This window comes from Lysinibacillus sp. NPDC086135 (genome assembly GCF_044746345.1).
Lineage (GTDB): Bacteria > Bacillota > Bacilli > Bacillales_A > Planococcaceae > Lysinibacillus.
On the sequence record NZ_JBIVCA010000011.1, the window covers coordinates 1 to 184010 of the forward strand.

Consider the following 184010-nt stretch of genomic DNA (forward strand, 5'->3'; position numbering starts at 1 on the left):
TTTGATGTCCAAAATTTTGTTTCGTTCACTAACTCAAGGTTAGCTAGTAAAAACTTTATTGATTACGTTTTGCTTGTTCAGTTTTCAAGGTTCATTAATCTTTGTTTTAAGCATCACCTCTTGGCGACTCACTAATAATATCAAGAATCTAAAACCATGTCAACACTTTCTCAAAAATAATTAATAGTTTTTTAAAATCTATTATTATTCTTCTACACCACTTTGTTCAGAGGATTAGTTAGCCTTGAATCAACATTTCATTTCACCTCCTATAGAGATAAGAGACTTCTGTAGCTGACGCTTTGCTTTCGCTACAAAAGACATTGTAACTGCTGTTTCACTTACGTTACATAAAACATTTCTGAAAGAAGTTAAATTATTTCAAAGAGATCATTTTTTCTAGTTCACTTCGTTTATTTAAAATATCAATTTTCTCGTACTTAGCTAGAGGTTAAAGTCTTTGTTGATACTTTAGTTTTATCACCTAAATAATTTATCGGTCGAATAAAAATAAAAAAGGCGAACGCCAATGTTAATGGGTTGCCCTTCTAACTATTATAAATCCGTTATAATACGTGAAATATAGAAAGTACGATTTTTACCTAAATCAAATATCTCTCCTGAATGACATAATTTGATAAGTGGTCGGGTTGGTGCAAATTTATTTACAAACATTACTTCGCCTTGTTCCAGATTAGATAATTCAACTATTGTTCCTATAGGAAGGTCGGCAACAATATCTATTAGTGCACGAACTACTTTAATATCAAACTTTCCAAATTCAGATTCATTAATCATCTCTATGACTCTAAAGGAAGATTGCTTCGTTCTATACACTCGCTCACATGTCATTGCATGGAATACATCTGCAACAGCGATGATTTGAGCGAAAGTAGAAATATTTGCGATTTTTTCCCCTTTCGGATAGCCACTACCATTTAAACGCTCATGGTGCTGGAAAATAGCCTCTTTCATTGTATCCTTTAAGATCGTTAAATCTTTGACCATATTATAGCTATAAATCGGATGCTTATAAATTTCATTAAACTCTTCCTCTGTTAAGGTTGTTTTTTTATCGCGGATACGTGGATGAACTTTTGCCATTCCACAATCAGCTAGCAACCCTCCAATTGCAACTTGTATTGTAATTCCTTTATCATAGCCTAATTTTTGTGTAATTACGGAAGAAATCAATGCTGTTGCTACACAATGATGGTACAAATAGTCTTTGGGATTTGAATACTCATTTAAATCAAAAATTATTGTACGATCTTCTAAAACCATTTCTAATAATGGCAAAATAATTTTACGTGCTTTCGTAATATCTACCTTTGCACCAGCTTCCCAATTTTTAAATTCCCTTTTGAATTGTTCAATAGAATTGTCATAAATCTTTTTAAAAGATGGAATAGCCTCTATTGGAACAACTAATTCTGTTTCTTTTATCTCTGATTGAGCCTCTATACCATCTTTATAAACTGGGACTCTCGATATATTAAAAGCAAAAAAAACTGGTAAATGTTCATGGGAAATTATCGTGTTTTTAAAAATTATTGGATATTGTGTATTAGCAAAAATATCTTCAGAAATTACTTTTCCAACACGTAACTCTGAAATAGGGATATGTATAGTTTCCACGTAATTAACTCCTCTTCACTATTTCACTTATAAGGTTAATTTTATTTTATCATGGAATTCAAAATAATTACTTATTTTTCATGATTTATGCTAAAAAACCGATGAACGGCAACACTAGCTGTCGTCATCGGTCTTTTATCATTCTTCTACTTGATCATTTTCTTCATTAGATTCTTCGTTAGATTCTTCTTCTTTTTCAACCTTCGCTACAGTTGCTACAAGCTCGTCATCACCTAAACGGATTAAACGAACTCCCTGTGTACTACGACCAATTAAAGAGATATCATTCACATCCATACGGATTAGCATGCCATTAATTGTAATAAGCATTAAATCTTCTGAACCATCAACAGTTTTTACAGCTACCATTGGACCGTTTTTATCAGTGATTTGAATTGTTTTTAATCCTACACCACCACGGCTCTGTAAACGATATTCTTCTTCAGAAGTACGTTTACCGTAACCTTTTGCTGTAACAACTAAAATTTCCTCTCCTGGTTCAACGATTTCCATACCAACTACTTCGTCACCATCACGTAGTTTAATACCTCGTACACCACCTGCAGTACGGCCCATTGAACGAATATCCTCTTCTTGGAAACGTACAAGCATTCCATCACGAGTACCGATAATCACTTGTTTATCTCCATCTGTTAAACGAACAGAAATAAGATCATCGTCTTCTCGTAAACTTATAGCTATTAAGCCGTTTGTTCGGATGTTAGCAAATTGAGATACTGGTGTACGCTTTGTAATGCCTGTTTTAGTAGTGAAGATAAAGTATGCATCTTCATCAAATGAACCAACACGGATCATTGCTGTTACTTTCTCACCTTTTTCAATATTGAGTAAGTTAACAATCGGTAATCCTTTCGCTGTACGGCCAAATTCCGGAATCTCATAACCTTTTGCTCTAAATACTTTTCCTTTTGTAGTGAAGAACAAAATTGTATCGTGTGTAGATGTATTCATAAGATGCTCTACAAAATCATCTTCATTTGTGCCCATACCTTGTACACCACGACCACCACGTTTTTGACTACGATATGTATTCGCAGCTAAACGTTTGATATAGCCATTGTGCGTTAAAGTTATAACCGAATTTTCGACTGGGATTAAATCCTCGTCCTCAATCATTTCTAAACCACCAGATGTTATTTCAGTGCGGCGTATATCGTTAAAACGATCTTTTAGTTCGACTATTTCAGTACGAATAATATCAACAATTTTAGCCTCATCCGCTAAAATCGCTTTTAATTCAGCAATTAATATTTGAAGCTCTTGATATTCTGCTTCAATTTTTTCACGCTCTAATCCACTTAAACGAACTAAACGCATATCTAAAATCGCTTGCGCCTGACGTTCAGATAAATTAAATCGTTCCATTAATTGTGGTTTTGCTTCATCACCGCTTCGCGAACCACGGATAATAGCAATAATTTCGTCGATATGATCAAGGGCAATACGTAAGCCCTCTAAAATATGCGCACGATCTTCTGCTTTTCTTAAGTCAAATTCCGTACGACGGCGAATAATAACCTTTTGGTGCTCTAAATAATGATGCAGCATTTCTTTTAAGCCCATTACTTTAGGCTGACCATTTACTAATGACAGCATATTAATACCGAAGCTCGACTGCATTGCCGTTTGTTTATATAAATTATTTAAAACTACATTGGCATTTGCATCTTTGCGAACTTCGATGACTACTCGCATACCACGTCGGTCAGACTCATCGCGTAGGTTTGTAATACCATCAATTTTTTTATCGCGTACAAGCTCTGCTATTTTTTCAATAAGCTTAGCTTTATTGACCTGGTATGGTAATTCATGAATAAGAATCGTCTCTTTACCATTTGATTTCTGTTCAATCTCTACCTTTGCACGAATAATGATCGAGCCACGACCTGTTTCGTAGGCACGGCGAATACCGCTACGGCCCAAAATTAATCCACCAGTTGGGAAATCAGGTCCTGGGATAATCTCCATCAATTCTTCCGTTGTAATAGCTGGATTTTCAGAAAGTGCAATCACGGCATCTATCGTTTCACCAAGTTGATGTGGCGGAATATTTGTCGCCATACCAACCGCAATTCCTGCCGCTCCATTTACTAATAAGTTTGGATAGCGACTAGGAAGGACAATAGGTTCCTTTTCTGAACCATCATAGTTATCTGTATAGTCAATTGTGTCTTTATTTATATCGCGAAGCATTTCCATCGCTATACGAGACATACGCGATTCCGTATAACGCATCGCTGCCGCTCCGTCGCCATCAACAGATCCAAAGTTACCATGACCATCGACTAGCATGTAACGATAGCTGAAATCTTGCGCCATACGTACCATTGCATCATAGATGGATGAGTCACCATGTGGGTGGTATTTACCCATTACGTCCCCAACGATACGTGCTGATTTTTTGTACGCTTTATCTGCTGTATTCCCTAGCTCTTGCATGCCATATAAAATACGGCGATGTACAGGCTTCAATCCATCTCGTACGTCTGGTAATGCACGAGAAACGATTACACTCATCGCATAATCGAGGAAGGATGTTTCAATTTCTTTTGTTATATTAACTCCTTTAACACCGGAGCGTTCTTGTTCTGACAAAGTGTAGACCTCCTCTCAAGAAAAATTAAATATCTAAATTAGCGTATACAGCATTTTCTTCGATAAATTGACGACGCGGTTCAACTTCATCGCCCATTAAACGCTCAAATGCTTGGTTTGCTTTAATTGCATCATCTAATTCCACTTGTAACAATGTGCGGTGCTCAGGATCCATGGTAGTTTCCCAAAGCTGCTCTGCATTCATTTCCCCAAGACCTTTGTAGCGCTGTATATTTGGTTTTGGCATTTTTGGTAGTCGTTCTAAAATTTCTTTTAATGTTTCTTCATCATAGCAATATTCGACATGCTTACCTTGCTTAACTTGATAAAGAGGTGGCTGTGCAATATAAATATAACCTGCCTCTACAAGAGGTCGAAGGAAACGGAAGAAGAATGTTAGTAGTAATGTGCGAATGTGGGCACCATCGACGTCGGCATCTGTCATAATAACAATCTTATGATAACGAGCCTTTTCTAAAGTAAACTCTTCTCCAATACCTGTGCCGAATGCTGTAATCATCGCACGAATTTCTGCATTCGATAAAATTTTATCTAAACGTGCTTTTTCGACGTTAAGGATTTTACCACGTAACGGTAAAATTGCTTGGAAGTGTCGATCACGTCCAGATTTCGCAGATCCTCCGGCAGAGTCACCCTCAACGATATAAATTTCGCATTCGGCTGGATTTGTTGAAGAACAGTCAGCTAATTTACCTGGCAAGCTTGATACTTCAAGTGCACTTTTACGACGTGTAAATTCACGTGCTTTTTTAGCAGCTACACGTGCACGAGCAGCCATTAAACCTTTTTCAACAACTTTACGAGCGACAGTTGGATTTTCTAACATAAATCGTTCAAAACCATCTGAGAACAAGGAGTTAGTAATTTGGCTAACTTCAGAGTTACCAAGTTTTGTTTTTGTTTGTCCTTCAAATTGTGGATCAGGATGCTTAACTGAAACAATAGCTGTTAACCCTTCACGAACATCCTCACCAGTAAGGTTTGCATCTGATTCTTTTAATAACCCATTTTTTCGCGCGTAATCATTAATAACACGTGTTAGAGCCGTTTTAAAACCAGATTCATGTGTACCGCCTTCATACGTATTAATGTTATTAGCAAATGAAAAGATATTAGAAGAGAATCCAGCATTATATTGCATAGCAATTTCAACTGAAATACCATCCTTTTCTCCAAGAACATCTATTGGATCATGGATTGGCTCTTTAGTTTGATTCAAATGCTCAACATAAGAACGAATACCACCTTCATAATGATACGTAGTAGAACGTTCCTCACCTTCGCGTTCATCAGCAATTGTAATCCTAATACCGCGATTCAAATAAGCTAATTCACGAATACGGTGTGCTAAAATATCATATTCATAAACAGTCGTTTCTTTAAATATTTCAGGGTCTGCTTTAAAACGTGTAGTTGTTCCATTATGATCTGAATCACCGATAACCGTTAGCTCTTGCACAGTTTTCCCACGTTCAAATTTAATTTCATGAATATGACCCTCACGATGAACTTGAACGATCGTCTCAATTGATAAAGCATTTACAACAGATGCCCCTACACCATGAAGACCACCAGAAACTTTGTATCCTCCACCGCCGAACTTACCGCCAGCATGGAGCACTGTCATAATAACTTCAACAGCAGGCTTACCCATTTTCTCTTGAATACTTACTGGAATACCACGACCATTGTCTTCTACACGAATCCAATTGTCTTTTTCTATCGTTACTTTTATATCTGTACAAAATCCTGCAAGAGCTTCATCAATACTATTATCAACAATTTCCCATACTAAATGGTGAAGCCCTTTAGAGCTTGTTGAACCGATATACATCCCTGGTCTTTTACGTACCGCTTCTAAACCTTCTAATACCTGTATCTGATCGGCTTCATAAGCTTGATTTTGTAAACCTTCGTTCTCTATAGCCACGGCTTTCATCTACTCCTTCATAACATCATTGTGTGTAAATGAATGAACAGTCAACCGAGCTGACTATTACCATTCTTTTGTAATCTAAAAAACTCCCGGGCTAACTTTCTTCAATCGCGCCTTGTTTCACGTGAAACAGCTGTGCATGCTCCATCGTTTCATGGTGAATTCCATCAACACTTGTAGTCGTAACAAAGGTTTGAACTTCACCTTGAATGGTATTTAATAAATGCGATTGGCGATAATCGTCGAGTTCTGACAATACATCATCTAAAAGTAGTATGGGTGTTTCATTTGTTTCTTGTTTAATTAACTCGATCTCAGCAAGTTTTAATGAAAGAGCGGTTGTACGTTGCTGTCCTTGTGAACCATATGTCTGAACATCATAGCTATTTACCAAAAACTGCAAATCATCTCGGTGTGGACCAACTAGTGTTACACCCCGATCAAATTCACGCGGCTTAGCTTCTATTAGCTTTTTATGCAAGAAGTCTTCAATTTCACTGGAAGTATGTTCTTTTTCAATACCAGCAACTGTGCGGTATTTAATAACTAATGTTTCCTTCCCTTGTGAAATACCTGCGTGAATTGGCTCTGCCCACTCCTGCAATAAATCCATAAATTGAAATCTTTTTCGAATAATTTGGGTAGCTGCGTGAATATATTGTTCATTATAAACCTCGTACATCACGTCATCTGGCATTGCTTTCCCTTGATTCATCTTTAAAAAGTGGTTACGTTGCTTTAAAACTTTTTGGAAAGTTAATAAATCATGTAAATAAACAGGCGAAATTTGCCCAATCTCCATATCAATAAAACGTCGTCGTATTTGCGGACTTCCCTTTACGACATTTAAATCTTCGGGTGCAAACATCACGACATTCATTTGACCAATATAATGACTTAGGCGACTTTGTTCTATGTGATTTATCTTACCTTTTTTGCCTTTTTTCGTAATCGTAAGTTCAATCGGTAAAATACCATGCCTTTTTTGAACGGCCCCTTCTATTTTACCATAGTCTGAATCCCAACGTATTAATTCTTTATCGTTCGTCGTGCGGTGGGATTTAGCCATCGCCAATACGTAAATAGATTCCATAACATTTGTTTTTCCTTGAGCATTTTCACCAATGAAAACATTAATTTTTGGAGAGAAGTTTAAAGCTAAGGCATCATAGTTACGGTAATTTGTAAGTTTTAATTGCTCTATATGCATAATCTACTGCCCAGCGGTACCAACGATACGAAATCGACCACATCCAGGAATATTTACAATGTCACCGTCACGTAATTTACGACCGCGGCGATCATCTATTTCTCCATTTACATATACATCATTTTCGTGTAAAAACCACTTGGCCATACCACCAGAGCTAATGGCATCAGTCATTTTTAAAAGTTGCCCTAATGTGACAAACTCTACATCAATTTCAATGTCCTTCATAGCTGAGTTCCCCTCCAAATACAGATCGTCTATCTCTCTATCATACCTAAAAATTCACCATAAGTAAAAAAAGATAGCCGCAATTAGCGACTATCAGTACATTTTTCAAGGTCCTTTGAGTTTGAAATGATGGAGTTTATTCTCTCCAACAAAAATTATTTACTTCTTTCACTGATTCCGGACACAATTTGGCCTCGATTTAATTGATTTTTTAATACGTACGCACAGGTAAAATCAATTGTAAAATAGCATCGTCATGAACAGAACGTAAAATAAATGGTCTCATTGCCCCTGTGAATTGAATGACTACTTCTTGACCATCAATTGCTTTTAGTGCTTCCATCATGTATTTCGCACTGAAAGAAATTTTTAAGTTCTCCCCTTCTAATGACTCAACAGGAATTTCCTCTTGTACTTTACCGATTTCTGGAGAGTTAGAAGAAACTTCGACAGCTTGATTATCTAAAATCTCAAAACGTACAACATTGTTACGATCGCCACGAGCAACAAGAGATGCACGATCGATTGCTTGTAATAATGATTTACCATTAATCGTTAGATTTGTTTGGTACTCTTCTGGAATTAAACGTGATGTATCTGGGTAGTTACCTTCAAGTAAACGAGAGAAGAATAATACTTCTCCTGTTTTAAATAATACTTGCTGACTTGTTATAACAATTTGTACAAGATTTGTAGAATCCTCTAAAACTTTATTTAACTCATTTAAGCTTTTACCAGGAATTACAACACTATGTTCAACCTCAGGTAAATTTTCCAGTTGAACTTTACGTCTTGCCAAACGGTGGCTATCTGTTGCAACACAGATTAATGTTTCATTTTTTATCTGCCAGTTTACACCTGTCAACACCGGTCTACTTTCTGAAGTGGCAACAGCGAATACTGTTTCACGGATAATTGATTTTAATAGATCTGCAGGAATAGTAAATTTTTGATCTTCTGTTAATTCGGGTAATAAAGGATATTCAGTAGCATCAGAGCCAATTAAGTGGAATTCAGATTTACCTGAACGGATATGAGTTTGGAAGCCAGTTGTTACTTGAATTTCAACCTCATTTGTTGGTAACTTACGTACAATTTCATTGAACATACGAGCTTGTACAACAATTGATCCTGTTTCTATTATATGAATTATTTGTTGGCCATCTTCTTCAACTGGAATAAATGTTTGAATTGTAATATCAGCATCACTACCTGTTAAGCGAATACCCTCATCTGTTACATCAATTTTTATCCCCGTTAAAATCGGTATAGTCGTTTTTGAACTTACGGCTTTCATGACATCATTTAAACCCTCTAATAAACGGTCACGTAAAATATCAAATTTCATTCGTTTTCCCTCACATATTTATATTATTTATTTATATAAAATAAAAAAGATATAGTAATAGGTCCTGTGGATTTGTGGATAAGTGCTTCCAAGTGAATAAAATCAGTCTATCCACATGTAGATAGACTGTGTATAAGTTTGTGTTTAAATGTTTGTGTTGTCCACAACATTATTTCCCTAACATGCTTCGAATTTGTTTAATATCTTGCTGTAGCTGAACGTCATTTTTCAACATAGAAGATATTTTTTCGTGAGCATGGATAACAGTAGTATGGTCACGTCCACCAAATTCTTCGCCAATTTTCGGCAGCGAAAAATCTGTTAATTCGCGAGATAAAAACATGGCGACTTGACGCGGGAAGGCAATTAACTTCGTACGTTTTTTCGCGACAAAATCCTCTAAACGAATGTTAAAGTGCTCTCCTACTGCATTTTGAATGTCTAATATCGTGACAGTTCGCGGCTTTGAATTAGGGATAATATCCTTTAATGCTTCAGCAGCCAAAGTTGCATTAATATCCTTGTTAACTAGTGATGAATAGGCAACGACGCGAATAAGCGCACCTTCAAGCTCCCGGATATTGGAGTCAATCTGGTTCGCAATATAGAGCATGACTTCATTTGGCACTTCTAGGCCATCAGCCTTTGCTTTTTTTCGAAGAATGGCGATACGAGTTTCCAAATCAGGGGGCGCAATATCTGTAATTAGTCCCCATTCGAATCGAGAACGTAAACGATCTTCCAAGGTTGGTATTTCCTTAGGAGGACGGTCACTAGAAATAACAATTTGTTTCGATTCTTCATGCAATGTATTAAAAGTATGGAAAAATTCTTCTTGAGTTGATTCTTTTCCAGCTAGAAATTGAATATCATCAATTAGCAGTACATCTACATTGCGATATTTATTGCGGAAATCAAGTGCCTTATTATCTCGAATTGAGTTAATAAATTCATTTGTAAATTTTTCAGATGATAAATATACCACCTTTGCATTTGGATTATGTTCAAGTACATAATGACCAATCGCATGCATTAAGTGTGTTTTGCCAAGCCCTACTCCCCCATAGATAAAAAATGGGTTATAAGCCTTCGCAGGCGCTTCTGCGACAGCTAGCGAGGCAGCATGTGCAAAGCGGTTACCAGAGCCAATAACAAATGTATCAAAAGTATATTTCGGGTTTAACATACCTGGTGAAATATCATGATGATCGTCATTTTTTGCTTGGATAATCGGCGCTGGTAAATCAAAATCGTCCGAATCCTGGTTTTTTTGAACAACAAACTTAATAAGCAAGTCTTCGCCTGTAAGCTCCGTTAATATACCTGTAATCAAATGAATATAATGATTTTCAAGCCAGTCTCGAGCAAACGAATTTGGCGCAGCAATTGTCACAGTAGAACCACTACCATTGTAGGAAAGTAGTTTAGTAGACTTTAGCCACGTTTCGAAGCTTGGTTTAGAAATTTTTTGTTCAACTTGAGCCAGGACATTATTCCATAGTTCTTCTAAATGTTCCAAGCTGCTAATCTCCTTTTCAGTTCAATACAATTAAAAGCGCATTTATAGAAACGGTAAATACGTTCATTTTACAACTAGTCCACAAACTCACAAGTTGTGGATAAAAGTTAACCAAAGGCTGTGATAAAAATTATCCACAGCATATCAACAGTTGTGGATAAAATTAAAGTTCATTTCAGTTTTCAACAAAGTGAAGCACAGATATCGTATCAGAAAAACAAAGCTATTTCAATAGTTTGTGAAACTTATCCACATACCTTTCATTTATGCACTTCCAAGTTGTCCACAAGGTCTGCGTATGTGAAAAAGGTGTAGATAAGTGTTGTGGATAAAAAAATATGCAAAAAATACTATACACAACTCTGTGTAAAAAAAACAAGTACTCTGTGGATAATTTATTTTTATTTAGCAGAAGATGATCGAAATAAAAAATAGACATAGATTTGCGTAAATATAGAAATTTATAAAATTCATTGACAAAATAACTAGTTACTTTATATAATATTCAAGTCTGTATGTTGAAAAATTCAACTCATCCAGGAGGTGTCTATATAAATGAAACGTACTTACCAACCAAAAAAACGTAAGCACAGCAAAGTTCACGGTTTCCGCGCACGTATGAGCACGAAAAACGGTCGCAAAGTTCTTGCTGCTCGCCGTCGTAAAGGAAGAAAAGTATTATCAGCATAAAATAAGTCCACTGAGACACATCAGTGGTCTTTTTTTTCTTTATTTTTGGTAAACCTAAAAATGAGGATTAAAGGATAATTATCGAGTAGCAGGTGAAAGTAATGAAAAAACGCCAACGAGTGAAAAAAAACGATGATTTTCAAAAGGTGTTTAAAAAGGGTAAATCTTTCGCTAATCGTCAGTTTGTCGTATATTTTTTAGAAAAAGAGGGACAAGCGGAATTTCGTATAGGATTATCGGTTAGTAAAAAGCTTGGGAATGCAGTAACACGCAACCAAATCAAACGCTATATTCGACAAAGTATTCATGAATTAAAGGATGAACTAAAGCCGAATATGGACTATGTTATTATCGCCAGACAACCGGCGGCCACGATGGATTTTCATGAAGTAAAACAAAGTTTGCAGCATGTGCTACGAATCGCAAAAGTATTGAAGAAAGCCTAATATGGATGGCAACCAAAGTGGTGAGATAGAATAGTTTAGTTTCTGCGCGAAAGTGAAGCCAATGTAAATACGTATAAGGGTATTTTAAAATCGGATTTTCACTGCAATATATGAATTATTAGTAACATTACTTAGCAAATATGTGCCCGTTGTTAGAATATTTAGTAGAGTGAAACGATATATGCATGATAAAATAACTGATAACTTTATTCAGTTGCAGGAAACTGTAATTGTCTAAAGAAGAGAATGCATATAGTTTTAGAAAAAGTGAATAGTATTTGTAGGGGGAAAAAGGTTGAAGAAACAACTTTGGGTAATTTTGTCGCTAGCATCAGTAGCATTACTACTATCTGGTTGTACAGAATTTAAAGAACCAATCTCCAAAGAAAGCACAGGCTTCTGGAATGAATTCATTGTTTGGCCTTTAGTGTCAGCGATTAAATACTTTGCTGAGTTGCTCGGTTCATATGCATGGGGGATCATTGTTGTAACGATTATCATTCGTTTAGCAATTCTTCCATTGATGATTAAACAAACAAAGAGCTCTAAGAAAATGCAAGAAATTCAGCCAAAATTGAAGGAATTGCAAAAGAAGTATGCTTCTAAGGATGCACAGACACAGCAACAGTATCAAAAAGAGATGATGCAACTTATGAGTGAGTCTGGTGTCAATCCACTTGCTGGATGTTTACCTGTATTCATTCAAATGCCAATTTTAATTGGTTTCTACCATGCGATTAGTCGTATGAATGCTACACCTGCTTTTGATTTAGGGAATTTCTTTATTTTCCCGTTAGCAGAAACTGCACCGACACTAGCAATTACGGCTGGTTTAATGCAATTTATCGTTTTACGTACGGGCCCAGCGATGGATAACCCACAAATGAAAATAATGATGTACATTATGCCATTTATGATTATTGCTTTCGGTATGGCATTACCAGCAGCATTATCACTATACTGGGTAATCGGTAACATTATTTCGATTGCTCAAAACCTGTTTATTTACAAACCTTGGGAAAAAAATAAAACACAACCTGCTCAAAATGGAGGGGCTAAAAAGTGAAACAACATACGCAAATAGGCGCAACAACACAAGAAGCGATCTCATTGGCGTTACAGAAACTTGGCAAAACCCGTGAACAAGTAGATGTTGAAGTTTTACAAGAAGGTAAAAAAGGATTTTTAGGTTTTGGTGCACGATCTGCAGAAGTTCGTGTAACAGTAAAGGAAGTACAGGTTCGATCAACAATTGAAGTAGAAGAAGCTGAACAGCAAAATACGACTCAATTTGTCGAACCAACAGTAATAGATGATGTTGAAACAATAAGTTCACAAGTTTCTGAACAACCAAGTGATATCGAAACTGTTCAACAAATCGTAGAGGAACAAAAAGAGGAAGAAGAAACCTCGATAAACCCAATTGAAGATGCAAAGACTTATTTAGTAAATATTGCTGAACAATTGGGTATTCATGATCTTGAGATTGAAACGACACGTGAAGGGAAATATGTATTATTTCAACTGAAAAGCGAGAAAGCTGCACTGCTTATAGGGAAACGTGGTCAAACATTAAATTCCCTACAGCAATTAACACATCTTGTGTTAAATAAAAGTGCCAAGCAGTTCTTAATGGTGAAATTAGACGTAGAAAACTATCGTGAACGTCGCCAAGAAGCTTTAGAATTACTAGCAGATCGTATGGCGGATAAAGCACTTCGCTTAAATCAGCGTGTGACATTTGAGCCAATGCAGTCGTACGAGAGAAAAATTATTCATAATCAATTGGCAAATCGACTTGATATTGAAACATATTCAGAAGGAACGGAGCCTAATCGTTATTTAGTTATTGAACCTGTAAAGAACGGCTAAACTTCGTAAAAAACATACAGACAAAAATAAAAAGTCATTTTATCGTCATGATAAAATGACTTTTTTTATGTTGTTGAAAAACTAGATGGTTAAGGGATTTTTATGAATGTTGTGGTGCCTCAGATGAGGGTAATTTCCGTTCCAGGTTACTTGCTTGTCGCTGACGCTTCGCTTTCGCAAAGATAAACAATGCTGAAGTTTTCGTTTTATTACTATAAATTTTGAGTGACCTGCCAGAAGATATCTGCCAGGAGAAGTAGTTGATTGGAGTGGAGACTAAGCGACTCCTCGGGGATCAGAGTCACAGATGAGAACCTGGAGCGAGCAACGCGAGTGAAGCGGCTCATCGGACGCCCCCAGGAAAGCGCTCAGTCGGAACGGAAATCAACCCCTCATTTTGCCGAAAAGCATACTTTATTCATTGGCACGATATTTTTAAAATCAAGTGTGAACGCTTTAGCATTTGTAGCCTTTGTCGAAATACGTGCTATAATGTAGAGCTTTCTGATTATCCACAATTGGAAATTATCCTTACTTTAGATTTTGCAGAAAATATGTTAGTCTAAGGTGTTAGTAAGTATTGGTCGGTTTTATTTATCCACATGTGGATAACGTTAAGGAGGTCATTAAATGGAGTTCGATACAATTGCTGCGATATCCACACCTATGGGTGAAGGAGCTATTGCTATTGTTCGTTTAAGTGGGGACGAAGCAGTCGCGATTGCAGATAAAATATTCAGATCGCCTGGTGGTAAAAGTTTAACAACGAAGGCTTCACATACAATTCATTATGGACATTTGGTTGATCCAAAAACAGATGAGATTGTAGAGGAAGTAATGCTGTCATTAATGCGTGGGCCTAAAACATTCACTCGTGAGGATGTAATAGAAATTAACTGTCACGGGGGACTAGTTTCGGTGAACCGTGTATTAAAGCTAGCATTAACAAATGGAGCAAGACTCGCAGAGCCAGGTGAATTTACAAAACGCGCATTCTTAAATGGACGTATCGATTTATCACAGGCTGAGGCAGTGATGGATTTAATAAGAGCAAAAACTGATAGAGCGATGAATGTTGCGTTGGGACAAATGGATGGCAAATTATCGCGTTTAATTGGTGACTTACGCCAAGCATTACTAGAGACATTAGCACAAGTAGAGGTTAATATAGATTATCCGGAGTATGATGATGTAGAAGAGATGACGGTACCAGTATTAGTAGAAAAATGTACATGGGTACGAAATGAAATTATTAAACTTTTGCAAACATCTTCTCAGGGAAAAATATTACGAGAGGGTCTATCAACTGTTATTTTAGGCCGCCCAAACGTTGGGAAATCTTCTCTTTTAAATAGCTTAGTACAGGAGAACAAGGCTATTGTGACAGATATAGCTGGTACAACTCGTGATATTATAGAAGAGTACGTGAATGTACGTGGTGTTCCGCTTCGTTTAGTCGATACAGCTGGTATTCGAGAGACAGAGGATATCGTCGAACGAATTGGTGTTGAACGTTCACGTGAGGCGTTGCGTGGCGCAGATTTAATTTTATTTGTTTTAAACTACGCAGAGGAATTGACTGCCGAGGATGAACGTCTATTCGAAACAATTCAAGCGATGGATTACATCGTTATTGTCAATAAAACAGATCTACCGCAAAAAATAGATATAGCTCGTGTCAAAGAGCTAGCAGGCAATCATCGCATTGTGACAACTTCTCTTTTACAGGAAGAGGGCATCGCAGAGCTAGAGGAAGCAATTGCCGCGCTATTCTTTGAAGGGCAAATTGAAGCGGGCGATTTAACATATGTTTCAAATGCAAGACATATAGCATTACTTCATCAAGCACAAGCAACGGTCGAGGATGCATTAGCTGGAGCACAAGCTGGTGTACCTGTTGATATGGTGCAAATAGATGTTACTAGAACTTGGGAAATACTTGGGGAAATTATCGGCGACACAGTACAAGAAAGCCTAATCAATCAGTTATTTTCACAGTTCTGCTTAGGAAAATAATTTTACTAAAGAAAGGAAGATACGAGCTATGCCAACAAATTATGAGGCAGGCACGTTTGATGTTATCGTAATTGGCGCAGGTCACGCAGGTTCTGAAGCTGCACATGCTGCTGCCAAAATGGGTGCTAACACACTGATGTTAACAATCAATGTAGATATGATTGCATTTATGCCATGCAATCCTTCCATTGGTGGTCCTGCCAAAGGAATCGTAGTACGAGAAATTGACGCATTAGGTGGCGTCATGGGGAAAGTTATTGATAAAACGCATATTCAAATGCGGATGTTAAATACAGGGAAAGGCCCTGCTGTGCGTGCATTACGTGCACAAGCGGACAAAGTTTTATACCAACAAGAAATGAAACGTGTGTTGGAGGAAACTGAAAATTTAACAATTCACCAAGGAATGGTGGAAGAGCTAATCATTGAAAACGGGGAAGTAAAAGGTGTTATTACACAAATTGGTGCTATTTATCGCGCTAAAACAGTTGTTATCACAACAGGTACATTCCTTCGTGGTGAAATCATTATTGGTGACGTAAAATATTCAAGTGGTCCTAATAACCAACAACCGTCAATTCGTTTAGCTGATAACTTAAAAGAGCTTGGTTTTGACCTTGTGCGTTTTAAAACAGGTACACCACCACGAGTGAATAACCGAACAATTGATTATGATAAAACAGAGATTCAACCAGGAGATGATGTTCCACGTGCATTCAGCTTTGAAACAACTGAATTCATCATGGATCAGCTACCTTGCTGGTTAACTTATACAAGCCTAGAAACACATGAAATTATCGAGGAGAACTTACATCTTTCACCGATGTATTCAGGGATGATTAAAGGTACGGGTCCACGTTATTGCCCTTCTATTGAAGACAAGGTTGTGCGATTTAACGATAAACCGCGCCACCAAATTTTCTTAGAGCCAGAAGGTCGCAATACACGTGAAGTATATGTACAAGGTTTATCAACTAGCTTACCAGAGCATGTGCAAACGCGTTTACTAAAATCAATTCCAGGCTTAGAAAAAGCAGAAATGATGCGTGCTGGTTATGCTATTGAGTATGATGCAATTGTGCCAACACAATTGTGGCCAACTTTAGAAACAAAACGTATTAAAGGTTTATATACAGCTGGTCAAATTAATGGAACATCAGGTTACGAGGAAGCGGCTGCTCAAGGCTTAATGGCTGGGATAAATGCTGCTGCTAATGTGCTTGGTAAACAGGAATTAACTTTAAGCCGCTCGGATGCTTATATTGGCGTATTAATTGATGATTTAGTAACTAAAGGAACAAATGAACCGTATCGCTTATTAACATCTCGTGCGGAATATCGTTTACTACTTCGTCATGATAACGCTGATTTACGTTTGGTAGAGCTAGGTTATAATATAGGAATGATTACTGAAGGAAGATATGCAGCATTCAATGAGAAAAAAGAGCTGATTGAAAACGAAATTGCACGTCTCCGTGAAGTGATTATTAAACCAAATGAAGCAACACAAGCTACTATTCGCTCTGTAGGTGGTAGTGAGCTAAAAGATGGTATCCGTGGAGCAGATTTATTAAAACGTACAGAAATGCATTATGCGTTAATTTCTTCGTTAATTCCAGCAGACATAGAGTTTTCGGATGAAGTGAAGGAACAAATTGAAATTCAGCTTAAGTATGAAGGTTATATTGAAAAAGCATTGCAACAAGTTGAGAAGCTTCATAAAATGGAAAATAAAAAAATCCCTGAAAATATTGATTATGACGCTATTTCAGGTCTAGCAACAGAAGCTAGACAAAAATTAAAACAAGTTACACCACTTTCCATTGCCCAAGCATCGCGAATCTCTGGTGTAAACCCAGCAGATATTTCAATATTACTTGTTTATATTGAGCAAGGTAAAATTGCACGTGTCAGCGGCGAATAATTAACAACAGTAAAGTGAATAAGAGGCGGGCATACCTTTGTGCCCGCTTCCTATTTTTAAGGCTAGTCTTATTTTTATATAGTTGATTTGTAAATGTGAACGAGTACATGCTTACAAATCAAAAATAGGGATAGTAAAGCCAGTTAGAAAAAGGAGACTTTACATGAACGAACAACAATTTATCGAGGCTCTGAAGGAAAAGGGCATTGAAATTTCTGAAAAGCAGATGGCTCAATTCAAAAAATACTTTGAGTTACTTGTTGAGTGGAATGAAAAGATGAACTTAACTGCTATTACGGATTTAGAAGGAGTTTATTTAAAGCACTTTTATGATTCGATTAGTGCCTCTTTTTATTTTGATTTTTCAAAAGTGACGACAGTTTGTGATGTTGGAGCAGGTGCTGGTTTCCCAAGTATTCCAATTAAAATCTGCTTCCCACATTTACATGTAACAATTGTCGATTCTTTAAATAAAAGAATTACATTTTTAAATCATTTAAGTGATGAGTTACAATTAGATAATATGAATTTCGTACATGCCCGTGCAGAGGAATTTGCACAAAATGCGAAATATCGTGAACAGTTTGATGTTGTAACAGCTCGTGCGGTAGCCCGATTATCAGTCTTATCGGAGTTATGTGTACCACTAGCGAAGCAAGGTGGCTATTTTGTTGCTTTAAAAGCGGCAGCTGGTGCGGAAGAATTAAAAGATGCAAAAAAAGCATTGGCCACATTAGGGGTTGCGCTAAAAGAAGAATTTTCTTTCCTACTACCTGTTGAAGAAAGTGACCGCATGTTATATATCTTTGATAAAATAAAAGGAACACCGAAAAAATACCCGCGAAAACCAGGTGTACCAAATAAAACACCAATACAATAATTAGTGTTTCATGTGAAACTTCTCAAAGTAGAAAATATTTTTTCTATTTTGAGCATACATACTAGTTATGGATGGTTCACGCAAATGACATCTACGAACTATATACATTTTAAGAAATATAATAAATAATAATAGAATGAAACAGAGCAAGATAGTTACTTAAAGGTGGTGCCACTTGGATGAAAAGTCCTTTTTCACGTTTTTTTGGAGGCGGAAATAAAACTGAGCCTATTGTGAAAAATGAAGTAGAACAAGCAGAGACGGTTCATGCAGCAGAAGAAGTTATAAAGCTGCCTATTGATCAAATTGTACCTAACCGTTTTCAGCCACGTACTATTTTTGATGATGAAAAAATTGAAGAATTATCAAGAACCATTCATACACATGGTGTAATTCAGCCAATTGTTGTACGTAAAACAGCAGAAAATCAATATGAAATCATTGCTGGTGAGCGTCGCTATCGAGCAATGAAGAAGCTACAATGGACAGAAGTCCCGGCAATTATAAGAAATTTAACTGATAAGGAAACAGCCTCTATCGCGTTAATCGAGAACCTACAACGTGAGGAATTAACAGCAATTGAAGAAGCTGTTGCCTATCAAAAATTATTAGAGCTTCATGAGCTGACACAAGAAGCTCTGGCCCAACGACTTGGAAAAGGACAATCCACGGTAGCCAATAAATTACGTTTACTAAAGCTTCCTGAAGAAGTGCAGCAAGCTATTTTGAAGCGTGAAATCTCTGAACGACATGCACGTGCATTAATTGCAATTAAAGATCGGCCATTACAGTTAGAAGTTTTACAACAAACGATTGAAAATGATTGGAATGTTCGCCAGTTAGAAGAACAGATTTATGTTTTATTACATCCGGAGGTAGTAGCTCAAGAAGAAGCGGAGCCAAAGAAAGTAAAGCCGAAACGTAAGGCCATTAGTAAAGACGTACGCATTGCTTTAAATACGATTAAACAATCTTTATCTATGGTAACAAAGAGCGGTATAACAGTTAAGACCGAAGAAGAAGACACAGAGGAATATTATCAAATTACAGTGAAAATACCTAAAAAGAAAAAGTCTTAAGTAGTGATTGAAGTTATATTAGAAAAATAAAGAATTGGCTTTTATAGCATCATCAAAGGATGATATTTCTATAAGTTGATTGGAGTGGAGGATAAACGCCCCCAGGGAAGTATCCAGTCGGAACGAAAATCAACCTCGCGATATGATGATGAACTACTTATATATCTCTGTACGGAGGAGGCATCTCAGTAATAATTCTGGGAGATGTCTCCTTTTTTGCATATATTCTTAATATTTTATACAACTATTTTCTGTTTTTTTGATAGAATGAAAGTTAGATAGAGATATTTAACTTCTTTGGAGCAAGTGTTTTTTGTCACGAAAGTGAAACGGCAGTTACAGAAGTCTCTCACCTCTATAAGTGGTAAGATGAATGCGGGTCTAAGTTATTTTTCGCGGGTGGGGTGTCCAACCATCCGCTGAAATAGAGGAACTCAGTCTAAGAACGCCACGTCCTGTGGCAACGACTGAGAGACCAACATCTTGCTGCTGACGCTGCGTTAGCACTACGCTTTCGCGCAAAAACATCTGTTGTCCCAAAACCTCCGGCGGATGTCACGGATTCGGAAAGGAGTTAATAAAGGATGTTAGCCTAAAATCATCGCATCTATGCGAAAACGGCTAACTGACAAAGCCGAATCCGAACACAATTATGCCGAGGCATAATTGATCAGTGATTTTACAAATGATTTGTCAAAGTGAACCTTTGATAGATGAAAGCAGGTGCTTTTAAATGGGTAGAATTATAGCAATCGCCAATCAAAAGGGTGGCGTAGGAAAAACAACGACATCGGTCAATTTGAGCGCTTGTCTAGCATACTTAGGGAAGAAAGTGCTCTTAATCGATACTGATCCACAAGGAAATACAACAAGTGGACTTGGTGTAAACAAAGGAGAACTTCAAGGCTGCATTTATGATGTATTAATTGATGATGAAAACGTTGAAAATGTCATTCAACAAACAAATGTTGAAAACTTAGCAATCGTTCCAGCAACCATTTCACTAGCAGGAGCTGAAATTGAATTAGTTTCGACAATTTCCAGAGAAGTACGTTTAAAGCACGCACTTCAAGATGTAAAAGAAGACTATGATTATATTATTATTGATTGCCCGCCTTCGTTAGGGCTACTAACAATTAATGCTTTAACTGCTTCGGATGCGCTTATTATTCCTGTACAATGCGAATATTACGCATTAGAGGGGTTAAGTCAGTTGTTATCAACTGTCCGTTTAGTGCAAAAACATTTAAATCAGCAATTATACATTGATGGCGTATTGTTGACGATGCTTGATGCACGAACAAACCTAGGCTTACAAGTTATTGATGAAGTGAAAAAGTATTTCCAAGATAAAGTATACAAAACAATTATTCCTCGTAATGTGCGATTAAGTGAGGCTCCAAGTCATGGGCAGCCAATTATCATTTATGATGCAAAATCAAGAGGTGCAGAAGTGTATTTAGAGATGGCGAGGGAAGTGATTAAAAATGGCTAAAGGTCTAGGAAGAGGCATAGGTGCATTATTTCCTGGAGAGTCTATAGAACAAAGTGGGCAAGTGGAAGAAATACAATTAGAGCTTATCATCGCAAACCCATTTCAGCCTCGTAAAATTTTTGATGAAGAAACTTTACAAGAATTAGCTGACTCTATACAGGAACATGGTATTTTACAGCCAATTGCTGTACGTAAAAAAGGGCGTAAATATGAAATTGTTGCCGGAGAACGCCGCTATAGAGCGACTCAATTAGCAGGTTTAGAGGTTATTCCAGCTATTATAAAAGAGCTATCAGATGCGCAAATGATGGAACTAGCTATTTTAGAAAATCTACAGCGTGAAGATTTGACAGTTATTGAAGAGGCTGAGGCATATCAAAGCTTAATGGAAAGCTTACATTTAACGCAGGAGGAGCTATCCAAAAGATTAGGGAAAAGTAGACCGCATATTGCCAATCATGTTCGTTTACTTGCATTACCAGAGGATGTTCGTGAGTTTATGAATGATGGAACACTATCGATGGGGCAAGGACGAGCGTTACTTGGGTTGAAAAATAAAAGAAGAATATCAGAAGTGGCAAATAAGGTCATCAAACAAGGTTTAAACGTACGGCAAGTTGAAATGTTAGTACACAATTTGAATGAAGAAGTTTCACGTGAAACAACTCAACTAAAGAAAAAAGATATATTCGTGGCAGCTAAGGAAACACAGTTACGTGATTACTTTGGAACAAATGTACAAATTAGAAAATCTAATAATAAAGGGAAAATTGAAATTGAATTTTACTCTGAAGATGATTTAGAACGTATTTTAGAAATATTAAATTTACAGGAAGAGGAAGAATAAGAGAAATATCAATAACGTGATCAGAGCGCCGAACTACAAGGCGCTCTCTATTTTTCTAGAGAGAAGGAAGGTTGGGACGTGGTATTACTAGGGGCATTAATTAACGCTTTGCTTATTATGACGGGTGCATTAGTAGGACGCATCTTTAAAAATATTCCTGAATCGATGAAATCTACTGTATTATCGATTATTGGTTTAGCAGTTGCACTTTTAGGGATTAAAATGGGCTTTGAAAGCGATAATTTTATTATTTTAATGATTAGTTTAGTGGTAGGTACAGTAATTGGTGAGTGGTTAGATTTAGATAAGCAAATGAATAGACTTGGGAAATGGGTAGAATCTTTATTTAGTAAAAATCGAACTGATAATAATCAAATTGGCATAGCAGAAGGTTTTGTAACGGCATCTTTAATATTTGTAGTTGGCTCTATGGGCGTCATTGGTGCACTCGATAGTGGTCTGCGTAACGATCATAATATACTTATTACGAAAGGACTAATCGATGGATTTATATCGATAATCTTAACATCTACATTAGGTATTGGCGTGCTATTATCTGCAGTACCTGTATTCGTCTATCAAGGATTAATTGCACTTTTTGCAGGTGTTATTAGCTCTTTTATACCAGATGCTGCACTACAAATGTTTATTCAAGAAATGACTGCAGTAGGTGGTGTTATGATTTTTGCCATTGGTTTAAATATAGCAGGCTTAACTAAGATCAAGGCTGCTAACTTGTTGCCAGGTCTCATCATTGTCGGTATTGTGGTTGCTATCTTCTATATTTTTTAGTGAGTAACGATGTGTAGCGAGCAATAGAGCCCTTGAAAGTTTTTCCGCCATTGCATAAGAAATATGAAGTCTTGTATTTTGTAAAACAAGCATTTCCATAAAGCCTCCAACATTGACGATTCCCTTAATGGAAATGTCACCGATTGGGGGTAATTGTTTTTTTACAGCTTTTCCTGGAAAGATAGGTCCACTCTGTACAGAAATATGTCCAACATTTTGTTCACTTCCAAGACATGCATCAATCGCAATAATGAAAGGTTTTATAGTATGATTGTGTAGCTGTTGCATAGTAGTGTCTAAATTAAGGGCATGCAAAGGATTGTCTAAAGAGCCTACAATTTCATAGGGGAAACTAACTGACTTTTTTAGGAAGCTACCTGTTAACGGCCCAAGCGTATCACCTGTACAACGGTCACTTCCAATACAACAGAAAATAAGGCGTTCATGATGAAAGGGTATATGCTCTAAAAATAATGTACTTAATTGCCAAACGGTATTTTTACTTTCATGATGAAGAGAATAAGGGAGTAACAATTTAGGTATAGTATTCATAAAAAAACTCGCTTTCCTTTTTATTTGTAAGAAGTGCTCGATTTTTATGCAGTATACGCAAATTTTTAGCAAGTTATTCAAGAGGTGGTAATAATGGATTGGTTTAGTGAAAGGGTATTAAAAAACGGTTGGGATAAGCTGATGTCAGAGGAACTCTGGATAAATATAACAAAAGTTTCGGTTAAGATTACTATTATCTTGATTGCATCGTGGCTAGCTGTACGATTAGGAAAGAAGTTTATTAAAAAAGTGTTTTTAATGCGTATGCGTTCACCTTTAGATCATTCAGAACGTCGACAAACAACAATTTCAAGATTATTACAAAGTGTCATTTCCTATGTTGTTTATTTTTCAGCAATCGTTGCTATTCTCTCTATCTTAGAGATTAAGATAGCAGGGTTATTGGCCGGAGCAGGGATTGTTGGTTTAGCCATTGGTTTTGGTGCGCAAAGTTTAGTGAAGGATGTCATTACTGGATTCTTTATTATTTTTGAAGATCAATTTGGTGTTGGCGATTATATAAAAATAAATTCAGCCGAAGGAACTGTTGTAGAAATCGGTTTACGTACGACAAAGATTAATGGTTCTACAGGAGAGCAGTTTATTATTCCGAATGGTTCGATCGGCGATGTTGTCAATTACTCTGTCAACAACTCTAAAATTTATATAGATTTACAAATGACGACCGATGCCGATTTTGACAGAGCCGAATCTATTATTCAAAAGTATTTAAATACTTTACCTGAAATTCATAAGGAGCTTGTAGCAGTACCTGTCTTTTTAGGTGTACAAAGTGTTAAGGGGACAGAGGTAACGATTCGTATAGCCGCAGAAACATTACCACAGCAACAACATGGAGTGGCTCGTACGATTCGTCGTGATGTTACAAAACTCTTTGAAGAAAATAATATACCAATGGCTCAACCGAAAATGATGTTCTATGGTGTTAATGAAGAGGGGAGAAGTGAGTAATATGGAAGCAAAGAAATTTGGTTTAAACGATATTGTTGAAATGAAAAAGCAGCACCCATGCGGTACAAATGAATGGAAAATTATTCGGATGGGGGCGGATGTACGCATTAAATGTGAAGGCTGTCAGCATAGTGTCATGATTCCACGCCGCGAATTTGAGAAAAAAATGAAAAAGGTTTTAATTTCGGCTAGTGAGGACTAGTTTTTATCTTCAATCAGTAGGTGTTCTGACACCCACTGAATAAAGATAAAGCCTCCGGCGGATGTCATGGATTTTGAAAGGAATGAATTGTGCGGGCACAATTCAAAATCCGGACGCAATTATGCCAAGACGAAATTGATGTGTATTAGACTTTTTAGAAGTGAATCAATATAATAGATAGGGTTATACAGTGATGAATCAGTGAGGATTTCTGTAACCTCACAGTATCCGTTATTAAGAGCAAATTTGAACAGATCATAGAAAGGTTGTGTCCATACATGGCATTAACAGCTGGAATCGTTGGTTTACCTAACGTTGGAAAATCAACATTATTTAACGCAATTACAAAAGCGGGCGCATTGGCTGCAAACTATCCATTCGCAACAATCGATCCGAACGTCGGTATTGTTGAAGTACCAGATGCACGTTTAGATAAATTAACAGAATTAGTAACACCTAAAAAAACAGTACCAACAGCATTTGAGTTTACAGATATTGCTGGGATCGTAAAAGGCGCTTCAAAGGGTGAAGGGTTAGGGAACAAATTCCTTGCTCATATTCGTGAAGTAGATGCAATTTGCCAAGTTGTACGTTGTTTTGTTGATGAAAATATTACGCACGTATCAGGTGGAGTTGATCCGATTGACGATATTGAGGTCATTAATTTAGAGCTTGCACTTGCTGATTTAGAATCTGTTGATAAGCGATTACAACGTGTTAGCAAAATGGCTAAGCAAAAAGACAAAGAAGCCATGATCGAAGAACCAATTCTTGTGAAAATTAAAGAACAATTAGAAAACGGTCGACCAGCACGCGCTGCAGAGCTTTCAGAAGACGAGCTAAAGGTTATTAAAGGACTTCATCTTTTAACAATTAAACCTATGCTTTATGTGGCAAACGTTTCAGAAGATGAAGTAGCTGATGCAGATAATAACGAATATGTGCAAAAGGTACGTGAGTATGCAGCTGCTGAAGGAGCTCAAGTTATCACAATTTGTGCAAAAATTGAGGAAGAAATTTCTGAGCTTGATGATGAAGAAAAATCAATGTTCTTAGAAGAACTAGGTATTAAAGAATCTGGTTTAGACCAGTTAATCCGTACTTCATATGATTTACTAGGGCTAGCAACTTATTTCACTGCCGGGGTACAAGAGGTACGTGCATGGACATTCCGTAAAGGTATGAAGGCACCACAATGTGCAGGAATCATTCATACAGACTTTGAACGTGGATTTATTCGTGCAGAAACAGTTGCTTTCGAAGATTTAGTAGAAGCCGGTTCTCAACCTGCTGCTAAAGAAGCTGGGAAAGTCCGTCTTGAAGGTAAAGAGTATGTTGTACAAGACGGCGATATTATGTTATTCCGTTTCAATGTGTAAAAAACGCCAGGGGCAATCTTTCAAAAGATTGCCTTTTTTTGTATATAATTTTATCTGAATTTTCAATTAGGAGGATTAGTATGAACATATTACAAATAAAAGATCGTGGTTTAGAAATGGAGGAGTTAGGTAAATTACCAGAAGACATATTAGATCTTATTTATGAGCATCAATTGTTTAAGCTATTCACCGCAAAGGAATTAGGCGGTAAAGATTTAGATCTACTAGAGGGTATTAAAGTATTTCAGCAGATGTCTGCACTTGATGGTAACTTTGGCTGGCTTGTCACAATAGGAACAGGGGGTAACGTGTTTATTCCAACATTCAACAAAGAGGTTGTTGGAAAAATGTTTTCACCAAGAATTGCAGTCATAGCAGGCAGTGGCTATCCTACTGGCGTAGCAGTAAAAATAGATGGGGGCTATCGTGTCACTGGTCAATGGAAGTATTGTAGTGGATCGGATTATGCTACAACTTTTACGATGAATTGCTTTGTCGAGGATGAAGGTAATAGAACAGATGAAATAATTAGTTGCTCAGTAAATCGTGATCAAGTAGAGATTCTTAATGATTGGCGAGCAATGGGCTTAAAAGCGACAGCTAGTCATACGATCCGTGTGCAAAATGTTTGGGTACCACAAGAGGAAACATTCCAATGGGGTATAATTAAAAACAAGTATGGAAGTGCGGTACATAGTTTTCCGTTTGGAGCATTTGCAGAAGCCTCATTTCTAAGTGTTTGTCTTGGGATAACAGAAAATTTCTTAGAAGAGGCGTCTATTTTAGTAAAGCAAAGAAAGCATGATCCAAGCCGTACCGAACGTATGGGTGCAATACAATTTTTATTGATGCAGCAACAGAAGAACTTTAGACAGCTTGAAGAGCGATATTATTTACTGTTGAACGAATACTGGCAAAAACATAAAGAAGGTCATGAGTTGACTGAAGAACAACTCCAACAATTTTCACGAATAAGTAAAGATAGTGCAGCGGCTTGTGTAGACATTGCCAATAGCTTAATACGTAGACTTGGCATGGATGCAATTACGGAGACATCTTCCATTAATCGTATTTGGAGAAATTTATATACAGCTGCACAGCATAGTTTTTAACGCCATAAATTTGTGTTAAAAAATAGAACCTGCTTGGGGACAAGCAGATTCTATTTGTCACGTGACACTCAGCAAAGTTATTTCTTTTCCTCGGGCAAATATACATAAAGCTTAGGTAAATGAGGATCATCTTGTATTAACGCATTTTTTGGGTATTTACGTAATTCTGTATACATGGAAAAATCACCGACTGCTCCAGCGATTAAAAAAGCACCTACTAATACTAAAACAGTACTGTTAAAGTAGAAACCAGCAATTGTCGGGAGAACGCCAGTTGTCCAAAATGGAAGTAATAAAGCTTTTTTCATTGCATGATTCGGTAACGGTTGTTCAGTTGTTGCGTACGCTATGCCAAGCTCTAAATTTAGACCATATTTTAACGATTTAAAGGGTACGCCTCCAAAGACCATAAAGCCAATTAAATGAAAGGCTTCATGTAAGACAATGAAAATAATATACAGAATAACAAAAAGGATAGATCCAATAATCATATTCCAAAATGAAAAATCAAAATCTTTAAAGCAAATAGATTGAATAGCTACAAATAATATGACGAGACCACTTGTACCAACAATATTATCCATCATTAGTTTTTTTATATCCAATTCGATTACGATAGGTTCTTTATCTGGTAGCATGAAGATCCTCCTCTCATTCATGAATTAAGTTCATTATATAGAAAGAATTGTTTGGTTGCGACTTGAAAGACACGTATCTATATGTTACAATTCATTGATGTGAGTAATAATTATTACTTGCTCCTTGCTCCCTGTATACAGGAGAGCCTAAGTCCATAAGGAGGTGTAAACAGATGAGAAAATACGAATTAATGTACATCGTACGTCCGAACATTGAAGACGAAGCGAAGAAAGCTTTAGTTGAACGTTTCAACGAAATTTTAACTTCTAACGGTGCAGAAGTCATCGAATCAAAAGAGTGGGGCAAACGCCGCTTAGCTTATGAAATTCAAGACTTCCGCGAAGGTTTCTACCAAATCGTGAAAATAAACGCTACTTCAGAAGCAATTAACGAATACACACGTCTTGCTAACATTAGCGAAGATATCATTCGTCACATTGCGGTTCGTCAAGAAGCATAATCATTTAACAAAATGCTGAAAAGGAGGTTGCATTTCTGATGATAAACCGTGTCGTATTAGTTGGAAGACTAACAAAAGATCCTGAGCTACGCTATACGCCTAATGGTGTTGCGTCTACAAGATTTACAGTTGCTGTGAATCGAACATTCTCAAACCAACAAGGTGATCGCGAAGCTGATTTCATTAGCTGTGTTGCATGGCGCAAACAGGCTGAAAACTTAGCAAACTTCATGCGAAAAGGAAGTTTGATTGGAGTGGAAGGTCGCATTCAAACAGGCAGCTATGAAGGACAAGATGGTAAACGAGTATACACAACAGATGTAGTGGCAGATAGCGTACAGTTTTTAGAGCCTCGTAATACTAGCGGTGCTCCTGCTCCTCAATATGGTGGGCAGAATACTTACGGTAATAATCAACCGTCATATGGCGGTGGACAACCACAGCAACAGTTTGGTGGTGCTATGCCAGGGCAGGGTTCATTTGGCGGCGATGCTTATCAGCAAAATCAACCACCTATGAATCAGCCGAATTATACACGTGTAGATGAGGATCCATTTGCTAATAGCAAAGGACCGATAGAAGTATCTGAGGATGACTTACCATTCTAATACTTCTAAAATAAAAAATGATAAGGAGGAGACATACTATGGCACCACGTCGCGGAGGCCGCAAACGCCGTAAAGTTTGCTACTTCACTGCTAATAACATTACGAATATCGACTATAAAGATGTGGATTTACTTAAAAAATTCATCTCTGAGCGCGGTAAAATCTTACCACGTCGCGTAACTGGCACTAGCGCTAAGTACCAACGTAAATTAACTTCAGCTATCAAAGTTTCTCGTATCATGGGATTACTTCCATTCGTAGCAGAAGACAAATAAGATAATAAAGGCACAACGAGGTTTAATTAACTTTAGTTGTGCCTTTTTATTTATAAAACTGGAGTTGCTGATCTTGTCATCTCTAATACTATAGAGATGACCTTATTTTACCTCAGTAATTACTCCATATATTACCATTTGCCATTAGTATAAGAATTTATTACACTTTTAAGAGACATGAATAACGAAAAAATGAATGTTAGAGATTGAGAAACAAATTGCTAAAACGTATGAATGAGAAGAACAATCGACTAAGTAACATTTTTAAAAACAAACGGCTTATAATCATTTCGATTAAAAGCCTTTTTTCATGCAGTAGTAACGGTCGTATGCATCATTGAAAAATTTCAACAATATATATAAGAACATAAATAATGAATTTGTTATGCCTTTTCGGTAAAAAATCTCCTATATAGCTATGTATTTCACGCTTTAGTCATTGGTTCTACAAAATTAATGGCAAAGCATTCAGTTGTTCTTAGCGTTTTTTGTTCAATAACCTAAAAAAATGGTACAATAAAGGTCAGTAAGTTTGACTGAAAAAAGGAAGGTTTTCAATGCCGAATAATCAAACAAAGGCGCTTTTACATGGCTCAATGATGGTCGCAATCTTTACGCTTCTTATGCTTATTTCTGCATATGTACCATTCATTCGTATAGTAAGTCTAATATTTGCCCCATTACCAATTGCTTGGTATAGCGCAAATTATAAGCGTTCATCATCAGTATTTGTAGCAGTAGTAGGCTGTGTTTTAACCACTCTAACAACTGGCATAATTATGTTACCATTTGCCTTTGTATTGGCATTACTTGGTGTCGTAATAGGAAATGCAATTAATCAAAAGAAGAGCAAACTTTACCTATTCATGTCATCAGGGGTTGCTGTTCTTCTGTCAATGACAATTGTCTATGTAGCCTATGTTCAATTTACTGGTATCAATATGATTAACATAAGCATGGAGTTGTTCCGCGCAAGTTATGAGCAATCAAATGAACTGACAAAAACTATGACAGGTCAAGAAGCGTTTCAGCCAGAGCTAATTGAGGCTCTGTTAAAAACAGTTGAACTGACAATACCTGCAATAGTAACACTCTCTGCATTTATGACAGCATTTATTGTCATGACGTTCAATTTACCTGTATTAAAACGTCTTGGTTTCGACGTACCGAAATTTGCACCGTTCCAACATATGCGTCTACCACGATCTATTTTATGGTATTACATGATTGTTTTATGCATTAACTTATTTATGCGTCCAGAAGCTGGATCTACATTAGATGTTATTGTTTTAAATGTTTCTTATGTTTTATGGATGTTATTAATCCTGCAGGGGATTTCCTTTATACATTACCTTATTTCTAAAAAGGGAATGCCGAATGCTGTAAAATGGATAGCTACTTTGTTAGCCTTACCACTATCATCCTTTATGATATTGCTAGGCATCGTAGATTTAGGTTTCGACGTACGTTCACTTGTGAAGGGAAAAACTAAAGAATAAGGGGCTGATGTAATGGGGACTTTTAGAAAACGACCAATCCGCTATCCGCTTTTTGTTCTTTCCATTTTTGGCATTGTGACGTTCGTGCTTCTATGTATTTGGAATATCGGGATAGGTGTCGGTTATGGAGTAGGTTTTGTACTATTAATGGTCTATACGTGGAAGGTAGAAAAGATTACCTTTGATGAAACAGAAAGGCATATTGAATCCATTTCTTTCCGCATGAAAAAAGTAGGGGAAGAGGCATTGCTTGAAATGCCAATTGGGATTTTACTTGTCAATGATCAATATGAAATAGAATGGTCGAATCCATATATGCAAGGCGTTTTAAATATGGAGAGTTTAGTAGGTGAAGGAATCGTTAATATATCTGACGACATTTACGTGCTAATGAAGAGTGAAGAGACAAACGAAGATACGATTACACTCCGTGATCGTAAATTTCGAGTTTATTATAAAAAAGAAGAGAATTTACTCTATTTCTTTGATATCACAGAGCAGATAGCTATTGAAAAACAATACTATGCAGATCGTACAGTTATTGCGATATTATTTGTTGATAATTATGACGAAATTACGCAAGCAATGGATGACCAGCCACGTAGTTTAACGAATACGATGGTGACATCAATTGTTAATGATTGGGCAGCTGAGCAAGGGATATTTGTCAAACGAATATCATCCGATCGTTTTTTAGCTGTATTAAACGAATCTATTTTAATGGAGCTTGAGAAGAAAAAATTTGCCATTTTAGATACAATCCGAGAAAAAACAGCGCAAAAAAATATGTCACTAACATTAAGTATTGGTGTTGGCGCAGGATCATCTTCATTAGTAGAGCTTGGTGAACTTGCACAATCAAGTTTAGATCTTGTTTTAGGGCGTGGTGGTGATCAGGTTGCCATCAAGCAACCTACAGGGAAACTGAAATTCTATGGTGGGAAAACGAACCCTGTTGAGAAACGTACACGCGTTAGAGCACGTGTTATTTCCCATGCACTACGTGATTTAATTCAGGATAGTGACCAAGTATTTGTTATGGGACATAAAAACCCTGATATGGACTCTATTGGTGCCTCTGTTGGTGTACGTAAAATGGCACAGATGAATGATGTGAAGGGCTATGTGATCGTGAATTTCGAAGAATTAAACGGAAGTGTAACACGTCTAATGAATGAAATAGAGAGTAAATCGGATTTCTATGAAAATTTCCTAACGCCAGAGGAAGCTGCAGCAAGAATGACAGAAAAATCTTTACTCGTTATAGTCGATACGCATAAACCGGATTTAGTCATCGAATCACAGCTATTGAAGCTGGCAGAAAAAGTTGTGGTGATTGATCACCATCGTCGCAGTGAGGATTTTATAGAAAATCCAACGCTTGTTTATATGGAGCCCTATGCATCGTCCACAGCTGAGCTTATAACAGAGTTACTCGAGTACCAACCAAAACGTGCGAAGATTAATATGCTAGAGGCTACGGCATTGCTGGCGGGAATTATAGTCGATACAAAGAGTTTTACACTGCGCACAGGAGCCCGTACGTTTGAAGCGGCTTCTTATTTACGGACAAATGGTGCCGATACAGTGCTAGTACAGCGATTATTAAAAGAAGATGTCGATACGTATATTGAGCGTTCTAAAATAGTGCAAACTGTTAAGTTCGTGAAGCCGGGTATTGCTATTGCTGTAGGTGAGGAAGCGAAAGTGTATGATTCTGTACTAATTGCGCAAACAGCAGATATTTTACTAACAATGAAGGATGTTGGTGCTTCCTTTGTCATTGCACATCGTTCAGATGGCAAAATCGGCATAAGTGCAAGATCACTTGGCGAAGTAAACGTGCAGCTTGTTATGGAAAAGCTAGGCGGCGGTGGACATTTAACGAATGCAGCTTGCCAAGTCGAAGCAAGTTCCATTGCTGGAGTAAAAAAATATTTAGAAGAGGCCATAAATGAGGTACTCGAAGGGAGTTCTGAATCATGAAAGTAGTATTTTTAAAAGATGTTAAAGGAAAAGGGAAAAAAGGGGAAATAAAAAATGTAGCTGACGGCTATGCACAAAACTTCTTGATTAAAAATGGCTATGCTGCTGAGGCAAATGCACAAGCATTAAGTCAATTAGATGGTCAAAAGAAATTAGAAGCTAAAAACGCCGCTGCAGAATTAGCTGAAGCGAAAGCGTTAAAAGAAAAATTAGAAGCTTTAACAGTAGAATTAAAAGCAAAATCAGGTGAAGGTGGTCGCCTATTTGGTTCAGTATCTACAAAGCAAATTGCTGATGGGCTTCAAAAAACGCATGGCATAAAAATTGATAAACGTAAAATGACTTTAAGTGATGGAATTCGTGCGCTAGGCTTTACAAATGTACCTGTAAAACTACATCATGAAGTATCTGCAACATTAAAAGTTCATGTAACGGAAGAGTAAGGGGCGACGAACCATGAACGAACCGATGATGGACCGCGTCCCACCGCATAACCGGGAAGCGGAGCAATCGGTTATCGGTGCAATTTTCCTCGATCCTCAATCGTTAATCACGGCATCTGAAATTTTACTAGCAGATGATTTTTATCATAATGCACATAAAACAATTTTCGAAACGATGCTACGTTTAAGTGATCAAGGAAAAGCGATAGATGTTGTCACAGTTACTGAAGAATTATCAGCTAAAAAAGAAATTGAGGATGTTGGCGGGCTATCTTATTTACTAGAGCTCGCCAATGCTGTCCCTACAGCTGCTAACGTCGCACACTATGCGAAAATTGTCGAAGAAAAGGCATTATTACGTCGTTTAATTCGTGTTGCTACTAAAATAGTAGAAGATGGCTATACTCGTGAAGATGAGGTAGAGGCATTACTTGGTGAAGCAGAGAAGAAAATGATGGAGGTAGCCAGTCGTAAAAATGCGGGTGACTTTAAGCATGTTAAAGACGTATTAGTGGAAACCTTTGATAACATTGAGAAGCTTCAATCACAAAAAGGTGATGTTACAGGTATTCCGACAGGCTTCCGTGACTTAGACCATATAACAGCTGGCTTCCAGCGTAACGATTTAATTATTGTTGCGGCACGTCCATCTGTAGGGAAAACAGCCTTTGCATTGAATGTCGCACAAAGTGTTGCCGTTCAAGCGCGGGAAAATGTTGCGATCTTCTCCTTAGAGATGGGTGCTGAGCAGCTAGTTATGCGTATGCTTTGTGCAGAGGGAAATATAGATGCACAAGTTTTACGTACTGGTGCTTTAACAACAGAAGATTGGGGTAAACTAACTATGGCAATGGGGAGTTTATCAAATTCAGGAATTTTTATTGACGATACACCGGGTGTACGTATCAATGAAATTCGCGCAAAATGTCGACGTTTAGCACAAGAGCATGGCCTCGGTATGATTTTGATTGACTATTTACAACTTATTCAAGGTAGTGGTAAAGCAGGGGAGAACCGTCAGCAAGAGGTATCTGAGATTTCACGTTCTTTAAAACATTTAGCGCGTGAATTAAAGGTTCCAGTCATTGCATTATCACAGCTATCTCGTGGCGTTGAGCAACGTCAAGATAAGCGACCAATGATGAGTGACTTACGTGAATCGGGAAGTATTGAGCAAGATGCTGATATTGTTGCCTTCTTATATCGTGATGATTATTACGATAAGGAGTCCGAGAGTAAAAATATGATTGAGATTATTATTGCTAAACAGCGTAACGGTCCAACGGGTACAGTTACACTTGCTTTTAAAAAAGAATTCAATAAATTCATTAATGTGGATTGGTCGCAAATGCCGCCACCACCTCCACGTGAGTAAATATTTATCTTCATTCATAAGAAAAAGTTCCTTCTTTTAGAGGAACTCAACGTTGGAGATTACACCAAGACGGAATTAATCTGAATGTTAGATAATATTCATACCATTCTGTCATTAAACACGAACGTTGAATCGTATTTTTTGATTTTATGTTCGTGTTTTTAAGTATTTTTGTTGACTAGGCGTTTCTATCATTGATACAATAATTAACGGCTTAAAAATTGAGATACAAATGGTATCTAACGGAGGTGCTGACTATGACATCAGTTGTAGTTGTAGGAACACAGTGGGGAGACGAAGGAAAAGGTAAAATTACGGATTTCCTTTCACAAAAAGCTGATGCAATCGCTCGTTTTGCAGGCGGTGATAATGCAGGACATACAATTAAATTTGATGGTGAAACTTATAAGTTACATTTAATCCCATCAGGTATTTTCTATAAAGAAAAAGCTTCAGTAATCGGAAATGGTCTGGTTGTTAATCCAAAGTCATTAGTGACGGAGCTTAAAGGTTTACAAGAGCGTGGCATTGATACAGATAATTTACGAATTTCTAACCGTGCGCATGTTATTTTGCCATATCATATAAAGCAAGATATCGCTGATGAGGAAAGCCGTGGCGATAATAAAATTGGTACGACTTGTAAAGGGATTGGACCATGTTATCAGGATAAAGTAGCACGTATCGGTATCCGTATGGCTGATTTACTAGACAAGGATGTATTTGAAGAAAAACTACGTCAAAATTTAGCAATTAAGAATAAGTTATTTGAGAAATTTTACGAAGTTGAAGGCGTAACATTCGAAGAGATTTTCGAGGAATATTACAACTATGGACAAGAAATCGCAAAATATGTAACAGACACGTCTAAAATCTTAAATGATGTACTAGATGAAGGCGGCAAAGTGTTATTTGAAGGAGCACAAGGTATTTTACTTGATGTCGATCAAGGTACGTATCCATTTGTAACATCTTCAAATCCTGTTGCCGGCGGAGTAGCGATTGGTGCTGGTGTTGGCCCATCACGAGTTTCAAATGTTATTGGTGTATCTAAAGCCTATACTTCTCGTGTTGGCGATGGACCGTTCCCTACTGAATTATTTGATGAAGTTGGTCAACAAATTCGTGAAGTTGGTCGTGAATACGGTACAACAACTGGCCGTCCACGTCGTGTAGGTTGGTTTGATACGGTAGTTGTGCGCCACTCACGCCGAGTAAGTGGTATTACGCATCTTGCGCTTAACTCAATCGATGTTTTATCTGGTTTAGAAACAGTTAAAATTTGTACAGCGTATAAATATAAAGATGAAACGATTACTGAGTATCCAGCAAATCTTCATATTATTGAACAATGTGAACCAATTTATGAAGAGCTTCCAGGCTGGTCAGAAGATGTTACAGGCTGCAAAACATTAGAAGAGCTACCTGAGAATGCACGTCGCTATGTAGAACGCGTAAGTGAATTAACTGGTATTGAAATTGCTACTTTCTCTGTTGGTCCTGCACGTGAACAAACGAACGTTTTAGTGGATGTTTGGGAAGCGAAATAAATATAAATCATAAAAGGGCGTACCATATGCGGTACGTCCTTTTTTATACCTCTTTCCTTACTTTGAATTTTGGGGCGAGACGCAATTATTGTCCATTATATTTTATGTATTCAAAATTAGTAAGACTCTTCGGCAAAACGAGGGGTTGATTTCCGTTCCGACTGAGCGCTTTCCTGGGGGCGTCCGATGAGCCGCTTCACTCGCGCTGCTCGCTCCAGGGTCTCATCTGTGACGCTGATCCCCAAGGAGTCGCTCAGTCTCCACTCCAATCAACCACTTCACTTAGCGTATATTTTCTGGCATATTACTCTAAATTTATAGTGATAATATGTGAAAATATAGTGGTAGTAATAGATGTCTTTTGTGTGAAAGCGAAGCAGCAATAGATTCTTTTTACAAAGTGTAGCTACACAAAATGTAAAATAGCGTCACTGTAATAAGCCTATTCAATTTGATTATGGTAAGTAGCCATAATATTCACTTTCATAGATGTATTTCAACAACATTAAAAGGACGTGCCATATACGGTACGCCCCTTTTGTCATTAGTGGATATCTCTCTTCTTGAAGCGGCCACCTCTAACCTCTGCAATATTACCAATTGCTAGGAACGCATGATCATCAATTTCAGCGACGATTGATTTAAGCTTGGATTCCTCTAATCGGGTAATGACGGTAAAAATAACTTTTTTATCGTTACCTGTATAAGCCCCCTCACCATGAAGGAAGGTTACACCTCGACCTAGTCGGTCCATAATCGTTTGCCCAATTTCATCAATTTCATCACTAATGATATAAACGGATTTTGATTCCTCCATCCCTTGAATGACGATATCAATCATTTTATAGGCAATATAGTATGCCAGGATAGAGTACATGGCTTGTTCCCATGTGAACACAAACCCCGCTACTGCAAAGATGAGTAAATTGCAGAACATAATAATTTCACCAACGGAAAACGGTGTTTTACTATTAAATAAAATAGCTAAAATTTCTGTCCCATCTAATGAGCCGCCATAACGAATGACAATGCCGACACCAATACCTAAAATCATGCCACCAAAAACTGTGGCCAATAGCGTATCTTGAGTAAACGGGTTTAGATTATGTAAGAAAAGAGTTGTTAATGAGAGTACTGTAATTCCGAGCCCTGTGGAAAGTGCAAAGGTTTTACCGATTTGTTTATAGCCTAAAAAGATGAAAGGTAAGTTTAAAATGAAGATGAAAATACCAAGAGGTAAATTTAATAAATGAGAAGTAATAATGGAAACACCTACGATTCCACCATCCATAATGTGGTTTGGTACTAAAAATAGCTCTAGCCCCAGTGCCATAATGACTGCACCTAATGCTACCATAATGGTCCTAATGATAAGTTTTCGAACGGGATTTTTACATTGAGGCTTTCTTACTTTAGGGGTTATTTCAGATGTTTGTAAAACATTCAAATTAATCGCTCCATTCAACTAATGTATCTAATCTTTATTTTATCAGAATATTTAATAAGCAAAAAGTGATAAGTTTAAAATTATAGTAAAAATAAATGGAATACTAGCGGCTTTATTCAAAGAACTCAACTAATCGCTTGGAGTAGAGGTTGAGAGGCTTAGGGTCTAAATACCTCATGAAAAGTACAAGACAGGAACAAAATCTACGTCTGAAACTATACTTTTTAATAGCTATAAAAAAAGGAATGATGTAACAATTAGTAGAGAATTAATACATTTACATTACAAAAAGATGAAAACAGTTAAACTGTATTTTCTTTATGGTACAGTATATTGGTGCAAAAAAAAATTGTGGGTAATTAATACTACTATAGAAAAGGTGGAAGGTGCTTTACGGTCACCTATCATCAATTAAAGCGCAAAGTTAGGACAAGTAAGTAGTAGGGGAAATCTGTTAGGGGAATTATAGGCACTACTAGAAATCCATCAGGTACACATCTACACTTTGAAGTTAAGAATAAGGGTTCGTTAGAAAACCTATTATCATATGCAGGGCGTTAATCAATTCGAATAGAAGGCAGTCCAAAATAGGGCTGTCTTTTTATATACTTCGTATGTAAATCTATGTTATTTCCCGAGAAATATTTGTCGAAATATAATTTAACTTTTTTTAGCAACTATTTTCTGTAGCGAAAGCAAAGCGACAGGTACAGAAGTCATCCGCCTCTATAGGTGATGAGTTGAATGCGGTTTTAAGTCAATTTTCAGAGAGTATCCAAATATCCGTTGAAATAGAGGAACTCAGTCTAAGAACGCTGCGTCCTATGGCAACGGCTGAGTGACCAACTTTGTACTGTTGCCGCTGTCGCACAGACAAAACACCGTGCTGAAGCTGTGTTAGCACTACGCTTTCGCGCAAAAAACATCTGTTGGCCTAAAGCCTCCGGCGGATGTCACGGGTTCGGAAAGGAGCTCTTATATAGGAAGTTAGCCTAAAACCATCGCATCCATGCGATAACGGCTAACTGACCTGCATCACGCAGGCCTAAGCACAAAGGCCAATTCCGGAAGCAATTTGTTGAGGCATAATTGATTATAACAATATCGTAAAATGTCTTAGGATTTAGAATAATGCATAGAAGTTAAAAGCATGGTAGAGTTAGAGTAGTGACTTTAAAAATACAATCGTTTAAAAATAGATAAAAAGCGAAAGGGAGAAAAAATATGGACAAGACCATTTTAGTTGTTGACGATGAAAAACCAATCGCAGATATTTTACAGTTTAATTTAATAAAAGAAGGCTACAAAGTTATTTGTGCTTATGATGGAGATGAGGCACTAGAGAAGGTTGAGGAAGAACAACCAGATTTAATGCTTTTAGATATAATGTTACCTAAGCGTGATGGGATGGAAGTTTGTCGAGAAGTACGAAAAAAATATGATTTCCCTATCATTATGCTAACTGCAAAAGGGTCTGAGATTGATAAAGTATTAGGACTAGAAATGGGCGCAGATGATTATGTGACAAAGCCATTTAGTACACGTGAGCTTATTGCACGTGTAAAGGCAAATATGCGTCGCTTACAGGTAGTAGCCCCTACTGCCGAAGAGGTTGAAGAAGAGTCCAATGAAATTGTAGTAGGCTCGCTTGTTATTCAGCCAGATGCTTACTTAGTATTGAAACGTGATGAAGCAATTGAACTAACACACAGAGAGTTTGAACTATTACATTACTTAGGGAAGCATATCGGTCAAGTAATGACGCGTGAACATTTACTACAAACTGTGTGGGGCTATGACTATTTCGGTGATGTACGAACAGTAGATGTAACAATTCGCCGTTTACGAGAAAAAATAGAGGACAATCCTAGTCATCCGGCTTGGATTGTAACACGCCGTGGTGTAGGTTATTATTTACGAAATCCTGAACAGGAGTAAAAAGGAATGCAGAAAGTTAGCTTCTTTAAATCAATTCATGTCAAGCTAGTACTAATTTACATTTTGCTAATCCTACTTGCTTTGCAAATAATAGGAATTTATTTTGCGCGTGAATTAGAGCAAAATTTAAAAGACAACTTCCGACAATCCATTTTTCAACGTGTCGATTTAATGCAATATAGCATTCGTGAAGAAATGTTAAAAGAGCGCGATGAAAGTATGCCAACTCTTGAAGAGAGCTTGAAAACGATTGTCATGGAATTTTCCACAGGATTGAAGGAACTTTCTAAAGGGGATATTTTAGAAATCCGTGTCATCGATAATAGGCAGCGTATTCGCGCCACATCTGAGATAGACAATCAAAGTTTGATTGGACAGCGCTCGAATAATGACCTCGTACGCCGTGCTATCTCTGCAGAAACATTATTTGAAAACATTAAACTTGATAATAAAACAAGAAATCGAGTGTGGGTGTTAGCTTCGCCAATTCGAGATGGTGCAGGACCTGATGATGAAATCATAGGGGTACTCTATATTGAGGCAAATATTGAATCTGTTTTTGAACAAGTGAATGACATTAACCGTATTTTCCTTGGTGGTACAGCAGTGTCCTTAGTAATTACTATCTTTTTAGGAATCTTAGTGGCACGAACAATTACACAGCCAATTTCAGATATGCGTAAGCAGGCTCAGGCGATGGCAAAGGGTAACTATTCTCGAAAAGTGCGGGTTTATGGTACAGATGAGATAGGGCAGCTTGCTATAACCTTTAATCATTTAACAAATCGCTTGCAGGAGGCGCAATCTACTACTGAGGCGGAACGACGAAAGCTCGATTCGGTCCTTAGTAATATGACGGATGGCGTTATTGCAACAGATCGAAAAGGGCGTATCATTCTTATTAATGACCCCGCACTAGAGCTGCTGCATATTTCAAGAGATATTACATTAGGCCGACCGATTGCATCTGTTTTAGGAATTGACCAAGAGTATAGTTTTGAGGATTTAATTCACATGAATGATGCGGTGAATTTAAATTTTAGTACAGCAGACGCACCATATATTTTACGTGCGAATTTCTCTGTTATTCAAAAAGAAACGGGCTTTATTAATGGTCTAATTACCGTACTGCACGATATTACGGAACAGGAAAAAATAGAGATGGATCGCAGGGAATTTGTATCAAATGTGTCACATGAATTAAGGACACCGTTAACGACGATGCGCAGTTATTTAGAGGCGTTAGCAGATGGTGCATGGAAAGATGAAAATATTGCTCCAACATTTTTGAATGTCACACAAACAGAGACAGAGCGTATGATCCGCTTAGTGAATGACTTATTGCAGTTATCAAGAATGGATAGTTCAGATTATGAACTGAATCAAGACATTGTTCTATTTAATTCATTCTTTAACCGTATTATCGATCGTTTTGAAATGTCTAAGTCAGATAAAGTGATGTTTGAACGTTTATTCCCAGAGGCATCTTATTATGTAGAAATCGATACGGATAAGGTGACACAAGTTATCGATAATATTATTTCTAATGCTATTAAGTATTCACCCGATGGCGGTAATATTCGCTTTGGCTTTACAGCGCAAGGAGATATGCTAAAGGTTATGATTTCCGATGATGGTATGGGAATTCCTAAGGAAAATGTAGGACGTATTTTTGAGCGTTTCTATCGAGTAGATCGAGCTCGAGCTCGTTCTATGGGAGGCACAGGTCTAGGTCTAGCTATTGCCAGGGAAATGATTGAAGCTCATGGCGGTAAAATATGGGCTGAAAGTGAAGAAGGGCATGGAACAACGGTTTTCTTCACATTACCACTTAATTTAGATGATTTTGACGAGGCAGGTGAGTGGGAATGAAATATATAGAACCAGTTAAATCAGTTGTTTTATTCCTACTTGTTGTGCTAAGTGTTGTTTTAACCTTTATAATTTGGACATACACGCCAGATTATAAATTTATTGAAAAGACTGAAGGAAAAGAAATTCTAATCGGACCACAAAAAAAACCGGAGGATGTAATTCGTCCTTATAAAGCTATTTACCGTTTTGATAAAGAATTTACCGGAACAGTATCTAATGGTGCAATGGTAGATATTATGGACGCATTTCATGGGTGGAATATCCTGGATTTAATGCCCGTTGACAATAATCTTAAGGCGGACTCTGTAAACGATATGATTCGTTCTAACAATTATATGACTGTCTTTTTCCCTGGTGAGATTCCTTACTCTGCCTTTAACACGATTTTTCAGTTCGCCGATAAGGAGCTACCTGAAACAACCTTCAATCGTATGATTATAGATTGGAGCAATTATAATAGCAAAGTATTACAGGTATTTTTCATTAGTGGCAATAATGAATTATTAATGGGTTCACGTGTAAGTCTAGAAAATGCTAATCAATTTGTAAGAGATATTATTGAGCCAGCGAAAACATACAGCACTTTTAAAGAAGTGGAGCGAGATGGCTTTACCTCACTATATATTGCAAATGATAAAATTGAATCTGCAAAATATACGTATTTTATCGAAGAGAAACCTGAATTATTTAAAAATGTGGTATTTACAAATCTAAACAATGTCGTGCGCACTGATGAAAGTGCAACTACTGAAAAATATCACGATGGAATGTCACGGATGGTGATTGATTCGAAGGTGAAATCATTAACCTATGTATATCCAGCTGCAGAAAGTAGTGTAAGAATAGAGCCTTCCAAGCTCTTTACGGATAGCTTTGAATTTATCAATGAACACGGAGGTTTTACAGATGATTATCGCTTAGCCTCAACAAGTACAAGCAATAATCAATTGGATTATCAGCTATATTTACATGGATTACCGATTTATAGTGATCAGGCTATAAACCGAATTACAACCGTTTGGGGAGAAAATCGTATTTTCCGCTACAAACGTCCATACTTTTCTTTTGAGAAAGATATTCCATCCGAAAAAGAGATGAAGGAACTTCCGTCAGGATCGGAAATCGTTGAAAAGATTAAAAAGCTAAATAACATTGCTTTATCAGATATAGATGATATTGTTGTAGGTTTCTATTTAACCTATGATCAAAGCACAATAGTGACATTAGAGCCATGCTGGTTTGTTATTCGTAATGGTATATCGACAAAACTGACGCCTGACATATTAGGGGGTGTCAAAAATGGATTGGAATAGAACAAAGTCTATTTTTATATTCGTTTTTTTAATCTTAAATATCTTCTTGTATTGGTTATATTTAAATCGCTATAATGAAGCGCAGAGCGTAGAAATACTAGGTGAAAAAACAATAGAAGCCCGTTTGAAAGATGATAATATTACGTATGGACCACTGCCGAATAGTAATGAATCAGCTTCTTACATTACAGGAAAAGTGCATAATTTTAAAAATATTGTTAACGATGACAATCAGCGAGTAAGTTTCACTGATGAGACACATGCACATATACGTGTTAATTTTATTAACCCTGTGAAATTACGAAATATTAGTGATGATGCAAGCTTTACTGATTTTGTCCATTTAAACGTTAAAGATGGAGATTCTTATGCATTATGGAAGGTAGATCGTGAGGAACGAGTCGCAATCTTCTTCCAAAAGAAAAATAATCGAATGTTCTATTACAATGATAGTGCCTTATTAAAAGTACAGTGGAATTTAGATAACGAAGTGACAATGTATGAGCAGACAATGATTGATAATATCGAAGAGATGGAGCAACAGGAAACGGTCATACCACCACTTCAAATTTTCCAGACACTTTATAATAAAGGGCTATTAAAATCAGAATCGCGTATTAAGCATGTGAAGTTAGGTTACTCAACATTTAGTAATTTAACGCAAACACAAGTGTTGATACCAACATGGGAAGTACAAGTGGAATTACCGGACGGAGAAATAGAAGAGTACTTCGTGGATGCTATTGATGGAAAAATTATTGAAATCCAAGGAGACAAGCAAAAGGCTGAAGAGGAAGACTGGGGAGTTGAATAATGCGATTTAGTGTTTTAGCAAGTGGCAGTACAGGAAATTCGATTTATGTAGAGAATGATGAGCATGCATTTATTGTCGATGCGGGTCTTAGTGGCAAAAAGATGGAGCAACTATTTACAAAAGTCGACCGCAATATGAAACAGCTAAGTGGCATTTTCGTTACACATGAGCATAGTGATCATATTAAAGGAATAGGTGTATTGGCACGAAAATATAATGTACCTGTTTATGCTAACGCCAAAACGTGGCAGGCGATGGACGGGCTAGTTGGCGATATACCTTTAGAGCAACGTTTTGAATTTGAAATGGATACTGTAAAGCATTTTGGTTCATTGGCTGTCGAATCTTTTGCGGTATCACATGATGCAGCAGATCCAATGTTTTATAGCTTTCATGAAAATGGGCGTAAGCTTGTTGTTATTACGGATACAGGCTATGTCAGTGATCGTATGAAAGGGATTATTCGTGGTGCTGATTCCTTTGTATTTGAAAGTAACCACGATGTGAATATGCTGCAAATGGGACGTTACCCATGGTCTATAAAACGTCGTATTTTAAGTGATGTAGGGCACGTTTCAAATGAGGATGCAGCTATCGCAATGAGTGAAGTAGTATTTGAAAAGCCAACAAATATATATTTATCACATTTAAGTAAAGATAATAATATGAAAGAGCTTGCACGCATGAGTGTTACACAAACTTTGCAATCTTGCGGCATTATTGTCGGTGAGTATTTAAATTTATTTGATACAGATGCAGAAGAGCCGACGAAGTTAGTAACCGTTTAATGATAAAATATCGAAGCTTTAATGAGGCTGTTCAATGGCATTTATAGAAAATGCATTGAACAGCCATTTTTATGTCCATTTTATTTATTTTTCATCTGATTTTAATGTTTGAATTGTAATATTAGGGTAACAACTAGCAAATACTTAATAAAGGAAAGGATGAGGTAAATGGGCTATTTTCAAGATGATGATAAAAATAATGATTTATTAAAAAATGATGAAATACAGAAGTCACCTCTTCAGGAGCGACTCGAACAAGAGGAGCGAGAAACGCAAGAGAAGCGTCATAAAAAGAAAGGCGGTGGCGGAGGTAAAGGTGGTTATTTATTTACCGGTTTTATCGGCGTTATCATAGGCGCTTTACTCGTTTGGCTCATGATGCCTGGACTTGTCAATCAAATGCCAGGTACAACAACAAGTAGCGCAGGTAATAAAAGTGAAACAACCATTAATCAAGTGGCAACAGAAGTGACAACTGACGTTACAAAAGCAGTAGATAAGGCTTCAGGGGCTGTTGTAGGGATTACAAATATTCAAGAAGTGTCAAGTGGCGGATTCTGGAGTCCACGATCCTCATCAGAACAGCCTGCGGGAAGCGGTTCAGGTGTTATTTACAAAGTTGAAGGTGATAAAGCCTTTATCGTGACAAATAATCATGTTATTGAAGGTGCAAAGCAGTTAGAAGTAACAATGCCTGATGGAACGAAAGAAGTAGCACAATTAGTTGGTCACGATGTTTGGACAGACTTAGCGGTCATTTCAATCAGCTCTAAAGATGTTAAGACAGTAGCGACATTTGGTAACTCAGACGTATTAAAACAAGGTGAAACAGTAATTGCGATTGGTAATCCACTTGGCTTAGAATTCTATGGCTCAGTTACTACAGGTGTTGTTTCTGGTAAGGATCGTTCTGTACCAGTTGACATAAACGGTGATGGTACTATAGATTGGCAGCAAGAAGTATTACAAACAGACGCAGCTATCAATCCTGGTAATAGTGGTGGTGCACTTGTAAACCTTGCTGGTGAATTAGTCGGCATTAACTCCATGAAAATTGCACAATCCTCTGTGGAGGGTTTAGGCTTCTCAATTCCGATTAACTCAGCAATTCCAATTATCGAGGAATTAGAGAAAAATGGTGAAATGAAGCGTCCAACAATGGGTATTTCATTAGTAGACTTAACGGATGTTCCGTCATTCTACCAACAAGAAACGTTAAAATTACCAAAAGACGTAACAACAGGTGTTGTTATTACAGATGTTGTGTCGAACTCTCCAGCTTCAAAAGCAGGCGTTAAACAATACGATGTTATTGTTGAAATGGATGGCCAAAAAATCGAAACAGCAATCGATTTACGCAAACATTTATATAACCACAAAAAAATTGGTGATAAATTAACGATGAAAGTATATCGCCAAGGTAAATTAGTGGATCTATCACTAACATTAACAAATAGCGATTCGTTGTAAATTGAAAATCAGTGGGGATGATATGATCTCCACTGATTTTTTTTGTTGTTGAGTCAATGATAGTAAGGTGTCATATTACAGTATAGCTCTTCAGCAAAACAAGAGGTTGATTATGTGTGAAAGCGACAACAGCAATATAAGTACAATTGCATCACTGTTATGAGTCTATTTTGCTCAAGTTTGGTGAGTAGTGAGAACGAGTAACCTCTGAGTTGAAAGTCACCTCGCCGCAACGTTCACTAAATTATTTAGAAAATATTGTGGATAACTAGAAAATTGTGAATAATAATATATACAGTGCGAGTGGCGGTAGAAAGCCTATTCTTCCATACTCGCCTGACCTTTGTTACAATAGATTGTGGATAACATAGACTGAATTGTGAATAAGTTTGTGGAAATTTCGGAAAATAAGAAGAGGTGCAAAAATGGAAAAATACAGCTGTGAAAACCATATAGAACACGCTTTAGACATGTTTGTGGCTGAGCAAAAAGAGTTCCCAATTATGGATAAAATCGAAGAGGATGAAAAGTTATCCACAAAATGTAGCTACTGTGAACGACCTGCAGAATATCTTGTATCAAGTAAATAACTTTACACAAGATATAGGAATCGCTTGTGGATATGTTGATAACTTTTGTGGATAATTTGTTTGTAAATGAAATGTAAAGGTGGATAACGTGTGAATATAACGATTGTATCAGTCGGAAAACTAAAAGAAAAGTACTTAAAAATGGGAATAGATGAATACGTAAAACGCCTCGGTGGCTACGCAAAAATGGATTTAATCGAAGTACCAGATGAAAAAGCACCCGAGCAGCTAAGCGAAGCAGAGATGGAAATTGTAAAGAAAAAAGAGGGTGAACGTATTCTATCTAAAATCAGCCCAGATACATACGTTATCGCCTTAGCCATTAATGGCAAAATGAAAACCTCTGAACAAATGGCGGCAGATCTTGAATCCCTCATGACCTACGGCAAAAGTAAAATCGCATTCGTCATCGGTGGCTCCCTTGGTTTACACGATGATGTGTTGAAACGTGCTGATGAGAAACAATCCTTTGGAAAAATGACATTACCGCATCAGCTAATGAAGCTTGTTTTGGTGGAGCAGATTTATAGAAGTTTTAGGATTATGAAGGGTGAACCATATCATAAATAAGTGCGGTTTTAGAAGGGATTCTCCTAAGTCATTTAGTGACTGAGAGATGGTCTCCTTTATTCATGTATTGATTTCCGTTTCAGACGGACGCGTTTAGCGGGCATAACTTCAGTCTCCTCGTCGCACCGCTCCTGCGGGGCATTCAGCTCATGCTATTCCAGCTGGAGTCGCCCCCTTCCACTACAATCCATCACCAACTAAAATAGTGATTTACTAAAAAGTATACAAAAAACAGGTATAGAAAAAGTTCTCTTTTTCTATACCTGTTTCCATTTAAGAATTTGTTGGATAGTCCTTTTTCTCCAAACTGAGTATAAGCATAAAATGGGAATTTAGTAGATTTATGAATCAAACGTTACTTTCATTTTTAAATGTGTTTTGGTGCGAGTGTTAAATATTACTGCTGAAAGGAAACAAATGACAATAAAAATCGTTCGGAGAATGTAGCTCATGCAAACAGAATCAACAATCAGTTCTTATTCATTGGTATCATATGAATGGTCTGTTAAGTGGATAGAGCCATTGAAGGTGACTGGCAATGGAAGGATATCAGGAACTCACAAAAGCGAATTGAAGTTATTAGAAGTCCTTATGGTCGTTCCTATCATCGGGTCGAAACAGTCTAGCTCTATCACGGTAAACCGTATCATAAGTAATAGAGGTTTTCCATGTATAATAGGATACAGATATAAAATTAAAAATAGTAAACTGATCTAGAACTAGACTGCTAGCTAGAAATTATACTTTTACTTTTAATTTTAGTAGGCTTTGATTGGAGAAATTGTGAATGTTAAGTGAACAGACGAGATATTCTAGGCTCGCGAGTATAACCAAAGTAATTAATACAAAGTTAGAACTACGTGAAGTTTTACAGCGTGTAACGCAGGCAATATCCGAGGAAATTGTGCAATGTAACTCGGTTGGTATTTATTTACCCGAAAAAGATGGCACATTTAGAGGATTTGTAGGAAAACCAGAAGATATGAATGGCATAACGCTCGATACACAGGTAATTGATATTGAAACAGACTTACTGGCCAAAGAGGTTATTGAAACTAAAAAAACCATCTATATCTCTGATACCTCAAAGGATAATCGGCCGGACCCGAGATCGGTAGAAGCCTTCAAAATTAAATCCTTATTAGCACTGCCTATCTCATATGAGCAAGAGATATTTGGTTTAGTTTTTTTATTTGATTATGGAACGCCGATGAATTTAACAGAATCAGAAATTCAGAGTGTTGAAGCATATGTGAATATGGCTGCAGTTGCAATTCAAAACGCAAATAATTTAAAGCAAAAGGAAAACCTTATTGCAGAAAAGCAGTTGTTACTCAATGTTACACGTGATTTGTCGATGTGTTCCTCCGTGCAGAAAAGTCTTGATAAATGTTTTTACTACTTAGGAAAGGTTTTAGGTAGCAAAAAAAGTGCAGCCCACATCCTGGATCCGTTGGGAAAAAACACAATCACATTCATGAAGTTTAATAAAGACTGTGATTGGACAGAAGCCAATTGGATGGAGAATCTTAAAAGCATAAGAATGAACCAAAGCTACGAAGCTATGATTCAACAGATTATTGAAACAAAAAGTATAATTCTCACTCCAAATATAGATAGTATGAGTCTACTTATGATGCCACTGGTTTCAATGGGGGAAGTATTAGGGGTTATAACAGTTGTCAATTTAGGAGGGGAAACATGTAATTTCCATGAATCTCAAATTCAATTAGCAAAATCGATAGTCGATGCCACAGCCCCTACAATTTCAAACTTGTTATATATGGGCCAACTTGAAAATATGGTAGAAGAGCGAACGAGGGAACTGGCTGCTGCTAATGAAAAGGTTACAAGTGTTATTGAAAGTATAACGGATGGATTCTTTGCATTGAACAAAGAGTGGGAATTTCTTTACATGAATAAACATCAATATTTGCCGCAAAGGAAAACGGCAAAAGATGTATTAGGCCAGAATATATGGGGGATTTTCCCGAAATGTGTAGATACGGTCATGTATAAGGAATTTCATCGTGCGATGTCAGAGCGAATAGCAGTACATTTCGAAATGACCTCAGCATATGGTGATTATTGGTACGAAGCAGTTGCTTACCCATATGATGAGGGAATCTGCTGCCTTTTAAAAAACATAACCGAAAAAAAGAAATATGAGAAGGAATTGAAAAGATTATCAAACCTAGACTTAATAGGTCAGATGGCAGCAGGTATTAGCCATGAGATTAGAAATCCTATGACAACAGTACGAGGATTTTTGCAGCTATTAAAAAAAGAGAGCGAATTCGAAAAACATAATGATTACTTTAATGTAATGATCGAAGAGCTTGACCGTGCCAATTCTATTATTACTGAATTCCTTTCTATAGGTAATACAAAGACATCCGATTTACAGATGTTAGATTTAAATTCTATAATTCGAGATATTACTCCTTTAATAAAGATAGATACATTTAATCAAAATAAAATTATTCAATTTAATCTGAAAGACATTCCAGATTTACTTTTAAATCGTAACGAAATACGACAATTGATAATAAATCTATATCGTAATGGCTTAGAATCAATGAGCACAGGTAAGGTTCTATCCATCAGTACCTACAAAGGAGATGAAAATTGTGTAATTCTTGCAGTACAGGATCAAGGAGAAGGTATCAGTCCTGCGATAGTAGAGAAATTGGGTACTCCATTTTACACGACCAAAGATAATGGCACTGGCTTAGGACTAGGCATATGCTATGCAATTGCTGCCCGTCATAACGCAAAAATTGAATTTCAGACAGGATCTGAAGGAACTACTTTTTTTATAAAATTTACTTATATATGAAAAAGTGAAACTCTGCTTTAGTGTTGTTACAAAGAACCGTAGTGTGAATAGATTAGCAAGATATGCAAATTTCTTTACTTGCATATCTTTTTTGTTAAGAAGGTACTTACATATAATGCTCTGAATAAATAAATTTATAAGTTCAAATTTCAAAAAACTATTTCGATAATTATTAATAGCGATGATGAAATCTGCGCTATATTGATATGCTATTTCGAAAGAGGTGTAGAATGAAGCAACTTTATATAAAGCAAAAGGTATTCAGTCTAAGTGGCAAATTCACAATAAAGGATCAGCAGGAAAAGGATGTTTATTATGTAGAGGGTAGTTTTATGCAAATTCCAAAGACTTTCTCCATTATGAATAAAACAAGAGATGAAGTAGCACTTATTACGAAAAAGGTGTTCAGCTTTTTACCGAAGTTTTTTGTTGAGGTAAATGGTCGAGAGGTGCTAACGATTAAGAAAGAGTTTTCTTTCTTTAAAGCACGCTATACGATTGATGGAGCAGACATTGAGATACATGGTAACTGGTGGGATATGGATTTTCAGGTCTTACAGCATGGTGTAGTCATCGGTAAAGTGAACAAGGAGTGGTTCACTTGGGGAGATAGCTATAAGGTTCAAATATTGGATGAGGAGATGGAGGCCATCATTATTGCGTTCGTTGTTGCAATTGATTGTGTGAAGGCTGACCATGCAGCTGCTTCCTCAGCAGCGACAATTTAATGTAGGGATGTGCAATATAAAATGCTGACAGGTCTTCTTAAAAAATTCAAAATAATAGATAATAAAATTACTTTCTAGGATAGATGACAGGTGATATTGATGTACCCGAACAAGATTGTTGGCATGAAAGAGTTACAAGCAGTGTAGGGCTTGAACTTGGTATGCCACTTTGGCAAAAAAGCCATAAAGATGTAGTAGAGGAGTTTATACATTTAGGATTTGTAACAAAAGTAGTGACAGTTAATTTGCAAAAAGGAATGAAAGAAGAAGATCTTGGACGTGTACTTACTTTAGACTATATGAAAGAGTTAGAAGAAAGGGTATCGACCCTTGTGGTGAAGCAGGAGAGTTCCATACTACAGTTATAAGTGGGCCACTTTTTAAACAAGATTTAAAGGTTAGAAATGGAGAGGTTACGTCAAAAGGTGACTATATGTACCTAACATTAGAATTAGAAAATTAACATTTTGAAAATAACCTCCATTAAAGGTGCAACGGTGAACCGTATCATAAATAAGTGCGGTTATAAAAAAAAAGCTATCTAGAACGTTGACATATCAACGTTCTAGATAGTTTTTTATTTTATAGATGATTTTCTTTTTTCCAATCACGATATTTCCACCATTCTAAAATTAATCCAACAAAAACCACTGCTAATGTGGGAACTATATAGTGTTTTGGAGGACCTATTATTTCGGAAAAACGGACTGATTTTTACTTACTCTTAAATTAGGTAAATATAATTTAATTGATCATAAATCTCTAGGATATGCAGCAGCTACGCTGGTTGTACCAACAGCTCTCGCTTTTACTTATGACCAAACTGAAGGAGTAGTATACAAATAATTTAAAAAGTGACTATCAATGACGATAAGATGGGTATTGAGGACATTGTAAGGAAATATCATAATTTAGATTCAAAAGAAGTAATTAATAATCAAAGTTAAATAGAAGGTGTAATGAAAATGGGTTTTCCCTTGATTGGAAGAAAAAAAATATTAAATACCAGGAGGACAACTAAGCGCTCTAAAAAAGCGAATTCTAGAAGTTTAGTATTTACGAGCTCGTTATTTCTCTCCGCTCTCATAATTATCGTTATCGGATTAATGATTTCCCTGTCCATCCGCGAACAACGTGGGGCGTACTTTCGCCAATTTGATGAATATGGAAAAGTATTTAAATCCATAACTCAACAAAATGAACCTCTTGTTGCCGAAGCAACGAAGACAATTCTTGAGCATCAACCATTGGAGGGAAAACCATTCGAGGAACTCCCCAATATTTTGAATTCTATGAAATCCAATCATATGGTAGTGGATGTCTATTTATTAACACCGGACATTATCAAGAAGGATGGCAAAGAATACTTATATAACTCAGAATATGGTCGGGATCCAGTTGAATATGCTGAAGAGTTAGGTACGTTATATGAATTAGATTCGGAATTTCTTAAAAGTTACGAAGATACAATGAGAAACGGTAGCACCTTAACTGATGTTTACACTGATGAAGGTGGAACTTTCATCTCGTATTTAGCACCGATTAATGACGGAAGCGGGAAACCAGTTGCGTTGCTCGGTGTCGATTTCGATTATGGGATTGTTAAAAAGGAACTCCAACGAATTCTATGGACGAATATCACGGTTGGTATTTTTTTTGTACTTATGTTAATCGCGTTGGTTGTATTCATTCTTCGTAAAATGTTGCGTCCGCTTGCACGTTTAGCTGAAGTGTCTGAACATGCTTCGAAAGGCGATTTAACCGTTGAAATTCCTGTACTGAACCATAATGAGATTGGTAAGGCTGCAAGTTCATTTAATCAGATGATTAGCGGACTTAGGATATTGACCCATAACATACAAAATTCTTCGAATGAAGTTGCAGTATCTTCTTCTCAATTACAAGAAAGCGCTGCCCAGACCGAAGCAGCTACGCAAGAAATCACAGGTGCCATTCAAAACATTGCTGTTGGTCTCGATGAACAACTTCGTCATACTAATGAGTGTCAACAATCAATGAAGGAAATGGGAGTGGGTATTCATAGAATCGTAGATGCATCCTCTGTCGTCTCAGAATTGGCTTCGGTTACAGCAGATAGCGCAAATGCAGGAATGAAGGATATAGAAACAACAGTTGCTCAAATGAGCACAATTGAACAAAACTTGAAAACATCGGTCGAAGCAATCCATGGACTGAAGAAATTAAGCGATCAAGTTAGTGAAATGGTTACATTAATAGGTAGCATTGCTAATCAGACCAATTTGCTTGCACTTAACGCATCGATTGAGGCATCGCGAGCAGGTGAGCATGGTAAAGGTTTTGCCGTTGTGGCTCAAGAAATTCGTATACTCGCTGAACGGTCTAAAACCTCTTCGGAGAAAATAACTGACATACTCCAAGGTATCAGCGATCACACGAGTAAAACAGTGGTTTCTTTGGATAAATCAATGACAGAAGCCCAGGCAGGTACACACATTGCGAATAAGGCAGGGCAAACATTTAGTTCGATCGTGGAGTCGATTCAGAAAGTGTCTGATCAGATTGATGAAGTATCTGCAGCTTCGGAACAACTGTCATCAGGAAGCGAGTTAGTTGCGGCTTCACTAACAGTGCTGGAGGGTATCGCAAATTCATCTTCAGCCGACTCCGCTCACGTCGCCGCCTCATCAGAAGAACAACTTGCAGCCATGCAAGAGGTAGCCAGTTTTGCAGCTATGCTTTATGGGCTGGCGGATGAATTGAAACAGAGTGTTGACCGTTTCCGTGTAAAGTAGGTTACTGGTTAAAACCGCACTTACATTAGTTACGGAGAACCGTATCATAAGTAAGTGCAGTTTATGAAAAGAACCACCTAGAACGTTTTGAGTGTCAGCGTTTTAGGTGGTTTTCATTTATCCAAATTCAATAATGTCAGTTTTAATAAATGAGGGTAGTAACTTTTGTACATTTTCTAATGTTGAAAAGCGATTTTCGTTTGAAAAAATATCTGTACCTTTGAAGTCATGACTAAAAGAAAAAGCGGTTGTTTGTTCGTTAAAATGAATGCAAATGGTCTCCTCTATCGAAGCATCTATCCCATCCGTACGTTTCGCGTCCCAAATTTTGCTCTCTATCATAAACGTGTCTTTTCGATTTGACCAAATAGAGCACATATTATAATTATGCTGCCAAATCATGATAGGAATTAGGCGCATTAGTTCTTGATGATTTATGACAGTAATCATCAAATAAGTGTTCTTTTTTGATTGATAAAATACTTCAAATGGTAGCTGTGCATCATGTAATTCTTGTTTAATCTCTTCAATAATTTTTCTATTATTCTGCTCGAATAAATAATAAAGTGGAAATGGGGCTAAGCTTTCTGTAAATAAAGCAAGTTGTTCGTCTGTATAGTCTGGATAATACATCTCGCCAATATTAATGGAATATTGAATGCCTTCATTTATAAAAAAGTAATAGCCCCCAGTTGAAGGTGCATTTTCATAATACTTTTTGGGTAAAAAGCCAATCCCTAAATTCATTACAATCACATCCTTAGATTATAGTATATGAGGAAGAATACCGTTTATATCATTGAATCATCAAAAAATAAGCATGACAGTTAAAAAATCATACAGAATGCGAAGAGAACTTGCTGCATTCCTTATCTTTTTTCTCAAAAAATTGCCCTGCGTTAGATAGATCTTAAGAGATTATCAGTATAGTTAATACGCTAAGAAATGAGGGAAAAAACATTTGGAATCTGGTATACCAGATTCCAATGGGACATTGGCCGTATCTTTTCTTTTTTTTAGCTAGGCTTTACAATGACATTGAAATAATACATGTAACATCGTTCAACAGAAGATGTTTCAAAGAGAGGAATTTGTCTATGGAAAAATACGCCGTGGGGCGAGTTTTGCAAGAAAGGTTAGAAAAGCATAAAATGGTGGCAGCGGTAAAGGATCCAAAGTATATTGAACGAGCTATTAAGTATAAAGAAAATTTAAGCGCTGTATTATTAATGACGGGAACGATTTTAACAGTAAAGAGATATGTGGATTTCATACAGTCTGAGGGGCTTCCAGTTATTTTACATGTTGAAAAAATAGGTGGATTAGAAATGGATCGTGCTGGAATTGAATTTATAAAAAGAAATGTTCAGCCGTCCGCAATCGTCACAACGAGGACTGGAATTATAAAAAAGGCAAAATCAAGCGGACTTTTTGTGATTCAGCGAATCTTTTTAATTGATACGGATGTTTATAATAACTTAGTGGAGGATGCTAGTCAGATTCGCTCAGATATCATTGAGATTATGCCCAGTCGAGCACCAGAATATATAAAAAAGTTAACAAATGTGTTGTCAGTCCCTATTATCACGGGTGGATTATTAAACCAACCTGAACATGCTAAGGAAGCACTCGAGAATGGTGCCGTTGCGATTTCGACGTCAAACTCAGAAATGTGGAAAATGAACTTAAATGAATTATAAACAAAATTTACATATCATTAATACTTACTTAATACACACCGTCTATATTATAACTATAAAGTGAATAGACAAATGGTGCGGGCAGAGAGACCTCAAATACATGTATATGAATATATACATATATTTGAGGTCTCTCTTTTTTGTTACGCTTTGCATTTTCTATAATCATGAACAAAGGAGTTTACCATGTGGAAAAATAACATCAAGGTATTGATTTTTGATATGGATGGAACGCTCTATCAAGAAGATTCCTTTTTAGAAAGATACATAACTTATATGTTAGATGATCGATATAGCGACAAGGAAATCGAGCGGGTCATTAACGAAGTTTATGACATCTTAAACGGCAAGCATAGCGTCTCTTTAGGTCATTACTACGATTTTGCAACAAATAGTATTTTTACGCATTCGGAATTAGTCCCAAATTGTGCTTTCGATTGGGATGGTCAGAAACTGAATCATCATTTTTCTAGAGAAAGCCAATTGTTTTATATCGGAGATCCGTGGTGTATAGCCTATTTGTTTGGAGAGAAGTTAGGAATCAGTGAAGAAACTAGAACCAATGCTTATAGCCGAGTGAGGGCTGAGATGTTAACGGCTGACTATGAGATTCCAAAAAGTGAGTCTTTGGTCGAAGTGTTAAAGAATATCGATGTGGAGATGAAAGTGCTTCTTACGAATGCTCCCTTTGAGTCAGGAGAGGTATTTTTAGAATATTTAGAGGTGCTCCCTTATTTTGATCAAGCCATTTATGATGGAAAAAAACCGAATGGTATGGAGCAAGTTCTAAAAATGTTAATGGAAAAAGGATATAAACCAGAAGAAATTCTTTCTATTGGCGATAATCCCATTAATGATTTATACCCGGCTCGTAAATTAGGAGCTAGGACAATTTTTATTTCGGATTATCGACAAGTAGATCAGACTCCTTGGGATCATAAGGTTCATACTATTGATGAATTGGTCTCATTTTTACAACAATTTAAGAAAAGAGAGTTATAAACAAATAGTAAAAGGAAAGAAGGAGATTATTAAATGGCGCACGCTGAACTGGTTAATGTTTCAAAATCATATGATGAAAAGTCCCATGTATTAAGTGAAATAAACCTTTCAATTAATAAGGGGGAGTTCTTTGTTTTAGTCGGACCTTCTGGTTGTGGGAAAAGTACTTTATTAAGAATGATTGCGGGATTAGAAGAAATAACTGGGGGTGTACTGAAGATCAATGATAAAGTAGCCAATCATCTGTCTCCTAAACATAGAAATCTATCGATGGTTTTCCAAAATTATGCACTCTATCCTCACTTAACAGTCGAACAAAATATTCTTTTTGGTTTAGATATTAAAAAAGTTGATAAAAAAGAACAACAAAGAAAACTCCAAGAAACGGCAGAAATGATTGGATTAAGTGAATTATTGAAAAGAAAACCGAGGGAACTATCAGGTGGTCAAAGACAAAGGGTGGCCCTAGCTAGAGCAGTTGTAAGTGAAGCGCCACTTTGCTTAATGGATGAACCGCTTTCTAATTTAGATGCTAAATTGCGTGCACATATGCGTGTTGAGATTCGCAAATTACAAAGAGAATTGGGACTTACGATGATTTATGTGACCCATGACCAAGTTGAAGCCATGACGATGGGCGACAGAATTATGGTGTTAAATGACGGGGAAATTCAGCAAGTTGGGAAACCGATTACGTTATATAACGAACCGGCCAATACATTTGTCGCCTCTTTTATCGGTTCTCCAAAGATGAATATGGGAAATGCTGAACTATCCGTTGAAAAACAACAAATTATGGTTGAAGGTAAGCTTACGTTTAAATTAAGTCCATCAGACTTAAGAAATATACCATCGGCCAAAAAGACAACGATTGGAATTAGAGCAGAACATATTTTTCCGGCAGCTGAACACGAAGCAACGCATAAGTTGAATGTTGTAGGTGTAGAGCAACTAGGAAATGAAACGATGATCGTCTTTGAAGAATTAGGCGGCCAATTATGGAATGCTAAATGGCCAGGGCAATGGATGATTTATCCGGGTGATAAAGTTCCAGTTAAACTATCCGTTCAACATTTTTGTTTCTTTGATTTCGAAACCGGTCAATTATTACAAGCTGCATATAAAGAGCAGAAACAAGAGGTCGTTGCACAATGAATCACGAAGCGGCATTGATGGTTAAACATAATCAAGTTCATTATGAGAGGGTAAAGAAACAACAACGTAGGAAAAACTTTGTAAAGGGACTTCTATTCTTATTACCATCCATCTTTTTATTTAGTGTTTTTATCTTTTATCCAATGATTCGTACAATCTATTTAAGTTTCTTTTTAACCAATCAAGCGGGTGCCACAACGGTTTTTGTCGGCATACAAAATTATCTAGATCTCTTTACATCTCCGATTTTTATGAAAAGTTTGGGATCAACCTTTTTATTTGTTCTATACACCTTGCCAGGTACGATTATCATAAGCTTATTTTTGGCCGTTATGGCCAATGAAAAGTTAAAAGGTATTGGCATTTTTCGAATGATTTTCTCATCTACAATGGGAGTTTCTGTAGCCGCTGCGTCTGTATTTTGGTTGTTCTTATTTCATCCTAGTATTGGATTCTTTAATAAATTATTAGTGACATTTGGTTTTGACAAAATTGCTTGGTTAACAGATTCGTCGTGGGCACTCCTTTCTGTTTCATTACCTACGGTTTGGATGAATATCGGCTTTACCTTTTTAATTTTACTTGGCGGTTTGCAATCTATCGATTCTCACCTTTATGAAAGTGCCGATATTGATGGCGCCAGTTATTTTTACAAATTGCGTCGGATTACGATTCCTATGCTTTCTCCGACCCTATTCTTTGTGACGACTGTGTCCATCATCAATGCCTTTCAAACCTTTGGTCAAATCGATATGTTGACTAAAGGGGGACCAAGTAATGAAACGAACCTAATCGTTTACTCGATTTATCGTGAAGCCTTTGTGAATTATCAGTACGGGTCAGCCAGTGCACAAGCGGTAATCCTATTTATTATTATTTTAATTATGACCGTGATTCAGTTTAAGCTCGGAGAAAGGAAGGTCCACTATCAATGAGGATGTCTCTTTCCAAAAAAATTATCTTATACATATTGCTCACAATTTCAGCGCTGATCATCTTTCTACCTATCATTTTGGCTTTTTTAATGAGCTTTATGAACAATCAAGATGTCATGTTAGGTAAAATCATACCTTCTACTTGGACAATAGAGAATTATGTGAAGGCATTTGAACGCTTACCATTGCTGAAATTTTTATTGAACAGTTTTATTAGTTCCCTGTTGATCATGATTGGTCAGTTAGTTTTATCTAGTTTAGCAGCTTACGCTTTTGTGTTTCTAAAATTTAAAGGTAGAGATGTGATATTCTACTTGTTTATTGCAACGATGATGATTCCATTTGAAGCATCCATCATCCCGAACTTTCAAACGATTAAAGGGATGAATTTAATTGATACGTATCCAGGACTAGCCTTACCCTTTTTGGCTACAGCATTTGGTACATTTTTATTAAGACAAACCTTTAAACAAATTCCAAAAGAACTGAAAGAAGCGAGTGAAGTTGCAGGTATGGGTGATTTTAAATTTTATTTAACTGTCGTTTTACCTGTCGCAAAAACAAGCTTAGTTACCTTAGGGATTTATGGCTTCTTATCGGCTTGGAATATGTACTTATGGCCGCTTCTATCCACAACAAATGATACAGTACGAACCGTTCAAATTGGCTTAAAGCAATTACAATCACAGGAAACAGTCAATCAATGGGGAGTTGTTATGGCAGGTGCCATGATTGTAGCTATCCCTACGTTGCTTTTATTATTCTTTGGTCAGAAGAAACTGCAAAAAGGATTAGCTGAAGGTGCGCTTAAATAATTGGTTTTGTTAATGAATGAATGAACACTCCTATTTAGCAATGTCCAATAATTATCGGTTTTAAGAATATCAATAGATAAATAATCTAAAGGAGAGATGATCATGAAGAAAAAGCTTTTATCCTTATCTATGGCAAGTTTATTATTGATCGCAGCAGGATGTAGTTCAAGTAATGAGGCTGCAACAAAGACGAAGGAACAAACAGTCGTAACATTTTGGCATTCGATGAATGGTGTACCTCAAGAAACATTAAATAGTATTGTTGAAGAATATAATAACGTTCAAGATAAAGTTCAAGTGAATGCAGAGTTCCAAGGAAACTATGAAGAGTCATTACCGAAGTTTCATAGTGTTGCTGGAACAAAAGATGCACCTACAATGATTCAAGTGCAAGAAATCGGGACAATGTCAATGATTAATAGTGGTAAAGTCGAACCGATTCAAAAATTTATCGACGCTGAAAACTATGATATGAGTGGACTTGAAAAAAACATCATAAATTATTATAAAGTGGATGGTCAATTCTACTCCATGCCATTTAACTCATCAACACCTGTCATGTACTACAATAAAGATGCTTTTAAAAAGGCAGGGTTAGATCCTGAAAAAGCTCCACAAACGTTTGAAGAAGTGGAAGCAGCAAGTAAGAAAATCGTTGCCAGTAATGATCATATGAAAGGGTTCGCCTTACAAGCATATGGCTGGTTATTTGAAGAATTATTAGCCAATCAAGGTGGATTGCTTATGAATAACGACAATGGCCGCTCCAAAACACCTACAGCAGTAGCATTTGATAATGAAAAAGGGAAATCAATCTTTGAATGGGCGAAAAGAATGAATGACGATGGAACTTTCGCCAATTATGGAACAAACTCTGATAATATGGTTTCAGGTTTCTTAGCAGGCGATGTTGCTATGTTCTTACAATCTTCAGCTTCTTCAAGAGATGTTATAGATAACGCACCATTTAAAGTAGGTGTAGCATTCCTCCCTCACCCTGAAAGTCAAGAACGCCAAGGTGTAGCAATTGGAGGAGCAAGTTTATGGATGTCAGGTGGTAAAGATGAGGAAGAACAAAAGGCAGCATGGGCATTTATGAAATATTTGCAAACTCCAGAAGTACAAGCTAAATGGCATGTAGGTACAGGTTATTTCGCCATCAACCCAGCTGCTTATGATCAGCAAGTCGTTAAAGATGCTTATAAAAAAATGCCGCAATTACAAGTTTCTGTACAACAACTTCAAGCAACAAAACCATCTTATGCGACACAAGGAGCATTAATGGATATGATTCCTCAAGAACGTAAAATCATGGAAACGGCACTTGAAACAATTTATAACGGTGGAGGCGTAGACGAAACCTTTGATAATGCGGTTAAACAAGTGAATGCAGCCATCGAACAATCAAACGCAGCAAGAGGTAAATAAATTTCCATAATAAAAGATTAAGGTAATAGACGTAGAGAATGAAGTGATAATATATGCTTTGTTCTCTATCTCCTTTTCCAAGAAAGGATGCTATAGCTTATGAATCATACGAAAATTTTTGGTCACCGCGGGAGTATGGGGACTATGCCAGAAAACACATTATTAGGATTCCGTCATGCATTGGATTTAGGTGTGGACGGTATTGAGCTTGATGTGCATTTAACAAAAGATGGAAAATTAGTCGTGATTCACGATGAACAAATTGATCGAACGACAGATGGTTCAGGCTATGTCAAAGACTATACTTTAGCCCAATTAAAACAGTTTAGTACAGGTATTAAATTTTCCCACTTAGCATTGTTTGATAAAAATGTTTGGAGTAAAGAGAGGATACCGACACTAGAAGAAGTTTTAGAATTAATTGTCCCCTATCAGATTGAGTTAAACATAGAATTGAAAACGAATATTTTTCCGTACGATGGTATTCAAGAAAAAGTGATAGCTATAGTTAATCAATTTGACTATGCTGATAAAGTAGTTTACTCATCATTTCATTTACCTTCTATTCTAAAATTGAAACAAATGGAACCAAGTGCAAAAATCGCCTGGTTATTAGAATATGAGCTGAGCCGCCCTTCTGAATACGTTAAAAGTTTATATTTAGAAGGACTACATCTTCATAAGGATTTATTATTAAATGGAGTATATGATAAAAAAAGTGGCGCTGATTTTAATATCCGAGTGTGGACTGTTAATAATGGAAAAGAAATGGAACAACTATTAAAAATGAATAACGTAGAAACCATTGTAACAGATTTTCCGAGGGAAGCTATTTCTTTAAGAACTGATCAATAAGTACATATCGATAATAAGTGATGACAAACAGGCAATGACTTTTCTTGTAGCTTATTTGGCTCCTGAAAGTAGATACGTTTTTTTATTAAGTCCTCTATATGTCGTTACTTGTAATCTATTTAAAATTTTTGATCGATTTAAAGAAAAACGAAAAAATATAAAACTATTGGTTAGCCTGATTTGAAAAGCGCTACTTTACACCAATTGCTAAGCAGTTATCGCCAATTTGTTTAAAAATAATTTTTATCAATTTCTCACAATGGACATCTATAGAGATGAAGATCTTGGGAAGTATAATATAAACGAAAAAATAAGCTGTATAGAAAGTTAAATTTTAATAACTTCTGTACAGCTTATTTTTTAATTAATATGCCTTAAAGCATACGTCTCACTCTATCAACACTCTTAAAAAATTGATCATGTATGCCTTAAATTTGCATGGGGCATAAACATAATCAAGAGGCATAGTAAGAACTATTCGTTAACTTTTTATAGCTAGGCCACTAAAAGAAATCGGTCCAACAATGTTTGCTTGTGTGTTGGGTGTAATATTCTCAGCAAAAACCTGATAGAAGTTAGCGCCAGCTATCAAATTGGAATCAATAGCTTGGAAGGTAAAGATGTAATTTTGTTCTGAATCAGCTGACTCTACTCCATCTTGCGTATTATAGATTTCTTTCCCGTTGCGGAAGACTCTAAATACAATTTGGGAAATATCAGTAACTCCTGCCACGCCGATGCTTGCAAGTAGCTCAACACTATTGTTTCTTGAAGCGGTGCCTGGGATGTTTATTTGAATCGAAGCTAAAAGAATTTTAAATGGTGCCTGCGGAATTGGAAAAGCAGTTGCTGGGTTAAACGTACTTAGAGGTTCAGTTGCTTGGTAATCAAGAATTTGTACCATTTTATCACCTCCTTTTGCTAGGATACTATAAGATATGTTCTATATTAGAGTTGAATTGTGTAGTAAACTAAGCCGTGTTATTTTTTAAACTTCGTCTAGTGAACTGTTCTAGTTTTTATGGAATTATGAGCTTTCAAATTAAAATCATTTAGACTTACGATCATAAGTTTGAAGTAATAAAATAGGTGAAAAGGTATGTGAACATAGTTGTTTTCCATACCTTTTAAGATGAGATGGATTAAAGAATGGTATTTAAATTGGAGGCAGCTTTTCTTTTGGCATTGAAATGAGCCAAATAAAATCATCTTCAATAATAATTTGAATGTCTTGGCCGAGGCTAATTAATTTCTCCGCTTTTAATTGTTTCGTACTTATACCGCGACGTTTGTCCCCGAGAATAACGAAATCTGTATCTTGTGTCACAGTCCCTTGCATAATTCCTCCACAAGATCGTACTCTTTTCGCAGCTTCTGAACGTGTCATCGTGGAAAGGGCCCCTGTAAAAACGATTTGTTTATTATAAAACGGATGCATCAAGCACTCGGGTGGATCAGAAAGTAAGATGATTTCTGTGTTGTCCTTATTGTTGTTCATGTTGGTTCTCCTTGATGATTTCAACCTAAATGATAGGTGAGCTTGATTATAATTTGAATAATGACCGGTAACAAAGGAATAGTACTCTACATCAAAACTAGTCATGGAGAATCGTATCATAAGTAAAGGAGGTTGGTAGATGTAATTGATACACGCTAGAGGAAATGTACTTGAAGTACCGTATCGAAAATAGTGCAATTTACTCTAGAAAGTGAAGTATTAAAAGGCTTATTAAAGGAGACGCGCATATTAGACGGTTTCCTTTCTTCTTAAACTTGCGCTTCACTCATGAATGCATGAGTATTATCTTCTGTATCTTTAAAAAATACCATCCATGTTTCTTGTTTGTCCCATTTTTGCTAATACATGTGGTTCGTCGATAAACGTAACATTTTTATTTACTAAATCCTCATAAGTCATGCTCATATTTTCAACTTGAAAATTCGTCTTTTTCTGGCAGTATTAACAAAATACGTAATCCATTACAATCAAAGAATGCCATGCTGTCAGTATTAAATAAAAGTGAAAGCCCTAATGTATAGCTCGATCTAACTCTTTAACTGGAATTCCGATTTGTTTTGAATCCTATTCATTTCCAATGACATTATCCCCTTTCAAATATGAATTTATCTTAAGCTTAGATTACATAGATATTCATTAAATTTTCCGTACATATTTTCTGCACATTTTCCAATACTATATCTAGATTACTTATATCAAATTGGCACGAAGGGAAGAGGCAAAATTGGCTAAGCACTCAGATATGAGCTGGAAACAGGATCATCCAAGCACTTTGTTTGGGAACTCTGTCCAAAAGGCAGAGCGTTTGTTGAAGCATGCAAAGTCACATCCGGAGGAGATAGCGATTGAGCATGCTTTCAATCAAATCGAACATGCAGAAAATGCATTCATGAATGCAAAGCAATTTGGTGAGCATTTGGATACAGTCCAGCAAAATAAAGAATACTTAGAGCAAATCAAGCAGCAATTACACGAAATGCAAGGCAAACAGTAGACAGAGGATATAAAAATAATACAATTAAGCGGCTTAAGCCTAAAAGGACTTGAGCCGCTTAATTGTATTCCTTTTGCTTGTAGTAACTTTACATTTTAGTCGATTATTAGTGCTATATTGCGCAGAAGAGGAAACATAACGTTTTCTTTTCCGATGGATCCTGGGCTGTAATCCAACGAATTGGAATACACTCTCTCCAAAACTGAGCATCTTTCCTGGGAAATATTTTCAGTCTTTTTTTACATTTAATTTAGTTTTTGTATCATTACTAAAAGTTAGGAATGATGTTTATTAAAAACGTATGCCATATAAGTTGATTGGAGTGGAGGCTGGCGACTCCTTGGGGATTAGCGTCACAGATGAGACCCTGGAGCGAGCCTCGCGAGTGAAGCGGCTCATCGGACGCCCCCAGGAAGCTTTGCTCTGTGCGAAAGCGAAGCGGCAGCAACAAAGCGTCCAGTCGGAACGGAAATCAACCCCACGTTATGGTGACGAACCTATTCTTAACACCAAACGATTATTTTATACGGAGTAGTTTGTGCAGGAATACTCCTTGTAGTAGGACCATAAATAACAATTAAGTTTCGATTTGCCGGGCTTTTTGAAAAAGGTTGCCCATTTTTAAGCAAGATAAGTGTATAAGCAGAAAGATTTAGTTGTAATTGACCATCACTACTCACTAATTGGTTATTAAAAAAGTCAACTTTTACATTTTGAAAGCTATTTTCCTTTACGACGACGAGGGCTCGATATTGAGGTGGATATATCAAAGGAACAGGTGCATTCCCATCATAATATCCAGTAATCAGATCACCGATTGTTACAATTTCTTGGTTTACAAAATAAGTAGAAGGTGAGACGACAAAATTGATAATGCCCTGAGTACTATCTTCTACCGTCATAAGTTTATAACAGTCTTCCTTTTCCCCATTTTGCCCGATCGGAAAATCATCAATCTGAGTAACGACCCCACGAAATGATTTAAAGTTTACCATTGCTATTCCTTTCTTTATTAAAATCAAAAATTGGTGAAACAAGCTAAAAGAAAACCGACTTTATAATAAGCAGCGTCATTTTAATTTATGTAACATCTCCAATTTGGGTGACAGAATGATTTTATGATCAAAAGGTTAGGTTTCTATATTACATGAATCAATATATACTTAATTTGCAAACTATAAATGTTATATTTCAGAGGAGGGGAGATTATTGAAGTGGATTTCTAAAAATAAGAAGCCCCTTTTACTATTCACCATTATTATTATTTTCATTGCTGGTATACTCGATATCAAATATGAAGGATTATTTTTTCAACTATTACCAGGATCTATTCAAAACTATTTAGCTGATATTTTTAAATAAGTAGGATTAGGAGAAAGAGACTGATCTATTCATAGTTGAAATTGGGTTTATGACTTAATTAGTAACAGCAGTATATTTCTTGTACTAACGATAGATAGTAGTTCTAAAAGAATGATTACTGCTCTTCTGATTTTAATCTGTTGACATGGAGTTAACTCCATCTTTTAAAGTGAAAGTATTAAAAGGATGGGGTGATGTAAATGGATATTATTGTTTATGTATTGATAGGGGTATACGCATTATTAACAGGGATTGCAGGCTTGCATCAATGGAAAGAGAATGGATTTCAAGTACGAACATTCTTATTTGTGGTCATATCTATCAGTATTCTTGTAACAATATTTTTACCAAACAAAGCTCTAGTACTGATGTTACTAATTCTAGAATTTGTTCTGTTACATGTATTAACAGTTGCGGAAGGGCTATTAACAAATAAACAGCTAAGATATAGTCACCATATCGTTCGTTTCATATTCCATTGTATATTACTATTATTGGTTTATAAATTTATAATGTAGTAGGTGATGATCATAAAAATTGGCGAATTTGCTACATGTACGGATCTTAGTAAAGATACGATTCGTTATTACGAAAAAATGGGTTTATTACATCCGGAAATAAAAAACACATATCGTGAGTATAACGAGGAACATATTGAAATCATTAGTGCAATTCGTAAACTAAAACAATGTGGTTTTTCACTTCAAGAAATTAAAATGCTTTTTGAATGGTCGCAAAATACGGATGAAAATGATGAATTGACAGAAGCGGAAATCCAAAACGTTCAACAGCTGAAAATATTATTTCAAAATAAGTATAAACAGATGATTCAAAGAGAAAATGAGATTAAACAAATAAAGCAAGTCTTGCTACGTGCTGATCATAAAATGGAGCAGCTGCTAGAAAAAAATAAAGGTTAGATGGGTGTTCTAATTAGAATAACGACATCATTTTAGAGACAATTAAGATATTCATCTAATTGAACAAAAGAGATCCTGAAAACAAAGGGAACATCATAAAAAAGATAATATTTCATAATTTAACACAGCTAATGGGCTGTGTTTTTTTTATAAAAAGTAAAAGGTTTTCTTGAATAAATCTTGAATATATTGTTGTATTCCAAAGTCCGATTTTTAAGAAGGGTGATGATAGTTTTATGGAAGAATGGAAAATGGCACTGGAAGAGTTTTTAAAAGATTGGAAGAATCGAAATGATGTTGTAGGGGCACTCGTATGTGGGAGCTATATAACAGGAGATCCTTCAAAGCGTTCTGATATAGATGTACATATTATTTTATCTGAAGATGTTGATTGGCGAGAGCGAGGGAATAGGATTATGAATGGTTTTCTTATAGAATATTTCGCTAATCCACCAAAACAAATTCGCAAATACTTTCAACAAGATTTTCAAAACCAAAGAACAATGTCCATGGTTCAATTTATTACAGGAAAGATTTTATTTGATAACACGGGGACGCTTAATGAATTAAAAATCGAAGCGGAATATTGGCTAAACAATGATTATGATGAACTAAATAAAACAGTTTTAGAAATTAAAAAATATTCACTATGGGATTCACTAGATAATTTAAAGGATTGTTTTGAACAACAAAGAGTGGATTTCCCCTTTGTATATTTTAATTCATTAGCTAATTTATTTTCTGAGTACTGTCAGTTTCTAAGGTTAGAAAGCATTCCATACTATCAAGTACATTCTTATCTTATAGATCCAACATATATTAAAAAATATTTAAAAAATGTTTTTCCCGATTCAATATTTAAAGAATTGTTTTTAAAAGCATTATTAGAAGTGAACAAACAAAAGATGATGGAGGCATATGAACAGTTAGTAAACCATGTATTTAATCAGATGGGTGGTTTCAAAATAGATGGTTGGAAAATAAAAAGCCCTGTCGAAAAATAAATAGGATGAGAATTAATTTTTTGGTTAGAATAAAAAAGAAATAATTTTAAGATAACACTAGAAACGATTAAGAATATTCGTTATATTTTTATATGTGGTGGAGCTGGTGCAAAAACAAGACTGGTTCCATATTTTTATGTTATTATATAAATATAATATTAAAAAATCTGCATTATCATATGAAAACGCTAGCCAATTTTAGGTCAATTATTCCATAAAACTTAAATAAAGGTTAGGTTTCTTTGTGGTGGAATAGGAGGTTTTTCTCTTGATTTATTAAGGGGAAGGCTCGAAAAATGCACATAACTCTCATATAGATAGTTGATATTTTAATCTTTATGTAATTATGATACACTGCAATAAGGTAATAATTGATACAGAAAAGGTGTATTCCTAGGCTACTCCTAGGCTTACTGAGACATCTAAGCAGGAGCGCTTTACATCCTTTCTGCAAATCTTAATATATAAGGAAGGTAAAAATGAGTAACAGACAAATTAAATCAGATGTTATCTTAATTGGTGCCGGAATCATGAGTGCGACTTTGGGGACAATGCTCAAAGAATTAGCGCCAGATTGGAAAATTACAGTGTTTGAGCAGCTCGATAAAGCTGGTGAAGAAAGTTCTCACGAATTAAATAATGCGGGAACTGGGCATGCGGCACTTTGTGAGCTTAACTACACTTCAGAGAAAAAAGACGGATCAATCGATATCAGCAAAGCGATTAAAGTTAATGAACAGTTCCAACTTTCAAAACAATTTTGGTCTTATCTTGTGAACAACCAACTGATCAGTAATCCGCAAGACTTCATTATGCCTTTACCTCATATGAGTTTAGTACAAGGTGCAGACAATGTAGAGTTTCTAAAAAAACGTCATGAAACGATGACAAAAAATCCTTTATTCCAAGGTATGGAATTTTCTGACAACCCAGAAACACTAAAGGAATGGATTCCTCTTATTATGGAGGATCGTCCAGCAGATGAAGCGATCGCTGCGACAAAAATTGACACTGGTACAGACGTTAACTTTGGTGCATTAACACGTATGTTATTCGACCACTTAAAAAATAAAGACGTTGACATCAACTACAATCATAGTGTTGAAAGCATGAAACGTACTAGCGATGGTTCATGGGAAGTACGAGTGCATGACAAAAATGGCTGTAAAATGGAATACCATACAGCAAAATTTGTCTTCCTTGGCGCTGGTGGAGGAAGCCTAGAGTTACTACAAAAATCAGGTATTCCTGAAGGGAAACATATTGGTGGATTCCCAATCAGTGGATTATTCTTAGTATGTAAAAACCAAGAAGTTGCTGAACAACATCATGCGAAAGTATACGGAAAAGCTAAAGTTGGTGCTCCACCAATGTCTGTTCCGCATCTTGATACACGTTATATTGATAACAAAAAATCTTTACTATTTGGACCGTTCGCAGGCTTCTCACCTAAGTTCTTAAAAACAGGTTCAAATATGGACTTATTTGCTTCTATAAAACCGCATAATCTTACAACGTTATTAGCGGCAGGCGTTAAAGAAATGGGATTAACAAAATATTTAATCCAACAACTAATGCTATCTAAAGAACAACGTATGGAAGAGCTACGTGATTTCATCCCAAATGCTAAGAGCGATGATTGGGATATTATTGTAGCTGGTCAACGTGTTCAAGTTATTAAAGATACAGAAGCTGGCGGTAAAGGGACACTTCAATTTGGTACGGAAGTTGTAAGTGCTTCTGATGGCTCAATCGCAGCATTACTTGGAGCTTCTCCAGGTGCATCTACTGCTGTACACGTTATGCTTGAGGTAATTAATAAATGTTTCCCTCAACATGTTAACGAGTGGGAGTCAAAAATTAAAGAAATGATCCCATCATACGGCAAGGCATTAGTAGATAATCCAGAGCTTCTTAAAGAAGTTAACGAAACAACAGACGAAGCGCTTCGTTTAAAATAAAATCTGATGTAGAAACAAAGGATGTAGACGATTTGTTTCTACAAAATAAAATAGAGCCTTCATTCTAATTTTGGATGAAAGGTTCTATTTTTTTATTTCTCAAATCCTTGAGGAAGAGTATTTTGCAAAAAAAATAAGCTATTATCAGAACGTAAATCACCTTATATTTCACAGCATATGCTTTATCGATTCTCATATACACTTTTGGTAATAAGTTATATCGAGAAATTTTTATCCATATTATCTAATATATTTAAAAAGGCGTTAATTAATGACAAAAGCGCAAAAAATTTATTGACTATGTAAAAGTAAAATAAATAATTAGAAGCACACCTTTTATTTTCAAACTAAAGGTGTGCTTCTAATTTTAAAATTTAAGCTTGGAAAAACAAAATTGGATAGAGCGTTTGATATACATTGAACAAAAGAACAGTAACAAAGAAAATAAGAGCGCTAGGGGAATGCTGAAAGCGATCGGAAGCTCAACACCATTCCAAATGCTCATTTGTATTTGTTCCAAGCCGATTGTTCGCAAAATACCGGCTACCATTGACAGTAATGCACTTAGGATCAGCCCTGCATAGAGGACAGATAATACGAGAAGGGCTAACGAGTAAAAAAAGCCTTGAATGATTTTTATGAATGTCATTCCTTTTCCCTCCGTATAATTTGCTGCACCTTAGCGTTTTTAGCAATCGAATAGCTTTTTGTATAATAAAGTGTTTGTATATGACAACTATCGCCTATTGCTACAATTTCTCCGTCAACAATTTCCGCATCTGTGAAGGAAAGGTGTATTTGTTCTCCTTTAATACATGTACATTTCAGCTTTTTCTTTAGAAAAGATATAGATAACGTATCTTTTTCTACATGTATCACATCTGCAATAAGCTTTCCAATCTCATTTCCACCAGACATTTTTAATTGAAAATGTTTGGCCACTATTTCATTCGCTTTAACAAAACCGACTGCATGAAACTGTTCTGTTTGTAAGTTTTGTTCAATGGTCAACTTTCCAGAACTATTCAACTTTGTTATTCGTCCATTACGCATATTTAAGTTCCCGGCATTTTTAACCTCATTAATTTCACAAAAATCTTTTATAGAGCATGACCCTGTACTATTTAAAATTTGTGCTTCAACGCGGGAATGAAAAGAACTATGGCCTTGAGTAGAGATTTTTTTTACGCGTATTTCTTGATGTAAAGTAACAAATCCACGGATATTTAATTGCTCACAGTCTGCTGCTAAGTCTTTAATAGTGCCATTAGTAAGGGTTACTGTACGTAGTTTTTGAATCACGGATAATCACCTCATGTTAATTTAATTAATATATATTTCAATAATTAAAACATATATTAATTAAAGTATATGTCGCTTTGTTTTGTCAAGAACAAAAATCTCGCCATGAACTTTTTATGTACTTTCTGGGCAATAAAAAAAGGATTTCAATTTCATGAAATCCTAAAAAATTTTATTCATTAACTGATTAACCTCACGCAATATTTTTGCCATGTCTATCAGTTTTTCCTGTGGAAACTTTAAAAATAAGTCTTGAACCTTTAATTCACCGCTATTAGTTAATACCATTTTTACAACACGACGATCTTCTTGCTCTCTTATCCGCTCTATTAATTCTAACTTTTCCAGTTTATCACACATCGATGTAACGGCTCCTGGTGTCACACTAAAGAACTCAGCAATTTCTGTTGCCTTCATACCACTATTAGTTTTTAGTTGAAGTAGGAGGACCAGTTGGTTTTGAGATAATGATTCTCCCTCAGATAAGAGATTTACAAACATTTTTGATTTATGCTGTATTTCAAGCATCTCTTTCATAATCATTTCTACATTGTGCAATTGCTCATTTTTTGACATAGTATCACTGCCCATTAAAATATTTAGTAACTAAATTATATAGCAAATGAATTATGTGGGCTACTTACAATCGTTGCTATTGACTATATCGATAACTTCGATGGCTCAACTTATATCCAGGGCATATGAAAAAGAATTGATTAAAGTACGCTCTTATTAAACAAATAGGGCAGATTAACTTCATAAATAACCCTTATTGAATGAATGCCCCCGTTAATAATTTGAATGGATCCAAGATTATGAAATTAACACAATTACATTTATTTTATAAACGTATCGCACATCCACTTATAAAATTTTTCCTTCTCTTCAAATTGTGGATAATGAGCTGATTGTTCGAAGGCAATAAATTCCTTTTTATCGGCTTCAATCATATCAAAGTATTTTTTTGCTGCATTAGATGAAGTTTGATAATCATATTTACCCATAACAAAATAGCATGGTAATTCAAGTTTTTTTACTTTAGTAGATACAGAATTTTCCATTGCTTCCTCTAATAGAGTTTTTTGAGAATAGGATAGCCCATAGTTGTAACGAATCACATCTAATAAGTTATACTCACGACTGAATAACATATTTATGATATTCCCATCAGGGATATCAATAAGTCTTGAAGCTCCACCATATTTTGCAATATACTTCCGTGGAGTATACATCTCGCCATTTTCAACTTGTTTAGTTAACCCTTGTAAATATAGAACATCCTCTGTATTACCATCGGATTCAGCTTGCTGAATAACGTAATTCAAACCGTCAATCTCGCTTCCTACTGTATCACTCATCTGTCCAATTCCAACATATGCTGTAAATTTTTCAGGAACTTTAGAGGCAGCTTGCGTTGCAATATACGTACCATAAGAATGGCCAATTAATATTACTTTTTCTTTGCCAAGACGATCTGATATATAATCCGTCAAGGCCAATAAGTCATCTACGAGTAAGTCTGATGAAAGATTAGAATAATCCTCAAAAAAATGATATGATTTTCCGCTTGCTCTTTGGTCGTAATTCACGACCGTAAAATTGTTTTCCAATAAGTTTTGATACTTACTGGCATACGGTATTTCTGAACATCCAGGCCCTCCATGGACAAAAATAATAACAGGATTATCCTTATCTTTGCCACGTATCATAACTTCATGATTACTTCCATTTATCTTTACTTGCTCTAATGCACTTACACTGTTATTACCTTTAATATGGGAAGTCCATGTAGGGAATAAAAGCGCTGTTATGATTAATACGATGGTAATTATTCCAGTATATTTTATAAACTTCATTATCTTTTTCATCTATTTCCCCCTGCGAACATGAAGTATAATCGGAATTTTTAGACTCTTTTAGGGAGAGTTATTGAATTGTATATTTTTCTTTTATAAACATAAAAGTACATGCTAAGGGGCCACCATAGGACTATAAAAATTGGGTAAATCGCCCATATTACGCCTGGTGAAGAGACAATATTTACTGTAATAAAAAAGATACTGATAAGAATTGTAGCGGTAACAGAGAAGGCTACAAACGTTTTTCTTTGTGCGTGGTATAAAGCTAAAGGCCACCAAATTACTAAAAATGATGGATAGATCGCCCAAGGGTATGGATGAGATAAAATAATATTTAATAAGGAGTAATAAATAATGGTACTTGCACAGCCTATTAGTGCAATTTTTAATGTTTTTGCTTTTTCCTCTAAATACATAAGAATAGGCCACCAGATAATTGGATAAATCGCATAAATGAACCATATATAATCGGGTGAGTATAAATAATTTTCAATGATTAGAAAAGCAATAATCATGGCACTACAAACAAGAGAATATTGTTTATACATTCTTTTAGACATGAAAAATAAAGTTATAGGCCATAGCAAAACTAAAAAGCACGGGTACATAAACCAAATCGTCTGAGGTGAAGTCGTATAATTGACGATTCCTAAAAAAATCATTGTCATCAAACTACCAACAATCGAAAAGCTAATAAGGTTCTTCATGTTTTATTCCCTCCATTTCTTACGTGACCAAACGAAGTACATAGATAATGGCCACCATAATATTGCGAAGATTGGATAGATTGCCCAAATTGTATTTGGTGTATAGTAAAGATTAATAAAAATAAAAAATGCAATAATTAAGCCACTACCCCATATAGAGAATTCTAAATTTAATTTAGACATGTTTTTCTTTTCGGGCTCCTTAACACCTAATTCCTTTTTTAAATCCTCGATATCCCCAAACTCCACGATGGCTTTGTTGATGGCATCCTCTTGTTCTTTCCCTTGATCCATTAAATAAAATACTTTTTCTTCAAGGTTTTGAATGATTTCTTGTTTCACCATCTCTGTTTCTTTATTACGAGGAATGTCTTTAAAAAGCTCATCAATATGATTTTTTATCTTTTTCATTCTAAGCCCTCCATAAATAAGTCGATAATTTCTTTTACTTCCGACCACTCTTTTACTAGCTCATTTAAATAAGCTTTACCTAACGGGGTAATACGGTAATACTTTCTTTTGCCTCCGTGTGAAACATCACCATAATAGGCTTCAATAATTTCCTTTTTCTCAAGACGTTGAAAAACTGCGTATAAAGTTGCTTCTTTAATTTGAAATCGATTATTTGTGCGGATACTTATTTCCTGAGAAATTTCATAACCATAACGGTCTTTCTCTAAAATTAACCTTAAAATAATGGAATCCAAGTGTCCGCGGATGATGTCACTTCGAACCATAAGTCACCTACTTAATTTTTATTGCTCTATCTGTTAGAGTAATATTAGCAAACATTACTCTGCCTGTCAAAGTAATTTTTCCAAATACGTCCATATTTTCACCAAGGTGTAATTATTAGAGGTCAAAAAATCCCCTTTTACATCAGAAGTAAAAGGGGATTGGGGATATTTATTTAGCATTGAACGGCTCTTTTTATTACATATACAATGCTGCAAGGAATATACCTAATGTTTCTTCATAGATGTCGTCGAATTGGCTAAGCGGAAGTGGATTTGTACCACTACCTAACTCAACTGTAAAGCCAGGTCTACGCCAATCCTGAATAAACCAATCTTTATAGCCCGCATAACTGCCTGCTGAATTAATAGGCTCGTAGCCACTGACCCGGCTAAACTCATTAACAAGGATTTCTGACTCTGGTGGTTCGAGATTTTCAAAACCCCAATAAATCACCCTGCCTTGTGTATGAAACGCAAGAACTCTGGCAAAATCGCGTTTCTTTGTTAAGTCAGCCATAGCAATGGCCTCAGGCTCGGACAAAGGTCGTTGTCCGCCAAAATCTCTTGGCCCAGGTATTTTTGGATTTCGTGCACGTTCGAGTTCCCATTCTGCAGGAAACTGATCGTTCAAATCGACACCATTTATATTAGCCTTCCAACCTGAGAAATCGGTGCTATCGTGATTCATAGTAAGAAGCTGATTTCTTAATACTTCGTCATTAGGTGGCCCTTGTAATACTAAATCGACACCATCGGGATTGACCATCGGAACTATAGATAGGATTGTTTGCTGGTAAAGTGGTAATGGAGATAAACCGCGAATTGTACTTTGATTGGTGAGAGAGAGTAGATAGTCGTTTATAAAAGTTAAAATAATCGAAGTCGTAATCCATTCATTCGCATGAAAGGAGCCGTTATAATGGACACGCTTAGTTCCGTTCCCGATGAGAAGCTCTGGGATTTCATGTTGTAAAACAGAATGTCCAATAGTAGAGCTTTGTAGAAATGGATAAGCATCGAGAAGCTTTTTGATATCATTCATCATAATCGTGTAAGTATAATTTTGTTTACCATTGACGAGCCTCCATGTGATTCGTTGGGGAATGCGGATTGTCTGTCCAATGTGTAATTGATTTGGATTAAGCCCGGGGTTGACAAGCAAGATGGCTCCTAATGGGAGATTTCTGCTTTGGGCTATTTGCCAAAAACTATCTCCTTGTTTTACTTGATAATTGACCGTAACAAATCCCGGAATTCGAATGCGCTGTCCGACCCTTAAAAATTGAGAATTAATATTTCGGTTCGAATCTTTAATTAGTTGAAGAGGTATTTTAAACACTTCACTGAAACGCCAAAGAGAATCCCCTGGTCTTACGTAAATGTCCACAATTATTCTCTCCTTAATTTAAAGTAGTCCAATATAAAATGTATATGAAAAAAATAGGGGACTTATTAACTTTAAATGAGTAGATTTTGTTAAGTATTTGTCGGAAAGATATTAATCGGCTTTGTCATATAATCTACTCCTCCGATATCGAGTGCTTCCGCGAGCTTAACTGTAAATAATCAAAAACTCATAGGCAGATGAGAAACACAGTTATCCTAACCTGCATATTTTAATACTTTTTCTAGATTGACCTGATTGTCACCTACAAGAAGAATGGTCATAATTATTCCCCTTATTCTGTTTGAATTAGTGCAGGAATGTATGAACGTTATTATTATACAAAAAATTGGGGAATAACGGTATTTTAAGGAGAATGTAGGTGGAAAATAGATGAATAAGTAAAGAGCTAACAAGAAAGAGTCAGCTCTCAAAACTTATAGTTCTTTTCAAATCCTAGCCTTTTTAAAGCCATTATAAATATCAAATGCATTTGCAATGATGGCAATAGCAATGCTTACGAATAATATTCGGTCTATAGCAAACAAAATCTTAGCAGAGGTCGTTCCCGTAATTGCAGCAATATAAGGTACGGCTGGACTGTGTATAAGATCAGGGTGAATAGCCATAAGGATAAAAACAATGACTCCTGTACATTGAAGAAGTGCATTAGTTACGGCGACTAACATTGTCCATTGACCAGTTTTCAATTTCCATAATGTTAAAGCTACACTTAAAATGATACAACATAAAACGATTGGATCGAAGGACAGTAAGACATCCCGATTGAATATAGGCATAACAAATTTCAACCCGCCTTTATTGTAAGAAGTATAAATTCCTAACAGGTGATTAGCATTGAAATAGGCAAAGGAGAAAATAGCAATACCTAAGAAGCTTAAAATATTATCATTAAGTGAAATCGTTTTTTCTTTAGGGATTATTTTAACTTTTGCTAAATTATCCGGTGTCCATTCTGGATGATTTTTTATAAGGGGCATTCGAACGTTTTTTCCTTCAGAACGTTCGATGACAATGAAAGCAACTGTAATCCAGAACAGTACGTAGATGATTACTGAAATAATATGAGAGATAGTGATAGAAATAGTTTTAATAATAGCAGTCAGGAGTGCACCTTCTCCGTTATAGAGCACAATACTTTCTATCATCTGTACAATAATTGTAAGTAAAATTGCCCAAGGAATAACTAATTTTATTGTCCTAATATAAGTGTCAAACACTTCTGGACCAATTATAAATCGTGGCGTTTTTTGATAGCTTGCTGCAACTTCTACAGGATTACCGAGTTTTTTTAGAACTTCCTTTATATTTGATTCTGAGTAATCTTCAGATAACATATCTTCAATAGTAGATTTTAGTTCTAGACGGGTTTTATCACGCTTATCCTTGCTTATCCTTTTAGTTACTTCATGAATATATGCATCAATCAGATTCACTCTTTCCGTCTCCCTTCAATAATTCAGTCCATTCCTTTTTAGTTAAGTCATATGTGTGCGCAACACATCGTATTTCCGGGCTTTACCTTTAGTTGTATCCCACTTTGTAATCACTTCTTGATGCCCTAATCAACGAGCCAACGAGAGTAATGTATTTTAGTTACTACCAACTTGCTTGAGAAGTTGAATAAGGGTGTAGCTATAAAACATTGTATGCAAAAACAACAAGCACTAAATGTTCCGCCTCATGCTTCCTTTCTGTAAATAAGGAGCCCACCGAGTACTATTTGCATGTGGTAATATATGTTATTATCGAGGGTTGAAATTCATGTGAAAAAAATTATGAAAAGAGCGTGCCTTAAAATAATTTAGTGTAGGATGGGGATGTATATGAAAGTCGTTGAAAAATTATTGAAGGAAGAGGATTTTATACATTTTGTTGATATTGTGGTTGGTGCTTATCCAGGAAGGATGAGTAGTTTACAACCAACAAAAGAGCAGCTAAAGGCGCTTTTTATGCACAATCAAAACAATGACAAAGCTATTCATTATTATGGGCTATGGGAAGATAACAAACTAATTGGTGGCATGCGACTCCATGATTTTGAAATGAATCTCTTCTCTAAAATGATTCCAATCGGGGGAGTAGGACTAGTTGCAGTTAATTTACTCCGTAAAAAAGAAAAGGTTGCCAAAGAATTAATCGATCATTTTTTTAAGGTTTTTTTAGAGAAAAATGTTCATTTTGTTGCGTTATATCCGTTTAGACCTGACTTTTATAAAAAAATGGACTTTGGATACGGACCGAAAATGCATCAATATTCAGTGGAACCATCAAGCTTTCCGAAAGGGGCAACCAAAAAACATCTTACTTTTTTAACAGCACAGGATCAGCATAAATTAGCCGATTGCTATAGAAGAGTTGCATTAAGAAAGCATGGTATGTTTTTAAAAACAGAATCGGAGCTCGCATCAATTTTTAATAACCCTCAAAACTATATTATTGCTGTTGAAAAGGGAGACTCAATACAAGGTTATATGGTATTTTCCTTCAATAAGCAAAGTGAAACGAATTTTTTACTTAATAATCTAGTCATTAAAGAATGGATCTATGAGACACCAGAGGCTCTATTAGAGTTCAGTACATTTTTAAATAGTCAGGTGGATCAAGTGAACCGTATTGAATGGAACACACAAGAAGAAAATATTCACTTCTTTTTAGGAGATATACGTAATGGAACAAATCATTTAATCCCAAGTGTCTATCATGCAAGTGCTGTTTCTGGTGTTGGTTTAATGTATCGCATTATTAATGTTCGAGGTTTTTTTGAGGAGCTTACAACACATAATTTTAATGGTCAAACATTAACATTTAAGTTAACTGTGAAAGATTCGTTATTGGCTGAAAATAATCAGCAAATTGTTATCGAGGCTATTGATGGTAATATAAAAATTTCTACTAGTACTAACTATGATGTAGAAATGGTGATCGATATCGCAGAGCTTTCTTCTCTTGTCATAGGAGTTGTGACAGTACAAGAATTATTTATGCTCAACAAGGTGAAGATTAGCGATGGACAGTACGTACAGTCATTGCACCATTTCTTCTTTGTCCTTGATAAACCAACTTGCATTACAGCATTTTAGGAAAATAAAGTTATTGTTCTTTTTTCATAAAGAGTGATGAGCGTACAGGCCGTTCCAGCGGCGTAATATTAATAATAAAATAGCTTACAATTAATATTAAAATAATAAGTGAATAAATTAAGGTGTTAATGGGATGATCATGTTCCACGATAATTAATCGAATCATGGCTGTAATCCCTATATAAATAAAGTACCTTAGTGGAAAATGATAATTCTCTTTAAAATATTTAATAATCATAGTGATAAATTCAAAATACAAAAAGAAAATAAGAATATTAGCAAGAAAAAGCTTATAGTCTCCACCCTCGTTATTGAAAATGGAAATTTTAAAAAAATGGATGAGCTCTTTGCTAAGTAAGAAGGATAAAATGAGCGCTAGAAGTACAAGGCATATATTTAGAAATGATTGTAAAATCTTAGGTATAGCCTTTGTTAATTGTAAAAAAGTCGAGTCCTTATGGCTCATCGAATTCCTCCAATCTTATAAATCGTTTTTTATGAATATAACATTTCACCGTAAATATAATAGTGTATATTTGTAAAGTTTTGGTATATTTTCGCGAAAGAAAGTTTTCAAAATAAATTAGCTGTATGCTAAAATAGATGTGCATGAATATAAAATTTAAAAGGGGTTTTAAAAATGGCTAAAGCAGCAAAAACAGGAAAAATTACACCAGAGCGTTTAGAAGAAGCATTAAACGTACGTGATCGTCTTATTATCGAGTTACTAGTACAAGTACTTGATGAAAAGCTTGTAATTGAACGTCCAGTATTACGTGAGCGTGTAGCAAACCTTGTAGACCTTTCTGATCATGATGAAGAATTAAAAGAAACGATCCACGCTGTTATTAACAAACTATAATCTAAAGGGAGATGCTACACTTCATTGGTAGCATTTTTTCTTTTGCCAAAAAGATATGTTTTCAACAAAAGAATCGGTCAATCAAGAGCCGAGAACGCTCGGGTAGTACGGAAAATTGATCAGATAAGAGCAAAAATTGCTCAGTATTTTTGCCCAGGAGAAACGGAACCAACAAAAAACCCAAACAAGAATTTATTCCATTCTTGTTTGGGTTCTTCTAGTTTTTAGTATACTTTATCTCCATTAAAAATAGAGTTTTTCACAATTACATAATCTACATTTCGAATGGCATCAAGTTTATTGCCGCCTGCATAGGAAATAGATGATTGAAGGTCTTGTTGCATTTCAATTAACGTATCTTTGATGCTGCCTTTATGTTCAACAAACATCTTTTTACCTTCAACATTTTTACGTTCGCCTTTTTGGAATTCAGAAGCGGATCCAAAGTATTCCTTCACAGTTTTACCGTCGATTTCGATTGTTTCGCCAGGGGACTCTTCATGACCTGCAAATAATGAGCCAATCATCACCATTGAAGCACCAAAGCGAACCGATTTTGCAATATCACCATGTGTACGAATACCGCCATCAGCAATAATAGGCTTCGTTGCGGCTTTTGCACACCAGCGAAGTGCGGCAAGCTGCCAACCACCTGTACCAAAACCAGTTTTGATTTTAGTAATACATACTTTACCTGGTCCAATACCAACTTTTGTTGCATCTGCACCAGCGTTTTCAAGTTCACGTACCGCTTCAGGTGTACCTACATTACCGGCAATAACAAAGCTATTTGGTAGAAGTTTTTTGATATGTTGAATCATACGAATGACAGCATTTGAATGACCATGTGCAATATCGATTGTAATAAATTCAGGCACTAAATTAGCAGCTGCTAATTCTTCAATAAAAGGATATTCCTCATTTTTTACACCAACACTAATGGATGCGATTAATCCACGATCTTGCATATCTTTAATGAAATTGATACGTGTCTCAGGGTTAAAACGGTGCATGATATAAAAGTAACCGTTTTCAGCAAGCTTCACAGCAAGACTTTCGTCGATAATTGTTTGCATGTTTGCTGGTACAACAGGAAGTTTAAATATATGACCACCTAAAGTAACAGAAGTATCACATTCTGAGCGACTTTCTACTATACATTTTGCGGGAATTAGCTGAATATCTTCATAGTCAAATACATTATCCATTATAAACACTCCTAAAATACGAATATTTTTTAAGTTTTGATTTAAATCGTTCGTCATTTGGTAATTTACATTATTTTTGAGTAAATGTCAAAGCTTTTATCTAAATAAATAAAAAGTTAGCAGGAAAGAACGGGAATTAACCGAAATATAAAGATATACTATTTTTTGTTATAGATGGATAAGCGTAATGTTTCAAAAGAAAGTACTTAGCAAAAATCCTGCAATATTTGTAGGAAAGCAAGATTATTGATCGGCTTATCTAAAATTTGTATTACTATTTGCTATCCATGTAAAATAGAATTGTTTCGAAAAATGACAAAGGGAGTGTTGGAAATGGCAGTAGAAGTCTATTTAATTTTTAATGGAAATTGTCGAGAGGCTGTATCTTTTTATGAGAAAGTTTTTAATGCGAACAAGCCTGAAATTATGACATTTGGAGATTCACCTCAAAATCCAAATTATCCATTACCAGAGGAAGCAAAAGATCTTGTGATGCATACGCGACTTTCGATTTTTGGTAGTACAGTAATGTTCTCAGATACATTCCCGGGCAATCCATTCACGACTGGGAACAATGTAACATTAGCCGTTGTCTCAGACGATGAGACGCAGATGCGAAAAGCTTTTGACGGTCTTAAAGAGGGTGGCGAGGTTAAAATGGAGCTACAAGAAACGTTTTGGAGTAAATGTTACGGTTCCCTTACTGATAAATTCGGTATTGAATGGCAATTTAGTTATGAGGAAAATAAATAAAGAGCAATGAGTATTTACTAAAAAGTAGTTAATATTGAACAGCACGATGTTTGGAAAATCTCCATTAACATCGTGCTGTTCTTTTTAGTATTTAAAACGATTTACATAGCTTTGTAATTCATCAGCCATATCGAGAAGTGCTTTTGAGGCTGCAGCCATTTCCTGCATCGAGGACAACGTTTGTTCAGTTGAAGCGGCAACTTCCTCTGACGCTGCTGTATTTAGTTTTGCATGATCTGTTAGCTCGATAGCAGTTGCAGAAACTTCTTCGACTACTGCTGACATCTCTTGAGCGGAAGCAGATATATCCTCCATTTTCGGAGCAATATCGTGTAGACTCTTAATAATGTTGGTGAATTTTTTACTTGTATCTTCTGTTAGCTGTAAACCATCCTGGACATCCGCTGAAGCCTTAATCATTGTTTGAACAGATTTAGCCGTATCTTGCTGAATGCCTGTAATTAGGGCAGAAATTTGCTCGGCTGATTGATGAGATTGCTCTGCTAACTTGCGCACTTCATCGGCAACTACTGCAAAGCCTCTCCCATGCTCTCCAGCTCGTGCTGCCTCAATAGCAGCATTAAGTGCAAGCAGATTTGTTTGATCTGAAATAGCACTAATAATTTCTAAAATAGACCCGATTTCTTTTGTTCGATCATAGAGTGATTTAATCATTGTATCTGATTGTGCCACAGATTCATGAATAGAAACCATTTGATTCACAGTTTGATCTACCGCTTGCCCGCCTTCATCGGCCAATTTTATAGCATGGCTAGATAAATCTGAAACTTGCATAGAGCTATCGGCGACCTCGACGACTCCTTTTGCGATTTCTTCAATAGAAACAGCATTCTGGTCAATACCTGTTGTTTGTTTTTCTGTATTAATAGCAACCTGTTGCATAGCTTTTGTAACTTGCTCTGAAGCAGCTATATTTTGTTCGGCATTCGCAGATAATCCATGCGCCGAAGTCTGTACTTGTTGGGAGCTTTGATCAACGTTGCGAATAAGTTTTTTTAAGCTAACCTTCATTGCGATAAAGGCCTCCCCTAGCTGTCCAACCTCATCTTTAGAATGAATGTCAATAAACTCTGTTAAATCGCCCTCACTAATTTTTATAGCGCTTTGTTTAAGTCGATTGATCGGATTAACGATCGATTTTATCATGAATAGCATAAAAATAATGCCAACAATAATAGAAATAGCGATGATTATTAAGTTGATATTAAAGGTCGAAGCTGCGGCTTCTGCAGCCTCGGCTGTAAACATTGTACCAACAACTTTCCAACCTGTTAGCTTATTTGTAACAAATTGTAGCTGACGATCTTTTTCAATAATGTTACCACTATCTTGTTCATAGATTTTAGTAATATAGCTTTCTGCTGCTTCAGAACCACTTTCTTTATCTGATTGGGCAATATAAATTTTATTGCTATCTAAAAGTGAAGCAAAGCCAGTTTCTCCAATGCGTATATCATTCGTAATGGTACTTAGTGTAGAAATATTTAAATCTAACCCTATTACTCCTGAGCCATCTGGTAAAGCTTGAGTAATCGTAAGAACGATATCACCTGTTGACTGTGTAATGTATGGCGCTGTAATAGACACTTGGTTTTTGTTATCTAAAGCTTGTTTATACCAAGGTCTCGTACGAGGATCAAACCCACTAGGGTATTTTTGTGCAGGCTCATCTAGTAGTCTGCCATCAGAGGTTCCAATATAAATCAGCTCTACCTCTGGATGCATGTTGACATATTCGTGGAAAAGAGATTTAAGTTCTGAAATTTTACCTTCTTGTAAATAAGATTGATTGAGCTTTTTTGAAAAATATTGAACGTCCTTCACTCTTGGCTCAATCGTGTTGGTAATATTCGTATTAAGCATACGCACACTTTCGGTTGCGCTTGCTTGTTGTTCTTCTGAAATTTGCTTTCCAGCACTTTGGTAAGACACAATTCCAATTAACAGTGTTGGGATGATAAGCATTGCTAAAAATGAAAAAATGAGCTTTTTTCTTAAACTTAGTTGTTTCACTTGAATTATCCTCACTATAATATTGTATTTTAAAACTTATGTAATATCGCCCTTCGTGACCAACCTCCTACTATCCTAAGAGGTACATCGGATAATCGACACCCTACGTTATGGTAAAAGTATATACTTTACCGATTAAGGCAAATAATAGACGACTAGGCTCATTTTATCAAAAATAAAATAAAAGTTAAGTATTTTGTTATAACTGTTCATTAAAAAACTAATATTTTGAAACAATAACCATTAGATGACATATAAAGCTACTTTTTGATATATACTAATGCCAAAAGAGGAGGGAATTGTTTCATGATTCGACAAATTGGACAAGTAATGTTATATGTAAATGATCAAGAAACTGCCGTTAAATTTTGGACAGAAAAAGTTGGATTTGTTGTGGTTGCTGACCAGGAAGAGGGAGGAGTACGTTGGATTGAAATTTCTCCAACTAAAGAAGCTCAAACTACCTTTGTCCTACACAATAAAGAAATCATTGCGAAAATGCAGCCTGAATTAAATTTAGGGACACCTTCTATTATGTTTTATGCCGATCATATAGAAAATCTATATCAGGATTTTCAAGCGAAGGGCGTTAAAGTAGGAGATTTAGTAATGATGCCAATGGGTAGGGTTTTTAATTTTGCTGATCACGAAAATAATTATTTTGCATTAGTGGAAAAATAAATCTCGTCAATAAGTTCGAATCTGTCCAATTTCGATTATTCTGTGCGGGAATTGGACAGATTTTTCCTATTTAAGTGCACGCAATTTATTTTATATCTTCTCCAAAAATCCCTACAGTTTGGCGATCAACGATAAATTCATTACCATCCCATTTTAAAATATTTTCTACATAACCTAATCCATCGGCATGAAATCGGCCTGCTATAGACTGATAAGCTAATAGCTCATATATTCCATCGCGTTCATAGTCCACTGGATACAATCCACTCATTGGATCTACCCATCCTTCAATAGGCTGCTTTAGTGTACCGTCTTGATTGTAAATTTCAGCTAAATAATCCGGACCCTTGTATTGTAAGTCGATGATATATTGCTTTTTGGGATTCATGCTACGAACGGCTACTTTATATTGATTTTGATAATTAACGCTGTACTTTAGCTTATTATTAAAAGAAATTGCATCAAAAATTGAGCGTATTTTGCCGTTTATTGAAGCAAATATTTCACCGTTGATAATGCCTCCACTACCACCTGTGTCAGAAATAGCTAGAATATCTTCTAGATGATTACCTGTAAAGTCACCTAAAAATATAGTTGGGTTATAGCCAACGCTTTGTTTTAGCATTATTTTTTCGAATGGGTGCGTCTGTCCGTAAAAAATAGCAAGCGTTAGGTCTTTCCACAAAGGGCTATCTGGAGTTTTAGTTCCCATCAAAAGAACAGTTTCAAGTAAGCCATCTCCATTAATATCTCCAAATTTCGTCTGAATAACCTGAGGGGCCATAGTTGAAATAGGCATATTATTCAAGGATGGATTCATATTATTAGTCATACATGCACCTCTTTCTTTAGTTGTAGCATATGTTGTAAACATGGCTTGGTGAAAAAAGAAGACGTGTTCGTAATGGATATAAAACTTATAAAAAAACTTGTAATTAACCCATTGACATTTTTAAATGTGAAAAGTATCATAAATGTCAACGAATCAGAAAATTCAGTACCACGCATCCTCTCGCTACGAATACGTAGTTAGAGATTTTTTTACAACTTTAATTCTTAGTAAATATATATGTTTTATATATTTTGGGAAGAAGGAGATTTTCTTGAAGAATTTATTTATTAAAACAAAGCAACAACAGTATTGGCTAGATCAGCTAGCATCTATTTCTGAGTCAATCAAGGCTGAGGCTAAAGAAGTAGATGAACAATCTCGTTTTCCATTCGAAGCACATAAACTGCTTCTGCAAATTGGTTATCCCAAACTAACTTTACCGAAAGAATATGGCGGTGAAGGATTATCAGTCTATGATATGGTACTCATTCAAGAAACGTTAGCAAGCTATGACGAGAATGCTTCACTCTCGCTAGGATGGACATTAGGCGTTGTAGGCGAACTATATGAGAAAAAGCTTTGGTCGGACGATTTACTAAGTTCATTTGCTCAGGAAATAAAGAACGGTGCCATTATAAATAGAGCTGCGAGTGAAGCGGCAACTGGGAGTCCAACACGTGGAGGGCGACCAGGAACAAATGCTGTTTCAAGAGAGGAAGGGTGGCTCTTAAACGGACGTAAAATATTTACGACAGCCTCTCCGGTGCTAGATTATTTCTTAACATCAGCGTGGATTGAGGAAAAAAATAAAATTGGTTATTTCCTTATTCATAAAGATGCTCAAGGACTTTCAATTGAAGAAAACTGGGAAATGTCTGCAATGCGAGGCACAAGTAGCCATGACCTAGTTTTAAAGGATGTAATTGTCCCTGCAAATCATTTAGTAGAGTTACCGAATCATCCAAGTGGTGGCAAAATAAATGGTTGGATTCTACATATCCCAGCAACATACTTAGGTATTGCGCAAGCAGCGCGTGATTATGCGCTGCATTTTGCAAATCATCATCAACCTAATAGCTTGAATGCTCCGATTAGTACATTACCAAATGTGCAGCAGCTTCTAGGTGATATTGAATTGAAGCTATATCAAGCACGCTTTGTACTGTATGGAGTTGCCGACGCTTACGATGACCCGGCTAGACGTGAACTTTTAGCAAATGAAATGGCGGTTGCTAAGCATACAGTAACAAATTTGGCGATTGAAATCGTCGATAAGGCAATGCGTGTGGTAGGTGCGAAAAGCTTACATTTAACAAACCCATTACAGCGCTATTATCGAAATGTTCGTGCAGGACTTCATAATCCACCGATGGATGATATGACAATTATTAAATTGGCAAATGTCGCAATTGAACAGCAAAAATCGAATGAAAATCAATGACAAAAACCATATAAGGGGACATGATATATGTTTAAACAGAAGAAAAAAATTTTCCAATTGGCAGCAATCGGGGTGGCTTCACTTGCTATTTTAGCCGGCTGTAATTCAGGTGAAGCTTCTGATAAAGATTCAGAAGATGGCGCGAAAGTACGTACAGTGAAGGTTGCATTTGACCAGGCGACAAAGCCAATTAGTTATTTAGCTGATAAAGGAAATCCAACAGGCTACGATGTGGAAGTCATGAAGCTGGTGGATGAGATGTTACCTGAATATAAGTTTGAATTTGTAGGCACGACTAGTGATGATTTACTAATTGGCGTTGAGCAAGGGAAATATCAAGTAGGAGTAAAAAATGCCTTCTTTACGCAAGAACGGACAGAGAAGTTTATTTTCCCTAAAGAATTTTTAGGCTTAAGTAGTGCGGGTTTAGTATTACGTAAAGAAGATGAAGGGATAAAAACTTTAGCCGACTTTGCAAAAAAGGGTTATTCATTAGCACCAATTGCTGCGAATAATGCTCAATACACAATTATTGATGAATATAATAAAGCAAACCCAGACAATAAAGTGAAATTACAGGCTGGTGATGCGTTCACTGTCGATATTGTGCAATGGGTAAATGAAAAACGTGTCGATGGTGGTGTCATGATTGAAGGTCCATTTAAACAACAAGTTTTAGCAGAAGATGGCCCATATCATAATTTAAAGGATGACGTAGTTTACAACGAATTTTCCGTTATTAAAACATGGCCGTTGTTCAATAAAAAGGAACAAGAATTTGCAGATGCTTACGATAAAGCTATAGCAAAAATTAAAGAGCAAAAGAAAACAAATGATTTAAGCACTAAGTTTTACGGTCGAGATTTATTTGAAGTGTTAGATTCTGTGAAGCGCTAATAGGCGGTAGCTGATCAAAGAAGATCCTCTTTAGAAGAGAAGGTGTTAGCAGCTACTATCAAATAAAAGGCTGTTGAGTCAGTATACTCAGCAGTCTTTATTAACTTCTTTCAGCAAATGTTTTCTGTAACGAAAGTGAAACGGCAGTTATAAATGTTTTCTGTAGCGAAAGCGAAGCGACAGCAACAGAAGCCTCCCATCCCTATAGGTGGTGAGATGAATGCAGATTTAAGCTACTTTCAGCGGGTGTCCAAACACCTGCACCTGCTGAAATAGAGGAACTCATTCTAAGACCGCCACGTCCTGTGGCAATTTATCTGTGCGAAAGCGAAGCGACAGCAACACGGTTTTATCTGTGCGAAAGCGAAGCGACAGCAACAACAACAACACACGACTGAGTGACCAACATCACGTTGGCCCAAAGCCTCCGGCGGATGTCACAGAATCGGAAAGGAGTTTTTAGGGGATGTTAGCCTAAAACCATCGCATCCATGCGATAACGGCTAACTGACCTGCATCGGTAAAAACGCCACGTCCTGTGGCATTACCGAAATGACCGACATCGTGTCGGCCCTCGTGCAGGCCTAAGGACAAAACCGATTTTGGACGCAATTATGCCGAGGCATAAATGATTAGAAAGAGAATTATAGAAATATAGAAGTTGGTGAGGAAATGGAGAAGTATTTTGATGCATCATACATTTGGAACTCAATTCCTGTATTATTGCCTTTTTTAAAAGTAACTTTCTTAGTCGCAGGTTCTTCCATTGTACTAGGCACAATATTTGGCTTATTATTAGCGGCTGCTAAGTTAAGTTCAATAAAATTGCTGCGAAAATTAGCAAACTTATACACAACGATTATGCGTTGTACACCATCTATCGTTTTATTATTCCTTGTATATTATGGTGTTCCAGCGTTAGCGGAAAACTTCGGCATCAATCTCCATTCAATCGAAACAGCCATTTTCGTAGTTGTAACGTTTACTTTACAGTTTGCGGCGATTATGTCGGAAGTTATTCGTTCTGCTTATTTAGCGATTGATAAAGGGCAATTTGAAGCGGCTGTTAGTGTGGGATTAACGCCATTTCAGGCCTATCGACGTATTATTTTCCCACAGGCACTCGTTATCGCCTTACCGAACTTTGGGAATGGAATGATTGCCTTATTACAAGAAGGGGCGCTCGCTTATACAATCGGCTTAATTGATATTGTCGGAAAGGCAAATTTAATTATTGCAAGTAATATTAATGCGCATGCATTAGAAATATATATTGCTTTAGCGATTGTTTATTGGGTGCTGTCGATTATTATAGAAAAATTCTTCGCTATGCTAGAAAAGTTCTTTGGTAAAGGGAAAAAGACATTAGAAACAACGTAAGGAGGCGAAATCATGAATTATCAATTTTTAGTTGAAACATTTTTTGTTGCATTATCAGGTGTACCTATCGCACTCCTTGTGACAATTGTTGCTATGCTTGTTGCTCTACCACTCGGCTTTCTACTAGCACTAACACGAATCAATAAAATCCCAGTGATCCATCATATAGCGAAAATTTATGTCTCCTTTGTCCGAGGTACACCTATAATCATCCAAATCTTTATTATTTATAGTAGTATCCCATTACTACTTAAAATGACTTTTGAGAAATATAATATCGTCTACGATATTTATAAAATCAATCCGATTTGGTATGCATTTATCGTCTTCGCATTTAGTACAACGGCAATATTAATTGAGGTATTTCGTTCTGCTTTAAGTACGATTGAAAAAGGACAGCTAGAGGCTGCTCATGCAATAGGCTTAACAACATTTCAAGCCTATCGCCGTATTATTATTCCACAGGCTTTAGTAGTAGCTATGCCGAATATTTGTACGGCTACAGTCAATCTCATTAAAGCGACGTCTTTAGGCTATGCAATGTCCTTACCTGAAATTACATTAAAGGCTAAGGTAGCTGCTAATGTTGGTTACAATTACGTAGAAGCATATATTGATATTTTCATTGTGTACTTAATTTTATGTAGTACGGTTGAATACATTTTTAAACGATATGAAAAACATTTAAGTAAATTCAAAGTGGCAAAAGCCTAAGGGGTGAACGAGTATGTTAGAAATTAAAAATATTCATAAATCATTTGGTGACAATGAAATTTTAAAAGGTGTCGATTTAGCCATTGATAAAGGTGATGTTGTTGTTATTTTAGGCCCAAGCGGCTCAGGAAAAACAACATTATTACGTTGCATTAACTTTTTAGAGAAGGCTGACCAAGGACATGCGACATTTGGCGATATCCAAGTAGATTTTCAAAATGTGAAGAAGAAGGACGTACATTCGATTCGTCAGCGTGTAGCCTTTGTATTCCAGAACTACAATCTTTTCACGAACAAAACGGCGCTAGAAAATGTTACAGAAGGGCTTATTATAGGACGTAAAATTCCGAAGGCAGAAGCGACTGAAATTGGCAAAAAGGCGCTTGATAAAGTAGGCTTATCAGAAAAATATGATGCCTATCCAAGTCAATTGTCAGGAGGTCAGCAGCAGCGAGTCGGTATCGCACGAGCAGTAGCATTAAATCCTGATATTATTTTATTTGATGAACCGACTTCTGCACTTGACCCAGAGCTAGTAGGAGAAGTCCTTCAGGTTATGAAAAACATTGCAGCAGAAGGAACAACAATGCTTGTGGTCACACATGAAATGGGCTTTGCGAAAGACGTAGCAAATCGGGTGATTTTTATGGACGGTGGTGTCGTTGTAGAGGAAGGAAATCCTCATGATATATTTGTTAATCCGAAAGAGGAACGCACGAAGAAATTCTTAAAACGTGTTATTCCAGAGGATTATACGTTCTACATTTAACTTCTTTTAGCCGATCCTGGATGCAATTATGCCGAGGCATAATTGATAGATGAAGAGAAGCTGCAAGTGTTCCATGGAGTGTCTATGGAAACATGCGGATTCTCTTCTTTTTTTGAAATTAAAGCTTTAAAAAATGTGTTAATTCATTAATGGAATAGATATGCAATTCGTGCATAGCTCGTGTACAAGCTGTGTAGAAATAATTACGTTCTGTTTCCCTCGAATAATTAGCCGGAGAGGCATTGTATATCAAGACAGCGTCGAATTCAATTCCTTTTGCCATATAAGCAGGTAACAGTAAAATGCCTTTTTTAAATTGTTTTGTATCATGGGTAATGAGTTGAATATCTACTTGGTCTTTCATTGTATTAAAAACCATCGTACACTCTTGCTCTGTTTTACAGATGATTGCAATTGTTTCGAAATTTAGGGACAAGCCGTTAATCTTTTCGACAAGCTGTTCAATTAAATGTATTTCACTCGACACAATGGTGATAGTTGGTTCGGGACCGGTTCTATTAAAGGCTTCTACTTTTGCATCCTCGTGTAAAATCTTCGAAGTAAGGTGAATAATTTGTTTTGTTGAGCGATAACTTTTCGTTAATATCATTTTTTCTGCTTGTTCACCATATAATTGTGGTGTCAGCAGTGAAGGGTTTTTAAAGGTATGAGGATGGATGGTTTGATGCCCATCGCCCAATATAGTCATATGTGCACGTGGGAATAATTGTTGTAAGACGAATAGCTGAAATGGAGAATAGTCTTGTGCTTCATCAATTAAAACATGACGAATCATCGTATTTGTTCGTTGAACTTCTATTTTGTCCTGTAAATATAGAAATGGAGCGGCATCTTCATACGAAATAATACGCTTTGCTAAATTAGGGAGTGTATGCTGACAGATTTCTTCCCAATGGTCAGGTAAAAGGTTCTGCAATTGCCGATGAATAGATTTGTTCATGTCAAACAATTGACGATAAATGCCTAACATATGAACGAACTTCAATTGTTTCACAGATTGACGAAGAGGCTTGAACTGCTTTTTGACAATTTGGCTAGTTATTTTCTTGCGCTCTTGCTCGAAATCATCAAAAGAGTTTTCTGAAAACCGACCTTCATGCAAAAGCTCGCTATAGGCTTTTGTGTACTCTTCAATGTCTAAAAGTTCGCTGGCTTCTTCTACCCATTCTTTTGCCCGTTCTGCCTTTTCAATTTTCGATAATTGTTGTAATAACCATTCTTTCACTAATTGCAGTCGATTTGGGATGGGCATTGTGGCATTGAATGAATAAAAGTATTCAGCAATTTCTTGAGCGGTAATAATTCTTTCTCCGCGAAAAACAATATTTTTAAATAGCAAACCTTCATTTGCAAGGTGTTCAATATATGTGTCCAGCAATTCTCGATAGTGAAGGCTAGCTTTAAAAGAAATAATCGTAAGCCTCGTTTGGTAGAGTGAGTCATCTCCCTCTGTTAAAAGTGACTCCAATTGTTCATAAGGATATTCCAATTGGAACTGTCGACCTAAACGTTTTGTTGCATATTCGGAGAAGGTTAATTGCTGCATATTGTCTTCACCTAAATCCGGTAAAACGGTATGAACATATTGATTAAAAAGTTGATTAGGTGTAATCAATAAAATTTGATCAGCAGTAATTTGATCTCGATAATGATACAACAAATAAGCAACACGTTGGAGAGCGACTGCCGTTTTTCCACTACCTGCGACACCCTCTACGATTAGATAAGGAGTGTTGACATGTCGAATAATTTTATTTTGCTCCGCTTGAATCGTTGCAACGATGCTACGGATATGTTCGTTTGCATTTTGAGCGAGAATATCGAGTAATAAATCATCACCAATCGTTAAACCTGTATTAAACATCGATTGTAATTGACCATTCTTAATGATAAATTGCCGTTTTAAAAGCATCTCACCTTGAATGTCTTCAGTTGCCGTTTCATAAGTAGCTGGGCCAGGCGTGAAATCATAATACATACTTGATATAGGGGCTCGCCAATCATAAATTAATATGTTTTCATTCTCTTCATCCATTAAGGTTGCTACACCGATATAAATCTTTAAAGGTTCGTTATGACTTTCCTGTAAAAAATCAATGCGAGCAAAATAAGGTGATTGCTGTAAACGTTCATATATTTTTACATCTTTGATGACACGTTGCTGAGCATGCTGGGAATCTGATAAGAGCTCTGCCTGTTGTTTAATAGCATAATAGGTCTCGTCTATATCCTCCGGAGTATCTAAGTTCACTCTGACGTCGTCCCAAAAGGTTTTCTTTAATGTTAAAACATTGTCTCTAACATCCTTTTCCTTTTGCAGTAACTCCTCCTTTTTGTGACCAACTGTGTTTAAACAAAGAACAAGATACTGTTTTTCTTCTGTCCATTCATATTGTTTTTCCAATGTTACTCACATTCCTCTCCATATAATTATTTGCATGGTTTTTGATGCGGGAAATTTATCATACAGCTAGTTCAGAAAGAAGTATAGTCTAGTAATTATGGCAAATTTATGCTATAATAAAGTTGTAAAAGAAAATCAAATATTTAACAAAAAACTGTTCCGAAAAATTGGGGGCAGTCTTTTTTTTGCTTGATTCCTGATTTAGTAAAATTTTGATTTTATGGGAGGTGGTTGGATTCTATCGTGTTAGTATGTCTATAAGTTGATCTTCGTTCCTAGGTCACGTCTGCGACGCCGATTCCTGAAGAGTCGCCCTCAAACTGACTTATATTCAGGGTATTGTTTGAACAAATATCACACCCAACTTAAATCATTTTAACCTTCTGAAATTAATTTCCATACTTGATGATTAATTTTTGATATGTAAGAAGAATAGTTGTTAAAAGAATGTGTTTTTATAAATGATATAGACACTTGAAAGGGAATGAAGAAATGACGGGAAAATGCTTATTCTTTCAAGTGATGCTATGCGTTAAGAGCTATTTTGGGACGCCGCTAGGTAGAAATTGCGAATGGTATTCCGTATTTTATGTGGGTGTTTAAATATGACTAAAGATCAATTTGTTATTGTTGATTCGGAAAATATTGAATGGAGCGCAGGATATTTAAGATAGGTGAAATATCCTTATGTTCTAATTTTATTTATTATTATTTTGATATACCATATTCATGATGTGTATCAAAATAATAATAAAAAAAGAGGAGAATTCCGAAAGTAATAATGGAGAAAATGAGAAGGGATTTAGAGTTTCTGATATTGTGGAGGGGTTTTAAGAGGTTCATATGGTGCATAAAGCGAGCCTGTATGAAATCTAAAAAGAGCAAGTTATTTCACTAATCCAGACCCGGCCCACATATGAGGAGCTTTTTATAAATATATGTATGAAAACAGTTCATTATGAATAATACCTAGGGAAATTTGTGAGACAGAATCATGTTCGAACAAGCGAACATTGGTTAAATGATGAAGTAAAACTTTAATCAATTGAAATAAATGTGATTTGAAAAGGTTTTAATCTAATAGAAAACAAAAGAGCTGAGAAAGATGTAATTCTTTAACATGAAGTTAATAATTTATAATGATGAGGAAGTAAGCAGTGTGGCGTATCCCTTTACAGAATGGGACATGCAGGCTCGATTCCTGTCATCCTCACTTAGGGAGTTTTTTATCGTTACAATCGTCTTCTTGGTTTAAAACTAAATACGCTCCTATTTCTCTCTTTTATCTTTGATTTTTTTAATCAACACAGAAATAGCAAAATCGTACTATGCGTCATGGGAAATATGATATAAGATAAAATATGTCAATTATTATAGATAGGAGGAATAAGTGGTGAGAAGTGGTTATTTGTCAAAAATTAGTGTTTTAGTATGCAGTTTTTTACTACTATTACCGTTTACAGCAAGTGCCCATCCAGGTAGAACGGATAGTAATGGAGGACATACTTGTCGAACTAACTGTGAAAAATGGGGATTAGAATACGGAGAATATCATTATCATAATGGTGGTAGTACATCTAATGGCAGTAGCAATATATCAAAACCTGCTCCAAAAAAACCTGTGCCTTCAACACCGGAGCCCAAAATAGATGAGGATCAAGTGAAGGCGGAAAACTATTACACAATGGCAACGAATTTATATAATAGTAAAGATTATAAGGGAGCTATTAGTGAACTTGAAAAGATTTACGAGTTGAATAAAGGTAGTAGTAAAACAGATAGTCTTATTCAAAAGTCTGTGAATGCTATTTATGAATTAGCTGAATCTAAGGTTAATGCAGGGGAATATTCTGTAGCTAAAGATTATGCAGTTTATATTAAAGAAAATCGACGTTCTAATGACGAGATTAAGCAAAAAGCTAGTGGTTTATTAAACCAAATGAAAGACGATGAAAAAATCGATGAATTACTTTATAAAGCAACAAATGCTAGGGATGAAAAAGATTACGAAGAAACTTTCAGCATTATCCAAGAGGCTCAGAAGATAAAACAGTTGGATAAGATTAAATCTTTTTATAATGAAACGGTAGAGTCTTTAACGAGCGATGCAGAAGAAGCATTTCACCAAAAGCAATATGGGGATGCTAAAAAGCTTTATAAATTATTGATCAAAAAAACAGAAACACCAACCGTAATCTCACAATATCAAAAGAAACTTCAACGATTAGAAGGGGAACAATTACTACAAAAAAGCTTTCATATTAAGACGGCTAATTTTGAAGGGAAGTCTCTTTTTAATCATTTAATGGAAGATGAAAAGAACACACCATATGATAAAAATATTGTAAATATAGTAAAAGGCTCCTTGCATGTAGGTACAGATAATGCTAGGAAATATATATTTACTATTAAAATTGAAGAATTGTTAAAAGGGGGAAAGAAAGATGATGCATAAAGCAGAGTCAAAACTTAGAACCCCCATTGTTAAAACAGCTTGGTTTATGTGGTTTTGGTTAATCATTTTCCCTCCTTTGGGCGTATTTCTTATGTGGAAACAGGGGCGGCTTACTAAGAAGAAACGTACTATAGCTACCGTAATAGCAGGTGTCTACTTTGTCTCTCCGATGATAATTGGAATGGCAACAACGCTGCCACTTTATAATAATCAAGAAGAATTTATAGAGGCATTCAATAAAGAAGTAAAAAAACTAGACTTCTCATATTCCCTTGAAAATACAAAGAAAGAAGAAGAAACAATTACTTCAAAGTTGGGTAAGGATATTACTTTAATTGAAAATATTGATGAAAAAGGCGCAGTACATGAGTTGATTATGGTGGGGCAAGGTGAAGGGATGGATATCATACTTTCTATGGGATTGTTAATTGGTATGACAAACCCGGACTTAAGCCAAAACGATATTGGCGCTGTGTTGAAGGATTTACGTTTGTTTGACGAAAGTTATGACTATCAAAAGAATGAAACAACTGTAGAGAAAGATACGATTCGGTATAACTTAAAATATGATGAAGCTGCTGGTGTAATATTTAGTGCTTCAAAAGTAAATTAGTATATAGGAAAAAGTGCGAGCAACCAGCTCGCACTTTTTTTAAAATTACTTTGTATAGTTATCGAAATAACCTTGAATATAAATCATCGGTGTTCCTTTGTCGCCTGAACCTGAAGTTAAGTCTGAAAGAGAGCCAATTAGGTCTGTTAAACGACGAGGCGTTGTACCTTGAGCAGCCATTTTCCCAGTTAAATCTTCATCTTTGTTTTGGATATACTCAGAAATTGCTACTTTTAATTCTTCGCCGCGAAGATCCGCAAAATCGTTATCAGCTAAGTACTTTAGTTTTACTTCGTTTGGCGTGCCATTTAATCCAGCGGTGAAAGCTGGTGAAACAACCGGGTCTGCTAACTCCCAAATTTTACCTACAGGATCTTTGAATGCGCCATCACCATAAACCATTACTTCCACTGTTTTACCAGTAGCTTCTTTGATTTTTGCTTGAATGCCATCAACAATCGGTTGGCATGTATGTGGGAATAATTTTACGCTATCTTCAGTGGCTTTATTTGAACCAAGTAGACCATACTCCGCGTTAAAGCCAGAACCATTATTAGATTCAGATAAAATATTATCAAGACTGTATACTTTTTCAGCGCCGTTTGCCGTTAAAATACGTTTTGTACGTGAGCGTGTATGAATATCACAAGTTAACACACTCTTCGTAAAGTCTAAAATTGTTTTTGGGTTATTTGAAAAAATAACTTCACAAGAAGCGCCTTCAGCTTCGATTAGTTCTTTATAATATTCGATATAATCTACACCTGTAAATGTATGTTTTTTATACCCAAAATGCTCACGGAATTCAACCTCAGTTAAAGTATCTGTCCAAGGATTAATCCCTTTTACATCTAGCTCATCGATATCAACTAGGTGATTCCCCACCTCATCAGATGGATAGCTAAGCATAAGAACTACTTTTTTTACGCCTTTTGCAATACCACGTAAGCAGTTAGCAAAACGATTACGGCTTAGAATTGGAAAAATAACACCAACAGTATCATCACCAAATTTAGCAGCTACGTCAGCTGCGATATCATCAATGGATGCATAGTTACCTTGTGCACGCGCTACGACAGATTCTGTTACTGTGACAATGTCACGATCTTCAATGGAATAACCTTCAGTCTTTGCTGCATTTAATACTGTATCAACAACGATTTGCTCAATATTATCGCCTTCGTTAATGATTGGACCACGAAGACCTCTTACTACTGTACCAACTACACGTTCCAAAATAATCTCTCCTTATTAAACAGGTAAATTTATGTTAAATAAAACCAATATAGTTTTACTATACGCCCCTTTAGTGATATAAGTAAAATTAATAGTTCGTATAATAGCTATAAGAGGTGCTTATATGATAGGGAAATTAGATTTATATCGTGTTTTTAGTATTGTTGCTAAAAATAATAGCTTTTCAAGTGCGGCCAAAGATTTATATATGACTCAACCAGCTGTTAGCCAAGCCATGATGCAATTAGAAAAGGATCTAGGTACACGTCTCTTTAACCGCACACCTAAAGGGGTGACGTTAACAACGGAGGGTAAACTTTTATATGAGTATACAAATTCCGCATTAGGCCTTTTAGATGCTGGTGAGGAGAAGCTGCTAGAATTCAAAAATTTAACAACAGGTCAATTGAAAATTGGCGTTGGGGACACTATTTCTCGTTTTTATTTAATGCCTTATCTAGAGATGTTTCATACAATGTATCCAAATATAAAATTACAAATGTTAAATGGAACGACTTCGGAAATTTGTAACTTTATTAAATCTGGTGAGGTTGATATAGGACTTTGTAATTTTCCGATAGAAGATCAGACATTACAGTTAACCGCTTGCACCGAGGTTCAGGATATTTTTGTATGCGGCGAGAAGTACAAAACGTTGGCATCAAAAAGCTTAAGCTTTGAGGATCTGTTAAAGTTTCCGCTTATTTTTTTAGAGAAAAAATCAAATTCAAGAAAGTATGTAGAAGATTATTTATTTGCAAGAGGGATCTTCATTGAACCTGAGTTTGAGCTTGGTTCACATGATTTAGTGCTGGAATTTGCACGCAGTAATTTAGGAATTGCTTGTGTAACGAAAGAATTTTCTAATGATTATTTGCAGCGAGGATTTTTATATGAGCTAACATTAACAGAAAGTATACCGACACGAAGCATTGGCATGTGTTATTTGAAAAGCGTACCTTTATCACGAGCAGCATTGAAATTTGTAGAAATTATTGAGCATAAGCAGGAGCTTAAACGTCTAAATCCAAGAATTATAAAGTGAGATTAGCAAGTAGTGTTGAAAAACAAAATGGTGAAGGGAATCTATGTCACATTCAATAAAGTATGACTCTTCTGCAAAACGAGAGGTTGATTTCCGTTCCAACTGGGCGCTTTTTTGTTGCTGCCGCTACGTTACACTGCGCTTTCGCACAGAAAACTTGTTGCTGCCGCTTCGCTTTCGCACAAAGCAAAGCTTCCTTGGGGTGTCCGATGAGCCGCTCCGCTGCAGGGTCTCGGACCAACAGGAGGTTAGTCACGAAGGCGTTATCACAGGATGTGATGCTTTTAACCTTCGTTCCGCTATTGCTGATCCCTAAGGAGTCGCCCAGGCTCCATGCCAATCAACCACTTCACATAGTATATATCTTCTGACACATAATAGCTTTTCAACAATATGAAGCTTAGCGACTTAATCCGCTAAGCTTTCTTTAGTAGTGCCTCTAAAAGAATGTCAACATTGCGTTTATTTTTCATTGTAGGCGAGCACAAATAAGAAAATGTTCGTATAAAATACTGTTCCTCGAGGGGTAAGATTTTTATATCGCCATTATTTAATTCACGCTCAATGACACTAGCGGACAGTAATGAAATTCCAAGCTCTTGTATAACGCTTTCTTTCACACCTTGATTACTACTAATAGTAAGAAGTGAACGTACTTGGAGCCCATTTGCTCTAAATAAATGATCTAAATAATAACGTGTGCCTGAGCCTTCTTCACGTGCAACCCAATTTTGTTGCTGCAAGTCCGAAACCGTAATCGTTGACTTCTTTGCAAGAGGGTGATTACTCGCACTGACAATAAATAATTCATCTTGCATAAACGGTTTAATAAGAAGTTCATGGTCGTGTGCTTGACCTTCAATAAGACCGATATCGACTTGTAACAATTTTGTATATTGAATGATTTCTTTCGTATTGCCAATAATAACTTGAAGCTCTAGCTGAGGGAATTGCTGTTGCAAGCTCGCTATGATAGGAGGCAATATATATTCCCCAATAGTAAAGCTAGCGCCAATCACAAGTGTACCTTGAATTTCATGGTGATAGGTTAAAATATCTTCTTTTGCTGCCTCGGCAATGGCCATCATTTGCTTAGCTCGTTTATATAAAATTTCTCCAGTTGGTGTGATTTGTACAGATTTTGGCGAACGGATAAATAAGGTCGTTTGAAATTCTTGCTCTAAATTTTTAATGTGTAAACTGACACTTGGCTGCGAAATATGAAGTATTTCGGAGGCTTTCGTAAAATTATTGACCTCCACCAGTGTGATGAACGTTCTTAAAGCATCAAATTGCATATCATCACTCCTATCATTAGAAATATTAATAATTATGATTATATATATGTATTTTACTGATGATTAACTTTCTAATAAAGTAAAATCATCAAGGATGAAAGAAGTGAACAACATGGATAATAGGCAGCATAGGTTAAAAAGTTTCCTGACCCCAGCGTTTATGAAGGGGATATTGTTGACACTCATTATTGCTTTAGTAGCAAAATATATTTCGACATTCCCGTTCTTCTCAATATTAGGGCAGCTTGTCATTGCCATTATATTAGGTATGGCTTGGAGAGCAGCCTTTAGGGTGCAGAATTCTTGGCAAACAGGTATAACATTTTCAAGTAAAAAATTGTTACGCCTCGGCATTATTTTTCTGGGGATGCGTTTAAACTTAGCGGATATTTACAATGCTGGAGCGAATGTTTTTCTTATTGCTTTTATTAATCTAGTATTTGCTTTAGTGGTTGTATACGGCTTAACGAAGGTATTTCATGTAGATAAGAAGCTAGGCATATTAACAGCTTGTGGTACGGCTATTTGTGGGGCTGCTGCTGTTGTCGCTATTGCTCCTCAAATTAAGGCGAATGAAAAAGAGACGGCAGTGGGTGCAGCGATAGTCGCATTACTAGGGACTGTATTCACATTAGTCTACACGGTATTATACTCAGTATTTAACTTAACTCCTACTGAATATGGTATTTTTGCGGGGGGCACTCTACATGAAATTGCTCATGTTATTGCAGCAGCCTCAGCTGGTGGAAATGAAGCCGTTGATACGGCAGTTATTGTGAAGCTAACACGTGTCGCATTGCTTGTACCGGTAGCTATTGTCATCGGTATTTTATTTCGAAGAATTGATAAGGGGCAGGAAAAAGAAAGGTTTTCGCTGTCGATAATTCCATGGTTTATTCTTGGTTTTTTAGCGATGAGTGCTATTAATTCGTTAGGGATTGTACCAGCTAATGTAGCACAAACATTTGTATATATCGCTTATATTTTAATTGGGATGGCGATGGCTGGACTAGGTTTAAATGTAGAGATAAAAACCTTTAAACAATTAGGCGTAAAAGCGTTTATTGCAGGACTTATCGGTTCGGTTTGCTTATCGATACTTGGTTATTTTCTAGTTATTTTCCTGCAATAATTCAAAAAGATCCTGCATTTTCAAAAATGCAGGATTTTTTAGATAGAATCAGAAGATATTTTAGTTGTTACTCTTTCAGCTGCTGAAAGAAGTTAAAAATTAGCGTAATGCTTCAATCGAAGAAGCTAATTCGGCTATAACTATTTTGCTACCGATAAGTGGACTGTTTTCAGGTTTTCCTCCCTCAGCACTTTGTCCAGGACGGTGATGAGCTGCAGCGAATGCATCGCTATTACGCCAGGCTTGGAAATGTTCCTTAGACTCCCAGTACATATTGACGCTCATTTCGTCATAAGTCGGATCATCAGTTGAAACTAATACCTCCACTTTATGGAAGCCTTCAAACTGCTGTAGAGGTCCTGGTTTTGTAAAGTTCGGTGCCATTTTTGCAGCAAAGCCGGGTTTTACTTGAATACGATTTGTAACAATAATCATACTTTCCCCCCTATTCATTTTTTAGTTAATCATATGAATGAATTTTCAATGATTATCATTCGCAATCAATGATAATTCGCCTAGGAAGACATTGTCAATAGAAGAGCAATGTAAATTGCAAATAGCGTCAAAATGGTGATAAGCAGGGGGAAAGACCAAATGATGGTGGTCCAATACAACGACCTGACCAAAATGGAGGACCCATGTGGCCTAACAAAGGCGATGAGCACTAAAGCAAGGAACAGTTATACGATTCTTGTTTTCTTTGCCTTATTAATAGTTGCACTGCTCTTTGTTTTAAAATTTATCGGAGGAGGACGTTAAAAAACCATATTCCAAAACTTTTAACATCACTGATGAACAACAAAGAATCGCTGATAAAACCGGATAAATCGCTGATAAACAACAAAGAATCACTGATAAAACCGGATAAATCGCTGATAAACAACAAAGAATCACTGATAAAACCAGATAAATCGCTGATAAACATCAAAAAATCGCTAACAACACAAAAGCCTCTCCAATTTTTCAGTGCCCTCAAAACTTTTGAGTATGGTTTTTTCTTTTTATCGTGCTAAAATTAATCATTCTTTTTTTAGGAGTAATAGTATGAATGAACATCAATTTGATAAATATTTACATATTAACACAGTAGGTGAACAATACGGCTTCCCTAAACTAGCTCATTATCATCGCTATGAGCCAACACCGTATGTTGGCTTAGAACAATTATTTGCAGAGTATGAGATGCCTGATAATCCAGTGTTTATCGATATGGGATGTGGAAAAGGGAGAGTTCCTATTTATATACATGATAAATTTCATATTCCGACAATTGGGGTAGAAATGGATGCAGGTTTTTATGCAGAGGCTGAAAATAATAAAAGGAGCTATCTTCAAAAAAAGAGTGCTCAAGCTCCGATTTCCTTTATTCATTCAATAGCGGAGGACTATGCTATTCAGCCAAGCGACACAGTTTTCTTTTTTTTCAATCCGTTTTCAATTCATATTTTTCGTACAGTTATTCATAATATATGGAAGTCTTATGAGCAGCATATGCGTGAAATTCATATTATTTTATATTACCCACCGTATGATTATTTACAGTTTTTACATCATGGGACGCCTTTTGAATTAATCCATGAGGTTCATCTTGAAAATGAAACAAATATTAACGAACGCCTCTGTGTGTTTGCATTGAAAAAAGCTTAGAGCTGTAGAAATACCTAGCTCTAAGCTTTTTTTTGGATTCGACTATGACAAATTAGAAAAAAATCTTACTCCGATTGCGCCCTCTAAGTACTCTAATTCCGTATTAATACTTCGCGAAAACGCTTTAGCCTTTGTATTCTTGAAAAAAGGGCGAGATTTTATTGAAAAAAATATTCAAAAATGATCGTTTTATAGTAGTGTTCACTCAAAATTAGTAGATAATTCCTAAATTACTAATTATACAGAAAAATCACTCTAGACTAAAAATAAAGAATGTTTTACAATGTAAAAGGTTTAATTGAATAATATATCTATTAGTATAGATAGTTATAAATTATCATTTTGGTTATTTTTGTTATTGAGGAAATGCCGCGGATTGTTTATAATTATCAGAAATATCTAACATTTGAAAAAACTTAGGGGGAATAAAATTATGCGAGAGAACAAAAAACTTAAAAAGTTTGGCTCACTTTTAGTTGCATCTTCATTACTTGCAGCCGTTCTTGCGGGCTGTGGTAATGGAGGTAGTTCAAGTTCAGGAGGTGGATCATCATCAGGCGGTGGCGGTTCTTCTGACGGTGATACTATTAAAATCGGTGCAAACTTAGAACTTTCGGGTAACGTAGCTTCCTATGGTTCGTCAATTGCTCTGGGTGCAGAGCTTGCTGTTAAAGAAATTAATGATAATGGTGGAATCAATGGTAAAAAAATTGACCTTATTAAAGTAGATAACAAATCAGAAAACGCGGAGGCTACTGCAGCAGCTATTAAACTAGCGACGCAAGATAAAGTAGTAGCAATGTTAGCCCCAGCAACTTCTGGTAATACAGTTGCTACTGTTCAAATTGCGAATAAAAATAAAATCCCAATCGTTACTGGTTCTGGTACTGCTCCAAACATTACAGTAAATGATAACGGTAGCATTAATGAGTATGCATTCCGTACTTGTTTCATCGATCCATTCCAAGGGATTGTAGCAGCAAACTTCGCTTCTAATGAATTGAAAGCTAAAAATGTAGCTATTTTTGCGGACAATGCATCTGATTATGCAAAAGGCCTAGCGAAATCATTTAAAGAAACAATTACAGAAAATGGCGGGAAAGTTGTAAAGGAAGAAGCGTATGTAGCGAAGGATACTGATTTCCGTACACAGTTGACAAATATTAAAGGCGAGAAGCCAGACTTTATTTTTATCCCAGGATACTATGAAGAGGTCGGTTTAATTGTTAAACAAGCACGTGAAATGGGTATTGATGTACCACTGATGGGGGCTGACGGTTGGGATTCACCAACATTAGTAGAGTTAGCTGGTGGGAAAGCGCTAAATAATACGTACATCACAAACCACTACTCTGCAGAAGACCCAGATCAAAAAATTCAAGACTTCGTAAAGGCGTTTAAAGCAGCGAACAATGATAAAGCACCAGATGCATTTAATGCACTTGGCTATGACTCAATTTACTACATTGCTGATGCTATTAAACGTGCAGGCTCTACGGATGGGGAAGCAATTAAAAATGCATTAGCTGGCACAAAAGATCTTTCATTAGTAACAGGTACTTTCTCAGTTGACGAAAATCATAACCCAATTAAAACAGCAACAGTTCTTGAATTTAAAGACGGTAAACAAGTGTTCAACTCTAAAGTTAATCCTTAATGTTTTTTAGGCAAGGGGAGGCGGGTAAACACGCCTTCCCTTTTATGTTTTCTCTTATTCAGTAAAGGCTCCAACCATTGAAGGTGATGAGATGAATGCGGATATGGTGTATCTGTAGCGACAGCTACAGATACACCAAGGCGAAATGGATAGATTATGAAAAAATTTTTAAGAGGACACAATTTACTCTATTTTCAATAATAATATGTAGAAGTAAGTACTATTTTTGCACTTTTCAAAAAATAAAAAGGAGTGAACGCTCATGGAATGGATACAGCAGCTTGTGAATGGTATTTCACTAGGTAGTATCTACGCATTAATAGCGCTGGGGTATACGATGGTATACGGGATTATTAAGCTGATTAACTTTGCCCACGGAGATGTCTTCATGATTGGGGCATTTATTGGCTTTTATGCAATTGCTAAATGGGAGCTTGGTTTCTTTCCAGCACTGTTATTGGCAATGGTGGTCTGTGCAATCTTTGGTGTTTTAATTGAACGTATTGCTTATAAGCGTTTGCGAAATGCCACACGTATTGCTGCTTTAATTACTGCAATCGGTGTATCGCTATTAATCGAATATACAACTATTTTCTTCAGAGGTGCGCAACCTGCGGCATATCCTGATGTCATTAAAAGTAAATCATTTGATATTTTTGGTGTTCAAATCAGTAGTACATCAATATTAATTTTATCTGTCTCAATTGTACTGATGATTCTTTTACAATTCATCGTACATAAAACAAAAATCGGGAAAGCGATGCGCGCGGTTTCTCATGATGCCGATGCAGCACGATTAATGGGTATTAATGTAGATAATACAATTTCAGCGACATTCGCAATAGGTTCAGCTTTAGCGGGTGCAGCAGGTGTTATCTTCGGGGTATATTACACAAAAATCGATCCATTAATGGGTGTTATTCCAGGGGTTAAAGCATTCATAGCGGCAGTACTTGGCGGTATTGGTATTATTCCTGGTGCCATGGTTGGTGGTATGTTGCTCGGTGTTGTGGAATCATTCGTAAGTGCACTTGGTTTCTCTCTATGGCGTGATGCAGCAGCATTTGTTATTTTAATTTTAATTTTAATTTTCAGACCATCGGGTATCTTTGGTAAAAATGCCCGTGAGAAAGTGTAGGTGAGTGGTGATTATGAAAAAATCTAAAGTTTTCTGGGGCTATGCAGTATTAGCGCTAGTCATCTATGCAGTTGTTCAGGTGCTTATTTCAACGAACTTTCTCGATATTTACTATCAAAATATGTTGATCACAATGTGTATTAACATTATGCTTGCGGTCAGTTTGCACATTGTCATTGGTATTACTGGTCAGTTCTCGATTGGGCATGCAGGCTTTCTAGCGGTAGGGGCATATATTTCTGCCATTATCACAACTAAATTAATGCTTCCGTTCCCATTAGCTATTTTTTTAGGGGCACTTGCAGCAGCAGTAGCAGGTTTAATTGTAGGTATCCCGACGTTACGTTTAAAGGGTGACTATTTAGCAATTGCAACGCTTGGTTTTGCGGAAATTATACGTATTATCTTTTTAAATACGGATTATGTTGGTGGCGCAGCAGGGATGCAAGTTGAATATTTATCTAATTGGACTTATGCATTCATAGGTGTTGTTTTAACAATTTTAGTAATCTCGAACTTTACAAATTCTCGTCATGGACGCGCATGTATTTCGATTCGTGAGGACGAAATTGCGGCAGATGCAATGGGTATTAACACAACCTACTATAAAGTTGTAGCTTTCGCAATTGGTTCCTTCTTTGCTGGTCTTGCAGGGGCCATCTTTGCACATAATTTTTACATTATTCAACCGACAACTTTCAGTTTCTTAAAATCTTTTGATATTTTAATCTATGTAGTTCTTGGTGGTTTAGGCAGTCTTTCAGGATCTGTCATAGCTGCGGTTTTCTTAACAGTAGTCTCAGCATATTTAGCAAACTTCCCAGAAACACGTATGATTATTTATAGCTTAGTCTTAATAGTGGTAATGCTGTACCGTCCAACGGGTTTGATGGGAACGAAAGAAGTTACAGATTTGTTTAAATTCGGTAAAAAAGGAGGTACAAAATAATGACTGGAAACCTTCTTATCAATGTTGAAAACATGGGCATTCAATTCGGTGGTTTAAAGGCGGTACAGGGCGTTAATATGTACCTAAATCAAGGAGAACTAGTAGGTCTTATAGGGCCTAATGGTGCTGGTAAAACAACGAGCTTTAACATGCTTACTGGGGTGTATAAGCCAACTGAGGGCACGATTACATTTGACAGTATAAAGTTAAACGGGCTTGCGCCATATCAAGTAACGCAAAAAGGTATTAGTCGTACATTCCAAAATATTCGTTTATTTAAAGAGCTATCTGTTTTAGATAATGTTAAGGTAGCGAACCATTCACTTGCAAAGCATTCCATGTGGTCTTCTATTTTCCGCTTGCCGAATCATTTTAAAGGTGAGACAGAAATGGAGCATCAATCTATTGAGTTTCTAAAAATCTTTGGCTTAGATGTTTATAAGGATGAAGTTGCGAAAAATTTACCTTATGGGATGCAGCGCCGTCTAGAAATTGCTCGTGCTCTAGCTACGAAACCTAAGCTACTTTTATTAGATGAGCCAGCAGCAGGGATGAACCCACAGGAGACGCATGATTTAATGGAATTAATAGCGTTTATTCGTAAAGAGTTTGGCTTAACAATTCTTCTAATTGAGCATGATATGAGCTTAGTTATGGGAATTTGTGAACGTATATACGTGCTCGATCACGGTCAATTAATCGCTGATGGGACACCAGAAGAAATCCGCAACAATCCAAAGGTAATTGAAGCTTACCTTGGCGAGGAGGTTATCAGCTAATGCTAAAAGTACAAAATATAGATGTATTTTACGGTAACATTCAAGCATTAAAGGGCCTCTCTTTAGAAGTAAATGAGGGTGAAATCGTAACGTTAATTGGTGCAAATGGTGCTGGTAAAAGTACATTATTAAAAACATTGTCAGGCTTATTAAAACCAAAGGGTGGCATCATTGAATATGAGGGCTTCTCTATCGCAGGGAAAGCTGCACAGACAATTGTAAAATCAGGAATTTCACATGTTCCAGAGGGGCGCCGTGTTTTTGCAAATATGTCCGTTGAAGAAAACTTAGAGCTTGGAGCATATCTCCGTAACGATAAAGCAGGCATCAAAAAGGATCTAGAGCATGTGTATGAATTATTCCCGCGTCTTTTGGAGCGCCGTAAACAGCAATCAGGTACATTATCTGGTGGTGAGCAACAGATGCTAGCGATGGGTCGAGCATTAATGGCAAGACCAAAATTGTTATTAATGGATGAACCTTCAATGGGGCTTGCGCCACTCATGGTAAAAAATATTTTTAATATTATTGAGCAAGTTAATAAAGAAGGTACAACCGTACTACTTGTTGAGCAAAATGCCAATATGGCTTTATCAGTAGCAAATCGTGCGTACGTACTTGAAACAGGACGTATAGTATTATCGGGCACAGCAAAAGAGCTTCAAGAGAGTGAACAAGTAAAGGCTGCTTATTTAGGTGGTTTATAAAAGATGAGGGCATCTCGGAAGATGAGATGCCTTTTATATTATAGATAGATGTTTGAAAATAACAGATAGCAGTAGCATTCATCATTTATTATTTGGTAATGTGGACAAAAGGAGTGATGTTTTATGAAGTATACAGCACAATATTTTATTGAGAAATTAAATTTAGCAGAGCATCCTGAGGGAGGATATTACATATCCTCGTTTAGAGCAGCTGAGGATATGGCTGTAAAAGATGTACAGAGACCAATTTATACGAGTATTTATTTCTTACTTCGTTCACAGGATATATCGCATTTGCATCGTTTAAAATCGGACGAGCTTTGGTATTATCATGCTGGCAGTCCGCTAACAGTCCATATGATTTTCCCTGATGGTACATATGAGGCGAAGAAGCTTGGATTAGATGTCGAGTCAGGAGAAGTACCACAAATAGCAGTACCGAAAAATACTATATTTGGCTCATCCGTAGAAGATGCAGATGCATTTAGTTTAGTAGGCTGTATGGTTGCACCAGGCTTTGATTTTGAAGACTTCGAATTATTTACACAAGATGAGCTTTTAGAGGACTATCCACAGCACGAGGAAGTTATTAGAAAAATGGCTTACACAACAATTTAAAGGAAGAAAGATAGCTGTTTCAAAGTTAGGTGAGTCGGCTCATAGTGTTGAAAGACAAAATGATCAAGGAAATATTGTTTACCTAGATGAGGATAGTTTTCGTTCCGGGCTACTCGTTTAGCCCAATCGCCATACTTTATTTACAAGCGCCGTCTCAAAATTAGTTGAGACGGCGCTTCCTATTTACCACAAAATAGTTTCAGGATATTTCGCTTTAATTTCGATTTCATGTAACGATTTTTTTGTAGTAATCGCGGCTTCCATGAGTTGTGATTTTAGCATTACATATTCATCGTCTTCTAACATTAATCGGAGAGCAAATGATGCTAAATGAGCTTTACGTTCCTCCGATCTTAGTTGAATATACTCTAAGTTCAAAACATCGATGTACTGTGTTGCATACCGGAATGTTAATGGACTTTTAGTATGGAGCATTCTTAAAAATACTAAGTATTCTTCCTCATTAAGCTCCTGCTCTAAACAATTAGCAACCGCTGCCTGGAATTTACGAATGGCGGCAACATCAATATTCCAATCAGAAGAATCAATTAGCTCCTGATGTAGGCGAATGAAATCGTTTAAAGCGATAGCAGTAAAGATCAGCTCAGGCCAAAGAATCTCTGCTGCGAAATAAGCATTTTTGTGTGGAAAAATTAGTTCATGCTGTAGCAAAACACTTTTATTGAGTCCATTGCTAACAAACTCAAGCTGATGCTCTCCCTGGGCAGCTTGACGTAGATTATAACAAACACTAAGAATGCGAAGGCGCGCTCCTTGATAATCATAATACTTGTTTTCATCACCAGTTATTTTGTAAATAGCATTAATAAGCTCATCTAAATCCCAAAAATCCCCGCTAACACGTGCTCCAGTTAACTGCTCAGTACTGTGAATTGACAGCATAGTTCTATCCCCTTAAACTGCTTTATTTTGGTGTGTATTTAAGTAGTCTAAATAGTTCTGTGCGTTCTTTATCTGTTAAATCGCGCCACTGTCCAACTTTTAAATTGCCAAGCTTAATATTCATAATACGAATGCGTTGTAGACGCTTAACGGAGTAGCCAAGTGCTGAACACATACGACGTATTTGGCGATTTAAACCTTGCTCTAAAATGATTTTAAAGACTTTATCAGATATTTTTTCAACATGACAAGGTAGGGTTGTAGTATCTAAAATATCTACACCCGCTCCCATTTCTTTGATGAATTGCTCCGTAATGGGTTTATCGACTTGCACGATATATTCTTTTTCGTGATGGTTTTCAGCACGTAAAATTTTATTGACGATGTCACCATCATTTGTCAGTAATAATAGCCCTTCTGACTCTTTATCTAGTCGTCCAATATGGAAAATGCGAAGAGGGTGATTGACAAAATCAACGACATTTCCTTTTATATGACGTTCAGTTGTACTTGTAATTCCTACTGGTTTGTTTAAGGCAATATATACGAGCTGTTCTTCTTTCTTTACCTCTTTTCCATCAACACAAACCATATCACCAGCTTCTACTTGACTACCGACTGTAGCAAGTTCACCATTAATTGTTACTTTACCTTCTTCTACCCATTTATCCGCACCGCGACGAGATACGATGCCTGTTTCACTCAAATATTTATTAATGCGCATACTGTTCTCCTATACATTTATATTATTTTTAAGTATACATTATAGTTGGTCACACCGTGAATTCTAGAAGCTTTTGTAGGAAATATAGCTCACTCTAGGAAAACAACTTTCGTGGGTCTCCTGGTCGTTCATACTTCATTCCTTGTGCTTTCATACCAACCTCCTTCCTTAATCACAAACGAATTTTAATATAAATCTAAAAAAATTTAAAAAAGTTGAAATTATTTTTCGTTTCTGACAATATATTGTGTAAGAGGGTATCTATGAAAATATCGTTATTTCGATAAAAAATGACGATATTTGTAGATTATTTTCTCATCATTTTGTGTAAAGGGGAGAAGTAAAATGGTTTATGCATTTCCAAACACTGAAGGGTCGGTAGTTCAATTCAAAGAGAAATATGAAAATTACATTGGTGGGGAATGGACACCTCCAGTGAAAGGACAATACTTTGACAATGTGACACCTGTTACTGGACAAGTTTTTACACAAGTAGCTCGTTCTACTACTGAGGATATTGAACTTGCACTTGATGCAGCACATGCCGCAAAAGATGCATGGGGGAAAACATCCGCAACAGAGCGTGCAAACATTTTACTTAAAATTGCGGACCGCATAGAACAAAACTTAGAAAAGCTAGCCGTTGCCGAAACATGGGATAACGGAAAAGCGGTACGTGAAACATTAAATGCAGATATCCCTCTTGCAATTGATCATTTCCGTTATTTTGCGGGAGCTTTACGTGCACAAGAAGGCGCAGTAAGCCAAATCGATAATGATACTGTCGCGTATCATTTCCATGAGCCAATTGGGGTAGTAGGTCAAATTATCCCATGGAACTTCCCGTTATTAATGGCTGTTTGGAAGCTAGCACCAGCACTTGCAGCTGGAAACTGTGTGGTGTTAAAACCTGCAGAGCAAACACCAACTTCAATTATGGTGCTCGTTGAATTAATAGAAGATTTATTGCCATCAGGTGTACTAAATGTTGTCAATGGCTTTGGCTTAGAGGCAGGGAAGCCGCTAGCATCAAATCCACGCATCGGTAAAATTGCCTTTACTGGTGAGACTACGACAGGTCGCTTAATTATGCAATATGCTTCACAAAATCTTATTCCAGTTACATTAGAATTGGGCGGCAAATCGCCAAACATCTTCTTTGAGGATATTATGGACGAAGATGATGCCTTTTTAGATAAAGCAGTAGAGGGCTTTGTATTATTCGCATTAAACCAAGGTGAAGTATGTACATGTCCTTCCCGTGCATTAATTCAAGAATCTATTTACGATAAATTTATGGAGCGCGTCCTACAGCGTGTTGAAGCGATTAAAGTTGGAAATCCACTTGATCCGAATACGATGATGGGTGCGCAAGCTTCAAGTGAGCAAATGGAAAAAATCCTTTCTTACTTAGATATTGGTAAGCAAGAAGGTGCAGAATGTCTAATTGGCGGAGAGAAAAATAATGTAGGATCAGGCTTTGAAAATGGTTACTACATTAAGCCAACTGTCTTCAAAGGACACAATAAAATGCGTATTTTCCAAGAAGAAATTTTCGGGCCGGTTGTTGCTGTAACAACATTTAAAACAAAAGAAGAAGCGTTAGAAATTGCGAATGACACATTATACGGTTTGGGTGCAGGTGTATGGACACGTGATATGAATACAGCCTATCGCTTTGGTCGTGGTATTCAAGCAGGACGTGTTTGGACAAACTGCTACCACGCTTATCCTGCACATGCAGCATTCGGTGGCTATAAAATGTCGGGTGTTGGTCGTGAAAACCATAAGATGATGTTATCTCACTATCAACAAACGAAAAACCTATTAGTTAGCTACAGTGAAAACAAACTTGGTTTCTTCTAATCAATAGGGAGGTGCATGAGCTTGGTCGAGCGAGTTATAGCAACAGAAGAAGCGCTAGCACTAAAAGAATTATTGAAAGAAAAGCATGGTCCTGTTATATTTCATCAATCAGGTGGATGCTGCGACGGCTCTTCGCCAATGTGTTATCCAGAGGGCGACTTACTATTAGGTGATCAAGATGTTTGCCTAGGAGAGATTGGTGGTGCCCCCTTCTATATGCATAAAAATCAATATGACTACTGGAAGCATACACAAATAATCTTGGACGTTGTCGAGGGTAGAGGTGGTATGTTTTCACTTGAAGGCGTTGAAGGGAAACGATTCTTAACAAGATCAAGAGCCTTTTCAACAGAGGAGTTAAAGGAATTAGGTTTAATTTAAAGACTTTAGTGACAGCGGCAAAAAGTATTGCCGCTGTTTTTTTATGTTGATTTATTTGAAAAGTTTATGTGAGGCTATATTGCTGCTTGATAGGGCTTTTCTAAAAAAATGCTGCTGTCGCTTCGTTAGCACTACGCTAGAAGGAATGAAACCAATCCAACGTTATGATGATGAGTCAAAATGGATGAATCCTTTTTTGTTTAATTACGTAAATATGGAAAAGGAGCGTGTTAAACATGGATTTCGTTATGATTGAAAATCAGTTTACAAATATGGTGGAGGATGTCTCGAAGGCTGTTGGCCGGACAGTGGATCGTAAAATTGTGTTAGCTATAGCTGGCAAATATGTGGCATCTGGAAAACCTTTTGATTCTGTTAAATATAAAGAAGTATTACAAGAAATGAAAAAGCAAACTTCATGGACATCTCCGTTAAGAACAACGATAGGTTATAGTATTGCTGCAAATTTATTGGAGCAAGAAGATACAGAACAAGCAGTAAAAAATTTACTGAACAACGTTAATATAATGAAGGAAGCGAAATTTAGAAGTGGGAACTTTAGTTTTATTGGTGCACAGTTTTTAACTGAAGAGGAAAGTGAGAAGCGTGCACATGCACAGGCAGCACGTGCATTATTTGATGCAATCCGTAAACATCATAAGTTTTTAACGTCATACGATGATATTCCTTATGCAGTATTGCTAAGTAGCTCATCTGATGATGTAGAGCTACGTGCGGAAACAATGAATCGTTATTATAAAGAATTACGTACGTATAATTTTAATGCGGGTAATGAGCTTCAATGGCTATCGCAATTACTGACTTTCTTATCAGCTCAATATGATAATAATCTAGTGCCAAGTGTTGTAACAATCCGTGACACACTAAAGAATCAGGATGTAAAGGTCAAGACGATGCATTATCCTTTACTTGGTTTTTTAGCAATCCTTAAAGTGAATCAAGTACAGCTTCAACAGATTGTTGATTTATATAATGAGTTAAAGGATATGAAACTTTTAAAATGGCATCGTGAATTTGTGTTATTTATGGCTATACAAATTGCAATTTATGATATGGCGCAGGTACAACAATCCTTATCAATGACGATCATGTCATCAATTGAATTATTGATTCAAGCACAGCAAGCAGCGATGTTCGCAGCAATGAGTGCAGCAGCTGTAGCATCAAGTTCTTCGTGATAAAATAAAGAAGAACTTGATTTTGGAGGTGCATTTGAAGGATGAAGGAAACAAAGCTTTGGATGAATGGCCAATGGCAGAACGCAAAGGAAACATATGAACTGAGATCGCCCTATAGTGGTGAGGTTATTGCAAAGGTAGCTAAGGCATCAATTTCTGACGTTGAGCAAGCAATTGAAGGTGCACAGGAGGCATTCCAAACGTTTAAAAAGACAACAGCCTACGAACGTGCCGAAATATTATATAAAGTGGTTGACATAATGCGCCAGCGGAAAGAGGAATTAGCTGAAATTTTGGCATTAGAGGCAGGTAAGCCAATATCGGCAGGTTTAACTGAAATAGAACGTACAATAGCAACTTATCAATTTGCTGCGGAGGGTGCTAAGCAAGCAAATGGTGAAACGGTACCGATGGATGCTGCACCCGGGGCAGGAGATCGTATCGGCTGGACAAAACGAGAACCTCTAGGTGTAATTTCAGCCATTACACCATTTAATTTTCCATTCAATTTAGTGGCACATAAATTAGGACCTGCTTTTGCAGTTGGAAATACGGTAGTTTTAAAGCCAGCGACGCAAACGCCATTAAGCTCTATCGTGATGGCGGAAATTTTCCAGCAAGCGGGTCTACCTAATGGTGCGCTTCAAATTATTACAGGTAGCGGAGGGGAGCTAAGTGATACACTAGTGACCCACCCACTTGTGAAAAAGGTGACATTCACGGGAAGTGGTAAGGTTGGTTTGGGCATTAAAGAAAAAGTAGGCTTGCGTAAAGTCACTTTAGAGCTTGGTTCCAATGCGGCAGTAATTGTCGAGCCATCGACACCGATTGATAAAATTATTGCGCGTTGTGTCGGTGGTGCTTTTAATTTTGCTGGACAAGTTTGTATCTCTTTACAACGTATTTATGTACACGCATCTATAATTGATGAATTTACACAGGCGTTTGTAGCTGAGACAGAAAAATTATTGGTAGGTGATCCACTAGATACAAATACGGATGTTAGTGCAATGATTCATCCAAAAGAAGTTGAACGTATTCGTCAATGGATTGACGAAGCAAAGTCACAAGGTGCGATAGTTGCAACAGGAGGAACATTCACGGAACGTACTTTAACGCCAACTGTTATGACGAATGTGACGTCGGATATGAAAGTTGTTTGCCAGGAAACATTCGCGCCAATCGTCTCAATTGTTTCATATGAAACATTAGACGACGCTATTCGACTAGTGAATGAGTCGGAACTTGGTTTAAATGCCGGCATTTATACGAATGTGTTACCTGATGCATTACGTGCAGCAGATGAAATACAAGCAGGTGCTGTTATTATTAATGATATTCCGACATTTAGGGTCGATAATATGCCATACGGTGGCGTAAAAATGAGTGGCTACGGACGCGAAGGTATTAAGTGGGCAATTGAGGAAATGACAGATATGAAATTTATAACAATGAAAAAATCGTTCTAATTTGCATCAACTCTTTTTCTACGATACGATGGCGAAAGAACATTCATGAAGGGAAGTTGCAAGAACTATGACAAACAACGCAATACCGATGGGTCAGTCACGTACTGTTCAAACGCGTCTCGTATTACCGCCAGATACAAATAATCACAACTCCATTTTTGGTGGAAGAGTGTTAGCTTATATTGATGAAATTGCTGCAATTACGGCAATGAAGCATGCGAAAGGGCATGTAGTTACAGCCTCTATTGATTCAGTCGATTTTTTATCGGCAGCACATGTAGGGGATATTTTAGAAATTGAAAGTATTGTTTCGTCAACTGGACGTTCTTCAATGGAAGTTTACGTTCGGGTTATTTCACGAAACATTGAAACTCGTGAGGAAAAATTAACGACGGAATCCTTTGTAACGATGGTTGCAGTAGATGATGACGGTAAACCTAAGCCAGTTCCTGCAATTTATCCTGAAACAGATGCAGAAAAACGTCTGTTTGAAACCGGCCCTGCAAGACGAGAACATCGTAAGCAAAAGCGGGAATTACCGCATTAAAAGTGAAAAGGGAAATTGACGTATACTGTCAGTTTCCCTTTTTGTGCTTACATTTTTAACTCATTTACCACATTAATCAGTGAATCGGAAGAAGAAGAAACTAGTGTAGCCCCTTGTGACAGTTCAGTAATCAAGTTAGAGATTGTTGAAATATCTCTGGATGTATTTACGTACTGCTGTTGAATTCCAGAAACAGCGTCGGCGATATCATTAAATGATTTAGATAAACTGTTTTGTGTATCTACGCTATGTTGAATCTTTTGATCCACGTTAATAACTGAATTAGACATTGTTGTAATATTACTTTCTGTTTCTTTAATGAGATGAGAAACATTTTGTACAGCATTTTTTGTCTCTTCTGCAAGCTTACGAACTTCCTCTGCTACAACAGCAAAACCTTTACCATGCTCACCTGCACGGGCTGCCTCGATAGAAGCATTCAATGCTAATAAGTTGGTTTGATCGGCAATTCCTGTAACTAGCCCTACAATCTCTGATATTTTTTGAGAAGATGTGCGTAACTGGTTCATCGTAACTTCGAGACTGTTTACACTTTGCAAAATAACTTGTATTAAATCATTTTGATCTTGTAGCTGCTGCTGTCCGCGTCTGGATTTTTCCTGTGTATCAGCAACGAAGGATAAGCCTTGCTTAGTCGCTACTGCGATATCGTCCGTTTGAGAAGAAATGACTAATAAAGAAGCTGCTGTTTCTTCACTAATCCCATTGAGCTCCTCTGCCGTTTTTTGAATGGTAGTGACAAGTGCGTGTTTTGTGTCATCAGCTGCTGCTCGAATGCGTTCCTCTTCTTTTTCATAGGCTTCGATTACAAGCTGCTGCTCGAAGTTAATGATTTTGCAGAAGGCATTGATAGCACGTATGGCATCATGTTTCGATAAATCCAACTCATTTGTAAAGCGTGTAAATGTCGTTGTTAATGACTGGAATGAGGCGATATACCACTTTGATTGTAGACCAATTCGAACATGGGTTTCAGCGATTGCCTTCCGTTCATCAATATAAGAGTTGTTAATATGACTTTCGAAAATATCACTCAAGTGCTTATGTAAAGTAACTTTTAAACGATTGATTTGTGACGTTCTGTTTATAATATCTAACAAATCTTGGCTCAAACTAATAGCTGCATAAAATTGATCCACCATTTCAGGAACTAAATCCTTAGCTAAAGGTTGTAGTTGTTTAATGATGGCTAAATCCTCAATTGTTAAATCTAAAAGTTGCAACTGTTTTTGAAGTTTTGGATAGTTTGATACATCCAATTGTACATTGTTTTTATAATTTTCAGGTGCTAATGTAATTGAGTAGCTAGAATCGTTCTTTTTTGTAAACCAACTCATTGTCTTTTGCTCCATTCTTTATAAATGCATAGTAGTATATAAAAAATCGAATTGCTTAGTTTGTTAATTTTTCGGAATATATGGTATTTAGTCTATTCTACTATTTTTTGTCGTAAATTTGGTTAAAATTTTAGTGTATTTCTTTATTTTTTTATAGGCATTATAGACGACCGTCGATTAAAAGTCATGAAATAGACTATTAAAAAGGTAATAGGTAAATTGAATTTGAAATAGGAAACCTGTAAAATACGAACTGTTTAGATTGAACGTAACAATAGTTTTGAGGAGGTTTACATGGAAAAGAAGCGTTTCAAATTTGTTATTCCGGTTATGGTAATTGTAGCGATTGGCTCGGTTTACATGTTAAGAAACTACTATGCTGAAGTACCAGACTTAGATCAACTATTAATTACTATCTGTGCACCATTAGTATCTGGGGTACTCGCTTACTTTTTATTTCCACAGCAAGGCGAAGATAAAATTGATGATCGTGGTCCTTACTGACAGTGGAAAGGCACCTTAGAAAAATCTTAGGTGCCTTTAGTATGTTGTCCGAGTAAATGCTTTGCGCGGGCTCTTCTCGTCATCGATGACGATGGTCCCGAAGGAATTAAGGTTTAAATAATTTGAACCAGCCTTTAAGCTTAAAGACTGCCAGCATAAATAAAGCGATAAAAATCATAATTCCGAGTACGATAAAGTAGCTAAATCTCCCGTGTAGCTCTGGCATATATTCGAAATTCATTCCATAAACACCGGCAATAAATGTTAGCGGAATAAAGATTGTTGAAACAATTGTTAAGGTCATCATAATGCCATTCATGCGACTAGAGCTCATCGCCATATAGCTATCACGCATATCTGCAGTGAGCTCACGGTTGGATTCGATCATTTCGGTGAGTTTAAGCAGATGATCGTAAATATCTCCGAAATAAGCTCGTTCTGATTTTTTTAGTGAAAATCGGTAAGAGTTAAGGATACGATATAATAGATCACGCATTGGTAATATGGTGCGACGTAGATCAAGCAAATCACTACGGAATTCAAACACAATTTTCATAGCGTTGGGGTTACTTTGATAGGTAAGCTCATCTTCTAGTGCATTTAAATGATCCTCAATCTTATAGACAAGTGGGAAATAGTTATCAACGATTTTATCGATTACCTGGTATGTTAAATATATTGTGCCACGTTCCCAATTCTTTGGCTGTTTTTCTAACATCATTTGTACTCGATCTATCTCCGGTGCTGAATTTTTATGAAATGTGACAATAAATTTATTAGAAACAAAAATGTTTACTTCTTCAGCTGTTAATTCTTCGTTAACTCTTTGGATAACAAAGAAATGGAAATCATCATAAAAATCGAGCTTTGGCCGCTGTAAACGCATTAAACAATCTTCTATAGCAAGTGGGTGAAAATGGAAAAATGTATCTAACAGTAGTTCTTCCTCATCGGTCGGACAATTAAAATCGACCCAGTACCATTCAAATTCGTTTTTGTGTATATCTTCAAGCGGAAAATCCTTTATAAGCTTTTGGTCTTTTGTAATGCCAATTGTACGTATCACAGCATTCACCTCAATTCTGTTAATTATAACTTAACAGGTATATATCTTCACAACAAACTTTCTTTATAACATATCCAACCACCAAATAAAGTAGTCGCAAAGAATCTAGATGGTTTTGTAAAACCTGCCTGCTGTAATAGTGATAAAATGTCCTCTTCACGCATAAATGAAAGAGAACGTATGGATTTCTCCATTTCCGCTACTTCCGATGGTGTTAGCTTTGTATGCTGTAGCCAATAAGCACGCCATAAATCAAATTGTAGCTCAGTTTCTAAGGAACCTTGCTGCCCATATTTTGAGACCAGGACAAAGGGAGCACCAGGCTTTAAATTATTCGCTATTTCTTTTAATGTTGCAAGCTTCTCTTGATCATTTTGTATAAAGTGAAGTACTAATACACAGCTTGCTGCATCAAACTTCACTGCAGGTAACTGAGTATCCAGTATAGTTCCTTGATATAAAGAAATATTATTAGGTAGAGATTTTAAACGTTCACCAGCGATTTGTAGCATCGCTTCTGACGGATCTATACCAACAAATGACCAATGAGGACTTTTCTCAGCAAGCTGTAAAATCTCATTGCCGCTTCCGGAGCCAACTACTAAAAATTCAGCTGTTTCATGTAACGCAGATTGGTAAAAGGTTTGTGTCAAACGTAGCATTGCATCATAGCTAGGGAGCGTGCGACGAATACCTTTTTCGTATTCGTTTACAAGTTTGTTATTAAATTCCATCGGTTATCACATGCCTTTCAAAAAATTTTAAAATCAAATTTATATTTGAAACTATTTAAGGGATAGGTCCGTAAATAGTAGTACATAAAATAAAAAATTAAATGGAAGGATTGGTATAAATGGAAACTAAATGGTCTAAGGTAATCATACACGCAAGTGCGTTTTTTGCGCCATGGTTAGTACCGATTATATTTTTCTTAATTAGCTCAGATGAAGAGGTAAAAAGTATTTCCGTGCAAGCCTTATTGTTCCAAGTTGTGATGGGGGTATTAATTACAATTTCGGGGATTTTAAGCTTCCTACTTATTGGTATACCGTTCTTAATTGTTTTTGGTATCATGTATTTTATTGCGCCAATTATCGGTATTGTGAAGGCTCTATCTGATGAGCCTTGGCGTTATCCAATAGTTGGTCGATGGGTATAATTTTTATAGACGCAAGTATATGCTAGTTGCATATGCTTGCGTTTTTTCTATAGCTGAAAAGGGTACCTTATAACTAAGAAACTTATTTTTTAGCGGTTGTCCAAACATCCGCTGAAATAAGTTAAGCCTCTGGCGGATGTCAATCGCAAAGGAGGTTAATAAAGGATGTTAGCCTAAAATCATCGCTTCCATGCGATAACGGCTAACTGACCTGCATCAAGCTGCTGACGCTCGCTTTCGCGCAAAAAACATCCTGCTGGCCTAACCACAAAGCCGATTCCGGACGCAATTATTCCTCGGCATAGGCATAATTGATTTTTTCTAAGTGCGAATTAATTGCAATTATTTTCAAGCGTTTTGTATAATATACTCAAAGAAAGTCAAAGATAGTCAAAGTCAGTGAAGTAAGCGAGGTGTATTCCTAAAATGCGTAATATATCAGACATCATAGAAGGCTACTTAAAGCAAGTGCTTGAATTAGGTGGAGAAGGGCATATTGAAATAAAACGTAGTGAAATCGCAGATAAATTTCAATGCGTGCCCTCACAAATAAATTATGTAATCAATACTAGATTTACTGTCGAACGAGGTTACCTTGTTGAAAGCAAACGTGGTGGTGGTGGATACATTCGAATTTTACGTGTCCGCGCGAATTCACAAATTGATTTGATCGATGATGTCCTCGCGCAAATAGAAGGTGGGGCATCGCAAACAATGGCAGAAGATTTAGTGTATCGACTAATTGATGAGCAGGTAATTTCAAAGCGAGAAGCGAAATTAATGTTAGCAGCAGTTGATCGCTCAACTATTGATTTGCAACTCCCGTTACGGGATATCATTCGAGCAAGAATTTTACAAGCGATGCTAACAACGATTAAATATGAACGGCAAAAATAAAAGAGGTGATGGGAATGATATGCGAACATTGTAAGCAGCGTAATGCGACAGTTACCGTAACACAAGTTCAAAATGGTCAAAAAGTAGAGCATCATTATTGTGACGTCTGTGCCTCGCAGTTCCATCCATTTCATGCTGAATTTAAGCAGGAGCCAATATCTATTCAGCAGCTATTATCCAATTGGTTTGGCTCCCCTACATGGCAGCAACAACAAGCGGGTGAAAAACAGCAGGCACCACCACAACCGCAAACATGCCCACAATGTGGATTTACGTATAAACAATTTTTAAAAGAAGGTAAATTTGGATGCCCTAGCTGCTATGACACCTTTAGTGAACACTTACCGAAGCTCTTTAACCGTATACAGGCTGGTCCTCAACATATAGGAAAAATGCCCGGTGCCCGAAACAATGTCTATGTTATCAAAAAGCAAATTGAAGATATTCGTAAACGTATGAAGATTGCTGTAGATGAAGAACAATTTGAAGAGGCCGCAAAGCTTCGTGATGAAGCGAAGGAACTTGAGAAGCAGCTACAATTTGAAGGTGGTGATGTGTCGTGATGATTGAGTCATTTTTAGAGCGTGCTACACCGATATGGATGAGTGTAGAGGACGATTATTCAGATATTGTCATAAGTACACGCATTCGCCTTGCTCGAAATTTAGATGGTTATCGTTTTCCATTAGCCTTTACAGAGGATGAAGCATTACAGGTGGAACAGGCAGTTACACATGCAATCAAGGATAGTACAGAACTTCGAGAAAATTATTCATATTTTGCTATTAAAGACTTAACGTCTTTACAGCGTCAAATACTTGTGGAAAAGCACTTGATTAGTCCTCAGCTTGCAAAAAAAGAGCGAGTTGGCTCCATGCTCTTATCTGATGACGAATCAACTAGCATTATGGTGAACGAAGAAGACCATTTACGCATTCAATGTATGACAGCGAGTTTTCAACTTCAAAAGGCATACGAGCAAGCCAATAAAATTGATCGTACCTTAGAGAAAGCTTTGCCTTACGCATTTCGAGATACATTTGGTTATTTAACAAGTTGTCCAACAAATATTGGTACTGGTTTACGAGCATCTGTCATGATGCACCTGCCTGCCCTTACACTTACGGGTCAGATGAATCAAATCATTAATGCGATGACACGATTAGGAATGACGGTAAGAGGAATATATGGGGAGGGTAGTGAAAATATAGGGAATGTTTACCAAGTGTCAAATCAGATTACACTAGGGAAAACAGAGGATGATATTATAGCCGATATCCAAAGTGTCGCTGAAAAAATAATTCAAAAAGAACGACATGCAAGAGGTAAGTTAATGGAAAAAGCAGAGCTTGCCTTAGAAGACCGTGTATACCGCGCTTTAGGGACATTAACACATGCTCGAATTTTAACGAGTGAGGAAGCTGCTACCTGTCTTTCCAATGTTCGTTTAGGAGTAGATTTACGGTTAATTGAAGGTATTAAAGCGACTAAATTAAACGAATGCGTAGTTAGTATGCAACCTGGATTTTTACAGAATTACGCAGGTGACGTTTTGCCACCTACTGAGCGAGATCGCGTACGAGCGGAAATGCTTCGTGAGGCACTATCTCGAGAAAATATGAGTAAGCCTATTATTCGGAGAAAAGGAGAGGATTCATTTGATGTTTAATCGTTTTACACAACGCGCGCAAAAAGTATTACAGCTTGCACAAGAAGAGGCAATTCGTTGGAAACACGAATCAATTGGAACAGAGCATATTCTATTAGGGCTTATCCGTGAAGGTGGCGGTATTGCTGCAAAAGCATTAGAAGCCATTGATATTAGTCCTCAAATGATTGAATCAGGTATTGAAGAGCTTGTAGGGAAAGGTAAAGAAGATGTTGGTCCAATTGTCCACTACACACCTCGTGCTAAAAAGGTAATAGAACTATCAGTCGATGAATCACGTAAATTAGGTCATTCCTATATCGGCACAGAGCATTTACTATTAGCGCTTATTCGTGAAGGTGAAGGTATAGCGGCCCGTGTATTAAATAATGCTGGTGTCGGATTGAATAAGGCTCGTCAGCAAGTGCTATTGTTATTAGGCAATAACGATAATGCTCAATCTGGTCAACAAGCTGCACAGGCTGCCAATACACCTACATTAGATAGCCTTGCGCGTGATTTAACGCAAATTGCTCGTGAAGGCACTTTAGATCCAGTCATTGGTCGAAGCAAGGAAATTACACGTGTTATTGAGGTTCTGTCACGTCGTACAAAAAATAACCCTGTATTAATCGGGGAGCCAGGTGTTGGTAAAACAGCTATTGCTGAAGGCTTGGCACAGCAAATTATTAATAATGAAGTCCCAGAAATTCTTCGTGATAAACGTGTTATGACACTTGATATGGGGACAGTTGTTGCTGGAACAAAATATCGTGGTGAATTTGAGGACCGTTTGAAAAAGGTAATGGATGAAATTCGCCAAGCAGGAAATGTTATTTTATTCATCGATGAATTGCACACATTGATCGGTGCAGGTGGTGCAGAAGGTGCCATAGATGCATCAAATATTTTAAAACCATCTTTAGCACGTGGCGAGCTTCAATGTATTGGTGCAACGACACTAGATGAGTATCGCAAATATATTGAGAAGGATGCGGCATTAGAGCGTCGTTTCCAACCAATTCAAGTTGATGAACCAACTGTAGAAGAAGCGATTCAAATTATTCAAGGCTTACGCGATCGTTATGAAGCACATCACCGTGTGAAAATCACTGATGAAGCAATTGAAGCGGCAGCAAAAATGAGTGATCGATATATTTCTGATCGTTTCTTACCAGATAAGGCGATTGACTTAATCGATGAAGCCGGTTCTAAAGTCCGCTTACGTTCATTCGCAGTGCCACCAAACTTAAAGGCACTTGAAGATAAGCTTGAAAATGTGCGCTCTGAAAAGAATGCAGCTGTCTCAGGTCAAGAATTTGAAAAGGCAGCATCATTAAGAGATACAGAGCAAAAGCTAAAAGATGAAATCGAAACTACAAGAAAAAATTGGAAGGAAGAACAGGGTAAAGCCGAGTCAAAAGTGACAGTGGATGATGTAGCAGCGGTAGTATCTATGTGGACTGGAATTCCAGTTTCGAAAATTGCGTCAGAAGAATCTTCTAAGTTATTACAACTTGAAGAAGAGTTGCACAAACGGGTTGTAGGTCAAGGAGAAGCAGTAGAGGCAATTTCTCGCGCAATACGTCGTGCAAGAGCTGGTTTGAAAGATCCGAAACGACCAATTGGCTCATTTATTTTCTTAGGCCCTACAGGGGTTGGTAAAACAGAGCTTGCAAGAGCACTAGCTGAGGTTATGTTTGGCGATGAGGACGCAATGATTCGCGTTGATATGTCTGAGTACATGGAAAAACATTCGACTTCACGTTTAGTTGGTTCACCTCCAGGCTATGTAGGTTTTGATGATGGCGGTCAACTAACAGAAAAGGTTCGTCGTAAACCGTATTCAGTAGTATTACTAGATGAAATTGAGAAGGCTCATCCAGATGTTTTCAATATCTTACTTCAAGTACTTGAAGATGGCCGTTTAACAGATTCTAAGGGTCGAGTGGTCGATTTCCGCAATATCGTTGTTATTATGACATCAAACGTCGGTGCAGATGCTTTAAAATATCAGAAAAACCTTGGCTTTAATGTAGGTGGTACGGATACGAAGTATAAAGATATGAAGGGTACAATGCTCGAGGAATTGAAAAAAGCATTCCGTCCAGAGTTCTTAAACCGTATCGACGAAATGATTGTCTTCCACTCACTAGAAAAAGAACATTTAAAAGAAATCGTCGCAATGATGGCGAATGCTTTAACAAAACGTCTAAAAGAGCAAGACATTTCCTTAGAGTTAACGGATTCGGCACTCGAGAAAATTGCAGAGGAAGGCTACGATCCTCAATACGGTGCTCGCCCACTACGTCGTTCATTGCAAAAACAAGTAGAAGACCGTTTATCGGAAGAGCTGCTGAAAGGCAATGTAGAGAAGGGTAATCAAGTTATCATTGATTACGTGAATGAAGAGTTTGTTGTGAAGAAAAAAGAGGAAGTTTCTACTTCTAAATAATCTTCAACAGTGGGGGCTTTCGTCCTCCATCTGCCCATTAAATGTTTATTTGAAAAGAACAGCCAGGCTATAGTGCCAAGCTGTTCTTTTTTATCGTCATTTAGAAGAAGACTCCCACCTCTGAAGGTGGTGAGATGAATGCAAATGTGATTCCTTTTTAGAGGGTATTCAAACACCTACTGAAATAGAGGAACTCAGTCTAAGAGTACCACGTCCTGTGGCAACGACTGAGTGACCAACATCACGTTGGCCCAAAGCCCCCGGCGGATGTCACGGATTTTAAAAGGAATAAATTGTGCGGGCACAATTTAAAATCCGGACGAAATTACGCCAAGGCTTAAATTGATGTACAATATATATAAGAACAAATATTCGAGGTGGATGCATTTTGGCGAAGAAAAAAACAAAATTTGTATGCTCAAGCTGCGGCTATGAATCCGCAAAATGGATGGGAAGATGTCCAGGGTGTGGGGAATGGAATAAGATGGTTGAAGAGGTGGAGGTGGTCGCGAAAGGGCCACGTGGTGCATTCCAACATTCTGCTACGGTTACCCAAAAGGCTCTCCCTATTATGCAAATTGAAGCAGCTGAGGAATCACGAGTTGCAACAGAAATGGGTGAGCTTAACCGAGTGTTAGGTGGAGGCATCGTGCCGGGTTCTCTTGTATTAATTGGGGGAGATCCTGGGATTGGGAAGTCGACGTTGTTATTACAAGTATCTGCGTTGCTTTCGAATAAAGGGCATCGTGTGCTTTATATTTCTGGTGAGGAATCCATCCGTCAAACAAAGCTACGTGCAGAACGTTTAGGGGTGGTATCACAGGAGCTGTATATATATTCTGAGACGAATTTAGAGTTTTTAAATCAGACCATTGACGATGTGCAGCCAAAGTTTGTTATTGTCGATTCTATTCAAACTGTTTTTCATCCGGAGGTAACGAGTGCACCTGGTAGTGTATCACAAGTGCGTGAATGTACAGCAGAACTTATGCGAATTGCAAAAACAAAGGGAATTGCAATTTTCTTAGTTGGACATGTAACAAAAGAGGGACAAATTGCAGGGCCACGTATATTGGAGCATATGGTTGATACGGTATTGTATTTTGAAGGAGAACGACATCATAATCACCGTATTTTACGCAGCCAAAAAAACCGTTTTGGCTCTACGAATGAAATTGCTATCTTTGAAATGCTTCAGGGGGGCTTAAAGGAAGTGTTAAACCCGTCTGAGTTGTTCTTACAGGAGCGTTCACAGGGAGCGGCAGGGTCAACAATCGTAGCCTCAATGGAAGGTACACGGCCAATTCTAGTTGAAATTCAGTCACTTGTAACACCAACAAGTTTTAATTATCCAAAACGAATGGCAACAGGTGTCGATCAAAACCGTGTACAACTGCTTATGGCTGTTCTTGAAAAGAGAATGGGCCTCATGTTACAGGCTCAAGATGCATATATTAAAGTTGCTGGCGGCGTGAAACTTGATGAGCCTGCAATTGATTTAGCGGTGTTGACAAGCATCGTTTCAAGTTTTAAGGATCAAGCTGTCAGAGCAACGGACTGCTTGATTGGGGAAGTAGGTTTGACAGGCGAGGTGCGTCGTGTATCTCGTATTGAACAACGTGTGATTGAGGCAGCAAAGCTCGGATTTAAACGGGCCTTCATACCGGCTTCGAATATAGGTGGATGGGATTTCCCACAAGGTATTGAGATAGTTGGTGTGGAAACGATAAAGGATGCATTGAATGCTTGCTTTAGAGAGCTATAAAGAAGCTTGTGCATGTTGGACAATGTTCTGACATGCACTTTTAATTTATTTCAGCGGGTGTACAAACACCCGCTGAAGTAAATTAAAGCCTCCGGCGGATGTCACGGAAATCGGCAAGGAGTTCTTTGTGCATGCACAAAGCCGATTCCGGACGCAATTATGCCGAGGCATAATTGATTTGCAAGCTTTTGTAATTCATAGATAGAAGGTAGGAAACTCTAAGGGGGGAAACGGCGTCTAAGATAACGTCTGTGAAAAGGCTTCTTTAATGTCCAGCAGATGCTTAAGCATTTCTAATTTGAGTGTGAAGGATTTCAATAATTGATTTTCCTCTTTCATTAGAATCGAAATGGTCGATCACAAGAAGAGATATTAATGATACTTTGATGGGTTCATAAAAGATTTTCTACAGTAAACTATGTATAATTATATATTAAAAATGGGAGGTGACAGTTTATGAAAAAATTTGTTCAAATTGCTTTTTTACTGATTGGAGGAGCATTAGGCCTTGTTTTCTTACCGCCATTATACGAATTGCTTCATTTATCATCTAATCCTTGGCTTGATAATCCCTACGTATCAGTAGCTTTAGGAGCGCTTTTACTGTTTACACTATCGTTTGCCTTTTCAGATTACTTCGTAAGGCTTCTTAGTTGGATGGAAGAGGTGCTATTTAAAGTACCTGTTGGGGATTTATTATTTGGTACACTTGGCCTTATTATCGGACTAATCGTTGCTTATTTCTTAGGATTTGCAATTGATAGTATGGATTTACCGAAATTTACAAAGGTTTTACCAATAATACTGTCATTTGTGCTCGGCTATTTAGGGTTCCGTGTAGGCTTTAAAAAGCGAGATGAATTAATCCAGCTATTTACGTTACGTGGTAATAATGCGAAGAAAAAATTAACGGAAGGTGTAGAGCCTCAAGAAGCGCGAGGAAGCTATAAACTGTTAGATACTAGTGTTATTATTGATGGTCGTATTGCAGATATTTCTGAAACAGGCTTTATAGAAGGTACTCTAGTTGTACCTCAATTTGTCCTTACTGAGCTTCAGCATATTGCTGATTCTTCGGATACATTAAAGCGTACAAGAGGTCGCCGTGGCTTAGATATTTTGAAGAAATTACAAGATGAACGTATGACGAAGGTACAGATTACTGAAGAGGACTTTGAGGATGTGCAAGAGGTTGATTTAAAACTAGTACGCCTTGCAAAGAAAATGGGGCACGATACACAAATTGTTACGAACGACTTTAACCTGAACAAAGTTTGTGAGCTCCACCACGTTAAAGTGCTGAATATTAATGATTTAGCAAATGCAGTAAAGCCTGTCGTTATTCCAGGTGAGGATATGCAAGTGATGGTCATTAAAGATGGCAAAGAGCATAATCAAGGGGTTGCCTATTTAGATGACGGCACAATGATCGTTGTTGAAGGGGGACGTAGCTATATAGGACAGGCAATTACAGTAACCGTAACGAGTGTTCTTCAAACATCAGCGGGTCGTATGATTTTTGCTAAACCAAAGGATGACTAGGAAGTGGGAAATGTGCAATATGAAGTAGTGTTACCTGCTGCGGGAAGCGGAAAGCGAATGGGTGCAGGGCAAAATAAGTTGTTTTTAAATCTTTTAGAAAAACCAATCCTCATACACACACTAGAGGTTTTTGAACAGGATAGCCAGTGTACAGGTATTTGGCTTGCAGTGAAGCCGGAAGAGCGTATATTTATTCAAGAAATGCTAGAGAGGTATGGAATTACTAAAGTTAAAGGTTTACCTGATGGTGGTGCAGAACGACAGCATTCCGTCCATTCGTGCATGAAAGAAATGAAGCAGGTTGGTATTGTGCTTGTGCATGATGCTGCGCGTCCGTTTATTACGCATGATATTATTGCGAATCTTGTACAAAGTGCGTATAACTTTGGCGCTGCGATTGCGGGTGTTCGTGCGAAGGATACGATGAAAAAAGTGCGCGATGGTGTTATTGAAGAGACTATTGATCGAGAAAGCTTATGGATGATTCAAACCCCACAAGCATTTCAATTTGATTTGATTGTAGAGGCAGAGGATGTAGCTGAGAAGGTAGGCTTCCTTGGCACAGATGAAGCAATGCTTGTTGAGCGTCTCGGACATGAGGTGCATATTGTGGAAAGTAGCTACGAGAATGTAAAGATGACGACGCAAGAGGATTTAGTTTTCGGTGAAGCGATATTGCGTAAACGTGCTTTAAAAAAATTATAATAACAAACTAAAAATCTCATCAGCATTATAATTTGCTGATGAGATTTTACATTTTGCTATATTTTGATGTTAATTCACAGTACTGTTCACTACCGACTCAATTTCCTAGGAAATATGTTAAAATGTGAGGGTATAATATAGAGTAAATATATAAGTGAAGGAAGGTGAATGAGGCTGCCTTATAAGCTGAGTAGAAGCTTTTTAAGTCTGCATATTTTTTGAAGTGAATGAGCTTCAGTTGGTGGATTTTCCTGTTTTATTTATCTTATTAGACAGTTTCAAAATCATATGTTTCGAGTGGGACAAGGATTTGACGTGCATGCATTTGAAGAAGGACGTCCTTTAATTATTGGTGGTATAACAATTCCTCATGAAAAAGGGTTAGTAGGGCATTCCGACGCTGATGTTTTATTGCACACTGTAACAGATGCAGCGTTAGGGGCAATTGGTGAGGGAGATATCGGTCGTCATTTCCCAGATACAGATCCCGCGTTCAAGGATGCTGATTCAGCGAAATTATTAGAGTATATTTGGAATATTGTTGAGGATAAGGGCTATGTTCTAGGTAATGTGGATTGTACGATTATGGCACAGCGTCCGAAAATGGCGCCGTATATTCAACAAATGCAAAATCGTATTGCTGAATTGCTTCATGCAGAGCCTTCTCAAGTGAATGTAAAAGCAACAACAACTGAGCGTTTAGGTTTTACAGGTCGCGAGGAAGGGATTGCTGCGATGGCGACAATCCTATTGATTAAGAAATAAAAGCAGGCTCTAAAGCGCTTTTATTTCCTGTAACAGAGTGGTAAAATGAACAAAGTCAATTTTTTGATCGAAAATTTAGGAGGCTTTTAATTATGGCGAAAGAAGTTCGTGTTCGTTACGCGCCATCCCCTACTGGTTTCTTACATATCGGTGGAGCGCGTACAGCGTTATTTAACTATTTATATGCAAAACATCATAACGGTAAATTCATCGTACGTATTGAGGATACAGATATTGAGCGTAATGTAGAGGGCGGAGAAGCATCTCAGCTAGATAATTTAAAATGGTTAGGTATAGAGTATGATGAGTCGATCGATATTGGTGGACCATATGCACCTTACCGTCAAATGGAACGTCTTGATATTTATAAAGAACACGCTGAGAAGCTACTAGAGCAAGGTTTGGCTTACAAATGCTTCTGTTCTTCTGAGAAATTAGAAGCGTCTCGTGAAGAACAAAAAGCACGAGGTGTTGCAGCTCCAACTTATGATGGTACTTGTCGTCATTTATCAGCAGAGGAAGTTGCGGCTAAAGAAGCTGCTGGTGAACAATATACAATTCGTATGCGCGTACCTGAAAATGTAACATATAAATTTGAAGACTTAGTACGTGGACAAGTAGCGTTTGAGTCAAAAGATATTGGTGACTGGGTTCTTGTAAAAGCGAACGGTATCCCTACGTATAACTATGCGGTAGTGCTAGATGATCACTTTATGGAAATTTCGCATGTATTCCGTGGTGAAGAGCATTTATCGAATACACCAAAACAAATGATGATCTTTGATGCATTCGGCTGGGAATATCCACGCTTTGGTCATATGACATTAATCATTAATGAAAACCGCAAAAAATTATCAAAACGTGATGAATCCATTATTCAATTCGTCACACAATATAAAGATTTAGGCTACTTACCTGAAGCGATGTTCAACTTCTTCGCATTACTTGGTTGGTCTCCTGAAGGAGAAGAAGAGATTTTCTCAAAAGAGGAATTTATTAAAATCTTTGATGAAAAACGTCTTTCAAAATCACCATCTATGTTTGATAAACAAAAGCTTACTTGGATGAATAACCAATACATTAAAAAATTATCTTTAGAAGAAGTAGTGGTATTATCTTTACCGCACTTACAAAAAGCTGGTTTATTACCAGAAGAGTTAACAGAAGAAGAACGTGCATGGGCTACAGATTTAATCGCACTTTATCATGATCAAATGAGCTTTGGTGCTGAAATTGTAGAACTATCTCGCCTATTCTTTAACGATCATATTGAATATGATGAAGAAGCAAAAGCAGTTTTAGCAGGTGAGCAAGTACCTGAGGTAATGGCTGCATTTAAAGCACAACTTGAAGGTTTAGAAGAATTTACGCCTGAAGCTGTCAAAGCGGCTATTAAAGCTGTTCAAAAAGAAACAGGTCACAAAGGTAAAAATCTATTTATGCCAATCCGTGTCGTAACAACAGGTGAAACGCATGGTCCAGAACTACCTAACGCGATTTGCTTAATTGGCAAACAGAAAACAATTGGCCGTGTAGAAAAATTTGCACAATAAGTAGAAATTGATTGACAATTTATTAGTTCGTTGTAAAATGTATTTACATTGAGAAAGCGTTGATAAGGAGAAGTAAGTGGCGCATGCTCCAAAGAGAGGACCATCACCGGCTGCAAGTGGTCTGAGCCTAGGCAAAACTGAAATGCACCTTTGAGCATAAAGCTGAACAACTAGTAGGCTTTATCGATTCGTTCCCGTTACAGAACGTCCAGAGTGGAAGGCATACGCCTTCAATCAGAGTGGAACCGCGCAAATTTAGCGTCTCTGTCATTCCTTTTTGGGATGATAGGGGCGCTTTTTTATTTTCTGGACAGGTGACTTGAAGCGATGGATGCGCCGGATTCTACTTCACTGACTCTGCGGTGAGATCAACGTCAGCTATAATATTTCAATGGCCAGGGATGCAAGTGGTTGTGTGGAATTAAAGCAGATCAAAACGAAAAGGGGGAGCTTTTGTGTTTAAAAGAATGAAGGAAGATGTAGAAACAATTTTTGAGAATGATCCAGCGGCGCGTAGTGTATTCGAAGTTATATTAACATACTCAGGTTTGCACGCTACTTGGTCACATCGAGTTGCCCATTGGTTCTTTAAAAAGCGGTTTTATTTTATAGCCCGTGCCATTTCACAAATTAGTCGCTTCTTTACTGGAATTGAAATTCATCCTGGAGCGAAAATCGGTCGACGTTTCTTTATTGACCATGGGATGGGCGTTGTAATTGGTGAAACATGTGAGATTGGTGATAATGTAACGTTGTATCAAGGTGTAACTTTAGGTGGTACAGGAAAAGAAAAGGGGAAACGCCATCCGACGTTAGAGGATAATGTACTAGTTGCGACAGGTGCAAAAGTGTTAGGTTCTATTACAATTGGCGAAAATAGTAAAATTGGTGCAGGTTCAGTTGTCTTAAAAGAAGTGCCGCCAAATGCTACAGTTGTCGGCATTCCTGGTAAAATAGTGATTAAGGATGGAGTTCGTCTAGAGAAAAAACTAGACCACCAAAATATACCTGACCCTGTAGAAGAACGTTGTCAAGCTTTCGAGAAGCAGATTGCAGCATTGAATCAAGAAATCGAACGCTTACAAAAGGAGAGAGAAACACAATGAGTATTCAAATTTTCAACTCATTAACACGACAAAAGGAAACTTTCGTGCCGTTGGAAGAAGGCAAAGTAAAAATGTACGTTTGCGGTCCGACAGTTTATAACTACATTCATATTGGAAATTCACGTCCTGTAATTGTCTACGATACAGTACGTCGTTATTTCCAATACAAAGGCTATGATGTAAAATTTGTTTCAAATTTTACAGATGTGGACGACAAAATTATTAAGGCTGCAAATGAACTTGGAGAAGAAGTTCATGAATTAACGGAGCGCTTTATTGCCGCATACTTTGAAGATGTTTCAGCGCTAGGTTGTAAGAAAGCAGATGTACATCCGCGTGTAACAGAGCATATGGATGATATCATTCAATTTATTCAAGTTTTAGTCGATAAGGGTTATGCTTATGAATCAGCTGGTGATGTCTATTACCGAACTCGAAAATTTAATGGTTACGGTAAATTATCTCACCAATCGGTGGATGATTTAAAAATTGGTGCTCGTATAGAAGCAGGCGAGAAAAAAGATGATGCGTTAGATTTCGCTCTATGGAAAGCTGTAAAGCCAGGTGAAATTTACTGGGAAAGTCCTTGGGGCAAAGGACGTCCGGGTTGGCATATTGAGTGCTCCGTAATGGCACGTGAGCATTTAGGAGATACTATTGATATTCATGCTGGTGGGCAAGATTTAACATTCCCGCATCATGAAAATGAAATTGCACAATCTGAAGCTCATAATGATAAAACATTTGCGCGTTACTGGATGCACAATGGGTATATTAATATTGATAATGAAAAAATGTCCAAATCCCTTGGTAATTTTATACTCGTTAATGATATTCGTAAACAAATCGACCCACAAGTTTTACGCTTCTTTATGCTTTCTGTGCATTATCGTCATCCGATTAACTTTGCGAAGGATTTAGTAGATGCAGCCGCAAATGGGTTAGAACGAATTCGTACTGCCTACAACAATGTGAAACACCGTTTAACAGCAACTGCGAACTTAGGTGATCACTCAGCAGAATGGCTTGGAAAAATTGCTGAACAAAAAGCTCACTTTGAAGAAGCGATGGATGATGACTTTAATACAGCCAATGCCATTTCTGTATTATTCGAATTAGCGCGTATCGCAAATATTTATCTAAATGAAACGAATACTGATGAAAAAGTATTAGTAAGTTTTACTGAAACTTTTGAGGTGTTAGGTGACGTCTTAGGTATTGAATTTGCAAAAGAAGAAGAGCTATTAGACGAAGAAATTGAAGCACTGTTACAGGAACGTGTAGATGCACGTAAAAATCGTGATTTTGCTCGTTCGGATGAAATTCGTGACCATTTGCAAGCGCAAGGTATCATTTTAGAAGATACGCGACAAGGAACTAGATGGAAACGAGGGTAAGTAACTTGGATAAACTCCGCAACGAAGATGTTAAGCAATTGAATGCATTAGCGTTAGCCTATATGGGAGACGCAGTTTTAGAACAAAAGATACGAGAGCATTTACTACGTGCTGGCCGTGTCAAACCTAACACACTTCATAGAGAAGCAACACGTTACGTATCAGCGAAAGCACAATCTATGATTGTACATCGAATGATGGATGAAGGCTTTTTAACAGAGGTGGAGTTGGCTGTGTTCCGTCGTGGACGCAATGCCAAATCCGGCTCTGTGCCCAAAAATACAGATGTTCAAACATACCGTAATAGTTCAGGCTTTGAGGCTGTGCTTGGTAGTTTGTATTTATTAAATGAATTAGAACGCGTTTATGCAATCATTGCATACGCTATTCAAATTATCGAGGAATCAAAAGGAGTGTCGAATTAATGGCAGAGCAAAATGGTGAAATTATTGCCGGTAAAAACCCAGTGTTAGAAGCACTTCGTTCAGGCCGCGATATGAATAAAGTATGGATTGCAGAAGGTGTGAAAAAATCAGGTGTTAATGAACTTCTAGATTTAGCTCGAGAACGTGGCATCATCGTTCAATTTGTCCCGAAAAAAAAGGTGGATCAATTATCAGATGCCAATCACCAAGGAATAGTTGCCTCTGTTGCAGCATATAGATATGCAGAGCTAGAGGATTTATTTGCTGTAGCGGCAAAAAAACAAGAAGATCCATTCTTTTTAATTTTAGATGAGCTAGAAGACCCTCATAATCTAGGCTCTATTATGCGAACTGCTGATGCGATAGGTGCGCATGGTATTATTATTCCGAAGCGCCGTTCTGTGAGTTTGACAGCTGTAGTGGCAAAGTCATCAACGGGAGCAATTGAGCATGTACCTGTCGTGCGAGTTAATAACCTAGCGCAGACGGTAGATGAGCTGAAAGAGCGAGGAGTTTGGATTGCGGGTACAGATGCAAAAGGTTCTGCAGACTATCGTAAAATGGATGCAACATTGCCACTTGCGATTATTATTGGTAGTGAAGGTAAAGGGATGGGCCGCTTATTAAAAGAGAAATGTGACTTTTTATATCATTTACCGATGATTGGGCATGTCACATCACTAAATGCATCAGTAGCTGCTGCACTTTTAATGTACGAAGTGTATCGTAAACGTCAAGAAGCGAATGATTGACGATGAACAACATTTTGCTTGTTGACGGCTATAATATGATAGGAGCTTGGAAAGAGCTTCGACCATTACGTGATACTAATTTTGAAGATGCCCGTAGGAGATTAATTGAGCTTATGGCTGAGTATAAGGCAGCTATAGGGTGGCGCGTAATTATAGTTTTTGACGCACATCTTGTATCGGGTGTGGAGCAAACTTATTTAGAAAATGATGTCGAAGTCATTTATACACGGAAAAACGAAACAGCAGATGAACGTATCGAAAAAATGACACACGAACTAAAAGCTAGAAATGTACAGATTCACGTAGCAACCTCTGATATGGCAGAGCAAAATGTTATTTTTGGTAATGGTGCTCTCCGAAAGTCGGCGAGAGAGCTAGAAATTGAGATGGGTATTATCCAACATAAAATTTCTCATGATGTGAAACAAAAACAGGATAGCAAGCCGCCTTCTCGCATAGCGCTAAAGCCTGATGTTGCTTTGGCCTTCGAAAAATGGCGGCGTGGTTTGAAATGATTGATTGACTCGTATTTTCCAATTCCGTTATACTGTTCCTAATTATCTGTTGTGGCTGAGGTGATACCATGTTTAAAAATAGTATTGTACAAGTGACACAAGATTTTGAACGATTCAATGATGAAGAACTTATTGAAATGGTGCATCAAGGTAATACAGATGCGTTGGATTATTTAATTACGAAATACCGTTTGTTAGTGAGAGCGAAGGCTAGATCTTATTTTTTAATTGGTGCAGATAAAGAAGACATTGTGCAAGAGGGCATGATTGGTTTGTATAAAGCTATTCGTGATTTTAAGGGAGATAAGCTTGCTTCTTTTCGAGCTTTTGCTGAATTATGTATTACGAGACAAATTATTACGGCTATTAAAACAGCTACAAGACAAAAGCATATACCACTAAATTCTTATGTTTCTTTGGACAAGCCTATTTTTGATGAAGAGTCAGACCGTACATTAATGGATGTGTTAACCGGTGCTATTATGGATGATCCGGAAGAATTAATGATTCATAGAGAAGAGTTTGGCTACTTAGAAGAAAAGATGGGTGAGATTTTAAGTGAATTAGAGCTACAAGTGTTAGCGCTTTACTTAGACGGGCAATCTTACCATGAAATTTCTGAGAAATTAAATCGCCATGTGAAGTCTATTGACAATGCTTTGCAACGAGTAAAGCGTAAATTAGAGCGACATTTAGTTCTTGAAGAAATGTCTTAGCGGTTGTATGCCTTTATTGACATTGACAAATATAGGTGTTAGTCTTGAAAAGACAAAGTGCCGAAAAGGTGATTATATGGCAAAAAAAGTCGTTCTAAATTGCGAAAAATGCGGATCGAGAAATTATACGTTTCCAGCTAAGGAAGATACAACTGTACGCCTCGAATTAAAGAAATTTTGCTCGCATTGCAATGAACATACAGTGCATAAACAAACGCTATAAAATAATTTGTAAATAGACAGATATGATTGATTCGGAGGTTAGGCTAGAATGGGCAAGATTAAAGGCTTTTTCAGCAATGTAATGTCGGAAATGCGCAAAACAAGCTGGCCAAAAAGTAAAGAACTGACGAAATATACAGTCGTTGTAATTTCAACTGTTGTAATTATGGCTTTATTTTTTGTGTTAGTAGACTTAGGTATTTCATCATTATTCCGCTGGTACTTAGAGTTATAATTTAGTAAATAGCATGTTAATACTTCTGAAATAGCCCGTCATTACAATAAACGGGTTTTTTCGTTTGTTTTATCTTCGTTGAAGATAAAGCATCTGGCGGATGTCGTGGATTTTTAAAGGAATGAATATAAGGATGTTAGCCTAAAGTCTTCGCGTCCTGCGAAAACGGCTAACTGACCTGCATCCTGCAGGCCTGGGCACAATTGAAAATCCGGACGCATTGTTTATCTGCGCGAAAGTGAAGAAGTGAACAGCAATAAAATATTCTCAATATGATTAGTATGCTACTAGGGATAGTATGAGGGTAGCGATAGATGACTATGCTAGATTTGGTATATATCATCAGGCTTTCGCTAGCTGTTAGCGAAAGCTATGTTTTTCTAATGAGCAGTTTGTGAAAAGAGTAAAGAATGCACTTAGCATATCGTGAATCATTTTCACTCTTATTTGTAAGGGAGGGACGGACGAGGAGTCCTAGTAGTTATGGAGAAAAATTGGTATGTTGTTCATACGTATTCAGGGTATGAAAACCGCGTAAAAGCAAACCTAGAGAAACGTGTAGAAACAATGGGTATGCAGGATAAGATTTTCCGTGTTATTGTACCTGAACATGAAGAAACAGAAATGAAGGATGGGAAAAAGCGTACTATGATGCGTAAAGTTTTCCCTGGTTATGTTTTAGTAGAGCTAATTATGACAGATGATTCATGGTATGTTGTACGTAATACGCCAGGTGTAACTGGCTTTATCGGTTCATCTGGTGGTGGTGCAAAACCGACACCTTTATTACCTGAAGAAGCGGATCGTCTACTTCAGCAAATGGGAATGACTGACAAAATTGTCGAGATTGATATTTCTGTTGGAGAAGCGGTAGAAGTATTGGAAGGGCCTTTTGCTCACTTCCAAGGACGTGTTGAAGAAATTGACACTGAAAAAGGAAAAGTGAAAGTTTCTGTCGATATGTTTGGTCGCGAAACAATTATGGAACTAGACTTTGAGCAAATACAAAAAATGTAGTTCTAGTAACTAAAGTACATATGTCTAAGACGTATGTCGCAGATTTTGTTAATTACTACTTGCTTAAAAAAATTAAAAGTGGTATCATTTCTAGGTCAGATTGTCATACTTTGGTTTGACGTCTGCAATGATAATTTTAATGTTATCGGCAATTAGCTGACAGACAGATATTGAGTGGGAGGGGCAACCCAATTACCACATCACGGACTTAAGGAGGTGTGTCTCGTGGCTAAAAAAGTTATTAAAGTTGTTAAACTTCAAATCCCTGCTGGTAAAGCAAACCCAGCTCCACCGGTTGGTCCTGCATTAGGTCAAGCAGGTGTGAACATCATGGGATTCTGTAAAGAATTCAACGCGCGTACTGCAGATCAAGCTGGTCTTATCATTCCAGTTGAAATTTCAGTATTCGAGGACCGTTCATTCACTTTCATTACAAAAACTCCACCTGCAGCAGTACTGCTTAAAGTAGCAGCTGGTATCCAATCTGGATCTGGTGAACCAAATCGTAAAAAAGTGGCAACGGTTAAACGTGATAAAGTTCGCGAAATCGCTGAAACTAAAATGCCAGACCTTAACGCTGCTTCAGTAGAAGCTGCAATGTTAATGGTTGAAGGTACTGCACGAAGCATGGGTATTGTTATCGAAGACTAATCCCATTACTTGATGATGTATTTGTTTTTTGGAAGGTTGCGGAGTTTCTTTGTGAACGCGCAACCTTTATTCGTGGGAGGTAAAATCCGCTATAACCACAATCAAGGAGGAATTATATAATGGCTAAAAAAGGTAAAAAACTGCAAGATGCAGCAAAATTAATCGACCGTAACGCATTATACGGCGCTCAAGAAGCAATCGAACTTGCTCAAAAAACTAGCACAGTGAACTTCGACGCTACTGTAGAAGTTGCTTTCCGTCTAGGAATCGATACTCGTAAAAACGACCAACAAATCCGTGGTGCAGTAGTGTTACCAAACGGTACTGGTAAAACTCAACGCGTATTAGTATTCGCTAAAGGTGAAAAACTTAAAGAAGCTGAAGCTGCTGGTGCTGACTATGTAGGCGATGCAGAATACATCCAAAAAATCCAACAAGGTTGGTTTGATTTCGATGTAATCGTTGCAACTCCTGACATGATGGGCGAAGTTGGTAAACTTGGTCGCGTATTAGGACCTAAAGGTTTAATGCCAAACCCTAAAACTGGTACAGTTACTTTCGATGTAACAAAAGCTATCAACGAAATTAAAGCTGGTAAAGTAGAATACCGTGCTGATAAAGCTGGTATCATCCACGCACCTATCGGTAAAGTTTCTTTCTCTACAGAAAAATTAGTAGAAAACTTCTTAACTGTATTTGATGTAGTGCAAAAAGCTAAACCTGCTGCAGCTAAAGGTACTTACATGAAATCTGTAAACGTTACAACTACAATGGGTCCAGCTCTTAAAGTTGACGCTTCAAGTGTAGTAGTAAAATAATTAAAGTTTTTATGTAAATCTGTTGACGGCGCTGTCTATCTATGATAAGATGGTTGCTGTTGTGAATCATCCATTTGTACCGTAGACAGTAGGAGTGACTTGTCACTTAATGATCCTACCGAGGACAGCGGAATTCGGAATCTTATTTTAAAGATGATGACTTTCAGCCTCTGTGTCTATGTGACCCAGAGGCTTTTCTTTTGTCGGTATAAATGACCCATTCTAATAGGAGGTGTCATCATGAGCAAAGTTATCGAAAACAAACAAGCACAAGTTCAAGAGATTACTGAGAAATTCCAAAACGCTGCTTCCGTAGTAGTTGTGGATTACCGTGGTCTTAACGTTGCGCAAGTAACTGAACTTCGTAAACAACTTCGTGAAGCTGGCGTTGAGTTCAAAGTTTACAAAAACACTTTAACACGTCGTGCTACTGAAGCTGTTGGTCTTGAAGGAATCAATGACGTATTAGTTGGTCCTAACGCAATTGCGTTCTCGAATGAAGATGTTGTAGCTCCTGCTAAAATCATCAACGAGTTCGCTAAGAAAAACGAAGCTTTAGAAATTAAAGCGGGTATTATTGAAGGTACAATCTCATCTGTTGAAGATGTTAAAGCACTTGCAGAACTTCCATCACGCGAAGGTCTTCTTTCTATGCTTTTATCTGTACTTCAAGCTCCAGTGCGCAACTTCGCACTTGCAACAAAAGCTGTTGCAGAACAAAAAGAAGAACAAGGCGCGTAATATACGCACTATAACTTCCGCGGCCTGACCGCAACAATAAAACATTATCCAATTAGGAGGAAATTATAATGAATAAAGAGCAAATCTTAGAAGCTATCAAAGCTATGACAGTTCTTGAATTAAACGATTTAGTAAAAGCTATCGAAGAAGAATTCGGTGTAACAGCTGCCGCTCCTGTAGCAGTAGTAGGTGCTGCTGCTGGCGCTGCTGAAGAAAAAACTGAGTTTGACGTAGTATTAGCATCTGCTGGTGCAGAAAAAATCAAAGTAATCAAAGTGGTTCGTGAAATCACTGGTTTAGGTCTTAAAGAAGCTAAAGAAGTAGTAGATAACGCTCCTAAAGCTCTTAAAGAAGGCGTTTCTAAAGATGAAGCTGAACAAATCAAAGCTAAACTTGAAGAAGTTGGCGCATCTGTAGAAGTTAAGTAATCTCGCATTACTTTTAAACAAAAGGGAAGCTCGTCATTGTGGCGAGCTTTTTTCTTCATTCTGAGGAGGCGTGGAAATGTCAGATCACTATTATACGAGTAAGCCTCAAACCGAGAGTAAACCTCGTCACTGGACATTTAAGTTGTTAGGGCATACGTTTTCCTTTGAAACGGATGCAGGTGTATTTAGTAAAAGCGAAGTAGATTTTGGATCCCGTGTTTTAATAGATGCTTTTCAAATGCCTGATATTGATGGTGCGATTTTTGATGTGGGGTGTGGGTACGGACCAATCGGATTATCGATTGCCAAAACAAACCCAGACCGTACCGTTCTTATGATGGATATCAATGAACGTGCTGTTGCACTCTCACAAAAAAATGCGCAAGTAAACGGTGTTCAAAATGTACGGATATTTGTGAGTGACGGACTATCGATGGTTGACAATAATGTAAACGCCGCAGCTATTTTAACCAATCCTCCAATTCGCGCAGGAAAGGAAACAATTTTCCGCTTTTACGATGGAGCTTATGATAAGTTAGTGTCATCTGGTGAGCTGTGGGTAGTAATACAGAAGAAGCAAGGTGCACCATCAACGGTAAGTTACTTAGAAGAAAAATTTTCTGAAGTCGATGTTGTGGAGAAGAAAAAAGGGTACTGGATAGTACGCGCGAAAAAATAAGTGAAATATGCATAAATTATTGACTTGACAAATCGGCTATGATAACATGATACAATGCAAAAATATTATTTTGAGGTCGTATGCCCTTTTTGAATATGATTGTTATAATGTGGGTATACTTGCCAAGATAAGTTTAGTTAACCGAAAATGAGATCTTTTTGAAGACTCGTTTTCTTTTTGTCTTTCGAAATCATACACTATTTGTATGATTTTGCAAAGACCTAATATCGCTTTATTGAGGGGTGAATGAGTTGACAGGTCAACTAGTTCAGTATGGACAACACCGCCAGCGTAGAAGCTTTGCGCGTATTAACGAGGTGCTTGAGCTTCCAAATCTGATTGAGATTCAAACGGCGTCTTACGAGTGGTTCCTTGAAGAAGGTTTACGTGAAATGTTCCGTGACATTTCGCCGATCGAGGACTTTACAGGCAATCTTTCATTAGAATTCATCGATTATTCATTAGGAGATCCTAAGTATGATGTTGATGAGTGTAAAGAGCGAGATGTTACTTACGCAGCTCCATTACGTGTGAAAGTACGTCTTTACAACAAAGAAACAGACGAAGTGAAAGAACAGGATGTCTTCATGGGTGACTTCCCATTAATGACAGAGACAGGTACGTTCATTATCAATGGTGCTGAACGTGTTATCGTTTCACAATTAGTTCGTTCACCAAGTGTGTATTTCCATGATAAAACTGATAAAAACGGTAAAAAAGGTTTCGGAGCGACAGTTATTCCGAACCGTGGTGCTTGGTTAGAATATGAAACTGACGCGAAAGATGTAGTGTACGTGCGTATTGATCGTACTCGTAAGCTACCAGTAACAGTGTTACTTCGTGCATTAGGCTTCGGTTCAGACCAAGAAATTATCGATATTATCGGTGATAACGAGTATTTACGTAATACGTTAGAAAAAGATAACTCTGAAAGTACTGAAAAAGCACTTTTAGAAATCTATGAACGTTTGCGTCCAGGTGAGCCACCAACAGTTGAAAGTGCGAAGAGTTTATTATACTCTCGTTTCTTCGATGCAAAACGCTATGATTTAGCGAATGTTGGTCGCTACAAAATGAATAAAAAGCTTCATATCAAAAATCGTTTATTTAACCAAACGATTGCTGAAACGCTTGTAGACCCAGAAACAGGCGAAATTTTAGTAGAGAAGGGTACAGTTCTTGATCGTCGTACTTTAGATAAAATCTTACCGTATTTAGAAGATTCATCAAAAGGAATCGGTTACCGCACTTTATCACAAGTTGGCGGGGTACTTGAAGACGATGTAACAATCCAGTCTATTAAAATTTATGCACCAAAAGATGAAGCGCAAAAAGAAATCAATATTATTGGTAATGCGTACATCGATGAAGAAGTGAAGAATATTACGCCGGCTGACGTATTATCTTCAGTAGGTTATTTCTTCAACTTACTTTACCAAGTAGGGGCAACAGATGATATCGACCACTTAGGTAACCGTCGTCTACGCTCTGTTGGTGAGCTTTTACAAAACCAATTCCGTATCGGTTTATCCCGTATGGAACGTGTAGTGCGTGAGCGTATGTCTATTAACGATACAGCTGCGATCGTACCACAGCAATTAATTAATATTCGTCCGGTAATTGCGTCAATTAAAGAGTTCTTTGGTAGCTCTCAATTATCACAATTCATGGACCAAACAAACCCATTGGCAGAGTTAACGCATAAGCGTCGTCTATCTGCATTAGGACCTGGTGGTTTAACACGTGAGCGTGCTGGTTTCGAAGTACGTGACGTTCACTATTCTCACTATGGTCGTATGTGTCCAATCGAGACACCAGAGGGTCCAAACATTGGTTTAATTAACTCACTATCTTCATTTGCCAAAGTAAATAAATTCGGATTCATTGAAACACCTTATCGTCGTATTGACCATGAAACAGGTCAAGTAACGGATCAAATTGATTACTTAACAGCTGATGAAGAAGATAACTACTATGTAGCACAAGCGAACTCACTATTAAATCCTGATGGTACATTTGCTAAAGACGAAGTAGTAGGTCGTTTCCGTGGGGACAATACAGTATTTAATAAATCGCAAATGGACTACATGGACGTATCTCCTAAACAAGTAGTGTCAGCTGCGACTGCATGTATCCCGTTCTTAGAAAACGATGACTCGAACCGTGCACTTATGGGTGCCAACATGCAACGTCAAGCAGTTCCTCTTCTTAACCCAGAAGCTCCATTCGTTGGTACTGGTATGGAACACGTTGATGCGCGTGACTCAGGTGCGGCTGTAGTAGCGAAATATGATGGTATTGTTGAGCACGTTGAAGCTCGCTCTATCCATGTTCGCCGCATTGAAGTCGTTGACGGTAAAGAGGTAAAAGGCGATTTAACAAAATATAAATTACAAAAATTCATTCGTTCTAACCAAGGTACTTCATACAACCAACGTCCACTTGTAAAAGTTGGCGAACGTGTGAAACCTCGTGACATTTTAGCAGATGGTCCATCTATGGAAAATGGTGAACTTGCTCTTGGTCGTAACGTACTTGTTGCGTTCATGACTTGGAACGGCTTTAACTATGAGGATGCTGTTATCATGAGCGAACGCCTTGTAAAAGACGATGTTTATACATCTGTTCATATTGAAGAATATGAATCAGAGTCTCGTGATACAAAATTAGGACCTGAAGAAATCACTCGTGATATTCCAAACGTTGGGGAAGATGCGCTTCGTAACTTAGACGAACGCGGAATTATCCGCATCGGTGCAGAAGTACGTGATGGTGACATTCTTGTAGGTAAAGTAACACCTAAAGGGGTTACAGAATTAACTGCTGAAGAACGTTTATTACATGCTATCTTCGGTGAAAAAGCTCGTGAAGTTCGTGATACTTCATTACGTGTACCACATGGTGCTGGCGGTATTATTCTTGACGTTAAAGTATTTAACCGTGAAGATGGCGATGAATTACCACCGGGTGTTAACCAATTAGTTCGTGCTTATATTGTTCAAAAACGTAAAATTCGCGTAGGGGACAAAATGGCCGGACGTCACGGTAACAAAGGGGTTATCTCTCGTATCTTACCGGAAGAGGATATGCCATTCATGCCAGACGGTACTCCTGTTGATATCATGTTAAACCCACTTGGTGTACCTTCTCGTATGAACATCGGACAAGTTTTAGAACTACACTTAGGTATGGCTTCTCGTTACTTAGGCGTTCATATGGCAACTCCAGTATTTGATGGTGCCAACGAGGAAGATGTTTGGGAAACAATGGAAGAAGCGGGCATGAACCGTGATGGTAAAACAATCCTGTATGATGGACGTTCAGGTGAACCATTCGATAACCGTGTATCAGTTGGTGTCATGTACATGATCAAACTTGCTCACATGGTTGATGATAAACTTCACGCTCGTTCAACAGGTCCTTATTCACTTGTTACTCAACAGCCGCTTGGTGGTAAAGCACAGTTCGGTGGACAACGTTTTGGTGAGATGGAAGTATGGGCACTTGAAGCATACGGTGCTGCTTACACACTTCAAGAAATCTTAACAGTTAAATCTGATGACGTTGTTGGTCGTGTAAAAACATACGAAGCAATCGTTAAAGGTGAAAGTGTACCAGAGCCAGGCGTTCCTGAATCATTCAAAGTATTGATTAAAGAACTTCAATCTCTTGGTATGGATGTGAAAATGTTAACAGTTAATGATGAAGAGGTAGAGCTTCGCGACTTAGACGAAGAAGAAGATCTTCAACCAGCTGACGCACTTAACATTGCACCACAGCAAGAAAAAGAAGAAGAGCCAGTAGAGTCTTTTGAATAATGGAAAACGTTAGTTCACAACTTTGTGAACACGATCAAAGTTATTTTTCAAATTAGTCGGGCAGGATTTAACGCCCTGTCCGGCTTTTTCTTTTAACTTCTTTCAGCAGAAGTCCAAATGTCTGTAGCTGACGCTTCGCTTTCGCTACAAAAAACACTTGCTGAAAGAAGTGAAAGCCTCCGGCGGATGTCACGGAATCGGAAAGGAATTCTTTGTGGAAACACAAAGCCGATTCCGGACACAATTATGCCGAGGCATAATTGATTAAATCATTCTATTTTTAATCTTTTGCTAAAGAGACATGATTCTTGCAAACGATTATCGAGCTGCGTAAAAGAGTCTTTATAAAGACCTATACTAGAGGGAGGTAGGCTCCTTGATAGACGTTAATGAATTTGAATATATGAAAATCGGTTTAGCTTCTCCTGACAAGATTCGTTCTTGGTCATACGGTGAAGTCAAAAAACCTGAAACAATCAACTATCGTACTTTAAAACCAGAAAAAGATGGTTTATTCTGTGAGCGTATTTTTGGTCCAACTAAGGACTGGGAGTGTCATTGTGGTAAATACAAACGTGTACGCTATAAAGGCGTAGTTTGTGATCGTTGTGGAGTTGAAGTAACACGCGCTAAAGTTCGTCGTGAACGTATGGGCCACATCGAATTAGCAGCACCGGTATCTCATATCTGGTACTTCAAAGGTATTCCTAGCCGTATGGGACTTATTTTAGATATGTCCCCACGTGCACTAGAAGAAGTAATTTACTTTGCTTCTTACGTTGTAATCGAGCCAGGTGCTACAAACTTAGAAAGTAAGCAACTGCTTTCTGAAAAAGAGTACCGTGCATATCGTGAAAAATTCGGCAACACATTCGAAGCAGCTATGGGTGCGGAAGCAATTAAGAAATTGCTAGGCAAAATTGATCTTGAAGATGAAACTCATTCTTTAAAAGAAGAGTTGAAATCAGCACAAGGTCAACGTCGTACACGTGCAATTAAACGTCTTGAAGTTGTTGAATCATTCCGTAACTCAGGTAACTCTCCTGAATGGATGATTTTAGATGTACTACCGGTTATTCCGCCAGAGCTACGTCCAATGGTGCAATTAGATGGTGGTCGTTTTGCAACTTCTGACTTAAATGATTTATATCGTCGTGTAATCAACCGTAATAACCGTTTAAAACGTTTACTAGACCTTGGCGCTCCAAGTATCATCGTACAAAACGAAAAACGTATGTTACAAGAAGCTGTTGATGCATTAATCGATAACGGTCGTCGTGGTCGTCCTGTTACAGGTCCTGGTAACCGTCCATTAAAATCACTTTCACATATGCTGAAAGGTAAACAAGGTCGTTTCCGTCAAAACTTGCTTGGTAAACGTGTTGACTACTCTGGTCGTTCGGTTATCGTAGTAGGTCCAAACTTAAAAATGTATCAATGCGGTCTACCGAAAGAAATGGCAATTGAGCTATTTAAGCCTTTCGTTATGAAAGAGTTAGTAGAACGTGGTCTTGCTCATAATATTAAATCTGCTAAACGTAAAATCGAGCGTTTAAACAACGATGTATGGGACGTTTTAGAAGATGTCATTCGTGAGCATCCAGTATTACTAAACCGTGCACCTACGCTTCACCGTCTTGGTATTCAAGCGTTTGAACCAACACTAGTTGAGGGTCGTGCTATTCGTCTTCACCCATTAGTATGTACAGCTTATAACGCTGACTTCGATGGTGACCAAATGGCGGTTCACGTACCATTATCAGCAGAAGCACAAGCAGAAGCTCGTCTTCTAATGCTTGCTGCACAAAATATCCTGAATCCGAAAGACGGGAAACCGGTTGTTACACCATCTCAAGATATGGTATTAGGTAACTACTACTTAACACTTGAGCGTGAAACAGCTCGCGGTGAAGGAACAACTTTCTATGGACCAAACGAAGTATTAATTGCATACGATACAGGTCATGTTCATTTGCATACTCGTATTGCGATTAAAGCAAGTTCGTTAAATAACCCAACATTTACTGAGGAACAAAATAATATGTTCCTATTAACGACTGTTGGTAAAGTAATCTTTAACGAAATCTTGCCTAAATCATTCCCATACATTAATGAGCCAACTGCATTCAACTTAGAACAAGAAACACCAGACAAATACTTTGTTAATTTAACAATTGATGAAGAAACGTTAAAAGAACTTGAAGCAGATGCTACTTATAATGGGCTTGATGAAAAAGGTAAAGTTGATGCACAACGCACAGCTGTACTGCGTAAACACTTTGCATCAGTACCAGTTGTAAACCCATTCCGCAAAAAATTCTTAGGTAATATCATTGCTGAAGTATTTAAACGTTTCCACATCACTGAAACATCTAAAATGCTTGACCGCATGAAGAACTTAGGATTCAAATATTCAACACGTGCTGGTATCACTGTAGGTGTTTCTGACATCGTCGTATTACCAGACAAAGGTGAAATTTTAGCGGTAGCTCAAGAAAAAGTAGATAAAGTTCAAGCGCAATTCCGTCGTGGTTTCATCACGGAAGAGGAGCGTTATGATCGCGTTATCTCAAGCTGGAGTGCTGCGAAAGATGAAATTCAATCGAAGCTGATGAAGTCGCTTGAGAAAACAAACCCAATCTTTATGATGTCTGACTCAGGTGCCCGTGGTAACGCATCTAACTTTACACAGTTAGCTGGTATGCGTGGTCTGATGGCCAACCCGGCTGGTCGTATCATCGAACTTCCAATTAAATCTTCATTCCGTGAAGGTTTAACGGTATTAGAGTACTTCATCTCAACTCACGGTGCTCGTAAAGGTCTTGCCGATACAGCCCTAAAAACTGCCGATTCAGGTTACTTAACACGTCGTCTTGTTGACGTAGCACAAGATGTTATCGTTCGTGAGGATGACTGTGGAACTGACCGCGGTTTAACAATTGGTGCGTTAATGGAAGGCACAGAGTTAATTGAAGCGTTAGATGAACGTATTATCGGTCGTCATACGAAGAAAACAATTATGCATCCAGAAACAGCTGAAGTTATCTTAGAAAAAGATGGCTTAATCGATCAAGATATCGCTCGTGCGGTTATCGAGGCTGGTATCGAGGAAGTAACAATCCGTTCAGCATTCACATGTAATACAAAACATGGTGTATGTAAAAAATGTTACGGCATGAACTTAGCAACAGGTGAAGAGGTTGAAGTTGGAGAAGCAGTTGGTATTATTGCGGCTCAATCAATCGGTGAACCAGGTACACAATTAACAATGCGTACATTCCATACAGGTGGGGTTGCCGGGGATGATATTACACAAGGTCTTCCACGTATCCAAGAGATTTTTGAAGCACGTAATCCTAAAGGTCAATCAGTTATTTCTGATATCGCAGGTACTGTTTCAGACATCACCGAAATCCGTGAAGGTCTAAAAGAGATTACAATTGAAGGTGAAGTAGAAACACGTAAATACGCAGCACCTTACAATGCTCGTCTGAAAGTACAAGAAGGCGACTTTGTTGAACGTGGTCAAGTATTAACAGAAGGTTCTATTGATCCAAAACAATTATTAAAAGTTAAAGACGTTTCAACAGTTCAAGAATATCTGTTAAAAGAAGTACAAAAAGTATACCGTATGCAAGGGGTAGAAATTGGAGACAAACATATCGAGGTAATGGTTCGCCAAATGCTTCGTAAAGTTCGTGTGATCGAAGCTGGTGATACAGAATTATTACCAGGCTCATTACTAGATATTCACCAATTCTCAGAAGCAAATGCAGATGCTGTGCTAAATGGCAAAAACCCTGCAACTTGTCGTCCTGTTATCCTAGGTATTACAAAAGCGTCTCTTGAAACAGAATCATTCTTATCCGCTGCATCATTCCAAGAAACAACTCGTGTGTTAACGGATGCTGCTATTAAAGGAAAACGTGATGAACTTCTTGGTCTGAAGGAAAACGTAATTATCGGTAAACTTGTTCCTGCAGGTACTGGTATGCAACGTTACCGTCAAATCCGTATTGAAAAAGATGAGCTTGACACAGAAGACCTAATTTCTGCTGAATAATCATTAAAATAAGTGCCGAAGAGATGTATTTTGATCATCTCTTCGGGCTTTTTAAAGATATTAGTTGACAGTCGAAATTGGTAATGATAATATATTGAAGGTTGATAGTTAACTGTCTGTACTTCGGAGGATATGAAAATGTCTTATGATAGAGTAAGGGATAGTCAAACAATCATAGGTACAAAGCAAGCAGTAAAAGCAATGCAAGCTGGTTCAGTGAAAGAACTTTTCGTGGCACTTGATGCAGACAATTGGGTAACCGATTCGGCCATATCTTTCGCGAGAGAAATCGGTATACCAGTTATTCTTGTTGAGTCCAAAAAGGAACTGGGCAAGGCCTGTGGAATCCATGTTGGAGCTGCGGTAGTTGCGATTACTGTAGAGTAGTTTTTGTGTATTAAACACAAAGACTTTGTTTTTACCCAAAAAATGAACCACCTGGATGTGTGGTATTAACAAGGAATAAATGAAGGGAGGAAATATCGATGCCTACAATTAACCAATTAGTACGTAAGCCTCGTCAATCTAAAATCACGAAATCAAAATCACCAGCGTTAAACAAAGGATATAACTCATTTAAAAAATCTTTAACTGATGTTAAGTCTCCACAAAAACGCGGAGTTTGTACTCGTGTGGGTACAATGACACCTCGTAAACCAAACTCAGCGTTACGTAAATACGCTCGTGTACGTTTAACTAACCAAATCGAGGTTACAGCTTATATCCCAGGTGAAGGCCACAACTTACAAGAGCACAGTGTTGTTCTTATCCGTGGCGGACGCGTAAAAGACTTAGCGGGTGTTCGTTACCATATCGTACGTGGAGCTCTTGATACAGCTGGTGTAAACGGTCGTTTACAATCACGTTCTAAATACGGAACAAAACGCCCTAAAGAAAAAAAATAATTTAACATTATTGAGCATTGCTTAATAATGAGCTTGAGTAGTTGTCGCAAATTTCTAATCTTGCTAGCAGATTGGGATTTTTTGCGGCAAATATGACAAGACAATTTTTATAAAATAAATCGATAATTATTCGAAAGGAGGAAAACACATGCCTCGTAAAGGTCCTGTTTCCAAACGTGACGTGTTACCAGATCCAATTTATAGTTCAAAACTAGTAACTCGTTTAATTAATAAAATGATGGTTGATGGTAAAAGAGGTACTTCTCAAAAGATTTTATACGGTGCGTTCGATTTAGTTAAAGAACGTTCTGGTCAAAATCCAATTGAAGTATTCGAAGCTGCTCTAAATAACGTAATGCCAGTTCTTGAAGTACGCGCTCGCCGTGTTGGTGGTTCTAACTACCAAGTGCCAGTAGAAGTACGTCCAGAACGTCGTACAACTTTAGGTCTTCGTTACCTAGTTAACTACGCTCGTCTTCGTGGTGAAAAAACTATGGAAGAGCGTTTAGCTAACGAAATCCTTGATGCTTCTAACAACACTGGTGCATCAGTTAAAAAACGTGAAGATATGCACAAAATGGCAGAAGCGAACAAAGCATTCGCTCACTACCGTTGGTAATCTAAACATCGCATAAGCCCAATATGGAAGGAGAAATACCTTATGAAACGCGAATTCTCTCTAGAGAATACTCGTAATATTGGGATCATGGCTCACATTGATGCTGGTAAAACAACAACTACTGAGCGTATCCTTTATTACACAGGTAAGATTCACAAAATCGGTGAAACTCACGAAGGCGCTTCTCAAATGGACTGGATGGAACAAGAGCAAGAACGTGGTATCACAATCACTTCTGCTGCGACAACAGCTCAATGGAACGGCAACCGTGTAAACATCATCGATACTCCTGGACACGTAGACTTCACTGTAGAAGTTGAACGTTCACTACGCGTACTTGATGGTGCTGTAACAGTTCTTGATGCTCAATCTGGTGTTGAGCCTCAAACTGAAACAGTATGGCGTCAAGCTACAACTTATGGCGTTCCACGTATCGTGTTCATTAACAAAATGGATAAAACAGGTGCAGATTTCCTATATTCTGTAGGAACTCTACACGAACGTTTACAAGCAAACGCTCACCCTATCCAATTACCTATCGGGGCTGAAGATCAGTTCTCAGCAATCATTGACTTAGTTGAAATGAAAGCTACTTTCTACGGCGACGAAAAAGGTACAGCAGTGACTGAAGGCGAAATTCCTGAAGAACACCGCGCACAAGCTGAAGAATACCGTGAAAAATTAATCGATGCTGTTGCAAGTGTTGATGAAGAAATCATGGAAAAATATTTAGAAGGCGAAGAAATTTCTGTTGCTGAACTTAAAGCGGCTATCCGTCGTGCTACGATCGCAGTAGAATTTTACCCAGTAATCTGTGGTACAGCATTCAAACACAAAGGCGTACGCCCAATGTTAAATGCAGTAGTTGATTACTTACCATCTCCATTAGATGTACCAGCAATCAAAGGTACTGATGTTGATGGTGACGAGGAATTAGAACGTCATTCTTCAGATGAAGAGCCATTCTCAGCTCTTGCATTCAAAGTTATGACTGACCCATTCGTAGGTAAATTAACTTTCTTCCGTGTGTATTCTGGAACTTTAGAATCAGGTTCATACGTACAAAACTCTTCTAAAGGTAAACGTGAACGTGTAGGCCGTATCCTACAAATGCACGCAAACTCTCGTGAAGAGATTTCTAAAGTATTTGCAGGGGATATCGCAGCAGCAGTAGGTCTTAAAGATACTACTACTGGTGATACTCTATGTGACGAGAAAAACCTAGTTATTCTTGAATCAATGGAATTCCCTGAGCCAGTAATTTCTCTTTCTGTAGAACCAAAATCAAAAGCTGACCAAGATAAAATGGGTCAAGCTTTACAAAAACTTCAAGAAGAGGATCCAACTTTCCGTGCTCACACTGACACAGAAACTGGTCAAACAATCATCTCAGGTATGGGTGAGCTTCACCTTGATATCTTAGTTGACCGTATGCGCCGTGAATTTAAAGTAGAAGCTAACGTAGGTGCTCCAATGGTATCTTACCGTGAAACATTCCGTGGCTCTGCAAAAGTTCAAGGTAAATTCACTCGCCAATCTGGTGGTCGTGGACAATATGGTGACGTAACGATTGAGTTCTCTCCAAATGAAGAAGGTAAAGGCTTTGAATTCGAAAACGCTATCGTTGGTGGTGTAGTACCTCGTGAATACATTCCTGCAGTAGAAGCTGGTCTTCGTGACTCTCTTGACCGCGGTGTAGTAGCTGGTTACCCACTTATCGACATTAAAGCGAAATTAGTATTCGGTTCTTACCATGACGTTGACTCGAATGAGATGGCGTTCAAAATTGCTGCATCTATGGCTCTTAAAGAAGCTGCTAAACAATGTGACGCAGTTATCTTAGAACCAATGATGAAAGTAGAAGTTGTAATTCCAGAAGAATACCTTGGTGATATCATGGGTAACATTACTTCTCGTCGCGGACGCGTTGAGGGTATGGAAGCTCGCGGTAACTCTCAAGTTGTTCGTGCAATGGTTCCACTATCGGAAATGTTTGGTTATGCAACAACTCTTCGTTCAGCAACACAAGGTCGTGGTGTATTCTCAATGACATTTGATCATTATGAAGAAGTACCAAAATCAATTGCTGCTGAAATCGTCAAAAAAAATAAAGGTGAATAATTGAATTTTCATCTTGCATAAAGTATAACTAATTTGTAAGCTATGATTGTGGGATGGTGGATGGGCCCATCCGCCATCAGCAATCATTCTATAAATTTTTAAAAAATATAAACATATAATTTTGAGGAGGCAATCTCTAATGGCTAAAGAAAAATTCGACCGTTCAAAAACGCATGCTAACATTGGTACAATCGGACACGTTGACCATGGTAAAACTACTTTAACTGCTGCTATCGCAACAGTTCTTTCTAAAAAAATGGGTGGAGAAGCTAAATCATACGCTGATATCGATAACGCTCCAGAAGAAAAAGAACGTGGTATCACAATCAATACTTCTCACGTAGAATACGAAACTGATACTCGTCACTATGCACACGTTGACTGCCCAGGACACGCTGACTATGTTAAAAACATGATCACTGGTGCTGCACAAATGGACGGCGGTATCTTAGTAGTATCTGCTGCTGACGGCCCAATGCCACAAACTCGTGAACACATCCTTTTATCTCGTCAAGTAGGTGTTCCATACTTAGTAGTATTCATGAACAAATGTGATATGGTTGACGACGAAGAATTATTAGAATTAGTAGAAATGGAAATCCGTGACCTACTTTCTGAATATGACTTCCCAGGCGACGATCTTCCTGTAATCAAAGGTTCTGCTCTTAAAGCTCTTGAAGGTGAAGCAGAATGGGAAGAAAAAATCATTGAATTAATGGACGCTGTAGATTCTTACATCCCAACTCCAGAACGTCAAACTGACAAACCATTCATGATGCCAGTAGAGGACGTATTCTCTATCACTGGTCGTGGTACAGTTGCAACTGGCCGTGTTGAACGTGGTCAAGTTAAAGTTGGTGACGTTATTGAAATCATCGGTATCACTGAAGAAGCTAAATCTACAACTGTAACTGGTGTAGAAATGTTCCGTAAATTATTAGACTACGCTGAAGCTGGTGACAACATCGGTGCTTTACTTCGTGGTGTAGCTCGTGAAGAAATCCAACGTGGTCAAGTATTAGCTAAACCAGGCTCAATCACTCCACACACTAACTTCAAAGCTGAAGTTTATGTTTTATCAAAAGAAGAGGGTGGCCGTCATACTCCATTCTTCTCTAACTACCGTCCTCAGTTCTACTTCCGTACAACTGACGTAACAGGTATCTGTAACTTACCAGAAGGCGTTGAAATGGTAATGCCTGGCGATAACATCGAAATGACAGTAGAACTTATCGCTCCAATCGCTCTTGAAGAAGGTACTAAATTCTCTATCCGTGAGGGTGGCCGTACTGTAGGCGCTGGCGTAGTTGCTTCTATCCAAAAATAATTTTAGCGCAAGCTAATTTTCCAAACCAATCTGTAGGGACGCTTACAGATTGGTTTTTTTGTGTTAAAATATGTAAAGAATATTTGGTAATCTTAGTTGAATTAGATTATTTTATGTGTACATAATGGGTGAAATATCAAAAAGTAGAAATATCGACTTTTTACGAAACCGCTAGAGGTGAAAGCTAGTACCAGAGACATCCGCCGGAAGTTTTAACTTCTTTCAACGGATGTTTGGACAGCTGCTTAAAAAAGTTAAAATTAAAAGGCAGTGTAGCATGTAGAGTATAGAATCGCACCCCTTTTAATTACTATTAGCCGTTTAATAATTCATCTTTAAAAAGTTAGGATAATATTTGTTAAAAACGTATGATATATATAAATTGGTTGGAGTGGAGGCTGGGCGACTCCTCGGGGCTCATCGGACGCGCCCAGTCGGAGCGGAAATCAACCTCACGTTATGACGATTAGCCTATTTAATACATAAGAACACTTCATGGAAGGAGAATTTGCATATGGAAATGAAAATATTGCTAATTGAAGACGATCCATCAATTTTCGAAATGATTCAGACACGTTTTGCACAGTGGTCGCTTCAGGTTGTGGGTCCTAAAGATTTTCAAAAGGTAATGGATGATTTTATTGAACAAAAGCCACAGCTTGTATTGATTGACATTCAGCTTCCAGCTTATGATGGTTTTCATTGGTGTCGCGAAATACGTTATATCTCAAAGGTGCCAATTCTCTTTCTATCTTCACGAGACCACCCAATGGATATGGTCATGGCAATGCAAATGGGTGCGGATGACTTTGTACAAAAGCCTTTCCATATGGAAGTATTACTAGCAAAGGTACAAGCCATTTTACGTCGTACATATGATTATATAGAAGAATCTATGGATGTCACACGGTTCAATGGAGCAGTCATTGACTATGCACGCAGTGAAATTATGTATGAGGGTAATCTTGCCTCGCTAACTAAAAATGAACTCTTTATTTTACGTATTTTAGTGGAGAAGGCCGATCAAATAGTTTCAAGAGATGATTTAATGAGAAAGTTATGGGATGATGAACGCTTTGTTAATGATAATACATTGTCGGTAAATGTTAATCGATTACGTACTAAACTTGAGGATATAGGTTTGCAAGAAGCGATTTTAACTAAAAAGGGACTTGGTTATATGGCTGTAACACAAGGGAAGTGAGTGACAATGCTAATTTTATTTTTAAAAGAACGCCTCGCTTGGATAGGCTTTTTTGCTTTTATCATCGTTATGATCAATGTTTTATTCTCTTTAGACGCTGGATTAGAGGGAATATCTATTTGGTATATGAATATTAGTGTGCTTATTAGTTTTATGATTTTTCTTATTTGGCGATATATACTAGAAGTAAGGCAGTTAAAGGATTTCCTGGGAAATGTGGAAAGTCAACTCGATGATGTGCATGGCAAAAGTATGACGTTATCACCTTTTCAAGCAGCATACCTGATGAAAATTGAAGATGTATTTTATGATAAGAATACAGAGTTAAATCAAGCGAAGGTACAGCTGCAGGAATATTCGGATGAACTGCTAGCGTGGGTTCATGAAGTTAAGGCACCTTTAACTTCAATTAATTTAATGCTGGACCACGTAGAAGATTTGACACTACGTCGTAAATTAGAGACGGAGTGGTTAAGACTACATTTATTGGTCGATCAGCAGCTACACCAAACACGTTTAGCTTCTATTGAAAAAGATAATTATATGACAGAGGTCGAGCTAAGAACTGTGGTCTATAAGGAAATAAGAGCTATGCAGGCATGGTGTATTGAAAAAGGTATCGGTTTCGATGTTGAAGCGTTAACAGTGACAGTGATGACAGATGGAAAATGGCTAGCCTTTATCATCCGACAAATTCTGTCCAATGCGATTAAATATAGTCCTGCAAATTCAGAGGTATTGATTTTTACGGAAGTAGATGCTACTGGAGCAACATTACTACATATAAAAGATGCAGGTATTGGCATTCGTAAGGAGGATTTACCTCGAATCTTTCATAAGTCGTATACTGGGACAGCCGGTAGAGAGTCTGCACAATCAACAGGTATGGGTCTATACTTAGCACATAACGTGGCGCAGAAAATCGGCGTTCGTATAACTGTCCAATCTAATGTTGGGGAAGGTTCGATATTTACATTACGTTTTCCATTACAAAATGAATATGTCAAACTAACAGGTAGATGACGAAATTGTCACCTACCTTTTTATATTGTCATGTAAAACACACGAATTAGTGAAGAAGACAGGATACACTTGAACTATAGAAAGGGGCGTTTACAAGTGGCAGTTTTAATTGGTCGTAAAGTAAAAAAAGTATATGGCAAAAAATCAACAGCCCAAGAGGTTTTAAAGGGTATTGATTTAGAAGTTAGTAAAGGTGAATTTGTTGGTATTATGGGACCTTCAGGCTCTGGGAAGACAACACTTTTAAATGTTTTGTGTTCGATTGACTTTGCAACAGAAGGTGTAATTGAAATAAATGGTCAAAACTTACGTGGTATGAAGGAGAAGGCGTTAGCTAATTTCCGTCGTGAACAATTAGGATTCATATTCCAAGATTATAATTTGTTAGATACACTGACGGTAAAAGAAAATATTTTACTGCCGTTAGCTATTGGTCGGCTACCAAAGGCTGTGGCAGAGAGTCGCTTAAAAGAGCTTACTCATTTATTAGGTATTACTGAAATTTTAAATAAATATCCAAATGAAATATCGGGTGGTCAAAAGCAACGTACATCAGCAGCGCGTGCACTAATTACAAATCCGTCGCTTGTATTCGCTGATGAACCTACAGGCGCACTTGACTCAAAATCAGCTACTGCACTTTTAAAAAATCTACAAAGTATTAATGAGTCAAAAAAAGCAACGATTATGATGGTTACGCACGATGCGGTAGCAGCGAGTTTTTGTACCCGTGTTTTATTTTTAAAGGACGGACTCATTTATAGTGAGCTATATAAAGGAGATAAAACGAGACAGGCATTTTTCCAAGAAATCATGCATACGCAAAGTGTGCTAGGCGGTGACGGCTATGAGTCTTAGTAAACTCGTATTGCGCAGTATGAAGAAAAATATGAAGCATTATTATTTATATTTTTTCGCACTTATTTTTAGTGTTACTTTATATTTTTCTTTTGTGACATTGCAGAATAATGCTGAAGTGCTGGCTACAGTACAGGAGAGCGGTACAGCTACAGCGGGTTTTGCTGCGGCAACCTATATGCTGTACTTTATTGTCCTATTTTTTGTGCTTTATGCAAATCATCTATTTATGAAGCGTCGTAGTAAGGAAATAGGCTTGTATCAGCTAATAGGAATGACAAAGGGGCTTATTGTTCGCTTATTAGCGGTAGAAAGTATTCTATTATTTGTAGGCGCTATCGTATTAGGTATGCTTGCTGGGTTCTTTAGTTCGCGCTTATTTGCAATGATTTTACTGCGTGTACTCGAAAAAGAAGCGCTTGTGACGATGACATTTAGTATAGAGGCATTACAGCAATCTATCGTAGTATTTGCCATTCTTCTAGTCATTGTACTCGTGCAAATGGCTTGGATGATATACCGAGTGTCATTACTGTCATTATTCAGTGCTTCCAAGCAAGCTGATGAGCGCGTAAAACGTTTCAGCCCATTACAAATGGTTATTGGTTTTTTAGGGCTTGTATTTATTGTATATGGCTACTATGCATCAACTAAGCTTTTCGATATTAACTCTCAGGGTAATTTAACGCTTAATATGATTATTATTTTAGCAACTACCATTGGCGGAACGTTCCTTGTTTTCCGTTTCTCAGTAGCATTTATTATGAATTCAATTCGTCTTAAGAAAAATGGACATTTGACTGTGCGTGATGTATTAGCACTAACACCGATAATGCATCGCATGAAAGGTAATGCGAAATCATTAACGCTTATAACCGTTTTAACGGGTGTTTCACTGGGGGTTACAACATTAGCATATATAGCTTATTATTCAACAGGCTCGTCGTCATATAGCCAAGTGCCTGCAGATTATATTTTACTTGAAGATCACGGGCAGGAGTTCTTAAAGGAACTTGAAGAAAATAATATAGCTTTTGATAAAATAGAGTACCGAACACAAAGTGTTTTAGCTTCATTTTCACAATTATTATCTGAAAGTCAGCAAAATGCAGATAATCCCCTTTATGGTGCAGAAGGAAGCATTACTACAATTCCACTTTCTGATTATCAACAAATAGCCCCCGAAGCTTCCATTTCGGATTACGACGTTATTTTAACAAACTATGGTGGCTATATGGCAGAAATGTTTCCGCTTGAAAAGGATCGTGATGTAGATGTCACTATAGGAGGACCAGAGGAAACTAAGAAAGAGACGCTTCATGTTAAAGAGGTTCGGCATGAAAGTATTATAAGTGGTGCTATAACTGGTGGGCCTGGAGGACCGGTTTTCGTAGTTCCAGACGCATTGTTTGAAGAATTAGCTACTTACAATGTATTTGATTTGTTGTATAAACAAACCTCTATTAACTTAAAGAATAAAAGTGATTTAGCTTTAGCGGAGAATTTATATGATGAGAGTACGCATGTGAAAGAAAATGGGGCTGTTGTTTATAATCCATCCTATATAAAGTCCTATGAAAAACAACGCAAAGAGAATATCGAAACATTAGGTTTAACAATTTTCACCACGGCTTTTTTAGGCTTAGCATTTTTAATGACAACTGGTAGTATTTTATACTTTAAGCAAATGTCTGAGGCTGAAGAGGAGCGAGGCTCTTATACGATATTAAGAAAGATTGGCTTCGCTGAAAAAGATATTATGAAAGGTATATATATGAAACAAGCCTTTAATTTTGGTGTTCCATTAATAATAGGGCTGCTTCATAGTTACTTTGCTGTAAAGTCAGGATGGTTTTTATTCGGCTCAGAGTTAACTGTACCATTATGGATTGCTATGAGCTGTTATATAGCGTTATACGCTATTTTCGCTATACTTTCCGTCGGCTATTATAAAAAAGTTATTCGTGAATCATTATAATAGGAAGAAATCTAAAACAGTATGGTTATTTAAGATCATACTGTTTTTTTGTGTCGTTTAAATTTGGAAGATTATTATAGGGCTATAAAAATATCTTGACTTTCAATTGTTAGACGGTTAAAGTTTAACGTATTAGTAATCTAGTGTACGAAAGTGGAGTGTTGAAATGAACGCAGTAATTGTGGCAGTAGCTGTCATGTTAATATTAAGCTTGCTCCGTATCAATGTTGTTCTTTCTCTAGTGTTGGGGGCCTTTGCGGGAGGTCTAACAAGCGGAATGGGTATAGAAGCAACTGTAAAATCATTTACAGAAGGATTAGGGGCAGGCGCAACGATTGCTTTAAGCTATGGGTTGCTTGGTGGTTTTGCTATCGCCATTTCCAAAACAGGAATTCCTGAATTAATGATTGCATGGATTTTAAAGATATTAAATAAAAACGGTACAAGCAATCGAAAAGGTTTAGTAAAGGTTTTAATCTTCTTACTGATCTTCATGATGTCTATTTTCTCACAAAATTTAATTCCAATTCATATAGCCTTTATCCCATTATTGCTACCGCCACTCTTAAAAGTTTTAAATATGCTAGAAGTTGATCGACGAATTATCGCAACATTAATTGCTGTTGGTTTAATAGGAACATATAGTTTCGTTCCCGCTGGCTTCGGAGCTATATTCCAAGACATTGTATCTACGCAAGTATCTAAGGCTGGTATGGAGGTATCTTCACGTGATGTACCAGCAGCGATGGCTATACCCGTTCTAGGGATGCTAATTGGGTTATGTGGGGCCTTTTTCGTTTACCGAAAGCCTCGACAATATCAAAATAATGATGTGGAGACAGAGTCTTTAAACGTAAATGTTAGTAAGTATGTTATTGTCTCTACGACTGTGGCTTTAATTATCTCTCTATGCGCCCAAATTTATACTGATTCGATGATTGTAGGTGCTTTTGCAGGCATTATGATTATGTATTTCACTGGTGCACTTAAATGGAAAGAAGCAGATGAGATTCTTTCAGAAGGAATGAAGATGATGGCCTTTATTGGTTTCGTTATGATCGCAGCAAATGGCTTTGCATCTGTTATTAACGCCACAGGTCAAATAGATAGCTTAATTAATGGTTCGATAAACATTCTTCAAGGGAATACGAGTCTAGCTATATTTATTATGTTGGTCATTGGTTTAATTGTGACGATGGGAATCGGATCTTCCTTTGCGACAGTACCAATTATCGCGACCTTATTTGTTCCTCTTGCACAAGGGCTGGGATTGAGTCCTTTGGCGATTATTTGTCTAATAGGTACAGCAGGTGCTTTAGGTGATGCGGGCTCTCCTGCTTCAGATTCTACTCTTGGACCTACTGCTGGTTTAAATGTAGATGGACAGCATAATCACATTTGGGATACATGTGTGCCAACGTTCATTTTTATTAACATCCCACTTATTATATTTGGCTGGATTGCATGTGTGTTCTTCTTATAAAGTAATAGTAAGAGCGGTTTCTAAATAGTAGAGACTGCTTTTTTATATATTGGTACTACTTAATTGTTAGAAATGTCCGAAAACGTTGGTGTAATTGCCTTATGTGTTGCAAAGTACATTGAAATTTTATATACTAGTAAACGGCTTAGATAAGCGAGAAATATTAGTAGTAAGAATATCTGCAACATTTAAAAAGAATTTAGCGAAAGGCCTTGCTTATTCTTTTTTTATTGTGTATAATGTTGAATGTTGGTCTTTGACTGCGATGAAACGAGAGGTTGCCGACACACCCGGCCGCTTTGCCATGGCGGTGTGTGGGAAAATTTTCGTGGAGAATGTCTAGAAAATAGGCGAGAAGGAGGGAAAATAATGGCAAAACAAAAGATTCGTATTCGTTTAAAAGCGTATGATCACCGTATTTTAGATCAGTCTGCTGAGAAAATTGTGGAAACTGCAAAACGTTCAGGTGCAAGTGTATCAGGTCCGATTCCACTTCCAACTGAGAAGTCTGTGTACACGATTCTTCGTGCTGTTCACAAGTACAAAGATTCTCGTGAACAATTCGAAATGCGTACGCATAAACGTCTGATCGATATCGTTAACCCAACACCACAAACTGTTGATGCGTTAATGAAACTTGATTTACCATCTGGCGTTGATATTGAAATCAAACTTTAATGGTAAAAAATATAACTTTTTTAAAACTTACAGGAGGTGTGACAAATGGCTAAAGGAATCTTAGGTAGAAAAATTGGTATGACACAAGTTTTCGCTGAAAACGGCGATTTAATCCCGGTAACAGTTATCGAAGCTGCTCCAAACGTAGTTCTTCAAAAGAAAACTGTTGAAACAGACGGCTACGAAGCAATCCAAGTTGGTTTTGAAGACAAGCGTGTTAAGCTTTCTAACAAACCAGAACAAGGTCACGTAGCAAAAGCGAACACTGCTCCTAAGCGCTTCATCCGTGAATTCCGCAACGTAAACGTTGGAGAATACGAAGTTGGTCAAGAAGTCAAAGTAGAAATTTTCGCAGAAGGCGATGTAATTGATGTAACAGGTGTTACTAAAGGTAAAGGTTTCCAAGGTGTAATTAAACGCCATGGTCAATCTCGTGGTCCTATGGCCCACGGTTCTCGTTACCACCGTCGTCCTGGTTCAATGGGTCCAGTTGCTCCGAACCGCGTATTCAAACAAAAGAAATTACCTGGTCAAATGGGTGGCACTGTAGTTACAATCCAAAACTTAGAAATCGTGAAAGTTGATGCGGAACGTAACTTACTACTTGTTAAAGGTAATGTTCCTGGTTCTAAAAAAGCTCTAGTTACAGTTAAAACTGCAATTAAAGCTAAGTAATCACCTAAGGAAAGGAGGAAACAGGAATGACAAAAGTATCTGTACTTAGTCAAACAGGTGCTTCAGTTGGTGAAATCGAATTAAACGATGCGATTTTTGGAATCAAGCCAAATGAAGCAGTATTATTCGACGCTGTAGTAGCACAACGCGCTTCTCTTCGTCAAGGTAATCACAAGGTTAAAAACCGTTCTGAAGTTGCTGGTGGTGGTCGTAAACCATGGCGTCAAAAAGGAACTGGTCGTGCTCGTCAAGGTTCTATCCGTTCTCCACAATGGCGCGGTGGTGGTATCGTATTCGGTCCAACTCCACGTAGCTACTCTTATAAATTACCTAAAAAAGTTCGCCGCTTAGCTCTTAAATCAGCTTTATCAGCTAAAGTAGTAGAACAAAACTTCTTAGTTCTTGATGCTCTTACATTAGCAGCACCAAAAACAAAAGAATTTACAAAAATCCTTAAAGATCTTTCTCTAGAGAAAAAATCTTTATTCGTAACTGCTGACCTAGATGAAAACGTAGCATTATCTGCTCGTAACATCCCTGGTGTAACAGTTTTAACTGCAAATGGAATCAATGTTCTTGATCTATTAGGTCATGAAAAAGTTGTATTCACAAAATCTGCAGTAGAAAAAGTTGAGGAGGTGCTTGGATAATGGAAGCACGTGATATTTTAAAACGTCCGGTCATTACTGAGCGTTCTTCAGAACTTATGGCAGAGAAAAAGTATACTTTCGAAGTAGACACTCGCGCTAACAAAACTCAAGTAAAAGACGCTGTAGAAGAAATCTTTGGTGTAACAGTTGAGAAAGTAAACGTTCTTAACTACAAAGGTAAATTCAAACGCGTAGGCCGTTACGGTGGTTACACTAACAAACGTCGTAAAGCGATCGTTAAATTAACTGCTGATAGCAAAGAAATCGAATTATTCGAAATGTAATCCTTTATGGAATTATGATTTGAACAATCAAGAAGGAGGGAAACACAATGGCGATTAAAAAGTATAAACCTACCTCTAATGGTCGTCGTAATATGACGTCTTTAGACTTTGCGGAAATTACAACTAACAAGCCTGAGAAATCATTGCTTGAACCAACTAAACGCAAAGCTGGTCGTAATAACCAAGGTAAAATCACTGTTCGTCATCATGGCGGTGGACATAAGAAGCAATACCGTGTTATCGATTTCAAACGTGTAAAAGATGGCATTCCGGCTAAAGTTGCTACTATTGAATATGATCCAAACCGTTCTGCGAATATCGCATTAATCAACTACGCTGATGGAGCAAAAGCTTACATCTTAGCACCAAAAGGTCTAGAGGTTGGTCAAACAATCGTATCTGGTCCAGATGCTGATATTAAAGTAGGTAACGCATTACCATTAGCAAACATTCCAATGGGTACTACAATCCATAACATCGAGTTAAAACCTGGTAAAGGTGGACAATTAGTACGTTCTGCAGGTACTTCTGCTCAAGTACTTGGTCGTGAAGACAAATACGTAATCGTTCGTCTACAATCTGGTGAAGTACGTTTAGTGTTAGCTACTTGCCGCGCTACAATCGGTCAAGTTGGTAACGAACAACATGAACTAGTACACATCGGTAAAGCAGGTCGTAGCCGTTGGTTAGGTAAACGCCCAGAAGTTCGTGGTTCTGTAATGAACCCTAACGATCACCCACACGGCGGTGGTGAAGGACGTTCTCCAATCGGACGTAAATCACCAATGACTCCTTGGGGTAAACCAGCACTTGGTTACAAAACTCGCAAGAAGAAAAACAAATCGGATAAATTCATCATCCGTAGTCGTAAAAAATAAAGTGGTTAAACTACGGTTCTATGTGAGAGCCGTGGTGGAATCACGGAGGGAGGTTCCTACATGGGTCGCAGCTTGAAAAAAGGACCTTTTGTCGATGACCACTTAATGAAAAAAGTGGAAGCGCAAGAGGCTTCTGAGAAAAAACAAGTTATTAAAACTTGGTCTCGCCGTTCAACAATTTTCCCGACTTTTATCGGTTTAACGATTGCTGTTTATGATGGACGTAAACACGTTCCTGTATACGTAACAGAAGATATGGTAGGCCACAAACTTGGTGAATTCGCACCAACACGTGCTTACAAAGGTCACGGTGCAGACGACAAGAAAACAAGACGCTAATTTTGAGAGGAGGTAAATCCTAATGACACAAGCTAAAGCTATCGCTCGTACTGTTCGCATTGCTCCTCGTAAAGTCCGTCTAGTTGTAGACTTAATTCGAGGCAAGCAAGTTGGTGAGGCAGTTGCAATTTTACGTCATACTCCAAAAGCGGCGTCTCCAGTCGTTGAAAAAGTATTAAAATCTGCAGTTGCTAACGCTGAGCATAACTACGATCTTGACATCAACTCTTTAGTAGTTTCTGAAGTATTCGTTGATGAAGGTCCAACATTAAAACGTTTCCGTCCACGTGCACAAGGACGTGCAAGCGCAATTAACAAACGCACAAGCCACATTACTCTAGTGGTATCTGAGAAGAAGGAGGGTTAATCCGTGGGTCAAAAAGTACATCCAATAGGACTGCGCGTTGGTATTATTCGTGACTGGGAGTCAAAATGGTACGCTGAAAAAGACTATGCAACTCTACTTCACGAAGACATCAAAGTGCGTAAATATATTGAAACGGCTCTTAAAGACGCTTCTGTTTCTAAAGTAGAAATCGAACGCGCTGCAAACCGTGTAAACATTACAATTCACACTGCGAAACCAGGTATGGTAATCGGTAAAGGTGGTTCTGAAGTTGAGAATCTTCGTAAATACCTTAGCGATTTGACTGGTAAACGTGTACACATCAACATTATCGAAATCAAACGTGCTGATCTTGACGCTCGTCTAGTAGCTGAAAACATCGCTCGTCAATTAGAAAACCGTGTATCATTCCGTCGTGCGCAAAAGCAAGCGATCCAACGCACAATTCGTGCTGGTGCAAAAGGAATTAAAACACAAGTATCTGGTCGTTTAGGTGGCGCTGATATCGCGCGTGCTGAACACTATAGTGAAGGAACTGTTCCACTTCATACTCTACGTGCTGACATCGACTATGCACACGCAGAAGCTGACACTACTTACGGTAAATTAGGCGTTAAAGTATGGATCTACCGTGGTGAAGTTCTTCCTACGAAGAAATCTGTGGAAGGAGGCAAATAATATGTTATTGCCTAAACGCGTAAAATACCGTCGTGAACACCGCGGAAACATGCGTGGCGAAGCGAAAGGCGGTAAAGAAGTATCTTTCGGCGAATGGGGCTTACAAGCTCAAACAGCTAGCTGGATTACTAACCGTCAAATCGAATCTGCACGTATCGCGATGACTCGTTACATGAAACGTGGCGGTAAAGTTTGGATTAAAATCTTCCCGCACAAACCTTACACTAAAAAACCTCTAGAAGTCCGCATGGGTTCTGGTAAAGGTTCTCCTGAAGGTTGGGTTGCAGTAGTAAAACCAGGAAAAGTAATGTTCGAAATCGCTGGTGTATCTGAAGAGATCGCACGTGAAGCACTTCGTTTAGCATCACATAAGCTTCCTGTTAAATGTAAGATCGTAAAACGTCAAGAAACTGGTGGTGAATCTAATGAAAGCTAATGAAATCCGTGACCTTGCCACTTCTGAATTAGAATTGAAAGTGAAATCACTGAAAGAAGAGCTTTTCAACCTTCGCTTCCAATTGGCGACTGGTCAATTAGAAAACACAGCTCGTATTCGTGAAGTGCGTAAAGCAATCGCGCGTATGAAAACTGTTATTCGTGAAAGAGAAATCAGTGCAAACAACTGATAAAGGAGGTTTTCAAGTATGACTGAGCGTAATCAACGCAAAGTTTACACGGGCCGCGTTGTTTCAGATAAAATGGACAAAACTATTTCTGTTTTAGTTGAAACTCACAAAAAGCACAAGCTTTATGGTAAACGTGTAAAATACTCAAAAAAGTTTAAGGCTCATGATGAGTTAAACACAGCGAAAATCGGTGATATCGTACGTATCATGGAAACTCGCCCGCTATCAGCTACTAAACGTTTCCGTCTAGTTGAAGTTGTAGAAAAAGCGGTTATTATTTAATAACTATTTCGGAACAACCAATTTCCGAAGGGAGGTAACCTAAGTGATCCAACAAGAAAGTCGTATGAAAGTTGCTGACAACTCAGGTGCACGTGAAGTTCTTACAATTAAAGTCCTTGGTGGCTCTGGCCGTAAAACTGCTAACATCGGTGATATCGTTGTTTGTACAGTTAAGAAAGCAACACCAGGTGGCGTTGTTAAGAAGGGTGACGTTGTTAAAGCTGTTATCGTTCGTACTAAATCAGGCGTACGTCGTAAAGATGGTACGTACATCAAATTTGATGAAAATGCTTGTGTAATTATTCGTGATGATAAATCACCACGCGGAACTCGTATTTTCGGACCTGTTGCACGTGAATTACGTGACAGCAACTTCATGAAAATCGTTTCTCTAGCTCCAGAAGTTCTTTAATTTCATGATAGTGCCAATCAAGGAGGTGCGACAGCATGCATGTAAAAAAAGGTGACAAGGTTAAGGTTATCACTGGTAAGGACAAAGGCAAAGAAGGCGTTATTCTTGCTTCTTACCCTAAACAAGATCGCGTTCTTGTTGAAGGTGTAAACATCGTGAAAAAACACGTAAAACCTAACCAATTGAATCCACAAGGTGGAATTGTAAGCCAAGAGGCTGCAATTCACGTTTCGAACGTAATGCTAATCGATCCTAAATCTGGCGAGCCGACTCGTGTAGGTTATAAAATCGAAAACGGTAAAAAAGTTCGTGTTGCAAAAAAATCAGGTGCAGTAATCGACTAATTTCTATAAAAGAAGGGAGGTACACAAATGAGCCGCCTAAAAGAAAAATATTTAAATGAAGTTTCAACTGCTCTTATGAGCAAGTTTGGATATAAATCAGTTATGCAATTGCCGAAAGTTGACAAAATCGTTATCAACATGGGTGTTGGTGATGCAGTTCAAAACTCAAAAGCATTAGATGCAGCTGTAGAAGAATTAACAATTATCACTGGTCAAAAACCAGTTGTAACTAAAGCGAAAAAATCGATCGCAGGTTTCCGTCTACGTGAAGGTATGCCTATCGGTGCTAAAGTTACATTACGCGGTGAGCGTATGTATGAATTCTTGGACAAATTAATCTCAATTTCACTACCTCGTGTACGTGACTTCCGTGGTGTTTCTAAAAAAGCATTCGACGGTCGCGGTAACTACACTTTAGGTGTTAAAGAGCAATTAATTTTCCCAGAAATCGATTACGATAAAGTTTCAAAAGTACGCGGTATGGACATCGTGATCGTAACGACAGCGAATTCTGATGAAGAAGCTCGCGAGTTATTGACACAATTCGGTATGCCGTTCCAAAAGTAATTAAACAAGGAGGGCGAAAACGTGGCTAAAAAATCTATGATCGTTAAACAACAACGTAAGCAAAAGTTTAAAGTGCAAGAATATACACGTTGTGAACGCTGTGGCCGTCCACACTCTGTATATCGCAAATTCAAACTTTGCCGTATTTGTTTCCGAGAACTTGCATATAAGGGACAAATTCCTGGCGTGAAAAAAGCCAGCTGGTAATCCCCTAATTTGGGAAGGAGGTAAATGTAATGACAATGACTGATCCGATTGCAGATATGCTTACTCGCATTCGTAATGCGAACATGGTTCGTCACGAGAAGTTAGAAGTACCAGCTTCCAACGTGAAAAAAGAAATCGCTGAAATTTTAAAGCGTGAAGGTTTCGTACGTGACGTAGAATACGTGGAAGACAACAAACAAGGTATCATCCGTATCTTCTTAAAATACGGTAAAGATAACGAGCGCGTTATCACTGGTTTAAAACGTATTTCTAAACCTGGTCTACGAGTATACGCAAAAACAAATGAAGTTCCTAAAGTACTGAACGGTCTTGGTATCGCTTTAGTGTCAACTTCACAAGGTTTATTAACAGATAAAGAAGCTCGCGCTAAACAAGTTGGCGGCGAAGTTCTAGCATACGTTTGGTAATTAGCAATAAATGAATGGAGGTGCAACTAAATGTCTCGTGTAGGTAAAAAAATTATCGAGGTACCAGCTAACGTAACTGTTACTGTTGCAGCTGACAACTCAGTTACCGTTAAAGGTCCTAAAGGCGAACTTGTTCGTTCTTTCCACCAAGATATGAAAATTGAGCAAGAAGGTAACGTAATCACTGTATCTCGTCCTTCTGATTCAAAAGAACACCGCACAAACCACGGTACGACTCGTGCGCTATTAGCGAACATGGTTACTGGTGTTTCTGTAGGTTTCGAAAAATCATTAGAACTTATCGGTGTCGGTTACCGTGCGCAATTACAAGGAAAAAAACTTGTTCTTAACGTAGGTTATTCACATCCAGTTGAGTTCACACCTGAAGATGGTCTAGAAGTTGAAGTTCCTTCAAACACTAAAATCATCGTTAAAGGTATCAGCAAAGAACGTGTTGGTGCTCTTGCATCTAACATCCGTGACGTGCGTCCACCAGAGCCTTACAAAGGTAAAGGTATCCGTTATGAAGGCGAATACGTTCGTCGTAAAGAAGGTAAAACAGGTAAATAATGCTGCTTAAGCATTAGAAAGGAGTGACCCTTGTGATTACGAAACAAGATAAAAATCAGGTTCGTAAAAAACGTCATGCACGCGTACGTTCTAAAATTTCGGGTACTGCTGAGCGTCCACGCTTAAACGTATTCCGTTCTAACAAGAACATCTACGCGCAACTAATCGATGACGTAGCAGGCGTAACAATCGTTAGCGCATCTTCTCAAGAAAATGGTTTTGAAAGTGCTGGTAGCAATGTTGATGCTGCAACTAAAGTCGGTGAAACAATCGCAAAACGCGCTACGGAAAAAAATATTACTGCTGTAGTATTTGACCGTGGTGGTTACTTATATCATGGACGTGTTAAAGCTTTAGCTGAAGCTGCACGTGAGAACGGTTTAGAATTTTAATAAAAAGGAGGGACACATTTCATGAGTCGAATTGACGCAAACAAACTTGGAGAACTTGAAGAACGCGTAGTTACTATTAACCGTGTTGCTAAAGTTGTTAAAGGTGGACGTCGCTTCCGCTTCACAGCATTAGTTGTAGTTGGCGATAAAAACGGTCACGTTGGTTTCGGTACTGGTAAAGCTCAAGAGGTGCCAGATGCTATCCGTAAAGCTGTTGAAGATGCGAAGAAAAACTTAATCGAAGTGCCACGCGTAGGTGGAACAACTCCACACTTAGTGCAAGGTCGCTTTGGTGCAGGAGAAATCCTAATTAAACCTGCTGCTCCTGGTACAGGAGTTATCGCTGGTGGTCCAGTACGTGCCGTACTAGAACTTGCTGGTATTACTGATATTCTTTCAAAATCACTTGGAACTAACACACCAATCAATATGGTGCGTGCAACTGTTCAAGGTTTAACTGAATTAAAACGCGTAGAGGACGTAGCTAAATTACGTGGTAAATCAGTGGAAGAAATATTAGGATAAGGGGGGAAAGATAATGGCTAACAAATTAGAAATCACCCTTACAAAATCTGTGATTGGTTCTAAACCAGCACAACGCAAAACTATTGAAGCACTAGGTTTACGTAAATTAAACCAAACTGTTGAGAAAGTTGATAATGCAGCTACTCGCGGTATGATTGATGTAGTAGCTCACTTAGTTACTGTAAAAGAAAACTAATTTTTAATTAACGAACAAGGAGGTGCCATCCAATATGAAACTTCATGAGTTAAAACCAGCAGAAGGTTCCCGTAAAGTACGTAACCGCGTAGGTCGCGGTATCGGTTCTGGTAACGGTAAAACTGCAGGTAGAGGTCATAAAGGTCAAAACTCTCGTTCTGGCGGCGGTGTACGCCCTGGATTCGAAGGTGGTCAAAACCCTTTATTCCGTCGTTTACCGAAACGCGGCTTTACTAACATTAACCGTAAAGAATACGCGATCGTTAATCTTGACACATTAAACCGTTTTGAAGATGGTGCAGAAGTAACAACTGCATTATTACTTGAATCAGGTTTAGTGAGCAATGAAAAAGCTGGAATTAAAGTTCTTGGAAACGGAACTCTTGATAAAAAGCTTACAGTAAAAGCTCATAAATTCTCTGCTTCAGCTAAAGAAGCAATCGAGAATGCCGGCGGAACTACTGAGGTGATTTAATGTTTCAGACGATCTCTAACTTTATGCGTGTTCGAGATATACGAAATAAAATCATTTTCACTCTTTTAATGTTAATCGTTTTCCGTATTGGTACGTTTGTACCAGTGCCAAACGTTGACGCTAATGTATTAAAGGTAACTGATGAGTTCAACCTCGTTGGTTTCCTGAATACTTTTGGCGGTGGTGCTTTGAAAAACTTCTCTATCTTCGCGATGGGAATATATCCATACATCACGGCCTCAATTATTGTTCAGTTATTGCAAATGGACGTAGTACCGAAATTTGCTGAGTGGGCAAAGCAAGGTGAAGTCGGAAGACGTAAACTTGCTCAATTTACTCGTTACTTTACAATTGTTCTTGCCTTTATTCAATCATTCGCAATGTCATTTGGTTTTAACAAAATGTATGGTGGATCATTGATTAAAGAAGAAGGAATATTAACATATGTTACGATTTCTATTGTATTAACGGCGGGTACAGCATTCCTAGTATGGCTTGCTGAACAAATTACTGCGCATGGTGTTGGTAATGGTATTTCAATTGTAATTTTCGCAGGTATCGTTGCGGCATTACCGAATGGCATTAACCAAATCTATGCACAGCAAATCGAGGGCGCTGGAGATAAGCTATTTATCAATCTAGTAATTCTTGGTTTACTTATCTTAGTTATGCTTGCAGTTGTTGTTGGAGTTATCTACGTGCAACAAGCACTACGTAAAATTCCAATTCAATATGCTAAACGAGTTACTGGACGCAACCAACAAACAGGTGCTCAACAAACGCATTTACCGTTAAAAGTAAATGCTGCAGGGGTTATTCCGGTAATCTTTGCATCAGCGTTTCTGATGACACCACGTACGTTAGCTCCGTTCTTTGGCGAAGGTGCTGTAACAACATTCATTGAGAACACGTTTGATTATTCTAAACCTGTTGGGATGATTGTTTACATTGCATTGATCGTCGCGTTCACATATTTCTATGCATTCGTACAAGTGAATCCAGAAAATGTGGCAGATAACTTGAAAAAGCAAGGTGCTTACATTCCAGGTATTCGTCCGGGTGAAAGTACGCAAACGTATTTAACAAGCGTGTTATATCGTCTGACATTTGTCGGTGCGATTTTCTTAACTGTTATTTCAGTAATGCCGGTTATATTCATAAACATTATGAAACTACCTGCCACAGTGCAGATCGGTGGTACTAGTATTATTATCGTAGTCGGCGTAGCGCTGGAAACGATGAAACAGCTAGAATCTCAACTTGTTAAACGTCACTACAAAGGCTTTATGAAGTAATGTTGGTTTTTAGGGAACGTTTTATCGTTTCCTGAAATCAGCAAACCTTTTGTGGGAGGATTATTTCCGTATGAATATCGTTTTAATGGGTCTGCCAGGTGCTGGTAAAGGTACACAGGCAGATAAAATTGTTGAGAAGTACGCGATTCCTCATATTTCTACAGGCGATATGTTCCGTGCTGCTATGAAAGATGGTACAGAACTAGGCTTGCAGGCTAAATCGTTTATTGATCAAGGTGCTCTAGTACCTGATGAAGTAACGATTGGTATTGTTCGTGAACGACTTGCTAAACATGATTGTGAAAAGGGCTTCTTATTAGATGGATTCCCACGTACTGTTCCTCAAGCTGAAGCTTTAGACAGCATTCTTGCTGATCTTGGTAAAGCTATTGAGCATACAATTAACATTCAAGTTGAAAAAGATGAGCTAGTTGCTCGTCTATCAGGTCGTCGTATTTGTAAAACTTGTGGTACATCTTATCACCTTGTTTTCAATCCTCCAGCTGAGGAAGGAAAATGTGATAAAGATGGTGGCGAGCTTTATACACGTGCGGATGATAATCCTGAAACGGTTGCAAACCGTCTGGAAGTAAATATGAAACAAGCACAACCTTTACTTGACTACTATGAAGTAAAAGGTGTGTTAACAAATATTGATGGACAGCAAGATATTAACAAAGTGTTTGCTGATCTTGATGCTCTATTACAGGGCAGCCGCAGCTGATACCCGGCTCCGGGCGCAGAATACTGCTTCCGCGGGAGGCATGCGGGAGCAACAACGAAACATAATTTTTTGAGAGTTGCAAAAGCATATTGTGCCCGGTATATATTTCTTTTAAAAAGTGCAACATTACTTTTGAAAGAGTATAATGGGTTTCGTGGAAGCATCTGTGTAACGGGTATGAATATCTCATCAAAGACATTCCGGTATTCGTGTAAACATGGGAGGTTCAGTGCCCTTAATGGTTCTGTATGTTCCGTGGATTGTGTGAAGCGAAACCAGACGAGCGTCTTTCAAACATCTCTCATACAATCCAAACATATGTTGAAACGAGGTTGCTTCTATAGTTGCAGCAGATATCCGTTTGATGTAACGATGAGAACTTTAATTTGCATATAGAGAGGAGACAGAGTAGATGGCGAAAGATGATGTAATTGAAGTCGAAGGGACAGTTGTTGAGACTTTGCCAAACGCGATGTTTAAGGTAGAATTAGAAAATGGACATGTAATTCTAGCACACGTTTCTGGTAAGATTCGTATGCACTTTATCCGTATTCTACCTGGAGATAAGGTTACTATCGAGTTATCACCTTATGATTTAACTCGCGGTCGTATCACATACCGTTTTAAATAATCTTTTGCGCTCCGGACTACTAAGGAGGTTAGGTTAGATGAAAGTGAGACCATCTGTAAAACCGATCTGCGAAAAATGTAAAGTAATTCGCCGACGCGGTAAAGTAATGGTAATTTGTGAAAATCCTAAACACAAACAAAAACAAGGATAATTTTAAAGGAGGTGCACAACGTACATGGCACGTATTGCTGGTGTTGACATTCCTCGCGACAAACGCGTGGTAATTTCATTAACTTACATTTACGGTATTGGTAAAACTACAGCTCAGAAAGTATTAGCTGACGCAGGTATTTCAGAAGATACACGCGTACGCGACTTAACTGAAGATGAGTTAAACAAAATCCGTGAACAATTAGACTCATACAAACTTGAAGGTGACTTACGTCGCGAAACTTCATTAAATATTAAACGTCTGATGGAAATCGGTTCATTCCGTGGTATCCGTCACCGTCGTGGTTTACCTGTTCGTGGTCAAAATACGAAGAACAATGCGCGTACGCGTAAAGGTCCTCGTAAAACAGTAGCGAACAAGAAAAAATAATCAGTAAAGGAGGTTCCTTCTTAACATGGCTCGTAAACAACAAACTCGTAAACGTCGTGTGAAAAAGAATATCGAATCTGGTATTGCACACATTCGTTCTACATTCAACAATACAATCGTAACGATTACAGATATGCAAGGTAACGCTGTATCTTGGTCAAGTGCTGGTGCTCTTGGTTTCCGTGGTTCACGTAAATCTACACCATTCGCTGCTCAAATGGCTGCAGAAACTGCTGCTAAATCATCCCTTGAACATGGTCTGAAAACGTTGGAAGTAACTGTTAAAGGTCCTGGTGCAGGTCGTGAAGCTGCAATTCGTGCACTTCAAGCTGCTGGTTTAGATGTAACTGCTATTAAAGACGTTACTCCAGTTCCTCATAATGGTTGCCGTCCGCCAAAACGTCGTCGCGTGTAATGGGTGCGTCTCATATTGTATGAGAACATCATTTTTTGTACAGACTGTCTTGTGCAGATAATAAACGATACGTCATTGACGATCGAATCTATGATGGAAAGAACCTATACATTCGATGTTTTGAAGGAGGGTAAATAAAATGATCGAAATTGAAAAACCAAAGATTGAAACGGTGGAGATCAGCGAAGATTCCAAATATGGAAAGTTTGTTGTAGAACCGCTTGAACGCGGATATGGAAACACTTTGGGTAATTCTTTACGTCGTATCCTTCTGTCTTCATTACCAGGAGCTGCTGTCACTTCAATTCAAATTGACGGTGTTCTTCACGAATTCTCAACTGTAGAAGGCGTTGTAGAGGATGTAGCTTCAATTATTTTGAACGTGAAAAAACTAGCTCTTAAAATCTACTCTGACGAAGAAAAAGTTATTGAGATTGATGTAAAAGGCGATGGTACAGTTACAGCTGCTGACATTACACATGACAGTGATGTAGAAATTTTAAACCCGGATCTATATATTGCAACAATCGCTAAAAACGGTCATTTACGTATGCGTATGTACGCACAACGCGGCCGTGGTTACACTCCTGCTGATCAAAACAAACGTGAGGATCTTCCTATCGGCGTGATCCCGATCGACTCTATTTACACTCCAGTATCACGCGTCAATTTCCAAGTGGAAAATACTCGTGTAGGTCAGTCTTCTGACTACGATAAACTTTCTCTTGATGTGTGGACAGATGGTAGCATCGGTCCGAAAGAGGCGATTTCGCTCGGAGCAAAAATTTTAACCGAGCATCTAAACATCTTCGTTGGCATGACAGATGAGGCACAAACAGCTGAAATCATGGTCGAAAAAGAAGAAGATCAAAAAGAAAAAGTTTTAGAGATGACTATCGAAGAACTTGATCTTTCTGTCCGTTCTTACAACTGCTTAAAACGCGCTGGTATTAACACAGTACTAGAACTTGCGAATAAGTCAGAAGACGATATGATGAAAGTTCGTAACCTTGGACGTAAGTCACTTGAAGAGGTAAAAGCGAAGTTAGAAGAGCTTGGTTTAGGGTTACGCAAAGAAGACTAAGCGATTTAAACAAAACTTACAAGATCAGATATTTTTTTATAAAGGAGGGAAACATCCATGGGTTACAGAAAACTTGGTCGTACAAGTTCTCAACGTAAAGCGATGTTACGTGACTTAGCTACTGATTTAATCATCAACGAGCGTATCGAAACTACTGAGGCTCGCGCTAAAGAAGTACGTAAAGCTGTTGAAAAAATGATTACTTTAGGTAAACGCGGTGATTTACATGCACGCCGTCAAGCTGCTGCATTCATCCGTCGTGAACTAGTAACAACTACTGATGCAGAAGGTAACGAAACAACTTCATTTGCACTTCAAAAGTTATTTGATGATGTTGCACCACGTTATGCAGAGCGTCAAGGTGGTTACACTCGTATTCTTAAAGTAGGTCCTCGTCGTGGTGACGGTGCACCTGTTGTAGTGATTGAATTAGTTTAATCATTAGAGAAGACAAGTGATGAAGAGGGTGGAATCACCACCCTCTTTCTTTATAAACGATTTATACGACAAATAATTAAGCTGAGCGTTATGATGAGCGGACACTGTTGTGTGGCGTCTCGTTTAGCTCTCCGCACCTCATTCAAATGGAACAAGGGCTTGAGCACCCGTGTTTCTTGAAAATGTAACGACTAGCGCATTTCGAATGAGGTGCGCGCTTTTTTATTTTTTAGGGAAGTATGATAGCGCCAATTTAGTGGTGCTTTTTTTTATAGGCTGATTTATAGAATGCAGTTACGGTAATGTTTGAGGTGCTCCACACCAATATTTGATGTATTCTATAAATTATATTTAGTCCTATTTGTTTTAAAAAAATAAATGAAAAGTGATTTTAGCACTTTTCTTTTATTGACATAATGATTGTAGTAGAATTCATACATAAAAAAGTGTAAGTTAGTTAGTAGAGCTGAGCATGTAGAGAGGAGTTCTAGAAATGCCAGAAATTTTATCATTAAATAATGTGACATTTTCATATACACCAGAAGAAAAAGAAAGTCGCAATGCTGTTGAAAATGTAAGCTTTGCGGTTCAAGAAGGGGAATGGATTGCCATTGTTGGCCATAACGGTTCTGGTAAATCCACCATTGCAAAGCTTATGAATGGTTTGTTATACCCACAGCAGGGCGATGTACGTATATTACGAGAACCATTAAGTGAAGAAAACCTATGGGAAAGCCGTTCACAGATAGGCATGGTTTTCCAAAATCCAGACAATCAATTTGTTGGAGCGACAGTGCAGGATGATGTTGCTTTTGCTCTTGAAAATAACGGAGTACCGTTTGAAGAGATGGTAGAACGTGTACATGCGGCACTTGAGCAAGTAAAAATGAGCGATTTTTTAGATCATGAGCCACATCACTTATCAGGTGGTCAAAAGCAGCGTGTTGCTATTGCAGGTGCACTTGCGATGAAACCCAAGCTCCTTATATTAGATGAAGCTACTTCTATGTTAGATCCACAGGGGCGTGCTGAGGTATTACACACTGTTCAAACTTTACGTGCTGAAACAGGGTTAACGGTAATATCTATTACGCATGATTTAGAGGAAGCCATGCTTGCAGATCGTGTTCTCTTTATGAATGATGGAAAGAAATTTGCTGAGGGTACACCTGGTGAAATTTTTGCACTTGGGGACAAGTTAGTTGAGTTTGGACTAGACTTACCATTTGCCATGAAGTTATCAAAGCTATTACAAAAGGAAGGTGTTCCATTAATGGGACAACATATGACAGAAGAAGAGTTGGTGAATGATTTATGGACATCAAACTTCAACAAGTAAGCTATGCCTATTCACAGGGTACACCTTTTGAAAAACGTGCATTATTCGATGTAGATTTTGAAATCCCTTCACATACGTATCAGGCAATTATCGGACATACAGGTTCCGGTAAATCGACAATTCTTCAGCATTTCAATGCACTTCTAAGACCAACCTCTGGGGAAGTACATATAGGAGATCGCATTGTTGTAGCTGGGAAAAGGGCGAAGGATTTAAAGGCTGTACGTCATAAGGTTGGTATTGTGTTTCAATTCCCGGAGCATCAGCTGTTTGAAGAAACCGTATTAAAGGATATTATGTTTGGCCCTATGAATTTTGGTGTATCAGAGCAAGAGGCAGAAGCACGAGCAAAGGAACTTATAGGCTTAGTCGGCTTACCAGAGAACATACTTGAAAAATCACCTTTTGATTTATCAGGCGGACAAATGCGCAGGGTAGCAATTGCTGGCGTTTTAGCGATGGAACCTGAAGTTATTGTTTTAGATGAACCAACTGCAGGGCTTGATCCACGCGGTCAGAAAGAGATTATGGATATGTTTTATAAGCTACACAAGGAACGCGGCCTAACGACGATTCTTGTAACGCACAGTATGGAGGACGCAGCTCGTTATGCAGACAATATTGTCATTATGCATGAAGGGAAAAATGTACTAAGTGGCGCACCACAAGAAATTTTTAAAGATGTAGAGACATTAAAAAATTTTCGCTTAGAACCACCTCGTATCGTACGCTTTCAACAAAAAATCGAAGCAATGATAAACAAATCCTTCTCAAAGATCTGCTTAACCGAAGAAGAGCTAGCAGCTGAAATTGCTCGGGTACTAAGAGAGGAGCGTGGACAGTCATGATGGAGAAAATGATATTTGGTCGCTTCCTTCCCGGAAATTCTCCAGTTCATAAGCTCGATCCACGATCAAAGCTTATATTTGTGTTTGCATTCATTATTATTGTTTTTTTAGCAAACAACACAGTGACATATGCCTTGTTATTAGCTTTTACTTTACTCATTGTGCTAATATCAAATATTCGTTTATATTTTTTAATTAATGGTCTAAAACCAGTAATTTTTTTAATGTCATTTACCTTCTTAATTCATATATTTATGACGAAAGAAGGTGCACTAGTATTTGAGTGGAAGTTTATTACTATTTACGAAGAAGGTATTCGTCAAGGGATCTTTATTTCGATACGTTTCCTAGTTCTAGTGTTTATGACATCTATTTTAACGCTTACAACATCACCAATTTCCATTACGGATGGTATTGAAGTACTGTTAAATCCATTAAAAGCGGTGAAAGTGCCAGTACATGAGTTGGCTTTGATGATGTCTATTTCATTGCGCTTTATTCCAACGTTAATGGATGAAACAGATAAAATTATGAAAGCACAAATGGCACGTGGTTCAGATTTATCTTCTGGGCCAATTAAAGATCGCATTAAAGCGGTTGTGCCATTACTGGTACCTCTCTTTGTCAGTGCTTTTAAACGAGCCGAAGATTTAGCAACAGCTATGGAAGTAAGAGGTTACCGTGGAGGCGAAGGGCGTACGAGGTATCGCAAGCTAAAATGGGATATGAGTGATACATTTTCACTTGTGTTATTAGTAGCAATGGCCGTTTTACTATTCTTCTATAGAAGTTAAAAGGAGTAAGCTTTATGCGACGATTAAAAGCAATTATAAGTTATGATGGAACGCAATTTTCTGGGTATCAAGTACAGCCTGGAGAACGCACAGTGCAGGCTGAGGTTGAGCGTGTTCTAGCCATTATGCATAAAGGGGAAAAGATAAAGGTAACAGCTAGTGGACGTACAGATGCAAGGGTACATGCAACAGGCCAAACATTGCATTTTGATTCACCACTAGCGATTCCGGTAGATAAATACATGAAGGCATTAAATGTTCAACTGCCAAGAGATATTCGAGTAATGTCGATGGAAGAAGTAGCTGCTGATTTTCATGCGCGCTACAGTGTAACAGGAAAGCGGTACCGATATATATGGTCATGTGAGCCTGTACAAAGTCCATTCCGCAGACAATACACTGTAGAGACAAATGGTGTGAAACCAAATGTTGAGGCAATGCAGGAGGCAGCAAAGGCTATTATCGGTACACATGACTTTTCATGCTTTTGTGCAGCCAATACAAGTGTCAAAGATAAGGTCCGTACAGTGACTACACTACAATTTGAGTGGTATGGTGAAGAGCTTCATATGGTGATTGAAGGAAATGGCTTCTTATATAATATGGTACGCATCATTGCAGGCACACTTTGGGAAGTTGGTATAGGACGTCGTGACATTGAGAACGTGGGGCTAGTCGTTCAATCTATGAATCGCGATCAAGCAGGCAAAACTGCACCTCCACAAGGCCTATATCTTGAGAAAGTCTTCTATTAAAATGGCTTATCCAAAGTTGGGCTGTCATTTGTTTAACGTATATCATGAGGATAAGTTGATTGGAGTGGAGACTTGGCGACTCCTCGGGGATCAGCGATAGAGGAACGAAGGCTAAAAGCATCACATCCTGTGATAACGCCTTCGTGACCAACATCGTGTTGGCCCGAGACCCTGCAGCGTAGCGAAGCGGCTCATCGGACGCCCCCAGGAAAGCGCCCAGTCGGAACGGAAATCAACCACTCGTTTTGGTGATGAGCCATTATAATGATATGAAATTTTTGACACGAAATAACATTATTATTTTAAAAATGAAGGCTCATAAAAGCCCTAATTTAACCAATCAATGAATCTGAACAACTTCGCCAGGTGTTTATTGAAATCGCTTGACTTTAAAAGTCATTCATTATATGATAACAGATGGTATTTTCATTACCACCACAAATAAGCCCCGAAAACTTATAGTGTAGTCTAATGAAAAATAACGGTAATCGAATCGATTAGGAGGATATATACATGCGTACAACATTCATGGCTAAAGGTCACGAAGTAGACCGTAAATGGCTAGTAGTTGATGCAGAAGGCCAAACTCTTGGACGTTTAGCTTCTGAAGTAGCTGCTATCTTACGTGGTAAACATAAACCAACATTCACACCAAACGTTGACACAGGTGATCACGTAATCATCATCAACGCTGACAAAATCCATTTAACTGGTAACAAATTAGAGGGTAAACTATACCGTCACCATACTCAATTTGCGGGTGGTTTAAAAACTCGTACTGCTGGTGAAATGCTAGACAAGTACCCAACAAGAATGATCGAATTAGCAATTAAAGGGATGCTTCCTAAAAACTCTTTAGGTCGCAAAATGTTCACTAAACTTAACGTTTACACTGGAACAGAGCATCCACATGCTGCACAAAAACCAGAAGCATACGAGCTTCGCGGATAATATAAATTAAGAGGAGGATATTACTTTGGCACAAGTTCAATACATCGGCACTGGTCGCCGTAAAAGCTCTGTAGCTCGCGTACGTTTAGTACCAGGTACAGGTAAAATTGTTATCAACAAACGTGAAATCGAAGAATACGTACCATTCGCTGCATTACGTGAAGTAATTAAACAACCATTAGTAGCAACTGAAACTACAGGAAGCTATGACATCCACGTAAACGTTAACGGTGGTGGATACACTGGTCAAGCTGGTGCAGTACGTCACGGTATCGCTCGTGCTCTACTTCAAGTAGACCCAGATTTCCGTGCTGCATTAAAATCTGCTGGATTACTTACTCGTGATTCACGCATGAAAGAACGTAAAAAACCAGGTCTACGCGGCGCTCGTCGTGCACCTCAGTTCTCAAAACGTTAATATCGTTGTTATATCAACGTTTACAAGCCCTTTCTCGAATTTTCGAGAAGGGGTTTTTTAATGTTTTGATACTTCAAGTTCAAGTGTTTCAAAATATCCTGTGGCACTGTTGTTGTATAAATAGCAATTACGATGTGTAATTTATATAGAAATGGCTGATACTATTTTTAGGTTGGTAATTCTGAAAATGGAGGTCAATATATGAAAAAGCTATTAATATTATCCATTGCGGCAATGGCGCTTCTTGGTGCATGTGGTAATAAGACTGATGTAAAAAAAACTGAAGAAGTAAGAACAGGAAATAAGGCAGACCAAAGACAGGTAGAAATAACAGACGGTCAAGCGAATGCTGAAATTCTTAGTAGTTCAGATTGGCAAGCCACAAAAGTTTACGATAAAAATAATAAAGACTTAACAGCGGAAAATTCAAATTTAATGGGCCTAGCGAAATATGACGCTAATTCAGGACGCTATGAATTCTTCGATCCGAATACAGCTGGAAGCATCGACGATAAAGGGGTTTTCTTTATTACGAATGATGGAAAGCATAGAATATTGATCTCAGAAACAAAAAATTACCAAGAAATTGCGGATATTACTAAGCTAACAAATAAAATGTTTACTTATAAACGAATGGGGAAAGATGCAAATGGTAGCGATGTAGAGGTATTTGTTGAGCATGTCCCTTATAAGGAAAAACACTTAACATTTACTGCACCAGATAAAAAATTAAATAATTCTACAGGTCCTATTGTTCAGGACGTTGATGGAGATAAAATTTTAGCTGGTACACTTTGGCAAGGAACAGTTGTATTAGATACAAGTAAAAATGATGTAACACAATATAATACAAATTTTATTAGCATTGCGAAATACGATGCTAATACGAATAAATATGAATTTTTCAATCCTAAAACAGGTAAAAGTCGTGGTGACTATGGATACTTTAATGTGATCGATGGAAATAAATTAAGAGCTCATGTTTCAATTGGTGAAAATAAATATGGGGTTGTACTCGAAATTACTGAACTAAATAATAAGAAATTCACATATATCAGAACTGGTAAAGATAAAGACGGTAAGGATATAACAGTATTTGTTGAGCATGAACCTTATACAGGTAAGTATAAACCAGAATTTACACTAAAATAAAAATTAACGGCTTTAGTCCATGTATTATTAATGGAGTAATGCCGTTTTAGCATTACTAATAAAGTATCTTCCATTACAAGTTTAAACTCTCAACTTTAATACTTGAGAGTTTTTTTTACTTTCTGGCATAGTTCAATCACTAACTTCGTACACTATCTGTAAAAGGGTGGTGGATATGGGTGAAGCGCTGGCTTGCACTAGGAGTAATTATGCTAATGAGTATAGTGGTCGTGGCATATGAAACGAATGCTTCGAACCGTAACTTCTTCTTACCGGACCCACTTGGTGGCATAAAAATTGTCATTGATGCGGGACACGGAGGTCAGGATGGAGGTGCTTCAAAGGGCGAAGTAATTGAAAAGGTTATTACACTTGCAATTGCCCAGCATGTGGAGAAGCAATTAAAGAAAAAAGGCGCAATAGTCGTAATGACACGAACAAAAGATGGCGATGTTATTGATGAGCACGCGGCATCAGAAAAGTTTGGAACATTGAGAGAACGAAAAAAGCAGGACATCTTTTTAAGAAAAGACATAGTAGAAAAAGAAAAACCGGATATTTTTATTACAATTCATGCAAATGCCATTCCTGAAACAAAATGGCGTGGAGCTCAGGTATTTTATCATAAAGAAGGACATGCTGAAAGTGAATTTTTAGCAAAGAGCATTCAAGATTCCATTCGCACTAATTTGAAAAATACAGATCGAGAAGCAATGTCTATACAACAAATATATTTACTGAAAAAAGCTGAGGTACCTGCTGCACTAGTAGAAACAGGATTTATAAGTAATGATGAGGAACGTGCACTATTAACTGATAAGAAATACCAAGAAAAAATGGGAGATGCTATTGTTGAAGGTATAGAAGAGTATTTATTAGCTAAAATTGAATAGAGCAACAACACAACGTAAATCAAATCATATATGATATACTAACATTGAGATAATATAAGGGGAGTGTTCGTCGTGATAACTGAACAACAAGTACGGGAAATACTAGGACAACTACAAGATCCATTTTTACATAAATCATTTGCAGAAACAGACGGTATTACAAACGTAGCAATAAAAGAAGAGAAGAATCATGTCAGTGTAAAAATTGCGATTGCTAAAACTAATACACCTGAACAATTACAGCTACAAATGAAAATTGTTGAAACTCTGAAAGAAGCAGGTGCAAGTACAGTAGGTATTCGTTTCGAAGAGCTGTCAGCAGAAAAACTACAGAGCTTCCGTGGCGTAGCAACTGAGGCTGAGGCACAAGATATTTTATCTCCACTTAGCACAGTCCAAGTTATTTCAATTGCCTCTGGTAAAGGCGGTGTAGGGAAATCTACAGTTTCAGTTAACTTAGCTGTTGCATTAGCTCGTCTAGGTAAAAAGGTTGGCTTAATTGATGCTGATATTTATGGATTCAGTGTGCCTGATATGATGGGTGTTACAGATATGCCTAAAGTGGTAGACAATCGGATTTTCCCTGTTGATCGTTTAGGTGTGAAAATGATTTCAATGGGCTTCTTTGTTGAAAATAACGCACCGATTGTATGGCGTGGGCCAATGTTAGGGAAAGTGTTAGATCAGTTCTTCCGTGATGTAGAATGGGGTGAACTAGACTATCTATTATTGGATTTACCACCAGGTACAGGTGACGTTGCATTAGATATTCACCAAATGCTTCCTTCTTCAAAAGAAATTGTCGTAACAACACCGCACCCAACCGCAGCGTTCGTTGCAGCTCGTGCAGGTGCAATGGCTTTACAAACAGATCATGAAATTTTAGGTGTTATTGAAAACATGGCATGGTATGAATCGAAATCAGGTGATCGTGAATTCGTATTCGGTCAAGGAGGAGGTCCTAAGTTAGCAGAAGAACTACGTACAGAGCTACTTGGTCAAATTCCTCTTGGTCAGCCTGACTGGTCAGAGGAAGATTTTGCACCTTCTGTTTATGCTGAAAAACACACAACAGGACAAATTTATTTAGACATCGCGACGAACATCATTAATAAATTAAATAAATAATGAAAACGGATTTCCTCGAACAATGGAGGAAATCCGTTTTTCATATATGAGTGGTTACTCAGAGCCTTTTTGCTCATTACCTCCACCACTGCCACCAGCCTCTTTTTTACCGCCGCTAGCTTTACCTGTCTCGCCACCGCTTTTCTTAATAAGCTCCTGCCATTTCGTTTGCATAAGCGGACTTTCAATCGTTTCCTTGACGACTTCCTCCATTTGTTTTCTCATATTGGAGGATTTTAAAATAGTCTCTAACTGCTTTTGCATATCTGGCTGGCCAAAGAAAGCTTCCATATCTTTTTGGAAAGAGGGATCTTTTATTAATTCCTTCATAATATCCTGTTGCTGCTTTTGCATACTTTTAGCTACAGTTTCTTTAAACTTTGGATCTTCGAATGTTTTCTTCCAAAAGTCTTCTGCTTCTTTGGAAAGCAGTGTAGCTTCGGTAGCTTTTTTCACTTCATCATGCTCCAAAACCAATAATTCACGGAAACTTGGTTCCTCTAAAAGCTTTCGCAACGCCTTTTTACCATCCTCGGTTTGTAAAGAGTCGATCATTATTTTTTTTATTTCATCATAGGACATGGTAGAGGCTTTATCTGGTGAAGAACAGGCAGAAAGAAAAAGCATTAGGATTAGTAGTAAGAAGAATTTTCGCATCAATCGTCAGTCCTTTCTATAAATAGACTCTTTCAATTATTGTTCACATTTATGATGACTTTATGTATTGGTTACGATGAGAAATAGCTTTTTTAACAATGCATTGTTAAAATAAGTACAGATATACATTTAGAAATTGGGGGACTTTTAGTTGTGACGATACGAAATTGGGCAAAGTTTTTCTTCTTTGCAATGCTCGTTGGTGGCGCAGTCAACGGACTTTGCAGTTTATTTATTCGATGGGACTTCTTCCAACCATACATAACAAACGGTCACTGGGGCGAATTTTTTGCCGGGCTTTTATGGATGGTTTTCTTAGGATTTACGATGAGTGTTATTGCACAAGCGGGCTTTTTTGCTTATTTAACGCTTCATCAAGTGGGAGTAAATATTTTTAGAACACTTACATTATGGAATTGGGTACAGCTGTTATTAATTGCTATTACTATTTTTGATATTATATTCTTCCGCTTTATACCAGGTGTAAAAGATGGTCAAAGCTGGTTATTCTATGTTGGTTTGTTAATTGTATTACTATTAGGTGCTATTGCAACAGCCATTCAAAAAGTAAAATTAACAGGGAAAAAACATGTGTTCATTTCGGCATTATTTTTTATGATTGTCGTTACAACACTTGAATGGACAATTGCATTAATGGGTCGTGATGAAAATATTAACGAGTATGTTGCACTTTTACTATTCCCACTTCTCGCTGTAAATGCTTATCAATTATTAGTATTACCAAAATATAATGCAAAATCCGAAGAAGATCGTCAAAAATTAGAAGCGCGCCGCAAAGCACGTCGTCGTGAACAAGCTAAAAATGCATAATAAAAAGAAGTTGCCTCTATTTTTGGAGGCAACTTCTTTTTTATGGTGATTTTTTAGTTTGAACTTTATAGCCGAATATATTTTCCTCAATCGACATAAATTTATTTTGTTGTAGAAATGTATTCAGCTCTTTAAACGAGATCTTATTATTTTGGTGTAAAGACATAAAAACAAAATCTCCCTTTTGTAATTTAGGTGTTTTTTCACCTTTCCAGATGAGAGAGGGAGAAAGTATATTCATCTGCTGTTGAAATAAGTTGTTTTGTAAATCCTGCGAATACTGGTGATTTCGTGTTGCAAACCAAAGTGGTGTTTTTTGAAAATGCTTTTCGTAAATTTTAATATCTTTTTGAACGACGGCAAGATCAATTGGCTTATCTACTGAATCCTCAGGTCCTAATAATCCTGTAGGTAGTTTTCGCTCTTGAATGATTTTTAGTTGCTCAGGTGAACGTTCAATCCATGCAGCATCTAACAATAGAAGCGGATAAGGTTCTTTTACAGTTTTAAGCCAGTCCAACAGGGTGTCATCAGAGAAAGAAATTTCGACAATAAGTGATGTACCATAATGTCCTTTTGTTACAACTGCTGGAGCATCAGCAATGTTGAATACAGAAATCATAGTAGAATTTATCGGCTTTATAAAGACAAATAGTATTACGATTAAAAACAGTGAAATCAACGTTTTACGAACCATCTTAACGACCTCGTTTCTATATTTTTAACTTCTTTCAGCAAATGTTTTCGTAGCGAAAGTGAAACGTCAGCTACAAATGTTTCCTGGGCGGTGAGATGAATGCGGATCTCAGCTACTCCCTGTGAAAACGTCTAAGAACATCGTGTTGACCCAAAGCTTTGTCACGTCGCATCCATGCGATAACGGCTAACTGACCTGCATCGGTGCTACAGACGCTACACTTTCGCACAAAAACCATTTGCAGACCTAAGCATAAAGCCGATTCCGGACGCAATTAGCCGAGGCATAATTGATATGAAAAAATAAGTTCCTAAAAAAACTTATGATTTAGTGTTGACTTTCATGAATAATCGATGTTATTATGTATAAGTCGCCAAGAGGTGACGCAGTAAATGAAAAAATGAACCTTGAAAACTGAACAAGCAAAACGTAATCAATAAAGTTTTTATTAACTAACCATGAGTTAGTGAACGAAACAAAATTTTGGACATC

187 protein-coding genes, 3 pseudogenes and 2 other annotated features are annotated in these 184010 nt (G+C 37.5%); of the genes and pseudogenes, 151 read left to right on the forward strand and 39 right to left on the reverse strand.

Annotation, left to right across the window (positions count from 1 at the left end):
- Positions 1 to 555 precede the first annotated feature (555 nt).
- From ACIPKN_RS14965 to dnaA, 7 genes are all read right to left on the reverse strand, one after another.
- A complete protein-coding gene (locus ACIPKN_RS14965; protein ID WP_400937430.1) occupies positions 556 to 1638 on the reverse strand; it encodes an HD-GYP domain-containing protein in 1083 nt (360 codons plus the stop codon).
- Positions 1639 to 1776: 138 nt separating this feature from the next.
- Positions 1777 to 4254 carry a DNA gyrase subunit A gene (gene gyrA / locus ACIPKN_RS14970; protein WP_400937432.1) on the reverse strand — a complete coding sequence of 826 codons (2478 nt, stop codon included), beginning with the start codon at positions 4252 to 4254 and terminating at the stop codon, positions 1777 to 1779.
- A 25-nt stretch (positions 4255 to 4279) separates the two neighbouring features.
- The gene (gyrB, locus tag ACIPKN_RS14975; RefSeq protein ID WP_400937434.1) at positions 4280 to 6214 is read right to left on the reverse strand and encodes a DNA topoisomerase (ATP-hydrolyzing) subunit B; all 1935 of its coding nucleotides are present in this window, start codon (positions 6212 to 6214) and stop codon (positions 4280 to 4282) included.
- 91 nt (positions 6215 to 6305) lie between these two features.
- Positions 6306 to 7421 carry a DNA replication/repair protein RecF gene (gene recF, locus ACIPKN_RS14980; protein ID WP_142510014.1) on the reverse strand — a complete coding sequence of 372 codons (1116 nt, stop codon included), beginning with the start codon at positions 7419 to 7421 and terminating at the stop codon, positions 6306 to 6308.
- Positions 7422 to 7424: 3 nt separating this feature from the next.
- Positions 7425 to 7649 carry a S4 domain-containing protein YaaA gene (yaaA, locus tag ACIPKN_RS14985; RefSeq protein WP_400937437.1) on the reverse strand — a complete coding sequence of 75 codons (225 nt, stop codon included), beginning with the start codon at positions 7647 to 7649 and terminating at the stop codon, positions 7425 to 7427.
- A 211-nt stretch (positions 7650 to 7860) separates the two neighbouring features.
- Positions 7861 to 8997: a DNA polymerase III subunit beta gene (dnaN, locus tag ACIPKN_RS14990; protein WP_400937440.1), complete on the reverse strand. Its 1137-nt coding sequence runs from the start codon at positions 8995 to 8997 to the stop codon at positions 7861 to 7863.
- Positions 8998 to 9166: 169 nt separating this feature from the next.
- Positions 9167 to 10516 (reverse strand): chromosomal replication initiator protein DnaA, encoded by a 1350-nt coding sequence (gene dnaA / locus ACIPKN_RS14995; protein WP_142510017.1) that lies wholly within the window; start codon positions 10514 to 10516, stop codon positions 9167 to 9169.
- Positions 10517 to 11071: 555 nt separating this feature from the next.
- On the opposite strand from dnaA, the gene rpmH reads away from it, so the two are divergent.
- The 11 genes from rpmH to ACIPKN_RS15050 all read left to right on the forward strand — a co-directional run bounded on the left by rpmH (position 11072) and on the right by ACIPKN_RS15050 (position 22557).
- Positions 11072 to 11206, forward strand: coding sequence for a 50S ribosomal protein L34 (gene rpmH, locus ACIPKN_RS15000; protein WP_004233310.1), 135 nt, complete (start codon positions 11072 to 11074; stop codon positions 11204 to 11206).
- Positions 11207 to 11307: 101 nt separating this feature from the next.
- Complete coding sequence (gene rnpA, locus ACIPKN_RS15005) at positions 11308 to 11652, forward strand: ribonuclease P protein component (RefSeq protein ID WP_132362481.1); 345 nt, start codon at positions 11308 to 11310, stop codon at positions 11650 to 11652.
- Positions 11653 to 11947: 295 nt separating this feature from the next.
- Positions 11948 to 12718, forward strand: coding sequence for a membrane protein insertase YidC (yidC, locus tag ACIPKN_RS15010; RefSeq protein ID WP_142510018.1), 771 nt, complete (start codon positions 11948 to 11950; stop codon positions 12716 to 12718).
- A complete protein-coding gene (gene jag / locus ACIPKN_RS15015; RefSeq protein ID WP_142510019.1) occupies positions 12715 to 13524 on the forward strand; it encodes an RNA-binding cell elongation regulator Jag/EloR in 810 nt (269 codons plus the stop codon). Before yidC ends, jag begins: the two co-directional genes overlap by 4 nt.
- 630 nt (positions 13525 to 14154) lie before the next feature.
- Entirely contained in the window at positions 14155 to 15540 is a 1386-nt protein-coding gene (mnmE, locus tag ACIPKN_RS15020; RefSeq protein ID WP_400937446.1) for a tRNA uridine-5-carboxymethylaminomethyl(34) synthesis GTPase MnmE, read from the forward strand.
- A 28-nt stretch (positions 15541 to 15568) separates the two neighbouring features.
- Positions 15569 to 17464: a tRNA uridine-5-carboxymethylaminomethyl(34) synthesis enzyme MnmG gene (gene mnmG, locus ACIPKN_RS15025; RefSeq protein WP_400937448.1), complete on the forward strand. Its 1896-nt coding sequence runs from the start codon at positions 15569 to 15571 to the stop codon at positions 17462 to 17464.
- A gap of 163 nt (positions 17465 to 17627) precedes the next feature.
- Complete coding sequence (rsmG, locus tag ACIPKN_RS15030) at positions 17628 to 18344, forward strand: 16S rRNA (guanine(527)-N(7))-methyltransferase RsmG (RefSeq protein ID WP_400937450.1); 717 nt, start codon at positions 17628 to 17630, stop codon at positions 18342 to 18344.
- A gap of 179 nt (positions 18345 to 18523) precedes the next feature.
- On the forward strand, positions 18524 to 19423 hold the full coding sequence (gene noc, locus ACIPKN_RS15035) for a nucleoid occlusion protein (RefSeq protein ID WP_142510023.1): 900 nt from the start codon (positions 18524 to 18526) through the stop codon (positions 19421 to 19423).
- 733 nt (positions 19424 to 20156) lie between these two features.
- On the forward strand, positions 20157 to 20918 hold the full coding sequence (locus tag ACIPKN_RS15040; RefSeq protein WP_049662596.1) for a ParA family protein: 762 nt from the start codon (positions 20157 to 20159) through the stop codon (positions 20916 to 20918).
- Positions 20911 to 21765 carry a ParB/RepB/Spo0J family partition protein gene (locus tag ACIPKN_RS15045; RefSeq protein WP_400937452.1) on the forward strand — a complete coding sequence of 285 codons (855 nt, stop codon included), beginning with the start codon at positions 20911 to 20913 and terminating at the stop codon, positions 21763 to 21765. The genes ACIPKN_RS15040 and ACIPKN_RS15045 overlap by 8 nt, the downstream gene beginning before the upstream one ends.
- Positions 21766 to 21843: 78 nt before the next feature.
- Complete coding sequence (locus ACIPKN_RS15050) at positions 21844 to 22557, forward strand: DUF554 domain-containing protein (protein WP_400937455.1); 714 nt, start codon at positions 21844 to 21846, stop codon at positions 22555 to 22557.
- Here ACIPKN_RS15050 and yyaC read toward each other — a convergent pair.
- Positions 22477 to 23109: a spore protease YyaC gene (gene yyaC / locus ACIPKN_RS15055; protein WP_400937457.1), complete on the reverse strand. Its 633-nt coding sequence runs from the start codon at positions 23107 to 23109 to the stop codon at positions 22477 to 22479. The two genes, ACIPKN_RS15050 and yyaC, sit on opposite strands and share 81 nt — an antisense overlap.
- A 93-nt stretch (positions 23110 to 23202) precedes the next feature.
- Between yyaC and ACIPKN_RS15060 the strand changes: the two genes are divergently transcribed.
- From ACIPKN_RS15060 to ACIPKN_RS15075, 4 genes are all read left to right on the forward strand, one after another.
- Complete coding sequence (locus tag ACIPKN_RS15060; protein WP_400937460.1) at positions 23203 to 24081, forward strand: mechanosensitive ion channel family protein; 879 nt, start codon at positions 23203 to 23205, stop codon at positions 24079 to 24081.
- Between the two features lies 1 nt (position 24082).
- Positions 24083 to 24283: a DUF951 domain-containing protein gene (locus ACIPKN_RS15065; RefSeq protein WP_100541906.1), complete on the forward strand. Its 201-nt coding sequence runs from the start codon at positions 24083 to 24085 to the stop codon at positions 24281 to 24283.
- Positions 24284 to 24561: 278 nt separating this feature from the next.
- Positions 24562 to 25662 carry a redox-regulated ATPase YchF gene (gene ychF / locus ACIPKN_RS15070; RefSeq protein WP_400937463.1) on the forward strand — a complete coding sequence of 367 codons (1101 nt, stop codon included), beginning with the start codon at positions 24562 to 24564 and terminating at the stop codon, positions 25660 to 25662.
- An 80-nt stretch (positions 25663 to 25742) separates the two neighbouring features.
- Positions 25743 to 26774 (forward strand): acyl-CoA dehydrogenase family protein, encoded by a 1032-nt coding sequence (locus tag ACIPKN_RS15075; RefSeq protein WP_400937465.1) that lies wholly within the window; start codon positions 25743 to 25745, stop codon positions 26772 to 26774.
- A 77-nt stretch (positions 26775 to 26851) separates the two neighbouring features.
- Here the strand turns inward: ACIPKN_RS15075 and ACIPKN_RS15080 are convergent, their stop codons facing one another.
- Positions 26852 to 27412, reverse strand: a complete 561-nt coding sequence (locus ACIPKN_RS15080; protein WP_400937468.1) for a DUF3267 domain-containing protein — start codon at positions 27410 to 27412, stop codon at positions 26852 to 26854.
- A gap of 173 nt (positions 27413 to 27585) precedes the next feature.
- Here ACIPKN_RS15080 and rpsF point away from each other — a divergent pair, with 173 nt between their 5' ends.
- From rpsF to ACIPKN_RS15120, 8 genes are all read left to right on the forward strand, one after another.
- Complete coding sequence (gene rpsF, locus ACIPKN_RS15085; protein ID WP_400937470.1) at positions 27586 to 27873, forward strand: 30S ribosomal protein S6; 288 nt, start codon at positions 27586 to 27588, stop codon at positions 27871 to 27873.
- 38 nt (positions 27874 to 27911) lie between these two features.
- A complete protein-coding gene (gene ssb, locus ACIPKN_RS15090; protein WP_142510031.1) occupies positions 27912 to 28481 on the forward strand; it encodes a single-stranded DNA-binding protein in 570 nt (189 codons plus the stop codon).
- A 38-nt stretch (positions 28482 to 28519) separates the two neighbouring features.
- On the forward strand, positions 28520 to 28756 hold the full coding sequence (rpsR, locus tag ACIPKN_RS15095; protein ID WP_049662616.1) for a 30S ribosomal protein S18: 237 nt from the start codon (positions 28520 to 28522) through the stop codon (positions 28754 to 28756).
- 557 nt (positions 28757 to 29313) lie between these two features.
- Positions 29314 to 30255, forward strand: coding sequence for a YybS family protein (locus tag ACIPKN_RS15100; RefSeq protein WP_400937474.1), 942 nt, complete (start codon positions 29314 to 29316; stop codon positions 30253 to 30255).
- A 12-nt stretch (positions 30256 to 30267) separates the two neighbouring features.
- On the forward strand, positions 30268 to 32241 hold the full coding sequence (locus tag ACIPKN_RS15105; RefSeq protein WP_400937477.1) for a DHH family phosphoesterase: 1974 nt from the start codon (positions 30268 to 30270) through the stop codon (positions 32239 to 32241).
- Positions 32238 to 32684 (forward strand): 50S ribosomal protein L9, encoded by a 447-nt coding sequence (gene rplI / locus ACIPKN_RS15110; RefSeq protein WP_142510034.1) that lies wholly within the window; start codon positions 32238 to 32240, stop codon positions 32682 to 32684. The genes ACIPKN_RS15105 and rplI overlap by 4 nt, the downstream gene beginning before the upstream one ends.
- Before the next feature lie 13 nt (positions 32685 to 32697).
- Entirely contained in the window at positions 32698 to 34059 is a 1362-nt protein-coding gene (gene dnaB, locus ACIPKN_RS15115) for a replicative DNA helicase (RefSeq protein WP_400937480.1), read from the forward strand.
- A gap of 257 nt (positions 34060 to 34316) precedes the next feature.
- On the forward strand, positions 34317 to 35609 hold the full coding sequence (locus ACIPKN_RS15120; RefSeq protein ID WP_400937482.1) for an adenylosuccinate synthase: 1293 nt from the start codon (positions 34317 to 34319) through the stop codon (positions 35607 to 35609).
- A gap of 544 nt (positions 35610 to 36153) precedes the next feature.
- Here the strand turns inward: ACIPKN_RS15120 and ACIPKN_RS15125 are convergent.
- Positions 36154 to 36966, reverse strand: coding sequence for a YitT family protein (locus ACIPKN_RS15125; protein WP_255505247.1), 813 nt, complete (start codon positions 36964 to 36966; stop codon positions 36154 to 36156).
- 1314 nt (positions 36967 to 38280) lie between these two features.
- Between ACIPKN_RS15125 and yycF the strand changes: the two genes are divergently transcribed.
- The 12 genes and pseudogenes from yycF to ACIPKN_RS15185 all read left to right on the forward strand — a co-directional run bounded on the left by yycF (position 38281) and on the right by ACIPKN_RS15185 (position 52755).
- Entirely contained in the window at positions 38281 to 38994 is a 714-nt protein-coding gene (gene yycF, locus ACIPKN_RS15130; protein ID WP_049662630.1) for a response regulator YycF, read from the forward strand.
- Positions 38995 to 39000: 6 nt separating this feature from the next.
- Positions 39001 to 40866, forward strand: a complete 1866-nt coding sequence (gene walK / locus ACIPKN_RS15135; RefSeq protein WP_132362525.1) for a cell wall metabolism sensor histidine kinase WalK — start codon at positions 39001 to 39003, stop codon at positions 40864 to 40866.
- On the forward strand, positions 40863 to 42182 hold the full coding sequence (locus tag ACIPKN_RS15140) for a YycH family regulatory protein (RefSeq protein WP_400937486.1): 1320 nt from the start codon (positions 40863 to 40865) through the stop codon (positions 42180 to 42182). The genes walK and ACIPKN_RS15140 overlap by 4 nt, the downstream gene beginning before the upstream one ends.
- Positions 42169 to 42996, forward strand: coding sequence for a two-component system regulatory protein YycI (locus ACIPKN_RS15145; protein ID WP_400937489.1), 828 nt, complete (start codon positions 42169 to 42171; stop codon positions 42994 to 42996). Before ACIPKN_RS15140 ends, ACIPKN_RS15145 begins: the two co-directional genes overlap by 14 nt.
- Positions 42996 to 43784 carry an MBL fold metallo-hydrolase gene (locus ACIPKN_RS15150; RefSeq protein WP_132362531.1) on the forward strand — a complete coding sequence of 263 codons (789 nt, stop codon included), beginning with the start codon at positions 42996 to 42998 and terminating at the stop codon, positions 43782 to 43784. Before ACIPKN_RS15145 ends, ACIPKN_RS15150 begins: the two co-directional genes overlap by 1 nt.
- A gap of 168 nt (positions 43785 to 43952) precedes the next feature.
- Positions 43953 to 45254 (forward strand): S1C family serine protease, encoded by a 1302-nt coding sequence (locus tag ACIPKN_RS15155; protein ID WP_142510041.1) that lies wholly within the window; start codon positions 43953 to 43955, stop codon positions 45252 to 45254.
- A 425-nt stretch (positions 45255 to 45679) separates the two neighbouring features.
- Positions 45680 to 45844, forward strand: a complete 165-nt coding sequence (locus tag ACIPKN_RS15160; RefSeq protein ID WP_132362535.1) for a CxxH/CxxC protein — start codon at positions 45680 to 45682, stop codon at positions 45842 to 45844.
- Positions 45845 to 45934: 90 nt separating this feature from the next.
- Positions 45935 to 46414, forward strand: coding sequence for a 23S rRNA (pseudouridine(1915)-N(3))-methyltransferase RlmH (gene rlmH / locus ACIPKN_RS15165; RefSeq protein WP_400937493.1), 480 nt, complete (start codon positions 45935 to 45937; stop codon positions 46412 to 46414).
- A 787-nt stretch (positions 46415 to 47201) separates the two neighbouring features.
- Positions 47202 to 49253: a GAF domain-containing sensor histidine kinase gene (locus tag ACIPKN_RS15170; protein ID WP_400937496.1), complete on the forward strand. Its 2052-nt coding sequence runs from the start codon at positions 47202 to 47204 to the stop codon at positions 49251 to 49253.
- Between the two features lie 230 nt (positions 49254 to 49483).
- A complete protein-coding gene (locus tag ACIPKN_RS15175) occupies positions 49484 to 49981 on the forward strand; it encodes an LURP-one-related/scramblase family protein (RefSeq protein WP_400937499.1) in 498 nt (165 codons plus the stop codon).
- Positions 49982 to 50064: 83 nt separating this feature from the next.
- Positions 50065 to 50444 (forward strand): annotated as a pseudogene (locus tag ACIPKN_RS15180) (Dph6-related ATP pyrophosphatase); the annotation flags it as partial.
- A 496-nt stretch (positions 50445 to 50940) separates the two neighbouring features.
- Entirely contained in the window at positions 50941 to 52755 is a 1815-nt protein-coding gene (locus ACIPKN_RS15185) for a methyl-accepting chemotaxis protein (RefSeq protein WP_400937502.1), read from the forward strand.
- Between the two features lie 117 nt (positions 52756 to 52872).
- Here ACIPKN_RS15185 and ACIPKN_RS15190 read toward each other — a convergent pair whose 3' ends face one another.
- Complete coding sequence (locus ACIPKN_RS15190; RefSeq protein WP_400937505.1) at positions 52873 to 53502, reverse strand: hypothetical protein; 630 nt, start codon at positions 53500 to 53502, stop codon at positions 52873 to 52875.
- 350 nt (positions 53503 to 53852) lie between these two features.
- Here ACIPKN_RS15190 and ACIPKN_RS15195 point away from each other — a divergent pair, with 350 nt between their 5' ends.
- The 7 genes from ACIPKN_RS15195 (at position 53853) to ACIPKN_RS15225 (ending at position 60645) form a co-directional block, all read left to right on the forward strand.
- Positions 53853 to 54455, forward strand: a complete 603-nt coding sequence (locus ACIPKN_RS15195) for a glycerol-3-phosphate responsive antiterminator (RefSeq protein ID WP_400937508.1) — start codon at positions 53853 to 53855, stop codon at positions 54453 to 54455.
- A 186-nt stretch (positions 54456 to 54641) separates the two neighbouring features.
- Positions 54642 to 55457 carry an HAD family hydrolase gene (locus tag ACIPKN_RS15200; RefSeq protein ID WP_142510045.1) on the forward strand — a complete coding sequence of 272 codons (816 nt, stop codon included), beginning with the start codon at positions 54642 to 54644 and terminating at the stop codon, positions 55455 to 55457.
- Between the two features lie 33 nt (positions 55458 to 55490).
- Positions 55491 to 56612, forward strand: coding sequence for an ABC transporter ATP-binding protein (locus ACIPKN_RS15205; RefSeq protein WP_400937512.1), 1122 nt, complete (start codon positions 55491 to 55493; stop codon positions 56610 to 56612).
- Entirely contained in the window at positions 56609 to 57547 is a 939-nt protein-coding gene (locus tag ACIPKN_RS15210) for a carbohydrate ABC transporter permease (protein ID WP_142510047.1), read from the forward strand. The genes ACIPKN_RS15205 and ACIPKN_RS15210 overlap by 4 nt, the downstream gene beginning before the upstream one ends.
- Before the next feature lie 2 nt (positions 57548 to 57549).
- Positions 57550 to 58362: a carbohydrate ABC transporter permease gene (locus ACIPKN_RS15215; protein WP_400937709.1), complete on the forward strand. Its 813-nt coding sequence runs from the start codon at positions 57550 to 57552 to the stop codon at positions 58360 to 58362.
- A 102-nt stretch (positions 58363 to 58464) separates the two neighbouring features.
- Positions 58465 to 59790, forward strand: a complete 1326-nt coding sequence (locus ACIPKN_RS15220) for an ABC transporter substrate-binding protein (protein WP_400937515.1) — start codon at positions 58465 to 58467, stop codon at positions 59788 to 59790.
- A gap of 99 nt (positions 59791 to 59889) precedes the next feature.
- Positions 59890 to 60645 (forward strand): glycerophosphodiester phosphodiesterase, encoded by a 756-nt coding sequence (locus tag ACIPKN_RS15225; RefSeq protein ID WP_400937517.1) that lies wholly within the window; start codon positions 59890 to 59892, stop codon positions 60643 to 60645.
- Between the two features lie 481 nt (positions 60646 to 61126).
- On the opposite strand, the gene ACIPKN_RS15230 is transcribed toward ACIPKN_RS15225, so the two are convergent.
- From ACIPKN_RS15230 to ACIPKN_RS15240, 3 genes and pseudogenes are all read right to left on the reverse strand, one after another.
- Positions 61127 to 61549, reverse strand: a complete 423-nt coding sequence (locus ACIPKN_RS15230) for an exosporium protein C (protein ID WP_400937520.1) — start codon at positions 61547 to 61549, stop codon at positions 61127 to 61129.
- Positions 61550 to 61801: 252 nt separating this feature from the next.
- A complete protein-coding gene (locus ACIPKN_RS15235; protein WP_400937523.1) occupies positions 61802 to 62143 on the reverse strand; it encodes a BRCT domain-containing protein in 342 nt (113 codons plus the stop codon).
- A 269-nt stretch (positions 62144 to 62412) separates the two neighbouring features.
- Positions 62413 to 62716, reverse strand: a pseudogene (locus ACIPKN_RS15240) (VOC family protein).
- Between the two features lie 172 nt (positions 62717 to 62888).
- On the opposite strand from ACIPKN_RS15240, the gene ACIPKN_RS15245 reads away from it, so the two are divergent.
- Complete coding sequence (locus ACIPKN_RS15245) at positions 62889 to 63158, forward strand: hypothetical protein (RefSeq protein WP_142510053.1); 270 nt, start codon at positions 62889 to 62891, stop codon at positions 63156 to 63158.
- 503 nt (positions 63159 to 63661) lie between these two features.
- Here the strand turns inward: ACIPKN_RS15245 and ACIPKN_RS15250 are convergent.
- The gene (locus ACIPKN_RS15250; protein WP_400937525.1) at positions 63662 to 64153 is read right to left on the reverse strand and encodes a hypothetical protein; all 492 of its coding nucleotides are present in this window, start codon (positions 64151 to 64153) and stop codon (positions 63662 to 63664) included.
- A 214-nt stretch (positions 64154 to 64367) separates the two neighbouring features.
- Between ACIPKN_RS15250 and ACIPKN_RS15255 the strand changes: the two genes are divergently transcribed.
- The 5 genes from ACIPKN_RS15255 (at position 64368) to ACIPKN_RS15275 (ending at position 68405) form a co-directional block, all read left to right on the forward strand.
- On the forward strand, positions 64368 to 64520 hold the full coding sequence (locus tag ACIPKN_RS15255; RefSeq protein ID WP_185903528.1) for a hypothetical protein: 153 nt from the start codon (positions 64368 to 64370) through the stop codon (positions 64518 to 64520).
- A gap of 200 nt (positions 64521 to 64720) precedes the next feature.
- On the forward strand, positions 64721 to 65038 hold the full coding sequence (locus tag ACIPKN_RS15260; protein ID WP_400937529.1) for a hypothetical protein: 318 nt from the start codon (positions 64721 to 64723) through the stop codon (positions 65036 to 65038).
- Positions 65039 to 65044: 6 nt separating this feature from the next.
- Positions 65045 to 65440 carry a MerR family transcriptional regulator gene (locus ACIPKN_RS15265; protein ID WP_400937531.1) on the forward strand — a complete coding sequence of 132 codons (396 nt, stop codon included), beginning with the start codon at positions 65045 to 65047 and terminating at the stop codon, positions 65438 to 65440.
- 236 nt (positions 65441 to 65676) lie between these two features.
- On the forward strand, positions 65677 to 66444 hold the full coding sequence (locus ACIPKN_RS15270) for a nucleotidyltransferase domain-containing protein (protein ID WP_400937534.1): 768 nt from the start codon (positions 65677 to 65679) through the stop codon (positions 66442 to 66444).
- A 479-nt stretch (positions 66445 to 66923) separates the two neighbouring features.
- Positions 66924 to 68405: a malate:quinone oxidoreductase gene (locus ACIPKN_RS15275; RefSeq protein WP_400937536.1), complete on the forward strand. Its 1482-nt coding sequence runs from the start codon at positions 66924 to 66926 to the stop codon at positions 68403 to 68405.
- A gap of 367 nt (positions 68406 to 68772) precedes the next feature.
- Here the strand turns inward: ACIPKN_RS15275 and ACIPKN_RS15280 are convergent, their stop codons facing one another.
- From ACIPKN_RS15280 to ACIPKN_RS15320, 9 genes are all read right to left on the reverse strand, one after another.
- Positions 68773 to 69054, reverse strand: coding sequence for a hypothetical protein (locus ACIPKN_RS15280; protein WP_400937539.1), 282 nt, complete (start codon positions 69052 to 69054; stop codon positions 68773 to 68775).
- Complete coding sequence (locus ACIPKN_RS15285; protein ID WP_400937542.1) at positions 69051 to 69707, reverse strand: hypothetical protein; 657 nt, start codon at positions 69705 to 69707, stop codon at positions 69051 to 69053. Before ACIPKN_RS15285 ends, ACIPKN_RS15280 begins: the two co-directional genes overlap by 4 nt.
- Positions 69708 to 69869: 162 nt before the next feature.
- Positions 69870 to 70283: a MarR family transcriptional regulator gene (locus ACIPKN_RS15290; protein ID WP_400937544.1), complete on the reverse strand. Its 414-nt coding sequence runs from the start codon at positions 70281 to 70283 to the stop codon at positions 69870 to 69872.
- Positions 70284 to 70543: 260 nt separating this feature from the next.
- Entirely contained in the window at positions 70544 to 71575 is a 1032-nt protein-coding gene (locus ACIPKN_RS15295) for an alpha/beta fold hydrolase (protein ID WP_400937547.1), read from the reverse strand.
- 38 nt (positions 71576 to 71613) lie between these two features.
- A complete protein-coding gene (locus ACIPKN_RS15300) occupies positions 71614 to 72273 on the reverse strand; it encodes a hypothetical protein (RefSeq protein ID WP_400937550.1) in 660 nt (219 codons plus the stop codon).
- A gap of 3 nt (positions 72274 to 72276) precedes the next feature.
- The gene (locus ACIPKN_RS15305) at positions 72277 to 72684 is read right to left on the reverse strand and encodes a permease prefix domain 1-containing protein (protein ID WP_400937552.1); all 408 of its coding nucleotides are present in this window, start codon (positions 72682 to 72684) and stop codon (positions 72277 to 72279) included.
- On the reverse strand, positions 72681 to 73010 hold the full coding sequence (locus ACIPKN_RS15310; protein WP_053482886.1) for a PadR family transcriptional regulator: 330 nt from the start codon (positions 73008 to 73010) through the stop codon (positions 72681 to 72683). The genes ACIPKN_RS15305 and ACIPKN_RS15310 overlap by 4 nt, the downstream gene beginning before the upstream one ends.
- Positions 73011 to 73206: 196 nt before the next feature.
- Positions 73207 to 74397, reverse strand: coding sequence for a M14 family metallopeptidase (locus ACIPKN_RS15315; RefSeq protein ID WP_400937554.1), 1191 nt, complete (start codon positions 74395 to 74397; stop codon positions 73207 to 73209).
- Between the two features lie 446 nt (positions 74398 to 74843).
- A complete protein-coding gene (locus ACIPKN_RS15320) occupies positions 74844 to 75851 on the reverse strand; it encodes an HAAS signaling domain-containing protein (protein ID WP_400937556.1) in 1008 nt (335 codons plus the stop codon).
- 390 nt (positions 75852 to 76241) lie between these two features.
- Here ACIPKN_RS15320 and ACIPKN_RS15325 point away from each other — a divergent pair, with 390 nt between their 5' ends.
- A complete protein-coding gene (locus ACIPKN_RS15325; protein WP_400937558.1) occupies positions 76242 to 77498 on the forward strand; it encodes a GNAT family N-acetyltransferase in 1257 nt (418 codons plus the stop codon).
- Positions 77499 to 77508: 10 nt separating this feature from the next.
- Here ACIPKN_RS15325 and psiE read toward each other — a convergent pair whose 3' ends face one another.
- Positions 77509 to 77964 (reverse strand): phosphate-starvation-inducible protein PsiE, encoded by a 456-nt coding sequence (gene psiE, locus ACIPKN_RS15330; protein ID WP_400937560.1) that lies wholly within the window; start codon positions 77962 to 77964, stop codon positions 77509 to 77511.
- 174 nt (positions 77965 to 78138) lie between these two features.
- Between psiE and ACIPKN_RS15335 the strand changes: the two genes are divergently transcribed.
- Entirely contained in the window at positions 78139 to 78360 is a 222-nt protein-coding gene (locus tag ACIPKN_RS15335; RefSeq protein WP_068985751.1) for a phosphate-starvation-inducible protein PsiE, read from the forward strand.
- Between the two features lie 224 nt (positions 78361 to 78584).
- Here the strand turns inward: ACIPKN_RS15335 and guaC are convergent, their stop codons facing one another.
- On the reverse strand, positions 78585 to 79568 hold the full coding sequence (gene guaC / locus ACIPKN_RS15340) for a GMP reductase (RefSeq protein ID WP_400937563.1): 984 nt from the start codon (positions 79566 to 79568) through the stop codon (positions 78585 to 78587).
- A 333-nt stretch (positions 79569 to 79901) separates the two neighbouring features.
- Between guaC and ACIPKN_RS15345 the strand changes: the two genes are divergently transcribed.
- Entirely contained in the window at positions 79902 to 80321 is a 420-nt protein-coding gene (locus tag ACIPKN_RS15345; RefSeq protein ID WP_400937565.1) for a VOC family protein, read from the forward strand.
- An 84-nt stretch (positions 80322 to 80405) separates the two neighbouring features.
- Here the strand turns inward: ACIPKN_RS15345 and ACIPKN_RS15350 are convergent, their stop codons facing one another.
- Positions 80406 to 82355 carry a methyl-accepting chemotaxis protein gene (locus ACIPKN_RS15350; RefSeq protein ID WP_400937568.1) on the reverse strand — a complete coding sequence of 650 codons (1950 nt, stop codon included), beginning with the start codon at positions 82353 to 82355 and terminating at the stop codon, positions 80406 to 80408.
- Between the two features lie 306 nt (positions 82356 to 82661).
- Between ACIPKN_RS15350 and ACIPKN_RS15355 the strand changes: the two genes are divergently transcribed.
- The gene (locus ACIPKN_RS15355) at positions 82662 to 83036 is read left to right on the forward strand and encodes a VOC family protein (RefSeq protein ID WP_400937570.1); all 375 of its coding nucleotides are present in this window, start codon (positions 82662 to 82664) and stop codon (positions 83034 to 83036) included.
- 85 nt (positions 83037 to 83121) lie between these two features.
- On the opposite strand, the gene ACIPKN_RS15360 is transcribed toward ACIPKN_RS15355, so the two are convergent.
- On the reverse strand, positions 83122 to 83868 hold the full coding sequence (locus ACIPKN_RS15360; protein ID WP_400937572.1) for a hypothetical protein: 747 nt from the start codon (positions 83866 to 83868) through the stop codon (positions 83122 to 83124).
- Between the two features lie 271 nt (positions 83869 to 84139).
- Here ACIPKN_RS15360 and ACIPKN_RS15365 point away from each other — a divergent pair, with 271 nt between their 5' ends.
- The 5 genes from ACIPKN_RS15365 (at position 84140) to ACIPKN_RS15385 (ending at position 89069) form a co-directional block, all read left to right on the forward strand.
- Positions 84140 to 85309, forward strand: a complete 1170-nt coding sequence (locus tag ACIPKN_RS15365) for an acyl-CoA dehydrogenase family protein (protein WP_400937575.1) — start codon at positions 84140 to 84142, stop codon at positions 85307 to 85309.
- Between the two features lie 27 nt (positions 85310 to 85336).
- The gene (locus ACIPKN_RS15370) at positions 85337 to 86206 is read left to right on the forward strand and encodes a transporter substrate-binding domain-containing protein (protein ID WP_400937577.1); all 870 of its coding nucleotides are present in this window, start codon (positions 85337 to 85339) and stop codon (positions 86204 to 86206) included.
- Between the two features lie 672 nt (positions 86207 to 86878).
- A complete protein-coding gene (locus tag ACIPKN_RS15375) occupies positions 86879 to 87586 on the forward strand; it encodes an amino acid ABC transporter permease (RefSeq protein ID WP_197142622.1) in 708 nt (235 codons plus the stop codon).
- A gap of 12 nt (positions 87587 to 87598) precedes the next feature.
- Positions 87599 to 88300, forward strand: coding sequence for an amino acid ABC transporter permease (locus tag ACIPKN_RS15380; RefSeq protein WP_400937581.1), 702 nt, complete (start codon positions 87599 to 87601; stop codon positions 88298 to 88300).
- A 13-nt stretch (positions 88301 to 88313) separates the two neighbouring features.
- A complete protein-coding gene (locus ACIPKN_RS15385) occupies positions 88314 to 89069 on the forward strand; it encodes an amino acid ABC transporter ATP-binding protein (RefSeq protein ID WP_142510078.1) in 756 nt (251 codons plus the stop codon).
- A 118-nt stretch (positions 89070 to 89187) separates the two neighbouring features.
- On the opposite strand, the gene helD is transcribed toward ACIPKN_RS15385, so the two are convergent.
- A complete protein-coding gene (gene helD / locus ACIPKN_RS15390; protein ID WP_400937584.1) occupies positions 89188 to 91494 on the reverse strand; it encodes an RNA polymerase recycling motor HelD in 2307 nt (768 codons plus the stop codon).
- A gap of 1393 nt (positions 91495 to 92887) precedes the next feature.
- Here helD and ACIPKN_RS15395 point away from each other — a divergent pair.
- Both ACIPKN_RS15395 and ACIPKN_RS15400 read left to right on the forward strand, forming a co-directional pair.
- Positions 92888 to 93949 carry a YHYH domain-containing protein gene (locus ACIPKN_RS15395; RefSeq protein WP_400937587.1) on the forward strand — a complete coding sequence of 354 codons (1062 nt, stop codon included), beginning with the start codon at positions 92888 to 92890 and terminating at the stop codon, positions 93947 to 93949.
- On the forward strand, positions 93939 to 94562 hold the full coding sequence (locus ACIPKN_RS15400; protein WP_400937589.1) for a hypothetical protein: 624 nt from the start codon (positions 93939 to 93941) through the stop codon (positions 94560 to 94562). The genes ACIPKN_RS15395 and ACIPKN_RS15400 overlap by 11 nt, the downstream gene beginning before the upstream one ends.
- Positions 94563 to 94607: 45 nt before the next feature.
- Here ACIPKN_RS15400 and ACIPKN_RS15405 read toward each other — a convergent pair whose 3' ends face one another.
- Entirely contained in the window at positions 94608 to 95798 is a 1191-nt protein-coding gene (locus tag ACIPKN_RS15405; protein ID WP_400937592.1) for a coenzyme F420-0:L-glutamate ligase, read from the reverse strand.
- A 124-nt stretch (positions 95799 to 95922) separates the two neighbouring features.
- Between ACIPKN_RS15405 and ACIPKN_RS15410 the strand changes: the two genes are divergently transcribed.
- Entirely contained in the window at positions 95923 to 96843 is a 921-nt protein-coding gene (locus ACIPKN_RS15410) for a LysR family transcriptional regulator (RefSeq protein WP_400937594.1), read from the forward strand.
- 416 nt (positions 96844 to 97259) lie between these two features.
- Here ACIPKN_RS15410 and ACIPKN_RS15415 read toward each other — a convergent pair whose 3' ends face one another.
- Positions 97260 to 98141: a LysR family transcriptional regulator gene (locus ACIPKN_RS15415; protein ID WP_400937596.1), complete on the reverse strand. Its 882-nt coding sequence runs from the start codon at positions 98139 to 98141 to the stop codon at positions 97260 to 97262.
- A gap of 112 nt (positions 98142 to 98253) precedes the next feature.
- Here ACIPKN_RS15415 and ACIPKN_RS15420 point away from each other — a divergent pair, with 112 nt between their 5' ends.
- Positions 98254 to 99273 (forward strand): YeiH family protein, encoded by a 1020-nt coding sequence (locus tag ACIPKN_RS15420; RefSeq protein WP_400937711.1) that lies wholly within the window; start codon positions 98254 to 98256, stop codon positions 99271 to 99273.
- A gap of 99 nt (positions 99274 to 99372) precedes the next feature.
- Here the strand turns inward: ACIPKN_RS15420 and ACIPKN_RS15425 are convergent, their stop codons facing one another.
- Positions 99373 to 99708, reverse strand: a complete 336-nt coding sequence (locus tag ACIPKN_RS15425) for a heme oxygenase (protein ID WP_142509939.1) — start codon at positions 99706 to 99708, stop codon at positions 99373 to 99375.
- A gap of 159 nt (positions 99709 to 99867) precedes the next feature.
- Here ACIPKN_RS15425 and ACIPKN_RS15430 point away from each other — a divergent pair, with 159 nt between their 5' ends.
- The 8 genes from ACIPKN_RS15430 to ACIPKN_RS15465 all read left to right on the forward strand — a co-directional run bounded on the left by ACIPKN_RS15430 (position 99868) and on the right by ACIPKN_RS15465 (position 106768).
- On the forward strand, positions 99868 to 100032 hold the full coding sequence (locus ACIPKN_RS15430; RefSeq protein ID WP_400937599.1) for a hypothetical protein: 165 nt from the start codon (positions 99868 to 99870) through the stop codon (positions 100030 to 100032).
- 285 nt (positions 100033 to 100317) lie between these two features.
- Positions 100318 to 100920 (forward strand): class I SAM-dependent methyltransferase, encoded by a 603-nt coding sequence (locus ACIPKN_RS15435; RefSeq protein WP_400937601.1) that lies wholly within the window; start codon positions 100318 to 100320, stop codon positions 100918 to 100920.
- Positions 100921 to 101353: 433 nt separating this feature from the next.
- Positions 101354 to 102577 (forward strand): ABC transporter substrate-binding protein, encoded by a 1224-nt coding sequence (locus ACIPKN_RS15440; protein ID WP_400937604.1) that lies wholly within the window; start codon positions 101354 to 101356, stop codon positions 102575 to 102577.
- Positions 102578 to 102839: 262 nt separating this feature from the next.
- Positions 102840 to 103715 (forward strand): branched-chain amino acid ABC transporter permease, encoded by an 876-nt coding sequence (locus ACIPKN_RS15445; RefSeq protein WP_400937606.1) that lies wholly within the window; start codon positions 102840 to 102842, stop codon positions 103713 to 103715.
- A gap of 13 nt (positions 103716 to 103728) precedes the next feature.
- Positions 103729 to 104664, forward strand: a complete 936-nt coding sequence (locus tag ACIPKN_RS15450) for a branched-chain amino acid ABC transporter permease (protein ID WP_132362613.1) — start codon at positions 103729 to 103731, stop codon at positions 104662 to 104664.
- Positions 104664 to 105443: an ABC transporter ATP-binding protein gene (locus tag ACIPKN_RS15455; protein WP_400937609.1), complete on the forward strand. Its 780-nt coding sequence runs from the start codon at positions 104664 to 104666 to the stop codon at positions 105441 to 105443. Before ACIPKN_RS15450 ends, ACIPKN_RS15455 begins: the two co-directional genes overlap by 1 nt.
- Positions 105443 to 106150: an ABC transporter ATP-binding protein gene (locus ACIPKN_RS15460; protein ID WP_142509933.1), complete on the forward strand. Its 708-nt coding sequence runs from the start codon at positions 105443 to 105445 to the stop codon at positions 106148 to 106150. The genes ACIPKN_RS15455 and ACIPKN_RS15460 overlap by 1 nt, the downstream gene beginning before the upstream one ends.
- Positions 106151 to 106273: 123 nt before the next feature.
- Positions 106274 to 106768, forward strand: coding sequence for a cupin domain-containing protein (locus ACIPKN_RS15465; protein ID WP_400937613.1), 495 nt, complete (start codon positions 106274 to 106276; stop codon positions 106766 to 106768).
- A gap of 183 nt (positions 106769 to 106951) precedes the next feature.
- Here the strand turns inward: ACIPKN_RS15465 and ACIPKN_RS15470 are convergent, their stop codons facing one another.
- Both ACIPKN_RS15470 and rluF read right to left on the reverse strand, forming a co-directional pair.
- Positions 106952 to 107671: a DUF6904 family protein gene (locus ACIPKN_RS15470; protein ID WP_400937615.1), complete on the reverse strand. Its 720-nt coding sequence runs from the start codon at positions 107669 to 107671 to the stop codon at positions 106952 to 106954.
- Between the two features lie 22 nt (positions 107672 to 107693).
- Positions 107694 to 108395 carry a 23S rRNA pseudouridine(2604) synthase RluF gene (rluF, locus tag ACIPKN_RS15475; protein WP_142509930.1) on the reverse strand — a complete coding sequence of 234 codons (702 nt, stop codon included), beginning with the start codon at positions 108393 to 108395 and terminating at the stop codon, positions 107694 to 107696.
- A gap of 345 nt (positions 108396 to 108740) precedes the next feature.
- On the opposite strand from rluF, the gene adh reads away from it, so the two are divergent.
- The 5 genes from adh (at position 108741) to ACIPKN_RS15500 (ending at position 113857) form a co-directional block, all read left to right on the forward strand.
- A complete protein-coding gene (gene adh, locus ACIPKN_RS15480) occupies positions 108741 to 110261 on the forward strand; it encodes an aldehyde dehydrogenase (RefSeq protein WP_323654764.1) in 1521 nt (506 codons plus the stop codon).
- Positions 110262 to 110282: 21 nt separating this feature from the next.
- Positions 110283 to 110642: a DUF779 domain-containing protein gene (locus ACIPKN_RS15485; RefSeq protein ID WP_400937620.1), complete on the forward strand. Its 360-nt coding sequence runs from the start codon at positions 110283 to 110285 to the stop codon at positions 110640 to 110642.
- Positions 110643 to 110878: 236 nt separating this feature from the next.
- Positions 110879 to 111841: a DUF4003 family protein gene (locus ACIPKN_RS15490; RefSeq protein WP_400937622.1), complete on the forward strand. Its 963-nt coding sequence runs from the start codon at positions 110879 to 110881 to the stop codon at positions 111839 to 111841.
- A gap of 41 nt (positions 111842 to 111882) precedes the next feature.
- Positions 111883 to 113310 carry an aldehyde dehydrogenase family protein gene (locus ACIPKN_RS15495; RefSeq protein WP_400937625.1) on the forward strand — a complete coding sequence of 476 codons (1428 nt, stop codon included), beginning with the start codon at positions 111883 to 111885 and terminating at the stop codon, positions 113308 to 113310.
- Between the two features lie 67 nt (positions 113311 to 113377).
- Positions 113378 to 113857: an acyl-CoA thioesterase gene (locus ACIPKN_RS15500; protein ID WP_053482846.1), complete on the forward strand. Its 480-nt coding sequence runs from the start codon at positions 113378 to 113380 to the stop codon at positions 113855 to 113857.
- A gap of 47 nt (positions 113858 to 113904) precedes the next feature.
- Here ACIPKN_RS15500 and ACIPKN_RS15505 read toward each other — a convergent pair whose 3' ends face one another.
- Positions 113905 to 115215 (reverse strand): globin-coupled sensor protein, encoded by a 1311-nt coding sequence (locus ACIPKN_RS15505; RefSeq protein WP_142509924.1) that lies wholly within the window; start codon positions 115213 to 115215, stop codon positions 113905 to 113907.
- Between the two features lie 294 nt (positions 115216 to 115509).
- Here ACIPKN_RS15505 and ACIPKN_RS15510 point away from each other — a divergent pair, with 294 nt between their 5' ends.
- Positions 115510 to 115719 (forward strand): hypothetical protein, encoded by a 210-nt coding sequence (locus tag ACIPKN_RS15510; protein ID WP_400937629.1) that lies wholly within the window; start codon positions 115510 to 115512, stop codon positions 115717 to 115719.
- A 106-nt stretch (positions 115720 to 115825) separates the two neighbouring features.
- On the opposite strand, the gene corA is transcribed toward ACIPKN_RS15510, so the two are convergent.
- Positions 115826 to 116785, reverse strand: a complete 960-nt coding sequence (corA, locus tag ACIPKN_RS15515; RefSeq protein WP_400937631.1) for a magnesium/cobalt transporter CorA — start codon at positions 116783 to 116785, stop codon at positions 115826 to 115828.
- A gap of 47 nt (positions 116786 to 116832) precedes the next feature.
- The gene (locus tag ACIPKN_RS15520) at positions 116833 to 117519 is read right to left on the reverse strand and encodes a class I SAM-dependent methyltransferase (protein ID WP_400937634.1); all 687 of its coding nucleotides are present in this window, start codon (positions 117517 to 117519) and stop codon (positions 116833 to 116835) included.
- 119 nt (positions 117520 to 117638) lie between these two features.
- Between ACIPKN_RS15520 and ACIPKN_RS15525 the strand changes: the two genes are divergently transcribed.
- The 75 genes and pseudogenes from ACIPKN_RS15525 to ACIPKN_RS15895 all read left to right on the forward strand — a co-directional run bounded on the left by ACIPKN_RS15525 (position 117639) and on the right by ACIPKN_RS15895 (position 181333).
- Positions 117639 to 117944: a magnetosome magnetite crystal formation protein family gene (locus ACIPKN_RS15525; protein ID WP_400937636.1), complete on the forward strand. Its 306-nt coding sequence runs from the start codon at positions 117639 to 117641 to the stop codon at positions 117942 to 117944.
- A gap of 426 nt (positions 117945 to 118370) precedes the next feature.
- Positions 118371 to 118841: a CtsR family transcriptional regulator gene (locus ACIPKN_RS15530; RefSeq protein WP_400937638.1), complete on the forward strand. Its 471-nt coding sequence runs from the start codon at positions 118371 to 118373 to the stop codon at positions 118839 to 118841.
- A gap of 14 nt (positions 118842 to 118855) precedes the next feature.
- Positions 118856 to 119404: a UvrB/UvrC motif-containing protein gene (locus ACIPKN_RS15535; protein WP_400937641.1), complete on the forward strand. Its 549-nt coding sequence runs from the start codon at positions 118856 to 118858 to the stop codon at positions 119402 to 119404.
- Complete coding sequence (gene mcsB, locus ACIPKN_RS15540; protein WP_400937643.1) at positions 119401 to 120510, forward strand: protein-arginine kinase McsB; 1110 nt, start codon at positions 119401 to 119403, stop codon at positions 120508 to 120510. Before ACIPKN_RS15535 ends, mcsB begins: the two co-directional genes overlap by 4 nt.
- Positions 120500 to 122944, forward strand: coding sequence for an ATP-dependent Clp protease ATP-binding subunit (locus ACIPKN_RS15545; RefSeq protein ID WP_400937646.1), 2445 nt, complete (start codon positions 120500 to 120502; stop codon positions 122942 to 122944). The genes mcsB and ACIPKN_RS15545 overlap by 11 nt, the downstream gene beginning before the upstream one ends.
- Positions 122945 to 123332: 388 nt before the next feature.
- Positions 123333 to 124709 (forward strand): DNA repair protein RadA, encoded by a 1377-nt coding sequence (gene radA / locus ACIPKN_RS15550; protein WP_400937648.1) that lies wholly within the window; start codon positions 123333 to 123335, stop codon positions 124707 to 124709.
- A 456-nt stretch (positions 124710 to 125165) separates the two neighbouring features.
- The gene (locus ACIPKN_RS15555) at positions 125166 to 126251 is read left to right on the forward strand and encodes a PIN/TRAM domain-containing protein (protein ID WP_142509916.1); all 1086 of its coding nucleotides are present in this window, start codon (positions 125166 to 125168) and stop codon (positions 126249 to 126251) included.
- A gap of 12 nt (positions 126252 to 126263) precedes the next feature.
- On the forward strand, positions 126264 to 126956 hold the full coding sequence (gene ispD / locus ACIPKN_RS15560) for a 2-C-methyl-D-erythritol 4-phosphate cytidylyltransferase (protein ID WP_142509944.1): 693 nt from the start codon (positions 126264 to 126266) through the stop codon (positions 126954 to 126956).
- Between the two features lie 288 nt (positions 126957 to 127244).
- On the forward strand, positions 127245 to 127721 hold the full coding sequence (ispF, locus tag ACIPKN_RS15565; protein ID WP_400937650.1) for a 2-C-methyl-D-erythritol 2,4-cyclodiphosphate synthase: 477 nt from the start codon (positions 127245 to 127247) through the stop codon (positions 127719 to 127721).
- Between the two features lie 92 nt (positions 127722 to 127813).
- Entirely contained in the window at positions 127814 to 129274 is a 1461-nt protein-coding gene (gltX, locus tag ACIPKN_RS15570) for a glutamate--tRNA ligase (RefSeq protein ID WP_400937652.1), read from the forward strand.
- Between the two features lie 50 nt (positions 129275 to 129324).
- Positions 129325 to 129543: a binding site (T-box leader), on the forward strand.
- Positions 129544 to 129729: 186 nt separating this feature from the next.
- Positions 129730 to 130380 (forward strand): serine O-acetyltransferase EpsC, encoded by a 651-nt coding sequence (epsC, locus tag ACIPKN_RS15575; protein WP_142509913.1) that lies wholly within the window; start codon positions 129730 to 129732, stop codon positions 130378 to 130380.
- Entirely contained in the window at positions 130377 to 131777 is a 1401-nt protein-coding gene (gene cysS / locus ACIPKN_RS15580; RefSeq protein ID WP_400937655.1) for a cysteine--tRNA ligase, read from the forward strand. The genes epsC and cysS overlap by 4 nt, the downstream gene beginning before the upstream one ends.
- 5 nt (positions 131778 to 131782) lie before the next feature.
- Positions 131783 to 132202: a Mini-ribonuclease 3 gene (locus ACIPKN_RS15585; RefSeq protein ID WP_483869529.1), complete on the forward strand. Its 420-nt coding sequence runs from the start codon at positions 131783 to 131785 to the stop codon at positions 132200 to 132202.
- On the forward strand, positions 132202 to 132954 hold the full coding sequence (rlmB, locus tag ACIPKN_RS15590; protein WP_142509911.1) for a 23S rRNA (guanosine(2251)-2'-O)-methyltransferase RlmB: 753 nt from the start codon (positions 132202 to 132204) through the stop codon (positions 132952 to 132954). The genes ACIPKN_RS15585 and rlmB overlap by 1 nt, the downstream gene beginning before the upstream one ends.
- 2 nt (positions 132955 to 132956) lie before the next feature.
- A complete protein-coding gene (locus ACIPKN_RS15595; RefSeq protein ID WP_142509910.1) occupies positions 132957 to 133469 on the forward strand; it encodes an NYN domain-containing protein in 513 nt (170 codons plus the stop codon).
- 68 nt (positions 133470 to 133537) lie between these two features.
- Positions 133538 to 134185, forward strand: a complete 648-nt coding sequence (gene sigH / locus ACIPKN_RS15600) for an RNA polymerase sporulation sigma factor SigH (RefSeq protein WP_049662792.1) — start codon at positions 133538 to 133540, stop codon at positions 134183 to 134185.
- A 76-nt stretch (positions 134186 to 134261) separates the two neighbouring features.
- Positions 134262 to 134408 (forward strand): 50S ribosomal protein L33, encoded by a 147-nt coding sequence (rpmG, locus tag ACIPKN_RS15605; RefSeq protein WP_132362667.1) that lies wholly within the window; start codon positions 134262 to 134264, stop codon positions 134406 to 134408.
- A gap of 48 nt (positions 134409 to 134456) precedes the next feature.
- The gene (gene secE, locus ACIPKN_RS15610) at positions 134457 to 134642 is read left to right on the forward strand and encodes a preprotein translocase subunit SecE (protein WP_053596042.1); all 186 of its coding nucleotides are present in this window, start codon (positions 134457 to 134459) and stop codon (positions 134640 to 134642) included.
- A gap of 483 nt (positions 134643 to 135125) precedes the next feature.
- On the forward strand, positions 135126 to 135659 hold the full coding sequence (gene nusG, locus ACIPKN_RS15615; protein WP_049662801.1) for a transcription termination/antitermination protein NusG: 534 nt from the start codon (positions 135126 to 135128) through the stop codon (positions 135657 to 135659).
- A 225-nt stretch (positions 135660 to 135884) separates the two neighbouring features.
- On the forward strand, positions 135885 to 136310 hold the full coding sequence (gene rplK, locus ACIPKN_RS15620) for a 50S ribosomal protein L11 (protein WP_004233593.1): 426 nt from the start codon (positions 135885 to 135887) through the stop codon (positions 136308 to 136310).
- Positions 136311 to 136429: 119 nt separating this feature from the next.
- Positions 136430 to 137128, forward strand: coding sequence for a 50S ribosomal protein L1 (rplA, locus tag ACIPKN_RS15625; RefSeq protein ID WP_142509909.1), 699 nt, complete (start codon positions 136430 to 136432; stop codon positions 137126 to 137128).
- 61 nt (positions 137129 to 137189) lie between these two features.
- Positions 137190 to 137336 (forward strand) — a sequence feature (ribosomal protein L10 leader region).
- A 32-nt stretch (positions 137337 to 137368) separates the two neighbouring features.
- On the forward strand, positions 137369 to 137869 hold the full coding sequence (rplJ, locus tag ACIPKN_RS15630) for a 50S ribosomal protein L10 (protein WP_134022296.1): 501 nt from the start codon (positions 137369 to 137371) through the stop codon (positions 137867 to 137869).
- Between the two features lie 68 nt (positions 137870 to 137937).
- A complete protein-coding gene (gene rplL, locus ACIPKN_RS15635; protein ID WP_132362671.1) occupies positions 137938 to 138297 on the forward strand; it encodes a 50S ribosomal protein L7/L12 in 360 nt (119 codons plus the stop codon).
- Between the two features lie 76 nt (positions 138298 to 138373).
- Positions 138374 to 138976: a class I SAM-dependent methyltransferase gene (locus ACIPKN_RS15640; protein WP_142509908.1), complete on the forward strand. Its 603-nt coding sequence runs from the start codon at positions 138374 to 138376 to the stop codon at positions 138974 to 138976.
- Positions 138977 to 139218: 242 nt separating this feature from the next.
- Positions 139219 to 142794, forward strand: coding sequence for a DNA-directed RNA polymerase subunit beta (rpoB, locus tag ACIPKN_RS15645; RefSeq protein ID WP_185903523.1), 3576 nt, complete (start codon positions 139219 to 139221; stop codon positions 142792 to 142794).
- Between the two features lie 376 nt (positions 142795 to 143170).
- Positions 143171 to 146857 (forward strand): DNA-directed RNA polymerase subunit beta', encoded by a 3687-nt coding sequence (gene rpoC / locus ACIPKN_RS15650; protein WP_142509906.1) that lies wholly within the window; start codon positions 143171 to 143173, stop codon positions 146855 to 146857.
- A gap of 138 nt (positions 146858 to 146995) precedes the next feature.
- On the forward strand, positions 146996 to 147244 hold the full coding sequence (locus ACIPKN_RS15655; protein WP_142509905.1) for a ribosomal L7Ae/L30e/S12e/Gadd45 family protein: 249 nt from the start codon (positions 146996 to 146998) through the stop codon (positions 147242 to 147244).
- Between the two features lie 98 nt (positions 147245 to 147342).
- Positions 147343 to 147762 carry a 30S ribosomal protein S12 gene (gene rpsL / locus ACIPKN_RS15660; RefSeq protein ID WP_010860613.1) on the forward strand — a complete coding sequence of 140 codons (420 nt, stop codon included), beginning with the start codon at positions 147343 to 147345 and terminating at the stop codon, positions 147760 to 147762.
- Between the two features lie 148 nt (positions 147763 to 147910).
- Entirely contained in the window at positions 147911 to 148381 is a 471-nt protein-coding gene (rpsG, locus tag ACIPKN_RS15665) for a 30S ribosomal protein S7 (RefSeq protein ID WP_132362681.1), read from the forward strand.
- A 42-nt stretch (positions 148382 to 148423) separates the two neighbouring features.
- On the forward strand, positions 148424 to 150502 hold the full coding sequence (gene fusA / locus ACIPKN_RS15670) for an elongation factor G (protein ID WP_142509904.1): 2079 nt from the start codon (positions 148424 to 148426) through the stop codon (positions 150500 to 150502).
- A 139-nt stretch (positions 150503 to 150641) separates the two neighbouring features.
- Positions 150642 to 151829, forward strand: a complete 1188-nt coding sequence (tuf, locus tag ACIPKN_RS15675; protein ID WP_142509903.1) for an elongation factor Tu — start codon at positions 150642 to 150644, stop codon at positions 151827 to 151829.
- Between the two features lie 520 nt (positions 151830 to 152349).
- Positions 152350 to 153033: a response regulator transcription factor gene (locus ACIPKN_RS15680; RefSeq protein WP_400937715.1), complete on the forward strand. Its 684-nt coding sequence runs from the start codon at positions 152350 to 152352 to the stop codon at positions 153031 to 153033.
- 6 nt (positions 153034 to 153039) lie between these two features.
- Positions 153040 to 154056 (forward strand): sensor histidine kinase, encoded by a 1017-nt coding sequence (locus ACIPKN_RS15685; protein WP_400937665.1) that lies wholly within the window; start codon positions 153040 to 153042, stop codon positions 154054 to 154056.
- Positions 154057 to 154152: 96 nt separating this feature from the next.
- Entirely contained in the window at positions 154153 to 154914 is a 762-nt protein-coding gene (locus ACIPKN_RS15690; RefSeq protein ID WP_142509900.1) for an ABC transporter ATP-binding protein, read from the forward strand.
- A complete protein-coding gene (locus ACIPKN_RS15695) occupies positions 154904 to 156892 on the forward strand; it encodes an FtsX-like permease family protein (RefSeq protein WP_400937668.1) in 1989 nt (662 codons plus the stop codon). Before ACIPKN_RS15690 ends, ACIPKN_RS15695 begins: the two co-directional genes overlap by 11 nt.
- A gap of 166 nt (positions 156893 to 157058) precedes the next feature.
- Entirely contained in the window at positions 157059 to 158375 is a 1317-nt protein-coding gene (locus ACIPKN_RS15700) for a Na+/H+ antiporter family protein (RefSeq protein ID WP_400937671.1), read from the forward strand.
- Positions 158376 to 158744: 369 nt separating this feature from the next.
- Positions 158745 to 159053, forward strand: coding sequence for a 30S ribosomal protein S10 (gene rpsJ / locus ACIPKN_RS15705; protein WP_004233624.1), 309 nt, complete (start codon positions 158745 to 158747; stop codon positions 159051 to 159053).
- Positions 159054 to 159098: 45 nt separating this feature from the next.
- Positions 159099 to 159728 carry a 50S ribosomal protein L3 gene (rplC, locus tag ACIPKN_RS15710; RefSeq protein ID WP_142509896.1) on the forward strand — a complete coding sequence of 210 codons (630 nt, stop codon included), beginning with the start codon at positions 159099 to 159101 and terminating at the stop codon, positions 159726 to 159728.
- Between the two features lie 26 nt (positions 159729 to 159754).
- Positions 159755 to 160378 carry a 50S ribosomal protein L4 gene (gene rplD / locus ACIPKN_RS15715; RefSeq protein WP_142509895.1) on the forward strand — a complete coding sequence of 208 codons (624 nt, stop codon included), beginning with the start codon at positions 159755 to 159757 and terminating at the stop codon, positions 160376 to 160378.
- Positions 160378 to 160662, forward strand: a complete 285-nt coding sequence (gene rplW, locus ACIPKN_RS15720) for a 50S ribosomal protein L23 (RefSeq protein WP_053482811.1) — start codon at positions 160378 to 160380, stop codon at positions 160660 to 160662. Before rplD ends, rplW begins: the two co-directional genes overlap by 1 nt.
- 47 nt (positions 160663 to 160709) lie before the next feature.
- Positions 160710 to 161540, forward strand: a complete 831-nt coding sequence (rplB, locus tag ACIPKN_RS15725) for a 50S ribosomal protein L2 (protein WP_036124661.1) — start codon at positions 160710 to 160712, stop codon at positions 161538 to 161540.
- A 60-nt stretch (positions 161541 to 161600) separates the two neighbouring features.
- Complete coding sequence (gene rpsS, locus ACIPKN_RS15730) at positions 161601 to 161879, forward strand: 30S ribosomal protein S19 (RefSeq protein ID WP_049662848.1); 279 nt, start codon at positions 161601 to 161603, stop codon at positions 161877 to 161879.
- Positions 161880 to 161901: 22 nt separating this feature from the next.
- Entirely contained in the window at positions 161902 to 162246 is a 345-nt protein-coding gene (rplV, locus tag ACIPKN_RS15735) for a 50S ribosomal protein L22 (protein ID WP_004233639.1), read from the forward strand.
- Positions 162247 to 162249: 3 nt separating this feature from the next.
- Positions 162250 to 162903 carry a 30S ribosomal protein S3 gene (gene rpsC / locus ACIPKN_RS15740; protein ID WP_049662850.1) on the forward strand — a complete coding sequence of 218 codons (654 nt, stop codon included), beginning with the start codon at positions 162250 to 162252 and terminating at the stop codon, positions 162901 to 162903.
- A gap of 1 nt (position 162904) precedes the next feature.
- Positions 162905 to 163339, forward strand: coding sequence for a 50S ribosomal protein L16 (gene rplP, locus ACIPKN_RS15745; RefSeq protein ID WP_010860599.1), 435 nt, complete (start codon positions 162905 to 162907; stop codon positions 163337 to 163339).
- On the forward strand, positions 163329 to 163529 hold the full coding sequence (rpmC, locus tag ACIPKN_RS15750; protein ID WP_049662852.1) for a 50S ribosomal protein L29: 201 nt from the start codon (positions 163329 to 163331) through the stop codon (positions 163527 to 163529). The genes rplP and rpmC overlap by 11 nt, the downstream gene beginning before the upstream one ends.
- A gap of 18 nt (positions 163530 to 163547) precedes the next feature.
- Positions 163548 to 163811 carry a 30S ribosomal protein S17 gene (rpsQ, locus tag ACIPKN_RS15755; RefSeq protein ID WP_053482810.1) on the forward strand — a complete coding sequence of 88 codons (264 nt, stop codon included), beginning with the start codon at positions 163548 to 163550 and terminating at the stop codon, positions 163809 to 163811.
- Between the two features lie 43 nt (positions 163812 to 163854).
- A complete protein-coding gene (gene rplN / locus ACIPKN_RS15760; RefSeq protein ID WP_004233650.1) occupies positions 163855 to 164223 on the forward strand; it encodes a 50S ribosomal protein L14 in 369 nt (122 codons plus the stop codon).
- Between the two features lie 35 nt (positions 164224 to 164258).
- Positions 164259 to 164567, forward strand: a complete 309-nt coding sequence (rplX, locus tag ACIPKN_RS15765) for a 50S ribosomal protein L24 (protein ID WP_053596063.1) — start codon at positions 164259 to 164261, stop codon at positions 164565 to 164567.
- 27 nt (positions 164568 to 164594) lie between these two features.
- Positions 164595 to 165134 carry a 50S ribosomal protein L5 gene (gene rplE, locus ACIPKN_RS15770; protein WP_079562362.1) on the forward strand — a complete coding sequence of 180 codons (540 nt, stop codon included), beginning with the start codon at positions 164595 to 164597 and terminating at the stop codon, positions 165132 to 165134.
- Between the two features lie 21 nt (positions 165135 to 165155).
- Positions 165156 to 165341 carry a type Z 30S ribosomal protein S14 gene (locus ACIPKN_RS15775; RefSeq protein ID WP_004233656.1) on the forward strand — a complete coding sequence of 62 codons (186 nt, stop codon included), beginning with the start codon at positions 165156 to 165158 and terminating at the stop codon, positions 165339 to 165341.
- A 29-nt stretch (positions 165342 to 165370) separates the two neighbouring features.
- A complete protein-coding gene (gene rpsH / locus ACIPKN_RS15780) occupies positions 165371 to 165769 on the forward strand; it encodes a 30S ribosomal protein S8 (protein ID WP_008181717.1) in 399 nt (132 codons plus the stop codon).
- Positions 165770 to 165799: 30 nt separating this feature from the next.
- Complete coding sequence (rplF, locus tag ACIPKN_RS15785) at positions 165800 to 166339, forward strand: 50S ribosomal protein L6 (protein WP_100542760.1); 540 nt, start codon at positions 165800 to 165802, stop codon at positions 166337 to 166339.
- Between the two features lie 32 nt (positions 166340 to 166371).
- The gene (rplR, locus tag ACIPKN_RS15790) at positions 166372 to 166731 is read left to right on the forward strand and encodes a 50S ribosomal protein L18 (protein ID WP_142509893.1); all 360 of its coding nucleotides are present in this window, start codon (positions 166372 to 166374) and stop codon (positions 166729 to 166731) included.
- A gap of 21 nt (positions 166732 to 166752) precedes the next feature.
- Positions 166753 to 167256 carry a 30S ribosomal protein S5 gene (rpsE, locus tag ACIPKN_RS15795; protein WP_049662867.1) on the forward strand — a complete coding sequence of 168 codons (504 nt, stop codon included), beginning with the start codon at positions 166753 to 166755 and terminating at the stop codon, positions 167254 to 167256.
- A 13-nt stretch (positions 167257 to 167269) separates the two neighbouring features.
- Positions 167270 to 167452, forward strand: coding sequence for a 50S ribosomal protein L30 (gene rpmD / locus ACIPKN_RS15800; RefSeq protein WP_142509892.1), 183 nt, complete (start codon positions 167270 to 167272; stop codon positions 167450 to 167452).
- A gap of 34 nt (positions 167453 to 167486) precedes the next feature.
- On the forward strand, positions 167487 to 167927 hold the full coding sequence (gene rplO / locus ACIPKN_RS15805) for a 50S ribosomal protein L15 (protein WP_142509891.1): 441 nt from the start codon (positions 167487 to 167489) through the stop codon (positions 167925 to 167927).
- Positions 167927 to 169222, forward strand: coding sequence for a preprotein translocase subunit SecY (secY, locus tag ACIPKN_RS15810; protein WP_400937681.1), 1296 nt, complete (start codon positions 167927 to 167929; stop codon positions 169220 to 169222). Before rplO ends, secY begins: the two co-directional genes overlap by 1 nt.
- Before the next feature lie 70 nt (positions 169223 to 169292).
- Positions 169293 to 169946 (forward strand): adenylate kinase, encoded by a 654-nt coding sequence (locus ACIPKN_RS15815; protein ID WP_142509889.1) that lies wholly within the window; start codon positions 169293 to 169295, stop codon positions 169944 to 169946.
- A 248-nt stretch (positions 169947 to 170194) separates the two neighbouring features.
- Positions 170195 to 170272: pseudogene (locus ACIPKN_RS15820) on the forward strand (type I methionyl aminopeptidase); the annotation flags it as partial.
- An 86-nt stretch (positions 170273 to 170358) separates the two neighbouring features.
- The gene (infA, locus tag ACIPKN_RS15825) at positions 170359 to 170577 is read left to right on the forward strand and encodes a translation initiation factor IF-1 (RefSeq protein ID WP_004233690.1); all 219 of its coding nucleotides are present in this window, start codon (positions 170359 to 170361) and stop codon (positions 170575 to 170577) included.
- 37 nt (positions 170578 to 170614) lie between these two features.
- The gene (rpmJ, locus tag ACIPKN_RS15830) at positions 170615 to 170728 is read left to right on the forward strand and encodes a 50S ribosomal protein L36 (RefSeq protein WP_000868344.1); all 114 of its coding nucleotides are present in this window, start codon (positions 170615 to 170617) and stop codon (positions 170726 to 170728) included.
- A 24-nt stretch (positions 170729 to 170752) separates the two neighbouring features.
- Positions 170753 to 171118, forward strand: coding sequence for a 30S ribosomal protein S13 (gene rpsM, locus ACIPKN_RS15835; RefSeq protein ID WP_049662875.1), 366 nt, complete (start codon positions 170753 to 170755; stop codon positions 171116 to 171118).
- Between the two features lie 25 nt (positions 171119 to 171143).
- Positions 171144 to 171533 carry a 30S ribosomal protein S11 gene (gene rpsK, locus ACIPKN_RS15840; protein WP_142509888.1) on the forward strand — a complete coding sequence of 130 codons (390 nt, stop codon included), beginning with the start codon at positions 171144 to 171146 and terminating at the stop codon, positions 171531 to 171533.
- Between the two features lie 139 nt (positions 171534 to 171672).
- Positions 171673 to 172617 carry a DNA-directed RNA polymerase subunit alpha gene (locus tag ACIPKN_RS15845; RefSeq protein WP_004233733.1) on the forward strand — a complete coding sequence of 315 codons (945 nt, stop codon included), beginning with the start codon at positions 171673 to 171675 and terminating at the stop codon, positions 172615 to 172617.
- Positions 172618 to 172674: 57 nt separating this feature from the next.
- Entirely contained in the window at positions 172675 to 173055 is a 381-nt protein-coding gene (rplQ, locus tag ACIPKN_RS15850) for a 50S ribosomal protein L17 (protein WP_012296051.1), read from the forward strand.
- A 493-nt stretch (positions 173056 to 173548) separates the two neighbouring features.
- Positions 173549 to 174394 (forward strand): energy-coupling factor ABC transporter ATP-binding protein, encoded by an 846-nt coding sequence (locus ACIPKN_RS15855; RefSeq protein ID WP_142509887.1) that lies wholly within the window; start codon positions 173549 to 173551, stop codon positions 174392 to 174394.
- Positions 174370 to 175242 carry an energy-coupling factor ABC transporter ATP-binding protein gene (locus tag ACIPKN_RS15860; protein WP_400937686.1) on the forward strand — a complete coding sequence of 291 codons (873 nt, stop codon included), beginning with the start codon at positions 174370 to 174372 and terminating at the stop codon, positions 175240 to 175242. Before ACIPKN_RS15855 ends, ACIPKN_RS15860 begins: the two co-directional genes overlap by 25 nt.
- Positions 175239 to 176036: an energy-coupling factor transporter transmembrane component T family protein gene (locus tag ACIPKN_RS15865; protein ID WP_400937689.1), complete on the forward strand. Its 798-nt coding sequence runs from the start codon at positions 175239 to 175241 to the stop codon at positions 176034 to 176036. The genes ACIPKN_RS15860 and ACIPKN_RS15865 overlap by 4 nt, the downstream gene beginning before the upstream one ends.
- Positions 176037 to 176050: 14 nt before the next feature.
- A complete protein-coding gene (truA, locus tag ACIPKN_RS15870; protein WP_400937693.1) occupies positions 176051 to 176791 on the forward strand; it encodes a tRNA pseudouridine(38-40) synthase TruA in 741 nt (246 codons plus the stop codon).
- Positions 176792 to 177304: 513 nt separating this feature from the next.
- Positions 177305 to 177742, forward strand: coding sequence for a 50S ribosomal protein L13 (rplM, locus tag ACIPKN_RS15875; protein WP_049662886.1), 438 nt, complete (start codon positions 177305 to 177307; stop codon positions 177740 to 177742).
- A 25-nt stretch (positions 177743 to 177767) separates the two neighbouring features.
- A complete protein-coding gene (gene rpsI, locus ACIPKN_RS15880; protein ID WP_004233744.1) occupies positions 177768 to 178160 on the forward strand; it encodes a 30S ribosomal protein S9 in 393 nt (130 codons plus the stop codon).
- Positions 178161 to 178361: 201 nt separating this feature from the next.
- On the forward strand, positions 178362 to 179312 hold the full coding sequence (locus ACIPKN_RS15885) for a DUF4822 domain-containing protein (RefSeq protein WP_400937695.1): 951 nt from the start codon (positions 178362 to 178364) through the stop codon (positions 179310 to 179312).
- Between the two features lie 179 nt (positions 179313 to 179491).
- Positions 179492 to 180205, forward strand: a complete 714-nt coding sequence (locus ACIPKN_RS15890; protein WP_400937697.1) for an N-acetylmuramoyl-L-alanine amidase — start codon at positions 179492 to 179494, stop codon at positions 180203 to 180205.
- 72 nt (positions 180206 to 180277) lie between these two features.
- Positions 180278 to 181333 carry a P-loop NTPase gene (locus ACIPKN_RS15895; RefSeq protein WP_400937699.1) on the forward strand — a complete coding sequence of 352 codons (1056 nt, stop codon included), beginning with the start codon at positions 180278 to 180280 and terminating at the stop codon, positions 181331 to 181333.
- A 54-nt stretch (positions 181334 to 181387) separates the two neighbouring features.
- Here the strand turns inward: ACIPKN_RS15895 and gerD are convergent, their stop codons facing one another.
- Entirely contained in the window at positions 181388 to 181990 is a 603-nt protein-coding gene (gene gerD / locus ACIPKN_RS15900) for a spore germination lipoprotein GerD (RefSeq protein ID WP_400937701.1), read from the reverse strand.
- A gap of 153 nt (positions 181991 to 182143) precedes the next feature.
- Between gerD and ACIPKN_RS15905 the strand changes: the two genes are divergently transcribed.
- Positions 182144 to 182821: a KinB-signaling pathway activation protein gene (locus ACIPKN_RS15905; RefSeq protein WP_400937704.1), complete on the forward strand. Its 678-nt coding sequence runs from the start codon at positions 182144 to 182146 to the stop codon at positions 182819 to 182821.
- Between the two features lie 40 nt (positions 182822 to 182861).
- Here ACIPKN_RS15905 and ACIPKN_RS15910 read toward each other — a convergent pair whose 3' ends face one another.
- Positions 182862 to 183518 (reverse strand): hypothetical protein, encoded by a 657-nt coding sequence (locus ACIPKN_RS15910; RefSeq protein ID WP_400937706.1) that lies wholly within the window; start codon positions 183516 to 183518, stop codon positions 182862 to 182864.
- Positions 183519 to 184010: the final 492 nt, after the last annotated feature.

Excerpts from the sequence above, each read along its gene's own strand:
- gyrB (WP_400937434.1), bottom strand. The coding sequence starts at position 6,214 with ATGAAAGCCGTGGCTATAGAGAACGAAGGTTTACAAAATCAAGCTTAT.
- recF (WP_142510014.1), bottom strand. The coding sequence starts at position 7,421 with ATGCATATAGAGCAATTAAAACTTACAAATTACCGTAACTATGATGCC.
- yaaA (WP_400937437.1), bottom strand. The coding sequence starts at position 7,649 with ATGAAGGACATTGAAATTGATGTAGAGTTTGTCACATTAGGGCAACTT.
- dnaN (WP_400937440.1), bottom strand. The coding sequence starts at position 8,997 with ATGAAATTTGATATTTTACGTGACCGTTTATTAGAGGGTTTAAATGAT.
- rpmH (WP_004233310.1), top strand. The coding sequence starts at position 11,072 with ATGAAACGTACTTACCAACCAAAAAAACGTAAGCACAGCAAAGTTCAC.
- rnpA (WP_132362481.1), top strand. The coding sequence starts at position 11,308 with ATGAAAAAACGCCAACGAGTGAAAAAAAACGATGATTTTCAAAAGGTG.
- mnmE (WP_400937446.1), top strand. The coding sequence starts at position 14,155 with ATGGAGTTCGATACAATTGCTGCGATATCCACACCTATGGGTGAAGGA.
- mnmG (WP_400937448.1), top strand. The coding sequence starts at position 15,569 with ATGCCAACAAATTATGAGGCAGGCACGTTTGATGTTATCGTAATTGGC.
- rsmG (WP_400937450.1), top strand. The coding sequence starts at position 17,628 with ATGAACGAACAACAATTTATCGAGGCTCTGAAGGAAAAGGGCATTGAA.
- noc (WP_142510023.1), top strand. The coding sequence starts at position 18,524 with ATGAAAAGTCCTTTTTCACGTTTTTTTGGAGGCGGAAATAAAACTGAG.
- ACIPKN_RS15040 (WP_049662596.1), top strand. The coding sequence starts at position 20,157 with ATGGGTAGAATTATAGCAATCGCCAATCAAAAGGGTGGCGTAGGAAAA.
- ACIPKN_RS15045 (WP_400937452.1), top strand. The coding sequence starts at position 20,911 with ATGGCTAAAGGTCTAGGAAGAGGCATAGGTGCATTATTTCCTGGAGAG.
- yyaC (WP_400937457.1), bottom strand. The coding sequence starts at position 23,109 with ATGAATACTATACCTAAATTGTTACTCCCTTATTCTCTTCATCATGAA.
- ACIPKN_RS15060 (WP_400937460.1), top strand. The coding sequence starts at position 23,203 with ATGGATTGGTTTAGTGAAAGGGTATTAAAAAACGGTTGGGATAAGCTG.
- ACIPKN_RS15065 (WP_100541906.1), top strand. The coding sequence starts at position 24,083 with ATGGAAGCAAAGAAATTTGGTTTAAACGATATTGTTGAAATGAAAAAG.
- ychF (WP_400937463.1), top strand. The coding sequence starts at position 24,562 with ATGGCATTAACAGCTGGAATCGTTGGTTTACCTAACGTTGGAAAATCA.
- ACIPKN_RS15075 (WP_400937465.1), top strand. The coding sequence starts at position 25,743 with ATGAACATATTACAAATAAAAGATCGTGGTTTAGAAATGGAGGAGTTA.
- ACIPKN_RS15080 (WP_400937468.1), bottom strand. The coding sequence starts at position 27,412 with ATGCTACCAGATAAAGAACCTATCGTAATCGAATTGGATATAAAAAAA.
- rpsF (WP_400937470.1), top strand. The coding sequence starts at position 27,586 with ATGAGAAAATACGAATTAATGTACATCGTACGTCCGAACATTGAAGAC.
- ssb (WP_142510031.1), top strand. The coding sequence starts at position 27,912 with ATGATAAACCGTGTCGTATTAGTTGGAAGACTAACAAAAGATCCTGAG.
- rpsR (WP_049662616.1), top strand. The coding sequence starts at position 28,520 with ATGGCACCACGTCGCGGAGGCCGCAAACGCCGTAAAGTTTGCTACTTC.
- ACIPKN_RS15100 (WP_400937474.1), top strand. The coding sequence starts at position 29,314 with ATGCCGAATAATCAAACAAAGGCGCTTTTACATGGCTCAATGATGGTC.
- ACIPKN_RS15105 (WP_400937477.1), top strand. The coding sequence starts at position 30,268 with ATGGGGACTTTTAGAAAACGACCAATCCGCTATCCGCTTTTTGTTCTT.
- rplI (WP_142510034.1), top strand. The coding sequence starts at position 32,238 with ATGAAAGTAGTATTTTTAAAAGATGTTAAAGGAAAAGGGAAAAAAGGG.
- dnaB (WP_400937480.1), top strand. The coding sequence starts at position 32,698 with ATGAACGAACCGATGATGGACCGCGTCCCACCGCATAACCGGGAAGCG.
- ACIPKN_RS15120 (WP_400937482.1), top strand. The coding sequence starts at position 34,317 with ATGACATCAGTTGTAGTTGTAGGAACACAGTGGGGAGACGAAGGAAAA.
- ACIPKN_RS15125 (WP_255505247.1), bottom strand. The coding sequence starts at position 36,966 with ATGGTAGCATTAGGTGCAGTCATTATGGCACTGGGGCTAGAGCTATTT.
- yycF (WP_049662630.1), top strand. The coding sequence starts at position 38,281 with ATGGACAAGACCATTTTAGTTGTTGACGATGAAAAACCAATCGCAGAT.
- walK (WP_132362525.1), top strand. The coding sequence starts at position 39,001 with ATGCAGAAAGTTAGCTTCTTTAAATCAATTCATGTCAAGCTAGTACTA.
- ACIPKN_RS15140 (WP_400937486.1), top strand. The coding sequence starts at position 40,863 with ATGAAATATATAGAACCAGTTAAATCAGTTGTTTTATTCCTACTTGTT.
- ACIPKN_RS15145 (WP_400937489.1), top strand. The coding sequence starts at position 42,169 with ATGGATTGGAATAGAACAAAGTCTATTTTTATATTCGTTTTTTTAATC.
- ACIPKN_RS15150 (WP_132362531.1), top strand. The coding sequence starts at position 42,996 with ATGCGATTTAGTGTTTTAGCAAGTGGCAGTACAGGAAATTCGATTTAT.
- ACIPKN_RS15155 (WP_142510041.1), top strand. The coding sequence starts at position 43,953 with ATGGGCTATTTTCAAGATGATGATAAAAATAATGATTTATTAAAAAAT.
- ACIPKN_RS15160 (WP_132362535.1), top strand. The coding sequence starts at position 45,680 with ATGGAAAAATACAGCTGTGAAAACCATATAGAACACGCTTTAGACATG.
- ACIPKN_RS15170 (WP_400937496.1), top strand. The coding sequence starts at position 47,202 with ATGTTAAGTGAACAGACGAGATATTCTAGGCTCGCGAGTATAACCAAA.
- ACIPKN_RS15175 (WP_400937499.1), top strand. The coding sequence starts at position 49,484 with ATGAAGCAACTTTATATAAAGCAAAAGGTATTCAGTCTAAGTGGCAAA.
- ACIPKN_RS15185 (WP_400937502.1), top strand. The coding sequence starts at position 50,941 with ATGAAAATGGGTTTTCCCTTGATTGGAAGAAAAAAAATATTAAATACC.
- ACIPKN_RS15190 (WP_400937505.1), bottom strand. The coding sequence starts at position 53,502 with ATGAATTTAGGGATTGGCTTTTTACCCAAAAAGTATTATGAAAATGCA.
- ACIPKN_RS15195 (WP_400937508.1), top strand. The coding sequence starts at position 53,853 with ATGGAAAAATACGCCGTGGGGCGAGTTTTGCAAGAAAGGTTAGAAAAG.
- ACIPKN_RS15200 (WP_142510045.1), top strand. The coding sequence starts at position 54,642 with ATGTGGAAAAATAACATCAAGGTATTGATTTTTGATATGGATGGAACG.
- ACIPKN_RS15205 (WP_400937512.1), top strand. The coding sequence starts at position 55,491 with ATGGCGCACGCTGAACTGGTTAATGTTTCAAAATCATATGATGAAAAG.
- ACIPKN_RS15210 (WP_142510047.1), top strand. The coding sequence starts at position 56,609 with ATGAATCACGAAGCGGCATTGATGGTTAAACATAATCAAGTTCATTAT.
- ACIPKN_RS15215 (WP_400937709.1), top strand. The coding sequence starts at position 57,550 with ATGTCTCTTTCCAAAAAAATTATCTTATACATATTGCTCACAATTTCA.
- ACIPKN_RS15220 (WP_400937515.1), top strand. The coding sequence starts at position 58,465 with ATGAAGAAAAAGCTTTTATCCTTATCTATGGCAAGTTTATTATTGATC.
- ACIPKN_RS15225 (WP_400937517.1), top strand. The coding sequence starts at position 59,890 with ATGAATCATACGAAAATTTTTGGTCACCGCGGGAGTATGGGGACTATG.
- ACIPKN_RS15230 (WP_400937520.1), bottom strand. The coding sequence starts at position 61,549 with ATGGTACAAATTCTTGATTACCAAGCAACTGAACCTCTAAGTACGTTT.
- ACIPKN_RS15235 (WP_400937523.1), bottom strand. The coding sequence starts at position 62,143 with ATGAACAACAATAAGGACAACACAGAAATCATCTTACTTTCTGATCCA.
- ACIPKN_RS15250 (WP_400937525.1), bottom strand. The coding sequence starts at position 64,153 with ATGGTAAACTTTAAATCATTTCGTGGGGTCGTTACTCAGATTGATGAT.
- ACIPKN_RS15260 (WP_400937529.1), top strand. The coding sequence starts at position 64,721 with ATGGATATTATTGTTTATGTATTGATAGGGGTATACGCATTATTAACA.
- ACIPKN_RS15265 (WP_400937531.1), top strand. The coding sequence starts at position 65,045 with ATGATCATAAAAATTGGCGAATTTGCTACATGTACGGATCTTAGTAAA.
- ACIPKN_RS15270 (WP_400937534.1), top strand. The coding sequence starts at position 65,677 with ATGGAAGAATGGAAAATGGCACTGGAAGAGTTTTTAAAAGATTGGAAG.
- ACIPKN_RS15275 (WP_400937536.1), top strand. The coding sequence starts at position 66,924 with ATGAGTAACAGACAAATTAAATCAGATGTTATCTTAATTGGTGCCGGA.
- ACIPKN_RS15280 (WP_400937539.1), bottom strand. The coding sequence starts at position 69,054 with ATGACATTCATAAAAATCATTCAAGGCTTTTTTTACTCGTTAGCCCTT.
- ACIPKN_RS15290 (WP_400937544.1), bottom strand. The coding sequence starts at position 70,283 with ATGTCAAAAAATGAGCAATTGCACAATGTAGAAATGATTATGAAAGAG.
- ACIPKN_RS15295 (WP_400937547.1), bottom strand. The coding sequence starts at position 71,575 with ATGAAAAAGATAATGAAGTTTATAAAATATACTGGAATAATTACCATC.
- ACIPKN_RS15300 (WP_400937550.1), bottom strand. The coding sequence starts at position 72,273 with ATGAAGAACCTTATTAGCTTTTCGATTGTTGGTAGTTTGATGACAATG.
- ACIPKN_RS15305 (WP_400937552.1), bottom strand. The coding sequence starts at position 72,684 with ATGAAAAAGATAAAAAATCATATTGATGAGCTTTTTAAAGACATTCCT.
- ACIPKN_RS15310 (WP_053482886.1), bottom strand. The coding sequence starts at position 73,010 with ATGGTTCGAAGTGACATCATCCGCGGACACTTGGATTCCATTATTTTA.
- ACIPKN_RS15325 (WP_400937558.1), top strand. The coding sequence starts at position 76,242 with ATGAAAGTCGTTGAAAAATTATTGAAGGAAGAGGATTTTATACATTTT.
- psiE (WP_400937560.1), bottom strand. The coding sequence starts at position 77,964 with ATGAGCCATAAGGACTCGACTTTTTTACAATTAACAAAGGCTATACCT.
- ACIPKN_RS15335 (WP_068985751.1), top strand. The coding sequence starts at position 78,139 with ATGGCTAAAGCAGCAAAAACAGGAAAAATTACACCAGAGCGTTTAGAA.
- guaC (WP_400937563.1), bottom strand. The coding sequence starts at position 79,568 with ATGGATAATGTATTTGACTATGAAGATATTCAGCTAATTCCCGCAAAA.
- ACIPKN_RS15345 (WP_400937565.1), top strand. The coding sequence starts at position 79,902 with ATGGCAGTAGAAGTCTATTTAATTTTTAATGGAAATTGTCGAGAGGCT.
- ACIPKN_RS15355 (WP_400937570.1), top strand. The coding sequence starts at position 82,662 with ATGATTCGACAAATTGGACAAGTAATGTTATATGTAAATGATCAAGAA.
- ACIPKN_RS15360 (WP_400937572.1), bottom strand. The coding sequence starts at position 83,868 with ATGACTAATAATATGAATCCATCCTTGAATAATATGCCTATTTCAACT.
- ACIPKN_RS15370 (WP_400937577.1), top strand. The coding sequence starts at position 85,337 with ATGTTTAAACAGAAGAAAAAAATTTTCCAATTGGCAGCAATCGGGGTG.
- ACIPKN_RS15375 (WP_197142622.1), top strand. The coding sequence starts at position 86,879 with ATGGAGAAGTATTTTGATGCATCATACATTTGGAACTCAATTCCTGTA.
- ACIPKN_RS15380 (WP_400937581.1), top strand. The coding sequence starts at position 87,599 with ATGAATTATCAATTTTTAGTTGAAACATTTTTTGTTGCATTATCAGGT.
- ACIPKN_RS15385 (WP_142510078.1), top strand. The coding sequence starts at position 88,314 with ATGTTAGAAATTAAAAATATTCATAAATCATTTGGTGACAATGAAATT.
- ACIPKN_RS15400 (WP_400937589.1), top strand. The coding sequence starts at position 93,939 with ATGATGCATAAAGCAGAGTCAAAACTTAGAACCCCCATTGTTAAAACA.
- ACIPKN_RS15410 (WP_400937594.1), top strand. The coding sequence starts at position 95,923 with ATGATAGGGAAATTAGATTTATATCGTGTTTTTAGTATTGTTGCTAAA.
- ACIPKN_RS15415 (WP_400937596.1), bottom strand. The coding sequence starts at position 98,141 with ATGCAATTTGATGCTTTAAGAACGTTCATCACACTGGTGGAGGTCAAT.
- ACIPKN_RS15420 (WP_400937711.1), top strand. The coding sequence starts at position 98,254 with ATGGATAATAGGCAGCATAGGTTAAAAAGTTTCCTGACCCCAGCGTTT.
- ACIPKN_RS15425 (WP_142509939.1), bottom strand. The coding sequence starts at position 99,708 with ATGATTATTGTTACAAATCGTATTCAAGTAAAACCCGGCTTTGCTGCA.
- ACIPKN_RS15430 (WP_400937599.1), top strand. The coding sequence starts at position 99,868 with ATGATGGTGGTCCAATACAACGACCTGACCAAAATGGAGGACCCATGT.
- ACIPKN_RS15435 (WP_400937601.1), top strand. The coding sequence starts at position 100,318 with ATGAATGAACATCAATTTGATAAATATTTACATATTAACACAGTAGGT.
- ACIPKN_RS15440 (WP_400937604.1), top strand. The coding sequence starts at position 101,354 with ATGCGAGAGAACAAAAAACTTAAAAAGTTTGGCTCACTTTTAGTTGCA.
- ACIPKN_RS15445 (WP_400937606.1), top strand. The coding sequence starts at position 102,840 with ATGGAATGGATACAGCAGCTTGTGAATGGTATTTCACTAGGTAGTATC.
- ACIPKN_RS15450 (WP_132362613.1), top strand. The coding sequence starts at position 103,729 with ATGAAAAAATCTAAAGTTTTCTGGGGCTATGCAGTATTAGCGCTAGTC.
- ACIPKN_RS15455 (WP_400937609.1), top strand. The coding sequence starts at position 104,664 with ATGACTGGAAACCTTCTTATCAATGTTGAAAACATGGGCATTCAATTC.
- ACIPKN_RS15460 (WP_142509933.1), top strand. The coding sequence starts at position 105,443 with ATGCTAAAAGTACAAAATATAGATGTATTTTACGGTAACATTCAAGCA.
- ACIPKN_RS15465 (WP_400937613.1), top strand. The coding sequence starts at position 106,274 with ATGAAGTATACAGCACAATATTTTATTGAGAAATTAAATTTAGCAGAG.
- ACIPKN_RS15470 (WP_400937615.1), bottom strand. The coding sequence starts at position 107,671 with ATGCTGTCAATTCACAGTACTGAGCAGTTAACTGGAGCACGTGTTAGC.
- rluF (WP_142509930.1), bottom strand. The coding sequence starts at position 108,395 with ATGCGCATTAATAAATATTTGAGTGAAACAGGCATCGTATCTCGTCGC.
- adh (WP_323654764.1), top strand. The coding sequence starts at position 108,741 with ATGGTTTATGCATTTCCAAACACTGAAGGGTCGGTAGTTCAATTCAAA.
- ACIPKN_RS15490 (WP_400937622.1), top strand. The coding sequence starts at position 110,879 with ATGGATTTCGTTATGATTGAAAATCAGTTTACAAATATGGTGGAGGAT.
- ACIPKN_RS15495 (WP_400937625.1), top strand. The coding sequence starts at position 111,883 with ATGAAGGAAACAAAGCTTTGGATGAATGGCCAATGGCAGAACGCAAAG.
- ACIPKN_RS15500 (WP_053482846.1), top strand. The coding sequence starts at position 113,378 with ATGACAAACAACGCAATACCGATGGGTCAGTCACGTACTGTTCAAACG.
- ACIPKN_RS15505 (WP_142509924.1), bottom strand. The coding sequence starts at position 115,215 with ATGAGTTGGTTTACAAAAAAGAACGATTCTAGCTACTCAATTACATTA.
- ACIPKN_RS15510 (WP_400937629.1), top strand. The coding sequence starts at position 115,510 with ATGGAAAAGAAGCGTTTCAAATTTGTTATTCCGGTTATGGTAATTGTA.
- ACIPKN_RS15520 (WP_400937634.1), bottom strand. The coding sequence starts at position 117,519 with ATGGAATTTAATAACAAACTTGTAAACGAATACGAAAAAGGTATTCGT.
- ACIPKN_RS15525 (WP_400937636.1), top strand. The coding sequence starts at position 117,639 with ATGGAAACTAAATGGTCTAAGGTAATCATACACGCAAGTGCGTTTTTT.
- ACIPKN_RS15530 (WP_400937638.1), top strand. The coding sequence starts at position 118,371 with ATGCGTAATATATCAGACATCATAGAAGGCTACTTAAAGCAAGTGCTT.
- ACIPKN_RS15535 (WP_400937641.1), top strand. The coding sequence starts at position 118,856 with ATGATATGCGAACATTGTAAGCAGCGTAATGCGACAGTTACCGTAACA.
- ACIPKN_RS15555 (WP_142509916.1), top strand. The coding sequence starts at position 125,166 with ATGAAAAAATTTGTTCAAATTGCTTTTTTACTGATTGGAGGAGCATTA.
- ispF (WP_400937650.1), top strand. The coding sequence starts at position 127,245 with ATGTTTCGAGTGGGACAAGGATTTGACGTGCATGCATTTGAAGAAGGA.
- gltX (WP_400937652.1), top strand. The coding sequence starts at position 127,814 with ATGGCGAAAGAAGTTCGTGTTCGTTACGCGCCATCCCCTACTGGTTTC.
- cysS (WP_400937655.1), top strand. The coding sequence starts at position 130,377 with ATGAGTATTCAAATTTTCAACTCATTAACACGACAAAAGGAAACTTTC.
- rlmB (WP_142509911.1), top strand. The coding sequence starts at position 132,202 with ATGGCAGAGCAAAATGGTGAAATTATTGCCGGTAAAAACCCAGTGTTA.
- ACIPKN_RS15595 (WP_142509910.1), top strand. The coding sequence starts at position 132,957 with ATGAACAACATTTTGCTTGTTGACGGCTATAATATGATAGGAGCTTGG.
- sigH (WP_049662792.1), top strand. The coding sequence starts at position 133,538 with ATGTTTAAAAATAGTATTGTACAAGTGACACAAGATTTTGAACGATTC.
- rpmG (WP_132362667.1), top strand. The coding sequence starts at position 134,262 with ATGGCAAAAAAAGTCGTTCTAAATTGCGAAAAATGCGGATCGAGAAAT.
- secE (WP_053596042.1), top strand. The coding sequence starts at position 134,457 with ATGGGCAAGATTAAAGGCTTTTTCAGCAATGTAATGTCGGAAATGCGC.
- nusG (WP_049662801.1), top strand. The coding sequence starts at position 135,126 with ATGGAGAAAAATTGGTATGTTGTTCATACGTATTCAGGGTATGAAAAC.
- rplA (WP_142509909.1), top strand. The coding sequence starts at position 136,430 with ATGGCTAAAAAAGGTAAAAAACTGCAAGATGCAGCAAAATTAATCGAC.
- rplJ (WP_134022296.1), top strand. The coding sequence starts at position 137,369 with ATGAGCAAAGTTATCGAAAACAAACAAGCACAAGTTCAAGAGATTACT.
- rplL (WP_132362671.1), top strand. The coding sequence starts at position 137,938 with ATGAATAAAGAGCAAATCTTAGAAGCTATCAAAGCTATGACAGTTCTT.
- ACIPKN_RS15640 (WP_142509908.1), top strand. The coding sequence starts at position 138,374 with ATGTCAGATCACTATTATACGAGTAAGCCTCAAACCGAGAGTAAACCT.
- ACIPKN_RS15655 (WP_142509905.1), top strand. The coding sequence starts at position 146,996 with ATGTCTTATGATAGAGTAAGGGATAGTCAAACAATCATAGGTACAAAG.
- rpsL (WP_010860613.1), top strand. The coding sequence starts at position 147,343 with ATGCCTACAATTAACCAATTAGTACGTAAGCCTCGTCAATCTAAAATC.
- rpsG (WP_132362681.1), top strand. The coding sequence starts at position 147,911 with ATGCCTCGTAAAGGTCCTGTTTCCAAACGTGACGTGTTACCAGATCCA.
- fusA (WP_142509904.1), top strand. The coding sequence starts at position 148,424 with ATGAAACGCGAATTCTCTCTAGAGAATACTCGTAATATTGGGATCATG.
- tuf (WP_142509903.1), top strand. The coding sequence starts at position 150,642 with ATGGCTAAAGAAAAATTCGACCGTTCAAAAACGCATGCTAACATTGGT.
- ACIPKN_RS15680 (WP_400937715.1), top strand. The coding sequence starts at position 152,350 with ATGAAAATATTGCTAATTGAAGACGATCCATCAATTTTCGAAATGATT.
- ACIPKN_RS15685 (WP_400937665.1), top strand. The coding sequence starts at position 153,040 with ATGCTAATTTTATTTTTAAAAGAACGCCTCGCTTGGATAGGCTTTTTT.
- ACIPKN_RS15695 (WP_400937668.1), top strand. The coding sequence starts at position 154,904 with ATGAGTCTTAGTAAACTCGTATTGCGCAGTATGAAGAAAAATATGAAG.
- ACIPKN_RS15700 (WP_400937671.1), top strand. The coding sequence starts at position 157,059 with ATGAACGCAGTAATTGTGGCAGTAGCTGTCATGTTAATATTAAGCTTG.
- rpsJ (WP_004233624.1), top strand. The coding sequence starts at position 158,745 with ATGGCAAAACAAAAGATTCGTATTCGTTTAAAAGCGTATGATCACCGT.
- rplC (WP_142509896.1), top strand. The coding sequence starts at position 159,099 with ATGGCTAAAGGAATCTTAGGTAGAAAAATTGGTATGACACAAGTTTTC.
- rplD (WP_142509895.1), top strand. The coding sequence starts at position 159,755 with ATGACAAAAGTATCTGTACTTAGTCAAACAGGTGCTTCAGTTGGTGAA.
- rplW (WP_053482811.1), top strand. The coding sequence starts at position 160,378 with ATGGAAGCACGTGATATTTTAAAACGTCCGGTCATTACTGAGCGTTCT.
- rplB (WP_036124661.1), top strand. The coding sequence starts at position 160,710 with ATGGCGATTAAAAAGTATAAACCTACCTCTAATGGTCGTCGTAATATG.
- rpsS (WP_049662848.1), top strand. The coding sequence starts at position 161,601 with ATGGGTCGCAGCTTGAAAAAAGGACCTTTTGTCGATGACCACTTAATG.
- rplV (WP_004233639.1), top strand. The coding sequence starts at position 161,902 with ATGACACAAGCTAAAGCTATCGCTCGTACTGTTCGCATTGCTCCTCGT.
- rplP (WP_010860599.1), top strand. The coding sequence starts at position 162,905 with ATGTTATTGCCTAAACGCGTAAAATACCGTCGTGAACACCGCGGAAAC.
- rpmC (WP_049662852.1), top strand. The coding sequence starts at position 163,329 with ATGAAAGCTAATGAAATCCGTGACCTTGCCACTTCTGAATTAGAATTG.
- rpsQ (WP_053482810.1), top strand. The coding sequence starts at position 163,548 with ATGACTGAGCGTAATCAACGCAAAGTTTACACGGGCCGCGTTGTTTCA.
- rplX (WP_053596063.1), top strand. The coding sequence starts at position 164,259 with ATGCATGTAAAAAAAGGTGACAAGGTTAAGGTTATCACTGGTAAGGAC.
- rplE (WP_079562362.1), top strand. The coding sequence starts at position 164,595 with ATGAGCCGCCTAAAAGAAAAATATTTAAATGAAGTTTCAACTGCTCTT.
- rpsH (WP_008181717.1), top strand. The coding sequence starts at position 165,371 with ATGACAATGACTGATCCGATTGCAGATATGCTTACTCGCATTCGTAAT.
- rplF (WP_100542760.1), top strand. The coding sequence starts at position 165,800 with ATGTCTCGTGTAGGTAAAAAAATTATCGAGGTACCAGCTAACGTAACT.
- rpsE (WP_049662867.1), top strand. The coding sequence starts at position 166,753 with ATGAGTCGAATTGACGCAAACAAACTTGGAGAACTTGAAGAACGCGTA.
- rpmD (WP_142509892.1), top strand. The coding sequence starts at position 167,270 with ATGGCTAACAAATTAGAAATCACCCTTACAAAATCTGTGATTGGTTCT.
- rplO (WP_142509891.1), top strand. The coding sequence starts at position 167,487 with ATGAAACTTCATGAGTTAAAACCAGCAGAAGGTTCCCGTAAAGTACGT.
- secY (WP_400937681.1), top strand. The coding sequence starts at position 167,927 with ATGTTTCAGACGATCTCTAACTTTATGCGTGTTCGAGATATACGAAAT.
- ACIPKN_RS15815 (WP_142509889.1), top strand. The coding sequence starts at position 169,293 with ATGAATATCGTTTTAATGGGTCTGCCAGGTGCTGGTAAAGGTACACAG.
- infA (WP_004233690.1), top strand. The coding sequence starts at position 170,359 with ATGGCGAAAGATGATGTAATTGAAGTCGAAGGGACAGTTGTTGAGACT.
- rpmJ (WP_000868344.1), top strand. The coding sequence starts at position 170,615 with ATGAAAGTGAGACCATCTGTAAAACCGATCTGCGAAAAATGTAAAGTA.
- rpsM (WP_049662875.1), top strand. The coding sequence starts at position 170,753 with ATGGCACGTATTGCTGGTGTTGACATTCCTCGCGACAAACGCGTGGTA.
- rpsK (WP_142509888.1), top strand. The coding sequence starts at position 171,144 with ATGGCTCGTAAACAACAAACTCGTAAACGTCGTGTGAAAAAGAATATC.
- ACIPKN_RS15845 (WP_004233733.1), top strand. The coding sequence starts at position 171,673 with ATGATCGAAATTGAAAAACCAAAGATTGAAACGGTGGAGATCAGCGAA.
- rplQ (WP_012296051.1), top strand. The coding sequence starts at position 172,675 with ATGGGTTACAGAAAACTTGGTCGTACAAGTTCTCAACGTAAAGCGATG.
- ACIPKN_RS15855 (WP_142509887.1), top strand. The coding sequence starts at position 173,549 with ATGCCAGAAATTTTATCATTAAATAATGTGACATTTTCATATACACCA.
- ACIPKN_RS15860 (WP_400937686.1), top strand. The coding sequence starts at position 174,370 with ATGGACATCAAACTTCAACAAGTAAGCTATGCCTATTCACAGGGTACA.
- ACIPKN_RS15865 (WP_400937689.1), top strand. The coding sequence starts at position 175,239 with ATGATGGAGAAAATGATATTTGGTCGCTTCCTTCCCGGAAATTCTCCA.
- truA (WP_400937693.1), top strand. The coding sequence starts at position 176,051 with ATGCGACGATTAAAAGCAATTATAAGTTATGATGGAACGCAATTTTCT.
- rplM (WP_049662886.1), top strand. The coding sequence starts at position 177,305 with ATGCGTACAACATTCATGGCTAAAGGTCACGAAGTAGACCGTAAATGG.
- ACIPKN_RS15885 (WP_400937695.1), top strand. The coding sequence starts at position 178,362 with ATGAAAAAGCTATTAATATTATCCATTGCGGCAATGGCGCTTCTTGGT.
- gerD (WP_400937701.1), bottom strand. The coding sequence starts at position 181,990 with ATGCGAAAATTCTTCTTACTACTAATCCTAATGCTTTTTCTTTCTGCC.
- ACIPKN_RS15910 (WP_400937706.1), bottom strand. The coding sequence starts at position 183,518 with ATGGTTCGTAAAACGTTGATTTCACTGTTTTTAATCGTAATACTATTT.